Here is a 162331-nt window from a genome sequence, read left to right as displayed (position 1 = left end):
ACCGGTAACGGTACCGGCTAGCAGCACCGTCAGCACGATGCCCAACCCGAGATAGTGCCCGCGGCGGCGGCCGACCAGTCCAGCTTCGGTGACCAGCTTCTTGACGTGGAAGAAGCTCTTGGGATCTCCCGGCTTGACCGTTGGCCCTTGGGGATGGAGTGTTGCAGTGCTGCTCAAGAAAATATCCTTGGGTACTAGGCGTCGACTTCGCAGTCGAAAGAACTGAAAAACTCGGCTCCCATAGTGCCAATCCTACGTTGGATAGCTGTGAACTTGCCAGTGCAATAAGTGCCCAAGTGAGGCCCTAGAAATGGGCCGTTAGTTGACCCTGTGCAACTTCCCATCGGGCATCCAGTCGCACATTCTCCAGCAACCGGCGATCATGGGTGACCAGCAGCAGTGCTCCGGTGTAAGCTTCCAGGGCTTCCTCGAGCTGTTCAATGGCCGGTACGTCCAGGTGGTTGGTCGGCTCATCGAGCACCAGCAGGTTCACCCCGCGGGCCTGGAGCAGCGCCATGGATGCGCGGGTTCGCTCGCCGGGGGAGAGCGAATCCACCAGGGCCGAGGACTGGTCGGCCTTCAAGCCGAACTTGGCAAGCAGGGTGCGCACCTCCGCGGCGGAGTACTCGGGCACTTCCAGTTCGAAGGCTTCGCCCAATGGCAGGTCGCCGGGCAGCTGGGTGCGCGCCTGGTCGATTTCTCCGATATTCACCGAACTGCCCAGGGATGCCGAGCCGCTGTGCGGGGCCAGCTTGCCCAGCAGCAGGTTCAGCAAGGTCGACTTGCCTGCTCCGTTCGGGCCGGTGATGCCAATCCGGTCCCCGGCGTTGACCTGCACCGAAACTGGCCCGAAAGCGTAGTTCCCGTGGGATACCGAGGCCTCGTTGAGCGTGCACATCACCGAGGACCCGCGCTCAGCCGCGGCGATGGAGAACTGCAGGACCCATTCCTTGCGCGGTTCGGCCACTTCGTCGAGCCGGGCGATGCGCGATTCCATCTGGCGCACCTTGGCGGCCTGCTTTTCCGAGGACTCGGAGTTGGCCCGGCGGCGGATCTTGTCGTTGTCCGGCGCCTTGCGCATGGCGTTGCGCACGCCTTGCGAGGACCATTCGCGCTGGGTGCGGGCGCGGGAGACCAGATCGGCTTTCTGGTTCTCGAACTGCTCGTAGGCCTCACGGGCATGGGTGCGGTTGATGGCCCGTTCGGCAAGGTACGAGTCGTAGCCGCCTTCATAGGTGGCTACCTGGTTCTGGGCCAGGTCCAATTCGATGATGCCGGTGGTGCAGCGGGAGAGGAACTCGCGGTCATGCGATACCAGGATCACCGGCGCGCGCAGGGAATTGATGAAATGCTCCAAATGCTCCAGGCCCTCGAGATCGAGATCATTGGTCGGTTCATCGAGCAGCACCGCATCGAAGCGGGAGAGCAGCAGGGCTGCTAGAGCCACGCGGGCTACCTGGCCGCCGGACAGGGCAGTCATCTCGGTTTCTACCGGGAGGGTGAAACCGAGCTTGGCCAGCACCTCGGGGATGCGGTCTTCCAGATCCATGGCGCCACAGGCCATCCAGTGGTCGAATGCAACGGTGTAGGCGTTATCCGCACCGGGCTTGCCGCTGCCAAGTTCTTCGGCGGTGGATTCCATGGCGGTGGTGGCCGCGGCGCAACCGGTGCGGCGGGCCAAATACGCGGTGATGGTTTCACCTGGAATGCGCTCGTGTTCCTGGGGCATCCAGCCGATGAACGCAGAATCCGGGGCAGTGCTCACCGTTCCGGCCTGCGGGGCCGCGGCCCCGGCAAGCAGCGAGAGCAGTGTGGACTTGCCAGCGCCGTTGGCACCCACTACGCCGTAGACATCACCGGGTGCGGCGGTGAAGTTCAGATTTGAGAAGAGGGTCCGGTGGGCGTGGCCGCCAGTCAGGTCCTTGGCCACGAGCGTTGCAGTCATGGCTCCAATTCTAGTTCCAGTCGGACGCGGAAAATTTCCGATGTGCCCTAGGCAATACCGGGCGAGAGCATTAGTCTATTAGCATGCATGCAGATAATAAGATTTATGCTCCGGATCCTTCCTCGGATTTCGTGGAGCTGGCCGCGGAAGTCTTCGGCTTGCTGTCCGATGCCACACGGATCCGGATTGTGCTGCATCTGCGCCGTGCCGGTGAGCTCTCGGTCAACGCGCTCGCAGAGCTGGTTGAGAAGAGCCCTTCGGGGGTATCCCAGCACCTGGCCCGTTTGCGCATGGCGCGCATGGTGACCACGCGCCAGGACGGAACCAAGGTCCTGTACAGCCTCACCGATGAGCACCCGGCGCGCCTGGTCAGCGAAGCGATCAAGCAGGCGGAGCATTCGGTATCCAACGGCCAGCTGCCGCTGCATCACGAAGCCCCGCAGGGCTAGCGGCAAAAGATACGGGAGTCGGCAAAGATGCTCGCAGTACTCAAGAACCAGGGGTACGCCAAGCTCTTCAGCGCCCAGATGATTGCGCTGCTGGGTACGGGCCTGCTCACCATAGCCCTGGGCCTGCTGGCTTTCGATATTGCCGGCAGCAACGCGGGACTAGTGCTTGGGCTGGCTTTGACTGTGAAGATGGTCGCCTATGTGGCCGTTGCTCCTGTGGCCAATGCCCTGGTTTCCCATATTCCGCGCAAACCCGTGCTCATCGGGTCCAACATCATTCGTGGACTAGTGGCGCTCTGCCTCCCATTCGCCAGCGAAGCGTGGCAGATCTATGTGCTGATTTTCGTACTGCAATCAGCATCGGCGACCTTCACCCCCGCGTTCCAAGCGGTCATTCCCTCGATCCTGCCCGATGAGCGGGATTACACCCGGGCCTTGTCGCTGTCGCGGCTGGCCTATGACATGGAGTCGTTGGCCAGCCCGATGCTGGCGGCCGCGCTGCTGACCGTCACCAGCTACCACAACCTCTTCGCCGGGACCGTGCTCGGCTTTGCCGCGTCTGCTCTGCTTGTTGCCGCGACGCGCTTCCCGGCGATCCCGCCGCCCCAGAAGTCGCTCTTCTTCCATCGCCTCACCGGGGGAACCCGGGCATTCTGGGCGGCACGGGAACTGCGCAGCCTGATGGCGCTGAATCTGGTGGTCGCCGCGATCTCCGCCATGGTCATCGTCAACACAGTGGTGCTGGTGAAGGGGGATCTGGGCCGTTCGCAGGTGGATGTGGCGCTGCTGCTCGGAGCATACGGTGCAGGTTCGATGGCGGTGGCACTGGGCATGCCGGGGTTGCTGGAGCGATTCGAAGACCGCAGCGTGATGCTCGCCGGCGCCGTGATGATGCCGCTGCTGCTGTTCGTCGGTGCCGCTGTGATCGGCTGGGGCGAGGGTTCTGGCCAATGGGCCGGGCTCCTTGGCCTGTGGCTGGCCCTGGGTGCGGCGACCGCAACTATCCTCACGCCCTCGTCGAGGCTGCTGCGCCGCAACAGCACCGAGCAAAACCGCCCCGGTGTTTTTGCCGCGCAATTTTCCTTGTCCCATGCATGCTTCTTGCTGACCTATCCGGTGGCCGGCGCCCTGGGCGCTTCGATCGGCCTGTGGGCTGCGGCTCTGGTCCTGGTCGGCATCGGAGTGGTCGGTACGGTGCTGGCATTTGCCTCGTGGCGCCCGGAAACGGTTTCGGCGCACCAGGGATGAGATCACCGGGGCAGCAGGACCGGCAGACGCAATTGGAGCCGGGAGCAGGGAATGACGCTGGATTCCTCCTTGCCGGCCCTTGCCCGTGCGGGGCTGGATGTGTTCGGTCGTGAAGCTGACCGGTGCCACCGGCTAACCCGGAACTTGGACGCAATGTCCCGGGCTGCGGTCCTGGGACCTCACCGCGCGGAGCGCAGCATTTCCAGGACCTGGTCCTGGCCCACCTGCCCGAAGTCCTCATAGAAGGCTCCGACGGCGGTGAAGTTATCCGGGGTGAGCAGTTGGCAGATGCCATTGACCCGGGGTGCCAATTCGGCAGCCGTTTCAGGCGAAGCCACCGGAACCGCCAGCCGGATGGAGGCAGGAGCCAACCCCTGGACTAGGTCCAGCGCGGCCTTCATCGTGGCGCCCGTGGCCATTCCGTCATCGCAAAGCAGCAGGTCGCGCCCGGCCACATCGGGGCAGTAGTCCTTGAAGGTGCCGGCCAGGGCCAGCAGGTCGGCGGCGGTGCCGCGTTCCAGGGATTCGAGTTCGTCCTTGCCGAAATACTGCAGCGCCCGGCGGTAGATCGCCTCGTTGATGTGGCGAGCGCTGCCAGTCCCGTACCGGGCAATGGCGCTGAACGCCAGTTCAGGATTGCTGGGCACCCCGAGCTTGCGCACCGCCACCGCGCCCAGGGTGGCCCCGAGGGCCTTGGCCACTTCATGGGCGATGGGCACTCCGCCGCGCAGCAAACCCAGCACGGTGTATTCGCCGGCGGGCAGCAGGGTGGACAGCTTCATGCCCAGCGCGGCGCCGGCATGGCTGCGGTTTTCGAACACTGTTCTTCTGCCTGTTGCCATAGTCCCAGTCTTGCCCAATGGCGCCCGATTGCAAGGGGGCTGCGGGAAATATCCAGCATTCCGAGTTCTGCGCGGTGATCAGGTGCCGCCACCGGATGCCGGCGAAGAAGTGCTGGCCGTGCGTGGCGGGGATCTTGGCAAGGAGCTATTTCCGGGCAGACCCGGGGTGACCCCAGGACTCGGTGCCTTGCTAGAGACCCAGGAGGGACCGGGTGCGCTGGTATTTCTCGGCCAGCCGTTGCCGGGTAGCCTGATCCAGCTGGATTGTGCGTTCCGGGTCGGTGTTATCGGCCAGGTCCGCTTCCTTGACCAGCAAGGCCAGCGCATTGCCGCGCACCCCGGCGCAATATTCTTCCAGGCTCTGCCCGGGCCGCTTGCTCAGCAGTTCCACCGCCACGATGACCGTGTCGGGAAGGCCAGCGGCACGCAGGTCCGCCGCGCTCACGTCGCAATCCTCGATCACATCATGCAACCAGGCGGCCGCGATGGCTTCTGGCGAACCGCCGAGGTCGCGCGCGTGCCCGGCCACTCGTGCCGGATGCCCGATATACGCGGCGCCGAGCTTGTCGACCTGTCCTTCGTGGGCGCCGGACGCGATGTCCTTGGCCGTATCGATCATCGATTTGCGCTCGCGCATAGTCCGCCTCGCTGGGTAGTTCCTGTCGAGTCCCACTCTACGCAGGGCGGCCGGCATTTGGGGAGGAAGCCTGATCCTTGAACTTCCTCGTGCCTGCAGGGTGCAGCCGGCCGGCCCGGCGAGACGGCAGTGGCGGTGGCAGGCATGCCAATGGCGGGTCCAGCAGCCGTTGCCGGACCGGCCCGGTGTCCCAGTGCGGAACTAGCTGGAGGCTCGTCCCAAGTTCTGGAACTTTTTCTGCCGGCGCTCCAACCGATCTGCTTCGGGAATGGCAAGGGCCAGGGAGATTTCCGCAGCAATAGCCGTTCCGAGTTCCTGGCAGAACTCGCGCGGCCGGGTGGCAGCGTCATCGAACTCGTCCACCACGTGGTCCACCAGGCCAAAGTCGCACAGCGAAGCAACGCCGATCTTCTGCTGGCGGGCCATATCCGGGGCATGGCTGGTACTGCGGTGCATGATGGCGCTGGCGCCCTCGGGCGGCAACGGCGAGAGCCAGGAATTGCGGGCTGCGATGGTCCGGTCCGCCGGCAGCAGCGCCAGTGCGGCGCCGCCGGTACCTTGGCCGAGGAGCACCGACACCGAGGGGGACCGCAAGCCGATCAATTCGCTGAGCGAACGGGCAATCTCTCCGGCCAACCCGCCTTCCTCTGCCTGCACCGAGAGCTCGGCGCCGGTGGTGTCGATGATGGTGACCAGCGGCAGGCCGAGTTCCTGGGCCAGTTGCATCCCGCGGCGGGCCTCGCGCAGCGAGGCGGGCCCGAGGCTGGCCGTGTCCGGGTGCCGCGGCCGCTGCTGGCCGAGCACCACGCAGCGCTGTCCTGCGAACCGCGCCAACGCCAGCATCAGCCCGGGGTCTTTCTCTCCCTGTCCGGTTCCGTTCAAGGGCAGCGCGTCGTCAGCTGAGGCCAGCAGCATCCGGGTGTCCGGTCGGCGCGGGTTCCGGCTGGCTTGCACAGAGCGCCAGGCGTCCTCGTCCGCACTGCACGAGATGCTGCCCACCGGTGCCGGGAAAGCGCCGGAATCTCGTACCGGCTGCAGGATCTGCAGTGCCCGGTCCACTAGCTGCGGAAGGTCCTGCGGCGGGACAACCGCGTCGATCAAGCCCTTGCGGAACAGGTTCTCCGAGACCTGGACGCCCTCCGGGAAGTCCTGTCCGTAGAGTGCCTGGTAGACCCGTGGACCCAGGAAACCCAGCAGCGCCCCTGGCTCGGCAACGGTGATGTGCCCCAAAGAGCCCCAGGAGGCCATGACACCGCCGGTGGTGGGATGGCGCAGGTAGACCAGATAGGGAAGTCCTGCCGCCTTGTGCCGGCGGACCGCATCGGTGATGGCGACCATCCCCAGGAAGGCCAAGGTGCCTTCCTGCATGCGGGTGCCCCCGGAAGCGGGCCCCGCCAGCAGCGGCAGTCCGGCCGCCGTTGCGCGCTCGATGGCCGCGACAATGCGCTTCACGGCAGCCTGCCCGATGGAACCGGCCAGGAAGTTGAATTCCGAGACGATCACCGCCACTTCGCGGCCCTGGATCAGCCCCTTGCCCGTGAGCACCGATTCATCGGTGCCGCTTTTTGCGCGGGCGGCATCGAGGTCGGCCGCATAGGATTCGCTGAGCTCGGGCTGCTGCGGCTGGCTGTCCCAGGACTCGAAGGAGTCTTCATCCAAGACGATGGACAGTAGCGCCGACGCGTCAATCCGTTGGGTTCTGGTGCTCATGACTGGTCTTCCTTCCTCTCTTCGAGCCAGCGGTCCACGTCCGCTGCATCTGCATTGAGCAGGGGCGGAGCGGTATGCGCCTTGCGGGTGGTCTCCTTGCTGGTGGCGGCATCGAAGAAGCGCAGGGGAGGGCCGGGCAGGCTGACCCTGCCCAGCACTTCGTGCTCCACCTCCACGATGAGCCCTTGGGAGTGGACCTGGTCCCAGTCATAGACCTCCTCGATGGAGCGCACCTTTCCCGCTGGAATGCCGGCTGCGTCAAGGGAGTTGAGCAGCTGCGCCGCATCGTATGCGCTAAAAGCCCGTTCGATCAGCTCATTGAGCGCCGCGCGGTTCTCCACACGCTGGGAGTTGCTGGCAAAGCGGGGATCCCCGGCGGGCAAGCCGAACCGGGAGGCGAAGGCCTGCCAGAGCTTTTCGCTGCCGATGCTGATCTGCACTTTCCCATCGGCACAGGAATACAGGCCGTAGGGTGCAATGGAGGGATGGTGGTTGCCGATGGCTTGGGGATTCTCCCCGGCCACGGTCTGCCGGGTGCCCTGGAAGGCATGGACCCCGATGATCGAGGCCAGCAGGGAGGTGCGGACCACTTGGCCGCGACCGGTCCTTTCGCGTTCCAGCAGCGCTGCCAGCGCCCCGTACGCTCCATACATCCCCGAGAGCAGATCCGCGATGGGCACCCCGACCTTCTGCGGATCCTCCGGGCCGGAGCCGGTGATGGACATCAGCCCGGCCTCGCCCTGCAGGATCTGGTCGTAGCCGCTGCGGTGGGATTCGGGGCCGTCGTGCCCGAAGCCGGTAATGGACAGGATCACCAGCCGCGGATTCAATTCATGGAGCACCTCGACGCTGAAGCCGAGCCGGTCCAGCACACCGGTGCGGAAGTTCTCCATGAGCACATCCGAGTTCCTGACCAGCTCGGCCAGCTTGGCTTGGTGCGCGGAATCCTTCAAATTCAGCGCAACAGACTGCTTATTGCGATTGCATGACAGGAAGTAGGTGGCCTGCCGGTTGTCTTCCGGCCCGACGAAGGGTGGGCCCCAGCCGCGGGTGTCGTCCCCGGTGCCCATCGCTTCGATCTTGATGACCTTGGCACCCAGGTCGCCCATCATCATTCCGGCATGCGGCCCGGCCAGTGCACGGGTCAGGTCAAGGACCACGTAGCCGCTCAGGGGGCCGGTGCCGGTGGCCAGGGTTTCTTCGGGTTGGACTGTAATCGAGCTCAAGAGATTCCTCCTAGGGATGTGAAGATTGGCCGGTTCCGCTGGTGCCTACAGCCAGCCGGGCAAGACCAGCAGCGCCCAGGCCAGAACGGGGCCGGCCAGGACGATGATGCCGCCGTAGCCCAGGACCTGCTTGTAGAAGCGGTCCTTGTCGGTGCCTTCCGGGGCGTTGGCAAGGACCAGGGCGCCGTTGGTGGAGAAGGGCGAGACATCCACGATGGTCGAGGCGATGGCCAGCGCGCAGATCAATCCGGTAGCGCTGATCGAGCCCGAGCCCAGGAACGGGATCGCCAGCGGGATGAGCGCGGCCAGGATGGCAGTGGATGATGCGAAAGCCGAGACAACGGCGCCGATGTAGCAGATGAGCAAGCCGGCAAGCAACGGTGCTCCCAGGGTCGCCACGGCGTTCGAAGCGTATTCGATGGTGCCGGCTTCCTCCAGGACTCCGACGAAAGTGAGCATGCCGCAGATGAGCAGGACGGTGGACCAGCTGATCTTGTTGACCGCCCCCTTCTGGGCAGCGGGGTTGACCAAGGCCAGGACGACCGCGATGGTGATCGAAACGAAGCCGACGTCTACCTTGAAGCCCAGGGCGATCACGGCCAAGGCGACCAGGCCGAGGATGGTCATTGCCTGGCCGAAGCGCTGGCCCGGGGCATGCGGCGCGGCGCCGTCGCCGGCAGGATCGCGGGGACCGTAGGTTCCCGAGCCGCTGCCCTTGAAATCGACATCGGCTGCCTGCGAGCCCACGGAGACCGACAGGCGGGCCTCGGCAACGCGTTCGGCGATGGCGCTGGCCCGCTGGCCTGCCAGTTTGCGCCCGCCCAGGACCAGGAACAGCACGATGGCGATCACCAGGTTGAAGGCGAAGCTGGTGAGGAACAGGGCGGTGGGGCTGAAGGCGAATCCGGCTTCCTGGACCAGCCCATTGACGATCACGCCGTAGACGGCGATCGGGGAGAAGCCGCCGGCTTGCGCGCCGTGCACGATCAGCATGCCCATCATGAGCGGGTTGATCTCGTATTTCTGCGCGAAGCGCAGGCCGATCGGGGCGATGATCGCCACCGCTGCCGGGCCCAGGGCGCCGATGGCGGTAATGGCTGCGGTGATGGCGAACATGACCCAGGGGATCAGCGAGATCCGGTTGTCGACAAGTTTCACCGCCCGGTCAACCAGGATGTCGATGGTGCCATTGTTCTGGGCTATGGCGAAGAGGTAGGTGACCCCGACCAGGGTCAAGAACAGTCCTCCGGGGAAGCTGGCGAGAATGTCCTTGGCATCCATGCCGAGGAATATCGTGCCGAGCAGGAAGGCTCCAACGAAGGCCAGGGCTCCCATGTTGATCGGGAACATCGTGGCAATTATGAACATCACCGCCAAGACGATGATGGAGACGAGTGCGACAGACATGGGTAATCCTTTTCGGGAGGCTTTGCACTGAATGGTTTTGCTGTGACGGGTGTCACTGGCTCACTGGCCTAGCCTCCTAGACTCTCGGTGTCTTGTCAAGGTAATTTTCGGTGTAAGTTTGAGGAAGAACACATTTTCAGGTGGGGAGTGGTTGTGGCTGAAGCCAAGAAGGCCAGGGCGTTCGCGAAGGTGCAGCGTCCTCGGCTCTATGAGCAGTTGATGCAGCAGATCCTGGCTTTCGTCGAAGCAGAGCAGTTGGGGCCCGGCGACCATCTGCCGGCCGAGCGCGAGCTGGCAGAACAGCTCGGCGTCTCGCGAGCGACCCTGGCCCAGGCCCTGGTGGCGCTGGAAGTACTCGGGGTCATCGACGTGCAGCATGGAACCGGCGCGGTGCTCGTGCACCGTCCGAGCGTCGCCACGGTGCTGCGCGAACTGCGCGAGCACAAGAACCGGTTGCCGGATATCGTCGAGGCGCGCAGTACCTTGGAGGTCAAGCTGGCCGCGCTGGCTGCCGCACGCCGCACCGAGGCGGACCTGCGCAAAATCGATCACGCGCTGGAGGTGATGGCCGCGGAAATTGGCGAGGGCGGCCGCGGCGAGCGCGGTGATGAGCTTTTCCACGAGGCAATCACCGCTGCAGCCAAATCAGCGGTTTTGCAAAAACTCATGACGTTTATCGCCGAGATGGTGCTCGAAACCCGCATCGAATCGTTGGGGCAGCCAGGACGCCCGGAGCGTTCGCTGGAGTCGCACCTGAAAATCGCCGATGCGATTCGCCGCGGCGATGCCACGGGTGCCGCCGCCGCGATGGGCGAGCATATAGAAATGGTCTCCGACGTGGCCCTGCTCAGGGACGGCAGGTAGCCGCAAAGCCGTTCAGCCAATTGCTGCCGGGCGAGGCTGGCCCTTTTCCGCCGGAGCCGTTTTCTTCAATGTCCGGGCGGCTCGAGGTGCTGCCGGCCGCTGGCTTTTGCTATTCTCCCGCGCGCAGTGCGCGGAAGGCCTCCGTGGCCGGAGGTTGGCCCGTTGCGGAAAGTTCACAGTTAGCAAAAGGCGATGGGCGGTGCGCGGGAAAAGCGAGGCCACTGCCGACTATGGACCATGCTGCCGGGCTCGGGGAAGCCGAGGCTGTTGATCTCGTCGCCGCATAAGGCCTTGAGCGCGCAGCGGGGAGCAGGCTGCGCTGGAATTCAACGGATCTTGGCACTCCAGTCCAGCCGCCAGTCCTGCCGCTACGCGATGCGTTACTTGCTGGTTTGCTTGTCCCGCCTCAGCGCCACCGCTCACTTCCGGCTGCAGCCCCCAGTTCTGCAACGAATAGCATTGAACACCTGTTCTCATCTTGTGACAGTAATGTGTGATTGACGATAGTGTGTGGCGCACGGTAATGTGAGCGGCATGGAAGAGTTCGACACCCAACTGCAAGAGCTGCGACGCGGCACCGTTGTGCTCGCTTGCCTGCAGCTGCTGCGCAGTGCAGGATACGGCTACAGCCTGCTGGAGCAGCTCGACGACCACGGTTTCTCCACCGATGCCAACACCTTGTATCCGCTGCTGCGGCGTCTGGAGAAGCAGGGTTACCTCACCAGCGAGTGGAACACCGAGGAGGCCAGGCCACGCAAGTTCTACCGAACCTCGCCTGACGGTATCCGTCTTGCCGACACGTTGACCACGGAATGGCGATCACTGGCAACGGCGATCGCCTCGCTCACCGAAGAGGAGCACTGACATGACTGCCACATTGACCGAACGCTACATCTCGGCCACGATCCGCAGCCTCGAGCCCGGCACGCGGAACGACATCCGCGCCGAGCTCGAAGCCTCCATTGCCGACGCCATCGAGGCGCGCGTAGCCCAAGGCGAAGCCGCGCAGGAGGCAGAACGCCGCGTCCTGGCCGAACTCGGCGACCCCGGCATCCTCGCCGCCGGCTACGCAGACCGGCCGCTGCACCTGATCGGGCCGAAGTACTACCTGGCTTGGTGGCGCCTGCTGAAACTGCTGCTGTGGATCGTGCCGCTCTGCGTGGCAGGGGCAATGGCGCTGGGTTTGCTGGTCTCTGGACAGGACGTGGGCGAAAGCATCGTCCAGTCGCTTTCCGTCGGGCTGCAGGTCATCGTGCACGTGGGCTTCTGGACCACGCTCGTGTTCGTCGTGCTCGAGCGCACTGGCGCGGACACTGGCGTGAAGTGGGATGTCGACCAGCTGCCGGAAATTCCCGAGGATGGCGCGGGCCGCAGCGAGTTGACCGCGTCACTGGTATTCCTGGGCATCGCCGCCGGCGCGGTGGTGTGGGACCTGGTCCGAGGATTCTTCCCCACAGGCGGTGAACCGATCCCGATCCTCAGCCCGGGGCTGTGGCCGTGGTGGATCGGCGTCCTGTTCGCACTGATCATCCTCGAGGCCGTCTTCGCCGTCGCGCTGTTCCGCCTGCGTCGTTGGACAACTGCCATGGCGGTGCTGAACACCGTGCTCGCCTTGGCCTTCGCGGCCTGGGCGCTGATCCTGCTGCTGCGCGGCGAGCTCGTCAACCCGGAGTTCCTCTCGTTCGTTGCGGTTGCCGGAGGCGACGGGTTCGCCGCCGGCAACGCGCAGGCCGCTGGCAATGGCGGCATCTTCCGCATTCTCGCCGTGCTGCTCGGGTGCGGAATCGCGGCCGGCATTGGCTGGGATATCGTTGACGGCTGGCGCAAGGCTGTGCGGGAACGGGGCACAGCCCGGGGGTGAACGCGCTGAATGGCAGGTGGGAGTCCGTGCCACCGTGTCCAGCGCTGAGCTGCCTGCCGGCAATGATACGAGCTCGCGGGTCACTGCCCCCGGCTTGTGTTCCGGCACGGAAGCCCCTCCATCAATTGGGCCGACAGTTGCTCGAAAGGCACCTAGGAAAGCACGTCATCACGATCAGGAAGAGCGCCGTCAACCACGACTGCTCCGAACGCTTCCGGCGCTCGCTCGGCTCCGCCTGCGCAAATACTCGCCGTTCGAATCCCGGGTGCACCCGACGAGCGAAGCCTCCGGCAATCAGCGATCCCTCGGAGGGGCCATCACGGTACATGCGACTGCCTCCGTGCCGCACCGCCACCCATTAGCTGAGGCCGCTGTTCGGCCAGTAGAATCCCATGCCGGCCCCTGCGGCGAGGCCGTCTTCTTCCCGGATCAGTATTCCTGCATCAGGGCCGTGATCTGCTGGATCAGCGCACTGACCAAGGCTGGTTGCCGGCGTCGCGGCATGGTGAGGATCTGTGCGCTGCGTTCGGCCAGAGCCGGATGGTCAATCGGGATGAACCTCAGCCCTTGGCTCAGCCCATCGCGACGAGCGAAGCGGCTGAGCAAGGTCACCCCCGCGCCGGAACGCGCAAACTCCATGGCCGGATTGATGTGATCGGTAGTTAGCGCGATCTTCGGCGTGAGTCCGGCCATGGAGGTGGCGATGTCAAAAAGCTCGCGCTGGGTGATGCCCTTGGCCGGCATGGACATCGGGTACTCGCAGAGCTCGGCCAGCGACAGCTGCGTCCGCTCAGCCAGGGGGTGGTCGGCGCAAACCACGGCATAAGCCGGAGCTGGGCAGGAATGCTCGACGGTTACATGGCGCTGCGGGCCCAGGGCAAAGATCGTCGCGAGATCCGCAGTGCCTTCGATAACCTGCCTGGTGGCCTCGGCCGAGGGCAAGACGCTCAGGTGAACCGTCACCTCGGGATGTTCCTTGCAGAACGCGGAGACGGCGCGAGGAGTCACCGAGGCAGCAAGTCCTTCCGAGCTGGCCACCTCGATGACTCGTGAAGCCCCCGAGGAGAGCTCGCTCAGATCCTGAGCCAGTTGCTCGCCTTCGGAGAGCATGCGGCGGGTATGGGCCAGCAGCAGCACCCCGGCATCGGTCAATTCCATGCCGCGGGCATGGCGGCGGAAAATTGCCGCGCCGACGTGGCGTTCGAGCTGGCTGATCTGCCGGCTGATCGCCGACGCGGAAACATGTTGCGATTCGGCGGCATCGGAAATAGATCCCGTGCTAGCCACCTCATGGAAGTAGCGCAGCGCCGTTGGCAATGTTTGCATTCTCTTGTTCCCGTTCGATCAGCATTTTGCATTGAACTCAAACCTGATGCACGAAACGGCACTGGTTCCCGTCGCGCCCATCTCCTAATGTGATCTACAGTACAACACGCGGAGCGGGGAGAAATCATGCCGAATAGAGAAGATTTGCTAGTAGCTGCGGACAAGTATGTCGACTCGGGGGAGCTGTTCGAGGACTTGTCCGAGCTGGTTGCCTGCCCGACGGTCAGCACCGACCCCAGCCAGAGGGTTGCAACGAACTCATATCTGGATAAGAACTTACGATCGAGGCTCGAAGGCATGGGCTTTACTGTGCGGCTTGATCTGGACTGGCGGGGATCGGGCAATTCTTTCCTGCGCGCGGTTCGCACAGAACATCGGGATTACACTACGGTGCTGTGCTACGGGCATGCCGATGTGGTTGACGGCCAAGCGGGGCAATGGGAGCAGGGGCGCGATCCTTTCGTGCTGGATGCCCAAGGCGAGCGCTGGTACGGACGCGGCGCGGCGGATAACAAGGGCCAGCACCTGGTGAACCTCAAGGCCTTCGAGATGCTGCTGGCCCAGCGCGGCGAATTGGGATTCAACGCGGTCTTCCTGTTCGAAGCCGGCGAGGAAATCGGGTCCCCGCAGCTGGATGAATACGCCGCGGCGCACCGCGAAGAACTCGCCGCAGATCTCTTCATCGCCTCGGACGGCCCCAGATTGTCAGCCCAGGAACCCACGATATTCCTTGGCGCACGGGGTGGGGCGACCTTCGAACTCAGCATTCCGCTGCGCGCGGGCGGCTATCATTCAGGGAATTGGGGCGGCCTGCTGCGCAACCCCGCAACCACGCTGGCTGGCGCGATCGGTGCACTGGTCGATGGGCATGGGCGTATCCAAGTACCAGGGCTGCTTCCCGACGAACTGCCCGACTCGGTGCGCCAAGCGCTCCAATCGGTGCAGGTGGGCGGAGGAGCGCAGGACCCGCAATTGGCCGACGGCTGGGGCGACACCAGGCTGAGCGCGGCAGAACGGCTCTACGCCTGGAACACCCTGGAGGTGATCGCCCTGCAATCGGCCGACGTCGCCCGGCCGGTCAATGCCATCCCGGGTGAGGCCCGGGCGGTCCTGCAACTGCGCTTCGTCGTTGGAACGGATCTGGCGGGGCTGGAAGCGGCGATCCGGCGGGCACTGGACGAGGCCGGCTACCCGATGGTGCAGCTGGCCATGGGACAGTGCTTCCCGGCCAGCAGGACCAACCCCGACAACCCTTGGGTGCGCTGGGCCAGCGAGTCCATCCAGCGGAGCACCGGCGTGCCCGCGGTGGTCTTGCCCAATATCGGCGGTTCGCTGCCCAATGCGGTCTTCGAATCGACGCTTGGCCTGCCGACCTTGTGGGTCCCGCATTCCTATCCGGGGTGCCAGCAGCACGGGCCCAACGAGCACGCCCTGGAGCCGGTGCTGCGCCAAGGACTGAAAATGATGTGCGGGCTCTTCCATGACCTGGCAACGAACACGACCTTGCCGCGCACGGTAGCGGCTAGCAGCGAGAAGATCTAGGACTCCAGCATGGAAAATCAGCAATTACCAGTTAAAGACCAGACAGCGCCGGCCCGACGCCAGTCCACCGCTCGCGGTATCGCCGCAGCCACCATTGGCAATGCGCTGGAGTGGTACGACATGGCCATCTATGCGCTGTTGGCAATCTATATCGGCCACAACTTCTTCCCCTCGGAAAATCCGGCAGTAGAGGTCATCCAGGCTTTTGCGGTCTTCGGTATCTCCTACCTGATCCGCCCTCTAGGTGGACTTGTACTCGGATCCTATGCGGACCGCAAGGGCTTGAAAAAGGGGTTGATCCTCACTATCAGGCTGATGGTAGTGGGTACGGCGATCATTGCACTGCTGCCGGGCTACGACACCATCGGCATCTTCGCTCCGCTGGGGCTCATCCTGGGGCGGCTCATCCAGGGCTTCTCCGCCGGTGGCGAGTTCGGTGCCGCCACCTCGTACCTCTTGGCGCAGGACAAGGGGCGCAAGGGATTCCTGGGCAGCTTCCAGTTCGCAAGCCAAGGCCTGGGCGCGATGATGGCTGCCATCACGGTGGTCGCTTTGACCAGTATCTTCACGACGGAGCAGATGAACGACTGGGCCTGGCGCATACCGTTCTTCATCGGTCTGCTGGTGGGCCCTGCCGGCTGGTGGATCCGTCGCCACGTCGATGAAGCGCCGCTGCCCGAAGCGGCCCCGGGGGATCGGCACAGCGCCAAGAACGCGGTGCATGCCCCGGTGCGCGAGCTGTTCCGCTCGAACAAGGCCTCGGTGTTCATCGCCGGCGGAGCGCTGGCTATTTCGACAGCGCTGAACTTCGTGCTGCAGTACATGCCGACTTTCGGCATCAGCCAATTGGGCATGAGCCCTACCGTTTCCTTTTCCTCGCTGATTATCTCCGGGGCGATCTTGACCTTCGCCACGCCAGTGGTGGGCCACCTTTCGGACCGCTTCGGACGATTGCGCATCATGATTCCCGCCGCCCTGGCGATCATGCTGCTCACCATCCCGCTGTTCCTCTGGTTGATTGCGGGCAAGACCTTCCTGGTCCTCGCGGTCGTAATGGTCATCCTGGGATTGCTCAAGGCTTTGTACTTCGGTGCGCTGCCGTCGGTGATGGCTGATGTCTTCAGCGATTCCTCGCGGGCCACGGGCCTGTCCTTCAGCTACAACACCTCTGTGGCGATTTTCGGCGGATTCACCCCGATGATTTGCGCCTTCCTGATCGAGGCCACTGGCCAGCCGATTGCCCCGGGCTACTACCTGGCGGTGCTGGCCATCGTGAGCATCGCGGCGCTGGGCTCCGCCTTCCGTTTCCGGGCGGTGCGCTGACCCCGCCACTGGTGAAGCAGCGCAGGAAGCACAAGGCCGGCAACCGCAGCGATTGCCGGCCTTTGCGCGCTCGCGACGATCACGAACGATCCGGCTCTCGGGGCACCGGTGCGGCGGATGGATCCTGATGGCGCGAAACCAGATCGGTGGCCAGCGCGCGAATCATGTCACGTGCCGCTGGGGGACCAGTTACGTGGATATGGTCGGCAAATTGGAGCAGTTGGCGCACGTCTTGGATTTGCCGGAACACGATAGTGATCGGGTACCACCCTCCTTCGGCTGCGTCCACGTCCCGGAGACGCTCGCCCAAGATTCGCCGGGCCAAATCCAGTCGAGTTGCACGCAGGCGGGCCGTGATCATCACGTCCCCGGGTGCCTCTGTGCGTTCCTTGAGCGAGAGCCACACCGTGCGCAGGGTGGCATCGACCTGCAAGTTTGCCGGCGCCTGCAGGATTTCGAATGAGTAGAGCCGCTCCAACGAGAACAGCCGCTGCTCACCTTGCTGTTCGGCGACGAGATACCAGCGACCGGACTTGGCCACGAGTCCATAGGGATCCACGAGCAGGAACGCTGGGTGCGCCTCGGTACTGCGCCGATACTTGATGCGCAGCTGGCGCCGAAGCCGCAACGCGGTTGCCAGATCCGCGATATCGACCAGCAGCCTCCGGCCCGACAGCCAGGCAGAACTATCCACCATGACAATATCGGCCAACGTAGCCCGGGGATGGGCCGCTGGAGCTGCGTCCTGCTTCAGCGCGACCTTGCGCGCCGCCGTAGCATGTGCGTCCCGCAAGCCCAGAAGTTCCAAATGCCGTTCATCGAGCCCCGCCACGGACAAGGCTTCCAGCTCCGGCGGCTCCAGATGGGCCAGATTCAATCGGGAGCCCGGCAGCAAGGCGATTCCTCCGTGGCGCCCGCGCTCGGCGTAGACAGGGACGCCAGCCATGGACAGCGCTTCGACATCGCGCAGGATGGTCCGTCGCGAGACCTCCAGCGTCTGGGACAGTTCCGAGGAGCTGATGCGCTGACGAGTCTGCAACAGCAAGAGCAGGTGCAACAGCCTGGAAGCTTTCATGACCTTCAAGTATCCCAGAAAAGAAGACATGTTCTGTCGTGATTTTCTGGTGGACTGCTAATGTCCACTAATTCATTGATCCCAGGAGTCCCCGATGCCCCGCCCGAACCTGTTCCTCGTTTATGTCAAAGATGCCCGGAAAGCTGCCGAATTCTATGGCGATTTGTTCGATATGGATCCCGTCTTCGTCTCGCCGCGCTATGTGGCATTCGCCCTCAGCGAGCAGGTGAGCTTCGCTGTGTGGTCCGGCAAGAATGAAGATGCGGTCCCGGAAACCCCGCGCACCAGCGAGGTGGGTTTGATGGTCCCCGGCTCCGGCGGTGACGTTGACGCAACTTGCCGCCAATGGTCCGCCAAGGGAGTGCGCATTGTGAAAGAACCTTACGACGAAGTCTTTGGCAGGACCTTTGTTGCCGCGGATCCAGATGGCAACCTGATCAGGGTCTCGCCGATGGACTAGGAATTAGCGCGGCCAGCAAAAGCAGAATCCCAGGGCATCGGCGAAAAAATTCGCTGATGCCCCGGGATTCTTGTGTTGCAGCTCAGGGAAGCTGCCAAGCTCTGGGTCTAGAAGAGCTTGCCTGGCTTAGAGCTGGTTGCCCAGCTTGAAGCCCTTGGAAGCCTGGCCATGGTACGAGCCGTCCTCGTCGCCATCACGGGTGAAGGAGAAGCCGTCGGCGCCAATGGTGACTTCCAGCTCGGAGTCATCGGTGCGCTCGATGACTTCCTGCACGTTGCCATCCAAATCCAGGACCTTGGAAGCTTCGGTGTACCACGATGGGACAACCGGGTTGCCCCACCAGTCGCGGCGCTGGTTGTCGTGCACGTTCCAGGTGATGGTCGGATTGTCCGGATCGCCGGTGTAGTAATCCTGGGTGTAGATCTCGATGCGGTGGTCATCTGGATCCAGGATGTACAGGTAGAACGCGTTGGAGACGCCGTGGCGGCCGGGGCCGCGCTCGATGCGGTCCGAGATGCGCAGTGCGCCCATCTTGTCGCAGATCTGGATGATGTTGTGCTTCTCGTGGGTGGAGAAGGCCACGTGGTGCAGGCGCGGGCCGTTGCCGCCGGTCAGTGCGGTGTCGTGCACGGTGCCCTTGCGGTGCATCCAGGCTGCGTAGGTGGTACCTTCATCATCCTGGATGTCCTCGGTGACGCGGAAGCCCAGGTCCTCGAGGTAGGCGCGGCCGCGTGGCACGTCCGGGGTGACCTGGTTGAAGTGGTCCAGGCGGACCAGTTCGCCAGCCGAATACAGGTCGTAGCGCATGTGCAGGCGCTCGACGTGTGTGGTCTCGAAGAAGAACTCGTACGGGAAGCCCAATGGATCCTCGACGCGCAGTGCATCGCCGATGCCCTTGACGAAGCCTTCCTTGCGGCGCTCGGTGCGGCAGCCCAGTTCCTTGTAGTAGGCCTCGGCCTTGTCGACCTCTTCGGCGCTGCGCACACGGAAAGCCATGGCCTTCAGTGCTGCCACCGGGCCCTTGGTCAGCACCAGGTTGTGGTGGATGAATTCCTCGAAGGAACGCAGGTAGATCTGGTTCTCGTCTTCGTAGGACACGTGCAGGCCCAGTACGTCCACGTAGAACTTGCGCGAGCGCTCCAGATCGGTGACGACCAGTTCAGCGTAGGCGCAGCGCAGGATATCCGGTGCTGGAACCGAAGGGGTTGGGATCGGGTTTGCGATCTCTTTGCTCATGATTTGCTCCTTTGCAAGCAAGAAAAACTAGGGGCGGGAAGCGCGTGCTTCCTAGACGCCGAACTTAGGGGAGTGCGCTTCGTTCAGGGTGATCTGGATGGACTGCTGGGTGGTGTAGAAGTCCACCGAGCGGTAGCCGCCTTCGCGGCCCAGCCCCGAAGCCTTCACGCCGCCGAATGGGGTGCGCAGGTCGCGGACGTTGTTGGAGTTCAGCCACACCATGCCCGAATCGATCTGGTGCGCGAAGTTGTGCGCGCGCTTCAGGTTGGAAGTCCACACGTAGGCTGCCAGGCCGTACTTGGTGTTGTTGGCCAGTTCCAGTGCTTCCTCGTCGGTGTCGAACGGGGTGATGGCAACAACCGGGCCGAAGATCTCGTCCTGGAAGATCTGCGCATCCGGGGCAACATCGGCGAAGACGGTCGGAGCAACGTAGTTGCCCTCTTCGAAGCCTTCGGCGCGGCCGCCGCCGGCCAGCAAGCGGCCTTCGGTCTTGCCGATCTCGATGTAGCCCATGACCTTCTCGAAGTGGTTAGGGTGCACCAGTGCACCGACTTCGGTCTTCGGGTCACTCGGCAGGCCAACGCGGATGTTCTTGGCGCGTTCTGCGAACTTGGCTACGAAATCATCGTAGATATCGCGCTGGACCAGCACGCGGGAACCGGCGGTGCAACGCTCGCCGTTCAGCGAGAACACGCCGAACACGGTGGCGTCCAGGGCCGCTTCCAGATCAGCGTCGGCGAAGACCACTGCAGGGGACTTGCCGCCGAGTTCCAGGGACAGGCCCTTGAAGAATGGCGCGGCCGCGGTGGAGATGGTGGCGCCGGTGGAGGAGTCGCCGGTGAAGGACACCAGCGGCACATCCGGGTGCTTGACCAGGTAGTCGCCGGCCACGCCGCCGGAACCGAAGATCAGGTTGAAGACGCCCTCTGGCAGGCCGGCTTCGCGGAAGATTTCTGGCCACAGGCCAGCGGAGAGCGGGGTGTAGCTGGCAGGCTTGAGGACCACCGAGTTGCCGGTGGCGATGGCCGGAGCCAGCTTCCAGGATTCCTGCATGAATGGAACGTTCCACGGGGTGATCAGCGCGGCGACGCCAATGGGCTTGCGGTTCACGTAGTTCATCTGGCGTCCTGGGACGCGGAAGGAGTTATCCACCTGCGCGACGATCAGGTCGGCGAAGAAGCGGAAGTTCTCCGCGGCGCGGCGGGCCTGGCCCTTGGCCTGGGTGATCGGCAGGCCGGAGTCGTAGGACTCGAGCAGCGAGAGCTCTTCGTCGCGGGATTCGACGATGTCAGCGATCTTGTGCAGCACGCGGGAACGCTCGCGTGGCAGCATCTTGGCCCAAGGGCCTTCCTTGAAGGCCTTGTTGGCGGCGGCAACTGCCAGGTTCACGTCTTCGGGCTGTGCCGAAGCCACGGTGGCGTAGTTGGTGTTGCTTACCGGTTCCTGCACGTCGAAGGTTGCTCCGCCGATGGAGTCAACGAATTCGCCGTTGATGTAGTGCTGCAGGTGGGTCGGAAGGTTTTCCGGTACGAAGTGCTTGCTCATGGCAGTTCCTTTCGTGCTGTTCCGGTGTTTTCACCGGATGGGTTGTGGCAAATCTATGAAAGTTCTCGGTGCTGCTGGCTAGATGGCGCTAGGTGCCATGCCGGCCGCTTTCAAATAGGCGTTGAGCGTATTCGAGCGGTGGTCCCGGCAGGCGGCTTCGATCTGCGCCGGGGTGGCATGGTTGCCGATCAGATCCAGCAGCGCCTCATGCTCCTGAACCGAGGCGCGAGCCCGGTTGGGAATGTGGGTGAAGCTGCTGGCCCGCATGGCCGCCAGCCGGCGCCATCCGCGCTGGACCAGGTCCAGGATGTGCGGATTGGGGCACTGGCCGTAGAGCAGCTGGTGGAATTCGGTATTCATCCGGGTGAAGGCCACCGGATCGAAATCCTCCAGGCACTGGCGCATGTTCTCGTTCAGCGCCCGTGCCTTGGCAAGCCAGGCGGCATCCATGGCATCGGCAGCCAGCGCGGTAGCGGCCGGCTCGATGACCATCAGGGTCTGCATGGTGTGCAGGTACAGGGTGGAATCCACGTGGGCCACCGTCGCCCCGACGTTGCGGGTGAAGTGCACCAGGCCCTCGGCCTCCAGCCGGCGGATCGCCTCGCGCACCGGAACCACGGAGCAGCCCAGCTCGTCGGCAATGGTGCCTAGCACCAGCCGGTAGCCGGGGGAGTATGCCCCGTTGACGATGCGCTCGGAAACCAGCTGGTAGGCGGCTTCGGACTTGGAGGCGGTCATTACAGCGACCATGAGTCCAGATCCGGGCTGCCTGCGTCCTTCCAGGCGTTGTACTTGCTCTTCCACGCATCATTCATCGGGAACAGGCCCTCGATGCCGTGGCCGCGCTGGACCATGGCGAAGATGAATTCGTCATTGGATTCGGTCACCGCGGCTTCAGCGGCCACCTCGGCCACCATTGCTGGCGGGATGACCACGATGCCATCGGAGTCGGCCACGATCACATCTCCTGGCTGCACCGATACGCCGCCGCAGGCCACGGTGATGTCCTTGTCCCAGGCCACGTGCTTGCGGCCGAGAACCGCCGGGTGGGCGCCGTTGTAGAAGACCGGGATTTCCAGGTTGGACACGGCATCCAGGTCCCGTACGCCGCCATCGGAGATGATGCCGGCAGCGCCGAGCTGCTGGGAGCGCAGGGCCAGGATGTCGCCCAGGGTGGCCGAGCCGGTCTCGCCGCGGGCTTCCATGACCAGGATCTCGCCGTCATTGAGCGAGTCGATGGACTGCTTCTGCATGTTGTAGCCGCCGCCGTGGGCCTTGAACAGGTCCTCGCGGTTGGGGATGTAGCGCAGGGTGCGGGCGGTGCCGATCACGCGCTGCATGCCCTTGGTGGCACCGGGGACTTCGATGTTCACGTTGTTCAGGCCGCGCTTGCGCAAGGTGGCGGACAAGGTGGCGGTAGCCACCGAAGCCAGCTGCTCACGGACCTTGTCGGTCAGCACGTCCTTGCCGGTGATGATCGGGGCCATGCCGGCGGTCTCGCGATCGCCGTAGGCATCTTCCTTGTCCTTGTCGGTGACCTTTGGCTGGTTGCCGAAAGCGGCGAAGGCCGCGGTGCCCTCGACGGCGGTGGTCTCCAGCTTGCCGGTCGTGGCGCCGGAGACCAGGTCGGTGACCTCGACTTCGACAACGTCGCCGGGGAAGAAGACGGTGGAGCCGGCCGGGGTGCCGGTGAGGATCATGTCACCTGGCTGCAGGGTCATCTGCTGGGACAGGTCGGCGATGATGGTTGCGAAGGAGAAGAGCAGCTCGGAGGTGTCGGCGTCCTGGGCGAGCTTGCCGTTGACCCAGGTCTGCACGCGCAGCTTGGCAGGATCCAAGGTGGCAGCATCCAGGGCGTTGGGACCCACCGGGGTGTAGCCGTCGCCGGACTTGGAGCGGATGTTCGAGCCCTTGTCCGCGTACTTCATGTCGTGCACGCCGAGGTCGTTCGATGCGGTGACCTGCCCGACGTAGCCCCAGGCTTCGTCTACCGAGACGCGGCGAGCGGTCTTGCCGATGATCAGTGCGATCTCGCCCTCGAAGGCGAGCAGCTCGGTGCCAGCTGGGCGTTCCACGGTGGAACCGCTGGCGGCCAGCGAGCTGGTGGCCTTCATGAAGTAGCTGGGGAACTTCGGGGTGCGTCCGCGCTGCGCTGCACGCGAGGAGTAGCTAAGGTGTACGGCCAGGATCTTGCCTGCCTGCGCGAAGGTCTCTTCGGTTACTGGGACAATATTGCTCACCGTTGATCGGCCTGCTTTCATCGAACATCATCTCGTACATCAAATCGTATACGATCAGTGTGCGCCGAATCTCAAACGGTGTCAAGCGGGCTTTGGAAATCTTTGGAAATGATTACCGTGAAGGCTTGGGAATCCGCAAGATCACGCGGAATTCTCCGGGAGCGGGAATGTTTCGGAATACGCAATTACGGGGTGCCGGAGCGGATGTACTGCAGCACACAATCGATAGCTGGAATCCTGGTTAGCCAGTCGATCTGATGCCGGATTCCTTATGTGGCTGCCAGGGGCAAGAACGCTCGCGAACCGAAGCCGAGCTACGGCAGGCTCTTTTCGGCCGATCATGGAAATCGGCCAGTTCACTGAGGGTGAGGGCAGGTGGAGTTATGGATTGTTCACGAGAAATATTCCGTTGCTCCCTCCTGCATGCCGGGTAATTGTAGATAGCCTGTATTTATGGGGAGTGTATCTAATATCCGAAACTCGCTGAGATGAGAGTGCAAGGAAAAAGATGTCTTCAGGTCAAAACACAGGCGTGATTGATTCGACCCTGCCGTCGCACCCTACCGAGGTCCACGCAAATAGCTGGATGTGGGGATCCGTGGCGTTGGTCGCCAGAGTTCCGGCATCTTCGATCACGGAACCTGATGGAAACTTGTGGTGGGTTCCGTCGAATGCCGCGGATATCACGTGGAAGATGTTCTGCAAAGATCTGCAAAGCGAAACCTCTGAGTTTCTCCAAAACGACGCGGGAAATCTGCATAAAGCATCAAAAAGCTGGTTCGACAAGACTTCGGTCGGACCTCATTTCCTGGCCATGACTGCCGACGCGAAGCAAGCACTATCGGGTGCTCCCACGTTTGCATTCGAAAAGCAGCAGGAAATCAGCAAGCTCACGGGCGCAGGCATTCAGCTCGCTGGAATTTCACGTTCTCGTAGTGAGGCGGAAACAGGAGCCGGCAACGCTGAATACGTCGCCTTGCACCTGAAGCTTTCGAAAGAGGCATTGCAAACCCCCGGTTGGGTGACCTCTGCGCTGCACCGGCCGACTCGTGCTGGGCTACTGCCGGGCACAAACATCGATGGCAAGGACTTGCGAGCGGGTGTAAACAACGCCTTGCGTTCAGCAGGCTTGGCAGTAGAACTGAATAATGGCGGCGCTCTGCAATCAAAAGACAAGCAGGATCCATGGGGGAACATCTATACGATCTCCACTTTTATTCCGCAAGACAAGATTCCTCAGTGCCAAAAACACTGGCACGGACCGAGCGCGATGGACAACCCTGCAGTGCGCTGGGCGCATGCACTGAGCATTGCTCAAACCGCCACGCCTAAGCCAACTTTGAGCGACTGGTCCGACCTCGGAGTTAGTAAAGCCCAAGTCTCCCTTGGCCCGTCAATTGGTTGGTGCAGTGATCGGGGGATGGGGATTGTTGCCCAGTCCCGTCCGGATGGCGATCCTGAACACTGGATCGCAGAGACTGGGCATACGGTGGCCTTAGCGCATTCAGTCTTCGTCGATTTGGCGGTCTTGACGATGCAGCAAGATGAATTCTTGACCCAGCGCGCGGGACACCTGGCCAATCTAGCGGCAACCGGAAACCTTGAGGATTCCGCTGCTTCGCTTAAGCGATACAAGGACATTCAAAAAAGGTTTATCGAGTTCCACGGCAAGCGCTGGTTGCAGGAGATACCCGGACGTGAATCTGCAACTCGGGTGCTGCAAGCCATGCAGAACGTGCGCATGCTGGAAGAAAGAATCAAGCATTCACTGATCGAGCAGAAATCCATCATGGATTATCTGGAAGCCAACCAGCGCGCCGAAGAAGAGCAGGTGAATCGCGAACGAGCCGAACAACTGCGCGAAGAGGCGGTTAAGCGTGAGAAGTTCAGTCACCGAGTGAATATTTTTGCGTTTATATTCCTGCCGGCCACACTGATTTTCACCGTTACCGGAGGTCTGGGGATCCAGTTATCCACACTTTGGGGAACTATTTGGATCGGCATCGCTGCTGTCACTACTATCGGGCTGATTGCTTGGATGAAGACGGAGGGTAGAAAGAGGAAGAAGGATAGAAAACGCGCGTCCGGAGGCGCATCGCGCAGCGACGAATCCCTCCCTGCCGTGAACAAGGGATAAACAGATCAGCTCAACACAGTTCGCGGCCACTGAGCTGGAGAAGAACCTCTTGGTTTGCGACCTCGGCGACGGAGGCTTTCTCAACGGTCCTCGGCTACCGCAGTTAATCAGCCGACTCACCAGGGGTACGCAGAAGGCGCTGGAACGGAAGTCATGATTCCGTTCCAGCGCCTTAGCGGCATCTGCATATTAGACGCGAATAGCATCCACAATCTTGACTCGGGCTGCCACCAGCGCGGGAAGCACACCGGTCAGTGCGCCTACGGCGATGGAAACTCCCATGCCAAGTAGGGCCGCACCGATAGGGAATGCCGGCATTTGATCCAGCTCGGTAGCCATCACCATATTCAGCAGATTCTCGTTGGAGACCAAGGCAACGGAGATGAGCACGCCAATGCCACCTGCTACGGCCGTGGCCACGACGCTTTCCATCATCACCGAGAAGAATACGCGTCCGGTTGTTGCACCGAAGCTGCGTCGGATACCCACTTCGCGGATACGCTGCTTCATGGTCACCATGGCAACATTGAGCAGACTCAGGGAACCAAGCAGCAAGATGATGATTGCGATCCCGGCAACCACCATGGTCAACATCTTCAAGCTCTCATCAGCACCCCACATCAGATAATCTTCGCGGTGCGCATCAACAGTGAGACCAGGAAGTTCTGCCTGCATTTGCTGGCCGAAGTGCATGGCCAGCTCTTCGGATCCCTCGATGGGCACCCACAGCTTGTAGCTGACCTCATTGAGCGGAGCTTGCATGCCGAACCAGTGCTCATAGGTGGCCGGCAGCATCCACAGCTTGCCGCCCATGCCGTAGCTAGATGCTTTGGTGGTTCCGATGACCGTAACTGAGACGGTGTTCCCATTGCTCATCAAATCCACGGTTAAAGGCAGTCGCTGGCCTTCCAGTCCCAATTCTTTGATGAAGGTGTGGTCAACCACCGCCGCTGGGGCAAGATTCTGTGCATCTTCGGCTTCCAGCCAGCGGCCGTCAGTAACAACTAACCGGTGCATTGGAGCGTAGTCGGGATCAACCACCATGATCTCGGCATCAAGGCTCAGCCCTTGGGCTGAAGCTTTCTGGTCGTAGCTGCGTCCCATCATGGTGGTGTACTCGACCTTGAACCGGTCACTGGTCTTTTGAAAGGCCTCATCGATTTGGTCGTTGCCCGCAGGACCAGCATCCGAGTTCGGGTCGTAGGCGTAGACAACAATCATTGCTGGCCGACCCTCGCTTTCAAGGCTTTCGGTCATCATCTGACGCGCCATGCCAGCTCCGGCCAATGCCGTAGTCAACGAGGCCACCGCAATGGTGACACCAACCAAGGAGAGCAAGACGCGCAACTTGTGAATACGCAGTTCCTGCCATGCCTCCAGCAGCGCAGCAACAAAACCGGTTCCTAAGCGAGTTAAGGATTTCATCTTGCCGCCACCTCACTGAGCGGATGCAGCCGCCCGCCATCCAACTGCAGCTGTTCTCGGGCCAAGGCCGCAACATTGCTGTCGTGCGTGATGGTGATCAGGGCAGCGCCGGAATCAACCGTGGCGGAATCCAAGAGATCCATCACCGCACGTCCGGTAGTGACATCCAAGGCACCGGTGGGCTCATCGGCCAGTACGACTCGTGGCCGGCGGACCAGCGCGCGAGCGATGGCCACACGTTGCTGCTCACCACCGGAGAGGGTCTGGGGCATTGAATCCAAGCGTTTGCCCAGTCCCACGCGCTCCAAGGACTCGGTTGCTAGCTTGCGCCGATTCCAGAAGTCGCGTCCACCGGCGTACATCAGTGGAGCCATGACATTTTCCAGGGCAGTGCGTCCTGGCAGGAGGTTGAACTGCTGGAAAACGAAACCGAGGTCGCGCCCGCGTGCATGGGCCGCCTGTTTGGCGCTCAGCCGGGTCGCATCCTTGCCTCGCCACAGCAGGCTGCCGTTGGTGGGCCGATCAAGCAGGCCAAGGATATTCAGCAGCGTGGACTTGCCCGTACCCGAACGGCCGATAATGGCTATGTGATCGCCTTCGGACACCGTGAGATCAATCCCGTTGAGGATATGCAGCTCGCTGTCATCGGGCAGCAGGACGCTGCGCGTGACATTCTCGAGCTTCAGCAATGGCTCACCACTCATCTGAGTAGGACTCCATATCCATCATTTCTTCAGGTGCCGGGGTGGATCCTGGGACGAAGCGGAGAATTTCCGTCTCATCCTTCAGTCCTGAAATCACCTCGATGACCTTTCCGTCGGTCACGCCAAGCTCTACCTCGGTGCGGATTTCCTTGCCGTTTTCATCCAGCCGCCACACCGCACCCTGGCCAACCAGGCCGCGAACAGCCGATACCGGTACGGTCAATACGTCCTCGGCGGTGCCTGCATCAATTTCCATGTTCATGCTCAGGCCGTCGAAAACCACGATGTCTGCAGGTACGGCACAAGAAATCTCGCTGCCCGAAGAGCTCTCCGTGGATTCTCCGGATGCCATTGGATCCATCTGCGATTCCATGTCCTGGTCTGTGGAGCCGGCGCTGGTTTTCTTCGAAGCGCTGTCACCGACAGACAGGTCCTTGCAGGTGAATGGCTCCGGTCCGCCGTCAATGGTGATCGTTGCTTCGAGGCTTTCATCGAGCAACCGGTAGCGGTCCAGCGGATCGATCGAACCGGCGGCCAAGAATTCTTGGGGCTGGATCGCGCCGAGTCCTGTGCCCTTGGTGACGTCATCGCCAACCTCGATCTGGAAAGCGCCGACCTTGCCTGTGGCCGTTGCGTAGACGTCGTGGTACTTCACCACTGGCGCAGCTTCCTGCGGTTGCTGCTCGTCTTGTGAACCTTCACTATCCGAGTCGTTGGCCTCAACGCTCTCTGGCTGGGATTCGGCGCGGACCTGGAAGATTCGATCGCCGAGGGAGACATTGTCGCCTGGCTTGACGAAAGCCCAATTGACAACGCCGTCCACGGGCGCATTCAGCTCTTTCGATTCGGTGAGCTTAATGGTTCCGGGAATGGACAGCTTGTTCTCTACCGTGGCTTTCTCAGCAAAGATGGTCTCTGCCGGGATCTCTCCGGTGGGGAACAGGTCATCATCGGCGCTGGCAGTGCCGCCGGCAAACGCGAGTTTCACGAGGCTGACGGCGATCAAGGCGCCGATAACTAGCCATGCAGCGGGAAGGAATATGCGACGGAACGCGCGTCGTTGGCTCATAGGGTTGCTCTTTTCACCATTCAATGATTACCAAAGTGTTCAGCAACTACCAAGCTCAAACGGAGAAAACACGCAACCTTTATCAGATTGAGATTTATTTTTACTTTGCAGGTCAGACCGGGTACTCAAATTAGTAGTTGAAGGTCGTAGTGAATCTTCTCGACGTCCCGGGGTGAAGCGGGGCAGTCTCCGGGGCTCGATGCCGCGGAGCTCTTCGGTGGATGTGGAGCTCCCGAGGCGTAGTGCCATTGCTTCTGTACTGGCCCCAGGGTCGGCAGGATTGTTCCAGACCGGTTTCTGCCAAGCCTTTCGGGTGCCGCGGGCGAGCGGGGGTGCCAAAGCCGCTGTCGCAGAGCATCGACCTTCATTGCTGTCCGCTAGGGCCTGAATCGTGAATTTGGCAGGTGACAAGCACGTTTAATCCATGGGCAAAGAAGTGCACCGATTGCTTCATTTTCAGCCAAATTTATTTCCTTCCATTTGCTGGCACAAAGCCGAATGCCGGCGTAGGATGTCGGCATATCGTTGTCTTGAATTGGGGGATTTAAAGACGAATTGAAACACTCGCATTCATTTCGCATCTTTAGATGCATTGGGGAACTTATCCTGAGCAGTTGAGCCACATGGGGTGGCTGAATCATGGGCCAGGCTTTCATTATCTGAGGTCAAAGCCTTACTATAGCTCGCTCTTTTTCGGGTGGATCGCTCCTGCACGCCGCGCGATCCACTCAGGACATTCTTGTATGGGGGAGAAATGTCTAGGCATCAAAGGCGTGGCACTTTTGTGCCAAATTTGCGCCGTAAAACAGCTTTAAACAGATTATTAAAAGGATGCTTGGCGATAATTTCGTCGATTTCCTTGTGCTTTGTCATGACCATTCCGGGTATGGCAGTTGCTGCCGAAACTTCTGTTGGGGAAGAAGTCGAGGCCAAACAGCAGGGGACTGAACCGGAGAACTCTGAATCGGTCCTGGCCACCGGCTCGGCCGAGGAAACCAAGGCCGAAGCCGACGAATCGTCCACGGCTGACACGGGGGAAGAACAGCCAGCTGCTGAAGCAGTAGACAGCGCCAAGACCTCGGCGCCAGAGGAAGAAGCAGCGGCCGAACCCGAGTCCGCCCCTGCACCGGCACCGGCAACTCAGAAGCCAGAAAAGCCAAAAGCTGTGGAAACCACGCAGCCGGCACCCGAAGCGCAACCTGTGGAATCAGCTGCGCCCAAGACAGAGAAGAAGCCAGTGGACAAGGCTTCACCGGAACTTGCGCAGCCGAAGGCCGAAGTTTCGGAATCGGAAGATTCTACCGGGTCCTCGACAGCGGCCCGCGAGCCGATCACGGCCGCTGCCCTTGAGTCAGGTGCTCCGCGGATTTGCGAGTACAACGAAGGAGACGGCTCGGTCGACACCTTCATGCAGAAGTCCGATGAGATGCCCGCCTTCGCCAACGGCAATGTCCACGACGGGCTCTATGAGGGCGGTGTGGTTCACCAGCGCTTGCAAATGACATTGCCCGCAGGCGAAAACGAGCTGGTCATCAATTACCAGGTCAAGCAGGCCGGCAAATGGGCCTATGACTATTTGCTCAACGAGACAGTGGACGGCGCGAACATCACCGGCTGGACTGTCGATGAAGGCGCCGGGAACGACCGCGTCGACACCGTCTTCATCACATTGATGGTCGACGGAGAAGAAGGCGACGAGTCAAGCGTCACCCTCTACTTCGATGCGCATATCGCCTCGGAGCTGGATCACGGCCCGGGCACCGGTGCTTCCTCAATCAACGGTTCGCCGTACCACGTCCTGATCTCGTCGTTGAACTGCAAGTCCATTGGACAACGCGACAACCAGATCCAGGCCGGTGCGGTCCAAGCCGGTTCCGTAACCGTCATCAAGGACGCGGTTCCTGCCGACGGCACGGATTTCGACTTCACCCTCGCCGAGGACCGCTTCGGCGACTCGACATCATTCAACCTCGATGACAGTGCCGATTCCGATACCGGCGCGAGCTTGCCGCAGAGCGTCACCTACACCGTGGCGCCAGCTACGATCACCGTCACCGAAGAGGACTTGCCAGCTGGCTGGAATCTTTCCTCGATCGCCTGCACCGGCGCCGCCGCTATCCGCAGCGGTTCGGCCATCACTTTCAACCTGGGCGACAACGATGAAGTCACCTGTACCTTCACCAATACGAAGACCACCTACGACGAGCTCACGGTCCACAAGGATGTGCAGGCATCCTATGACCGCGACTACGACTGGGATCTGGACAAGTCGCTGGCCGAGGGCCAGCAAGCCACAGTGAAGGCCACGGCCACCGGAGTGGACGTCGACTACAACGTGGTCGCCACCGCCAGCGAGGCCCAGGACAGCAACTTCCAGCTCTCCGGCACCATTACCGTGGTGAACCCGAATGATACGGCGATGTCCGGGATTACGCTGGCCGACCAGCTTGATGGAGCCAATTGCGTCATCTCCGCTGGCGGTTCGCCGATCGCCAATCCGGTGACCATCCAGCCCGGCGAGAATTCCTTCACCTATGAATGCGACCTGCCCGAGGGAACCAGTGCCGCCAGCGCCGGCACCAACACGGTCAGTGCAACCTGGGACCCGGAGGCCTACTATGGCACCGATGGCCAAGCCAGCGCCTCGGCCGGCTACGATTTCGCGTCCGTCTCGCCAACGGTGACCGACGAGGAAGTCACCGTCACCGATAGTGAAATCGACCTTTCGGGCATTGCCGGCGGTAACACCGTTACAGCGGGGGAAAGCCCGAAGACCTTCGCGTACACCATCGAGTGGGACGGCGTGCTCGGAGAATGCACCGACTACCAGAACATCGCCAGCCTGACCGCAGACGACGGCGAAACGCTGACCGACAATGCCACCGTGGAAGTCTGCATCGGCCAGGACCTGGCTATCGAGAAACTGGTCGTGTCCAGTTTCAACCGCAGCTACGACTGGAGCATCGCCAAGGACGCAGTAGGCGAGCAGCCATTCACCGCGGATCCGGAAACCGGCGAATTCACCGCGCAATACTCCGTCACTGTCACTCCCGAAAGCTATTCGGACAGCGACTGGGCCATGAGCGGAACCATCACGGTATCCAACCCCAATGACTGGCAAGCCATTGACGTGACCGTCACCGACCAGGTCGATGTGGGCGGGGACGCAACCTGCCAGGTGGTCGGCATTGCCGGCGAACCGGACACGATGGACGCCGATCCGGTGGCACCGGGCTTCCAGGCAACACTGGATGCCTCCCAAACGCTGACCTTCAGCTACAGCTGCACCTTCGGATCGCAGCCGAACTACGAAGGCAGCAATACCGCTGAAGCCACCTGGTCAGCCAGCGACGCCTCCACCGCATCGGCCAGCGCCACCGAGGTGGTTCCGGTCAATGCGGGCGACTGGACGCAGACACCGCTCAATGACGCTGTGACCGTGACAGATCCGCTGCATGAATTCGATCCGGACTGGACCATCAATTACTCCGATGGACCGCAGACTCGGACCTATGAATACACCTGGACGGTGGAGGAAGCCGGCAAGTGCCAGAGCTTCATGAACACCGCCACGATCACCGGAAGCAACCAGCTGGTCAAGAGCGATGACGCGCAGGTCGAAGCGTGCCGCCAGGCAGGGCTGACCGTCACCAAGGACGTGACGGCCTCCTACGACCGCACCTACTTGTGGAGCATCGACAAGCAGCTGGCCGAGGGCCAGCGGCCAGATGCCGTCGTCGAAGAAGACGGAACCGCTACCGTTCACTACACGGTGCTGGTGGACAACACCGGCTACGAGGATTCCGGGCAGCAGCTTTCCGGATCCATTACCGTGGCCAATCCCAACGAATTCGAAGACCTCGAAGTGACGATCAGCGACGAGAATACCCTCTCGGCCGCCTGCACCATCATTGCCGAGGACACGAATCCGGGAATGGAAGGCATGCAGCAGGTGGTGCCGCGCAGCGGCTCGATCACCGTGGACTACAACTGCGATGCATCGGCCGTGGCGGAGGCCGACTACACCGGCCACACCAACACCGCGGTGGTCACCTGGGGTGATGGGCTGCAGGCTGAGAGCCAGCCGGTACCCATCGAATTCACCCTGGATGAGAGCACCGATGAATCAGTTGGCGTCTGGGATGACCAGGCTGATCCTTCCGGGGACCCGGTATTGCTGGGCACGGTCCACTACGCCGAAGCCCCGCAGAGCTTCAGCTACGAGATCACCTACGAAGTGCCGCGTGATGAATGCCTGGTCTTCACGAATACTGCGTGGGTGGATCTGGCCGGCGAGGACATCGAGGACTCGCAGGACGTGGGCATCTGCGACCAGAAGAATCTGGTTATCACCAAGGACGTGGACGCCAGCTACGCACGCGACTACGACTGGTCGCTTCACAAGCAGGTGGACCGCAGCGAATTCACGGTCGCCGGCAACGGCACGGTCACCGCGCACTACACGGTAGTGGCCACCGCCGGCGAAGCGCAGGACAGCGCGAAGCAGGTGTCCGGAACCATCACCATCAGCAACCCGAACACGCAAGTCGGGGACCTGGCGGCCACGGTCACCGATGTGCTCTCCATCCCGTCGGCCAGCTGCACCATCGAGGGCACCGATGCGGATGAAACCGCCGGCGGTTTCCAGCTCGTGCTCGGTGACGGGGAAAGCACCACTCTGGGCTACAACTGCCAGGTCCCGGCGGACACCGACATCACCGCCCAGTACACGAACACCGCAACCGTGGCCTGGGGCCAGGAACGCCAGGCTGAAACGGACGTCGATTTCGGGTTCGAGCAGGCCCTGCTGACCGACGGCGAAGTCGCCATCACCGATGACCAAACCGTTGAAGTCCAGGAAGTGGTGCTGGGCACCGCGATGGCCGGGGAATCGCCGAAGGCCTTCGAATACGACCTGGAACTGCAGGGCGTGGCCGGAACCTGCACCGAGTACACCAACACCGCGGTGCTCGATGAGGCCACCGGCGAGGGCGAGGAGAACACGGCTTCGGCCAGCACCACGGTGTGCGCCGGAGCAGATCTGGATATCGCCAAGAACGTCGTGACCTCCTTCGACCGCTCCTACCTGTGGTCGCTGGACAAGGAGCTGCTCTCCGGGCAACCGCTGGCAGCCAACCCGAGTACCGGCGAGGCCACGGCGAACTACCGGATCACCGTGACCCCCGAAGGCCACGAGGACGGCAATTGGGCGATGAGCGGAGAAATCACGCTGGCCAACCCGAACGACTGGCAGGACGCGCCGGTCACGGTGCAGGACTTCGCCGATGTCGGCGGGGACGTGGCCTGCACGATCACCGGGGTGCAGGGCGAAGCGGTGGCTGACATGTCCGCCGAGCAAGCCGGCTTCCAGACGGTGATCCCCGCAGGGGCCCAATGGGTGATGGCCTACTCGTGCACCTTCGAATCCCAGCCGGACTACGAAGGCAGCAACACCGCCACCGTGGACTGGGACGCCCAGGCGCTGAGCACGGCCAATAGCCAGGACTCGGACACCGTAGGGATCTCGGAGCAGGACTGGAACCAGACGCCGCTGAACGACACGGTGACCATCACGGACAGCGCTCATGAGTTCGATCCGGCGTGGACAGTGGATGTGGCCGATGGGCCGCAAAGCCGGGACTACTCGGTGACGTGGACCGTGGAGGAGGCAGGCACCTGCCAGGTATTCGAGAACGTCGCCACGCTCACCGGCGATGACGGATTCACCGCGACGGACAATGCGCTCGCCGAAGCCTGCCGCGAGGCGGCCTTGGAGATCAGCAAGACCGTCGAAGCCGAGTACGACCGCACCTACCAATGGCAGATCGAGAAGTCGCTGGCCGAAGGCCAGGACCAGCAGATCACCACCAACGGTGCGGCCAGCGAACCGGTGGACTACGTGATCAAGGTGGAGAACACCGGGTACGAGGATTCGGGATGGGTGCTGGAAGGCCAGATCACCATCACCAACCCGAACCAGTACACGGGCATTGACGCCACGATCCAGGACGTTGTCGATCTGGAATCGATCACCTGCACCGCTTCGGAATCGCTGGTGAGCATCCCGGCCAACGGGATGATCACCGTCGGCTACAGCTGCGATGTCTCGGCGGGAGTCGATGCCGGTTCCTACAGCGGCGGCACCAACACCGCCACGGTCAGTTGGGGCGATGACCGGGCATCGAGCACGCAGGTGCCCATCGAATTCGCCATTGATTCCCACATCGATCGGCAGGTCGAGATCTGGGATGACCAGTCGAATCCCCAGGAGCCGGTGCTGCTGCGCACCGTGGACATCGATGATTCGCCGGTGCTCATCGAGTACCAGCTGGAGCATGATGCTCCGGCCGGTGAATGCATGAGCTACACGAACACCGCCTGGGTCGATATCCAGGCAGGGGAGGATCCGAGGGATGAGGCGACCGTGCAGCTATGCGGCTTGCTCGATCTGATGATTGCCAAAGATGCCGAAGCCAGCTTCGATCGGACCTACCTGTGGGACCTGGAGAAGAAGGTTGACCGCACCGAAACCATCGTTGCCGAGGACGGCACCGCCGACTTCTCCTACACCGTGTCGGCCATCCCGGACGGAGCGGAGGATTCCGGCCATGAAGTGCACGGAATGATCGTGCTGGTGAATCCGAACCGCTTCGCAGCAGCCTCGACGGTAGCCACCATCACCGATGAGATCAGCATCGAAGGGGTCACGTGCACCATCGACGCCGAGGACGCCGATCCGCAAACCGGGGGCCTGCAAGTCGCGGTCCTGGTGGGCAGCGACGGAACCGGCGCCACGGTGCAGCTGCCTTACAGCTGCTCGGGCACCCCCGGCCAGCTGCACGGCAGCAACACGGTTACGGCAACCTGGGGCGAGGGTTCGGTGGCCACGTCAACCGCACCGGTGGACTACCTGCTGGATGCGGAAACCGATCAGCAGGTCACCGTCATCGATGACAAGACCAATCCCGAGTCGCCGGTAGTGCTGGGCGAAGCGATCTGGAATGCCGAAGGCACCCCGGTCGACTTCGACTACACCCTGCGCCACCAGGCCCAGGCCGGCACCTGCACCGAGTTCACCAACACCGCGGTGATCCAGCAGACCGGGGCCGAGGATTCGACCACCGTCACCCTCTGCGGACAGAAGGCCCTGGGCCTGCAGAAGACCGCGCAGGGACTGGTGGATCTGGATTACGAATGGGAGGTGGAGAAGCGGATCGACCAGAGCAAGCTCACCGCGAACGGGGATGGAACCTTCACCGCGCACTACTGGGTTCAGGCTCGCAACACCGCAGCCGTTGAGCAGAACTTGCGGCTGGCCGGTGAAGTGATGGTGCAGAACCCGAATGATTTCGGTTCCATCACCGCCACCTTGGAAGACCGGAGCGATACCGCTGGCACCAGCTGCCGGATCGATCTGGAGGATGCCGATGAAGCGGCCGCTGGATTGCAGGTCGTGCTCGATGCCGGGGAGAACTTGGGGGCCCGGTATGAATGCGACCTCGCTAGCTGGCTCACCACCGATGCCTTCGAAGGAGCAATCAATACGGTGATTGCCACCTTCGATGACCGCGAAGTGCGTGCCGAGGCACCGATCGGCTTCACGATCGATGCAGTCACGGACGAATCGGTGAGAGTCACCGACGACATGATGGATCCTGGCGCCGAACCGAAGGTGCTCGGAGAAGTCCACGTCCCGCAAGCTCCCATGCAGTTCGAATACGAACAGGTGCTGGAACCCGAAGCGGGAACCTGCACGGTATACACCAATACCGCGGCAGTGCATGAGAGTACCGACGGCAACGGCAAGGACGAATCCTCGGTGGACCTGCAACTGTGCATTGAGCAGGGCCTGATGATCGCCAAGAGCGCCGACGCCCAGTACGTCAGGGACTACGACTGGTCGGCCCGCAAGGAGGCGAAGGAAACGAAGTTCGAGGTTGACCCGGACGGGCAGGCCACGGCCAAGTACACGGTCCAGGCGATGCTGGAGGGCTACGAAGACCAGGACTTCACCGTCACCGGTGAGATCACCGTGGCCAATCCGAATGACTTCAAGGACACGCAAGTGCTCCTGGAAGACAAGCTATCCATCGCCGGGGCCAGCTGCTCCATCGAAGGATTGGCGGAGGGGAAGCTGGAGCTTGCGGCCGGGGAAACCCGCACCGTGAAGTACAGCTGCACCTTCGAAACACCTGTTGCCGAGGCCGACTACACCGGCCACGAGAACACGGTGAACGCCAGCTGGACCGACGTGGAAGGGACAACCCGCACGGTCAGTGCCAAGGCTCCGCTGGAATTCGAGGCGGCAACGGCCACCGATGAAATGGTGACGGTCTTCGATGACTACACCAATCCCGGCCAGCCGCGGGAACTGGGCACGGCCAAGGCCGAAGAGCAGAGCAAGAAGTTCACGTACGAACTGGTCTTGGACGGCGTAGCCGGCAAGTGCCAGACGATGACGAATACGGCCTCGATACCGGAGAAGTCCGGCGAGGATGGGAACAATTCGGATTCGGCGGACGTGGAAGTTTGCTCCGAGGCTCCGCAGGCAGCGCCACCGGCACCACCGGTTCCTCCGGCTCCGCCAGCGCCGCCAGCGCCGCCAGCGCCGGCAGCACCACCTGCCCCGCCAGCACCGCTTGCGGCAACCGGCCTTGACCAGGGCTCGTTGTGGCTGGCAGGGGCTGCAGGGATGGTGATTATCGCCGGAGCATTGATCCTGCTTCGGTACCGTCGCCGGAACCCATAGTCCGCGCGCCAGCTGGATGCCGGTCTTGCCTTTTGAGGCAGCGCCGGCATTCGGCATGCGGGGAACAATCCCTGCTGCTTCAGGGCTAGTGCCTTGGAAACAGAACAGGCCCGGTCCGCTTATTCGCATAAGAGGTCCGGGCCTGTTGCCGTGGTCAAGCCTTCTGGCTAGATTTGGGCCGCGCTTTGGGCTGCGGCTTCACGCTCATCGGCTTCGCGCATGGCCCGCTCTACGCGATCCACGTCGCGGACCGCACCCTTGTCAGCGGACAACGCCATGGCGGCGTAGGCCCGCAACGCAGGGGAGACCACGCGCTCGCGGCTCTTCGGGCGGTAGCCGGTGGTAGCGATCAAGCGCTCGCGGCGTTGTGCCAAGACCTCGTCAGAGACGTTCAGGGTCAGCTCGCGGGTCGGGATATCGATGGAGATGGTATCGCCATCTTCCACCAGGGCGATCATGCCACCGGAAGCGGCCTCGGGGGAGACGTGCCCGATGGACAGGCCCGAGGTGCCACCAGAGAAGCGGCCATCGGTGATCAGTGCGCAGGCCTTGCCCAGGCCGCGGCCCTTGAGGAACGAGGTGGGGTAGAGCATTTCCTGCATGCCCGGCCCGCCCTTGGGACCTTCGTAGCGGATGACCACTACGTCGCCTTCCTTCACCTGCTTGTTTAGGATCTTCTCGACGGCTTCATCCTGCGATTCGCAGACCACTGCCGGGCCGGAGAAGGTCCAGATCGAAGGGTCAACGCCAGCGGTCTTGACCACTGCACCGTCCACGGCGATATTGCCGCGCAGTACGGCCAGGCCGCCGTCCTTGGAGTAGGCATTCTCAACCGAGTGGATGCAGCCTTCTGCATCATCGGTGTCCAGCGCCGCCCACCGCTCGGACTGCGAGAAGGCGGTGGAGGAGCGCACGCCGCCCGGGGCCGCGTGCCACAGGTCGAAGGATTCCTCCTTGGCCTTGCCGCTGCGGATATCCCAGTCATCGAGCCATTCGCCCAGGGTTGCCGAGTGAACCGTGTGCACGGTTTCATCCAGCAGGCCGCCGCGGCGCAGCTCGCCGAGGATTGCGGGGATGCCACCGGCACGGTGGACATCTTCCATGTAGTAGATGGTGCCGTTGCCGGCAGCGTTGGGTGCAACCTTGGCCAGGCACGGGACACGGCGGGACACTTCATCGATCTCATCGAGGCCGAATTCCACGCCGGCCTCGCGGGCGGCGGCCAGCAGGTGCAAGATGGTGTTGGTGGAACCGCCCATGGCGATATCCAGTGCCATGGCGTTGCCGAAGGCCTTCTTGGTGGCGATGCTGCGTGGCAGGACCGTCTCGTCGTCTTCGCCGTAGTAGCGGTTGGCGATATCGACTACCAGCTTGCCGGCGTTTTCATACAGGTCCTTGCGGGCCGTGTGGGTAGCCAAGGTGGAGCCGTTGCCCGGCAGGGACAAGCCCATGGCCTCGGTCAGGCAGTTCATCGAGTTGGCGGTGAACATGCCCGAGCAGGAGCCGCAGGTCGGGCAGGCCGACTCTTCGATGCGCAGCAGGTCTGCATCCGATACGTTCTCGTTCACGGCCTCGGAGATGGCATCCACCAGGTCCAAGGTGCGCACGGTGCCATCTACCAGGGTGGCGCGGCCGGCTTCCATCGGACCACCAGAGACGAAGACCGTAGGGATGTTCAGGCGCAATGCGGCCATCAGCATGCCCGGGGTGATCTTGTCGCAGTTCGAGATGCAGATCAGCGCGTCGGCACAGTGGGCATTGACCATGTATTCCACGGAGTCGGCAATGAGGTCGCGCGATGGCAGCGAGTAGAGCATGCCTCCGTGGCCCATGGCGATGCCGTCGTCCACGGCAATGGTGTTGAATTCGCGGGGGATGCCACCGGCGGCAGTGATGGCGTCGGAGACAATGCGGCCTACCGGCTGCAGGTGGGTGTGCCCTGGAACGAATTCAGTGAAGCTGTTGGAGACAGCGATAATCGGCTTGCGCCCGAGGTCAGCGCCGTTCACGCCGGCTGCGCGGAACAGTGCGCGAGCGCCGGCCATATTGCGGCCATGGGTGACAGTGTGTGAACGAAGTGTGGTCATACCTAAAATCTCACCATATATTTGCCCTCAAACCCAGACGGTGACGATACTAGTAGTACTACTACCATGCAATGAGGTTTACCCCGTGACTCCAAGTCAAAGACGTCGCGAAGAACTCGCCGCGTTCCTCAAGGACCGCCGGGCCCGGGCTGACAGGGCTTCCCATGGATTGCCGGAGATCGGACGCAGCCGCGTGCGCGGCCTGCGCCGCGAAGAGGTCGCCACCTTGGCCGGCGTTTCCGTTACCTGGTACACCTGGCTTGAGCAGGCCCGCGACATCAATCCCTCGCGCCAGGTTCTGCAGTCCTTGGCACGGCTGTTCCGGCTCACCCCGGTGGAATCCTCGTACCTGTTTTCTCTGGCAGGGCACGGTGAGCTTGACCCGATTGGCACCGGCGGCATGACTCCAGCCCTGCAGCGTTTGCTCGATGCGTTGCAGTTCCCGGCCTTCCTGCTCTCCGCCGACTGGACCATCCTGGGCTGGAATGAGGCCTATGAACAGCTGTATCCGCGGGTGGCTTCATTGGACAGCGAAGATCGGAACCTGTTGTGGCTCGTATTCACCGATGCGCAATTGCGTGAGATGCTCCCGGATTGGGAAGTGCAAAGCCGCGGTTTCGTGGGAAGCTTCCGTGCCGAAACGCGTGGATGGCTCAGCCCGTCGGGGGAGAGCGGCATCGTTGCGCGGGTCTCGGCGGCCTCCCCGGAATTTGCCGCGATCTGGAATGAACGCGACGTTGCAGGTTTCCGCACCGGTGAACGGGTGTTCCGGCATCCTAAATTGGGGCTGACCTGCTACGAGCAGCACAACCTGACTCCTACCGAAGCCACGGACTTGACCTTGTTGATGTACACGCCGCTCTAGCACAGGTGTGCTCGCCGAAGTAGCGGCAGGGAATGGGAAGAGATTCGAGATCGCTAGGCCTGCACGCATCGAATCATTTAACCGATAAGGGCCACAGTGCTGATCGGAACGTGCAGCGAACAAGAGCACGTCCATGTTCGGTTCCAGTTCGGAAATGCAATAGTCGGCGCTGAGCTGGCTAAGGCTCGTCTGGAAACCCGGACGAGCCTTAGGGCGGATAGTTGTATGGGCTCAAGGCAGCGGAGGCCTGCATTAAAGGAGTGGCCGGAGCTAAAAGCTCACGAACTCAAGCGCTCTCTCTTTGAACTCGCGACTGGTTACAGCGTTGGCGTGATTGCGACCTGACAGCCACAGCACTTCATTGCGTGTTCCTGCGTCCTTCAGGAGGCGACGCAAATGCGGCATGGTGGTCGCGAGATCATCCTGGTCTCCGGCGACGAGCAAGGTTGGAACTGACGGCACCTTGGCTGCCGGATCGTAAGGCTCGGATTTGATTGCTTCTATGAGCTCAAAAAGCGCCGATAGATCATTGGACGGTTCAGCCTCGGCAATCCGCATGATGGCGGCGGTGTAGTCGTCATGGATCTTTTCGCCCGTCTCGACGTAGGCACGGGCCTGGCCCAATTCGAAGGCGGCCAGCGGATCACCGGCTCCTGGACCCCCGATGACCAGATGATTCACCAAATCCGGATTGAAAGCGGCGAACTCCCACGCCAGCCGGGAACCCAAAGAGTAGCCGATGACGTCTACGGGACCATCATCCAGATCCATCACGATGGCAGCCAGGGCCTGGCGAATCTGGCTTGGCGCCCAGCTGCCGTCATTGCGGCGAGGATCTTCTCCATGGCCGGGCAAATCAACCAGAAGGACATCGCGTCCTGCATCAGTGAAATATTTCAGCCAACGCGAGCGGTCCCAATTCAGTTCGCCGGATGAGGCGAAGCCGTGGATGAAAAGCACGGATGGGCTTTTCACCTCAGTGTTTGCGCGAACCACTCGAAGATTCAGATCCAATGTCATGCCATTGATCATAGGCCATTCACCCTCGGAATGTGATCTGGGCTAGCGCCTGAAGAGCGTTAATGTCAGAATGACTCTAACGAATCCGAATGTGCTGAAAACGAGGCAAATAAGAAATGTCATCCGTACCGGGTTGGGCGAACGTCGACGAACGCCGCAACCTCCCGCCCGCTCTAGCGGTTTCCACTGTGATCCTGGGAATCCGTGAAGGCAAGGATGGCGGACACGACAAACTCTGCTTGCCAGTGGTACGCCGCATTCGCCAACCCCACACCGGAATGTGGGCGCTGCCAGGCGGACCAGTTGATCCGCGCGAATCCCTCGGCCAAGCGGCCGGGCGCAACCTTGCCGAAACCACGGGCCTGCGCCCCACCTATCTGGAACAGCTCTACACCTTCGGCGATATCGACCGCTCGCCAACCCACCGCCTAGTCACCATCGCCTACTTTGCGCTGCTGAACGCAGATCAAGTGGGCGCCACCGTCCAAGACGACAACGTGGCCTGGTTCGATATCGATGATCCGCAGATTGCCCAGATGGCTTTCGACCACCGGAAGATCTTGGACTACGCCATGTGGAGGCTGCGCAACAAAACCGAATACGGGCAGATAGCCCATCGGCTGCTCGGCGAACGCTTTACTCTGGCGGCCCTGCGCGGAGTCTATGAAGCCATCCTCGGACGCCGTCTGGACCCTGCGAACTTCCGCCGAACGCTCAAGAGCACGGCATCCATTGAGGAGACCGACGAATACCTAGCTGGCGGACAGCACCGGCCACCACGGCTATACCGCTACGTAGGCCACGGACCGGACCCGTTGGAAGTCGACCCGCTGCACGACTAGCAAGCACCATCCATACTTTTCACCGTCATCCTGCAAGAAACGGACGAACCCATGAGCACCCAAATCACTGACAACGCCAACGCCTCGGTAGCCCAGAACATCGCTCGGCTCAATCTGCTGGCTCCGGCTTCCACCTGTTCCACCGACCTGGCCTCCAACCCGTGGGACACCCCCGCAGGCTACGGGCCAGGTGCCTCCCAAGCAGATTCGGTTCCAGCGGGTTACCCGGTGCAGGGTTCGATCCCGGAGGAATACCTGGAGGCCAGCGACGCTGAGCTTGATACCCGCATCTTGGCGGCCAAGGAAACCCTGGGGGACAGGGCAGTGATCCTCGGGCACTTCTACCAGCGCGATGAAGTCGTGAAGTACGCAGATTTCGTAGGTGACTCCTTCCAGCTGGCCAACGCCGCATTGACCCGCGACAAGGCCGAAGCCATCGTGTTCTGCGGGGTGCACTTCATGGCCGAAACGGCAGATATTCTCAGCCGTGAGGACCAGTCGGTGATCCTTCCGAATCTTGCTGCAGGCTGCTCCATGGCGGACATGGCAGACGGTCCGAGCGTGCAACAGTGCTGGGAAGAGCTCACAGCCCTGTATGCGGAGGAAGCCGATGACGGGCGGATGCCGGTCATTCCGGTGACTTACATGAACTGCTCTGCAGAGCTCAAGGCCTTTGTCGGGCGCAACGGAGGACTGGTCTGCACGTCCTCCAACGCTGCAACTGTTCTTCAGTGGGCTTTCGAGCGTGGACGCCGTGTCCTGTTCTTCCCGGACCAGCACCTTGGACGCAACACCGCTAAGGCGATGGGCATTTCCCTGGAACAGATGCCGATGTGGACCCCGCGCAAGGAATTAGGCGGGAACGAAGCCACCACCCTGCTCGATGCCAAGGTCATTTTGTGGCACGGCTTCTGCTCCGTGCACAAGCGCTTCAACCCCGCGCAGATCGCCAAGGCGCGTGAGGATTTCCCCGGCGTGCGCGTGATTGTGCATCCGGAATGCCCCATGGAAGTTGTGGACGCGGCAGATGAAGCAGGCTCTACCGACTACATCCAAAAGGCTATTGCCGCTGCTACCGAGCCAACTGCTTTTGCCATCGGCACCGAAATCAATATGGTCAACCGCTTGGCTGCCCAGTACCCGCAGCACAACATCTTCTGCCTGGACCCGGTGATCTGCCCGTGCTCCACGATGTACCGAATCCACCCGGGCTACCTTGCCTGGGTGCTCGAACAGCTGGTTGCCGGACGAGTGGTCAACCAGATTTCCGTGCCGAAGGAACAGCAGGGGGATGCAAAGATCGCCCTGGAGCGCATGCTAGCTGCCAAGCCATGAGCCAGAGGCAACTAGAACCGAAGAAGCTGGTGATCGTCGGCTCCGGTGTGGCCGGCCTGTGCGCTGCCTTGCAAGCTGTAGAGCTGGGTATCCAGCCGGTATTGCTGACCAAAGGCAAACTGGGGGACTCGAACTCCGAGCTCGCGCAGGGCGGGCTATCAGCTGTTACCGGAGCATCCATGGCCCACGGCGACTCCGTGTCCAAACACGTTGCCGATACGCTCAAAGCTGGCGCGGGCCACTGCGGCGTGGGACCGGCGGAACACCTGTGTACCTCAGGCGACGAGCTAGTGCAGGCTTTGGAATCCTATGCAGTGGTCTTTGACCGCGACGCAGACGGTTCCTACCAGCTTGGCCTTGAAGCCGCGCACAGCGCGCACCGGATTCTGCATATCAACGGGGATGCCACCGGCGCTTCACTGGTGCAAACCCTGGTTGGTGCCGTGCGCCAGCTGGAGACTGCCAAGAAACTCAGTATTATCGAGGATGCGCTTGCCACCGAACTGCAGCTGCAGGACGGAAAAGTCTCAGGGGTGCACTACTTGCGCCACGATGCACAGCAGCTGCTCTCGTCCAGCGCCGTGCTGCTGGCTACCGGCGGACTGGGCCAGTTGTACTCAGCGACCACCAATCCCCGAGGAGCAACCGCCGACGGCCTGGGACTGGCCGCCCGGGCCGGTGCCGTCATCGCGGATGGCGAATTCGTCCAGTTCCACCCGACACTGGTTGACCCGGCCCGATATCCCGAAGCCGGGATGGTTTCGGAAGCCGTCCGTGGCGAGGGCGCCATCCTGGTCAATGACGCGGGGCAGCGGTTCATGCCTGGAATTCACCCGGATGCTGAGCTGGCACCTCGTGATGTCGTGGCCCGAGGCATCCATGAGCAGATCCAAGCCGGGCACCAGGTGTACCTTGATGCGCGGGCCGTGGAAGAAACACGCGGCGCAGGATTCCTCGCTCGCCGTTTCCCGTCCATCACCGCCAAGCTCGCGAGTTGCACCGCGGGCGGCTCCGGCCTGGACATGGCTCATGACCTGATTCCGGTGGTAGCGGCCCAGCACTACTTCATGGGCGGGATCTACACCGACACGTCAGGACGAACCTCTGTCCCCGGTCTTTATGCGGCCGGCGAATGCGCCAACACGACAGTTCACGGCGCCAACCGACTAGCCAGCAATTCGTTGCTGGAGGCCATGGTTTTTGCGCGGAACGCGGTTGCCGCCATGGCCGGTGAAGCTTCCGACACCGGGTGCGATATCAGCAGGCTGGTGGTCCAGGAGATCAGCGCGCCAACTCCACAAGCACCCCTGGAGCTTGACCAGTTGCAAACGGCAGCCAGCAGCAAACTTGGTGTCTACCGTACCGGCGTGCAGCTCGAAGAAATGGTTCATCTGCTAGCGACGAGCGCGCCTGTAGCTGCCACGGCGCGCGAGCAATCGGAACTGCGCAACCTGTGGATCACCGCACGGATCATCGCCGCAGGTTCCACGGCACGCACCAAAAGCCTGGGTGCGCACCATCGCTTGGATTCAACCGAATTCACCAGCAGCCAGTCAGATGAGGGCGTGCGCTACGGCTGGACTCTGCACCCAAGCGAGCTGGATAATGAAAACCTTTTGAGCAAGGAATTGAACGCGTGAACACTTCGACCCATCCGGTACCCACCGCGGCCATGGACCGCATCATCGAGCTGGCGCTCGCCGAGGACAATCCGCGCGGCGACATCACCGCGCTGACCATCGTTCCCGAAGGTGCGACAGCGACTGCTGTGGTGCAGGCCCGCCAGCCAGGCGTACTCTCCGGAGGTGCGGTATTCACCCGGACAATGCAGCTAGTGGATCTGCAGCTGGAGGTGGAACAGCTGATTGCCGACGGAGACACGTTTGCCGCCGGTGGCAGCTTGCTCAAGGTCACCGGGCCGGCGGCGAGCTTGCTGACCGCTGAACGCGTGGGGCTCAATCTCCTGCAGCGCATGAGTGCCATCGCCACGGCGACCGCTGAGCTCGTCGGCCTGGTTGCGCATACCAAAGCCCGCATTGTCGATACCCGGAAAACTACGCCAGGCCTACGCGTCCTTGAACGCTACGCAGTGCGCTGCGGTGGAGGAGTCAACCACCGGGACAACCTGTCGGATGCTTTCATGGCCAAGGACAACCACCTGGCTTTGCTGGATAACGGGGAGCAGCTTACGGCGGCCCTGAAATCCGTACGTGCGCGGCTGGGGCACACGACATCGATGGAAGTTGAAGTGGATTCGATTGCGCAGATTCCAGCTGTGCTCGCCGCCGGCGTGGATATCATCATGCTGGATAACTTTGATCCGGCGGACATTCCCGCAGCCATTGAACTGATCAACGGGCAAGCGGTGGTCGAAGCCAGCGGAAATATCAACGCCGCAACAGTCGTGGCTGTCGCTGAAGCTGGTGTTGATGTCATTTCCTCGGGGGCCATCACGCATTCGGTGAAAGCGATTGACCTTGGACTGGATATGGTTATTGCATGATCTACATGGATGCCGCATCCACTGCGCCGCCTCGCCAAGACGTTCTCGACATGCTCAATCCGTTGCTGACCAAAGATTTTGGAAATCCGGCATCTTTGCATGAAGCAGGGCAGCAGGCCAAGCGGGCTAACGACTGGGCAAGAACCCAGGTGGCTAGCCAGCTGGGCGTGGCAGCTGAGGAAGTCTATTTCACTTCCGGCGGCACCGAGGGGGCCAATGCTGCCGTGATCGGGGCGGCTTTGGCCAACCCCCGCGGACGCGTGGTGGTCTCCAGTTCCATTGAGCATCCAGCGGTACTGGAAGCCTGCAAGTACCTTGTTGAATTCCACGGATTCGAACACCGCATCATCCCGGTATCGGCCACGGGGCTGGTCGATCTGGATGCGGCCGGCGATCTGATCGATGCAGCTGTTGCCGTGGTTTCGGTGATGGCAGTGAACAATGAAGTGGGCACCATTCAACCGGTTGTGCAGGTTGCCCAGCTGGCCCGCAACGCTGGGGCGATCATGCATACGGACGCCGTGCAGGCCGCCGGCTGGATCGATCTCAAGCCGTTGTGCGCCGCTGTGGACGCATTGAGCATTTCCGGGCACAAGCTCGGCAGCCTCAAGGGCAGCGGAGCACTGTACCTGTCCGCTAAGCATCGCTTTGTGCCGTTGCTGCACGGGGGCGGGCAGCAGGGCGGAATGCGTTCGGGAACCGAGAACCCGGCCGCTGCCGTCGGCATAGCTGTGGCATTGCAGGCAGCGACCGCACAGCGCGAAGCAGGACTGGGCGCAAGCTTTGGCCCGTACTTGGTTGAACGGATCCTCAAGGAGCTCAATGCCAAGCATCCGGGCAGCGTCCAGCTGACAGGTGATCGGGACCATCGCGTTGGAGGCATAGTCTCTTTCGTCTTCCCGAAGACCGCAGGCGAAACTGTGCTGATTGAATTGGCCCGCAGGGGAGTCCTATGCTCTTCAGGTTCTGCTTGCGCAGCAGGCTCGACCGATCCTTCGGCGGTACTAACTGCGATGGGCTATGAAGAAGAACTGGCTCATACTGCTGTCCGTCTTTCGTTCACGCGCACCGCAAAAGAAAATGAGATCAGCCAGGTGGCCTCGGCCGTAGTTTCCTGCGTCTCCGGGCTCTTGAAGTAGCCAATTCGATAATCTCTGCAGGCTCGATTAATTCTGCGAGCCGCAGCAAATATGCCGCGAGTACTCTTCGCATATGGTCGTGCACTAGTGCTTCGGGAACGGAATATTCCCCAAAAGCTGTGAAGGCAAGTTCCAACTAATGGGGAATATCCGAGTTCGCCTGATTAGCAGTCGTCTGTCTCCGGCTGATCGCCGGTGGTAGCTGCGGGTAGTGCCCGGTGGCGTTCGGCGCGCTTCAATCCTGCCATTCGTCCGCTAGCGGCACCGGCCAGTGAAGAGCCGAGATTCTTCGCTTTGGATACGCCAGCTGATGCCCCGGACAGGCTGCCTTTCACCAAGTTGCTATCGCGCACGGAACCCGCCACTTTTTGTGCCTTGCCGAGGGCGGACGCACCTGCTGAGGTCAGTGTCGTGGAAAGGCCGTGTTCAGCCTCGGCCGCGTCCAAATCATGCAGCGCAGCCAAGTACTCTGCCGCGTCAACCAGCGGTGGCGGGAGTTCGCGCAGATGCTGCTTGAGCCTACTGGACTGCACCTTGAGCGTGACAAAAGTCAGCCCACCGGAGACCACCCCGCCAACGACGGGAACAATCTTGCTGACACTCTTGGCGAAGCTTTGCTTGGTGACATTGACGCCAATCAACCTCAGCGTTTGTTTCATCGGACCGTACCATGCTGTTTTGGTTAGAGCCTGTTTCGCGAGATTCTTCTGGATAGCCGGTCCAGCTACCTGGGAAGCAAACCGGCCGACCGTGGTAGACGCACCGCTGACTCCCATCATCACGCCGAGGAAACCGGCGAGTTTTCCCAGTGTTTCATCGTCGATGTGTTCCACGTCGTCCAGGAAGGATTGCCAGCCGTAGGTGTAGGCGATCTTCTGCATGACCCTGAATGCATGGATGTAGAACTGGGTGATGTCCGCCGGGATCGTACCGAACATGAAAAGCCCGCCAGGCAATCCACTGGCAAATGACAAGGCAGTGGACTTGCGAGTTTCGAAATCAATGGAATTGGAAGCAATATCGTCAAGGATCTCTGGCCCGATCCCCGCTGCGGCTGGGTTGGTCGAGACTGCGCGTTCTATCTGCTCGCGGCTCAAGCCCCTCTTGTGGAGCTCTGCAGTGAGAAAGTGCTCGCGGTCGATTTTCACACCCCTGAGCCGGATAACTTTCTTGAGGAAAACGGTAGCGAATTGCTCGGCATCCAGATTTTGATCCTTGAGCATGCTGGCAAGGGTCTCGTCAGCTTCTGGACCAGACTGCGTAGCACTTGGATCAGCAATGCCTAGCTCGGCCTCCTGCTGGCTGGCAAGATCCGGCTTCTCATTCGTATTCTCCTGCAATCTGTTTCCCCCAAATGTATGTGCTGGAAACCAGCGGTGCGAAGTGTAGGCGAGTCGCTCACAGCTTATCCAATACGCGCCAGAAAGCAGGATCCTAGAGGAACCATGAAGCGGCGAAACCACCTGCGAATTAGTGATCAGTGAACCTGCCGTTGTTCGACACAACAGATGGAGGCCCGCACTTAGAAGTGTGGTTGCTGCACCGCAGCCCAAGAAAACGGTAAAAGAGAAATAGACGATTCATTCGAAAATGAATCGTCTATCTCTCAATCTGCGGATGCGCTGGTGTGGTCCAACCAGCTAGCGCAAGTACGTGCCGGAGACCCAGCCGTTCTTCCCGGCATACTTCACCGGGTACCAGCCGGACTTCTTCGAGCCGCGGATGGTCACCGTCTTTCCTTTGGGAATAGTGAGGATGACACGCTTGCCTGTTCCCGCGCCACTGCGCATGTTCAGGTTCGCGATGGTCTTCTTGGACGAGGACTTTGAGCTCTTGGGCTTGGTGGTCTTCGGTGCAGTCCCGGACGAGGAGAAATTGCTCAGGTAGGTGCCGGAGACCCAGCCATTCTTCCCTGCGTACTTCACCGGGTACCAGCCGGACTTCTTTGCGCCGCGAATGGCGACCTTCTTGCCATTCGGAATAGTCAGCACGACGCGATGGCTGGTGCCTGCCCCGGCACGCATATTCAAGTTCGCAGTGGTCTTGGCAGACTTGGCATTGCTGGTGCTCTTCTCAGGCGAGCTCTTCTTCGAATCCTTCTTCGGTGCTGCCGGCATCGAGTTGTTCTTCAGATACTTGCCCGATACCCAACCGGTTTTCGAGCTGTAGCGAACCTGGTACCAACCGGACTTCTTGGATCCGGTCAGTTGGACGCTCTTGCCTTTCGGGATGGTCAGCAATAGTCGGTTCCCGGCGCCTGCCCCGGTGCGCATATTCAGATTCGCGGTGGTCCGCGCTGTGCCCTTGGTCTGCTTGGGAGTGCTCTTGGCTTTCTTGCCTGAAACCCCATAGTAGGCTTCGAGGCTCTTGGCGCCAGAGTTCTTCACGCTCTTGGCCAAGGAGGTACCCAGGTAGCGGAAGTGCCACGGCTCGTAGGAGTAGCCCGTAACGGATTCCTGGCCCTTCTGGTAGCGCATGATGAAGCCGTACTTGTGTGCGTTCTTGCCGACCCACTTGCCCACGGGAGTGTTGGCGAAGCAGGCCTGCAAACCGCAAGCGCCGTTGGCATTTCCCACGTCAATGGCCAGGCCAGTTTGGTGCTCGCTGGTGCCCGGTACAGCGGAGATGCGTGAAGCGTAGCTCTTGCCATAGATGCGGGTGTAGTAGTTGAACAGCTCAGCCTGGCGGTTGTATGAACGATAACCGCTGACAGCCCGGATCTTGACACCGTCCTTCGCAGCTGCCTTGGCCATCTTGGTGTAGGCCTTGGCCGCCGAGGACTTCAGCCGGACGTTGGTGCCCTTGACCGCTACCGTCTTCGGTGCGTACTTAACGGGACTGAGCGGGTACTTCTTGTTGACGAAGACGTCATCCTTGCTCGGATTGCGCTGGATTTTCTTGGCGGCAATCTGCAGTCCGCTATTAACTGCCAGTGCCTGAGCCTGTACCGCTGAAGTTGCTGGGGCAGGGGCTGCGGCTAGTGCCGGGGTTGCCGGAAGCACTGTTGCAAGCAGTGCGGCCGACAGGACGGCAGCCATTGAAGTCTTGAACGCCCGAGGCAGTTTCATGGAACTCTCCGATAGAGGTGACAAGCGATGCGACCATCATTCCATCATCTATCCATGACTCGTTCAAGACGTTACTGCAAACGTTAGAGAAGGAATGGTCTCGTTGGGCCCATCTTTTGAATCAACTAGCGGGGCAATTCCGCCCTTGGCGCCAGGTGCCGGCAACCAGTGGCTGCTGGCGGTGCGGATATGGATAAACGGCCTCCCACTTGAGGCACCGCAAGTTTTCCCGGGGCCATGGCCGCAGGGTCTTCGCAACTGGGTTTTCCAGTCGGCCAGGCGTGCCGCAAGGAGCGCGGCCTGGGAAAATGCTCGCTGAACTTTGCTTGCAAGAAGTCGCAATCCTCACGCCAGCCGCCAGGAAAATGCCCCGTTCCTGGAGTCAAGTTGGTGGAAGAACACGAAGGGCCAATTTTTCTAGCTCGGCGAGATTTGGTAGGTTTGCGTGCATGCGTATCCGTCCAGAAGTCTTCGATGACCGAGCTGCGGTGTATGCAATAACCCATGCTGCGTTCTCCGGCATCGATCCGATGGTTGAGCCTGAGGAAGTCGGACTGCTGCAGCGTCTATTCGACTGCGACCAGTACGATAACCGTTTCTCAATCGTTGCCCTGGATGACACAACGGTCATTGGGCACGTCATCGCTACATGGGGAGAAGTGAACGGGGAACCCTTGCTGGGACTTGGCCCGCTAGCTGTCGCCCCGGAATACCAGCACCGAGGTGTCGGGTCGATCCTGATGCAAGAAATTCATGACAGGGCCGAGCAAGAAAGCATCAGCGGTATCGTTCTGCTGGGCGCCCCTGGCTACTACCGCCGCTTCGGCTACGAAGCGGCGCAAGGTCGCGGGATCCTGCCTACGCGCACCTCATGGGGCGAGCACTTCATGGTGCGGGTCTTCGACGATAACCGCCTGCCGCGCGGCAACTACCGCTATGCCAAGCCGTTTGGTGTCTAAACGCTAATTTTCGCTGGGAATTTTCCCATATCTATTGTCACTAGTGCTCTTCGGGCGTAAACCTGTCTTATGGAACCACATGAAGAGCTTCGCGAACTGTCCTTCACCGTGTCGGGAATCATTTCCAAATCGATCAGGCAAGTATACGAAGCTGTGGCTGATCCAGAACAGCTTTCCCATTACTTCACTACCGGCGGAGCATCCGGGCACATGGAAAACGGTGCCACCGTGACCTGGGACTTCCATGATTTCCCCGGCCCGTTCCCGGTCAAGATCGTGGAAGTGGAAGAGCCAAAGCGTATTGTCCTGCAATGGGGCGGCCAGCAATCCACTGCTGCCGATGGCATGAATACCGTGACGTTCGAATTCGCTTCACTGGAAGACAGCACCCGAACCAAGGTGACCATCAGCGAGGCCAGCTGGGTGGCGACCTCCGAAGGAGCCAAGGCTGCCTTTGGGAATTGCGAGGGCTGGACCGGGATGCTGGCCGCGATGAAGGCGTGGCTGGAATACGGGATCAACCTCCGCGAGGGGTTCTACAAATAGCCGGGATCGGCAGCTAGCGGCGGCGCTGGTAGTAGACGTGCGTGGCAAGCGTCGTTTCGCGCCGCGACACGCGGTCCATATGCGTTTCTATATCTTCAACGCTGATCGGTTCGCCATGCCCGAGGCGGATGGGCGCGATATGCAGCCGCAGCTCGTCAATGAGGCCGGCTCGCAAGAACTGCACAATGGTGTTTGCTCCACCGGCGATGGCCACTGGATTCTCTCCCGCCGCTTCCTGGGCTTCGGCGAGGGCTTCCTCGATCCCATCGGGGACGAATTGGAAGCTGGTCCCGCCCTCCAGGCAGAGCATCGGCTTCGGATGGTGGCTGAGCACGAAGACCGGGGCATGGTACGGAGGGGTCTCTCCCCACCACCCGATCCAGTCGGCGTCTTCCTCACCGGCTGGAGGGCCGAACATCTTGCTCCCCATGATGAAAGCCGAGGCTTCGGTAATAGCGGAAATTTCCGCCTGGTTCTCGTCGAGGCGCTCAAACTGCCAGCGGTGCAGGGCTTCGGCTCCCTCGCCCAGCGGATTATCCATGCTCTGATTGGGTCCAGCGCAGAATCCGTCCAGGGAGACGGTGACATCGCAAACTACCGAGCCCATGGCAAATGCCTCGATTCAACCTACATGCCGGCGGGAGAGTGGCTACTCCTACAATGAACCTGCCCGGAGGCAGAATCAAGCCCAGGTTCGGGACAATGCACCCAGACGCCTAGCTCTCCACGTCTTTTGGCGCACCGGCAACATTCCACAGCGACAAGTGGTATTTCCGGATCAGCGCTGCTTCCAGGAGCAGGGCCGCCTTGCGGTGGATGCAGGTGACCCACCGGCCTTCAAGATTCAAGCGGTCAATGGCCAGGCGTGCCACTTGCTGGATTGAGCGGGATTCACCGCGGTCCGCCTCGATTGCCAGGTCCCGCAGCCACTGGGGATCCGCTAGTCCTTCGTCAAAAGCGTACTTGCCCATGCCGGAGGTCGCGCCCTGGCCGCTGGAATAGATCTTCAGTCTTCCGCGAAGTCCCTTGCCGCTGCGTTCACCAGCCTGGCCCACGTAGATTGGCTCATGGTCCGAGGCGCCCGCGCGGCGGAACATGTAGACGCCCGGGGCCACTGGCGCCGAGTCGGCGGTGGCTTCAAAGGAGTCCCACGGCGACCAGTCCAGGGATTCAATGACCTGGTCGTCAATGGGCGTGAGGGAAATTTCCAGCCCCGGCGCGCCGGCGAACTGAAGTTGGGTCTGCAAAGCGGCGGAGACATGCCAGTTGCCACCTGGCTGAGGCGGCTTCTGGATGGCGCCCTTGGGACGATGCTGGCGCAGATAGCTGCGCAACTCCTTGGTTTCTACGCCAAGGGTGCTGGCAGCTTCTTCCAAGCTGAATAGCTTTTCGTCCTTCAAGAGTGTTCTGCCTTCTGTGCGCCGTGATTGAACAGTTGATGCTGAATCAATTTAATCCCATGGAATGCCCGGGAGCCCGGAAGGAGCTGCCTATGGCATGTCCTTCCGGGCTGGGGCAAAAGCTACTGCACCGCTTCACGCAGTTTGGTGCTCAAGCGTTCCAACTCATGGAATTCTTCTTCGGTCAGTGCGGTGCCCAGCAAATTGTGCAGATGCTTGACGTGCTCCCTTCCGATTTCCTGCTGGAGCTTGCGGCCTGCCTCGGTCAGCGAGAGCTGCATGGCACGGTGGTCATCCGGGTCGGCCTCGCGAACTACCAGCCCCTGGTCTTCCAATCGGGTGACCATGCGGCTGAGGCTGGGCTGCGAAATCAGCAACTGCTTGTTCAGGTCTACCATCCGGCTTTTGCCGCCGGGGCAGGTGCGCAAGTTGAACAGCACGTCGTACTCGCGCATGGACAGCTTGCCGAACTCCGGCATTGCGGTGATCTGGCGCATGACCGCCACCTGTGCCCGGAAAAGAGCCTCCCAGGCATCGGTGGCGACCTTCAATGAGGCTGCTGGATTACTGGTCCCGGTCACTTGCTACAGGCTCCTTGGTGTTTGCTTGCTCAGCTTCCAGTTTAGCGTCGCGAGCAGCAACCAATCCCGCATGGGTAGGAGCCGGGGTAAGGTCCTTCGGTGCCCGGGAATCCATTTCCTTGCGCAGTTCAGGCAGCACGTACTCGCCGAACAGGTCCAGCTGGTTCAGCACGGTCTTCAGCGGCAGGCCGGCATGGTCGATGAGGAACAGCTGTCGCTGGTAGCTGCCGAAGTACTCCTGGAAGGACAGCGTCTTCTCCAGCACCTGCTGCGGGGAGCCAACGGTCAGCGGGGTCTGGGAGGTGAAGTCTTCCAACGACGGGCCATGGCCGTAGACCGGGGCGTTATCGAAGTACGGGCGGAATTCCTTGACTGCCTGCTGGGAATCCTTGGCCATGTAGAACTGGCCGCCCAGGCCAACCACGGCCTGGTCGGCGCGTCCGTGCCCATAGTGCTCGTAGCGCTCGCGGTACAGGTTGATCAGCTGCTGGTAGTGCTCCTTTGGCCAGAAGATGTTGTTGGCGAAGAAGCCGTCACCGTAGTAGGCGGCGATTTCTGCTACCTGCGGGGTGCGGATTGATCCGTGCCAGACGAATGGTGCCACGTCATCGAGCGGGCGCGGGGTCGAGGTGAAGTTCTGCAGCGGGGTGCGGAACTTGCCTTCCCAGTTCACCACGTCCTCATCCCACAGGCGGCGCAGCAGGTGGTAGTTCTCCACGGTCAGGTTGACCGAGTCCTGCATGTTCTTGCCGAACCATGGGTAGACCGGCCCTGTGTTGCCGCGGCCCAGAACCAGGTCCACTCGGCCATCTGCCAGGTGCTGGAGCATGGCGAAGTCCTCGGCGATCTTCACCGGGTCATTGGTGGTGATCAGCGTGGTCGTGGTGGAAAGGATGATGCGCTCGGTCTGGGCGGCAATGTAGGCCAGTGTGGTGGTAGGGGAGGAGGAGAAGAACGGGCGGTTGTGGTGCTCGCCGATGGCATAGACGTCCATGCCGATTTCTTCGACCTTCTTGGCGATCGCCACCGATGCGTCGATGCGCTCTTTTTCGGTAGGGATGCGGCCGGTAGTCGGGTCGCGGGTGATGTCGCTGACTGAGAATACTCCGAATTGCATGTCCACTCCTGTTTTCCTGGTGCAAGCGTTATGTCCTGCCACCAATTTATATGCGTATGCATGTAATAACAAGTTGATGCGTCAAATATTCCCGGGCTCCTCGGAGATCTTTCTTCCTGGGGTGCACCGTCCGGCGGGTGCCCGTCACACTGCCGGCAACGTGCAATGAGTCAATGGGCAATGAGTCAACGAGTCAATGAGCAATGAGTCAACGGCGGGTGGGGATGAAACCTGCACCCCAGAACAAGTTGCCTTGCTCGTGGGCCGGTTCCAAAGAGGGCTGCCCTGGCACGCACCGGCAATTGCGCCTGTGCTTGCGCAACTGGCGCAAAGCCCGTCGCAGCTGGCGCGCAGTCAGCGCGGATCCGGTATCCGTACCGGACTGCTGCTCCTGGATGCGAGCGAACAGGATGGTGCATGGCGGAATCTGGGTTGCGGTCATGAGTTGGCCTTTCGTAGAAGTTCATACGACAGCCAACAGGCTCCAGCTAACTTGAGGTCAAGCGGCCGGACCTGAATAATTCCTCATATGACATCCTCCAGCCACTCCGCAGTTCCAACAAGGAAAAGCCAATTAGGCATCGGGGATCTCGCTCGGCGCGCGGGAGTATCAGTGGCGGCGATCAGGTACTACGAGTCGCGGAACCTGATTTTCTCCACGCGGACCAACGGGAACATGCGCGTGTTCCCCAAGCACACGTTGCGCAGGCTGGCGATTATCGCTGCTGGCCAGCGCGTGGGCCTGACCCTGGCTGAAATCGCCGGCACGTTGGGCGAGCTGCCCGAAGACCGGGCGCCGCGGCAGAGTGAATGGGAACAGCTCAGCACGCATTGGAAGCAGATCATCGATCGCCGCATGCTCCAGCTCGAATCGCTGCGGGATTCGCTGGATGGATGCATCGGCTGCGGATGCCTGTCGATCAAGAATTGCTCGCTGGTCAACCCCGGAGACGAGGCCGCCGCGGAAGGCGAAGGCTCTCGCTGGATCCGCAAACTCGATGCGAACTCCAGCCACGGGGTTACCGGCACCGTGGAGTGACGATTCCGCCCTGATAGGCGATCAGGGCGGCCTCCACGCGGTTGCGCGCACCGAGCTTGAGCAGGATCGCGGTCATATGCCCCTTGACTGTCGCCTCGGTGAGCACCAGCCGGGCGGCAATCTCCGCATTGGACAGGCTCTGGCCCACCAGCGCCAAGACCTCGCGTTCTCGCACGGTCAAGCCGTGGACCAGGGACCGGGCCCGGGCCTGCGCGGCGGTGTCGATCCCGCGCACCTTGTCGATCACCCTCCGGGCAATGCGCGGGGAGAGCGCCGCGGCGCCTTCGGCCACCGCATGGATGGCGCCGAGCAGTTCCTCGGGTCCCGAGCTCTTGAGCATGAATCCGCAGGCTCCGCCGGACATGGCCCGGTCGATGTATTCCTCCTCGCCGAAGGTGGTCAGGACCAGCACCTTGGTTTCCGGAACCTGGCCCAGGATTGCTTCCATGGCTCCCAGTCCGTCGAGCTGCGGCATGCGGATATCCATCAGGATCACCGAGGGGTCCAGGCGCGCGGCCAGTTCGATGGCGCGCACCCCGTTCTCCGCTTCCCCGGCAATGACGATGCCCGGGTCGCTGGACAGGATCGCGCGCAGCCCGGCGCGGATCAGCGCATCGTCATCCACCAGCAGGACGCTGACGGGGGTGTCCATGCTCATCTGCAGTTCCTTTGGCTAGCCGGCGGGGTAGAGGTGGTCGGTGGAAACCAGTACGTTTTCGGTGAAGCACAGGCGGAACATCTCGCTGCCCAGATCCAGCAGCCCGGTCCGGGCCGCATAGTAGCGGCACTGCGCATCCCCTGGCGGTGCCGGCTCGTCGATCACGGGCAGCGGCTCATCCAGGCCCGGGGCGTGGACCAGCGAAGCAACCTGCCGTGCGTCCATGCCCACCGAGAGCCTCTGGAAGTCCGAGGGGTGCAGGGCGGTGGCCTGGTAGGTGGCATGCTGCAACAGCAGCAGGGCCGCGGCAATCACCGTGACGGCGAGGGCCGGCATCAGCACCAGCATCGAGGTGCTCGCGCGCTTCACCGGCGGCTGCACCCCGGCAGGCGCCGGGTGCGGGGATGCCTGGGCAATGGAAGCGCGCAGTTCGAAACGCTCCTTGGTGCGGTGCAGCGCCAGCGAGCCTCCGGCAGCTTCGAGGGTGCCGCGCAGCGAAGCTATCCCGGTGGCCCCAACCCGGCTGGGAGGCAGGGGGCCATGCAGCGGATTGGAAATGCTCAGCACCGCCTGCTCCGAGCGCGTATCGAGATCGAGGTCCACCTCGGCGTGCGGCGCGTACTTCGCCGCATTGGTCAACGCCTCCTGGGCCACCTGGCGCAGCACCGCGGCCCACCGGATGGATCCGGGAGCCTGGGGCGAGGGGCCCTTCCGGGAGAAATTGATCGTCATGCCCTTGGCCCGGGCCTGTTCGACCAGCTGCTCCAGCGATGAACCTGCCGGGCCCAGCGGCGCTTGTTCGCCGTCCTCGTGCAGCACCCCGATGATCTGGTGCAGATGCTCAATGGACTCATCGGCCTGCTCGCGGATCCGCTTTGCCTGTTCGTAGGCCGGCGTGCCCTTTTCCAAGGACACCTGCAGCCCGCCGGTGGACAGCGCCAGCAGCGCCAGATCGTGGCCCAGCTGGTCATGCATGGCTTCGGCAATGCGCGCCCTTTCCCGCAGCTCGGCTTGCACCACCACATGCCGGCGCTCCTGGCTGCGGAACAGCACCGCATTGCGCCGCGCCCGGCCCGCCCACCAGGGCAGCAGTGCAAAGAGCACCAGGCCGGTAAGGATATTCAGTGCGAAGGCCAGCAGGCTCAGGTGCGAGGACCATGCCAGCGTCACCCCGGAGGCCAGCGTCCCTGCCCCGAGGGCCAGCAATCCATGGGCCAGCGCGGACACATGCCGTCCGGCCAGGTAGCTGCAGGCCGCGGCCAGGGGAGCGAGCACAACCCAGGCCCCGTTCGTGGAGATGGGAACCAGATAGGCGCACAGGGCCAGCAGCAGCAACAGGACCGGCTGCTTCCACGAGGTAGTCATGATCAACATGCTACGCAGAATCGGCGCAGCCAGACACCGACCAAGGTAGGGGTTCGGGGCCGCGCGTTGGCCGACTTCCAGCCGGTGCGCGGCAGCCCGGGCGAATCCTAGGGTTGAGCGCAGAACCAAAGGAGCACACCATGATCGCACTTGAAGCGCTGAGCAAGGACTTCGGCGCCACCCGCGCCGTCAATGCGCTGACCGCCACCATAGAACCCGGGCAGGTGACCGGATTCCTCGGACCCAACGGGGCCGGCAAATCGACCACCATGCGGATGATCCTCGGACTGGACGCGCCAAGCAGCGGGCGGGCACTGGTCAATTCGGTTCCCTACGCGCAGCTGCGCTACCCGCTGCAGGTTCTCGGAGCGCACATCTGCGGCACGGCGGGGCACCCGGGGCACACCCCGCGCACCTTCCTCGCATCCCTGGCGCAAAGCAACCGGATCCCGGCAACCCGGGTGGATGAGGCACTGGCCGACGTCGGGCTGCAGTCCGTGGGCACCCAGCGGATCGGCGGATTCTCGCTGGGCATGCGCCAGCGCCTGGGCATTGCCGCAGCGCTGCTGGGCGACCCCGAGATCCTGGTCCTGGACGAGCCGATGAACGGGCTGGATGCCGAAGGGATCGTCTGGATCAGGCAGCTGCTGCGCGCCCGGGCGGATCGCGGCGGGACCGTCTTCGTCTCCAGCCACCTGATGAGCGAGGTGCAGCAGGTCGCGGACCAGCTGATCCTGATCGGCCGTGGAGAGCTGATCGCCCAAGCCCCCACCAGGGAGCTGATCAGGCAATTCACCCAGCAGGTCATTACGGTGCGCTCGCCGGGCTCCTGCAGCGACCGGGCATCGAGCTGAATGCTGCCGAGGACCGGCTGGAGGTCATCGGCCTGCCGCTGGAAAATGTCGGTGCGCTGGCCTTCGCCCATGGCATCGAGCTGCATGAACTGAGCGTTGCCCACGGATCGCTGGAAAACGCCTACAACCAATTGACGCATGGCATGGTGGAGTACTCCGCCGAATCAGCTAGGGGAGCGGGAAGCAAATGAGCACGCTGCAGATCAAAGGGTCCGCATCCGGATACCTGGGCGCAGAGCTGCTGGCGGCGGCGCGCGCCGAGGCCGCTAAATTCTTCGGGCTGCGGTCGCTGCTCTGGCTTTATGCCTTGGGAATCACGCTGTCCATCGCCCTGGGGTGGCTGCTGGGTGCCAGTGCGAAAGCCAGCGGGGACAATGGCTTCGACACGGCGATGCCCGCCCCGCTGATGGTTTTCGCAACCCTGCAATTCGGCCAGCTGTTTTTCGCTGCCGCCGCGGCCCTGCACATCACCAGCGAGTACTCCAGCGGCACCATCACCACCTCCTTGCAAGCGGTACCGCGCCGCGGGCTGCTGCTGGCAGCGAAGTCGCTGCTGCTCTCCGGGCTCGGTTTCGCTGCCGGAGTGGCCATGATCGGCGTGGGCACCATTCCGGCAGCGCTCAGCGCGGGGCCGTACGGGGCATTCGCCGTCTCCGACCTGGTTTCGGCCTGCCTGGGCGCCGGAACCTACCTGGCGCTGCTGAGCTTGATGGTGCTCGGGCTCGGGCTGCTGTGCCGGAACTCGGCCGGGGCAATCGTCTCGGCGATCATGCTGGTGACCGGGCTGCCGCAGATCCTGCAGCTGATTCCCTTCTCATGGGTGCAGACGGTGGCCGACTACCTGCCCAGCAATGCGGCGACGTTCATGGCCACCGGCGCCACCGAACCCTACGGGCCGACGGTGGCGCTGCTGGTGCTGGCAGGCTGGGCCGTGGCCCTGCCCGGAGCCGGATATGTTTCGCTGAAGCGGCGCGACGCCTAGCCGCAGGCAGCGCACAGCGGGGTATCGGGCGTGATGCCCGATACCCCGCTGTGCGCACGTGGCTGGCGTTGCTAGGCCTTGGACCGAAGCTGGGCCCGGTCTCGCCATGCGGCGGTGCTCCACAGTGCAAGCGCTACCAGCGCTGGTTGGAAGAAGAGCCGGGCAAGCCGTTTCCCGTCGGTGTCCAGGCCGAACGCGTCGCGTCCCTCCTGCCACTGGGCGAGATTGCCGGGGAACACCGCCACGAAGAAGAGCGCGGCGATCCAGCCCACGGCGACCCGCTTCTTGAGCAGCGCCAGCAAGGAAAGTCCCAGGCCGATTTCGGCGACACCGGAAAGGATGACCGTCAGGTCCGGATCCAGCGGGACGAAGTCAGGGACCTGCGCGCGGAATTCCTCGCGGGCAAAGCTCAGGTGGCTGACCCCGGCGAAGACCAGGAATGCCCCGAGCGCAATCCTTGCGCCGTGCCGGGCGATTCCCAGGGGTTTCGCCGCGGGAGACCTAGTCATCGCTGACGCTGACCAGGACATCGATGTTGCCGCGGGTGGCATTGGAGTAGGGGCAGACCTGGTGGGCCGCGTCGGCCAGTTCCTGGGCCAGCGCGGGTTCCATGCCGGGAATGATGACTTCCAGCTCAACCGAGAGCTTGAACCCGTTCTCTCCCTCGCGGTTCAGGTGGACTCGGCCTCCGACGCTGGAGTCCTCGATCTTGACCTTGCGGCCACGCGCCACCATATTCAATGCCGAGTGGAAGCAGGCGGCGTAGCCAGCGGCGAACAGCTGTTCCGGGTTGGTGCCGGCTCCCGAGCCGCCCAGTTCTGCCGGGGAGGCCAGGGCCAGATCGAGCTTGCCGTCCGGGGTCTGGACGCGGCCTTCGCGGCCTTGGCCGGTGGACAGGGATTCAGCGGTGTACAGGGTTTCCATGAAACTGCCTTTCGATGAGGGTGAAATCTGGTAGCTATTTTCCGGAGGGTTGGTCCGGAGCGGGGATTTGCTGCATGGAGGCGGTGATGCGGTGCAGGGATGCCAGCAGCGCTTTGGCGCTTTCCATATCCGGCAACCCGGTGCCGCAGGCAATCTGCGCCGGGATATGCGCCAGTTCCTTGCGCAGGGCCACGCCAGCGGGGGTCAGGCTGACGTTGACGACGCGGCTGTCTTGGTCATCGCGCTGGCGTTCGATGAAGTCCTTTTGTTCCAGCCGGCGCAGCAGCGGGGACAGGGTCCCGGAGTCCAGCTGGAGCATCTCGCCGATTTCGCGCACTGGCTTATCGCCTTCGGACCACAGCGCAACGAGCACCAGGTACTGGGTGTAAGTCAGCTGCCAAGGGGCGAGCAGCTCGGTATATGCGCGGGTGGTGGCCCGGCTGGCCGAGTAGAGGGAGAAGCACACCATGTCGTCAACTATTGCCATGGAATAATGATTGCACGCAATTCAATTGTGCGCAACTTAAATATTTGGTGCTGCCAAACGTTGGAACGATTCTAGCCTTAGACTCGGTTCGCAGTAGTGGAGGCGATGCTAGGCAGTTTCTGGTGCAATCTGGATTGCCCCAATTCCGGTTGCGATTACTGAACTGCTGTGATGAAACACGTTTCGGCCAGTTGGGTGTCGCAATCAGGTAGGACCTGAATCTTGGGTATTTGGGCTTCGGCGTTATCGTATAGCTGGCGTTATTAATGCCTATTACGCTTGGATCCAACCGCTCTGTTTTCCATCGTCCCGGACGATTGGTTCGGTCGCAGATACGGTGGTCCGATTGTCGTCGAGTATCGATTAATTCCTTTTCAGGGGATGCGGTGCTGAACCAGTGGATAATTCCGACTACGATAACCTTCACCACTTCACGTACCAACAAGTCCGCTCGGGATTTCAGATTGATTCCGTTTTTATTTGGCCGAAATGTAGTGCTATGGACGGCGGAACACGTCAAATGAAAAAGCGGGAGTTTGTGAATTGGCGGGCGATACGCGTTGCCCCACATATACCGGTGGACGACTCTTTGCTTTCAGTTACTAGAGCTGCACTCATCAGCCGAATTTTTCGAGCGTTCCGCAATTGCTCGTCCATAAATCATTTCACTCGTGGAGGCATGAACTGTTCGAACAGGGATATGTTGCGCATGACTTCGGCGATTTATGCAAAGTTCGAGGTCCACGGAAACGACGCCGTTGGCCCTTAGTAAGCACCTTAGTTCTATGCTTAGACCTCACTCTTCGACATAGCGTCAGGGGCTGACTTAGGACTGAGGAAATATGAGCGACTGTACTGCCGAAAGTGCTCCCAGTGATTCTGAAACTATAGTCCAACCGAGAACGTGGATTTTAGTCTCGTAATTTCGGCTCCATTGAAAGGTCAAGAAGATAACGCCGACCAACACCGATCCTGCAATCAGTTGCGATGTGAGGTTTCCGAAAAATAGTGTGCAAAGCAAACAGATTCCAGCAATTAATACGAATCCGATGCTCCAGACAACGCGAATGAACTTAATTTTCTGGACTCTGGCTGATTCCTCGCCTTCGATTCTCTTGGACTGCTCCAATCTCAATTCTGCTTGCATCTGGCTGTTTTTACGTTCCAATTCCATTAAATCTTTCTGCGCTTTAAGTTCTGCATCCTTTGCCTTTGAAGCGTGAATATAGGCACTTGCTATCTGTTGCTCCTTGCGTGAGCGGTCGATGTTTGTCAAAGAATTTAGTCGGCGTGCCCGGGCCGCCATTACTTCTGAAGTCAACTGATGAGGGGAGGAATTCTCGGCGATCTTGTCAAGCATCTCAGGTAGCTCGTATAGCTTCTGAGCGTGGTAAACATCTAAATTTGATCCACCCTGTCCGGGGGACAATTGAGCCGCAAGTTGCATGGCGGAATCTTTGGGGAATCGAGCGGGAAGTTCCCAGATCGCCTCGTCTACGAATTGACCCGCTGCTAAACTCGCGAATTCGGAAAGCTCACCAGGTGCTGCACTTATCGAAAGCACAGTCGTCCATTGAGGCAGCGTCAACGTGATGGCTACACGATCCAGAGAAACTGCTGAGTATGCGTGATTCATTGCTCGGTCCGAGGTGATGATCCATGCACCCGGCCAGTTGGCTGATTTCTCTCGAGTCCTTCGTCGCCATGCCATTGTCATAGAATCCGCATCACGCGTTATGACTTTTACAGATCGTTTGCGAGTTGAATGCTGTAAGTGATTGTTGAGGGCTTTAAAACACGCATCGAACCGCGACTGAGAAATACTATTTCCATGCTCTCGAACATTCACGCCGAGACTATCGAGTCGTTGAGGGAGTCGGATGGCGGCTTCTAGGACCTGTTGAAGCTCAGTGTATGTACCATCTTGAAGCGCTGAAATAATTATCCCGTGGAACTGGTCATCAACGAGAGCCGCGTAGAAGTCAATCCGCGCATTTTTCTCGTGCGCTTCTCTATAAAGGCGCCGAAGATTGGGAATCTCGCGCTCGACCAGTTCAGTAAGTTCTTCAATCGAGTGCTGCGCCACTACAACATTCCAACCGTCTTGGACTGCGCGACGGATCGTTGCCTCGGCATCTCGTTGTTCTTGGGTGGAGCCTATTAGCGCGATCAATACTGGAGTGTCCAGAATAGCTCGTTGATTCTGCGGCTTACCTAGGCGTTGGGTAAGTTGATTTCCCGATTGACCAGCTAAATAAGTATGAAGTAAGACTCCGGTGGCGATATGTGTAACAAGTTCGCGTCCAAAAGCATCTAGTGGGTCTAAAGCGCTGGTCGCTAAGGACTGAAGGAACTCAGTAATGTTTTCATTCGGGCTGATCTTAGCAAGTGACTCTAATACAGAGGTTGGGTCTAGGGTGCCTGCATTAGTTCGGCCATCAATAAGTGACGTTACGGAACCAAGATGTTTTTGAAGCGACTCTTCGATTGCTGGAACTAGCGCGGAAACTAACGCGTCCAACCAAATTTGTGATTGTTGTGCATCTGGCTCGAATGCCAGACCGTCGCGTGAACGGATGCGAATTTCGGTCGTGGTACGCTCGCGAAGTTCTCGAACCCAAGCAGAATGTTGCTGTATATCTGTAAGTCCGGTGCCCGTTAGTTGCCAAGTCTCTGCATTTTCGTCTAAATAAACTAGACCCAAATCACGGCATACTTTCAGAGCTGAATCCAGCTGCTTGTACGAAGGTTTCGAATCCGGCCAGATTCTTTCGACTGCGTCACGAATTTCTTCTACAGACGCAGGACCCTGGACCAGAAACTGACAGGCAGCAGCTCCAAATAGATCCGCTTCTGTGGCAGATGATTTGTTCTTCAGTACATTCTGGATTGCACTTAGGAACTCATTTTTGTCTTCATACAATTCAGTTTGTTCCAACATTCCCCCAAGTTCTCGTTGAAACTACAAGCCTATATTGACTGAGCGACAGATACCTCATGGATCCGTCACGTCTCTTACTAAAAATGAGTTTTTAGGAGATAGTTTGCTCATTTTTGCGGGTCCTCCAATCCATGTTTTGTTTCTACGATTGAATCTTTGTATGTCAGAAGTCGCTAAGCTGGGAGCCATGAGCATCGGCAACTACCTGGCGAAGGCCGGAGGGCGCACCTGCCCCCGCCTGGCGATAGTCCGCTCGCTGCTGCTGATCAGCGCGGTGCTTTTCGGCTTGTTCTCGATGCATGTGATGCATCATGGAGCCTCGGCGCAATCCCCGGCCACGGCCACGGTCCCGGCCCCGGTCGCGCAGGCGCATCCGGCTCACACCCAGCCCGCGCACCATGCTCCGCCAGCCGATGCGGGCGGCGAGGAACAGGGCTGTACCGACTGCCCGATGGGCCATGAGATGGCCGCCGCCGGTTGCGTCTTGGCGCTGCTGGCCATGCTGCTGTTCCTGCGGCCGCCGCAGACCGTAGCCGTTCTCCGGACAGTGTTCCCGCGGACCCTGTGCGCAGCAGCGGATCTGCGGGGGATCGCGCCGGATAAACCTGATCTGGTTGCGTTGGGGATCTGCCGAACGTGAGAATTTGGCCGGTCGATGCACTGGCCTCCAGCTAGTTCCGGCGCCGCCGCAGGCGGGCGCCGCTCACGTTCCAGATCCACTAGGAGAATCACCATGAACAAGCAGACCCTCATTTCCAGCGCCCTCGTACTGGGTGCAACGCTCGCCCTCGCCGGATGCGCAGGGGAACCAGCAAGCACCGAGGCGCCCAGCGCCTCGGCCTCCGGTTCGCATTCCGGGCATTCCATGGACCAGTCCGCGTCGGCCAACGACGCCGATATGGCCTTCGCCGCGGGCATGAAGGTGCACCACGAACAGGCGATCGAGATGTCCCGCATCCTGCTGGGCAAATCCGGGATTCCCGCCGAGGTGGCATCCCTGGCCGAAAGGATCCAGGCTGCGCAAGCCCCGGAGATCGAACGCATGGACCGCTGGCTTTCCGAGTGGAATATGCCCGGCGGGATGGATCACGGGAGCATGGACCACGGCGACGGGATGGTCCCGGAGGAGGGCATCAAGGCGCTGGAAGACGCGACCGGCTCCGACGCTGCCCGGCTCTTTCTCGAGCAGATGATCATGCACCACGAAGGCGCCGTAGAGATGTCCAAGACCGAGATCAGCGAGGGAAGCTACCCGGCGGCCATCGACCTGGCCCAGCAGATCGTTGATTCCCAGACCAGGGAAATCACTGAGATGAAGCAGCTGCTTGAGACGCTGTAGCCCGGAATTGGAGACAGGAAGATTGGGAGTGGCCATGTCCGAGAAACTTTCCGGCGGCAAGAGCTACCGTGCCCGCATTGCGGCCAGGGGCGCCGGTTCGCTGCTCGCGCTGGCCGTGCTGGCCGGATGCAGCACCGCCGCGGCACCCGTCGCGCAGCCCGAGCCTACAGTAGTTGCAGCCGAGGACACCGGTCAGTTCCTCGCCGAACTGGGACTGGAAGGACTCGACGCCAAGGCGGCCATCGACCGGCTCGATCGCTTGCCGCAGGAGCAGCGGCCGGAGAACTTCACCGCCATGGTGCAGCCAACGCAGCTGGTGCTGGCCGATGCGTCGGGACGCACCGCGAACCTGCCGCTGCCGGAAGGCCAGTACTATCTTTCGGCCGCGCCCTATGTGGACCAGACGCACAGCTGCCATTTCCATAGCCTCACCACCTGCCTTGGGCAGCTGCAAGGCAGGCAGATGGAGGTCAAGGCCGTGAACGCCGAGACCGGCGAGGTGCTGGTGGACCAGGGCATGGAAACCTTCGACAACGGATTCATCGGCCTCTGGGTTCCGCGGGGAATCACGCTGGACCTTGAATTCACCTACCAGGGGAAGAGCGCCAAGACCACGGTGTCTACCGCCGGGCAGTCCAGCGCAACCTGCCTGACGGAGCTGCGGCTGGTCTAGGGCCAGCGGTCGCGGACAGCGCGCAAACGGACTCGGGCCTGCAACCACGAAGGTGGTTGCAGGCCCGAGTCATGGCGTCGCCAAAGCCTAGTCGTTGGGCTTTGGCGGTGCCTGCTTCATCAGCTCTTCGAAGGCCCGGCGTTCCTTGCGCGAGACCGGGATCTGGCCGGTCAACGGGTTGACGACCTGGCCAGCGGCTTCGGCAGGCGCGGGGGCAGCCGCAGTGCTCTTCCCGGCATCCGCGGTCCTCGGAGTTTCCCCGGCCGCGGCTTCTGGCGCAGCGCCCGGAACGATCTTGGCGCTGGCGCTGTCCATCGCCCGGGACAGGTCCTGGGCAGCGGTATGCTGCTGCGCCGAATGCTTGCGCGCGCCGCGGGCCTTGGCGTTCTTCTCCTTGCGGGACTCGACCAAGCGGTAGAGCACCGGCACCAGGATCAAGGTGAGCACGGTGGACGAGACCAGGCCGCCGATCACCACCACTGCCAGCGGCTGGGAGATGAATCCGGACTGGCCGGTCAGGCCCAGGCCCATCGGCACCAGCGCGAAGATGGTAGCCAGGGCGGTCATCAGGATCGGGCGCAGGCGCTGGCGGGCGCCGTGCATGATGGCATCCTCCAGGGACATGGCCGGACGCTCGGCGCTGTCCTGGCGGTACTGGTTGATCAAGTCGATCAGCACAATCGCGTTGGTCACCACGATGCCCACCAGCATCAGCATGCCGATCAGCGAAGGCAAGCCCAGCGGAATCCCCGAGATCAGCAGCAGGCCGATAGCGCCGGTCGCCGCGAAGGGAATCGAGACCAGCAGGATCAGCGGCTGGATCAGCGACTTGAAGGTGGCCACCATGATCACGTAGACAATCGCGATGGCCGCCAGCAGCGCCAGATACAGCTGGTTGAAGGACTCGGCCTGCTCGGTTGCCGCGCCGCCGATCTCCGCGGTGGCGCCCTCGGGCAGCTGCACCGAGTCCAGGCTCGCGGCGACGTCCTTGGACACCTCTCCGAGCATGTTCTCCACGGGAGCAAGGGTGACCGTAGCGATACGCTCGCCGTTGGAGGTGGTGACCTGCTGGACCACCTTGGCACGCTCAACGGTGGCCAGATCCTGCAGTTCCCTGATGCCGGCGGCGGTAGGGATCTGCAGCTCGCGCAGCTTCTCCAGGCTGTCCAGGTCCATCCCCTCGCCGATCTGCACCGTCATGTCGGTGTAGTCCAGGCGCAAGGTGCCTGCAGGAACAGGGGAAACCTGCGAAGCGACCATGCCAGCGAGCTGGGTCTCGGTCAATCCCGCCTCGGCAGCCTTCTGCGCATCGATATCGATGGACACCTGCTCGCGTTCGGCAGAGAGGTTATCGGAGATTTCGGTGACGTTCGCGGTACCTTCCAGTGCTTCGCGCATCGTGGAGGTCGCCTCGCGCAGGATCCCCTCGTCCGGGGCCTTGATCTCGATGGTGACATCGCTGGACATCATGGCCGAGGAGTTCGAGCCGAAGCTCAGGTCCAGGTCCTCGGCCAGGTCCAGGCCTTCCACCTGCTCGCGAACCGTGTTCGTCAGCGCTTCCTGGTCGGCATCGGCATTGGTGATCACGGTGAAGCTTGCGGTATCCGAGCCGGAGGAGAACATGGCTGCCATGCCGCTGGCGGTGCCCACGGTCAGCTGGACATCTTCGATTCCCTCGATATCAGCGAGCCCGGTCTCGATCTTTGCCGCTTGCTTTTCGGTGGTTTCCATGGAGGTGCCCGAAGGCATCTTGGCGGTGATGGAAATGGAGTTCTCGCCGGTGGAACCCAGCAGATTGGTGTTCAGCAGCGGGGTCATGGCCACGGTGCCGGCAAGGACCAGCACCGAGGCCAGCAAGGTGATGACCGGGTGCTTCTGGGTCCCCTCCAGCACCGGAATGTAGGCACGCTGCAACCACGACTTGTCTTCGGCCACATGCACGGTATGGGTTTCGCCGCTGCCCGGGCGGTGCGGCAGGAACCAGTACGCCAGTACCGGAACAATGGTCAGCGATACCAGCAGCGACGCCAGCAGTGCGATGGTCATGGTCAGCGCGAACGGGCTGAACAGTTCGCCGGCCATGCCGCCCACCAGGGCGATCGGCAAGAAGACCGCCACGGTGGTCAGGGTCGCCGCGGTAATGGCGCCGGCCACTTCCTTGACCGCCAGCAGGATCGACTGCGCCTTGGATTCGCCATGGGACAGGTGGCGCTTGATGTTCTCGATCACCACAATCGAGTCATCCACCACGCGGCCAATGGAAATGGTCAAGGCGCCCAAGGTGAGCATGTTCAGCGTGTATCCGAAGGCATTCATCCCGATGAAGGTGGCCATCAGGGACAGCGGAATGGAGATCGCGGTGACCAGGGTGGAGCGTACCGAGAACAGGAACACCAAGATGATGATCACCGCGAAGCCCAGGCCCAGGGCGCCTTCCAGTGCCAGATGCTTGATCGAGTCCTCGATGAAGGGCGCCTGGTCGAAGATCGTGGTCATGGTGGCCTTGTGGCCCAGCTCGGACTCCAGCTCGGCAAGCATTGCGGTGACCGCGTGCGAAATGGCTACCGTATCGCCATCGGGAGTCTTGGTGACCTGGATGGACAGGGTCTCCTCGCCGTTGGTGCGGGTAATGCTGGTGGCCTCATCGGCCTTGACCGAGACCTCGGCGACGTCCTTGAGCAGCACCGGACCGCCATCGGTGACCAGCGGAATCTCCTTGATGGCCTCCAAGCTGTCCGGGGTGGAGCCGGCAATGACCGGCAGTTCCAGGCCATCGACGTCCATGTTGCCGATGGGCATGGGGGAGCCGGCGTTCTCGATGCCGTCCTTCAGATCCGTGACGGCCAAGCCGGCATCGCGCATCTGGTCGTCTTTCGGGATCACCGCAATGTGCTGGGAGGCGCCACCGGAGACCGAGGCCTCCCGGACCCCCTCGATCTTCTGCAGCTTGGGAAGGGTCAGGCGCTCCACGTCGTCGTTGAGCGCTTCCAGCGACTGGTCCGAGGAGACGGCCAGGGCCAGGACCGGGAAGTCCGCGATGGAGCCGGCGAAGGCGGTAGGCTCGACATCCTCGGGAAGCTGGGCCTTGGAATTGGCAATGGCCCGTTCCACCTGGGTCCGGGCACGGTCCATGTCCGTGCCGTATTCGAAGGTCAGCGAGATGCGGGTGAAGCCGGTCTGCGAGGTAGCGGTGGAGGATTCCAGTCCCTCAACTGCCTGCAAAGCGGTTTCCAGCGGCTCGGCCACCTGCTCGTCGATCACCTCGGGGCTGGCGCCCATTTGGGTTGCCATGACCGAGATCTGGGGGAATTCCAGGGCGGGGATCAGCTCCTGCTTGAGCGATCCCATGGAAATCACGCCGAAGACGGCGGCGAAAACCGTGATGAGCGCAATGAGCGCCCGGTTTTTCAATGACAAGATGGCCAAGCGCTGCATGCGGGTGTGGTCCTAGCTGTGTCGCAGTGGGAAGGGCTGATCTCAACTTTAGTTGGTTGCCATTGCTCAACAGTCACCGGGAGATGTAAAGCACGCAAAATCATCCCAATGGATTACCCGAAGCTGCCTGGGGCAGGCCCGCCCGCACGTGCCAATGCTGCCGATGCCGCGGCGCGCGCAGTGGTGCTGGAGCGCCTGCCCGATTCTTAAGGGAAGGCGGCGGCTGGTGGCCGCATGGAATACTGGGGACATGAGTCTGCAGATGCCGATTGCGGTGCAAGCCACCGCACAGCAAGGGATCCGGCGGCTGATCAGGATCCGCTACCGCTATTTCAGCTATGCCCTGCGCTACGCCGACGGGCGGGAAGTCTCCGGCCTGGGCTGGGCCGAGGCCGATAAATTGCTGCAAGGGCACCGGTATCCCGCTGACGCCTCGTGCACGCGCCACGGCGCCGAACGCCATTGCCCCGACCTTGGCGCTGGTGCTTGGGTGGACTACCCCTACGGCGAGCCGCTGGACCGGCCATAGCCCGACCAGTGCCCGGATACGCGAGAACCGCCCACCAATGCTGGTGGGCGGTTCTCGTTGTGCTTGGTGCCTACAGTCCCAGGGACTTGTCGGTGGCTGCCTTGACCTCAGCGTAGAGTGCTGGGTTCTCGTTCAGCTTCTGGCCGTAGGAAGGAATCATGTCCTTGAGCTTCGACTCCCAGCCTGCGAACTGCTTGGGGAAGCAGCGCGACAGCAGCCCGACCATGATCGGGGTAGCGGTCGAAGCGCCTGGCGAAGCGCCGAGCAGGCCGGAGATCGAGCCGTCCGAGGAGGTGATGACCTCGGTGCCGAACTGCAGCACGCCGCCCTTTTTGGCATCCTTCTTGATGACCTGAACGCGCTGGCCAGCGGTGATCAGCTCCCACTTGGAACCATCTGCATCCGGGAAGTACTCGGCCAGCGCCTCGTCCTTCTTGGAGCGGGACTTGAGAACTTCCTTGATCAGGTAAGTGGTCAGATCCAGGTTGTCCTTGCCAACAGCCAGCATCGGGATGATGTTGTGCGGGCGCAGGGACAAGGGGAGATCCAGCTGGCCGGTGGACTTCAGGAAGTTCATCGAGAAGCCGGCGTAGGGGCCGAACATCAGCGAGCGCTTGCCGTCGACAAAGCGGGTATCCAGGTGCGGTACCGACATTGGAGGAGCGCCCACCGAAGCCTGGCCGTAGACCTTGGCGTGGTGCTGGTTGATGACGGTCTCATCGGTGCAGCGCAGGAACTGACCGGAGACCGGGAAGCCGCCGAAGCCCTTGATCTCGTCGATGCCAGCCTTCTGCAGCAGTGGCAGTGCGCCACCGCCGGCACCGACGAACACGAACTTGGCCTTGACGTTCTTGACTGCGCCCGAAGCGTTGTCCTTGACGCTCAATTCCCAGCCGGCACCCGAACGCTTGATGCCCTTGACCTTGTGGCCGTAGTTCACCGAGGCGCCAGCGGCGCCCAGCGAGTCGGTCAGGTCGCGGGTCAGGCGGCCGAAGTCGACATCGGTACCGGAGACAACGCGGGATGCGGCAACCTTCTGCGAGGCATCGCGGCCCTTGGCCACCAGCGGGGTCCACTGGTTGATGGTGTCCAGGTCGTTGGTGATTTCCAGTTCCTCGAACAACGCATTGGGCTTCAGTGCCTCGTAGCGGGTCTGCAGGTACTTGGAGTGGTCCTCGCCGATGACGAAGGACATATGCGGCAGGGCGCTGATGAAGCTGTTGTCGGCAACGCGGTTGTTCTCGACGGCCCACGAGTAGAACTGGCGGGAAACCTGGAACTGCTCGTTGATGCCAATGGCCTTGGCCGGATCGACCGATCCGTCAGCCTTGGCAGCGGTGTAGTTCAGTTCGCACAGTGCCGAGTGGCCGGTACCTGCGTTGTTCCAAGGGGAGGAGGATTCCTGCCCGGCCTTGTCCAGGTTCTCGAAAAGACCAATGGACCAGGTTGGTTCCATCTGGTTGATCATGGTGCCAAGGGTGGCACTCATGATGCCGGCACCGATTAGTACTACGTCAAAAGATTCGGTTGACGTTTCAGAAGGCACGAGGATCTCCATCGACAGTGATACTTTGCTCTCTCCCAGAGTAGACCTATATCCCCGGGGGTTAGAAATCGTTAACTGGGTTAACGGTCACTAACTTGAGATAGACGGCGAGTTTGCCATCTGCACATCCGCGTAGCACTCATTGAGCATCGGCGATGGCGGATAGAAGGTGACATTGCCGTTAAACGCCAGCGCAGAGATCGGAAAGACCAGTGGGAGCGCGGGCAGATCCGCGTTCAGGGTCTTGAGGATATCGGCATAGGCGGCGGTCCGTTCCTCTCCGGAAGGGATGGAACGGGCCAGCATGATCTGTGAGTCAAGTAACGTCGACGTGTATCCGAACTCATTCTCCTTGGCCGCCAAAATGCCGGAAAGGAAGTCGTCTGCCGAACGGTAGCCGCCGGAGAATCCCAGCAGGTGCAATCCCGCGAAGTCCTTGGACTGCACGGTCTGCACGTAGCCGTCGGTCCATGCAATCGGGCGCGGCTTGATGCGGATGCCCACTGCGGCGAGGTCCTCGGCGATCTGCGCGAACGTGCGTTCAGGCAGCGGCAGGTAGTTGCGCGAAACCTGCAGCGGGTAGGCGAACTCGATCTGTTCGCCCTTGTAGCCCAACTCGGCCAGCAAGGTCTTGGCCTTCGATGCATCGTGGTTCGGCGTATCTTCCGGTGCCGGAATGCTCAAGGCGGACGGCAAGAGGGTCGAAGCGTGCTTGGATCCTTGCAGGAACAGCTTCTCGGCCAGCGAGCTGCGGTTGACCGCGTGCGCAATGGCCATGCGGAATTCCGGCTTGGCCAGCCACTTATTGCGCTGGTTCATGCCGAGGTAGAGCACGGAGAAGGGATCGCGCTGGACAACCACCTTGGCATTGCGCACCAGGGTGCGCATGATGTCCACCGAGACCATGTCGAAGCCGTCGATTTCATCGGCCAGCAGCGCGCCTTCGCGGTTGTAGGGCGAAGGCACAGCAGAGATCAGCGCAACCTCGGGATGCGCGGTGTTATTGGATAGCCGCGGTTGATTCCAATAGTCCTTGAAGATCTCCAGGCGCACCACATTGTCCTCATGGGAAACGAAAGTGTATGGCCCGGTACCTACCGGGTGGGTGGAGAGCGACTCGGCCGGGTTCTGCCCAGGGCCGCCGGTCAACGCACTGGGCGCGGCAATGGCCATGCCCGGCAGGGTCAGCGCTTCGATCAGCCCTGGCAGCCGGCGGCGCAGGTTCAAGGCGACCAGGTACTTGCCGGTTGCCTTGACGGATTCGAAATAGCTGGCGGAACCGGCTGCGGACTTGCCTTCGAAGAGCTTGGTGTCGAATTTCTTGGTCAGCTCTTCAAGCTGCTTGGTGCGCAGCTGCTGGGTGGCCAGTTCCTCTTCGCTGGCGTCGGCAGCGCTCTTGAACTCTTCTTCGAGTTCCTTGGCAGTTGGAAGCTTGGGGATGTCGCTGTCGAAGTGGAAAACATTGGCAAAGCCCTGGCTGGATGAAGCGCGCAGCTGCGGGGACAAGTTTTCCCAGCGTTTGAAGTTGGCGACCACTGCTTCTGCGGTCAATTCGGTGCCGTCGTGGAAGAGCACGCCTTCGCGCAGGGTGAAGGTGTAGCGCAAGCCATCAGGGCTTTCGGTCCAGGATTCGGCCAGGCCGGCTACGGCGCCACCGGTATCGGGATCGATATCGACCAGCGTCTCGTACACCTGGCGGGTGATCCGGAAGGATTCGTTATCCGCCACGATGGCCGGATCCAGCTTGACCGGGGGAGCGGCTGCTGCCAGGCGCAGGGTCCGGGGAATGCGCGGTGCGCTGGCCGAGGCTGTGGGCGAAGCGGAGGCCGCGGGCCCTGGGTTTCCGGTGCAGGCGGTCAGTGCCAGTGCGGTAGTCGCCAATGTACCGGTCAGCAATGCGCGTCGTGATACGAGTTTCAATGGCAATTCGGGCACTGGGATGACTCATCTTCCTATGGCAGGCGGTACTGCTTCGCGCAGGGAACAAGCAAGTAAATGTGCGCAAAGGTATTTATCAAAGATAGCGCACCACGGCCACGGCTCCGGGAGCCAAAACTCCCGGAGCCGTCAACTGTCGCTAAATTGTTAGCTGCGGTGCACGAGGTTCTCGCCGTCGTTGCCCGCTGCCCAGGCCTGCACCTGCTTCTTGAGCAACTTCACCATGCGCGGGAAGAACGCCTTGGTGTTGCCGCCGTTGTGGGGAATGACCAAGGCATTAGGGTGCTGCCACAATGGGTGATCGGCCGGCAGGGGTTCTGGGTCGAATACATCCGATGCCATGTTCAAGCGGCCCGAAGCGACTTCTGCCACGATTGCGTCGGTATCCACCACCGGGCCGCGAGCGACGTTGACCACGGTTGCACCGTCAGGAAGCTTGGCCAGCAGATCAGCGTCGACCAGATGATGGGTGGAATCGTTGAGCGGCACGATCAGGATCAGCACTTCGATCTGCGCCGCGCGTGCTGCGAGATCAGAAGTTGCGAAGATTTCGCCATGCTCATCGGTGCGGGCCGTGGAGCCGAAGCGCAGGAGATTGACCTCGAAGGGCTCCAGGCGCTTGCGGATCTCTTCGCCGATGCCGCCCACGCCAACCAATGCCACCGTCCGATCAGCCAAGCCGGGCCACTGCTGGGGATTCCAGCGGCCTTGCTGCTGGTCTCGGACCGCGTGCGGGTAGCCGCGCAGGGATGCGATGGCCAGGCCGATGGCCATCTCGGCGGTAGCCGCCGCGTGGACGCCGGCCGCGGTATTGATATTTGCGCGATCGCCAATCAGGTCAACCATTCCGTCGAAGCCGGTGGTCTGGGTCTGGACGATCTTGACGTTCGGTGCCTTGCGGATGTTCTTCAGCGTCTGGGGATTCGACATATAGGGAAGGATGGCAATGTCGATTTCTTCCAGCGCAGTTCCGGGGGTGCTCTCCAGGTCCCAGAGCACAGCTTTGAGGTTTTCCGGGATCGGACCGACCGCATCAATCAGATCTTGTGTCGGGAATGAAATCGTTAGTTGGGTGCTCATGGAAACACTGTACAAACCCCATCCGCGCTTTGGTAGTAACCCCTAGTCATGTCCTGTAATGAAGGTCACCGCAGAATGCTGGCCCCCGAATTTGCGCTGAGGGAAATTGCTGGTAAAGTTTTATCTCGTTGCGAAAGCGCGAAGCCCGAAAAGCTTCTAGAACATCGCAGCGGGCGCCTCTAGCTCAATTGGCAGAGCAAATGACTCTTAATCATTAGGTTCCGGGTTCAAGTCCCGGGGGGCGCACGAACAATTTGTTCGGTTCACCAGACAACTTGTTTGCATAAATTAATACGCGCTTTTAGCTCAATTGGTAGAGCAAATGACTCTTAATCATTAGGTTCCGGGTTCGAGTCCCGGAGGGCGCACAAAACAAAGGTCAGGCTTCGGTCTGGCCTTTTTGTTTGTCCCGGTGGTTCTTCTTCAAGTTCAGGACGGCGCTCGGCGAGGACAAGGAGCCATGGTCTCCAGGCAACTACGGTGTTCGCATCCGAAGCTCGGGCGTTGATCGCACTCTTCAAGATATGAACGTCAAGTGAGTTCAGCACGTCGATAGCGTTCGAGCAGGCTCATCATGATCCCTCGCATGAACGCAGCCCCGATAGATGGCTTCGACTCATCAGCTGGCTCGATGATTGGCTTAACTTCGACCTCGATAGCCTCAGGGGTTACCGACTAGGGCGAGGGAATCCAGCGTAACCAGAGCTGTTACTGTCTTTTTGACCTAGTCCTGCGAGGTTTTTGCCGCCACGGTTTCGACCACCACATTGTTGTCGGTCTTCACGGTGACGTTTGTGAGTTCAGGGGATTCGTGGCCAACCGTGGTCAAGACCAGATTCGCATAGGCCTCCAGGTCTTCTGAAGACCAGCCATCCTGTACGGTAATCACAAGCTTGCCTTCGGATGGGGAGCTCCAGCGGATCGTGTCACCTTGCGCGCTACCAGGGAAAGCGTCGAAACTATGAGCACCATTTCCATTTAGGTACTGGGTTATTTTTTCATCTGCCCATTCCTGGCTGACTTCGCTCATCGTCTTTGGCGTACTTTGGGCGTTGGCTGTCGACCCTGGGGTAGGGCTCGGCGTGTTCTGCGCCTGAACAATAGGCGTTCCGGCATTTGCTTCAGCAGTAAGCTTCGCGTCGTTCTTCAGCAACCTGGGGCTAGTCGCTGAAACCACGAGTACGGCCACAAGTGCGACAAGTACAACTAGTACAGAAACGTTCCCGAGAATTCGTTTGGCCGAGCGCGACATGAGTCCTCCAAGTGATGGTTGATATGAGCCTAGCCTCAACTGACGGCTTTATGAACCTAGAAGCTTTCGCCGGCCATGATCACTAGGGCGGGCACTGTTGACAGTCTGCAATCGACTGCATGCTTCGCTGGTGTTTGCCCTTCGATGCCTAGATAGGTTGCCATGCCGTCGCGATAGTAAGTGGACAATCATTCCATTGCTTTCACCACCCGGATGGTGAAAGTCGAACCCATGCCAAGAGTGCCTGCATTTCAGTGCTCAACGACTACTGAAGAACAAGATGTTATGTGTGTTTTAGATTACTTTCAAGCCGGACAATTGGTGATATTATGGAGTTGACTTGGAATTTTATGTTCTGAGGTCGGGTACTGGCCGATTTTTGCTTTTGCATCATTTCTGCCTATGATTGTCTACGTCGCAAAGACGAGTTCTGAAAAAGAACTAGTCAGAGCGAGGAAGCGCTTTTAGCTCAATTGGTAGAGCAAATGACTCTTAATCATTAGGTTCCGGGTTCGAGTCCCGGAGGGCGCACAGTAGATCCGATCTGATTCGTCAGGTCGGATTTTTTGTATACCGCAAAGAAAAGAGGATCAGCTCATGAGTACTTCCGAAAAGACTAACCGTCTGTCCATCGGTGACCAGGCCCCTGATTTCACCTTGCAGGACGCTGCTGGCAAGTCTGTTGCCTTGGCTGATTACCGCGGCAAGAAGACCATCGTGTACTTCTACCCAGCCGCATCCACCCCGGGCTGCACGAAGCAGGCCTGCGATTTCCGCGATTCACTCGAATCTTTGCAGTCCCTGGGTTACGCAGTTCTGGGCATTTCCCCGGACAAGACCGCCAAGCTGGAAAAGTTTGTCGCCAAGGAAGAATTGAACTTCCCGCTGCTCTCCGACGAGGACCACGCGGTAGCTGAAGCCTACGGCGCCTGGGGAGAAAAGAAGAACTACGGCAAGGTCTACGAGGGCCTGATTCGCTCCACTATCGTGCTCGATGAAGAGGGCAAAATCGCGCTGGCGCAGTACAACGTTCGCGCCACCGGCCATGTGGCCAAGCTGCGTCGTGACTTGGGCATTGATCCCAAGTAGACCCCTCCTCTGGCTGATTTCATATCAGGCAGAACTTCCGCTACACTAAATGAGGTCGCCTTCGAGGAAACAGTGTTTCCGGTGTAGCGCTAGCGAGTATGGCGGAATTGGTAGACGCGCTGGATTTAGGTTCCAGTGTCTTCGGACGTGAGAGTTCAAGTCTCTCTACTCGCACCAACTGAACCCTGCGGTCTGATTCCATCGGCCGCAGGGTTTTTGCATGCATCCGCAGCGGTTGACCAAGCGTATGATCCAAATAAGGCAAGCGGCCGCGATCCGAGGAGGAGGGGCACCATGGCAGCCAAGGAACTGCCCACCATGTATGGGCTTTCTGAATCCGATCCTGGCCAGGACCTGATCAAGCGGGCAGGCATAGCCCCAGCCAATCTGGAGCAAATCGACCGCATCATGGCTGAAATGGGCCGGATGCGCCAAATCGAACGCCGCATCATGCGCAGCTCCCAGCAGTTCATGAAGCTGAACGAAACCGACATGCGGGCGATCCGCAAGATGATCTCCGCCAAGCATGCGGGCCAATCCGTCACCCCGGGTGCGCTGAGCCAGTATCTGGGAATTTCCAGCGCATCGGTCACCAAGATGATTGACCGCTTGGAAGCCCACGGCCATGTGCGGCGCACCAGACATCCAACCGACCGGCGTTCGCAATGCGTCGAGGTCACCGAAGAAACCCACCTGGCAGCACGCGAGCAAGTGGGTCGGCACCATGCCAAGAGATTCGAAGTGGCCAACGCGATGAGCCCTGAGGAGCGGGACGTAGTGATCCGGTTCCTTGCCGGGACCTCCGATGCCTTGGAAAGCAGCCTCGATTCAACCGCTGCCGGCGAAGCGGAGTAGTTCCGGGACGTACTGGATCCTCAGCCAGCCACCTAATTTTCCGCGGCGCGCACAATGTTCTTGATGGTGGCCGGGAAGATGGCCCCATGGAACGGGTATACCGCCCACCAGTAGCAGCGTCCGGCCAAGCCCCGCGGGAAGAACACAGCTCGCTGGATCAGTTCGCTTCGCCCGTCAGCTCGCTTTTCGATCCGGTAATCCAGCCATGCCTGGCCCGGGGCGCGCATCTCCGCGCGCAAGCGCAGCAAGCTGTTTTCCTCCAGGGCTTCCACGCGCCACCAATCCACCACATCTCCCAGTGCCAGCGTGCTGTGCGAGCGGCGTCCGCGCCGCGACCCCACGCCGCCTGCCAGCTTGTCCATCAAGCCGCGCAGCTTCCACAGGGCGGGGAAAGCGAAATATGGTGATTCCCCGCCGAGCCGATGCAGCACGCTGAAGAGCTGCGCCTCGGTTGCCGTGGTGCTGATGCGGCGGATGTCGGTATAGGCCTTGCGCCCGGACCACTGCGGATCAGAGGGCAGCGGTTCGGCGGGTGCCGAAATCGGCTGGGCGGTAGCCCAACTGGTTTGCACCGCGTCGGCATCCATTTTTTCCAGTGCCAGCTGCACCGCTCGCGGATAGTCGCACAAGCCCTGGGCAGGCGGAGAAATCAGCTTATCGATGTCCCGCGAGCCCATGACGCAATCATGCTGCAGCGACTGCACCAGCGCGGAAGCCAAGGTGCGCGGCAACGGCGTCACCAGATTCACCCAGTGCGAAGCCAGCCGCGGGGTCAGCAGCGGCAATGGCCAGACTTTCGGCTCGCGCAGGCCGGCCACCTGGGCATAGATCTTCATCAGCTGCGCGTAGCTGTAGGTGCCGGGGCCGCCGATGTCATAGGTTCCCTGCGCGGGCTGCGCCAGCTCGGCGCAAGCCGCAAGATAGTGCAAGGTGTCGCGGATGGCGATGGGCTGGACCTGGTTCAGCACCCAGCGTGGGGCCGGCATCACCGGGAGCACATCGCTCAGGTGCCTGACCATCTCGAAACTGGCCGAGCCGGAGCCGATCACCAGGCCCGCCTGGAGCACCAGGGTGCTGGCGGCCGCTGACAGGATCTGCCCCACGGCCACGCGCGAAGCCAGGTGCTCGCTGAGTTCGCCTGCCGGATGCAACCCGGAAAGGTAGACCAGCTGGCTGACGTCCTGTTCGCGTACGGCCTGCGCCATGACCTGCGCGCACGCTTTTTCCGGGGCCGCGAAATCCCGGGTCCCGGACATCGAATGCACCAGGTAGTAGAGCAGGTCCGCGTCCTTGCAGAGCTTGGCCACGGCGTGCTCATCTTGCAGGTCTCCCTCGATGATCTCGACTTGGCTGCGCCACGGGGTATCGCGCAGGCGCTGCGCATCACGGGTGAATACTCGGACCCGGTGCCCGTTGCGCAAGAGCAGAGGCACCAGCCGTCCGCCGATATATCCGGTCGCTCCGGTCACTGCTATCAAGCTCATGGCGTTCGAACACCGCGCTTGCGCCAGGCGATCACCATGGATCCGAGCAGGAGCAGCGCGGCGCAGCCCAGCGCGGCGTACCCGGCCAGTTCAGACTGATTGGTTCCGGACAGCCGGCTCACGCCGATCCAGCCCAGGCCCCAGGCGATGGCCAAGGCGGTGAAGATCCTGCCCGAGTAGGCGGTGGTGCCCAGCCCGATGACGGCTGCGACCACCAGCAGTGCCACTGCCGCTCCTGGTGCCCAGGAGGCGTCCTGGCCAAAGCCCAGGGAGAGCAGCCATGCGGAGGTGTTGGCGATGCTGGCTACGCAGACCCAGCCCAGGTAGATGCCGAAGGTCAGCCACATGATCCAGTATTCGGTGCGCGAGGCCGGGGTGCCTGCCACCATGATGGTCAACATCCAAGCCAAGCACGCGACGAGGATGAAGATCACTGCCACGCTGGCGCCCAGCCAGCCCAGCTGGACCACGGTAATCCATGCGGCGTTCAGCAATGCCGAAAGCAGCGCGGGAATCCGCAGCTTGGCGGCCCAGGCCGAGCGGCGTCCGGCCGGAGTGAGCTGGAAAATTCCGTAGACGGCCAGCCCGGCGTAGATCACGCTCCAGATGGAGAAGGCCGGACCCGCGGGGGCCAGCAGCGTCGAGTCAGCGCCCAGATAGCCGCCGGCTGCCTGCTGGACCGGAGTTCCGCCCAGGGCCCCGCTTCCGATAAATGAAACGGCAATGGCCAGGACCAGGGCAATCGCCGTGAACACCGGCAGTGCCCAGGATGTGGCCGACGCGGGGGCTCGATAGGGAAAATTCGGGGAATCCGTGGAACTGCTCATCGTGTGCTCCTGATGTCGGTTGAAAAATTTTCCCGCTTCGAGTCGACAAAACGAGATAGTTAAACCATGATGTATCTAGAAAAGCTAAATATCAACTAGGCGAGAGAAGTTATCATGGATTGTTCACGTCCGCTGATTGCCTCGGAAGTGTTCCGGTTGCTGCTCAAGCTCCAGCGGTCCTATGCACTGAGCGAAGCGCGCCTGCGCCACAGCCTTGACCTGAACGATACAGATTTGCGTGCGGTGAACCTGCTGCGTTCCATGCAAACGCCCAGCTCCGGGGAACTGGCCCGCGAACTGGGAGTGTCATCGGCAGGAATCACCTCGGTGCTGGACCGGCTCGAAGCCCGCGGGATGGTTGAAAGAAGGCACCATGCCGCGGATCGGCGGCGCACCCTGGTGGCCCCGGGGAGCAATTTCCCGGTATCCACCGGGCCAGGGCAGGTGCTGCTGCGCAAGCTGCACACGTTATACGCGCAGCTGGACGAGCCGTCGCGCAGGAATCTGGGCGTCCTGCTCGAAGATGCCCGGCGAGAGCTGGAGACGCGGGACACCGTGAGCAGCGAAGAGAACCAAGCAAACCCCACCACATCCTTTCAGTAGGGAACCATGAGAATGCACACCACCACACACCAGGCCCCGCCGGCCGCAGCGGCTGGCGCGCCAGCCTCAGGCGGGCTCATCGATGCACCCACCCGGCGCGCCATCAGCGATCGGCTGGAACTGCTGGCCACGCAGGCCCAGCGCCGCAGCGCCGCCTACTCCGCGCAGACCGCGCTGCTCTGGTCCCGGATCTCCGAACGGCTGGCTACCGGCAAGCTGATGCGCCCGGGGCTGGTAATGCTCGGCTACCGGGCCTTCGGCGGCCGCAATGAGGCCCGCGCCATAGACCTGGGCTGCGCCTTCGAGCTGCTGCACGCCGCCTTGCTGATCCACGACGACGTGGTGGACCGCGACTTCGTGCGCCGCGGGGAAAAGACCATCTCGGCGCTCTACCGCGACCACGCCATCGCCAGCGGCCGGAACCGGGCCGACGCCGAGCATGCGGGCAATTCCGTGGGCATCATCGCCGGGGACCTGCTGATCAGCGAAGCGATCAAGCTCGCAGCCAGGGCCGCGGCCGGAAGCGACAGCGAAGCCGGGGTCCAGCAGGCCTTCTTCCAAGCCATCGAGCAGGCAGGGGCCGGAGAGCTCGAGGACCTGCTCTACTCGCTGGGCCCGGCTCCAGCCACCACCAGCCAGGTGCTGCGCATGGAGCAGATGAAAACCGCGGCCTACTCCTTCCAGTTGCCGCTGCAGGCCGGAGCGCTGCTGGCCGGGGCGCACCCCGGCCAGGCCGAAGCCATCGGCGCGGTGGGCTGCCAGCTCGGGGTGGCCTACCAGATCATCGATGATGTGCTGGGCACCTTCGGGGATCCGGCACGCACCGGCAAGCCGGTGGAATCGGACTTGCGCGAATTCAAGAGCACCATCTTGCTGGCCCTGGCCAGCGAGCAACCCGAATTCGCCAAGCTGCTGGGCGGATTCCGCGAAGGAACAGTGGATGCCGGCCGGATCCGCCAGGAACTGGCCGCGCAGGGGGCCGAGCGCTTCGCCCGGCAGCTGGCTAAGCAACTCTGCTCGCGGGCCACCGGCTCCGCGGCCTTCCTGGACCTGCCCGAAGAAGCCCGGACGCTGCTGCGCGAATGCACCGGCCTGATCCTGGATCGAAGCAGCTGAACGCCATGAATCCTGACAATTCCCCAAACAGCACCGCAGGCACCGCCGCCTTGGAGCACTATTCGCGCACCGCCCAGCGCAGCGCCAGGGTGGTGCTGGGCGAATACTCCACCTCGTTCTCGCTGGCCTGCAGGCTGCTGGATGCCGCCAGCGCCCGGCACATCGCCAATATCTATGCGCTGGTGCGCCTGGCCGATGAAATCGTGGACGGGGTGGCCTGCCAGGCCGGCCTGGACAACCAGGCCATCGCCGCCTGCCTGGACGAGCTGGAAGCAGAAACCCTGCGCGCCATGGAACGCGGGTACAGCACCAACATGGTGGTCCACGCTTTCACCATTTCCGCCCGGGCCACCGGCATCCACGCCGAGCTCACCGCCCCGTTCTTCGCCTCAATGCGCGCGGACCTGGGCACCGGGCAGCATGATGAGCGCAGCTTGCAGGACTACATCTACGGCTCGGCCGAAGTCATCGGGCTGATGTGCCTGCAGGTCTTCCAGGCGATGCCCGCCGCGCCGGACTTGACGCCTGCCCAGGCGCAGCGCGCCAAGCACGCCGCCCGCAGCCTGGGCGCGGCCTTCCAGAAGGTCAACTTCCTGCGCGACCTGGCGGAAGACAGCGAAGATTTGGGACGCAGCTACTTTCCCGGCCTGGACCCGGCAGGATTCGATGAGCCAAGCAAGGCGAAGCTGGTTGCGCAGATCGAGCAGGACCTGGCCCAGGCCCGTGCCGGCCTGCCCTACCTGGCCCCGTCCGCTGCCCGGGCGGTGCGCCTGGCCCATGACCTGTTCCGCGAACTGAACTCCCAGCTGGATAAGGCCCCGGCCTCCCAGCTGCTGCGCACCCGCATCTCGGTCTCCGCCCCGCGCAAGGCGCTGATCGCCGCCCGCGTGCTGCTGGGCACCCGGGGCACCACCGGCCGCAAGCCAAGAATGGAAGTAGCAAGCAGATGAACCACGCACAAAGAGAAGTCGTAGTCATCGGGGGCGGATTCTCCGGCCTGGCCAGCGCCGGGTTGCTCGCCGCCCGGGGCTGCAAGGTCACCTTGATCGAGCAGCAGCCGCATCCAGGCGGTCGCTCCGGACGCCTGGAGCGCGACGGGTTCCGCTTCGACACCGGCCCCTCCTGGTACCTGATGCCCGAGGTCTTCGAGCACTGGTTCAAGCTCATGGGCACCAGCGCCAGCGAACAGCTGGAGTTGCGCGAACTGGCCACCGGCTACCGCACCTTCTTCCAGGACCGCGAAGAACCGGTGGATGTCGGAACCGGCGCTGCGACCAGCGGACTCTTCGAAGCCCTGGAACCGGGCAGCGGCCCAGCCTTGGAGCGGTACCTGCGCACAGCGAAGGAGGGGTATGAATTGGCCTTGGAGCATTTCCTCTATGACGATTTCAGTTCGCTCACCTCCCTGCTGCACCCAAGGATCCTGCGCCGGACCCCGCAACTGGCCCAGCTGCTGGCCTCCAGCCTGGAAAGCCATGTCGCCCGGCGCTTTTCGAGCAACGAGATCCGCCAGCTGCTCGGATACCCGGCGGTGTTCCTGGGCTCCAGCCCGAGCCGCACCCCTGCGCTCTACCAGCTGATGAGCCACCTGGACCTCACCGACGGGGTGAAATACCCGATGGGAGGCTTCGCTGCCGTTGCCGATGCCATGGCCGAACTGGCACGGAAACACGGCGCGGCCATCCATTTGGGCGCCACCGCAACGGCCATTGAAACCAGCGCAGGAAAAAATCCACGGGTCAGCGCGGTGCGCTGGATCGACGCGCACGGCAGGCAGCAGCGCACCCCGGCGACCCATGTGATCGCAGCCGCCGATGTGCGCCACCTGGAAGGCCATTTGCTGCCCGAGGAGCTGCAGACCCATACCGCCAAGAGCTTCCAGCGCAAAGACCCCGGCCCCAGCGCGGTGCTGCTCTGCCTGGGCATCAGCGGCAAGCTGCCGCAGCTGGAGCACCACAACTTGCTGTTCACCACCGATTGGAAAGAGAATTTCTCGCGGATTCGCCAAGGGCGGATGCTGGAGGCGGAAACCAGCATCTATGTCTGCAAGCCCAGTGCCACCGACCCCTCGGTGGCCCCGGAAGGCTGCGAGAACCTGTTCATCCTGGTTCCGGCTCCGGCCATGCCCGAATGGGGGATCGGCGCAGCCGATGGGGCAGGAGATGCCGCGGTGGAAGCGGTGGCCGACGCGGCCATCGACCAGCTGGCCGCATGGGCTGGCATCAAGGATCTTCGCGAGCGGATCGTAGTGCGCCAGAGCATCGGCCCGGGGGACTTCCTCCAGCAGTACGGCGCCTTCAAAGGCGGTGCGCTGGGCCTGGCCCATACCCTGGGGCAAAGCGCCATGCTGCGTCCGGGCAACCGCAGCGCCAAGGTGGGCGGGCTGCACTATGCCGGCAGCACCGTGCGCCCTGGAATCGGCGTGCCGATGTGCCTGATCAGCGGGGAACTGGCTGCCAAAGCGGTGCTCGGGATCAAGGCCGCGGGGCCCATGGACGAAAACTTCGCGGCCACGGTGCGGCAGGAGGCAGGAGCATGATCTACCTGGGCATCTTGCTGGCACTGCTGGCCTGCATGGGGCTGCTGGACGCGAAGGGAAAGCTCTTCATCTTCCGCCACCCGGTGCGCGGGATCCTGGCCCTGGGGCTGGGCACCGGATTCTTCGTGCTCTGGGATGTGCTGGCCATCAGGCAGGGCATCTTCCTGCACAAGGAATCAGAGCTCATGACCGGAATCATGGTGGGCGAGCAGTTCCCTGTGGAAGAAGTCTTCTTCCTGGTCTTCTTGTGCTATTGCGCCATGATTGCCTTCACCGGGCTGCCAGTGCTGGCCGGAATGCTGCGCAACCGGAACCAGAAAGCACCCAAGCGCACGTTAGGGGAGAACCATGTTCCTTGAATTGAGCTTCTGCTTCCTATTTGCGGCCATGGCCGTCTTTGCCGCCGGTCTGGCCGCCAGCAAGCAGCGCCTGCGCTCGGTCGCCAAGCCGCTGGGCGCTGCCATGGCCTTGATGCTCGTGCTCACCGCGATCTTCGACAACCTGATGATCTACGCCGGGCTGTTCGGCTACGGCAGCGGGACGCTGTCCGGGGTGCATCTGGGCCTGGCCCCGATTGAAGACTTCTTCTACGCCGCCTGCGCGGTCTTCCTGGTTCCCGGGCTGTGGTGGCTGCTCGGTGCCCGCAGCCACAGAAAGGACGCTTCATGATCCGCGGAATCGTATTGAGCTCACGCCCCATCTCCTGGGTGAATACCGCCTACCCGTTTGCCGCCGCCTATCTGCTGGCCGGCGGCGGGATCGATTGGCGTTTGGTCCTGGGCACGGTGTTCTTCCTCTTCCCCTACAACCTGCTGATGTACGGCGTGAACGATGTCTTCGACTACGAGTCGGACCTGCGCAATCCGCGCAAGGGAGGAATCGAGGGGGCGCTGCTGTCCAGGCAGAGCCATAAGGCGCTGCTCGTCGCCTGCGTCCTGTGCGCCGCGCCGTTCCTCGCGGTGCTCGTGGCGGCCGGGGATGGCGCAGCCAACCTCGTTCTGGCCGTGTCCATCCTTGCGGTGCTGGCCTACTCCGCACCGCGGCTGCGTTTCAAGGAAAGGCCCGGGCTGGACTCGCTGACCAGCGCGGTGCACTTCGTCTCTCCGGCGGTCTACGGGTGGGTGCTGGCTGGCGCCAGCGTGCAGGCCGAACAGTGGCTGGTCTTCGGCGCGTTCCTGCTCTGGGGGATGGCCAGCCATGCCCTGGGCGCAATCCAGGATATTGTTCCCGATCGCCAAGGCGGGCTCTCCTCGATCGCCACCGCCTTGTCGGCCCGCACGACCATCTACCTGGTCTTGGCCGCCTACCTGCTGGCCGGAGCGCTCGTGGCGGTGGGCCTGTCGGGCCTTGGCCGCTGGGCGGCGGTGCTGGCCCTGGCCTATGTGCTCAACGTCCTACCCCATCTTGGAATCAGCGATGCAAGCTCGGGTACGGTTAATCGAGGATGGAAGAGATTCTTGTGGATCAACTACCTGTGCGGTTTCCTGCTGACCATGCTCCTGATCTTTTCGGCACTTTTCACCTACTAGACCCGGATGGGGATTCAAGGATTTCAATGGACGTCATTTTGCTTTCGGATCAAGGCCAGCCTATTGGCACGCACCCGAAAGAATTGGTTCACACCACGGATACCGTGCTGCACCAGGCATTCTCCTGCCATGTGCAGAATCAAGCTGGCCAGGTGCTGGTGACGCGTCGTGCCCTGTCCAAGGTGACCTGGCCAGGGGTCTGGACGAACTCCTTCTGCGGGCATCCCCAGCCCGGCGAGAGCTTCGAAGAAGCCATTACGCGCCACGCGGCCCATGAGCTCGGCTTCAAGGTCAGCCGCATCGAATCGGCGCTGCCGGACTTCCGCTATCGCGCCGTGGATGCCTCGGGCATTGTGGAAAACGAAATCTGCCCGGTCTTCACCGCGATAATCGGCAGCGAGATCTCCGCTAACCCGGACGAAGTCATGGACTACTGCTGGGTGGATCCGGCACAACTCGGTGAAGCCCTGCGCGCCACCCCCTGGGCCTTCAGCCCGTGGCTGGTGATGCAGGCTGCAGGGATGTCCCTGTACCAGGTCGAGCAAGGCTGATTCCGGGCCCGCCGCCGGCGTGGAATCCGTGCAGGGTGATTCCTGTGGAATTGTCCGGGTCATTGGCTATGCTCGATTGCATGGTGCTTCAAGTAATTTCTGCCGGTATCCAGCGGCACGGCGCGGCCATCCATGCGTTACGCAGGGCCAGTGTGGTCGCCGGTGGCCTGGTGCTGGCTTCGTCCCTGGCCAGCTGTGCCCCGCTCCAGTTCGAAGCATCCGCGCAAACTCCTAGCGTGAGCCAGCAGATCGCGGCCTTGCCGAAGTATGCCGACAACCTCCAGGAAGTCGAAGGGCGCCAGGAATGGGCGGATCAGAAGATCTTCCAGTACCTCAATGGCCAGGGCGCCGCAGGCTTCCATTCATTCGCCCAGGATTCCATCCAGTACGCCACCGTGGGGTGGCTCTCTCCGGTCCAGGGCGTGCTCGCCATTGTGGTGGAGGGCAGTGATTGGATCGCGGAGGGCAGTGCTGCCGGCTATGCCGAGCGGGTCATGACCTCCGTCGGCTACGAATCAATCGAGTTGGACCGGGTTGAGATCCTCACCGTCGAAGGGCAGCTGCTCGCCTCCGACTACCGCGGGAATCATCCCGGGGCTTTGTAAGCGAAAAGGCCATCTCGCCGCGTAGCTCGTAATGGAGCTAGCTGGCGGGATGGCCTTTGCTATGGCGAATTCTCTTGCTGGTTATACGAAGTTCTCGGTGCCTTCGATGGTGTTCATGAAGTGGTCCATGAAATCAGCGAAGTCCTCTGCATCTGATTTCTGGTCAATGGTGGCACCAATGCTGATGGCATCATCGACATGCAAGTCGATGCTCGGCGCTTCGGGAATGCTGAAGCGGAACACCCGGCCCGAAGAGATCGCGATTTCGTAGCCGCCATCGCTGAGCTCGGCGAGCTGGTTCACATTCGTATTGTTGATGTTGATCGCATCCTCGGATGCTTCCAAGCTGCTGGCATTCACTGGCGCAATAATCAGTTCCGCTGGTTGGCGCCGATATCCAATGACCTTGAGCCCTCCGGAGCCGGCGATGCCGGTGCCCGCCACGAGATTGTAGCTGGCGAAGTTGGGGATCTGCGAGTCGAAGGCCTCATGGAGGCGGGCCTTTACCTGCTGGGTTGGATTTTCGTCTGGGCGCTTGTCCATAACCAATACTCTACCGATAACTTTGGACAATTTGACCAGTCGCAACATTTATCGAAATGTGTCATCGGCACGTCATGGGTTATCTGATTGGTCATATTGACTTCTAGAATGGGATTAATGAGCCAGGATGCTAATTGAGTCGTCAAGCCATGCGCCCGTGTGGCCATCGACGGAACTCATGCCTTTCCCGGCTCAACGCTGCAAGCGAAACCAACTGCCTGGCAGGTGGCTTCCTTGGAGCAAGGGGTGCGCAGCGCGAGCGATGCGCGTCCAAGGCAGCTGGTGCTTGTCTCCAGCTAATCCCGTTTCGACAGGCGCTGTTGGTGCCTGGGAAGCGAAATAACCAAGTCTTGTTCGCGGTGTCGCGTCCAAGGTTTGGACATCCGTCTCATATAATGAGATAAACAGGGTGTCTAGTTGCTCTTTGCCGTGAGGTGGAGAAAACTAGAGGCATGCAAACAAACACCGATGTACTACTAGTTATCAGGCGCGGAGCCTGAGACACTGTCCAACACCACGGACAGTACGTCGGTAACGCGCAAGCCCCCTTTCGTCAGTAGTGACGGCCGCGGGGCGTTTTTTATGCGCAAACGAAGAGATAGATATGGAAAGGATCCCGATGAGCAACTCAACACCCGCCAATCCGGCGTCGGTTGCGAAGTCAATCAATCGAACCAAGGATGCCGCCGCCGCTGTCTCTTCCGTCGTGGAGGCTTCGAACCCGGTACAGGGTCCGAATAATATCGTTGCTCCCACACAGATGACGGGCTCACAAGCCATCGTCCGCTCGCTGGAAGAACTGGGCGTCAAAGACGTCTTCGGATTACCAGGTGGGGCCATCCTTCCCACCTATGATCCACTGATGGATTCGACCAAGATTAACCACATCTTGGTCCGCCACGAACAGGGTGCCGGCCATGCCGCACAGGGTTACGCCATGGTGAGCGGGGAAGTGGGCGTATGCATCGCTACTTCCGGACCAGGCGCAACCAACCTCGTCACCGCACTGGCCGATGCCAATATGGACTCGGTACCAATGGTGGCAATCACCGGTCAGGTCAATAGCGCTTTCATTGGCTCTGACGCATTCCAGGAAGCAGACATTGTCGGCATCACGATGCCGATTACCAAGCACGCTTTCCTGGTCACCAACGCGGAAGACATTCCGCGCACGCTGGCCAGCGCGTTCTACCTGGCGCAGACCGGCCGTCCCGGTCCGGTGCTGGTGGATATCACCAAGGATGCCCAGCAGAGCGACATGACCTTCTCATGGCCGCCAAAGGTCGACCTGCCGGGCTACCGCGTGGTCACCCGCGGACACAACAAGCAGCTGCGCGAAGCCGCCAAGCTCATCGCTTCGGCAACCCGCCCGGTGCTGTATGTTGGCGGTGGCGTGATCAAGGCCAACGCCCATGAGCAGCTGAAGGAATTCGCGGAATTCATCAACGCTCCGGTGGTCACTACGCTGACCGCACGCGGTGCCTTCCCGGACTCGCATGAACAGCACGTGGGCATGCCAGGCATGCACGGTGCCGTCTCGGCGGTCACGGCACTGCAGCAGTCGGATTTGCTCATTACCCTCGGCGCCCGCTTCGATGACCGCGTCACCGGCGTGCTCTCCACCTTCGCGCCGAACGCGAAGGTGATCCACGCCGATATCGATCCTGCGGAAATCTCCAAGAACCGCGTGGCCGATGTGCCGATCGTCGGCTCGCTGGATGAAATCATCCCGCAGCTGCACGAGGCCTGCGCCTCGCGCTTCGAGAACGAAGCCCAGCAGGACCTGGCCGGCTGGTGGGGACTGCTCAACCGCCTGCGCGAAACCTACCCGATCGGCTACACCGAAACCCACGACGGCCTCTCTGCTCCGCAGAATGTTATCGGGCGCATCGGCGAGCTGACCGGTCCGGAAGGCGTCTACGTGGCAGGCGTGGGCCAGCACCAGATGTGGGCAGCGCAGTTCGTCAAGTACGAGCGCCCGCGCTCGTGGCTGAACTCCGCCGGCCTGGGCACCATGGGCTACTCGGTGCCTGCCGCCATGGGCGCCAAGGTGGCGCAGCCGGACCGCGTGGTCTGGGCCATTGACGGAGATGGCTGCTTCCAGATGACCAACCAGGAACTGGCTACCTGCGTGATCAACCGGATCCCCATCAAGGTTGCCATCATCAACAACTCGTCGCTGGGCATGGTCCGCCAGTGGCAGACCCTGTTCTACGATGGCCGCTACTCCAACACCGATTTGAACACCGGCCACGGAACCGCCCGGATTCCGGACTTCGTGAAGCTGGCCGACGCCTACGGCTGCGTGGGCCTGCGCTGCGAACGCGACGAGGATATCGATGCGACCATCCAGAAGGCATTGGAAATCAATGACCGTCCGGTAGTCATCGACTTCGTGGTCTCGGCCGACTCCATGGTGTGGCCAATGGTCCCATCGGGAGTCAGCAACGACCAGATCCAGATTGCCCGCGGCATGACCCCTGAATGGGAAGAGGAGGACTAGGACATGGCAAAGCATACGCTTTCGGTACTGGTTGAAGACGTTCCCGGCGTGCTCACCCGCGTCGCCAGCCTCTTCGCCCGCCGTGCCTTCAACATTCACTCGCTGGCCGTAGGCCCCACGGAAATTGCCGGCATCAGCCGCATGACCGTGGTGGTGGACGCCGAAGGGGATTCCCTGGAGCAGGTCACCAAGCAGCTGAACAAGCTGGTCAACGTCATCAAGATCGTGGAACTGCTGCCGGAAACCTCGGTGCAGCGCGACCACATCATGATCAAGGTGCGCGCCGATGCGGCGACGCGACTGCAGGTCACACAGGCCGCGGAGCTGTTCCGCGCATCGGTGATCGACGTATCCACGGACTCGCTGGTCGTTGAGGCCACCGGCAATGCGGCGAAGATCGAAGCACTGCTGGCAGTACTTGAGCCATTCGGCATCCGCGAGATCGTCCAGGCCGGAACGCTGGCCGTGGGACGCGGAACAAAGTCGATGAGCGACCGTGCCCTGAAGACGCTATCCGCCTAAGCGCACAACGACTTCAAGAGACACGAACTACAAATTTAGGTATTTGGCACCTAGCTTAGAAGAAAGCAACAGTGCCTAAGCACAAGACTTCTTTACCAGAAGCACAAATAAGGAGAATTACAGTGGCTGATCTGTACTACGAAGACGACGCAGACCTCTCGATCATCCAGGGCAAGAAGGTAGCTGTCATTGGCTACGGCTCCCAGGGCCACGCCCACGCATTGAGCCTGCGCGACTCGGGCGTCGAGGTTATCGTCGGCCTGGCTGAGGGCTCCAAGTCCCGTGCCAAGGCCGAGGCCGAAGGCCTGAAGGTAGCTACGGTTGCCGAAGCAGCGGCTTGGGCAGATGTCATCATGATCCTGACCCCGGACCAGGTCCAGGCCCAGGTCTACACCGAGTCGATCGCCGAGCACCTCGAAGAGGGCAACGCGCTGTTCTTCGGCCACGGCTTCAACATCCGCTTCGGCTTCATCCAGCCACCAGCCAACGTCGACGTTGCACTGGTTGCTCCCAAGGCACCAGGGCACACCGTGCGCCGCGAATTCGAAGCCGGCCGTGGCATCCCTGACCTGATCGCCGTGGAGCAGAACTTCACCGGCGGCGCCAAGGAACTGGCACTGTCCTACGCTGCAGGCATCGGCGGCACCCGTGCCGGCGTTATCGAGACCACCTTCACCGAAGAGACCGAAACCGACCTGTTCGGCGAGCAGGCTGTGCTGTGCGGTGGCACCTCCCAGCTGGTCCAGTACGGCTTCGAGGTCCTGACCGAAGCTGGCTACAAGCCGGAAATCGCCTACTTCGAGGTGCTGCACGAGCTGAAGCTGATCGTCGACCTGATGTGGGAAGGCGGCATCGCCAAGCAGCGCTGGTCGATCTCCGACACCGCTGAGTACGGCGACTACGTCTCCGGCCCACGCGTGATCACCCCAGAGGTGAAGGAAAACATGAAGGCTGTGCTGGCTGATATCCAGTCCGGTGCTTTCGCCAACCGCTTCATGGAAGACCAGAAGGCTGGCGCTCCGGAGTTCAAGGAACTGCGTGCCAAGGGCGAAGCGCACCCAATCGAGACCACCGGTCGCGAACTGCGCTCGCTGTTCTCCTGGATCTCGGATGCATCCTCGGATGACTACGTAGATGGTTCGGTAGCCCGCTAATTGCGAGGTGACAACTAGCTTCATAAGCTGAAAACCGCTGGCTCTGAACGATAGGAATATCGTTTAGAGCCAGCGGTTTTCGTTTAAATGCATGTTGCGTCTATTCTGCGATGAGCGCATCGAAAAGGGAGCTGCACTCCTGCTGTGTGCTGAAGTGCCGCGGCCTGAAGGAACTTTAGTATTCAATCTTTTAGTGTAAGAATTGTTCCGGGCGAGAGCAGAACGAACAATGCCGCCGCCGCTGTTCAATAGCTGATAGTTCAAGGAGCAAAAGTGGCTAGCGAAGATATTGAGATCGTTTCTGATGGAAATGGCGTGGCAGTCCTTGGCGAACGCAGCGCCGTTGACAAATTCGTGGAATCCGTCGGCTTGATTTCCAAGGAACTGCCCTTGGAACGCGTAAGCAAAGCAGCTGGCCTCAGTGCAACCGCGATGCAAGCCGGTAGCGGGATTGCGCAGACGTCCGGACGCTGGATCAAGCTCTCGGAAGACTCAGCACGGATCTTCAATGCCAAGAACCTGATGGCTGGATCGGAGAACGGCCTGGCGCGTGCAGTCGTCATGAAAGATGGCAAGATCAGCAATTTGCTTGAAATCGTCACCAGCCCAACGGCGATGCTTTCAAACCCGGCTGTTCTGGCAGGCGTGGGTGGGATTATAGCCCAATACGCGATGCAGCAGAGCATGGATGAGATCACCGATTACTTGAAGGTGATCGACGAGAAAATTGACGATATCCTCCGTGCGCAGAATGACGCGGTCCTAGCGGATCTTGATGGTGTTGGAATGCTCATCGATGATGCCATGGTCGTGCGCGACCAAGTGGGGCATATCGGCGAGACGACATGGTCAAAGGTTAATTCGAATGCCAAGACCATCGCAACGACCCAGTCCTATGCGCTGCGGGCCTTGGCAGGATTAGCTGAAAAGCTGGAAGACAAAACGAAGATGGGTGAACTGGCCAAGATCACCCGCGAGATCGAATCAAAGGCCACCCAGTGGTTGGCAGTACTGGCACGTTGCTTCCAACTCGAAGACGGCATGTCTGTTCTGGAACTGGACCGTGTGCTCAACGGGTCTCCTGACGAACTGGAGAATCATCGAATCGCGCTGCAGATCGCGCGCGAACGCAGAATCGCACACATTACGAAGGTGACCGAGCAGCTTCTTGAGCGAATCGCTGTCGTCGCCGGACTGGCGAATTCAAAGGTGCTGCTGCATCCGAAGTCATCGAGCGAAGTCGTGAAGGCGACGAATGCCGTCTCGAATGATCTAGTGGAATTCCAAAGCCGATTGGGAATCGAGAGCGCCTACGGGGCACTGGAGTCAAAGAAGTGGCTCAAGGCTGTCTCCGAGGTTCGGGACAAGGTGACTGATGCAGGCGCTGATGGCTTGAGCGCAATCAAGCAGTTTGGGGACGAGACGAAGAACCGTGCCTTGGACAAAGCCGAGGACGTAGCAACTTCATTTGCCGAGAATATCAAGAAAAGCCGCAGTGGGGAGTCCGCGAAGGATTCTCCAGAAGCCATTGAGAAGTAGGAGCTGGCGGAACTAGATTCTTCCCTCGCACTTGGCTCCATTGCATTTCAAATAAATCGACCTCGGTTGCTTCCCATATGGGAAGCAACCGAGGTCGATTTTTTAGTTTGCTGGGTCGGATACCAGCCAGGCAGGTTTAGAGCTTCGAAGCCCGGTAGCCGGCCTTGCGCGCATCAGCTGCAGTCTTGAAGCATTCTTCTGGCTTCGTGATGTTGTAGAAGCGCTGTCCCTTGACATGGTACTTCCACTCCTTCTGGCTGCCGGTGCGGTTGCCCTTCACCGGGTAGCCTGCAGGGCAGTTCTTCGCCTTCCCGCTCATCTTCACGGAACGCTTGGCGGCCGCCTTCTTCACCAGCAAGGTCTGCGTCTTCTGAATGGTCGAGGTCTTGCCCTTGAGCTGGTACTTGACCGTGGTGGTGACCTTGTAGGTGCCCGCTGCGAGCTTGACGGACTTCTTCTTGCTGGCGACGGTCTTCTTGCCCTTGACCACCTTCAGCAACGCCGACTTGATCTTCACGTTCTTTGCCTTGGAATAGCTAGGCTTGATGGTTGCCTTGGCTGAACCCTTGACAGTCTTCGTGCCAATTTTCTTGATCGTTACCGCAGGAGCCTTTTTCTTCGCAGCAACGATGCTGGCAGATGAAATGCTGGTGGGCAACGGAGCGGCCGAGGCCGCGGAGACACCGGAGAATGCAAGTGCTCCCGAAGCGATGACAGCGAGTGAACGCTGAACTAATTTATTCAATTTCTCCCCATGGAAAGTCGAACGAGCATGGGCACTGATCGGTCCCATGTGCTGATTCTAATCTGGACTGGGAATAGAAACTATGGCTGGACGCGATTGTGATCGATTGCGGCTATTGCAGTCAAAGCGTTACTCGATCAGTCGAGTGTTTTCCCAATGATTAGTTGAAGCCTTTGCTAGGCTCGGGCAAAACCATGCAAAGGAGCGCGCCCGTGCCACAGGAAAGCAACTACGACGATTTCGCCCAGGACTACGCTGACGAGAACGAATTCAGCATGCTGAACGCCTACTATGAGCGGCCGGCCACCTTGGAACTGGCAGGAGACGTTGCCGGCCGGAACATCCTGGATATCGGCTGCGGCGCCGGCCCGCTGTCGGAACAGCTCATGAGCCGTGGAGCGAGCGTCTCGGGCTTCGACACCAGCCGGGCCATGGTGGACCTGGCACGCCAGCGGCTGGGCGAAGATGCCGACCTGAAAGTGGCGACATTGGGGGAGAAGCTCCCGTATGCCGACAACAGTTTTGACGATGCCATTGCTTCCTTGGTGTTCCACTATTTGCCGGACTGGGACTACGCACTGGAGGAAGTCCGCCGGGTCCTCAAGCCCGGCGGCCGGCTCATCATGTCGGTGAACCATCCGATTCTCTACCCGTTCAACCACCGAGGCAAGGACTACTTCCAGCTCACCCAGTACACCGACGAAGTGACTTTCAAGGGGAAGCCTGCCGAACTGACCTATTGGCATCGGCCTTTGCATGAAACTATGAAGGCACTGATCTCCGCAGGGTTCGCGGTGGAGCGTGTTTGGGAGCCGCCGTATGCCAAGGATGCGCCCGAAGGCGTGATTCCAGAAGCCTTGCGTGAACGCGACGCGTTCTTGAGCTTCCTGTTCTTCTCGCTGCGCTCGACGCGCTAGCCAGCGCACTGCTTCCGGGTGCCAACGGCGTCCGGAAGCCGCGAAGCCCTCGAATATCAGCTGATAGCCGGCATAGCGGCAGGACGCGTTGAATGATGGGGATCGACGAAACTGTTTTCTGCCAGCTGAAGCAAGTAATCGCCATACCCGCTCTTGCCCAGCTCCCGGCCCAAAGTGCGCAACTGGTCATCGCAGATGAACCCCTGGCGCCATGCAACTTCCTCGGGAGAACCGATCTTCAAACCCTGCCGCGCTTCGACAGTGCGCACGAAGTTGGAGGCGTCGTTGAGCGAATCGAAGGTTCCGGTATCAAGCCACGCAGTTCCGCGGGCCAGCACCGTGACGTTGAGGTTGCCCTCTTCGAGGTACAAGCGGTTGATGTCGGTGATCTCAAGCTCTCCACGGGCCGAAGGCTGCAATGTCCGGGCTTTGCCAACCACGGAATTGTCGTAGAAGTACAATCCCGGAACAGCGTAGTGGCTTTTCGGGTCCAGCGGCTTCTCTTCCAGCGATACGGCCCTTCCGGAGCTATCGAACTCGACGACGCCGTAGGACCTGGGATCCTTGACCCAGTAGCCGAAGATCGTCGCGCCGGTCTGGTCGGCGTAGCTTCCCAACTGGGTGCCGAAGCCCGGTCCATGGAAGATGTTGTCACCCAGCACCAGCGCCACGGATTCCCCTCCGATGTGCTCGGCGCCAAGTATGAACGCTTGGGCCAGGCCTTCAGGCCGGGCTTGCACGGCATAGGACAGATTGATGCCGAACTGCGAGCCATCGCCGAGCAAGGACTTGAACTGCCCCTCATCCTGCGGCGTCGTGATGACCAGGATGTCCCTGATTCCAGCGAGCATCAGGGTGGTCAGCGGATAGTAGATCATCGGCTTGTCGAAGACAGGCACCAATTGCTTTGAGATGCCTCGCGTGATCGGGTGCAAACGAGACCCGGTTCCCCCAGCTAGAATTATTCCCCTCATGGCTATCGAGCCTAATGAAGCGGGCAGCGATCTTGTCAGAGTAGTCATACTCGAGAATTGCTAGGAAGCTGCTTGGCCGCGGTGCCCACTGGCTACATTGGTGAGATGAAAAGAATCCTTGTAACTGGGGGAGCAGGATTCATTGGGGCAAATTTCGTGCACCATATGATTGCGCATTCCGACAGTGAAATCACCGTATTGGATAAGATGACCTACGCCGCCAACCGGCAGTCGCTGGAAGGCTTGGACAGCAAACGCGTCAACCTTGTTGTTGGCGACATCTGCGACTACGTGTTGGTCAACGAACTGGTGCCGCAGCATGATGCTGTGGTCCACTTCGCGGCAGAGACGCACAACGATAATTCCTTGCATGACCCGCGCAGCTTCGTGAATTCCAATGTCTTGGGAACTTTCGAACTCCTGGAAGCCGTGCGTAACCACGGTGTGCGCCTGCACCATATTTCCACCGACGAGGTCTATGGGGACCTGGAACTCGATGATCCGCAGCGCTTCACCGAAACTACGCCCTACAAGCCATCCAGCCCTTATTCGGCTACCAAAGCCTCCAGCGACCTTCTGGTCAAGGCCTGGGTCCGTTCCTTCGGGATCGAGGCGACGCTGTCCAACTGCTCGAACAACTACGGTCCGTACCAGCATGTGGAGAAGTTCATCCCGCGGCAGATCACCAACGTCCTGGGGGGATTGCGGCCCAAGCTCTACGGCAATGGGGCAAATGTGCGCGACTGGATCCACGCCAGCGACCACTCCTCGGCGGTGCAGCTCATCCTGGAAGCGGGCCAGACCGGGCGGACCTATTTGATTGGTGCGGACGGGGAGAAAAGCAACCGCGAAGTGCTCGCACTGATTCTGGAGCTGATGGGCAGGAAAGCCGATGACTTCGATGCGGTGGCCGACCGGGCCGGCCATGACCTGCGCTATGCCATCGATTCCACGGTGCTGCGCACCGAGCTTGGCTGGCAGCCGCGGTACACCGACCTGGTGCAGGGCCTGGAGCAGGCCATTGGCTGGTACCGTCAGCACCGCTCCTGGTGGGAGCCGGCCAAGGCACAGACCGAGCAGCGCTATGCGCAGCAGGCCGATGCGTTCAAGGTTGCCAGCTGATGGGCGGCGCGGCACAGCTACGGGTAGAGGACAGCCCGATTCAGGGACTCAAAGTGGTCAGCCTGCCGGTGCACCGCGATGAGCGCGGCTGGTTCAAGGAGAACTGGCAGCGGGAGAAAATGGTGGCTGCGGGTTTGCCGGACTTCCGTCCGGTGCAGAACAATGTCTCCTTCAATGGCCAGCGCGGGACCACTCGCGGATTGCACGCCGAGCCATGGGACAAATACATTTCGATGCTGTCTGGGGAGATCTTCGGCGCCTGGGTGGACCTGCGTCCCGGGCACGGTTTCGGCAGGCTGTTCACCGCTCAGGTGGGCGAAGGCCAAGCGGTCTTCGTGCCCCGCGGGGTGGCCAACGCCTTCCAGACCTTGGCCTCGAATACCGTGTACTCCTACCTGGTCACCGAGCACTGGACCGAGCCAGCCCGGTTGGAATACAGCTACGTCAATCTGGCCGACCCGGATTTGGACATCCCCTGGCCCATCAGCTTGGATGAGGCCATAGTTTCACAGGCGGACAAGGAGCACCCACCGCTGGCGCAGGCGAAACCAGTGCAGCCCAAGAAAATTGCGGTGCTCGGCGGGAACGGTCAGCTCGGACGTGCCTTCGCCCAGCTGGCGAAGTCAGATGAACGGATCGCTTTGTATACCCGCGCCCAGACCGACTTGCAGTCCCCGGGCTTCGCGGCATCGCTGGACCTTGCAAATTGCAGCCACGTGGTCAACGCGGCGGCGATGACCTCAGTGGACCGGGCGCAAACCCCTGCGGGCAGTGCCGAAGCGTGGCAGGTCAATGCCGTGGCCGTGCGCCAGCTGGCGTCACGATGCGCCGAGCGGGGGGTGCCGCTGGTGCATGTGTCCACCGACTATGTGTTCGATGGCGCGCAACGCGAGGTTGATGAGTTGCATCCGATCGCGCCGCTCGGAGTCTACGGCCAAAGCAAGGCCGCCGGCGAGCAGGCCGTGCTGGCCCACACCAGAAACTATGTGGTGCGCACCAGCTGGGTTATCGGGCAGGGCAACAATTTCGTGTCCACCATGCGCCGGCTCGCCGAGCAGGGAATCGCGCCCAGGGTGGTCGATGACCAAATTGGCCGGTTGACCTTCGCCAGCGAGCTGGCCCGCGGCATCATGCATTTGATTGATGCCGGCAGCGCCCCGGGGACCTATCACCTGCAGGGTGGCGGCGAACCCGCCAGCTGGTACCAGGTTGCCCGCGAGGTCTTCGCCTTGTGCGGCCATGACCCGGATTCCGTGCAGCCGGTTTCCACCCGGGAGTATGCCTTGGGCCGGCCGCAGTTGGCACCCCGGCCGGCGAACAGCACGCTGGACACCGCAAAATTGCAAGCGACCGGCTTCGCGCCGAAGCCGTTAACCGACTTGCTGGATCAGTTCCTTGGCCAGAATCGCGTAACGCCATAAAAACCGGGTAGGTAAAAATCGGGTGTGGTCCCAGTGAATGGCAGGTGAACGGCCAGAACCCCTCATCCAGGCTCGGCAATCCTTCCCAAGGTGCGAGTTATTCCAAGTCAACTAGAAAAGTCATGGGCACTAACTCGTTGTTCCCGAGTGAAGGCGAAGTGCTGTGCAATCACTGGGAAAAGAAGAAAAAGTGACTGAGCTTCATTTATCCTGCCGAACCCAGTGTTCTCGCTGCCTTTAAGTCCTAGGATGGGGAAACACGAGGAAGAGTCCTGACAGATTCTTTCACGGTTAATTTGGGGGAACGAACCGATTGGGGCGGTTTGAATAATGGAATATTCACGAATTCTCTCGCTGGCGGGCACTCGCAATGCTCGATCGCAGCGGGGAGATAGCAAGACAACTTCGAAACTTTCGCGGATTTCGCAAGGCATTTTGGGCAGGGTCCTGAACGACCCGCATTGCGCCGGAGCTGTGGTCTCCGGACCACCGGGCAGCGGTCGAAGGGCGCAGCTGGAAACCGACTTGGGCCAGATGGCCGAGCCGCCGAAGCTGATCCGGCTGAACGGAAGCAACTTCGGCACGAAAGTGCCTTTCGGTGTGCTTTCATTCCTGCTTGCCCAAGTCGACGTGGCCGGAGCTTCGAGCCGTCATGAGCTGATCCACCAGCTGGGCCGGGTGCTGTGCACCGACCAGCGCCCGTCAATGGTGGTGCTCGGGCGGCCTGAATTGATCGACGAGCAATCCAGCTCCTTGCTCGCCCAGCTGGCCACGATGGGCAAGATCAAGCTTTTCGTGATCTGCGAACACGTGCAGGATCTTCCTGGGGACCTGTTCGCCTTGTACCGTTCGGGCCGGCTGGCGCACCAGCGCGTCGAGCGCATGGGCAGCATGGAAACGCACGCTTTCGTCCAGCAGGAATTGGAAGGGCGGGTCTCCGCCTACGCCTCGGCAACCCTGTGCTACTTGGCCGGGGGCAACCGCTCGCTGATGCTCAAGCTGATGCACAGCTGGCGCGAAGACGGCCAGCTGCTGCAGCGCAACGGTACCTGGGCCTTGCGGATGAACGCGCTCGATTCCGGGCCAGCGATGCAGGCCCTGCACGCTTCGCTGGTCCATGGGCTCGATGACGGTGAACGCGAACTGCTCGGGGCCCTGGCACTGGGCGGGCCGGTGGAACTCAACCGCATCCGGCGTTCGGGCCTGACCTGCGAGCTTGACGGCTTGCTGAACCGTGGCCAGGCCAAGTACCTGCCCGGCGCCGCCTACAAGGTAGGCATATCCAATCCGCTGCTGTCCCTGCTCGTGCGCGCCGAATCCAGCAACCAGGCCCACCCTCACGGTGTGGAACTGCTGGCCAAGCTGCACAAGGACCCATTGGCTGCCCGGATCCTTGCGCAACTGAAATCCCTGAACGACCTTGGCGACTACGAATCGCAGCTCAGGGTGGCAGAAGACTTCCAGCAGCAGGGCTATCACGCCGAATGCTGGCCAACTGACCCGCGCACCCGGGTGGCCATCGTGGAGATGCACGTGCGCGCGCAGGCCATGCTCGGCCAGCTGTCCAACGGACTCGAAGCAATCGACCTGGCCAGGGCGGGACTGGCCCAGGCCGCCAGGGAGTCCGGTCCGCGCGAATCCCTGGATACCGCATTCCAGGAACTGGAACTGCTCAGCACGTTCGCGACCTTATTCAGCACCGAGATGACCAAAGAAACGAGCATCGCCGGCAGCAGCGAGTCACTGCTGTCTTCGTCAGGCTGGATGAGCGAGTCATTGCACCTGCGGTCCCTGTCGTTGCAAGCTGCCAGCTGGGCGGCGCAGTCGCGACAGGCCGATGCCATGAAGCTGGTCAGTTACGTGGACGGGGAACTGCGCAATATCCGCTTCAACGGCCCGACGGTCTCGAATTTCCATTCCGAGGACGCAGCAGATATAGAGTTCCAGCTGCTCCAGGCCGAATTGCTCTCCGGAGTCTGGAACGCGGCATCAGCCCGCGCCCAGCGCCTGGCCGAAGGGCAGTACATCAGTCCCTTGCTCATTTCCTACGGGGACATCATGCGGGGGATCCTGCTGGGACTGGGCAATGACTACGACGCTGCCTTGCGCCTGCTGGAACCGAACCTGCACCAGATGCAAGTGGCCGGAGACCGGGGAACCGAAGCGCTGATTGGGTCGGTCATTGCCTATGCGCTGGCTTGCTCCGGGAGGCGGGTGGAGGCATCCGCACTGGTATGCCCTGAATACGGGACCCCCGGAGCGATGCAGATGCCGCTGAGCTTCTACTCCTGGGCGGCAGAAGTCTTCTCCTGCCTTGCGTTGGCCGAACTCGGCTCGCCGCAGGCTGCAAGGCTGCGGCTGGCAACCTTCGCCCAGCGTGCCCGCGGCGGCCAGCACACCCTGCTCGAAGCGCTGACCTTGGGGTTCGCCGCGCGGCTGGGAGACCAGCTGGTGCTGCCGCAGCTGCGCAGCGCCGCCAGACGCTGCGAGGGCCTTGTCGGACAGAATCTGGAGGCGCTCGCAGACGCGGCGGCGGCCAAGGACTCGCCGCGCTTGGCAGCGGCTCTGGACAGCATGGTCGAGGCCGGGCACTTGCTCATGTCCGTGCCATCGAACAACGAGTTCGTCACATCAATGGAAGCCAGGGATCAGCGCAAGCTTGCCCGGGCAGTCAACGGCCGCAAGCGGGACTCGGCTCCGCAGATCCAGCAGCACGACGAGCTGCAGTTTGAAGCCATCGAACAGCAGCCGGGCTGGATGCGCGAGTTGACCAAGCGTGAGGCCCAGATCGCCAAGATGGCCATAACTGGCAAAACGAATTCGGAAATTGCAAAATTCAATGGCGTCTCGATTCGCACCGTGGAGGGGCATCTGTACCAGGTATATTCCAAGCTCCAGGTCCGAAATCGCCAGGAGCTCACTGCGCTTGACCGCACCAGCCGCCGTACCGCAGGGCTGCGATGAAACAGCATCAACTGATTACCAAGACCAGGCCAACTGAATACAACCGGCTGCTGCAGATCCTGCAAAGGCCAGGTCCCGCCGGCGTCTTGCTGCTGGGCGAGCAGGGCGTGGGCAAGACAAGCCTCGTGGAGGCAGTGCTTGCCTCCTCGGGCGCGGGCGAGCCGGTCATGACGCTGTATGGCACGCCGTCCTTGAGCACTGTTGCCCATGGTGCCTTGTCGCCATATCTTGGGGCCCTGGAGAGCATCGACGAGCCGGTGAGCGTGCTGCGCGAACTGAATCGGAGCCTGCTTTCCAGCCGCGGGCAGCTTGAACCGCATATCGTTGTCGTCGAAGATGCGCAGTTCCTGGACCCGCAGTCCTGCTTTATCCTCTCTCTGCTGGTGGAAAACGCCGAGGTGAAGGTGCTGGCCCTGGGCAGCGGGTCGTTGGAAGCGGATAGCCCGCTGGGCGCGCTGGCCGAGCTGGGATCCTTCACCACCATGGCCCTGCAGCGCCTGGACCGCAAAGGAGTGCGCGCGGTGGCCGAAGGCGTGATCGGACGCAAGCTCGCCGAGGGCACGGTGAGCCTGATCGACGTGGTCACCGGCGGTAACCCCAGCTTCGTTGAAGCCTATGCTGCATCCTGCCTGGAACAAGGCACGCTTTTCCACGATGACAGGTTGCTGCAGAGCCACGGGCTCCACGAGCCGGTATGGATCGTGGCCCGCGCACTTCCGGAAATCGATACGCCGATGTTGACGCTGGGCCGGGAAATCACCCGGACCCTGTCCGTTCAGGAGCAGCAGTCGCTGTTGCTGTTGGCTTTGGCTGGCCCGCAGCCCCCAGAAGTGCTGGAGCAGTGCGGATTGCCTTACCAACGGCTGCTGAAAATCGGTGAGCTGATGCAGCAAGGCCCGGCAATGGTCTTGAAATCCAAGCTGATGCAGCGGATCGTCCGCGCCTTGGCCACCGAACATGACATCGCACAGCTGCATGACCTGTGGGTTACCGCGGCGGTCTCGCTGGGAAAAGAGCCAAACGCCCGCGAGGTGCTGTGGTCCTTGGAAACCGGTAAGCAGGTGCCCATGAAGTTGGTCCTGGATCTGGCCGAGCAGGCCGCTCGGGAACTGAATTTCGGGTTGGCCCTGCGCCTATGCGTCCTGGGTAAGCTCGCCCGGCATCATGGGCAAGGAGCGCTGCTCGAAGCGCGGATGCTGCTGAGCATGGGGCGGCACCATGCCGCGCGCGCGCTGTTGCTGCGCCTGATCGATCAGCTGACCGATCTGGCGCTGCTGGGGCAGGCCTACGCCTACCTGCTGGAGGTCACCACGAATATCGGAACCGATGGCGTCGAATTGGGGCGGATCCTGGACGATTGGAAGCATCGGGCCCTGGGGCACGCGGACGCAGAAGAGGTAGCCAGCTTCTTGGCCCTGCATAGCGCAGGGGCCAGGGTCCTGGATTTCTGGCTCAGGGTCAATACCGCCCGCGGTCCACTGCCGAGCGTTTCCGAGCTGCAAGAATTCCTGGAGGACCGGCTGCTGCCCGCGCAGGTGCGCTTCATCGGCATGATGGTGCTCAGCGACCTGCACACGTCCGCCGGCCGGTGCCAGCAGGCCTTGGATCTGATGGAACCGGCTTTGCAAGACCTCAAGGAGAACCCGGCCCCGCAGGCCATGTACGAGGTCCGGGTGTTCTTCCGCATTGGCTGGAACCTGCTGTTCTTGGGACAATACGAGCGCGCCGCGGCATTCATCGACTCCTACCGCCATGCCCGGCTCCGTTCCATCCAGTACTACCAGGGGGCAATCTCGCTGCTCGACGGCGTCAGCCACCTGCTGCAAGGCAGAGTACAGCTCGCCATGGCCAAAATGGCCGAGGCCGTGACGGAACTGCAGATTGCGGACACCACTCAACTGCTGGCCTTGGCCAGTAATCTGTACCGGCTGCTGCTGGCCCGGTTGGGCTTTCCGGTGCCTGAAGCCCTGGTCACCGGGCCCGAGTCCTTCAGTTCCAGCGGTACGATTTCGCTGAACGGACAACTGGGCGAGGAGTCGTCGAAGCAGCGCATCTTCGCACGGGCCTTCGCAGCGGGACTGGGCCATCCGTATCCGGGTGAGTCGCTGGAGTGCTTCCCGCTGGTGGAACGCGAATTCCTTTTCAGCATGACCCGGCAGCTGGGGGACCAGGAGCTGGCCGAATCCCAGATGGGTGAAAGACTGCGTGCCTTGGCTGCGGGGCAGCAGGGATCGCGAGCGGCGTTTTTGGCGCGCCTGATGGACTTGCGAGGCTCAGAGCTTGGCGAGCCGCTGGAGCAGCTGGCCCAGGACGCCCTGGCCAAGAAAGAATACCTGGTGGTGATCGAGGCCTGGGCCCGGGCGGCCGAACGCTACGCCCAGTCCGGGGACCAGCGGCGCTGCGGCGCCTTGCTGCGCCGGGCCGCCCAACTGATCGACCAACAGGGGATGGACCCGGGAAAGTACATCGCCCGTGTCCTGGCGCTGACCGAATTGACCGCCCGGGAAGCGGAAATCGTCGGTTTGGCCCGGCAGGGATTGAATAACGCGCAGATTGCCCGGACCTTGACGGTCTCGCAGCGCACGGTGGAGGGGCATCTCTACCGGGTATTTTCGAAGTTGGGGATTACCGAGCGCGCGGAATTGGATCACGCAGGGCTTGAAGCGGGTACAACCGGCAGGTAGCACGTGCCGGTTTGCGCAAACTTGGAGTAGGTACCACCCGTGCCCGGCCCAGCACAGGTGGGTAATGTGATTTGCGGGAGCTGGAGACTTACGCAGGCGTTCTTTTGCGAACGAGTGCCTATCCGTAGGGTGCGCGGTCGGTGCCGTGGCGGCGAAGCTCTTCCCTGAAACGGGGCCGGCGGCCAGCGAATCCGCGAGGATTACCCCCAGCGCGACCGCCGGTCCCTTCCCGAAAAGGCCCTGTATCGGCAACCCCTCTGCGCCGGTGCAGGGTTTTTCCATGCCCGGAAACTTCCTTCCAAGTAGCGAGCGAGTATGAACCAAGTGCCGTGTGAGTATTTGAAGGATATGCAGGCCATCTTTTGAGTGTTCTTCCACTCGTGCATCGGATGCATTCGCATCATAGGCTCAAGGTCGAGAACGGCAGCCGGGCTGGTGGGACAGCGCGATTGCCATGTGTATTGGGGAACTCGCTTATTTCTTGGGGGAATACAGATGATTGACGTTGTGTTGCCGGTCTGCGACCACCCTTGCTGCGTCGAATCGCTAGCCAGGGTGGGAACAAGACATGTCGCAAATTAGCAGCAGGCTGCGCGAAGATCGCGTATCTTCTCTCGGCACCTGGACGTTCGCACCTCCAAGGACAAATCAGGAAACCGGTACCGCCAGTGCCCGGGGCCGCGCTTATCTGCGTCGGCTTTACGGCACTGATCTGCTGGTCATTTCCTTGGTGAGCTCCTTGCCGGCAATCACGCAATTCCAGAGCTCGCAGATGCCGCAGTTCATTGCGGGTAGCACGCATTACTACGTGCTGGCCGGGTTGCTGCTCACCTTCGCCTGGATGGCCAGCTTGCTATCCTTCAAGGCCCACCGGCTGGGAAGTGTTGCCGTGGGGATGCAGGAATACAAGATCATGGTCTATTCGGGGCTGGCACTGTCGGGCTTCATGGGGGTACTTATCGTGCTCACCGGCCAGGACAGCCTGAAAATTTTCCTGGTCCTCTCTTTGCCGCTGGGACTGCCCGCACTGCTGCTGAGCAGGTGGACCTGTCGCCAGTGGCTGAGCTGGCGCAGCCGAAGCGGCTACGCCTTGAGCAATGTGCTGATCTACGGCCAGCCCACCGACGTCCCGTACGCCGTCCGCCAGATTTCCAAGAAATCCGGGCCCGCCTACCGGGTTGTTGGCGCGCTGATGGACGGCGCGGCGGATCCGGAAGCCGAACGCGATATCCGCAAAACCGATCCGACCCTTCCTCTGGCCTACGACACCGGCGCCATCGAGCAGGAAATCCAGCGGTTGCATGCTGATTCGGTGATCGTGGCCGGACCATTACCCGGTGGCAATGAAGCCTTGCAGCAACTGGGCTGGCGGCTTGAGGGCACCGGGACCAGGCTCATCGTGGCCTCCTCGATCATCGGGGTTGCCAGCCGCCGCGTGCGGACCAGCCCCGTGGATGGGATGCCGCTGCTGCATGTGGAACTGGCAAAGTTCACCGGAGCGCGATACCTCTGCAAGCGCGGCTTCGACATCGTCTTCTCGCTGCTCGCCTTGCTGGCCTTGTCACCGGTTTTCCTGGTGATCGCCTTGCTGATCCGGCGCGAGGGCCCGGGGAAGATCTTCTTCCTCCAAGAACGGGCCGGACAGGACGGCCGCCCCTTCAAGATGATCAAATTCCGCACCATGGTCCACGATGCCGAAGCGCAATTGGCCGCCCTGCAAAAGCTGAATGAAGGGGCAGGGCCGCTGTTCAAATTGAAAGACGACCCGAGGGTCACCCGGTGCGGCAACTGGCTGCGCAAGCATTCATTGGATGAGCTGCCGCAGTTCCTCAACGTCCTGCGCGGGGACATGTCGGTGGTCGGACCCCGTCCGGCGCTGTTCGCCGAAGTGGAAACCTATGAGGGCCAGGCCCGCCGCAGGTTGCTGCTGAAGCCGGGGGTGACCGGACTTTGGCAGGTCTCCGGACGGTCAAACCTGGAGTGGAAGGAAAGCGTGCGGCTGGATCTGTACTACGCAGAGAACTGGACCGTGCTCAGCGATTTGCGGTTGATCTGGCGTACCTTCCAGGTCATGGTCAAGCCCGACGGTGCCTATTAGGAGCCAGGATGAGAACTTGCAGCTTGCCCGCGGGCACGCCGTGGCAGGGCCACTGGGACAAGCAGATATCGGGCCGGATCAATTTGCAGCCAGGATCCGCAAGCATGCGCTACCTCTCATCGGGTGCCAAGCGCAACCAATGTTCGAAAACAAAGCAGTACGGATTCTGTGGGGGATCAGAAAATGCGTTCGTTGCGAGCACATGAGCCTGGAAGCACTCGGGCTATCAACAAGAATTGCTCTGGCGGGACACCGCCGGATGCGCATCAACCAGTCCATCCGATTTCCTGCGCGGGAGAATTCCCGCTTGCGAGTTCCGGGTGGGCTCATGAGGCGGAGTCGGCGGCATGTCAGTCGCGCGAAAACACGACTTGCCCCCCAGCTGCCGCCGACTCCTTTGCCACGAAACCCGCCGGACGGATAAGAATTCTGTCAACGCTGGCGATGCTCTGCTCGTCGATCTTCTTGCTTGCAGCGTGCACTTCAGCTGCGCCCCAGGCGAGCGAGCTGGACAATGCGGCGCCGCAAGAACAAGCACCATCACCGTACGCACCGCCAACTGGGAAGCCCCAGGCCAATCCGACGAAGGCACCGGAAGACAGTGCGCCGCAGCTGGAAGCTACCAAAGTGCCCAGCGACGAGCCAACACCCGAAGTAGAGAAGCCAGCGGACTACAGCGGGATAGCCTTCGAAGCCGGCGATGGAAAGCTGCCGGTGGTGAAGCGCTCCGGTGAAGCAGTCAGGGCCGCAGACCGCATGCCGGCGAATACGAAGGATGCGACACAAGCCAGCTATCGGGACGGCGTCAACGTCACGGTTGCCGCGATCGGCAATGGCATCGTGAAAAGCGAGGGACCAGGCTATTTCACCGGAGCGAAATACCGGGTGTACGAGGTCCGGATTAGCAATGGATCCGGTGAGGAACTGGACATCTCCAGTGTGATCATTAACCTCGTGCCGGGCAAGGGCCAGCAGGCAGCACTGCCGCTATACGGCGAGGTCGAGGCCTATGACTTCTCTGGCACGATCGAGGCAGGAAAGCAGGCCAGCGCCCACTACGCCTTCATCGTCCAAGATGCCGGCGCCGTGGCAAAGGTGCAGGTGGATCTGGACAACCAGCACGCTCCAGGGTTGTTCACGTTGAAGGCAGAGAAGAAATGACTCTAGCCAGAACCCTGCTGAACAAGGTTGCCGGTGTAGCTTCATCTTCCACGGCACAGGCTATCCAGTCCCTGACGAGCCTGATTGTGCTGATGCTGGCCGCCAAGCTTCTCGGGCTGGAGGCGCTGGGCCTCATTTCGACGCTTTACGGAGCGCTGATCCTTGCAGCCGCCATCATCTCCGGCTTTGTCGGCGACTCGCTGACGGTACTGGACCGGCATGATCCGCATGTGCGGGCCGGACTGCGCTTCTGGCTCTCGTTGCTGGCCCTGTCCCTGGGGGCCATCGGAGCGTTGCTTTGCTGGGCGGGTACCGATCTGGGCTTGCTCGGAGCTGTGCTCTACGGCCTGGCAGTGGTTGCCTACGTCGCTGAAGAGCTGGTTCGGCGCAGTTACATGGTGATCCTCAGCTTCGGAAAGCTGATCGTGGTAGACCTGGTGGTATTGGGAACCACCAGCATGGTGCTGCTGGGATTCGGCGTCTTCTCCACCTTGACGCTGGAAGCGTTCTTCTTGGCGGTCCTGGCCGGGCAATGCGCCGGAACCGCCTTCGGTTGGCTGCGCCTGCCAAACAGCGAAAAAACGCCGGCCCACCGTCCGGCGCAAATCCGGGCTGTGGCCAGATTCGGAATCTGGCGCTCTGCCCTGCAAGGACTGCGCCCGACCCAGCTGACTGTGATGCGCGTGCTCGTCACCGCCTTGATCGGCCTGGCCGCAGCCGGCGCGCTGGAGGCGGCTAGGCTTTATGCTGCTCCTGCGATGCTGCTGGTCACCGGCACCTGTGCCTACCTGTTTGCGTCACTGGCCCGCGACCGAGATGCCGGTCCTTGGCGCCAGCTGAAGAACACTGATTCGGTGGTGCTCAAGCTTTTGCTGGCCACCGCAGGCTGCGCGGCCATTGGGCTGGTGCTGCTGCCTTGGGGCGGACCTCTGCTGACGGGCATCCGCCCGTCAGGTCTTGCTGTTACCGGGTGGCTGGCGTATGCCAGCGCGGTGGCGGCATCCACGCCGTATGGCCTGCTGGCTGCGGTACACGAGAATGCACGGCCGGTATTTGCTATCAGGTTCATGGACAGCATCCTGTCCGTGGTGCTGATTGCCTCGGTCCTGGTATTCACTTCGGACTACCGGCTGGTTCCGTGGGCCGCCGCCGCTGGTGCCTTGGCCGGCGGCTTGGCCATGCGGCGGTGGCTGCAGAAATCGGTTGCCGTGCACTTGCCCCGGCAGGGGCAACCAGCGGGCCGATTCGCCCAGCAGCGCTGACTTGGCAAAGCCCCGGTATCAACAATGAACGGAATGGACATGGAAGAGCAGCAGATAACGGCAGGCCGGCGCACACCCGTGCGGCGATTCACACGGGTGCTGGCTTCGGTCGCCGCGGCTGTGCTGGTCATTGCCGGCCTGAGCGCAATTCCGGCGACAGCCGCTGGCGAAGAGGAAATCGAGCTGCCCGAGACGGTCAGCGCAAATCATCTTCCTACCCCGCAGCTGAACGGGGTGGCTTGGGACCTGCGTGTGCGCGGGAATGTGGCTTATGTGGTCGGTTCGTTCACCCGGGTACGGCCAAGCGGTGCGAATCCTGGCGGCGCCGGGGAAGTGGTTCGCAATAACGCCATGGCCTTCAACATCACCAACGGGCAGATCCTGCCCTGGAACCCGAACTTCAACGCTCCAGTCATGGATATCGAGTTCTCTCCGGATGGAAGCCGTTTCTACGCAGGTGGACAGTTCACCGCCGTCAGCGGCCAAGCCCGCAGCAAGATCGCTGAATTCACCACTTCCAACGGGGCGCTGACTTCCTTCTCCGCCAGCGTGGGCGGGTCCGTGGAAACCCTTGCAGTGACCAGCGACGCTGTCTACCTGGGCGGCTCCTTCAACTCCGTGGCCAACCAGACCCGGCGCAATGTCGCCAAGCTGAACCGCGCCAACGCGGAACTTCAGGCGTGGGCACCGGCCACCGATGATATCGTCCACGGCATCATCGCCACCGACCAGAGCGACCGCGTGGTCATTGGCGGACGCTTCCAGACGATCAACAACGAGCCCAAGGTCGGCATCGGCGCCGTGAATGAGACCACCGGCCAGCAGGCGGCATGGAGCTCCACTCCGGTCCCGGCGCGGATCGATGACAATGCCCGTGCATGGGTCGCGGACCTGAAACTGGAAAACGGCGTCATCTACGCGGCGAACAACGGCATGGGCTGGCACTGGTTCGACGGCCGATTTGCCGCCGATTACGCCACCGGAGACCTGATCTGGCTCGATAATTGCTATGGATCGACCTCATCGATCAGCATCATGGGCGACGTGGTCTACTCGACCCCGCACGCCCACGACTGCTCGTCGGTCAACGGGTTCCCCGAGGAGAATCCGATGATCTGGAAGCGCGCGCTGGCGGAGACTGCCTTCGCCACCGGTACGGATGCCACTGCGCCGTCGAATAATTCGCTGGTGCGCAACCAGCCAATCCCGACCTTGCTGCACTGGTATCCCTCGATCAATACCGGTACCTACACCGGGCAGTACCAAGGTGGCTGGGCCATGGATAATAACGGGGACTACCTGGTTCTCGGCGGCGAGTTCACCAGGTTGAACAACACCAACCAGCAGGGCTTGGCTGTCTTCCCCAAGCGGTCGCTGTCGTCGAATTCGATACGGCCCGAGTACACCGCGGAGCTGAAGCCGTCGGCGATTTCCCAACGCAGCGGTTCCGTGCGCGTGGCCTGGCCGACTACCTGGGATATCGATGACGAAACGCTCACCTACGAGCTGCTGCGCGATAATTCGCTCACCGCCATCGACAGCCAGGACGTGTCCTCCATCTGGTGGAAAAAGCAGTCGCTGGGCTTCCGCGATGACAGCGTGGCTCCGGGCAGCACCCACACCTACCGGGTACGCGTCTCGGACCCGTGGGGCAATAACTACATCGGTCCGCGCTCGGATCCGGTGACCGTCAGCAACAGCGCCGAGAGTCCGTATACGCAGGTCCTGCGAGAGACCGGCGCGGATATCTACTATCCACTGAACGAATCCGATGGCAGCGTAGCCTTTGACAACATCGGCTTCGTCGATGCCGACGCCAGCGCGGCCCTGCAGCGCGGCCTGCCCGGTGCGATCAGCGACGATGATGCCAGCGGATTCAGCGGGCAGTCGCTGGCGAGCCGAAATGCCGCGACCGCGCCGGACACCTTCACCACCCAGCTGTGGTTCAAGACCGAGAGCGACCAGGGCGGCAAGCTGATCGGCTATGGCAGCTCGGCCACCGGCGACTCCGGTAGCTACGACCGCCATGCCTGGATGGACAATTCCGGACGCTTGCACTTTGGCACATGGCTGGGGTGGGCGGCAACGGTCAGTTCCTCGGCGAGCTACAACGACGGGCAGTGGCACCAGCTCACCGCAACACTGGGCCAAGCCGGAATGCACCTGTACGTTGACGGGCTGAAGGTCGCCGAACGCACCGATGCCAGCAGCGGCCAGGCCTACTCCGGCATGTGGCGCATCGGCGGGGACAACCTCAACGGCTGGCCGAACCAGCCGTCGAGCAAGGCCTTCAACGGCGAGCTGGACGAGGTGGCGATCTTCAACGAGCAGATTGACGCAGCCACCGTGCTGCAGCTCTTCCAATCCACCGGGCGCACTGCGGACATTCCCGAGCCTCCAGCCGATGCCTACGGCATCGCGGTCTACGCCGATGAACCGCAGATGTACTGGCGCCTGGATGAAACCGGGGGCAACGTGGCCACGGACAGCACCATCGCCCGCAACGACGGAACCATCAACGGCCCGGTCCGCTACGCAGAAGATTCCGCCATCGGCCACGGCACATCGCTGGGCTTCGGGGAGTCCGATGCCGCGGTGGTCTCGAACCGGGCGGTGCAGAACCCGACAGTGTTCTCCACCGAGGCCTGGTTCCGGACAACCACGGGCAATGGAGGCAAGATCATCGGTTTCGGCAATGCGGCCAGCGGCCTGTCCTCCAGCTACGACCGGCATGTCTACATGCGCAATGACGGCACCTTGGTCTTCGGCGTCTACACCGGAGCTGAAAATCTGGTCACCACCGGCCGGGCCTACAACGACGGGGACTGGCATCATCTGGTTGCCACGTTGTCCGGCGAGGGCATGAAGCTGTACGTAGATGGCGCCCTCACCGGCACCAACCCGCAAACCGCGGCCGAGCCGTTCAACGGCTACTGGCGCATTGGCGGCGACCGGGTATGGTCCGGAGCCAGCTCCGCATGGTTCGATGGCGAAATCGATGAGGCCGCCGTCTACGCCAGGGCACTGAGCCAAGCCGAGGTCAATGAGCACTACGGGATTGCCGGCGAGCCGAACCAGGATCCGCTGGCCGACTTCACCAGCACCAGCCAAGGTCTGGCGGTGGCCTTCGACGCCAGCGGATCAACCGATGCCGACGGCACCATCGCCAGCTACGCCTGGGACTTCGGCGACGGGCAAAGCACCACCGTGCAGACCGAAGGAGTGCTTCATGAATACGCCCAGGCCGGCACCTACACGGTGGTGCTGACCATTACCGATGACCGCGGTGGCACTGCCACGAAGACGCAGCAGGTCGAGGCCAAGGCGGTCAACCAGCCGCCGGTGGCCGCGATAGCCAGCGAACAGACCGGTTTGAAGGTAAGCCTGAGCGGTTCCGGATCCGAGGATCCGGAACAAGGAGAGCTGTCCTACGAATGGGACTTCGGCGATGGCAGCCAGAAGGCCTCCGGCCAGGACGTGGAGCATGCCTATGGCGCAGGCGGAGAGTACACGGTGACCCTGACGGTGACAGACAACGCTGGGGCCACCGCCCAGGCGCAGAGCATCCTGACGGTGGAAAACTCCGCTCCGCTCGCGGCCATGGAAGTGGTTGTTGACGGCCTGGGCATCCAAGTCAACGGATCTGGCTCCGCAGACCCCGAGGGCGGGGAACTGGACTATGCCTGGGACTTCGGCGACGGGACCGAGGCCACCGGGGCCGAAGCCGCCCACGAATACGCGGAACCGGGAACCTACGAGGTCACCCTCGTGGTGGCCGATGAGCACGGGGCCACCGGCACAGTGGCGAATTCGGTGCAAGTGAAGGTGCCGAACACGGCACCGGACGCTGCCTTCGAATCCACCGTCGACGGACTGGCCGCCGTCTTCACCGCTGCACCATCGCAGGATGCCGATGGGCAGATCGTGTCCTGGGAATGGGACTTCGGCGACGGGACCACCGGAACCGGGGCCGAAGCCATGCACCAGTACTCGAGCAGCGGCACCAAGACCGTGACCCTGACCGTCACCGACAACGAGGGCGCCACCGGCACCGCTTCCAGCGAAGTCACCGTGCGGGACCCGGCCGAACTGGATCCGACCGCGGCCTTCACCTGGGAAGCCGATGAGCTCGCGATCACCGTGGACGCCTCCGATTCGCTGCCTCCGGCAGCCGGCGGGGAGATCACCGGGTACCTGTGGGAGTTCGGCGATGGAACCCAGGCCAGCGGAGTGGCGGCCAGCCACAGCTACGAGTCGGCCGGCACCTACTCGGTGACGCTGACCGTCCAGGCAGGGGAGCGGGAAAGCACCATCAGCCAGGTGGCCACGGTTGCCGCCGCCCAAGGTCCGCAGGCGCAGTTCAGCACCTCGGTCCGCGGACTCGCACTGGGCGTCGATGCCTCGGGCAGCACGGCCGGGGATACGCCGATTACCGGATACCAGTGGGACTTCGGCGATGGGCAGAACGCTCTGGGAGAAACTGCGCAGCATCGCTACGCCGAGGACGGCCGGTACACGGTCACCCTGACGGTCAGCGATGGGAACGGGCTGGAATCACGCACTGAAACCGAAGTGGATGTCCAGAATTCGGCACCGGTGGCGGCCTTCGCCCTGGAAGCGAACGGACTTGAAGTCCAGGTCGATGGCGCCGCCTCCAGCGATGCTGATGGCCAGATTGCCACTTACGCATGGGATTTCGGAGACGGGAACACCGCCAGCGGCCAGAATGCCTCCCATGAGTACGCCGAGCCAGGCGGCTATCCGATCAAGCTGGTGGTCACCGACGAGGACGGCGCACGTGCCGAGCTGGTCCAGCAAGTGCAGGTCGCGGCCGTCGCCGAACCGGCCCTGCTGGTCTCAGATGCATTTGGACGCACCGTTTCCGATGGCTGGGGTGACGCCGATACCGGGGGAACCTGGACGCGGCAAGGCTCATCGTCCAACTTCAGCGTGGCTGGAGGCACCGGAACGATCCGCATGTCCTCCGCCGGCAGTGGACCGCTGTCGTGGCTGCCAGCCACGGTACGGGAAGGCGACATGCGCATCAAGCTCAGCCGCGACAAGGCTGCCACCGGCGGGGGCATCTACCAGACGGTGACCATCCGGGATATTCCTGGCGTCGGGGCGTACCGCGCCAAGGTCAGGTTCCTGTCCAACGGCTCGGTGGCGGTGACCCTGGAGAAGGTTGTCTCCGGCAGCGTCAGTGCGTTGAGCGCCGAGACCGTCATCGGCCAGGTAGACGGTTCGCCGGGCAAGGCCGTGTGGCTGCGTTTGCAGGCTCAGGGCAGCAGCTCCACCAGCTTGCGGGCCAAGGCCTACAACCAAGGCCAGGATGAGCCGGTGAACTGGCAGCTCAACGTCACCGACTCCACCGCCGCACTGCAGGCCGAAGGCCGTTTGGGGTTGTCGGTCTACCTCTCCGGCTCGGCGGGTAACGCGCCGGTCAACGGCGGGTTCGATGATCTGGAGGTGCGGGAAATCGCCGAATGAGCCCGGCCGTTCGCGGTTCGTTGCGCCAATGCGGTGCGAATCGCGAGCGCTGGCTCAGCGGCTTCGCCTAGGAATAGGAATTCGATGGATAGAACACGGGAAATGAACTAGATTGTTTTCAGCTTGGGTTGTCCCCTGGGGATGCGCTGCACAAATGCGGTGCTTGGGGACAGGGCTGAATATCGGGGGCGCTTGCGGCCGATCGCGGCCGCAAGCACATAAGAGTTCACTGGGGAGGACTCACATGCTGCAAGAACAACAAGGATACCGTTGGGCAGTCGCAGAACTGCGCCAGCGGCAGAAAACCAATAAGGGAGCGCCAGCCTACTCGCGCTTCGTCAACAGGCCACTGGGCCGCCGGCTGGCGGCACTGGCCTATCTGCTTCGGCTAACGCCCAACGGCGTCACCGGCATCAGCGCTCTATGCACGGCTGGCGGACTGGCGGTGATCGCGCTGCTGGAACCGTCCTTCGGCTCTTCGCTGCTGATCACAGCTTTGCTGGTGCTCGGCTACGCGCTGGATTCTGCTGATGGGCAGCTGGCCCGTCTCCAAGGCTCCGGATCCGCTGCCGGCGAATGGCTGGACCATATTGTCGACGCGATCAAGACCGCCGCCCTGCACGCGATGGTGCTGATCTCGTGGTACCGGTTCTACCCGGTAGAAGGCGCCTGGTACCTGGTGCCCATTGCCTACCAGGTCGTGGCCTGCAGCCTGTTCTTCTCCATGATCCTTACCGATCAGCTGCGCCGGCTGAACTCCGGGAGAACGGGGCACTACCTGCAGGGCCAGGGCAAGAGCTCGGCCCTGTATTCATTGGCCGTCGTGCCTACCGACTTCGGCCTGATCTGCCTGGCCTTCCTGACGCTGTGGCTGCCATCGGTGTTCATTCCGGTGTATGTCCTGCTGCTGCTGGCCAACGCAGGCTTCCTGGCGCTGGCCCTGGGCAAGTGGTACCGGGAGGTGAAGGGCCTTGGCCAAAGCGCTTGATTACCAAGAACATCGCACCTGGCCAGCTGCACCGGAATTGGGCTGGGGACAGCATGCGCATCGGGAGGCGGCAGGCATGGATCTGAGTGATTTCCTCTTCGTGCTGCGAACCCGCATGTGGTGGATCGCGGCCAGCACCCTTGCCGGGATACTCGCCTCCATCGCCATCACCCTGGGGATGACCCCGGTCTACACCGCGAAGTCGACCTTGTTCGTCAGCGTCAATTCCAGCCAGGACACGGCCTATGCCCGTGGCCAGTTCGCGCTGCAGCGAGTGGGGTCCTACCCGCAGCTGGTCAATGATCCGCAGCTGATCAACCAGGTGATCCGCGAGCTCGATCTGGATCGCAGTTTCCAGGACGTCAAATCCAATGTGAACGCCACCAATCCGGTCGATACCGTGCTGCTGGCCGTGACGGCGAAGGCCCCGGAGGCCCAGCAGGCCGCGGACATCGCCAATACGGCTGCCGGGTTGCTGGCGGAGTCCATCCAGAAGCTGGAGAACACCGACCCCAAGAAGCTCGAAGTCAAAGCGGAGCTGTCCGTGCCGGCCGCGGCACCGCAGTACGCCACCGCGCCTCGCAAATCCGTGAATCTGGCCCTGGGCCTGGTTTCGGGAGCCAGCTTGGGATTGCTGCTGGCCCTGGCGCTGCACAAGTTGGATCCGAGGATCCTGCGCGGCCGCGACGCCGAACGGCAATTGCGCATGCGCGTGCTGGGCACCGTGGCGGCCCGGTCCAAGGACGGAGCCCGTGCCAACCCGACCGGCATCCAGGTCGGTTACCGCCAGCTGGTATCGAACCTGCTGATGGCCAATGACGGGCGCCTGCCGCAACGCATCCTGGTGCTCAGTACCCGTGCCGATGCGGTTCTCGATGGGCAGCAGCTCGCCCAGACCCTGGCGGCCATGGGCAAGCGCTCGGTGATCGTGCAGGCCGACCGTCAACTGGAGCCGCTGCGCCGCGACGAGGCAAGTGGAACGGGCCTGGCCCAAGTGCTCGCTGGCACCAGCGAGCTGCATGATGCACTCACTCATATCGAATCGGTGCCGATGGGCTACCTCCCTGCCGGACCGCAACCTGAAACGCTGCGCCGTTTCGATGTGTTCGCCGGATTGGACAGCTTGATCGCTTCCCTTGAAGAGGATTTCGATGTAGTGATCTTCGTAGCCAGCATGGAGGGCCAGCCGGTGGACGCCACCGCAGTGGCCCTGCACAGCGATTGCGTGATCCTCACCGGTCGTGAACGGCGAACCACCTACCGACAGGTTGCCGATGCCCTGCAGGAGCTGAACGCTGTGCGAGTCGGAGCGACCGGGCTGGTGCTGGTGCGCAAGCCTTCGCGCTTCCGGCACCGGCGGGGTACCTGATCATGCCTCCGGCCGTCAGCGCGTCCTGGACGCCGGCGGAGCAGATTCCGGTGCCACGGCGCTACCGGGTTCCGCGTCTGTGGCAGTTGAACCTGCTGTGGATCCTGATGGTCTTCAGCGTGGTTGCTTGGCGCCAGGGAACGCTGTTCACCGGCGGATTGGACCTCGTGGTCGTGCTCAAGGCGCTGTTGCAAGGCGCCGTGCTGTGCTGGGCGATCCTGCTGTGGATGTGGAGTGGGGCCAGCCAGCCGGTAGGCGTGCGCAGTATCGCGCTGCTCGCTCCGGTTCTGGCCCTGAGCGTGATCGGGGCGATGGCAGAAGGCAATGTCATGGCCTCGGCCATCATCGCGATCCGCGTGGCGATGCTGGCAGCGACAGTGCTGTTCATCATGCGGGTTTTCCCGGCCCACCAGGTGCTGCTGGCCATGTGCGTCGGTTTGGCCGCGGTGGGCATCATCAGCGCGGGGACCGGGCTGGCGCTGGGCGGAGGCGGGCGCTTGACAGGCGGCATCCCTCCGCTGAGCCCCAATGAGATTGCCTTGCTTTCCGGTATCCCGGCACTGGTTCTTTTCCACCAATCGCTGCGCGCGCATGTGCGGTGGTGGCACGTGGGGATGCTGGTGTTGCTCAGCGCCATCCTTCTGCTCTCCGAGTCGCGCACCGCTCTCATCGCGGCTGCTTGCACGGCAGCTGGCATGCTGCTGATGCTCCGCCGAATCCCGTTGCAGACCATCGTGGCGGCGCTGGCGGCCCTTCCGCTGGTGTTCTACCTTGCGTTCCTGACTCCGGTTTTGCAGAATCTGATGGCTCGCGAGGACAGTGCCTCGGTGATGACGTTGAACTCCCGGACTATCAGCTGGTCGGTCGTGCTGAACCTGCCCAATGATTCATGGCAGAGATGGATCGGTGCGGGATTGAGCCAGAAGACCATTGCTGTCGAAGGGCAGTACTGGGACGAGCAGGTCTTCGATTCTTCGTGGATTTCCTTGCTGGCGCAAACTGGAATCATCGGAACGCTGCTTGTGGCTTTCTGGGTTCTGCTGACGGTTTTCGCCGCATTGCGTTCAAGCAGGCTGCGCAGCTTGCTGTTCCCGCTGCTGGCATTCGTGATCATCCGCAGCGTGATGGAAAACGGGCTGGTAGATGCCGGTGCGCTATTCCTGATTTTCCTGGTGTTCGCCCTGATGCTGGAACCGGCCAGCAGCCGAGCGGCCTTGGACTGGGAACACGCTGCACCCCTGCAGCGCAAGCAGCCATCGAATCCGCCGGTGGCGATGGGCAGCTGAACCCGAATGCACCGGATCCCGGCTGGGCACAATGCCGAGCCGGGATCCGTTGCTTGTACTGACGGGGTGGCCCGGAGCCTAGCGCGGGTAGCTGCCGATGCGCTTGGAAGCGGGGGCCTGTCCTATCAGGGAGGCAATATCGCTAGGCAATGCGGTAGCCTGGCTGTTCTTGCCCGTAACGCTGGTAGTCGGATTATTGGTACTGCTCAGCACCGTGCTGGAGGTGAGTTCAAAGGAATTCAGCTCTTGTCCGGTGGACTTGGCGAAAGCCGGCAAGGTGGTGAACACCGCGGGGTTTCCAGCGCCTTTGGACCAGACGGAGGACCACTTCGGATTCGTGGAGTTGACGCGGTGATAGGCATTGGACGCCAGGGAGATCTTCATCTGTTCTGCCGTGTAGCTGCCCGAGTAATCCTCGACGGCAAGAATTGCGTTGCCACCGCCGGTATTGGAGAACACGTTGTTCTTCGCGACAATGTTCTTATTGATCCAGGTCATGGTGGTGTCAGGGAATGGCTGGCGCGGATCGTGCCCGGGGTCGGACTTGTTCGCTGCGCGGCGCGCATCCTGCACGATGTTCAGCACCCGGTTCTTGCCGCTGATGGTGTTGTTCCAGATCTTCACATCGCTGGTGTTGTTCAGTTTGAAGGCGAATCCGGAATTCTTGGTGATGCGGTTGTTGGCCACCACTGCTTTTGCGGAGATCTCCAGCGACAGTCCGTGCCCGGTATTGGAGATCAGGTCATTATTCAGGATCTTGGAATCGTAGACGGATTCATCCAGCCATAGTCCCGGACCGTAGTTGCTGTTGAGCTTGGAATCCTTCACCGTCACGCCCCGGGTGCGTCCGATCTTCAGCCCGCCGGAGACAGGCGAAGTGTTGAACCGCTCGTGGTTATTGCCTGTGGAGGCCAGTTTGTTGACGACCAGTCCGTCAGCGTACACGGCGTTCATGCCCAGCATGCCGCTGCGCTGGATTTTCACGTTGCTCACGGTGTTCTTCACAGCGCTGACGTTCAAACCCGTGGTTGCCGTATCCTCGATGGTCAGGTTCTGCACAGTGATGCCCGGCTTCTCCGCGGTGACCGCACCCATGTCGGGCACCGAAGGAGCGAACTTGCGCACATTGATACCTGAAACACTGGAATTGCCGCTGCGGATGCTCAGGGCCTTGACCAGCGTAGAAGCGCGCACGGACTTTCCGGTTGGGTCGGTGCCGAGGTGCAGCTTGTTGTTGGCGCGGTCCACATGGAAGGCACCCGGTTTGAGCTTGGCAACCGAGGATACCTGGATCTGCTTGGTCCCGTTGATCCATACCTGGTCGGGGTGGGCTGCCATGGGATAGCTGGAATTGATGAAGCCCCATGCTTCAGCCGTATTGTCTGTGGCTCCCCGGGTGTAGGTCGGGCTAGTATCGAAATCGTAGTCCCAGCCGGATTTCACCCATCCATTGCTCGCGGCGGAGAAGCCCGTGATTGCCTTGGAACCATCGAGCCAGACGGTCTCTCCCGGGTATTCGCGCAGCTTGAGGCTCTTGCCTGCGGGGATCACTACCGACTCATGGTAGCTGCCACCACGCACCACGATGGTCTGTCCGCTGGAGGCTTTGGAAATGGCCTTGGACAGGGTGCGCAGTGGCGCTGAGGCGGTACCGCCGGAGGCATCATTTCCGGATGACGAAACATAAAGTGCTGTTGAAGGGATGGCGCCCAGGGTTCCCGCCTGCGGTGCCTGCTCGCCACCGCTGACCTCTTCGGAGTGGGGAACGGTTCCTTCGGCATCAGGTGCAGGTTCGGGAGTTGGGGAAGGCGATGGGGCAGGTGCCGGTTCCGGGGCCTGCATCGCCGGTTCGGTAGCTGAACGCGCTACCAGATTGTCAACGTGCAGACCGGAGTTGCCGGTGGCGCTGGCCGAAAGGTAACCGCCTATGCGCAAGCTGCCTTTGGCCGAGGCCAGCGCTGTGGATGCATCTTCCGATTCCAGTTGCCATTCGGGGGTTCCGCTGCCAGCTGCGAAGGCTCGGGCCTTGAGCGACGCGGTGCCGCTTCCGGTGACGGCGAAGTCAACATGGTACGCAGTCCCCGGGCGAGCCGCTGCGCTGATCTGCCGAGAATCGAGCACGATCTTTTTACCGCTGACGGTCCGTGAAATTTCCAGGGACAGATTGCCAGTGCTTTGCAGCCGAAGCGAAGCAGTGTATTGGCCATCTGCGGTACTTCGGGCACCTAGGTGCGCATAGGACGAACCCGTGCTGGGCAGCGAGTCGAAGGAAATATCGACGCCGGCCTGCATGTCGGCAGCGTTGATGGCGGCGGTGGCATGGCTGAGCTTGCCGGGGACCAAGGTAATTTCACCCTGGGAACCATCTACGGCGAAACGGCTTGGACTGTTGGCTAGGTAGGGGATTCCACTTGAAGCAGAGCCCCAGCCGGAGCCAACTGTGCGGTTCATGGCATCGGCGACCAATGTGGTCGAAGCGGCCACGGGCACCGGGTTCAAGGAGGTGGCGACGATGCCGCACGCGGCGGCTAAGGCCAATGCCGCGATCAGGCGCGGCCGCTGGGAAGATTGGCCAGATGTATCCGGACCTAGGGACAAGAGGTTCTTGGGGGAAAGGTTCTGCAAAGGATCCTCGGAGCTTAACCCGTGCTCCCCAGCAAAACAGGCCCTGCTCATTCAATATAGACGATGGTTTAAGGGTCACGCGGGCCCTGCTGTAAATGGTGGCATGGAATGAACCGTTATTCAATCGTGATGTTTCTCTCTCGATCCCTGGACTTCGAGGTTGACGAGGAAACTTCCCCAGTGGCCAGTGAGTATTCCAAGTACCCCCGAGCAAGTAATTCGCGGGTAACGCAAGTGCGGGTGCACTCGTGTGCCGCAACGGCACGACACATATGCTCGGTAGATGAGAAACGCATGCTTGCGGCATGTTCCGGAACTCGCCGTTGATTTTGGGGATCGACGCTGGTGCGGCAAGCAAGCGAACGTTGATTCTGCTGTTTAAATTTGGGGGAACAGAATGCAACGCACCGAGCACCATGACTCGCGCGCCAAGCTGCGCATCGCCTTGATCGGCACCAGGGGAGTACCTGCACGCTATGGCGGTTTCGAGACCGCTATTGAAGAGGTAGGGCGCCGCCTGGCCGATCAAGGGCACGAGGTGACCGTATATTGCCGTGGCACTGCCAAAGACGAGCGCATGAGCGAATACCAGGGCATGAAGCTGGTGCATTTGCCTGCCATGAGGCGAAGGAGCCTCGAGACGCTGAGCCATACTGCACTGTCGGTGATCCATGCCCTCTTCAACCGGCCCGATGCGGCGATTGTCTTCAACGCGGCCAATGCCCCGCTGCTCCCGCTGCTGCGTTTGGGAAGGATTCCCGTCGCCACGCACGTGGATGGGCTGGAATGGAAACGGGCCAAGTGGGGACCTATTGGCCAGAAGTACTACCGGCTATGCGAGCGCCTCTGCGTCTGGTGGAGCAGGGAATTGATTGCCGATGCCCTGGGTATCGCCAACTACTACGCGGCGAAATTCTCGCGGGCAACGAGGCTCATCACCTATGGGGCACCGCAAATTCCCGAGGCTGCTGCAGTGAAATTGGCTGAGCTCGGCTTGGAATCCGGAAAGTTCCATCTGGTAGTGGCCCGCTTCGAGCCGGAGAACCACGTGGAGATGATTGTCCGTGGCTACAGCCAGTCGCAGGCCAGGCTCCCGCTGGTGGTCGTCGGTTCGGCGCCCTATGCCGAGCAATACACTCAGCAGGTTCATGCCGCGGCCACGGAACAAGTCCGCTTCCTAGGCGGGGTATGGGACCAGCAGCTGCTAGATGAGCTCTATGCCCATGCACTTGCCTATTGGCATGGCCATTCGGTCGGCGGTACCAACCCATCATTGCTCAGGGCGTTGGGTGCCGGTACGGCGATCAACGCCTATGACGTGAACTTCAACCGCGAAGTGGCCCAGGCAGCCGGCGAATACTTCAATGACCCGCAATCCGCGTCCAGGCTCTTCGACCGCACCGAATCAAAGGACGATGCCGTTCGCCAACGCGCCCAGCTCGCACGAAAGCGCGCTAGCGACTATGACTGGGACGATGTTGCCCGGGCCTACGAAAAGCTGTGCTTGGATTTGGCCGGTGCCGGAGAGCCTTCGGTGGAATTTGACGCAGAACCGTCTGCGGAAATTGGCCGCCGCCGCGCCTGAGGCTGGCACGAGAATTCTGGGAAACAGTAAAGCGTCCAGGCCATGGGGATGGCCCGGATGCTATGGGGAATCGAATCAGCAACTGGTTCATGAGAAATTGGGGAAAATAATGATCACTGGGTACGCCGCAGGTGCTTTCGACCTGTTCCACGTCGGGCACCTGAATATTCTCAGGCAAGCCAAGTCCAGATGCGACTATCTGATTGCCGGTGTGGTCAGTGATGAAAGGCTGCTCCAAACCAAGGGGAAACGGCCGGTGATACCGGAAAGCGAACGACTGGATATCGTCTCCTCGATAGGCTTCGTGGATGAGGCGGTTCTCGATTTTCATCCGAACCGATTACTGACGTGGGAGGATGTCAGATTCGATGTGTTCTTCAAGGGAGATGACTGGAAGGGAACCCGCGAAGGAAAAGGACTAGAAGAGCTCTTTGCAACCGTCGGGGTGAGAGTCGAGTACTTCCCCTACACCGTGCATACTTCCAGCACCAAGCTCAGAGTGGCCTTAGGGCAACTAAGCTCGCCATCTATCCAGGTCCAGCGGGCCTGAGCGCAGAACCAGACAGATCATGCAACGCGCACAAGCAGCAGAACCTCCGGCCTGCGGCCATGTCCCAGCCAAGATGCGCATCGTTCCGATGCTGCTCTTGCTGGGAATCGCCCTGGTTTCCTGCACGGTAGAACCCCAGGCTTCGCCGCAAGCGGCCATGCCTGGGGAACCAGCCGAAACTACATTGGCGACTATCGATCAGCAGCTGCACGAATCAGCCCTGGCGGCGCCCTCCACCAAGGCGGGCAAGGCCGCTGAAAAATCCGAGGATTCAGCTTCTCCTGCCGAGAAAGCAGAGAAGTCCACATGGAAAAAGGACAAGGATGCGCAGAAAGTGGCGCCGGATGCCCAAGCGGCTGGCAAGCCGCCTGCCACAGCCAAGGCAGTGGACCTTGCTGAAGAAGTCCAGGCGGGCCCGCATGCGCAGATGCGGATCAAGCGCATCGAGCAAACCCAGTCCGAAGCAGAAGGCATCGGGCAAATCGCCGGGGCCGCGACACTGGTTGAAATCGAGTTATCCAACGACGGAGTCACCGCGCTGGACTTGGGCGAGGCCCAAGTGCGCTTGTTCTACGGGGACGGCAGGGAACCGGCGGCCGTGCTCACCGACACACGCAGCACCGTACTTCCTCCACAACTGGCGGCAGGCAAGCAGGCTACTGCCACCTATCTATTCAGCGCCCAAACGGAATTAGCGTCTGACGTGACCCTTGAATTCGAAACTGGCGCAACCAAGAAAATCCAACAGCTCGCAGGTGAGGTATCGCCATGATCCGCAGATCCGCCCCGGCCATCGCCCGATGGGCCATGACCATGATTGCTGCAACCGCGCTGATCGCGGCCGCCGCATTAGCCACGCCGCCGCAGGCACTTGCAGATAGTGTGCCCGCGGATCCGTCAGACCCGCTCACCCCTGCGACCGTCACCGCCGATGCCCTCCCGACCGTCCAGATCGATGGCGTGGTCTGGAGCCAAGTGGTCATTGGCAACACGGTATATGCGGGAGGAAGCTTCGCTACCGCACGTCCTGCAGGTGCGGCGGCCGGGACGCAAACCGCAACACGCAAGAACATCCTCGCCTACGACATTCGAACCGGAGAACTGCTCAACAGCTTCACTCCGGAATTCAATGCCCAGATACTCACTCTTGCTGCCTCGCCGGACGGCAGCCGGCTCTACGCTGGCGGCGACTTCACCACCTTGGACGGGCAAAGCGCCTCGCGCATTGCGGCACTGGACCCGGTAAACGGAGAACGCATCGAGGAATTCGACCCGCAGCCTTCCAATTCCGTGCGCAGCATTGTCGCCACGAACACCACGGTGTACCTGGGCGGTTCGTTCTTCCGCATTGGCGAAGCCTGGCGCGAGCAAGCGGCTGCGTTGCGTGCCAGCGACGCGGCCCTCCTGTCGTTCAGGCCCGTGGTCGCAGGAGGGCACGTCGAGTCCATGTCGCTGTCGCCCGATGGGACAAAGCTGGCCTTGGGCGGCAAATTCACGCAGGTGAACTCGACCAGCGACTTTGCCAACGGACTGGCCGTCGTGAGCACCGAGACCAGCGGGAAGTACCCATATCCGGCAGCCTTGCATGTCCGCAATGGCGGGGAGACTGGTTCTATCACTTCCATTGCCACAGATCAGGACACTTTCTACGCCAGCGGCTACACGTTCGGTCGAGCGACCACCCTGGAAGGCGTGGTGGCCATCAAATGGGCAGACCTCGAAACACGCTGGGTAGAGGACTGCCACGGGGATACCTACTCCGTGCACGCCACCGGAGACCTGCTCTACCTTGCCGGGCATCCGCACTATTGCGGAAACATCGGCGGATTCGCTCAGGAACCCAACTGGCAGTACAACCGCGCCATGGCCTTCAGCAAGGAAACAGCGGGGACAATTGACCGTGAAATCCACGGATATACCAACTTCGAAGGACTGCCGCATCCGCGGCTGCAGACCTGGTTCCCGGCGTTGAGCACCGGCACCTATACCGGGCAGAGCCAAGGCCCATGGAGTGTCACAGGCAATGACGAATACATTGTCTATGGTGGGGAATTCCAGCGGGTGAACTACAAGAACCAGCAGGGGCTAGTCCGCTTCGCCATCCGCAGCCTGGCGCCCAATGACAGGGGCCCGCTGCCAAGCGGCGAGGACTTCGTTCCGACCCTGAGCTCCACCACTGCAGGCGAAGTGCGCATCCGCTGGCAGGCAGCCTCGGACATGGACAACGGGACCCTGGCCTACAAGGTGATCCGGGACGGAGCGAATAACGCGCCCATCCACACGGTCCAAGCCGACTCGACCTTCTGGATGCGCCAAGGCATGTCCTTCGTGGACAAAGACGTGGAGCCGGGAAGCACGCACAGCTACCGGATCTTCGCCGTGGACCCGACGGGGAAGGAGGCACGCAGCACCACCGAAAGCATCACGGTGGCGCAGGACACCGTTGCCTCCACCGCATACGAAAAGGTCATCAAAGCTGACAAGCCCAAGGCCTACTGGCCATTCGGAGCAGCTGACAACTCCACTGCCCTTGACGCCTCCGGAAGCGAAGACCTGCAGCTCGCAGGAAATGCAGGAGTCGATTCCTCATCAGCTATTGCCGGGGGAAATGGCCGCAGCCTGTCCCTGGGCGGCAGCGGGGCGCAGGACATGGTTCGGTGGCAGCGTCCGCAGGAGTTCACGACCGAACTGTGGTTCAAGGCCTCGCCCCTGCAGCGTGGCCGGCTCATCGGCTATGGCAATGGACAGAATGCGGACTCGACCGACCATGACCGGTTGACCTATGTGAATTCCCTGGGACGGTTGTCCTTCGGCGTGACCGAACGCGGCGCTCGCCGGGTGATCACCTCGTCCGGGATCTACAACGACAACAGGTGGCATCATGTGGTCTCAAGCCTGGGAGAAGATGGCATGCGCCTGTACGTGGACGGGCAGCAAGTAGCCTCGCGTGCAAGCACCAAATCCGCATTGGAACTCGACGGCTTCTGGCGAGTGGGCAATGACCGTGTCAGCGGATGGAGCTCGGTGCCAACTGGCGGTTTCGCCGGACGGGTCGACGAAGTCGCGGTCTACGGCAAGCAGCTGAGCCCGGCCGCGGTGGAGAACCATTACCAGGCTGGAATCGGACGACCTGCCAATGCCAGTCCGACGGCTGAATTCACCCATGAGATCCAGGGCCAGCAGCTCACCGTGGATGCATCGGAGTCCACGGATCCCGACGGCACCATCGCCAGCTATGGATGGGATTTCGGAGATGGAAACAGCGCCGAAGGCATCACCGCCGGGCATAGCTACGCAGAACCCGGGACCTATCAGGTGAAGCTGACGGTCACCGATGATGCCAACGGGACGGATACGGCCACGAAGCAGGTCACCATCCTGCCGCCGCCCGAACCCAACCAGCCTCCGGAAGCGGCCTTCGAAATTACTGAAGTGGACGGGCTGAAGGTTACCGTTGATGCCTCGCAGAGTTCTGATCCCGATAATGATGAGCTCAGCTACCGCTGGTCCTTCGGCAACGGCAGCGACTGGGTGGAGGGCGCAGCCATTGAATCGTTCAGCTACAGCGAACCAGATGAGTACACGATAACCCTGGAAGCCAGTGATCCGGACGGCTTGGTGGATAGCCACACCGAAACGGTGAAGGTCTCGCTACCGCCAAGGCCGGTGGCAGTTGACGCCTTTAGCCGCAATGTCACCGGCAATTGGGGCGCTGCCGATACCGGTGGCACGTGGACGCGGACCGGATCCGCGGCGACCGCCAACGTCGCTGGGGGAGTCGGCCAGCTTCTGGGCCTGAATCCCGGTTCAGGGCCGGCAATCTACCTGCCGGTGGTCGACAGCACCACCACGGAAGCCGCTGTCCAGGTGCAGCTGGATAAGCAGCCGACCGGCAATGGAACCTATGTGTCCTTCTCGTCGAGGTATCTGGGCAATGCGAACCAGTACTACCTCAAGAGCCAGTTCACTTCCTCAGGCGGCATCCAGATCCAGCTGATTCGTGCCGTGGGCGGTGCGGAGAGTGTTCTGGCCACGCAGTACCAGTCCTCCTTCGGCTACCAGGCTGGCCAGACGGTCCACTTGAAGCTGTCGGTGACAGGAACCAACCCGACGCAGCTGGCGGCAAAGATCTGGGCTGCCGCAGACAGCGAGCCAGCCGACTGGCAGCTCAACGCCAGCGACTCGACCAGTGCGCTGCAAGTTCCAGGAGGCATAGGCCTGCGCCTGTACCTCTCCGGCTCGACATCCAATGCACCGGTGACCGCGTCCTTCGACAACCTGTCCGTGATCGGTTAGCTAGGATCCGCACAATGCCAGACCCGCCAGAGCCCAGGCTTTGGCGGGCCTGGGCTGCCGAGGGGGCATCATGGAAACCGGAACTGCAGGGCCGCTCGCGGTCAGCCGCCGCACGTTCCTGGGCTTGGCTGCCGGCGCATTGCTGCTGGCCGGGTGCTCAGGGGAATTGGTGGCAAAGCGCGCCTCGCCCAAGGCAGTCAGCGCGGCAGACCTGCTCGGGCAAGATCTCTTCTACATTGCCCATCGCGGGTCGGGGGATAACTGGACCGAGCATACGCTGCATGCCTACCGGCAAGCCCTGGCCCATGGCGCCCAAGCCATCGAGATCTCGGTGCACCGGAGCAAGGACGGCCATTTCGTTTGCCACCATGACGCCAGCCTGGAGCGCCTGTGCGGAGTCCCGCGGCTGATCAGCGAAACCGCGTGGGACGAGCTCCAAGCACTGCGCAACAATGCTCGCCAATGGCTTGGACCGAATGCTGCGTTGGAGCCCTTGGCACGCCTGGAAACCGTTCTGGAAGCACTGGCGGACCAGGCGGTCCTCTTTATCGAGGACAAGAGCGGACAGCACGCCGCCGAGCTGATCGAGATGATTGCTGCTTCCCCGGTTCCTATCGAATCGACGGTGTGGAAGCAGCCGGCAACCGGCACCGGAGCCGAATTGGCATCGGCCGCCGGGATGAAGACCTGGGGCTACTTCGCCCCGGAGAATTTTGGCGGCATTGAACACATTGCTGGTGGTTTCGATGCACTAGGCATCCACGATTCGGCTGATCCGGGCACCATTGAACGAGCAGTGGCCACGGGGCTTCCTGTGATCTGCTGGGAAGTGCACCGCAGAAGCCAGAGGGACTGGCTGGCGCGGCAGGGCGTGCGGGGGATGATGTGCTCGAACTTGCCCTACGTAACTTCTTCACCGCAAGCCGTGCCGACGGTTGCAGACGGCTTTACCAGCGGCCTGCGGGCCGCGGGTGATCTGCCCGATGCGATCACCTGGAAAGCGCAGCCGCAGATCTTGGCCGCAGAAGGCATTCTCACGCTTGGCGACTCCCGCAAGGCATCCTATGCCCTGGGATCAATGGCCTTGGCTGGGGCCGGGAGTTGGCGTTTGAAGGCCCAGATCCGCTGGCCGCAGCGGGGAAGCGGGAACCAGATTGCCGGACTGGCCTTCGGATTGCCAACGGATGAGCCCTACCGGGCATTCGAGGAATCGCAGGCAGACGGATTCCACCTACAGCTCGAAAGCCACGGCGAAGTATCGCTCTGGCGAGCAGGCGGGAAAACTCCGCACAAGCTGGGAAGGGCAATGTGGAATACGCCTTCTGGAGGTGAATGGGTGCAGATCGAGCTGGTGATGGCGGATGGGCGGATCCTGGCCGAATGCGGTGGCGAGGCATTGGCCGCGGAACTGGGCGAATCTGTTGCACCTGGCTACCTGAACCTGATGAACCTGATTCCGGCCGGGCATGGGGTGGACTTCCGAAAGGTGTCGCTGGAGCTGGAAGCATCGGCGTAACCGGGGCAGAGCATGGAGCTGAAGATTATCCGGAGGCAAGAAGCGATTTCAAGGCAGAATCCATGCGCTGTCCGAAGAGCTCGGGGTCGTGGAATTCTCGCGCCTTCAGCGCCGACTGCTTCGCCGAAACTCTGAACTGCTCCCACCCGCTGCGAATCGTCTCGATGGCCGCCGCCAGCTGTTGGGGATTTCCTGGTTCAACGAGTACCGCGCTGGAATACGGTTCCACGGCTTCCTGCAAGCCGCCGATGCGCGAGGCAATGACCGGACGTTCGGCGAGTATGGCTTCCACCGCGGTGTTCCCGAAGGATTCTTCGAGCTGCGCGGGGACCACGGCGATGTCCGCGGATTCATAATGGGGCCAAACATCGGATTGGAATCCCAGGAACTCCACAAATTCGGGTCGCGGCAGAGCCTTGACGCGATCTTTGAGCGCCTGCTCGAAGGCTTCGTAGCCTTCGAATACGGCCCCGACCAGGCTCAACGACACGTCCACGCCTTGCTGTTGCAGTATCGTGACGGCATCGAGCAGCACCAGCAACCCTTTTCGCTCAGAGAGCCGTCCGACGTAGAGCAATCGCAAGGGGCCGTTAAGTTTCTGCCGGGCCGGCGCTGGATGCGGGGGTCCTGCGATGCCGTTGTAGATGACTTGGCTGTTCTTCTGCGCCCAAGGCACGTGCTGGAGGTACGCGGCATTGGTGAAGCGGCTGTTGGCGATGATCCTGTGAGCGAAGGTCCCGGGCAGGGACAAGCCCAAGCGCATCGGTTTGGGGGAATGAGATTCGGACTCGTGCACGTGCAGGGCAACCTTGTGCCCCGACAGGCGGGCATAGGCGACCCATAAGGGGATGATGGTGGTGTTCACCAGGACAGCGGATGGCTTGGTGCTCTTGAGCAATGCATGCATTTGGCGCACGCCTTGGAAAGTGTCTTTGGCAAACCCCACGGCCCCGCGCGGGGTGAAGATTGACTTGCGCAGCACCGGCGTATTGCAGACCACTACCTTGGCGCCCTGCTCACGCAAGGCCGACGCCAGCAGACCCTCGGCAGGAAGTCCGACGGTGACCCTCCAACTTCCCCGCAACAAGCCTTTGACGTCCTCCAGCAGCATTCTGTCGGATCCATACATTTCGGAACCTGGATGCGCTACCACGATCGTTCGGTTCGATGCCTTTGCCCCCATGAAATGATCTTCCCATTCGAAACTGATATCCGATAGGAGCAGTCAGTCTCAGATCTTGTATCCAAGTAAAAGTAGGGGGACCGCAAAAAATCCGCCAGCAATGCGGCGAAGTTGGTGTGGATCCGGAAACACAGGGATGAGAGATGGCATCCTGAGCGGAAACGTAATGTTTCGCACCGGCATTCGATACATCCTATCCAATAAGTGAAAGTTTTCACAAAGTCGGTTTTTCCCTGCGTAACATGCATGAATTCGAGGGAAAACGGGGGATGCATAGCGCTACTCTGGAAATGTAGGCAGTGGAAAACAGCTGCCTCCATGCAAGCATCAGCCCAAGAAATCGCAAAGGTGCCACACCCGTGTCTGACAACAAGCCAATCGTACTTCTGGCCGAACAACTCTCCCCAGCAACCGTTGCTGCTCTCGGCCCCGACTTTGAAATTCGTCAGACCGACGGAGCTGACCGCTCCCAGCTGCTCGAAGCCATTGCCGAGGTAGATGCAATCCTCGTTCGCTCCGCAACCCAGGTGGATGCCGAAGCTATCGCCGCAGCAAAGAACTTGAAGGTTATCGCCCGTGCCGGCGTGGGCCTGGATAACGTAGACATCAAGGCAGCCACCCAGGCTGGCGTCATGGTGGTCAACGCTCCAACCTCCAACATCATCTCCGCGGCTGAATTGACCGTGGGCCACATCGTGTCCCTGGCACGCCGCATTCCTGCTGCCAACGCATCGCTGAAGAACGGCGAATGGAAGCGCAGCGCCTACACCGGCGTTGAACTCTTCGAGAAGAAGGCCGGCATTATCGGACTGGGCCGCATCGGTGCACTGGTTGCTGCCCGACTGCAGGGCTTCGGCATGGAGATCGTTGCCTACGACCCATACGTCACTCCTGCCCGTGCAGCACAGCTGGGTGTCACCTTGCTGACCTTGGACGAGCTGCTGGCTGAGGCCGACTTCATCACCATCCATATGCCAAAGACACCGGAAACCCTGGGCATGCTGGGCAAGGATGCCTTCACCAAGATGAAGAAGTCCGCATACGTGGTCAACGTGGCCCGTGGCGGTCTGGTGGATCAGGATGCGCTTTACGAAGCATTGAAGAATGAAGAGATCGCAGGCGCCGGCATTGACGTGTTCGTCAAGGAGCCAAGCACCGATCTTCCATTCTTCGAATTCGAGAACGTCACCGTCACCCCGCACCTTGGCGCTTCAACAGATGAAGCACAGGAAAAGGCCGGTGTCTCGGTTGCCAAGTCGGTTCGCCTGGCACTGGCCGGCGAATTGGTCCCGGATGCTGTGAACGTTGCCGGCGGCGTCATCGATGAGAACGTGCGCCCTGGCATCCCGCTGATTGAGAAGCTGGGCCGTATCTTCAACGCCTTGACTTCCGGCTCGCTGACCAGCATTGACGTTGAAGTTGCCGGCGAGATCGCTTCACTGGATGTCAAGGCACTGGAGCTCTCGGCACTCAAGGGCGTCTTCATGGACGTTGTTTCGGATCAGGTCTCCTACGTGAATGCCCCGGTCTTGGCTGAGCAGCGCGGTGTTGCTACCCGTCTGATCACCACCCCTGATTCGCCTGAATACCGCAACCAGCTGACCATCAAGGGGTCCACCAACGAGGGCACCCAGCTTGCTGTAGCGGGCACCTTGACCGGTCCTAAGCAGATCGAGAAGCTCGTAGGCATCAACGGCCACGAAATCGAAATCCCTATTTCGGATCACATGATCGTGGTCCGCTACGCGGATCGTCCAGGCGTCGTTGGGTCGCTGGGCAACGTGCTGGGGGAGCAGGGCGTCAACATTGCCGGTATGCAGGTATCGCGCGATGAAAAGAAGGCGGAGGCCTTGGCTGTCATCAACATTGATTCCGCACTGCCGCAGGGCGTTCTGGACGTCGTTGGTGCGGCGATTGGTGCGAGTGTTGCGCGAGAAGTCAACCTATCCGAATAATTCAATAAGAATTCATCTGCGACAAAGACCGAGCTGTGGAGCAACTGGACAGCTCGGTCTTTGCCATTTCGTACGAAAAATTCACCTTGTCATGACTCAAGGATTTTGGCCGATAGCGCGCTTTTAATTCCGCTTGGGACCTTCTACTAGTACGAAGCATTGAATCGAAGTAGATTCAGCAGCAATCATTGTTTGAAGCCTTGGGGCGATAACCAGATATACGGTTCCTATTTAGCAATGTCATTTCAACATTGGTTGATCTTCTAGTTGTACTGTGGGGTTGAGTGTTTTATTTCTTAGAGTGGAGGCCATCACGGTGCCAAGAGCGTTTATTTATGGAAGTTGCGTCGGAGGCGACACAGCAAATGTATTTCCTTCCGAGTGGGATCGTCCAACCTACGTTGCCCGTCAATCGATCATCAGTGCTGCATTTGGTCCAACAGAGGTTGTAGGAGATATTGAACTGACTTCAGCCTTCCAACGAAGCATGCTTGAAGGCGATATTGAGGCGACCGCGTTCCCTCGACTACGGCAAGAGCTTCCTATGCACGATGCCCTTATTCTCGACATTGTAGACGAACGATTGGGTGTTTATGAGTTGGCACCTGGTGAATACCTTACGCGCAGCATGGAACTGATTTCGAGCAAGCTCATCGGTAAACAGCCCGTAATGCCGAGACTCATCGATTTTGGCAGTGATGAGCACTGGGGTCTTTGGTCACGTTCTGTCGACAGCCTTGTGGATGTAGTGAAGGATAGCGGAATCCCAGTTTTTGCTGTTTTGCCACCGTGGTCTAAGAAGAGCATTCAGGGTGCCGATCTCGCCTGGCATTCAGTTTCCGTTGAATCAATGAACAACAAGTACGCTCGCTATAATGAGTACTTAGTGCAATGTGATTTCACCATAGTTACTGTTCCAGACGATGAAGCTCTCGGAGACGCCGAGCATAAGTGGGGCCTAGCTCCTTTTCACTACACGGACTCAGTCTATGAAAGTCTCAGAGACCAGATACTTGCGGGAGTTTCCTCGTAGTACAGAGATTATTAGTTGGTCGACCAAACTCAGCTAATTCCAAAGCTGCAATTAGCAATAGCAACGAGTTCGTACTTACTAATGTGAGTTTTCGCTTCGCTCTTGAATTCGAAATTCAAATACCAAGAAACGGATAATAGTTTTTCGAACAGACTACACTCACATTTGTGTCTGACAAGCAGAACCTCGATCGGATTGATTTCTGGGAATGATGACTGAGCGTATACCCGTGCCGAAAACTGGTAGTGACTGATGCTAAACGTACTTAGGATAAATTCGCATGTGGTGCGACTGAAAAATATGAGAAATACTGCATATTGAGGGTACTCATTTTTGCGTCTGAGAAAGGGGGAAGCGCCCCGAGTTCGGCCGTAACTAGGCAAGTAGATCCGACATGGTAACCTAAGCGTCGTAGAGGAACTCGCGCTAGATCACACCTAAATAGGCGCCTATAATCTGTTATAAGTACTTGGTTTCACCTTTGCCAACGAGGAACCGAGAATCAATATATTGATAGTTGCGTTACAACGGTAGCTGCGTTTTGACGCATATAACGGCCTTAATCCAGATAGACTCTCCAAGGTAAGTTCTAACTATTTCGGGCGGATGCATCCGCCGATCAAAAAGATTCGAAATCACATATATCGTAGGGATGATTTTTTGGGCACCGGAAAAGAATTGCTGAACTATCAGTCAACTCTAAACGACATTCACGATGAATTCAGCAGAGCTCAGCAGAGTGATGCCGGACTATCTCATCTATCAGTTGCGAAAATGATAGACAAGTTGTCCTATCTAAAGGCAACTGCGCTTCAAATGGACGACTTGTTTTCGGTTCTAAGGAGGCAGGGAGTTTCTCTTAGAGCTACAGGCTTGGCCGACTGGGCGTCAGCTCATACGAATCAAGAAGAGAATGAAGCTTGCAAGCCTGAACCAAGCGTCGCTAAGAAAGGCATGTCTAGTAGCAAGGCTAGCAGGCCCAACAAGATAGATTTTCCAAAATTTGAGTATCCGAACTACGATCAGCCAACAAACAAAATACGTGTCGGCACAATTCTTGATACATTTTCAGAATCTGCATTCTCATATGAATGGATCAATGTTCCACTAAGCAAAGAAACTTGGAAATCGCAGCTTGACACATGTGAGCTCCTCTTCGTTGAATCTGCATGGGCTGGAAATAGCAATGAATGGCGTTACTGTCTGACTGGAGCGTCGGCTCCAAGGCCTGAGGTAATTGAATTAGTTGAGTATGCTAAGAGTCAGGGCCTTCCAACGGTTTTCTGGAACAAGGAAGATCCACCACACTTCGCTGATTTTATCCGGACGGCAGCGCTCTTTGACGTAGTATTGACGACCGATGAGTCGTGTGTGACGAATTATAAGAAGCAATTAGGACACGATAATGTCGGTGTGTTGCCTTTCGCAGCGCAACCGAAAATTCACAATCCAATCCGTCCTGGGAAAGTTTTCCGCAACAAACAGGTTGCATTCGGTGGAATGTACTTCGCGCACAAATATCCTGAACGTCGCGAACAAATGGAATACTTGCTTCCTGCAGCAGCAAAGTTCGATTTCGATATTTTCTCTCGACAATTGGGAGGAGACGATAAGTACCAGTTCCCGGAGCCGTTTGACAGAAACGTTGTCGGTTCACTGCCGTACGATTCTATGCTTACCGCGTACCACGCGTACAGCGTATTTTTGAATGTAAACTCAGTTACAACGTCATCCACCATGTGTGCGCGACGAATCTTCGAGATCATTGCCTCGGGGGGCTCTGTTGTTTCAGCTCCGTCGCCAGCGATTGAATCATTTTTCCCGGATGGACTCGTACCTATGCCGACCAACGAAGCGGAGGCATACTCGGAAATCCGAGCGCTTCTTCAGCCAGGCGGATACCGTGACAAGCTCGTGCACAAGGGACAGCGAATCATATGGAATGAGCATACATTTGCACACCGAGTACACGAGATTCTGAAATGGTCTGGCATGAAAACGCAGCCTACGCGGAAGACAGTTTCCGTCATCGCACCGACTATTAGGCCAAATTACGTAGAACACGTTTTAGATTCCGTTGCTCGTCAGGAAAACGTAGATCTGGAACTCAATCTTCTGTTGCATGGATTCGAACTGGATATCGCGGAGCTAAAAGCCAAAGCCAGGGACAGAGGAATTCAGAATATTAATATACTTCTTGCTCCAAAGGAATCTACTTTGGGAAGCAACCTTAACCGACTAGTAGCTGCATCGAGTGGTGACATCGTCTCAAAAATGGATGACGATGATTTCTACGGCGCACATTATCTGGAAGACTTGGTCAATGCCAAGATGTATAGCGGTGCTGACATCGTAGGAAAGGCTAGTTCGTACATTCATTTTGAATCAAAGAATGCGACGATTCTGAGCTACGCGGCCAGCGAAAATCGTTTCACCAACTTTGTACGAGGTGCCACATTGACGGCAGATAGAGACTTGTTCTTAGCAGTTCCATTCCAAGACTTGCATCGATCCGAGGACAGCACCTTTATCCGGGAAGTAGCAGCAACTGGAGGATCCGTGTATGCAGCGGATAGATTTAATTTTTGGGTTCGGCGAAGCGCCAATAAGGCCCATCACACTTGGACAGTGGAGGACCGTGAGCTTTTCGCCTCGGGACCAGTTGTTAGTTATGGCGATCCGAGCGAGTTCGTAGGAGCATAAATTGACTAAGTTGAAAAAGCATTTTTCTGTCGGATTGGTCTTGCTCGGAACAACTTTAGTGTTCCTGTCCCTTCCTCTGGAGCGTTCCGTTCTAAGCGCACTCATCGCTGGTTTTGGTTTATTCATCGCAGTTTCCGGCGTGGTGAGAATATTGCAGAGCATTATACGAATCCTAAATCGTATCCATACCTCACGAAAACGTGAATCTGATCAAATTACCAGCATCGGAAACTCGCTCACTTCGATCCACGAAAAACTCGATAAGGCCAGTGAAAAGCTGGACCAAGTGAGTTTAATTACGAATCGTACTGGTGCGATTACGACTAGAATTTCTAAGATTGGTGAGGAGTCAAAAAGTATTTCTAACCAAATTTCGACCATTGACTATCGCACCCGGAGAATTTATGAGCAGACAACCACATTAGACGCAGGGATTCAAAAAGCGGCAACCAATGATCAAATCAGTGCGCTATCAAATAGAATTGTTGATCAATTCGACCGCGGCCATGAGCTCCAGGCTGCGTTCGTACATCAAAGCGGAAATGGATTTTTCAGCCTAGCCAATGAAATCCAAATTTTAAGGGAGAATCTCCAAGCTCTCAAGGTTGACTCCCGAAGAATATCGGCAGGCCAGTGGCAAGTCGCCCACCGTTCCCTCCTGATTGGTCTCGACTCTTTCCGCCCAACTGTCGGATATGGACGTTATCTTCAAACGGAATCCGAACTTATTGAATCAGCTGAATTCATAGAGAACGCAGCCGCGTCATTCTATTTTTCGGGGAAATTGTCCGAATCTGTGTTTTTTGCAACTGATGCTAATAGAGCAAGAATTAAGAATATATGGGTCATGTGTGATTCGGTCGAAGAGCAGGAATTTGCCCTTGCTGTGTCGTCATTGTTGAAACTTGACCAGGTTCTGGTTCCTCTTAACTCTCGGGAGTTTGGCGCGTTGTGCGACACGGACGACAAAGGGTCGTCGTTCCGTACGCTTGCAGCTGATTCGGCAGAAAGTATGTTGGCAGTGCCGGATTCGCTAGCTCGAAAGTGGTTATCGACCAATGTCTGAGATAGTTGTTCGCATACAAGATCTTCGTTACGTGGAAGACTGTGCATATGTAGGCTACGAAACGAGCAGCGTAGAGGGCCAACAAGTTTGGGAAACCTCCTTCCCAACAGTCGGGCAAAGAATCCATCACGAGTTCATATTTCTAGTTTTCATCTTTGACAATCTGAGCCGTTGGCTTCGCGACGATTCTAGATCTATCAGGCTTGAAGCATCGCTACCTTTTTCTATTACATTCAAACGTCTTATCGAGTTTCTGCTGGCGACTGAACCTACCATTGCAAAGCGCGTGGATGTTTTATCCAGTAATACAACATTTGTGTATCCACTTTTACCTATAAAGGAATATAAACTGGACCCTAGGGAATCGTCTCCTAATGATGATTCTCAGTTACGAGGTTCAACTAATATTCGCTTGATTCAGAGGCTTTTGAGATCGCTATGTGCATCTATCGGGAGCTCCCAGCCGACAGGAGTGCTCAACTACCCGGTGTCGCAAATCTGGACCGTTCAAAACTCTAAAGGAACGGTAGTTAATGGCTTGCCGGCAACGGAAAGCTTTTTAGACTCATTTGAACGCTCGCTCTTAAGTATGTGTAATATGAGAGTTAGATTTCGTAATGGATTGGCTGGCTCGATGAATCCGGCGACCTTGCCCTTGGTCCCTGATGAAGTATTTGCTGAGGTTGCTTCGTACTCGGATGACCCAGCTGGTTATTCGATGTTCTGGGAAAAATGCTTCAACGGTCCATCAGGAACTGCATCAGTTCGGGAGAAAGCTCTCCATTTTATTGAGGAATACACCGGACTGGCCTGCGATCTTGCGCAAGAAAGCAACAATATTTGGCGGTCAATTGTGTCGACCCTCCCGAGCGGTTTGGAATTCATTATTGATGTCCTGAGCCGCGATCTCCGTGGCACTTCGAGTACCACCATTGAGAACTCTTCTGAGATAGTTCCATTTTGGACCAAGAGGGGCATGGCAGTTCTTGGGGCACACGAATCCTCAAATATCGTGTGGGGCCGGCTGTTAGATGACTGCTAGAAGTATTTTGGTCACGGTGTTCGCCAAGGCGGCATGGGGTGGCCTTCACGAGAATGTTCTTGATGAGTCGATTTCCCTGCTGCGCGCCGGGTTTCGGGTGACCGTCGCCTGTTCTGAATCACGCCTTGCGAAGCGTTTGCGTTTGATTGGTTGTCGTGTAGTAGGAATTGATTGGGATTATCCTGAAGAATCTTTTGTCAGAGTTATGAATTCAGGTCCCTACTCAATAGTTCACGCGCACCCGTTTCTTAGCCGTGAACTTGGAATAAGAGTTGCTAAAGCTAGCGAAATCCCGATTTTTGTGACGATGCATGGGAATTATTTGGATTATGCAAATTCCTGGGGGGACCAAGTTGATCACATCGTTTGCGTGTCGGAGGCACACAGGGATCAATTGCTGTCCAAAGTGCCGGGATTGCCGCCGTGGAATGTTTCCGTGATCAGTAACGGTATTTCAGACGATAAGTTTGATTCCAGACTAGTTCCACTTCAAGAAAAACTACAGGCTGGAGAAGTAGAGATAGTAGTCGCCTCACGGTTAGATGGGGATAAAGGCCCCATCATTGAGACAGTTTTAGACGTTGTTAACGAAGTAGGCGTTAACATGCCTGCCCTTCAAACGAAAGTCACAGTCGTCGGCGAAGGTGCTGCCAGCGCAAAATTCCGGGATCAATTCGCATCTTCAGGGGTTGACGTCGATTTTCTTGGCTGGAGAGTAAGCGAGCGTATTGGTCCGTTGCTTCGTCAGGCGGCACTGTCGATTGCACCAGGAAGGGCAGCTGCGCAAAGTTTAGCTGTTGGAACCCCAACCGTCGCAGTCGGGAGTCAAGGACTGGCAGGGCTGCAGACGGGGGTGAACCTTCAGAAGGGTTGGTGGTCGAATTTTGGAGGGTACCCCGTCTCCGCAAAACTAATCGGGAACGAAGTCACTAGAATTTTGACTGATCCAGATCGGTATGCAAGGACGCAAGTGGAGGGTCGGGAATTTATGCGATCAAGGGCGCGGCAAAGCCTAGTTGACAGTAAATTCCTGTCAACGGTTTCGGCTATTCTAAAGTAGATTCCCAACTCTACGGCAATGGCGATAGCAATCCATTATTGCTATCACCATTGCCTAGTTGCGAAGTTAATTATTCTTCTTAGGCAGATATTAACTAGGAAGCCCATTGCTCGCTATTTCACGAGCCTTTATGATGCCAACTTTCTGGAACCCCTGCGCAGCAACACTGCCGACGTCGTTGGACTTGTCAGCCAGTTGCGCGAGTACTGCGCTCATGACTTCCTTCGGAGGGGGAGTGTGACCCTCTCCCCACTTTTCAGCCAATAGGAATAGTTCATTTCTCGGATGGATTGCGCCGAAAAAGGGCTGCAAATGGCGCGTGATATGCGTTCTATCGTTAAGATTCTGAATGTACAATACTGGGTTTTGGACTTCGGCTCTGTAGAGCTCACACAAATCAGTTACTACATTACTGGGGAGCAACGCGAGTGGATTGTATTCCGTGTTGGGAATTCCGTATGCGTAATGGGTGAAATCATGAATTGCACGAGAATTGTATTTTGCAATATTCGTTTGAGGGTTGAAGCATACGGCAATGCCATTTTCGAACTGACTTGCGTAGTACAGTGACGCGAACCCGCCTCCAGAGCCACCGAAGAAAATAATTCGGTCGGCCCCGTTTGTGACCGCAAGCTTCTTTATTATGGCGGTAAGGTCGTTCTGCAGTTTTGGAGTATACGAACTACCAGCGTACCAAGACAGAAACAGGTTCTCAGAAATATAGAGCGCGGGATCGGAGATGAAGACACGGCTTGCGTTGATTGTCGACGAAATGCCTTGGCCTGACAGCACAGGCAGTTGATATTTATTGTCAATCGCTCCATGGAAGAAAACAATCATTGACTTGGAATCTTTGGGGCTGTTAAGGACATCTAGAGGCTTGCCGCCAGCCTCAATGCTTAGAATTCCTGCCGGTACATCTTCTGATTCCAGGAATTGAGAAATGCTTCCATACCTGGTCAGGCTGTGAATCTTTTGGTCTATAGTTTGTTGTCGCACGTCCACGAGTCTATCCGTATTGGTTCCGTTCTTGAAACGGTTCTTGTGTTCACCTCTGCATGTTGGACGGGGCGTCACTTCTGCCAACCGATTCTTAGATTATGAATGCTGAATGCTGAGTGGCCTAAGCGGGTCAAGTTTTTGAGACGCAATCTATGACTATCTCTCACTAAACTCATGCCGCAAGAGCCAAAGAATTCTTCGCCGCATACGCATTCAACATCACCTGAGGACTGAGCCCCCATTGCTCGCGTGCGGAAGCTTCCGAGCGCACCAATCCTTGATGACCTACTCCATCGCCGCGGTCCCAGCCATCATACGGGTAGTGAATGCCCTGTGATGGATCATCTGATTCTTAATGGTTGAAAAGGTCGACTCGGCCACGGCAGTATCCCAGCACGCACCGGTGCGGCCCATGGACTGCCGCACTTCGTCACCAGCGCACCACCTTGGAATGCGTCCGGCGTGTACTGCGTACCTTGGTATGAGTGGAACACGCTGCCAGGACGGATGAAGCCCCACGATACAGCCATTTCCATCGCTTCAATCACAAACTGAATATTGAACTCTTTAGAGCCACCAATAGTGCGGTTCAGAGCCACCCCCGCGAAACAGCGTTATTCTCCGTCAGAGCCATCCGATATTCTGTCCGCGCGCCGGTGGTTGCGTCTTGATGCTGGATGACTGCTTTTGGATCCAACGGCCGGCGGGTTCCTGAGATTTACCTTCGAGCACATGGGACAGCGGTATGACGTTGCATTCACCATTTTATGTACGCAGTACAAGCAATCGGATTGATATGCTCGGCTGGAGGCTGGTGCGTTGGCCGACGGGATCATGGATCGTATCGTGCACAATACGATTTGGGTTGAGTCCGGAGCGTTCCACATGTGTGAGGTGTACTCCCGGTCGGAGAATTAACCCCGGGGCGTTGAATCGATGAAATCCTCGTTCAGGGCTGCCTGCGGACTGATGATCTGGCAGGTGGCTCGGACGAGATTATTGTGTGGCTCTGAACCGCAATAACGACTGGCTCTGAATCACGATATTGGGCTGCTCTCAAACCACCGAATATTCATCTACCTGGGAAGCGCGGACCCTAGGTGACTAAGCTTCCTTCGTTGATGCCCAGGGATGCTGCGACGTCGACGAGGCTCTTCTGTGATGGGATCACTCGTTCGACTGCTTCTGCACGGAATTCTGGGGCGAATCTCTGACGTTTGGTCATGCACTCACACTCCTACGAACGCGCGTCATGCAACATCGTGACAGGTCATTGAGATTGTGGGACAGTAAGACCGTACCTTTTCTCAGGACTTTCTGGTTGGGTCCCTTTGAGCAGACCAGCAACTAGGCGATAGCTAACTGATTCTCTCTAACCCATTCATCCTAAAACCGGGACGGCGTCAACCCATCCAAAGACCTAGCGCCAACCCCACGTTGGACATTCAGACGCAACAGCCCGCAGATCTGATCGAAGCTGCGCTTCGTCAAAGCTCGTCGGTGATTTCTTCTTGCGCAATGCAGAGCGGTTCTGGCCTAAGACTTGGCATGCTAAGCGTTCGGACGCCGGCGAATTTATCCATTGCCATCCGTACAGCACGGCGACGTGGTTCAGGGCTTAGAATTTTCCCCTAGCTACCTCGGTGAGGATGTCGTTGGCGAGCATCTGATCAGCGAGCAGCTTCTTCAAGCGCGCGTTTTCCTTCTCCAGCTCTTTGGTGCGTTTGCTGGCTTCAGCGTTTTTCTCTGATCCGTATTGGCTGATCCAGCGGTACCAAGTAGCCTCGGTGATTTTGAAGTTCCTTGATGACCTCGATCATCGCGTGGCCTTCGTTGAGCATCTTTTGTCCTTGCCGGACTTTAGCGATGATCTGATCTGGTGTGTCGACGTGCCATTTTCCGTGGATCCCCTGTGTTCATAGTCGGACACGAGTACTCGCATAGTCACTGGACTACTTTCCAGGGCCCCACCCAAATCCTTATAATCAAGTAGTGGCAATCAATGGGGTAGCCACTCATCACGTCTAAGGACATCTCATGGGGATACTCTCCCGCACAAAATATACCGGCGCCCTCATAGCCGTCGCTTTAGCCGGCAGTCTGCTCCTCGCCGGCGCTCCGGCCCAGGCCGCTAAGAAACCGATTGACATCACCGGTTTCACCGCCTCGGATCAAGTAATCTCCAACAGCAACTGCCGCCGAGTGAAAATCTCCGCCAAGCTGAAAAAGAACTACACCGGCATCACGAATGTCGGATATTGGTTGACTTCGTCAGTAAGCAGGAATGGCGGAGAGGTCGATTCTGCATGGTTCGCGGATACCACCGTCGACTATGTACAGATATGTCCATCATTTGAGGGTCTGGGTGCTTACAAAATCGGGCCAACCGATATTTCTGTGGACTACGAATATGTAGATCGGGATGGCTACCAGTCCTACGGTTTCAGTAACTACTGGGATACGACGGGTAAGACCATTTACCTGCGCGGCAAGACTAAAAGCACTCTTACAGCCAAACGGGCCGGTAAGAATGTCACGCTAACCACTACGGCTAGCGTCTACTCGCCAGAAAAGTACCGCTATGCACAGTACAATCCCACAGCCAAACTTCAAGTCAAGTCCGGCAAGAAATGGAAGACTGTCAAGACAACGAAGTTGAAGAGCGGTAAAGCGACCTTCAAGCTGAAGGAATCCAAGAGAAAGACTTATCGCGTGGCGATCCCCAAAGCTAGCTGGGCCACTGAGGTAACTAGTAAATCAGTGTCGAAGTAAAATCCAATCGAACCGGAATGCCAGGATTTCCTGCACAAGAAACTGAACAAAAGTTTGCCAGCCACTGGGCTGGCAAACTTTTTCTGAGATCTGCTCTTTAGATACCTGTTGTTTTAGCACTGCCTCACAACGAACAGTGTTACCGGGTTTCTCTGACAACAATTGCAACACATAGTTGCGAGAATCTTGAACCGTTGAGTTTTCGCGGATTTTCACCGGGGGAGTGACATGCGGTAAGACGTCTTTTATCCCTTGAGTTACAAGATATCAGCGTGTTGGCTGGCCGGTAGTGGGGCGAATATTTGGTTGCCTAAGCCGGTGACCAGTTTCCAGGCCAGCGACCACACCTGGTACCGCCAGCGCTTCAAATCCCACCACCCGGCAACACGCTCTGCTGGCTGGCCAGTGGCGTCACGGGCACTTGGCGGCCTGAACCACTGGTTCCTGGTCCTCGATTAATTCAACAGCAATGCATTTTCGATGGGTGGTGGCCGACACCTGCGTCAGTGGGTGGCGTTCTTCGTGGTGCCCTGGAGTGAGGAAACCCACCCACGCTTAGCTTAGGCCGTGCGTTGGTGAGTTTCAGAACGTTCATAAAGGCGCTGGGCTAGGAGGATATTGCAGTCGGAGTGTCAACGAAACTTTCAGCTGACCCTCCGTGGAATCGTAATGCTGAGTCGGACTAAACATTAGGAATGAAAGGCCGAGATTTACCAGACAGAGTACGAGCTGAGAGAAGGGCGGATGTCTGAGGCGTGTACGTAAGCCTGAGACTGGCTGCCCTCATCCAGCAACTCAGGCCGGATGAGGATGGTACTTGTGCATAAAGCCATGAGTTCGTTTGTCCAGCAAGTGATGAGATTACACGTCCAACTGGAAGGTCAGAAGTACCTTCGAAGTCTACTTTGCACAAATTATGTAGCCCAGGACTCTAATACGTATCGAAGTTCCCAATAAGACTCGGTGCAAAACCGATCGAACGTCGATTCTTCGACAACGTGTTGAGTTGAGCGGATATTCGCGGAAACATCCTTCCTTGGTGATGTCAAAATTCAGCTCTTCCAATCGAACCGCTAGAATTACTTGCGGATAAGAATACAAAGTTGAGGGAGTTTCCTCGTTGAAACGATCGAATCGCAAGACCGCTCAAGCAATGAGTTCGCGTGCCGAACTTTTTAGCATTAGACAGGAATATCTGAATCTTGAAGGTGACTTTGAGACCAGGGTACTGGATGATTTGGCTAAGTACCGTGCGCAATCATCGAAATTATCGCGGGAGAACGAGTCTCTGCGATCGCGCAAGGTGAAGTCAGATGGTCTAATCGCAAGGCTCGAACGAGAACTTGCTGCCGCTAAGGACGCACGACAGAAATTCAGCCGTGAGGCATCGATTCTCAAGACGCAACTCGCGAATGAGCATGACCGGGCCGAGAAATTCAAAACGGCGTATGAGAATCTAAAGAACCATCCGGTCGTTAGAGCCGCACGCGGTTTGAAGAGCCCCTTTGCGCGTAAGCCCGTTGCTCCTCGCCAGGTTCAAAAGAATGTTCCAGTCCTGGCGGCATCACCAAGCATTTCCAACTTCGACAATGTAAGTCGGCCAGGCAGTCCTGCCGGAACCGGCATCGAAGAAAGCTTCATCGATGCTATTAAGCGTGAAGCGGATGCATATATAGCCCGTTACCGCGACCAGGGCGAGATTGTTGAACCTTCGCAAGGGTTAGTTGCTCTTGCTGCGAAGGAGGAATCGCCTTCAAGGTTCGGAGCCTTGCACGATCAGATTCTGGGACAAGCCCGACTATTCGATTCCTTGCCGGTAGTTCCGCCGAAGACCTCTACGCCTGCTTATATGCCGCAGCCGGATAAAGTGATGTATTGCGCGCACAGCACTGGCGAATACAACAGCAACGGTTATTCGACGCGTACGACTGGTCTCACCACTGCCGTCACCGAAGCCGGCATGGATCTCTTCATTGCGGCGCGACCTGGCTACCCTTGGGACTCCAAAGTCAACAAGAAGATGCCGAAAGAAAAGCGCCTGATTCGCGATTACCAGGGCGTCGATACGTACTTTAACCCAGGTGTGTCACTACGTAGCGATCCACTGGATAAGTTTGTGCAGATCGCGGCGGATATCTATGTTCGCGAAGCGATGATGAATCGACCTTCAGTAATCGTTTCTGCGTCCAATCACATTACGGCGTTGCCAGCATTGATCGCAGCTCGTCGTCTTGGAATCCCGTTCATCTACGAAGTACGTGGGCTTTGGGAAATTACCGCAGCCGCTGGTAACGAAACCTGGCATAAATCGGAACGATTCGAACTAGCACGCCGCATTGAGACTCTGGTGGCGAACGAAGCGGATCGCGCTTTCGCAATCACGGAGGAAGTCCGTGAGGAACTGGTGAAGCGCGGCGCGGAAAGGGACAAGATTGAAATCTTGCCGAATGCTGCGAACATTTTCCAGTACGTCCCTCTCCCAGCTGAGCGATCGAAGGTCGTTGACAAGAAAAAGAAGGGCGAGTTCCTTCTTGGATATGCTGGCAGCCTTGTGGACTACGAGGGGCTGGATCTACTAATCAACGCGGTAGCCGAGCTACCAGAATCTCTGTCGCACGTTGGCGCACTAATCGTTGGCGACGGCTTGGTCTTACCCGCGCTCAAGCGGCAAGTGACCGAATTGGGCTTGGAAGAGCGAATTCGTTTCACCGGGCGCGTACCGAATGAACAAATCAACGATTACCTGGCAATTTTTGACGCCGTGGTCTGCCCGCGAAAATCGAATATTGTTACAGAACTAGTTTCACCATTGAAGCCTATTGAAGCAATGGCTGCAGGCCGTCCGGTGATCGGTTCCAACGTTTCGCCAATTGCTACGTTGCTTGGTACCGATAGTGCTCGAGGCTTGCTCTTCGAAGCGGATCATGTGCAGTCCTTGGCTGAATCGATCGCCCTCCTGGCTAATGATCCGAGGACCGCGCAGGATATGGGGCGTCGTGCCCGTAAGTGGACGGTAGAGAACCGTACATGGCCAATTGTGGCAAAAACTTTCGTTGCCCAAGCTGCCAGTGTCCAGAGCCGTAGGCCAACGGGCAAGAAGCTTAATGAGATTCGTATGGCTCTTATCGCTGACGAATTTACGACCTCAACCATCAGCCGCGAAGTTAATGTCGTGTCGCCAACTCCTGAGAACTGGCGAGAAGCCTTGACATCGAATCCGGTCGATGTGCTCTTCGTAGAATCGGCGTGGGCAGGCAATGATGGAACTTGGACCCGCAAGGTCGGTTACTACGATGATGAGCAATGTGCGGATCTAGTAGCGCTAATTGGCTACTGCCGCAGCAAGAACATCCCAACAATCTTCTGGAACAAGGAAGACCCGGTTCACTTCAATCGATTCCGCCGTACCGCAAAGTACTTCGACGTTGTTTTGACTACTGACGCCAACTGCTTGCGGGACTACTGGGATCACCGTGGTGGAAATCTCAAGGCGTTGGGCAGCCTTTCCTTCTGGGCGCAAGCGGAAATCCACAATCCAATGGGATCTTCCCGCACCTACTCGCATACTGTGGCGTACGGTGGCTCCTATTATGGTGATCGTTATGCGGAGCGTTCGAAGGAACTGCGCGCAATCCTCGAGGGAGCACGTCCCCAGGGGCTGACCATCTATGATCGCCAAGCCGATAATCCTGAATCGCCATACAAGTTCCCACCAGCATTGCAGGACTATGTCCAGGGTGGTCTGACTTACGAAGAAATGGTAGAGGCTTACAAGTCTCATCCGGTGCACGTGAACGTTAACTCGGTGAATGCCTCGCCAACTATGTTCTCCCGTCGAGTTTTCGAGCTTGCGGCATGTGGTACTCCGGTAATTAGCGGCAAGAGCTTCGGCGTTACTTGGATGTTTGATGGGTCGGTTCCTGTGGTCGGTTCGCGCCGGGAATCGGAACTGATTTCAACACTGTGGATGAACTCCGAAGCTGATCGCGTGGCCGATGCTTGGGAGCCATTGCGTGTGACCTTCCGCAAACATCTGGCGCACCATCGTTTGGCCATGGCGCTTCGCATGGCTGGTCTCGCAGTTGATATCCCGACTTTGCCATCACTTGGCATTGAACTGAAGACGTTAACCGAAGAAATTGCTTGGGATCTTGTAGCAGCTAGCGTGCGACCTATGCAGGTATACGTTGCCGGGTTCAACGACGATGATACTGCAGTAAACATTCTGCGAACTGCAGGAATTGCAGTAATGAGCAATGACGCAGTTCGTGAAGCAGAGGTGATTGCCTCCAACGCTGAAGAAATTCTCCAAGATCATCAGGTTCTTGAAGACATGCTAACTGCCATGTTCTATGGCCAAGCTGCAACGGTACAGGTCTCTGACAAGTACGTGGGTACGCAGGGCCTGCCGCTCTGGATGCGCGAGCACGTGGATGCGCAGCTGCCCACCTTGACGCGCAGTAGCAACATCGCAGATTCTGCCGTAGAGACCATATGCCTTCGACGCCCACTTGACGTCGAAGAAGCGGACGGCACGCTCATTGACAATCCTGCGTCCAAGGACTCGCAGAACATCCTAGTCGCGGGACATGACCTGAAGTTTGCCGGGTCAATCATGGCCGGGATATCCGAACACGGGCACAACCTGAAGATCGATAAGTGGGACGGCCACGCTCAGCACAATGTTGAAGAGAGCCAGGATCTTCTAGAAGATGCTGACACGGTGTTCTGCGAATGGTCACTTGGCAATTTGGCGTGGTATTCAACGCATTTGAAGCCCGGGCAGAAACTGGTTACCAGATTCCACTCGCAGGAACTATTCACGGATTACCCTCGATCGGTGAACTTCAAGAAGGTTGACAAGGTGATCTTTGTCAGCGAGTTGATCCGAGGAATGGCGATTCAAAAGTTCGGAATTCCTGAGGAAAAAACGATGGTCATTCCTAACTCTGTGGATACCAGGAAGCTGGATCTTCCCAAGTCCGATGATTCTCAATTTGTATTGGGCTTCGTCGGCATGGTTCCGCAGATGAAGCGATTCGACCTCGTGCTTGATCTACTGGAAAAGTTGCGTGCAATCGATAGCCGCTTTACGTTGCGCGTCAAGGGCAAACGACCAGAAGATTACCCCTGGATGGCTGCACGCGAGGAAGAAATGGCCTTCTACGAGGCGCAGTATGCTCGTATTGAAGAATCTGATCTACTCCGCGGTGCTGTGGTCTTCGATCCTCAAGGCGATAATATGGCCCAGTGGTACCAGGAGATCGGTGTTGCCGTATCCACCAGTGATTTCGAGTCCTTCCACTTCACTCTTGCAGATGGAGCGGCATCTCGTGCGTTGCCGGTAGGCCTGGCCTGGCCGGGAGCGGAATGGCTGTACCCGAATGAGTGGTTGCATGCAGACACTGCGTCAGCAGCTCAATACGTGATCAGTCAGGTACAGGATCAAGCGAAACTGGCAGAGCAGGTTGAATCTGCACGCGAGTTCACTGTGAAGAACTACGATTCCAACGATGTGCTTGCTCGAATCATGAATGAAATTGAAGCTAACTAGCGCTCTTTAGTGCTTTTCTCTAGTGAGGTGCGTTCAGTGGCAATCGCCACCGAATGCACCTCACTGTATTATTGATCTAGTCTGCATTGAAGATAAAGTGAGTTGAGAAGTGAAAATTGCATTAGGGGACTTCCGAAAAGCACTTTGGCATCTTCGCCAGGGTGGTCCACAGCAATTGCAGGAGTGGTACCAGCGCCGCAACTATGATTTGCGCATCGGGGGACAGCAGCGCTACTTGCGAACAGATGTTGAGAAATTGCTTGGACTGCAATTCCCACCGGTAGAATTTGAACCTTCAGAGGACCACGATGGAAAGTTAAACGTTGCCGTCATTCTTGATGATTTCAGCGCGAAAGCTTGGGCGCCTGAATGGAACTGCACCTTTATCACCCCCAGCTCATGGCAGGATGAACTTGAAACACGAGAATTTGATCTTCTCTTCGTGGAGTCGGCCTGGGCTGGAAACAACAAGTCTTGGCAGTACCACCTAACCGGTCCGTCGGCACCTCGACCAGCGTTTGTCGAGATGGTGGAAGCGTTTAAAGAACGATCTGTTCCAGCAGTTTTCTGGAATAAAGAAGACCCACCGCACTTCGCCGACTTCCTCGATTCTGCAAGGCTGTTCGATGTCGTTTTCACATCAGATTCCCGCAAAATTCCGGAATACCATGAAGCACTGGGCCATGAACGTGTCGCAGCGTTGAGCTTTGCAGCTCAGCCGAAGTTCCATAATCCGGTACGGACACTGAGCCAAGAACGCCGAGATGTAGCTTTCGCCGGAATGTATTTTGCGGACAAGTACCCCGAACGACAAGAACAGATGGAGATCGTGCTTGGCGGAGCCATGGATATCTCGCCAAAGCTCACTAGCGGGCTAGACATTTTCTCCCGGCAGCACGGCGGAGACGCGAAGTACCAGTTCCCGGCACCGTATGACCAGAATGTTGTCGGCTCGCTCGACTATGACAAGATGCTTTCTGCGTACAAGAACTACAACGTTTTTCTGAACGTCAACTCCGTGGTCGATTCGCCAAGCATGTGTGCCCGTCGAATATTCGAGATCACCGCCGCTGGCACTCCTGTGGTTTCGGCTCCAAGCGCAGCGATAGAGAATTTCTTCACGCCTTCAGAGGTACTTCAGGTATCCACCAGGGAACAAGCATCTAACTCGATTCGCAGCTTGGTTCGGAGCCCAGAACTTCGCCAGCGAATGGTCCATATGGGTCAGCGCAGGATCTGGAAGAACCATACTTATGCGCATCGTGCTCAACAGGTTGAACAATTCGTTGGGATCCGTTCTGCTCACGGTCAGCCAATGTCCATGTCCTGTACTCCAAAGGTAAGTGCGATTGTTTCGACCATAAGGCCTCACCAGCTTCAGCATATATTCGAGACTGTAGGGAAACAGAAGGATGTTGAAGTTGAGCTCGTCCTCGTGGCTCATAAGTTCTCGGCCGCCACTGGACAACTGGCCGATATGGCATCAGCAGCTGGAGTAGCGAACTACCAACTGCTTGAGATGGGTGAAGAAAATACTTTGGGTGACTGCCTGAACGCCGCGGTGGCCATGGCCAACGGCGACTTCATCACCAAAATGGATGATGACGACCTATACGGGGAGTACTATCTCTTCGATCAAGTTTCAGCGCTTCGATACAGTGGCGCCTCGATAGTAGGCAAGCAGGCGCATTACATGTACCTCGCGGATTCAGATGCTACTTTGCTGAGATTTGCCGAACGTGAGCACCGCTTTACAAACCTCGTGATGGGTCCGACGATGCTTGGCCGCGCGCACGTTTTCCGCGAGACACCCTTTGATACACGTAACCGTGGCGAAGATACAAGATTCCTAAAAGACGTCATTGAACGTGGAGGAACCATTTATTCGAGTGACCGTTTCAACTTTACCCAGATGCGCGGGAATGATGGGCTAGCGCATACCTGGGATCTGAGTGATGCGGAGTTGACTGCAACTGGTAGTATTCAGTGGTTTGGACGCAATGATAAACATGTCTTTTTCTAGGAAAGTCTTATTGTGCAAATAGTACGAGGTAAATCAGGGGAGTGAAGAAGATGAAAGTTATGCTTCTGACTCACTCGTTCACGCCTGAGATCTCGCCACCTCAGCGACGCTGGTCAATTATTGCCGACGAACTGGGGCAATTGGGGCACGAAGTTACTGTAGTGACCCCGAAATCAAATCGGATTGCAACTAAACGGCAAAGTCGTCTTCTTGATAATCATTATTTGAAGCTGCAGCACTATCCATCAATGCGTCGTTCCAAAACGATGCTCGGAAAAGTATTGAAGCATGGCGTTGATGCAGTTCTGAGCGTCCCTGCTGCATTCCGAGGGCAAAAGCCTGACGTTATTATCGCAACTGTCCCAGCAATTCCAACGCTAATTGTTGGCTTCGTGGCCAGCCGTTTACGGGGTGTACCCTTAGTTGTCGACCTCCGGGATGCTTGGCCAGATTTGCTCAGTGAATCACAAGTTATCAAGTTCCGCTGGGTCGAGCCAGCTATTTCGAAGATCATCAGTTTCGTTGTGAATAAAAGCGATATGCTCGTCACGGTGACGTACGGCCTGGCGGGGAAGATGAAGCGAAATGGCGTGAAGAACGTCGCCACAATCACCAACGGCGTTGAAACCGAACGCGAAGATCTTACAGTTTCTCAACGCGAGATCGATGGCGAATTCCATATTCTCTATCTAGGGAACATTGGTCGGAGCCAGGGTCTGGAGACCGTTATCCGAGCGATGGAGTACGTACCAGAATTTGTACGTCTGCGCATTGTTGGCCAGGGTACTGAAAAGAGTAAATTAATGAGCCTAGCGATGGATCTTGGGCTTGATATTGACTTCCAAGACCCTGTCTACGGCCAGGAGGTACTGGAAAATTACTCGTGGGCGGATACATGCCTAGTTTCTCTGCGTCCTGACTGGCCGAGCTTTAATCACACAGTGCCTTCGAAACTGTATGAACTTCTTTACTTGAATCAGCACGTCAGCGGTTTGGTCAGAGGAGAAGCAGCGGAAATTATTCGTGATTCCGAGGCTGGGACTGTGATTGAACAAGATGTACCTTCCCTGGCCGCTTACATTAACAACTTGGTTGCGAACCCTGGAATTTTGCGGACCGATCGTCGCGGGACCGACTGGGTCAGGAAACATGGATCGCTACGTCAAGCCGGGCGGGAATATGCCGAACTACTAGCCACAGTCGTCGATGCGTACTCCAAGAGATAGAGCAGAACTTTTGAATCTAAAAGTCATTCCGAATGCAATCAACACCGGTAATTTGGTACTTTCCAACATTGCTGATGATCCTACTTATTTTGCGCTCCAAGTTGCTCGCCGCTTCAAGTCCAAGCCGGTTCTACGCTCGTTGATTATTACTCTTGGGAGTGATAAATCCAGCATTCGGCTACGCGCGCTCTCGGCCATGCTGAAGGATGACACTAGTGCCCTGCTCTCTGCCTGCAGAGAATGGTTAAGCTCCGACAGCAACCCAAGGCAGTCACTATTCCTGGCTAACCTTTGCATTGCTTCCAATGAGTGGGAACTTGCAGAAGAATTACTCAATAGGGGCAAACCTTCCATCGCCCACGTACGTGCCAAGGCCCGTCTATTGTGGTCATTGGGCTGGATGACAGATGCCATTGAGCTGTTGCAGCAGAATCGCAGTGGCCGTCAACTTCGTCACTATGAATCAGAATTGGCATCCTTCAAGGGGGCAGAGCCCTGTCTTTCTCCGCTCCGTACCGCCGGTATATCGACTAGCGCGACTCGTTCTGTTCTTTACGTTGCTACCAATTCGTTGCCACACACTGGTAGCGGTTACGCACAACGAACTCATTCAATTCTCGCGTCATTAAGGGATGCAGGATGGGGAGTCAAAGGACTTACCCGTGTGAATTATCCCTTGAATATCGGCAAACTATCCGTCTCAGAAGCTGACGTGGTTTCTGGTATCGAATACCAGCGCTGCCTGCCTTTTCCAGCGAAGCATGACTTCACCGGAAGAATCCAGCAACAAGCTGAAGACCTACTGAGCAGAGTCCTTCAAGAGGCCCCTTCTGTACTTCACACGACGACAGATTTTTCTAACGCTCTAGCGGTTAAGTCCGTTGCAGAAGCGACCGGTATACCGTGGGTTTATGAAGTTCGCGGACAGCTGGCAGACACGTGGCTTTCTACGCGTCCCGAGCGCTCGAAAGATTCAGAACGATACCGACTATTCGTGGAACGCGAAGCGTTTGTAGCTCGGCATGCCGATCATGTCTTCACCTTGGGCGATGCCATGAAACGCAACCTGATTGACGCAGGCGTTGATGAATCAAAGATTTCAATATTACCGAACGGGATAGGGGAAAAGTTCCTAGAGGAACCCGTGCCCAGGGTCCAAGCTCGTGCGCAGCTGGACCTCGATTCTGAAGCATTTTATGTGGGGACGGTTAGCAGCTTGGTCCCTTATGAGGGGCTTTCGACAGTTGTCCGTGCTGTTGCTGAACTTGCGAAGCAGCACAAGGAGTTACGTTTGTTGATCGTTGGCGATGGTACGGATCGCGAGAATCTGATCAGTCTTGCCAAAAGTCTAGGCATCGCCGCGCGTTGTGTTTTTCCTGGTCGCATTCCGCGGGAACAGTCGCATGTCTATCATGCTGCGTTGAACGCTTTCGTCGTGCCACGAATTGACTCTGCTGTCACTCGCTCGGTAACTCCGCTCAAACCAGTTGAAGCAATGGCATCGAACGTACCTGTCTTGGCATCCGATCTTCCTGCCCTGCAGGAGCTGATCACTGACGGTGAGAACGGTCACTTGATACCTGCGGGGGATGTGGCTGAGTGGGCCGAAAATATCGAAAAGTTGATTTTAAACCAAGGGGCAGCTGAACGCATGGGCAAGTCAGGGCGGGAATTCGTGCTTGCCAATAGAACTTGGGAGCAAAACGCGCTTAGCGTTGTCCAAGTTTACGAGCAAGTAATAAGTAAAGCTCCGTGACAATGAGGCTGTCGCTGAACTCAGTGATGGGATATGGTTTATAGGGCTAATCTTGCACTTCTTGTGCTTCAAGATCAGCTTGCAGGCCCTTTCGTAGGGAACATCGCTCGTACCAGAAGGAAAGTCACTTTAGTGAACAACATTAAAGAAGTCGCCGTAATCGGTTTGGGTTACATCGGATTGCCAACTGCTGCAATTCTTGCCTCGAAGGGCATCACCGTAAAAGGCGTCGATGTAACTCCTCGAACTGTAGAGGCAGTCAACAAGGGCGAGGTGCCGTTCGTAGAGCCGGCGTTGGGCGAATTCGTTTCCGCCGCGGTGACTGCAGGTACCTTGTCTGCAAGCTTCGATACTCCAGAAGCTGAAGCGTACATTGTTGCTGTGCCAACGCCGTTCAACGATGACTACACCGCTGACCTTTCATACATTGAGGCTGCAGCAGAGGGCATCGCTCCAAAGCTGAAGGGCGGCGAACTGGTTATCCTCGAGTCGACCTCGCCTCCAGGTGCAACCCAGCACCTCTTCGACTACCTGCTGAAGAAGCGTCCCGACCTGAACAAGGACAGCCTGCTTGTAGCACACTGCCCAGAGCGCGTACTTCCTGGCTACGTCATGGAAGAATTGGTCACCAATGACCGTATTGTCGGCGGTATCACCCCAGAAGCTGCAGAGAAGGCCAAGGCTCTTTACGAGACCTTCTGCCAGGCAGCTATCCTCACCACCGATGCTAAGACTGCTGAAATGGCAAAGCTGGTCGAGAATTCGTACCGCGACGTGAACATCGCCTTTGCTAACGAATTGTCGGTCATCTCCGACAAGCTGGGCATTGACGTTTGGGAACTGATCTCCCTGGCCAACCGCCACCCACGCGTAAACATTCTTCAGCCCGGTCCAGGTGTTGGCGGTCACTGCATCGCAGTTGATCCATGGTTCATTGTCTCGGCTGCTCCTGAAGAATCAAAGCTGATCCGCATGGCTCGTAACACCAACGATGCAAAGCCGAACTGGGTTATCGACAAGGTTGTAGAAGCTACCAAACTCCCATCCTTCAACGGCAAGGTAGCGGTCATGGGTTTGGCTTTCAAAGCGAACATTGACGACATGCGTGAATCGCCATCGATTGCGATCGCTCGCAAGTTGGCTGAAGCCAACCCAACCGTCGAGTTCCTTGCAGTGGAGCCACATGTAGAAGAATTGCCTAAGAATCTTGCGGGCATCGCCAACCTGAAGCTGGTTGCAACCGATGAAGCCCTAGAATCGGCAAGTGTAATTACTTTGCTGGTCGACCACGACCAGTTCAAGTCCGTACCAGCAACCGCGCTGGCCGGCAAGGAAGTTATCGACACTCGCGGTCTCTGGCGCTAGTTCTCCAAGCTGACAAGGTATATATCTATGAAGAAGATCATGCCGATCTATGGCACTCGTCCTGAGGCCATCAAGGTTGCGCCGATCGTCAAGGCTTTGAAAGAAGCTGACGAGTTTGAATGCGTTGTTGTCGTAACTGGACAGCACCGGGAAATGCTGGATCAGGTCAACGAGCTCTTTGGCATCACGCCGGACTATGACTTGGACGTCATTCAGCCGCGCCAGACCCTGAATGGTCTGCTTACTAAGACCATTGCTGGTCTTGACGAGATTTTCGAAAAGGAAAAGCCTGACGCTGTAGTGGTCCAGGGCGACACCACCACTTCGACGGCTGGCGCAATCGCTGCTTTCTACCGTGGTATCCCAGTGGTTCACGCTGAGGCTGGACTTCGGAGCTATGACATCTTCTCTCCATTCCCGGAGGAAGCTAACCGCAAGCTGACCAGCCAGATCGCCAGCCTGCATTTGGCTCCAACGTCGTTGAGCAAGCGTAACCTTGAGCGTGAAACGTTCAAGGGAAGTGACATCGTTATCACCGGTAACTCTGTCATTGACGCACTGCTGACTGTTGTCGAAAAGAAGGTTCCTTTCTCGGATCCCAAGTTGGAAGAATTGGTTTCTTCTGACAAGCGCATTGTTCTGGTGACGACGCACCGTCGTGAGAACCAAGGCGAACCAATGCGCGGCATCGGCCGTGCATTGGCAAAGCTCTCCAAGGCGGAACCAGACGTTGAATTCATCTTGCCGTTGCATCGCAACCCTGCGGTTCGCGAAGCGTTGCTTCCGGAAATCGATGGACTGCCTAACGTGACTTTGACCGAGCCGCTGGCTTACGGCGAATTCACTCGCATCATTGATGCTTCGACCGTCGTCTTGACCGATTCCGGTGGCGTCCAGGAAGAAGCTCCAAGCCTCGGCAAGCCTGTTCTGGTCATGCGCCTGAACACCGAGCGGCCTGAAGCTGTTACCGCGGGTACCGTACGCCTGATCGGCACCGATGAAAACCGCATCTTCGAATCGGTCACTGAGCTGTTGCATGATGAAGCGGCTTACAACGAAATGGCTAACGCTGTAAACCCTTACGGTGATGGCAGGGCTTCCGTACGTACCGTCGCTGCAATTGCAGAATTGCTTGGCGTAGGTTCGCGTATCGAGGAATTCGATTCCAGTCTGTCAGATCCAGAAGACATGATGCGGGCAACCAGCATCTAGTTCCGTTCAAAAGACCAGTTCAACACCAGTTGAACTGGTCTTTTCTGGTTTACACCGGAAAGAGTCATGCGATGCAGGCCCTTTCAATATGGTTTGCCTAGTTTTATCAGTACGATCGAATCATGATGAATCAAACTGCAATATTTATTGATGCCGGATTTCTGCTCTCACTAGGCGGTCATCGTGCCGCCGGAACGACCTTAAGATCAGCCTTTACAACCCATTACGAGGCGCTGGTACGCGGGATCGTGCAAACCGTAAAGAAGAATACGGGTCTTAATAACCTCCGCGTGTATTGGTATGACGCCTCGAAAGACGGGCTATTTACTGAGCAGCATAAGCGGATTGGCTTGATACCCGGCGTTAAAGTGCGCTTAGGTCGTATCTCTTATAACGGCGAGCAAAAAGGTGTGGACCTGAGACTGGCGCTGGACCTTGTAGGGGTTGCCCGTAATGGCTCGGCATCAATTGCTTACTTGGTCTCCGGCGATGACGACCTCGCCGAGGCCGTCGAAGAAGCGCAAGACTTGGGCATGAAAGTAGTGTTACTAGGCGTAGCGAAATCCGATAGCCGTCTTGGAGTAGCCTCGGTGGCTGAACACCTGGCTTTGACCGCTGACTACATTGAAATCGTTCCGAATCAACTATTGGATAGCGCATTCACCAAGGTTCTTGAATGGGACAAGAATCATTCTGAAAAGACGTCTCTAATTGCTAGTGCGTCTTTGGAGACAGAAGCAAAGCCAGCAGCGAAGCCATCGGTTCCTACTCCTGCCGTCATGGCTCAGAAGCCAGTTATCAGGCCAGCCGTTGAACCGGAAGCCGAACCTGTGGTGATCTACTCCAGTGGTGGTGAAGCTTCTGGCTATCAGGGTTCCGCGGCTTATGAGCAACAAGAGTTGAAGGTTGCAGAAGAGATCGGCGCAAAGGTTGCTGAATCCTGGCTTGCCTTCACGACACAGTCTGACGTAGTAGAACTCATTGCTGACAAGCCGCAGCTGCCACCCGAAATTGACAGGACTTTGCTCAAGGATTGCGCTCAAGTGCTTGGGGAATGGAAAACTGATCAGCAGATCATCCGCCGCACACTTCGTGGCGCCTTCTGGGAGTATTTGGGCAAGATCATGTGACGAGTCAGTACAATCTGGAAATCCGCTTTCCGACGCTAGCTAAGGTAAATTTATATCGTGACTTCTCAGCAGAAACCTTTTTACATCACCACGGCTATTTCTTACCCGAACGGTACCCCGCACATTGGGCATGCCTACGAGGTAGTGGCTACCGACGTTATGGCTCGATTCAAGCGCCTGGATGGTTTTGACGTCTTCTTCCTGACCGGCACCGACGAGCACGGCCAGAAGATGATGCAGACCGCAGAGAATCTTGGGGTCACGCCGGCTCAGCTGGCCCAGCGTAACTCGGATGCATTCCAGGCCATGAATGATGAGCTGGGTACAAGCTACGACCGCTTCATCCGTACCACTGATGCAGACCATCATGCGGCTGCGCAGGAACTCTGGCGCCGCATGGAAGCCAATGATGACATTTACTTGGATAAGTACGCAGGATGGTACTCGGTACGCGATGAGGCCTTCTACACCGAAGACCAGACGGAAGTGCGCGAGGACGGTATTCGTTATGCCGTTGAAACCGACACTGAAGTTACTTGGACTGAAGAAGAGTCCTACTTCTTCCGCTTATCCAAGTACCAGGACAAGTTGCTGGAGTACTACCAGAACAACCCTGAATTCGGCGCGCCACGTTCCCGCTTCAATGAAGTAGTACGGTTTGTCGAAGGCGGTCTGATGGACCTTTCGATCTCTCGAACGACCTTTGATTGGGGCATCCCGGTACCGGGCAACGAGAAGCATGTAATGTACGTCTGGGTAGACGCCCTGACCAATTACCTGACGGGCGTTGGATTCCCGGACGTTGAGTCTGCTTCTTTCCAGAAGTACTGGCCGGCAGATGTCCACGTGATCGGCAAAGACATCTCGCGATTCCACGCGATCTACTGGCCAGCATTCTTGATGTCTGCAAAACTGCCATTGCCTAAGCGCGTCATGATCCATGGATTCCTGCATAATAACGGTGTGAAGATGTCCAAATCCCTGGGCAACACTGTTTCCCCAGATGATTTTGTGAACCGTTATGGCTTGGACCAGGTACGCTACTTCTTCTTGCGTGAAGTTCCGTTCGGTGCCGACGGCAGCTACAACCACGAGACCATCGTTGCCCGTATTAACGGTGACCTGGCCAATAACTTCGGCAACCTTGCACAGCGTTCACTTTCGATGGTCGCAAAGAACTGTGGGGGAGTAGTCCCGACCCCGGGCGAATTGCTGGAAGCTGATCAGCAGATTCTGGAAGCAGCCGGCAAGCTGCTGGAGATCAACCGAGATGCTTTCTCGCGTCAGGAATTCAGCAAGGCACTTGAATCCGTTTGGCACGTTCTGGGCGATACCAATGCCTACTTCGCTGAGCAGGAGCCATGGAAGCTGAAGAAGACCGATCCTGAGCGTATGGCTACTGTCTTGTACGTGACCATTGAGATTGTCCGCAAGGTGGCGTTGCTGCTTCAGCCAGTATTGCCGCAGGCCATGACTTCTATGCTCAATGCGTTGGCAGTTGGCGAAGGTTCGGCGCGAACCTTCGAGTCCTTTGATAGCGCTTTGGTCCCAGGCACTGAGCTCCCAGCTCCTTCTCCTGTGTTCCCACGTTACGAGGAAGAGAAGTAAGAATTTTCCTGAGAGGAAATTGAGGAGTTCTGCTTGATTCTGAATCCGAGCAGAACACCTCAATTTTTTTCATTCAGTCAGGGTGTGACGACTCCGGTCTGGTAGGCGATGACTACAGCCTGGACCCGGTCACGAGCTTCCAGTTTGGCCAGAATATGACCCACATGGGTTTTGACTGTAGCTTCTGACAGGAATAGTTTTTCTGCGATTTCCGGGTTGGAAAAACCTTCTGCAATCAGGCCAAACACTTCCCGCTCGCGAGGCGTCAGCGATTCAACCGCGGCAATCAGGTGATCCTTGTGCTGTGACGAGCTCTTCTTGAGCATTGGCGCCATGTGGTCCAGCAACCGTCGAGTGGTCGATGGCGCTATGACGGCATCTCCTCGATTGACGGTGCGTACTGACTCCAAGAGTTCTTCTGGGGGCGCATCCTTCAAAAGAAAGCCGCTGGCGCCGGCTTGAATGGCGCTTAGCGCATATTCGTCCATGTCGAAAGTCGTCAGCACGATGATCTTGGGACCATCAGCGGCCTTCTTATCTGGATCCAATAGGCGTTCGGTAGCTTCGATGCCGTCCATTTCCGGCATTCGCACGTCCATCAAGATGACATCCGCCTGAGCCATCAGTGGTGCAGCTAGTGCTTCACGGCCATTGCCAGCTTCAACAATGACTTCCATATCCTCTTGGGAATTAATGAGCATTCTGAAGCCACTGCGAACCAAGAGCTGATCATCGACCAAGCCGACCTTGATGGCATCTGTATTAGGCATTTGAATATTAGTCCTCGGTGTAAGGGATGAAAACATTAACGGCGAAACCGCCCCCGGTCCGGGGGAGTGCAGTGCAGGTACCTTCATATAAGGCTACGCGTTCTTTCATTCCCTGCAGACCTTGTCCTACGCCTTCCAGGACGATGGAACCGGCACCTCGCCCATCGTCGCTGACGCTCAAATTCAGGCCCCGGGAAGTCCACTCAATATGGACTTGGGTCTGTGTATCAGGACCAGCGTGCTTAATGACATTCGTGAGCGATTCTTGAACGCATCGATAGATTGTGAGCTCCGCGCCTGCCGGTAGTTCTTTCCGCGAGGTTCCAGAAGTTTCGAGATGGACATTCAGTCCGGACACGGCAACGCTTTCTACGAGTTCAGGTACGTTTGCCAATGACGGAAGAGGGCGATTCTCCAATTCCTCATCTTTGCGTAGAACTCCCAGAAGCCTGCGCATTTCTTTCAGTGAAGCGCGGCCAGTATCTGAAACTGTCTTCAGGGTCTCGATGGCAATCTCCGGGTCTTTCGCCGCCGCATATCGTGCCCCGTTAGCCTGGGTGATGATGACAGAGAGCGAATGGGCCACGATGTCATGCATCTCGCGGGCGATGTGGTTTCTCTCGTCGGAAGCTGCCAGGGCGCGCTCGGTGAGGCGTTCTTTCTCGAGGCGTTCGGCGTGATCCCTCAGGGACTTCATGGCCAGACGCCTCGTTCGCGCTAAGTCACCGAAGGTCCAAGAAAGGGTGACAACCAATGCAAGACCCACGAAAGAAATCATCATGTCGAAGGTGAAGACGGGGGATGGATCAGGCGAGTACCTTGAGGCGCCGAACATGCTGAACGTCGCCAACAACGCGCCAATCAGACCCAGCCCCAGCGTGCTGAATGACTGCCAGCGTTTCCCGTAGACAGCCATGGTATAAACCATGATTGGAACGGATACTTGCGAGAACATCATTAGCCCGTCAAAGCCCAGTTGCAATACATGCCCGGTGGCGACAACGAGGGTCGCTGCCCATGGGCAGCGACGCCGCACCATCAGCGGAGCTGACTGGAGAAGAGAAAGGCTCAGCACGGCGAGAACGGCGGCAACTGACATCGAAGAAGCGAGGCTGAGGGCGGCCGGTATGCAGAACAGCGTGTACAGCAGGCCGGTGATGAAATCTACTCGTCCGGGATTCTCGCGGATCCAACCGTCAATGCGACGGTGGGGATTGGCAAAGATCAAGAGTTCCTGCAATTCGACGTGTTAGTAGCTGTTGATCCTTATAGCGAAGCAAAGGATCTGTTTATCCAAGGTTATCGGCAATGAAGACGGCGATGCCTCATGCCCAGGGAGGAAATATGTCGACGAAAACTCATCAGATCTCATTATTTGAGATGAACTCTCAAATGGCGGACGCTAGTCGATAGAATCTGTGCCATGGGAAATGTAATTGATATTGCGGTCATTCCGGGTGACGGTATTGGCCCAGAAGTTGTTGCCGAAGCGGTTAAGGTTCTGAAGTTCGTCACTAACGGTGGCAAGAACGAGTTCAAGCTGACCGACTACAAGCTTGGTGCGGAACATTGGCTGGCGACTGGCGAAACACTTCCGGAAGCTACGCTGGAAGCTCTCAAGAAGCACGATGCAATTCTCTTCGGCGCTGTTGGCGCTGCCCCTGGAGATACGCGCATTCCGTCCGGAATTATCGAGCGCGAAATGCTTCTGAAGCTCCGCTTCTCGCTGGATCATTTCGTGAATCTGCGTCCGGCTAAGCTCTATCCTGGAATTGAGAGCCCCCTGGCTAACCCCGGTGAAATTGACTTCGTGGTGGTTCGCGAAGGTACCGAAGGCCCGTATGTAGGCAACGGCGGTTCGGTGCGCACGGGCACCGCGCATGAAATCGCTACCGAAGTATCGGTAAATACCGCCTACGGTGTGGAACGTGTTGTCCGCGACGCATTCCGCCGTGCATCAGAGCGTGAACGCAAGCGTGTCACCCTGGTGCACAAGCACAACGTGCTGGTGCACGCGGGGCATTTGTGGAAGCGCACTGTCGAAATGGTGGCGCAGGAATTCCCAGAGGTTACCCACGATTACCTGCACGTGGATGCGGCTACCATCTTCCTGACCACGGATCCATCGCGTTTCGATGTGATTGTCACTGACAACCTCTTTGGCGACATCCTCACCGACCAGGCCGGCGCCATTACCGGTGGTATTGGCTTGGCCGCCAGTGGCAACATCAATATGGACCGTACCTACCCATCGATGTTTGAGCCGGTTCATGGTTCCGCTCCGGATATTGCCGGCCAGCAGAAGGCAGACCCAACCGCGGCGATTCTGTCCGTGGCACTGATGCTTGATCACCTCGGGTTGTCTGAAGAAGCTCGCACAGTTGAGCAAGCTGTTGAAAAAGAGATCACTTCACGTCAAGAATTGACCGATAATCGCACCACAAGTGAAATTGGCGATGCAATTGTGGCGTTACTGGCATAAGCTGAAAGTGACGTTTCTGGTTAGCTGATAACCAGTAGCAAATTCCACGAACGGATGTTCCGCTGAGGCGTGGAGCATCCGTTCTTTGTTTATTGAACTAGGAAGTCCAGGGTAGATGGAATTCACCGAAAATCTCTCAACGAATCGCAAGAGCGAACAGGACCGAGCCGGCGTCTTGGCTAATCCTGGGTTCGGAGACTTCTTCACTGACCACACCGCAGTCATAGACTGGTCAGCAGACGATAGCGGCCGTAACGGTGAATGGCATGATGCTCGAATTGAGCCATACGGCCCTATCGCCATGGACCCGGCCGCTTCAGTCCTGCATTATGGCCAGGAAATCTTCGAAGGCCTGAAGGCCTACCGCCATGCCGATGGTTCAGTATGGACTTTCCGCCCGCAGGCCAACGCTGCCCGCATGAACAAGTCGGCTCAGCGCCTAGCACTCCCGCAGCTGGATGAAGACGTTTTCGTCGACTCGCTGCGCAAGCTGGTAGCAACGGATATCGGTTGGGTTCCTACCGGTGACGGTGAAGCCCTGTACCTGCGTCCATTCATGATTGCTACCGAAGCATTCCTGGGTGTGCGTGCAGCGCGTGAGGTTTCCTACCGCGTCATCGCATCTCCAGCAGGCAATTACTTCGGTGGCGAACTCAAGCCAGTGGCCATTTGGGTATCGAAGAACTACGCACGAGCAGGCCGAGGCGGTACAGGTTCGGCTAAGTGCGGTGGCAACTACGCGGCCTCGCTCGTCGCCCAGTTGGAAGCTGAAGAAAACGGCTGCAAGCAGGTTCTGTTCCTTGACTCATTCAATGACAATGCCGTTGAAGAGCTCGGGGGCATGAATGTCTTCTTCGTAACAAAGGACAACAAGCTGGTGACCCCGGCATTGACCGGAACCATCCTTGAAGGCGTGACCCGTTCGTCGGTCATCCAGCTCGCGAAGGATCGCGGCATGGAGGTCGAAGAACGCAAGATCACCCTGGATGAGTGGCGTGAAGGCATCGCCTCCGGCGACATTGCCGAGGTCTTTGCTTGCGGTACAGCAGCGGTGATCACCCCAATCGGCCTGCTGAAGAACGGCGAAGAGCTCATTGGTGATGAGAGTGCTGCAGCCGGCGAAGTGACCATGTCCATTCGCGAAGAACTGCTGGGCATCCAGCGGGGTACCGTGGAAGACCGTCACGGTTGGCTGGAGCGTTTGGCGTAAAGCTAGCTCAAAGTCGCTGGTCTCGAGACTTGAAGTCTCGGGACCAGTGACTCTTCTATGTCTGTCAAGCCGCAACCGGAACCTCTTCAATCATTTTTGAAGCACTGAAGATTCTGAAGATCCGACGGGCGAGATAGCGTTTG

The 162331-nt window shown here is 59.6% G+C and carries 121 protein-coding genes, 4 tRNA genes and 4 pseudogenes; 81 read left to right on the top strand and 48 right to left on the bottom strand.

Translation table 11 applies throughout. From position 1 onward, the window contains the following. Positions 1 to 304: 304 nt before the first annotated feature. A complete protein-coding gene (locus tag EDF61_RS15865) occupies positions 305 to 1945 on the bottom strand; it encodes an ABC-F family ATP-binding cassette domain-containing protein (protein ID WP_133834737.1) in 1641 nt (546 codons plus the stop codon). An 83-nt stretch (positions 1946 to 2028) separates the two neighbouring features. On the opposite strand from EDF61_RS15865, the gene EDF61_RS15860 reads away from it, so the two are divergent. Together EDF61_RS15860 and EDF61_RS15855 are read left to right on the top strand one after the other, a co-directional pair. Continuing rightward, the gene (locus EDF61_RS15860) at positions 2029 to 2394 is read left to right on the top strand and encodes an ArsR/SmtB family transcription factor (protein WP_105658020.1); all 366 of its coding nucleotides are present in this window, start codon (positions 2029 to 2031) and stop codon (positions 2392 to 2394) included. A gap of 27 nt (positions 2395 to 2421) precedes the next feature. Beyond that, positions 2422 to 3642: an MFS transporter gene (locus EDF61_RS15855; RefSeq protein ID WP_133834736.1), complete on the top strand. Its 1221-nt coding sequence runs from the start codon at positions 2422 to 2424 to the stop codon at positions 3640 to 3642. Positions 3643 to 3821: 179 nt separating this feature from the next. Here EDF61_RS15855 and EDF61_RS15850 read toward each other — a convergent pair whose 3' ends face one another. From EDF61_RS15850 to EDF61_RS15830, 5 genes are all read right to left on the bottom strand, one after another. After that, the gene (locus tag EDF61_RS15850) at positions 3822 to 4484 is read right to left on the bottom strand and encodes a phosphoribosyltransferase (RefSeq protein WP_133834735.1); all 663 of its coding nucleotides are present in this window, start codon (positions 4482 to 4484) and stop codon (positions 3822 to 3824) included. 190 nt (positions 4485 to 4674) lie between these two features. After that, positions 4675 to 5121 carry an HD domain-containing protein gene (locus EDF61_RS15845; protein WP_208294288.1) on the bottom strand — a complete coding sequence of 149 codons (447 nt, stop codon included), beginning with the start codon at positions 5119 to 5121 and terminating at the stop codon, positions 4675 to 4677. Positions 5122 to 5322: 201 nt separating this feature from the next. Continuing rightward, complete coding sequence (locus EDF61_RS15840) at positions 5323 to 6831, bottom strand: carboxyl transferase domain-containing protein (protein WP_133834734.1); 1509 nt, start codon at positions 6829 to 6831, stop codon at positions 5323 to 5325. Then, complete coding sequence (locus EDF61_RS15835; RefSeq protein WP_286172293.1) at positions 6828 to 8057, bottom strand: CaiB/BaiF CoA transferase family protein; 1230 nt, start codon at positions 8055 to 8057, stop codon at positions 6828 to 6830. The genes EDF61_RS15840 and EDF61_RS15835 overlap by 4 nt, the downstream gene beginning before the upstream one ends. Before the next feature lie 45 nt (positions 8058 to 8102). Further along, on the bottom strand, positions 8103 to 9464 hold the full coding sequence (locus tag EDF61_RS15830) for an SLC13 family permease (RefSeq protein WP_133834733.1): 1362 nt from the start codon (positions 9462 to 9464) through the stop codon (positions 8103 to 8105). A 153-nt stretch (positions 9465 to 9617) separates the two neighbouring features. Between EDF61_RS15830 and EDF61_RS15825 the strand changes: the two genes are divergently transcribed. From EDF61_RS15825 to EDF61_RS15815, 3 genes are all read left to right on the top strand, one after another. Continuing rightward, complete coding sequence (locus EDF61_RS15825; protein ID WP_286172292.1) at positions 9618 to 10328, top strand: FadR/GntR family transcriptional regulator; 711 nt, start codon at positions 9618 to 9620, stop codon at positions 10326 to 10328. A 534-nt stretch (positions 10329 to 10862) separates the two neighbouring features. Beyond that, positions 10863 to 11192, top strand: a complete 330-nt coding sequence (locus EDF61_RS15820; protein ID WP_105658025.1) for a PadR family transcriptional regulator — start codon at positions 10863 to 10865, stop codon at positions 11190 to 11192. A gap of 1 nt (position 11193) precedes the next feature. Then, positions 11194 to 12189 (top strand): permease prefix domain 1-containing protein, encoded by a 996-nt coding sequence (locus EDF61_RS15815; RefSeq protein ID WP_133834732.1) that lies wholly within the window; start codon positions 11194 to 11196, stop codon positions 12187 to 12189. 429 nt (positions 12190 to 12618) lie between these two features. Here EDF61_RS15815 and EDF61_RS15810 read toward each other — a convergent pair whose 3' ends face one another. Further along, entirely contained in the window at positions 12619 to 13515 is an 897-nt protein-coding gene (locus tag EDF61_RS15810; RefSeq protein ID WP_105658027.1) for a LysR family transcriptional regulator, read from the bottom strand. Between the two features lie 126 nt (positions 13516 to 13641). Here EDF61_RS15810 and EDF61_RS15805 point away from each other — a divergent pair, with 126 nt between their 5' ends. Then, a complete protein-coding gene (locus EDF61_RS15805) occupies positions 13642 to 15057 on the top strand; it encodes a M20 family metallopeptidase (RefSeq protein ID WP_105658028.1) in 1416 nt (471 codons plus the stop codon). A gap of 9 nt (positions 15058 to 15066) precedes the next feature. Beyond that, a complete protein-coding gene (locus tag EDF61_RS15800; RefSeq protein ID WP_105658029.1) occupies positions 15067 to 16380 on the top strand; it encodes an MFS transporter in 1314 nt (437 codons plus the stop codon). A gap of 79 nt (positions 16381 to 16459) precedes the next feature. Here the strand turns inward: EDF61_RS15800 and EDF61_RS15795 are convergent, their stop codons facing one another. Beyond that, positions 16460 to 17455, bottom strand: coding sequence for a helix-turn-helix transcriptional regulator (locus tag EDF61_RS15795; RefSeq protein ID WP_133834731.1), 996 nt, complete (start codon positions 17453 to 17455; stop codon positions 16460 to 16462). 94 nt (positions 17456 to 17549) lie between these two features. Between EDF61_RS15795 and EDF61_RS15790 the strand changes: the two genes are divergently transcribed. Next, positions 17550 to 17915, top strand: a complete 366-nt coding sequence (locus EDF61_RS15790) for a VOC family protein (RefSeq protein ID WP_133834730.1) — start codon at positions 17550 to 17552, stop codon at positions 17913 to 17915. A 126-nt stretch (positions 17916 to 18041) separates the two neighbouring features. Here EDF61_RS15790 and hpaD read toward each other — a convergent pair whose 3' ends face one another. The 4 genes from hpaD to EDF61_RS15770 form a co-directional block, all read right to left on the bottom strand. Continuing rightward, positions 18042 to 19139 carry a 3,4-dihydroxyphenylacetate 2,3-dioxygenase gene (gene hpaD / locus EDF61_RS15785; protein WP_133834742.1) on the bottom strand — a complete coding sequence of 366 codons (1098 nt, stop codon included), beginning with the start codon at positions 19137 to 19139 and terminating at the stop codon, positions 18042 to 18044. Between the two features lie 63 nt (positions 19140 to 19202). Then, complete coding sequence (gene hpaE / locus EDF61_RS15780) at positions 19203 to 20696, bottom strand: 5-carboxymethyl-2-hydroxymuconate semialdehyde dehydrogenase (RefSeq protein WP_105661074.1); 1494 nt, start codon at positions 20694 to 20696, stop codon at positions 19203 to 19205. A gap of 78 nt (positions 20697 to 20774) precedes the next feature. Then, positions 20775 to 21434 (bottom strand): GntR family transcriptional regulator, encoded by a 660-nt coding sequence (locus EDF61_RS15775; protein WP_105658033.1) that lies wholly within the window; start codon positions 21432 to 21434, stop codon positions 20775 to 20777. Beyond that, positions 21434 to 22957 (bottom strand): fumarylacetoacetate hydrolase family protein, encoded by a 1524-nt coding sequence (locus EDF61_RS15770; RefSeq protein ID WP_166650849.1) that lies wholly within the window; start codon positions 22955 to 22957, stop codon positions 21434 to 21436. The genes EDF61_RS15775 and EDF61_RS15770 overlap by 1 nt, the downstream gene beginning before the upstream one ends. A 487-nt stretch (positions 22958 to 23444) precedes the next feature. Between EDF61_RS15770 and EDF61_RS15765 the strand changes: the two genes are divergently transcribed. Further along, positions 23445 to 25073 carry a magnesium transporter CorA family protein gene (locus EDF61_RS15765; RefSeq protein ID WP_133834728.1) on the top strand — a complete coding sequence of 543 codons (1629 nt, stop codon included), beginning with the start codon at positions 23445 to 23447 and terminating at the stop codon, positions 25071 to 25073. Between the two features lie 189 nt (positions 25074 to 25262). On the opposite strand, the gene EDF61_RS15760 is transcribed toward EDF61_RS15765, so the two are convergent. From EDF61_RS15760 to EDF61_RS15750, 3 genes are read right to left on the bottom strand one after another with little or no spacing between them, the layout of a single operon-like run. Next, positions 25263 to 26498 (bottom strand): ABC transporter permease, encoded by a 1236-nt coding sequence (locus tag EDF61_RS15760; RefSeq protein WP_133834727.1) that lies wholly within the window; start codon positions 26496 to 26498, stop codon positions 25263 to 25265. After that, positions 26495 to 27202 (bottom strand): ABC transporter ATP-binding protein, encoded by a 708-nt coding sequence (locus EDF61_RS15755; RefSeq protein WP_133834726.1) that lies wholly within the window; start codon positions 27200 to 27202, stop codon positions 26495 to 26497. Before EDF61_RS15755 ends, EDF61_RS15760 begins: the two co-directional genes overlap by 4 nt. Continuing rightward, on the bottom strand, positions 27192 to 28271 hold the full coding sequence (locus tag EDF61_RS15750; RefSeq protein ID WP_133834725.1) for an efflux RND transporter periplasmic adaptor subunit: 1080 nt from the start codon (positions 28269 to 28271) through the stop codon (positions 27192 to 27194). The genes EDF61_RS15755 and EDF61_RS15750 overlap by 11 nt, the downstream gene beginning before the upstream one ends. A gap of 886 nt (positions 28272 to 29157) precedes the next feature. Here EDF61_RS15750 and EDF61_RS15745 point away from each other — a divergent pair. Continuing rightward, positions 29158 to 37020: a prealbumin-like fold domain-containing protein gene (locus tag EDF61_RS15745; protein WP_133834724.1), complete on the top strand. Its 7863-nt coding sequence runs from the start codon at positions 29158 to 29160 to the stop codon at positions 37018 to 37020. Positions 37021 to 37187: 167 nt separating this feature from the next. Here the strand turns inward: EDF61_RS15745 and ilvD are convergent, their stop codons facing one another. Next, complete coding sequence (gene ilvD / locus EDF61_RS15740; protein ID WP_105661080.1) at positions 37188 to 39107, bottom strand: dihydroxy-acid dehydratase; 1920 nt, start codon at positions 39105 to 39107, stop codon at positions 37188 to 37190. Positions 39108 to 39192: 85 nt separating this feature from the next. Here ilvD and EDF61_RS15735 point away from each other — a divergent pair, with 85 nt between their 5' ends. Beyond that, positions 39193 to 39972: a helix-turn-helix transcriptional regulator gene (locus tag EDF61_RS15735; protein WP_133834723.1), complete on the top strand. Its 780-nt coding sequence runs from the start codon at positions 39193 to 39195 to the stop codon at positions 39970 to 39972. Between the two features lie 270 nt (positions 39973 to 40242). Here EDF61_RS15735 and EDF61_RS15730 read toward each other — a convergent pair whose 3' ends face one another. Beyond that, positions 40243 to 40992, bottom strand: a complete 750-nt coding sequence (locus tag EDF61_RS15730) for an alpha/beta fold hydrolase (protein WP_166650848.1) — start codon at positions 40990 to 40992, stop codon at positions 40243 to 40245. Between the two features lie 116 nt (positions 40993 to 41108). On the opposite strand from EDF61_RS15730, the gene EDF61_RS15725 reads away from it, so the two are divergent. From EDF61_RS15725 to EDF61_RS15705, 5 genes are read left to right on the top strand one after another with little or no spacing between them, the layout of a single operon-like run. Beyond that, entirely contained in the window at positions 41109 to 41834 is a 726-nt protein-coding gene (locus EDF61_RS15725) for an NUDIX hydrolase (RefSeq protein ID WP_133834721.1), read from the top strand. Positions 41835 to 41885: 51 nt separating this feature from the next. Further along, positions 41886 to 43169 (top strand): quinolinate synthase NadA, encoded by a 1284-nt coding sequence (nadA, locus tag EDF61_RS15720; RefSeq protein ID WP_133834720.1) that lies wholly within the window; start codon positions 41886 to 41888, stop codon positions 43167 to 43169. Beyond that, positions 43166 to 44809 (top strand): L-aspartate oxidase, encoded by a 1644-nt coding sequence (locus EDF61_RS15715; protein WP_133834719.1) that lies wholly within the window; start codon positions 43166 to 43168, stop codon positions 44807 to 44809. Before nadA ends, EDF61_RS15715 begins: the two co-directional genes overlap by 4 nt. Beyond that, positions 44806 to 45672 carry a carboxylating nicotinate-nucleotide diphosphorylase gene (gene nadC, locus EDF61_RS15710; RefSeq protein ID WP_208294287.1) on the top strand — a complete coding sequence of 289 codons (867 nt, stop codon included), beginning with the start codon at positions 44806 to 44808 and terminating at the stop codon, positions 45670 to 45672. The genes EDF61_RS15715 and nadC overlap by 4 nt, the downstream gene beginning before the upstream one ends. Further along, a complete protein-coding gene (locus tag EDF61_RS15705; protein ID WP_133834718.1) occupies positions 45669 to 46811 on the top strand; it encodes a cysteine desulfurase family protein in 1143 nt (380 codons plus the stop codon). Before nadC ends, EDF61_RS15705 begins: the two co-directional genes overlap by 4 nt. 164 nt (positions 46812 to 46975) lie before the next feature. On the opposite strand, the gene EDF61_RS15700 is transcribed toward EDF61_RS15705, so the two are convergent. Then, positions 46976 to 48151, bottom strand: coding sequence for a hypothetical protein (locus tag EDF61_RS15700; protein WP_133834717.1), 1176 nt, complete (start codon positions 48149 to 48151; stop codon positions 46976 to 46978). 300 nt (positions 48152 to 48451) lie between these two features. Beyond that, on the bottom strand, positions 48452 to 49879 hold the full coding sequence (locus EDF61_RS15695; protein WP_133834716.1) for a D-alanyl-D-alanine carboxypeptidase family protein: 1428 nt from the start codon (positions 49877 to 49879) through the stop codon (positions 48452 to 48454). A 449-nt stretch (positions 49880 to 50328) separates the two neighbouring features. Between EDF61_RS15695 and EDF61_RS15690 the strand changes: the two genes are divergently transcribed. Then, positions 50329 to 50838: a GNAT family N-acetyltransferase gene (locus tag EDF61_RS15690; protein ID WP_166650847.1), complete on the top strand. Its 510-nt coding sequence runs from the start codon at positions 50329 to 50331 to the stop codon at positions 50836 to 50838. A gap of 69 nt (positions 50839 to 50907) precedes the next feature. Continuing rightward, complete coding sequence (locus tag EDF61_RS15685; protein WP_105658050.1) at positions 50908 to 51384, top strand: SRPBCC domain-containing protein; 477 nt, start codon at positions 50908 to 50910, stop codon at positions 51382 to 51384. A gap of 13 nt (positions 51385 to 51397) precedes the next feature. On the opposite strand, the gene EDF61_RS15680 is transcribed toward EDF61_RS15685, so the two are convergent. The 5 genes from EDF61_RS15680 to EDF61_RS15660 all read right to left on the bottom strand — a co-directional run bounded on the left by EDF61_RS15680 (position 51398) and on the right by EDF61_RS15660 (position 54924). Further along, positions 51398 to 51991 (bottom strand): dihydrofolate reductase family protein, encoded by a 594-nt coding sequence (locus EDF61_RS15680; protein WP_133834714.1) that lies wholly within the window; start codon positions 51989 to 51991, stop codon positions 51398 to 51400. A 109-nt stretch (positions 51992 to 52100) separates the two neighbouring features. Next, a complete protein-coding gene (locus EDF61_RS15675) occupies positions 52101 to 52784 on the bottom strand; it encodes a GIY-YIG nuclease family protein (protein ID WP_105661090.1) in 684 nt (227 codons plus the stop codon). A gap of 122 nt (positions 52785 to 52906) precedes the next feature. Continuing rightward, positions 52907 to 53365, bottom strand: coding sequence for a MarR family winged helix-turn-helix transcriptional regulator (locus EDF61_RS15670; protein ID WP_105658053.1), 459 nt, complete (start codon positions 53363 to 53365; stop codon positions 52907 to 52909). Next, a complete protein-coding gene (locus tag EDF61_RS15665) occupies positions 53349 to 54482 on the bottom strand; it encodes an LLM class flavin-dependent oxidoreductase (protein ID WP_105661548.1) in 1134 nt (377 codons plus the stop codon). Before EDF61_RS15665 ends, EDF61_RS15670 begins: the two co-directional genes overlap by 17 nt. Before the next feature lie 208 nt (positions 54483 to 54690). Beyond that, a complete protein-coding gene (locus tag EDF61_RS15660) occupies positions 54691 to 54924 on the bottom strand; it encodes a hypothetical protein (RefSeq protein ID WP_133834713.1) in 234 nt (77 codons plus the stop codon). A gap of 87 nt (positions 54925 to 55011) precedes the next feature. On the opposite strand from EDF61_RS15660, the gene soxR reads away from it, so the two are divergent. Continuing rightward, positions 55012 to 55521 carry a redox-sensitive transcriptional activator SoxR gene (gene soxR / locus EDF61_RS15655; protein ID WP_133834712.1) on the top strand — a complete coding sequence of 170 codons (510 nt, stop codon included), beginning with the start codon at positions 55012 to 55014 and terminating at the stop codon, positions 55519 to 55521. On the opposite strand, the gene EDF61_RS15650 is transcribed toward soxR, so the two are convergent. Continuing rightward, the gene (locus tag EDF61_RS15650; protein WP_133834711.1) at positions 55502 to 56179 is read right to left on the bottom strand and encodes a response regulator; all 678 of its coding nucleotides are present in this window, start codon (positions 56177 to 56179) and stop codon (positions 55502 to 55504) included. The genes soxR and EDF61_RS15650 overlap by 20 nt on opposite strands. 15 nt (positions 56180 to 56194) lie before the next feature. Continuing rightward, positions 56195 to 57544, bottom strand: coding sequence for a sensor histidine kinase (locus EDF61_RS15645; RefSeq protein ID WP_166650846.1), 1350 nt, complete (start codon positions 57542 to 57544; stop codon positions 56195 to 56197). Between the two features lie 140 nt (positions 57545 to 57684). On the opposite strand from EDF61_RS15645, the gene EDF61_RS15640 reads away from it, so the two are divergent. Genes EDF61_RS15640 through EDF61_RS15635 form a run of 3 tightly spaced genes read left to right on the top strand, consistent with a single transcriptional unit; the run spans position 57685 to position 59380 of the window. Then, positions 57685 to 58398 carry an ATP-binding cassette domain-containing protein gene (locus tag EDF61_RS15640; protein WP_353653993.1) on the top strand — a complete coding sequence of 238 codons (714 nt, stop codon included), beginning with the start codon at positions 57685 to 57687 and terminating at the stop codon, positions 58396 to 58398. Continuing rightward, a complete protein-coding gene (locus EDF61_RS19290) occupies positions 58335 to 58589 on the top strand; it encodes a DUF8746 domain-containing protein (RefSeq protein WP_502699079.1) in 255 nt (84 codons plus the stop codon). Before EDF61_RS15640 ends, EDF61_RS19290 begins: the two co-directional genes overlap by 64 nt. Then, positions 58586 to 59380, top strand: a complete 795-nt coding sequence (locus EDF61_RS15635) for an ABC transporter (RefSeq protein ID WP_133834709.1) — start codon at positions 58586 to 58588, stop codon at positions 59378 to 59380. Before EDF61_RS19290 ends, EDF61_RS15635 begins: the two co-directional genes overlap by 4 nt. Before the next feature lie 71 nt (positions 59381 to 59451). Here the strand turns inward: EDF61_RS15635 and EDF61_RS15630 are convergent, their stop codons facing one another. The 4 genes from EDF61_RS15630 to EDF61_RS15615 all read right to left on the bottom strand — a co-directional run bounded on the left by EDF61_RS15630 (position 59452) and on the right by EDF61_RS15615 (position 63732). After that, on the bottom strand, positions 59452 to 59889 hold the full coding sequence (locus EDF61_RS15630; protein WP_286172290.1) for a DoxX family protein: 438 nt from the start codon (positions 59887 to 59889) through the stop codon (positions 59452 to 59454). Then, complete coding sequence (locus tag EDF61_RS15625; protein ID WP_105661097.1) at positions 59882 to 60304, bottom strand: organic hydroperoxide resistance protein; 423 nt, start codon at positions 60302 to 60304, stop codon at positions 59882 to 59884. The genes EDF61_RS15630 and EDF61_RS15625 overlap by 8 nt, the downstream gene beginning before the upstream one ends. Before the next feature lie 34 nt (positions 60305 to 60338). Then, the gene (locus EDF61_RS15620) at positions 60339 to 60791 is read right to left on the bottom strand and encodes a MarR family winged helix-turn-helix transcriptional regulator (RefSeq protein WP_286172289.1); all 453 of its coding nucleotides are present in this window, start codon (positions 60789 to 60791) and stop codon (positions 60339 to 60341) included. Positions 60792 to 61617: 826 nt separating this feature from the next. Beyond that, positions 61618 to 63732 (bottom strand): PIN domain-containing protein, encoded by a 2115-nt coding sequence (locus tag EDF61_RS15615; RefSeq protein ID WP_133834707.1) that lies wholly within the window; start codon positions 63730 to 63732, stop codon positions 61618 to 61620. 160 nt (positions 63733 to 63892) lie between these two features. Here EDF61_RS15615 and EDF61_RS15610 point away from each other — a divergent pair, with 160 nt between their 5' ends. The 3 genes from EDF61_RS15610 (at position 63893) to EDF61_RS15600 (ending at position 65744) form a co-directional block, all read left to right on the top strand. Further along, the gene (locus tag EDF61_RS15610) at positions 63893 to 64372 is read left to right on the top strand and encodes a DUF6153 family protein (RefSeq protein ID WP_133834706.1); all 480 of its coding nucleotides are present in this window, start codon (positions 63893 to 63895) and stop codon (positions 64370 to 64372) included. 93 nt (positions 64373 to 64465) lie between these two features. Then, on the top strand, positions 64466 to 65071 hold the full coding sequence (locus tag EDF61_RS15605) for a DUF305 domain-containing protein (protein ID WP_133834705.1): 606 nt from the start codon (positions 64466 to 64468) through the stop codon (positions 65069 to 65071). A gap of 34 nt (positions 65072 to 65105) precedes the next feature. Then, complete coding sequence (locus EDF61_RS15600; RefSeq protein WP_133834704.1) at positions 65106 to 65744, top strand: CueP family metal-binding protein; 639 nt, start codon at positions 65106 to 65108, stop codon at positions 65742 to 65744. An 87-nt stretch (positions 65745 to 65831) separates the two neighbouring features. Here the strand turns inward: EDF61_RS15600 and EDF61_RS15595 are convergent, their stop codons facing one another. After that, complete coding sequence (locus EDF61_RS15595) at positions 65832 to 69179, bottom strand: efflux RND transporter permease subunit (RefSeq protein WP_133834703.1); 3348 nt, start codon at positions 69177 to 69179, stop codon at positions 65832 to 65834. Positions 69180 to 69429: 250 nt separating this feature from the next. Between EDF61_RS15595 and EDF61_RS15590 the strand changes: the two genes are divergently transcribed. Beyond that, on the top strand, positions 69430 to 69708 hold the full coding sequence (locus EDF61_RS15590) for a hypothetical protein (protein ID WP_105661102.1): 279 nt from the start codon (positions 69430 to 69432) through the stop codon (positions 69706 to 69708). Positions 69709 to 69778: 70 nt separating this feature from the next. On the opposite strand, the gene EDF61_RS15585 is transcribed toward EDF61_RS15590, so the two are convergent. From EDF61_RS15585 to EDF61_RS15575, 3 genes are all read right to left on the bottom strand, one after another. Beyond that, positions 69779 to 71272, bottom strand: coding sequence for a malate:quinone oxidoreductase (locus EDF61_RS15585; protein WP_286172295.1), 1494 nt, complete (start codon positions 71270 to 71272; stop codon positions 69779 to 69781). Positions 71273 to 71344: 72 nt separating this feature from the next. Continuing rightward, positions 71345 to 73189 (bottom strand): ABC transporter substrate-binding protein, encoded by a 1845-nt coding sequence (locus EDF61_RS15580; protein ID WP_166650845.1) that lies wholly within the window; start codon positions 73187 to 73189, stop codon positions 71345 to 71347. Between the two features lie 150 nt (positions 73190 to 73339). Continuing rightward, positions 73340 to 74272 (bottom strand): 2-hydroxyacid dehydrogenase, encoded by a 933-nt coding sequence (locus tag EDF61_RS15575; RefSeq protein WP_133834700.1) that lies wholly within the window; start codon positions 74270 to 74272, stop codon positions 73340 to 73342. Positions 74273 to 74445: 173 nt separating this feature from the next. Here EDF61_RS15575 and EDF61_RS15570 point away from each other — a divergent pair. Beyond that, positions 74446 to 74518 (top strand) — tRNA-Lys (locus EDF61_RS15570). 49 nt (positions 74519 to 74567) lie between these two features. Further along, positions 74568 to 74640, top strand: a tRNA-Lys gene (locus EDF61_RS15565). A gap of 356 nt (positions 74641 to 74996) precedes the next feature. Here EDF61_RS15565 and EDF61_RS15560 read toward each other — a convergent pair. Then, complete coding sequence (locus EDF61_RS15560) at positions 74997 to 75524, bottom strand: hypothetical protein (RefSeq protein ID WP_133834699.1); 528 nt, start codon at positions 75522 to 75524, stop codon at positions 74997 to 74999. Between the two features lie 458 nt (positions 75525 to 75982). Here EDF61_RS15560 and EDF61_RS15555 point away from each other — a divergent pair. From EDF61_RS15555 to EDF61_RS15540, 4 genes are all read left to right on the top strand, one after another. Continuing rightward, a tRNA-Lys gene (locus EDF61_RS15555) sits at positions 75983 to 76055 on the top strand. 66 nt (positions 76056 to 76121) lie between these two features. Continuing rightward, positions 76122 to 76613, top strand: coding sequence for a thioredoxin-dependent thiol peroxidase (gene bcp, locus EDF61_RS15550; RefSeq protein ID WP_133834698.1), 492 nt, complete (start codon positions 76122 to 76124; stop codon positions 76611 to 76613). A gap of 92 nt (positions 76614 to 76705) precedes the next feature. Further along, positions 76706 to 76790 (top strand) — tRNA-Leu (locus EDF61_RS15545). 117 nt (positions 76791 to 76907) lie between these two features. Further along, positions 76908 to 77468 (top strand): MarR family winged helix-turn-helix transcriptional regulator, encoded by a 561-nt coding sequence (locus EDF61_RS15540; protein WP_133834697.1) that lies wholly within the window; start codon positions 76908 to 76910, stop codon positions 77466 to 77468. A 32-nt stretch (positions 77469 to 77500) separates the two neighbouring features. Here the strand turns inward: EDF61_RS15540 and EDF61_RS15535 are convergent, their stop codons facing one another. Next, positions 77501 to 78952, bottom strand: coding sequence for an SDR family oxidoreductase (locus EDF61_RS15535; protein WP_133834696.1), 1452 nt, complete (start codon positions 78950 to 78952; stop codon positions 77501 to 77503). Then, on the bottom strand, positions 78949 to 79779 hold the full coding sequence (locus EDF61_RS15530; protein ID WP_133834695.1) for a TspO-related membrane protein: 831 nt from the start codon (positions 79777 to 79779) through the stop codon (positions 78949 to 78951). Before EDF61_RS15530 ends, EDF61_RS15535 begins: the two co-directional genes overlap by 4 nt. 114 nt (positions 79780 to 79893) lie before the next feature. On the opposite strand from EDF61_RS15530, the gene EDF61_RS15525 reads away from it, so the two are divergent. The 10 genes and pseudogenes from EDF61_RS15525 (at position 79894) to EDF61_RS15485 (ending at position 86722) form a co-directional block, all read left to right on the top strand. Next, complete coding sequence (locus EDF61_RS15525) at positions 79894 to 80382, top strand: MarR family winged helix-turn-helix transcriptional regulator (protein WP_133834694.1); 489 nt, start codon at positions 79894 to 79896, stop codon at positions 80380 to 80382. A 12-nt stretch (positions 80383 to 80394) separates the two neighbouring features. Then, a complete protein-coding gene (locus tag EDF61_RS15520; protein WP_286172288.1) occupies positions 80395 to 81498 on the top strand; it encodes a polyprenyl synthetase family protein in 1104 nt (367 codons plus the stop codon). A 5-nt stretch (positions 81499 to 81503) separates the two neighbouring features. Beyond that, positions 81504 to 82448 (top strand): phytoene/squalene synthase family protein, encoded by a 945-nt coding sequence (locus tag EDF61_RS15515; protein WP_105661109.1) that lies wholly within the window; start codon positions 81504 to 81506, stop codon positions 82446 to 82448. Then, a pseudogene (locus EDF61_RS19230) lies at positions 82439 to 82507 on the top strand (hypothetical protein); the annotation flags it as partial. The gene EDF61_RS15515 and the pseudogene EDF61_RS19230, both read left to right, overlap by 10 nt. A 3-nt stretch (positions 82508 to 82510) precedes the next feature. Then, on the top strand, positions 82511 to 84037 hold the full coding sequence (gene crtI / locus EDF61_RS15510; RefSeq protein WP_353653994.1) for a phytoene desaturase family protein: 1527 nt from the start codon (positions 82511 to 82513) through the stop codon (positions 84035 to 84037). Further along, on the top strand, positions 84034 to 84396 hold the full coding sequence (locus EDF61_RS15505) for a lycopene cyclase domain-containing protein (protein ID WP_105661111.1): 363 nt from the start codon (positions 84034 to 84036) through the stop codon (positions 84394 to 84396). Before crtI ends, EDF61_RS15505 begins: the two co-directional genes overlap by 4 nt. Beyond that, complete coding sequence (locus EDF61_RS15500) at positions 84386 to 84706, top strand: lycopene cyclase domain-containing protein (protein ID WP_105658079.1); 321 nt, start codon at positions 84386 to 84388, stop codon at positions 84704 to 84706. The genes EDF61_RS15505 and EDF61_RS15500 overlap by 11 nt, the downstream gene beginning before the upstream one ends. Continuing rightward, positions 84703 to 85566 carry a prenyltransferase gene (locus EDF61_RS15495; protein WP_105661112.1) on the top strand — a complete coding sequence of 288 codons (864 nt, stop codon included), beginning with the start codon at positions 84703 to 84705 and terminating at the stop codon, positions 85564 to 85566. Before EDF61_RS15500 ends, EDF61_RS15495 begins: the two co-directional genes overlap by 4 nt. A gap of 26 nt (positions 85567 to 85592) precedes the next feature. Next, entirely contained in the window at positions 85593 to 86117 is a 525-nt protein-coding gene (idi, locus tag EDF61_RS15490) for an isopentenyl-diphosphate Delta-isomerase (protein WP_105661113.1), read from the top strand. Positions 86118 to 86197: 80 nt separating this feature from the next. Next, on the top strand, positions 86198 to 86722 hold the full coding sequence (locus EDF61_RS15485; RefSeq protein ID WP_133834691.1) for a hypothetical protein: 525 nt from the start codon (positions 86198 to 86200) through the stop codon (positions 86720 to 86722). 81 nt (positions 86723 to 86803) lie between these two features. Here the strand turns inward: EDF61_RS15485 and EDF61_RS15480 are convergent, their stop codons facing one another. Next, positions 86804 to 87265 (bottom strand): hypothetical protein, encoded by a 462-nt coding sequence (locus EDF61_RS15480; protein ID WP_105658083.1) that lies wholly within the window; start codon positions 87263 to 87265, stop codon positions 86804 to 86806. 619 nt (positions 87266 to 87884) lie between these two features. Here EDF61_RS15480 and EDF61_RS15475 point away from each other — a divergent pair. The 4 genes from EDF61_RS15475 (at position 87885) to EDF61_RS15460 (ending at position 92983) form a co-directional block, all read left to right on the top strand. Further along, on the top strand, positions 87885 to 89768 hold the full coding sequence (locus tag EDF61_RS15475; protein ID WP_105658084.1) for an acetolactate synthase large subunit: 1884 nt from the start codon (positions 87885 to 87887) through the stop codon (positions 89766 to 89768). Positions 89769 to 89771: 3 nt separating this feature from the next. Continuing rightward, on the top strand, positions 89772 to 90290 hold the full coding sequence (gene ilvN / locus EDF61_RS15470; RefSeq protein ID WP_105658085.1) for an acetolactate synthase small subunit: 519 nt from the start codon (positions 89772 to 89774) through the stop codon (positions 90288 to 90290). 122 nt (positions 90291 to 90412) lie between these two features. Further along, entirely contained in the window at positions 90413 to 91444 is a 1032-nt protein-coding gene (gene ilvC / locus EDF61_RS15465) for a ketol-acid reductoisomerase (RefSeq protein WP_013348730.1), read from the top strand. 273 nt (positions 91445 to 91717) lie between these two features. After that, a complete protein-coding gene (locus tag EDF61_RS15460; protein ID WP_133834690.1) occupies positions 91718 to 92983 on the top strand; it encodes a hypothetical protein in 1266 nt (421 codons plus the stop codon). A 136-nt stretch (positions 92984 to 93119) separates the two neighbouring features. On the opposite strand, the gene EDF61_RS15455 is transcribed toward EDF61_RS15460, so the two are convergent. After that, the gene (locus tag EDF61_RS15455) at positions 93120 to 93776 is read right to left on the bottom strand and encodes a sunset domain-containing protein (protein WP_133834689.1); all 657 of its coding nucleotides are present in this window, start codon (positions 93774 to 93776) and stop codon (positions 93120 to 93122) included. A 164-nt stretch (positions 93777 to 93940) separates the two neighbouring features. On the opposite strand from EDF61_RS15455, the gene EDF61_RS15450 reads away from it, so the two are divergent. Further along, positions 93941 to 94645, top strand: a complete 705-nt coding sequence (locus EDF61_RS15450; RefSeq protein WP_208294286.1) for a class I SAM-dependent methyltransferase — start codon at positions 93941 to 93943, stop codon at positions 94643 to 94645. A 56-nt stretch (positions 94646 to 94701) separates the two neighbouring features. Here EDF61_RS15450 and rfbA read toward each other — a convergent pair whose 3' ends face one another. Continuing rightward, a complete protein-coding gene (gene rfbA, locus EDF61_RS15445; protein ID WP_105658087.1) occupies positions 94702 to 95619 on the bottom strand; it encodes a glucose-1-phosphate thymidylyltransferase RfbA in 918 nt (305 codons plus the stop codon). Between the two features lie 105 nt (positions 95620 to 95724). On the opposite strand from rfbA, the gene rfbB reads away from it, so the two are divergent. The 11 genes from rfbB to EDF61_RS15390 all read left to right on the top strand — a co-directional run bounded on the left by rfbB (position 95725) and on the right by EDF61_RS15390 (position 117464). Continuing rightward, positions 95725 to 96741, top strand: a complete 1017-nt coding sequence (gene rfbB / locus EDF61_RS15440; protein ID WP_105658120.1) for a dTDP-glucose 4,6-dehydratase — start codon at positions 95725 to 95727, stop codon at positions 96739 to 96741. Next, a complete protein-coding gene (gene rfbD / locus EDF61_RS15435; RefSeq protein ID WP_133834687.1) occupies positions 96741 to 98162 on the top strand; it encodes a dTDP-4-dehydrorhamnose reductase in 1422 nt (473 codons plus the stop codon). Before rfbB ends, rfbD begins: the two co-directional genes overlap by 1 nt. A 330-nt stretch (positions 98163 to 98492) precedes the next feature. After that, entirely contained in the window at positions 98493 to 101126 is a 2634-nt protein-coding gene (locus tag EDF61_RS15430) for a helix-turn-helix transcriptional regulator (protein WP_105658089.1), read from the top strand. Further along, the gene (locus EDF61_RS15425; protein ID WP_133834686.1) at positions 101123 to 103810 is read left to right on the top strand and encodes a helix-turn-helix transcriptional regulator; all 2688 of its coding nucleotides are present in this window, start codon (positions 101123 to 101125) and stop codon (positions 103808 to 103810) included. The genes EDF61_RS15430 and EDF61_RS15425 overlap by 4 nt, the downstream gene beginning before the upstream one ends. Before the next feature lie 568 nt (positions 103811 to 104378). Then, entirely contained in the window at positions 104379 to 105908 is a 1530-nt protein-coding gene (locus EDF61_RS15420; protein ID WP_133834685.1) for a sugar transferase, read from the top strand. Between the two features lie 627 nt (positions 105909 to 106535). Next, on the top strand, positions 106536 to 107069 hold the full coding sequence (locus EDF61_RS15415; protein WP_133834684.1) for a hypothetical protein: 534 nt from the start codon (positions 106536 to 106538) through the stop codon (positions 107067 to 107069). After that, a complete protein-coding gene (locus EDF61_RS15410) occupies positions 107066 to 108331 on the top strand; it encodes a hypothetical protein (RefSeq protein WP_133834683.1) in 1266 nt (421 codons plus the stop codon). Before EDF61_RS15415 ends, EDF61_RS15410 begins: the two co-directional genes overlap by 4 nt. Positions 108332 to 108370: 39 nt before the next feature. Beyond that, positions 108371 to 113821 carry a PKD domain-containing protein gene (locus tag EDF61_RS15405; protein ID WP_166650844.1) on the top strand — a complete coding sequence of 1817 codons (5451 nt, stop codon included), beginning with the start codon at positions 108371 to 108373 and terminating at the stop codon, positions 113819 to 113821. Positions 113822 to 114065: 244 nt separating this feature from the next. Continuing rightward, positions 114066 to 114809, top strand: coding sequence for a CDP-alcohol phosphatidyltransferase family protein (locus EDF61_RS15400; protein WP_105658095.1), 744 nt, complete (start codon positions 114066 to 114068; stop codon positions 114807 to 114809). Continuing rightward, the gene (locus EDF61_RS15395; protein WP_133834681.1) at positions 114793 to 116178 is read left to right on the top strand and encodes a Wzz/FepE/Etk N-terminal domain-containing protein; all 1386 of its coding nucleotides are present in this window, start codon (positions 114793 to 114795) and stop codon (positions 116176 to 116178) included. The genes EDF61_RS15400 and EDF61_RS15395 overlap by 17 nt, the downstream gene beginning before the upstream one ends. A 2-nt stretch (positions 116179 to 116180) precedes the next feature. Further along, complete coding sequence (locus EDF61_RS15390) at positions 116181 to 117464, top strand: O-antigen ligase family protein (protein ID WP_133834680.1); 1284 nt, start codon at positions 116181 to 116183, stop codon at positions 117462 to 117464. 78 nt (positions 117465 to 117542) lie between these two features. On the opposite strand, the gene EDF61_RS15385 is transcribed toward EDF61_RS15390, so the two are convergent. Then, complete coding sequence (locus EDF61_RS15385) at positions 117543 to 120089, bottom strand: right-handed parallel beta-helix repeat-containing protein (protein ID WP_166650843.1); 2547 nt, start codon at positions 120087 to 120089, stop codon at positions 117543 to 117545. A gap of 397 nt (positions 120090 to 120486) precedes the next feature. Between EDF61_RS15385 and EDF61_RS15380 the strand changes: the two genes are divergently transcribed. The 5 genes from EDF61_RS15380 (at position 120487) to EDF61_RS15360 (ending at position 128036) form a co-directional block, all read left to right on the top strand. Continuing rightward, positions 120487 to 121674, top strand: coding sequence for a DUF1972 domain-containing protein (locus EDF61_RS15380; RefSeq protein WP_105658099.1), 1188 nt, complete (start codon positions 120487 to 120489; stop codon positions 121672 to 121674). 109 nt (positions 121675 to 121783) lie between these two features. Next, entirely contained in the window at positions 121784 to 122224 is a 441-nt protein-coding gene (locus EDF61_RS15375) for an FAD synthase family protein (RefSeq protein ID WP_105658121.1), read from the top strand. 19 nt (positions 122225 to 122243) lie between these two features. Then, positions 122244 to 122996 carry a hypothetical protein gene (locus tag EDF61_RS15370; RefSeq protein ID WP_133834678.1) on the top strand — a complete coding sequence of 251 codons (753 nt, stop codon included), beginning with the start codon at positions 122244 to 122246 and terminating at the stop codon, positions 122994 to 122996. Beyond that, positions 122993 to 126520 carry a PKD domain-containing protein gene (locus EDF61_RS15365; RefSeq protein WP_133834677.1) on the top strand — a complete coding sequence of 1176 codons (3528 nt, stop codon included), beginning with the start codon at positions 122993 to 122995 and terminating at the stop codon, positions 126518 to 126520. The genes EDF61_RS15370 and EDF61_RS15365 overlap by 4 nt, the downstream gene beginning before the upstream one ends. Before the next feature lie 70 nt (positions 126521 to 126590). After that, the gene (locus EDF61_RS15360) at positions 126591 to 128036 is read left to right on the top strand and encodes a glycerophosphodiester phosphodiesterase (RefSeq protein WP_133834676.1); all 1446 of its coding nucleotides are present in this window, start codon (positions 126591 to 126593) and stop codon (positions 128034 to 128036) included. A gap of 25 nt (positions 128037 to 128061) precedes the next feature. Here the strand turns inward: EDF61_RS15360 and EDF61_RS15355 are convergent, their stop codons facing one another. Continuing rightward, complete coding sequence (locus EDF61_RS15355) at positions 128062 to 129147, bottom strand: glycosyltransferase (protein WP_166650842.1); 1086 nt, start codon at positions 129145 to 129147, stop codon at positions 128062 to 128064. A gap of 431 nt (positions 129148 to 129578) precedes the next feature. Here EDF61_RS15355 and serA point away from each other — a divergent pair, with 431 nt between their 5' ends. From serA to EDF61_RS15325, 6 genes are all read left to right on the top strand, one after another. After that, the gene (gene serA, locus EDF61_RS15350) at positions 129579 to 131174 is read left to right on the top strand and encodes a phosphoglycerate dehydrogenase (RefSeq protein WP_133834674.1); all 1596 of its coding nucleotides are present in this window, start codon (positions 129579 to 129581) and stop codon (positions 131172 to 131174) included. A gap of 274 nt (positions 131175 to 131448) precedes the next feature. After that, the gene (locus EDF61_RS15345; protein ID WP_133834673.1) at positions 131449 to 132207 is read left to right on the top strand and encodes a DUF6270 domain-containing protein; all 759 of its coding nucleotides are present in this window, start codon (positions 131449 to 131451) and stop codon (positions 132205 to 132207) included. 660 nt (positions 132208 to 132867) lie between these two features. Beyond that, positions 132868 to 134910, top strand: a complete 2043-nt coding sequence (locus EDF61_RS15340) for a glycosyltransferase family protein (protein ID WP_286172286.1) — start codon at positions 132868 to 132870, stop codon at positions 134908 to 134910. 1 nt (position 134911) lies between these two features. Next, the gene (locus tag EDF61_RS15335) at positions 134912 to 135976 is read left to right on the top strand and encodes a hypothetical protein (RefSeq protein WP_133834672.1); all 1065 of its coding nucleotides are present in this window, start codon (positions 134912 to 134914) and stop codon (positions 135974 to 135976) included. After that, positions 135969 to 137018, top strand: coding sequence for a hypothetical protein (locus EDF61_RS15330; RefSeq protein WP_133834671.1), 1050 nt, complete (start codon positions 135969 to 135971; stop codon positions 137016 to 137018). The genes EDF61_RS15335 and EDF61_RS15330 overlap by 8 nt, the downstream gene beginning before the upstream one ends. Further along, complete coding sequence (locus tag EDF61_RS15325; RefSeq protein WP_133834670.1) at positions 137008 to 138078, top strand: glycosyltransferase family 4 protein; 1071 nt, start codon at positions 137008 to 137010, stop codon at positions 138076 to 138078. Before EDF61_RS15330 ends, EDF61_RS15325 begins: the two co-directional genes overlap by 11 nt. Positions 138079 to 138168: 90 nt before the next feature. On the opposite strand, the gene EDF61_RS15320 is transcribed toward EDF61_RS15325, so the two are convergent. The 4 genes and pseudogenes from EDF61_RS15320 to EDF61_RS15310 all read right to left on the bottom strand — a co-directional run. Next, positions 138169 to 139077: a hypothetical protein gene (locus EDF61_RS15320; protein ID WP_133834669.1), complete on the bottom strand. Its 909-nt coding sequence runs from the start codon at positions 139075 to 139077 to the stop codon at positions 138169 to 138171. 175 nt (positions 139078 to 139252) lie between these two features. Further along, positions 139253 to 139634: pseudogene (locus EDF61_RS19130) on the bottom strand (IS3 family transposase); the annotation flags it as partial. Positions 139635 to 140185: 551 nt separating this feature from the next. Next, a pseudogene (locus EDF61_RS15315) lies at positions 140186 to 140305 on the bottom strand (transposase); the annotation flags it as partial. Between the two features lie 198 nt (positions 140306 to 140503). Continuing rightward, a pseudogene (locus EDF61_RS15310) lies at positions 140504 to 140976 on the bottom strand (transposase); the annotation flags it as partial. A gap of 141 nt (positions 140977 to 141117) precedes the next feature. On the opposite strand from EDF61_RS15310, the gene EDF61_RS15305 reads away from it, so the two are divergent. The 10 genes from EDF61_RS15305 (at position 141118) to metG (ending at position 157726) form a co-directional block, all read left to right on the top strand. Further along, on the top strand, positions 141118 to 141852 hold the full coding sequence (locus EDF61_RS15305; protein ID WP_133834668.1) for a hypothetical protein: 735 nt from the start codon (positions 141118 to 141120) through the stop codon (positions 141850 to 141852). A 318-nt stretch (positions 141853 to 142170) separates the two neighbouring features. After that, positions 142171 to 142311 carry a hypothetical protein gene (locus tag EDF61_RS18845; protein ID WP_166650840.1) on the top strand — a complete coding sequence of 47 codons (141 nt, stop codon included), beginning with the start codon at positions 142171 to 142173 and terminating at the stop codon, positions 142309 to 142311. 661 nt (positions 142312 to 142972) lie between these two features. After that, a complete protein-coding gene (locus EDF61_RS15300; protein WP_133834667.1) occupies positions 142973 to 147406 on the top strand; it encodes a glycosyltransferase in 4434 nt (1477 codons plus the stop codon). Positions 147407 to 147515: 109 nt separating this feature from the next. Next, positions 147516 to 149429, top strand: coding sequence for a glycosyltransferase (locus EDF61_RS15295; RefSeq protein ID WP_286172285.1), 1914 nt, complete (start codon positions 147516 to 147518; stop codon positions 149427 to 149429). Positions 149430 to 149479: 50 nt separating this feature from the next. Then, the gene (locus EDF61_RS15290) at positions 149480 to 150655 is read left to right on the top strand and encodes a glycosyltransferase family 4 protein (protein ID WP_286172294.1); all 1176 of its coding nucleotides are present in this window, start codon (positions 149480 to 149482) and stop codon (positions 150653 to 150655) included. Beyond that, the gene (locus tag EDF61_RS15285) at positions 150636 to 152411 is read left to right on the top strand and encodes a glycosyltransferase family 4 protein (RefSeq protein WP_133834665.1); all 1776 of its coding nucleotides are present in this window, start codon (positions 150636 to 150638) and stop codon (positions 152409 to 152411) included. Before EDF61_RS15290 ends, EDF61_RS15285 begins: the two co-directional genes overlap by 20 nt. A gap of 132 nt (positions 152412 to 152543) precedes the next feature. Further along, positions 152544 to 153776, top strand: a complete 1233-nt coding sequence (gene wecC / locus EDF61_RS15280; RefSeq protein ID WP_133834664.1) for a UDP-N-acetyl-D-mannosamine dehydrogenase — start codon at positions 152544 to 152546, stop codon at positions 153774 to 153776. 27 nt (positions 153777 to 153803) lie between these two features. Then, a complete protein-coding gene (gene wecB / locus EDF61_RS15275; RefSeq protein ID WP_133834663.1) occupies positions 153804 to 154988 on the top strand; it encodes a non-hydrolyzing UDP-N-acetylglucosamine 2-epimerase in 1185 nt (394 codons plus the stop codon). A 122-nt stretch (positions 154989 to 155110) separates the two neighbouring features. Continuing rightward, positions 155111 to 156118, top strand: coding sequence for an NYN domain-containing protein (locus tag EDF61_RS15270; RefSeq protein WP_105659140.1), 1008 nt, complete (start codon positions 155111 to 155113; stop codon positions 156116 to 156118). A gap of 57 nt (positions 156119 to 156175) precedes the next feature. After that, the gene (gene metG, locus EDF61_RS15265; protein WP_208294285.1) at positions 156176 to 157726 is read left to right on the top strand and encodes a methionine--tRNA ligase; all 1551 of its coding nucleotides are present in this window, start codon (positions 156176 to 156178) and stop codon (positions 157724 to 157726) included. Between the two features lie 77 nt (positions 157727 to 157803). Here the strand turns inward: metG and EDF61_RS15260 are convergent, their stop codons facing one another. Together EDF61_RS15260 and EDF61_RS15255 are read right to left on the bottom strand one after the other, a co-directional pair. Beyond that, complete coding sequence (locus EDF61_RS15260; protein WP_105659141.1) at positions 157804 to 158496, bottom strand: response regulator; 693 nt, start codon at positions 158494 to 158496, stop codon at positions 157804 to 157806. A 7-nt stretch (positions 158497 to 158503) separates the two neighbouring features. Next, positions 158504 to 159736, bottom strand: a complete 1233-nt coding sequence (locus EDF61_RS15255) for a sensor histidine kinase (RefSeq protein WP_133834661.1) — start codon at positions 159734 to 159736, stop codon at positions 158504 to 158506. A 183-nt stretch (positions 159737 to 159919) separates the two neighbouring features. Here EDF61_RS15255 and EDF61_RS15250 point away from each other — a divergent pair, with 183 nt between their 5' ends. Both EDF61_RS15250 and EDF61_RS15245 read left to right on the top strand, forming a co-directional pair. Beyond that, the gene (locus EDF61_RS15250; protein WP_133834660.1) at positions 159920 to 160978 is read left to right on the top strand and encodes a 3-isopropylmalate dehydrogenase; all 1059 of its coding nucleotides are present in this window, start codon (positions 159920 to 159922) and stop codon (positions 160976 to 160978) included. 115 nt (positions 160979 to 161093) lie between these two features. Further along, the gene (locus tag EDF61_RS15245; RefSeq protein ID WP_133834659.1) at positions 161094 to 162188 is read left to right on the top strand and encodes a branched-chain amino acid aminotransferase; all 1095 of its coding nucleotides are present in this window, start codon (positions 161094 to 161096) and stop codon (positions 162186 to 162188) included. Positions 162189 to 162331 lie beyond the last annotated feature (143 nt).

Source organism: Arthrobacter sp. JUb115, from assembly GCF_004365035.1.
Lineage (GTDB): Bacteria > Actinomycetota > Actinomycetes > Actinomycetales > Micrococcaceae > Glutamicibacter.
This window is presented reverse-complemented; position numbering and strand designations above follow the sequence as displayed.

What these genes read in the sequence shown, in the direction of transcription:
- EDF61_RS15865 (WP_133834737.1), bottom strand. Translation starts at nt 1,945, where the DNA reads ATGACTGCAACGCTCGTGGCCAAGGACCTGACTGGCGGCCACGCCCAC.
- EDF61_RS15860 (WP_105658020.1), top strand. Translation starts at nt 2,029, where the DNA reads ATGCATGCAGATAATAAGATTTATGCTCCGGATCCTTCCTCGGATTTC.
- EDF61_RS15855 (WP_133834736.1), top strand. Translation starts at nt 2,422, where the DNA reads ATGCTCGCAGTACTCAAGAACCAGGGGTACGCCAAGCTCTTCAGCGCC.
- EDF61_RS15850 (WP_133834735.1), bottom strand. Translation starts at nt 4,484, where the DNA reads ATGGCAACAGGCAGAAGAACAGTGTTCGAAAACCGCAGCCATGCCGGC.
- EDF61_RS15845 (WP_208294288.1), bottom strand. Translation starts at nt 5,121, where the DNA reads ATGCGCGAGCGCAAATCGATGATCGATACGGCCAAGGACATCGCGTCC.
- EDF61_RS15840 (WP_133834734.1), bottom strand. Translation starts at nt 6,831, where the DNA reads ATGAGCACCAGAACCCAACGGATTGACGCGTCGGCGCTACTGTCCATC.
- EDF61_RS15830 (WP_133834733.1), bottom strand. Translation starts at nt 9,464, where the DNA reads ATGTCTGTCGCACTCGTCTCCATCATCGTCTTGGCGGTGATGTTCATA.
- EDF61_RS15820 (WP_105658025.1), top strand. Translation starts at nt 10,863, where the DNA reads ATGGAAGAGTTCGACACCCAACTGCAAGAGCTGCGACGCGGCACCGTT.
- EDF61_RS15815 (WP_133834732.1), top strand. Translation starts at nt 11,194, where the DNA reads ATGACTGCCACATTGACCGAACGCTACATCTCGGCCACGATCCGCAGC.
- EDF61_RS15810 (WP_105658027.1), bottom strand. Translation starts at nt 13,515, where the DNA reads ATGCAAACATTGCCAACGGCGCTGCGCTACTTCCATGAGGTGGCTAGC.
- EDF61_RS15805 (WP_105658028.1), top strand. Translation starts at nt 13,642, where the DNA reads ATGCCGAATAGAGAAGATTTGCTAGTAGCTGCGGACAAGTATGTCGAC.
- EDF61_RS15800 (WP_105658029.1), top strand. Translation starts at nt 15,067, where the DNA reads ATGGAAAATCAGCAATTACCAGTTAAAGACCAGACAGCGCCGGCCCGA.
- EDF61_RS15795 (WP_133834731.1), bottom strand. Translation starts at nt 17,455, where the DNA reads ATGAAAGCTTCCAGGCTGTTGCACCTGCTCTTGCTGTTGCAGACTCGT.
- EDF61_RS15790 (WP_133834730.1), top strand. Translation starts at nt 17,550, where the DNA reads ATGCCCCGCCCGAACCTGTTCCTCGTTTATGTCAAAGATGCCCGGAAA.
- hpaE (WP_105661074.1), bottom strand. Translation starts at nt 20,696, where the DNA reads ATGAGCAAGCACTTCGTACCGGAAAACCTTCCGACCCACCTGCAGCAC.
- EDF61_RS15775 (WP_105658033.1), bottom strand. Translation starts at nt 21,434, where the DNA reads ATGACCGCCTCCAAGTCCGAAGCCGCCTACCAGCTGGTTTCCGAGCGC.
- EDF61_RS15770 (WP_166650849.1), bottom strand. Translation starts at nt 22,957, where the DNA reads ATGAAAGCAGGCCGATCAACGGTGAGCAATATTGTCCCAGTAACCGAA.
- EDF61_RS15765 (WP_133834728.1), top strand. Translation starts at nt 23,445, where the DNA reads ATGTCTTCAGGTCAAAACACAGGCGTGATTGATTCGACCCTGCCGTCG.
- EDF61_RS15760 (WP_133834727.1), bottom strand. Translation starts at nt 26,498, where the DNA reads ATGAAATCCTTAACTCGCTTAGGAACCGGTTTTGTTGCTGCGCTGCTG.
- EDF61_RS15755 (WP_133834726.1), bottom strand. Translation starts at nt 27,202, where the DNA reads ATGAGTGGTGAGCCATTGCTGAAGCTCGAGAATGTCACGCGCAGCGTC.
- EDF61_RS15750 (WP_133834725.1), bottom strand. Translation starts at nt 28,271, where the DNA reads ATGAGCCAACGACGCGCGTTCCGTCGCATATTCCTTCCCGCTGCATGG.
- EDF61_RS15745 (WP_133834724.1), top strand. Translation starts at nt 29,158, where the DNA reads ATGGCAGTTGCTGCCGAAACTTCTGTTGGGGAAGAAGTCGAGGCCAAA.
- ilvD (WP_105661080.1), bottom strand. Translation starts at nt 39,107, where the DNA reads ATGACCACACTTCGTTCACACACTGTCACCCATGGCCGCAATATGGCC.
- EDF61_RS15730 (WP_166650848.1), bottom strand. Translation starts at nt 40,992, where the DNA reads ATGACATTGGATCTGAATCTTCGAGTGGTTCGCGCAAACACTGAGGTG.
- EDF61_RS15725 (WP_133834721.1), top strand. Translation starts at nt 41,109, where the DNA reads ATGTCATCCGTACCGGGTTGGGCGAACGTCGACGAACGCCGCAACCTC.
- nadA (WP_133834720.1), top strand. Translation starts at nt 41,886, where the DNA reads ATGAGCACCCAAATCACTGACAACGCCAACGCCTCGGTAGCCCAGAAC.
- EDF61_RS15715 (WP_133834719.1), top strand. Translation starts at nt 43,166, where the DNA reads ATGAGCCAGAGGCAACTAGAACCGAAGAAGCTGGTGATCGTCGGCTCC.
- EDF61_RS15705 (WP_133834718.1), top strand. Translation starts at nt 45,669, where the DNA reads ATGATCTACATGGATGCCGCATCCACTGCGCCGCCTCGCCAAGACGTT.
- EDF61_RS15695 (WP_133834716.1), bottom strand. Translation starts at nt 49,879, where the DNA reads ATGAAACTGCCTCGGGCGTTCAAGACTTCAATGGCTGCCGTCCTGTCG.
- EDF61_RS15690 (WP_166650847.1), top strand. Translation starts at nt 50,329, where the DNA reads ATGCGTATCCGTCCAGAAGTCTTCGATGACCGAGCTGCGGTGTATGCA.
- EDF61_RS15685 (WP_105658050.1), top strand. Translation starts at nt 50,908, where the DNA reads ATGGAACCACATGAAGAGCTTCGCGAACTGTCCTTCACCGTGTCGGGA.
- EDF61_RS15680 (WP_133834714.1), bottom strand. Translation starts at nt 51,991, where the DNA reads ATGGGCTCGGTAGTTTGCGATGTCACCGTCTCCCTGGACGGATTCTGC.
- EDF61_RS15665 (WP_105661548.1), bottom strand. Translation starts at nt 54,482, where the DNA reads ATGCAATTCGGAGTATTCTCAGTCAGCGACATCACCCGCGACCCGACT.
- EDF61_RS15660 (WP_133834713.1), bottom strand. Translation starts at nt 54,924, where the DNA reads ATGACCGCAACCCAGATTCCGCCATGCACCATCCTGTTCGCTCGCATC.
- soxR (WP_133834712.1), top strand. Translation starts at nt 55,012, where the DNA reads ATGACATCCTCCAGCCACTCCGCAGTTCCAACAAGGAAAAGCCAATTA.
- EDF61_RS15650 (WP_133834711.1), bottom strand. Translation starts at nt 56,179, where the DNA reads ATGAGCATGGACACCCCCGTCAGCGTCCTGCTGGTGGATGACGATGCG.
- EDF61_RS15645 (WP_166650846.1), bottom strand. Translation starts at nt 57,544, where the DNA reads ATGACTACCTCGTGGAAGCAGCCGGTCCTGTTGCTGCTGCTGGCCCTG.
- EDF61_RS15640 (WP_353653993.1), top strand. Translation starts at nt 57,685, where the DNA reads ATGATCGCACTTGAAGCGCTGAGCAAGGACTTCGGCGCCACCCGCGCC.
- EDF61_RS15635 (WP_133834709.1), top strand. Translation starts at nt 58,586, where the DNA reads ATGAGCACGCTGCAGATCAAAGGGTCCGCATCCGGATACCTGGGCGCA.
- EDF61_RS15630 (WP_286172290.1), bottom strand. Translation starts at nt 59,889, where the DNA reads ATGACTAGGTCTCCCGCGGCGAAACCCCTGGGAATCGCCCGGCACGGC.
- EDF61_RS15625 (WP_105661097.1), bottom strand. Translation starts at nt 60,304, where the DNA reads ATGGAAACCCTGTACACCGCTGAATCCCTGTCCACCGGCCAAGGCCGC.
- EDF61_RS15620 (WP_286172289.1), bottom strand. Translation starts at nt 60,791, where the DNA reads ATGGCAATAGTTGACGACATGGTGTGCTTCTCCCTCTACTCGGCCAGC.
- EDF61_RS15615 (WP_133834707.1), bottom strand. Translation starts at nt 63,732, where the DNA reads ATGTTGGAACAAACTGAATTGTATGAAGACAAAAATGAGTTCCTAAGT.
- EDF61_RS15610 (WP_133834706.1), top strand. Translation starts at nt 63,893, where the DNA reads ATGTCAGAAGTCGCTAAGCTGGGAGCCATGAGCATCGGCAACTACCTG.
- EDF61_RS15605 (WP_133834705.1), top strand. Translation starts at nt 64,466, where the DNA reads ATGAACAAGCAGACCCTCATTTCCAGCGCCCTCGTACTGGGTGCAACG.
- EDF61_RS15600 (WP_133834704.1), top strand. Translation starts at nt 65,106, where the DNA reads ATGTCCGAGAAACTTTCCGGCGGCAAGAGCTACCGTGCCCGCATTGCG.
- EDF61_RS15595 (WP_133834703.1), bottom strand. Translation starts at nt 69,179, where the DNA reads ATGCAGCGCTTGGCCATCTTGTCATTGAAAAACCGGGCGCTCATTGCG.
- EDF61_RS15590 (WP_105661102.1), top strand. Translation starts at nt 69,430, where the DNA reads ATGAGTCTGCAGATGCCGATTGCGGTGCAAGCCACCGCACAGCAAGGG.
- EDF61_RS15575 (WP_133834700.1), bottom strand. Translation starts at nt 74,272, where the DNA reads ATGAGCACCCAACTAACGATTTCATTCCCGACACAAGATCTGATTGAT.
- EDF61_RS15560 (WP_133834699.1), bottom strand. Translation starts at nt 75,524, where the DNA reads ATGTCGCGCTCGGCCAAACGAATTCTCGGGAACGTTTCTGTACTAGTT.
- bcp (WP_133834698.1), top strand. Translation starts at nt 76,122, where the DNA reads ATGAGTACTTCCGAAAAGACTAACCGTCTGTCCATCGGTGACCAGGCC.
- EDF61_RS15540 (WP_133834697.1), top strand. Translation starts at nt 76,908, where the DNA reads ATGGCAGCCAAGGAACTGCCCACCATGTATGGGCTTTCTGAATCCGAT.
- EDF61_RS15535 (WP_133834696.1), bottom strand. Translation starts at nt 78,952, where the DNA reads ATGAGCTTGATAGCAGTGACCGGAGCGACCGGATATATCGGCGGACGG.
- EDF61_RS15530 (WP_133834695.1), bottom strand. Translation starts at nt 79,779, where the DNA reads ATGAGCAGTTCCACGGATTCCCCGAATTTTCCCTATCGAGCCCCCGCG.
- EDF61_RS15525 (WP_133834694.1), top strand. Translation starts at nt 79,894, where the DNA reads ATGGATTGTTCACGTCCGCTGATTGCCTCGGAAGTGTTCCGGTTGCTG.
- EDF61_RS15520 (WP_286172288.1), top strand. Translation starts at nt 80,395, where the DNA reads ATGCACACCACCACACACCAGGCCCCGCCGGCCGCAGCGGCTGGCGCG.
- EDF61_RS15515 (WP_105661109.1), top strand. Translation starts at nt 81,504, where the DNA reads ATGAATCCTGACAATTCCCCAAACAGCACCGCAGGCACCGCCGCCTTG.
- EDF61_RS15505 (WP_105661111.1), top strand. Translation starts at nt 84,034, where the DNA reads ATGATCTACCTGGGCATCTTGCTGGCACTGCTGGCCTGCATGGGGCTG.
- EDF61_RS15500 (WP_105658079.1), top strand. Translation starts at nt 84,386, where the DNA reads ATGTTCCTTGAATTGAGCTTCTGCTTCCTATTTGCGGCCATGGCCGTC.
- EDF61_RS15495 (WP_105661112.1), top strand. Translation starts at nt 84,703, where the DNA reads ATGATCCGCGGAATCGTATTGAGCTCACGCCCCATCTCCTGGGTGAAT.
- idi (WP_105661113.1), top strand. Translation starts at nt 85,593, where the DNA reads ATGGACGTCATTTTGCTTTCGGATCAAGGCCAGCCTATTGGCACGCAC.
- EDF61_RS15485 (WP_133834691.1), top strand. Translation starts at nt 86,198, where the DNA reads ATGGTGCTTCAAGTAATTTCTGCCGGTATCCAGCGGCACGGCGCGGCC.
- EDF61_RS15480 (WP_105658083.1), bottom strand. Translation starts at nt 87,265, where the DNA reads ATGGACAAGCGCCCAGACGAAAATCCAACCCAGCAGGTAAAGGCCCGC.
- EDF61_RS15475 (WP_105658084.1), top strand. Translation starts at nt 87,885, where the DNA reads ATGAGCAACTCAACACCCGCCAATCCGGCGTCGGTTGCGAAGTCAATC.
- ilvN (WP_105658085.1), top strand. Translation starts at nt 89,772, where the DNA reads ATGGCAAAGCATACGCTTTCGGTACTGGTTGAAGACGTTCCCGGCGTG.
- EDF61_RS15455 (WP_133834689.1), bottom strand. Translation starts at nt 93,776, where the DNA reads ATGGGACCGATCAGTGCCCATGCTCGTTCGACTTTCCATGGGGAGAAA.
- rfbA (WP_105658087.1), bottom strand. Translation starts at nt 95,619, where the DNA reads ATGAGGGGAATAATTCTAGCTGGGGGAACCGGGTCTCGTTTGCACCCG.
- rfbB (WP_105658120.1), top strand. Translation starts at nt 95,725, where the DNA reads ATGAAAAGAATCCTTGTAACTGGGGGAGCAGGATTCATTGGGGCAAAT.
- rfbD (WP_133834687.1), top strand. Translation starts at nt 96,741, where the DNA reads ATGGGCGGCGCGGCACAGCTACGGGTAGAGGACAGCCCGATTCAGGGA.
- EDF61_RS15430 (WP_105658089.1), top strand. Translation starts at nt 98,493, where the DNA reads ATGGAATATTCACGAATTCTCTCGCTGGCGGGCACTCGCAATGCTCGA.
- EDF61_RS15425 (WP_133834686.1), top strand. Translation starts at nt 101,123, where the DNA reads ATGAAACAGCATCAACTGATTACCAAGACCAGGCCAACTGAATACAAC.
- EDF61_RS15420 (WP_133834685.1), top strand. Translation starts at nt 104,379, where the DNA reads ATGTCGCAAATTAGCAGCAGGCTGCGCGAAGATCGCGTATCTTCTCTC.
- EDF61_RS15410 (WP_133834683.1), top strand. Translation starts at nt 107,066, where the DNA reads ATGACTCTAGCCAGAACCCTGCTGAACAAGGTTGCCGGTGTAGCTTCA.
- EDF61_RS15405 (WP_166650844.1), top strand. Translation starts at nt 108,371, where the DNA reads ATGGAAGAGCAGCAGATAACGGCAGGCCGGCGCACACCCGTGCGGCGA.
- EDF61_RS15400 (WP_105658095.1), top strand. Translation starts at nt 114,066, where the DNA reads ATGCTGCAAGAACAACAAGGATACCGTTGGGCAGTCGCAGAACTGCGC.
- EDF61_RS15390 (WP_133834680.1), top strand. Translation starts at nt 116,181, where the DNA reads ATGCCTCCGGCCGTCAGCGCGTCCTGGACGCCGGCGGAGCAGATTCCG.
- EDF61_RS15380 (WP_105658099.1), top strand. Translation starts at nt 120,487, where the DNA reads ATGCAACGCACCGAGCACCATGACTCGCGCGCCAAGCTGCGCATCGCC.
- EDF61_RS15375 (WP_105658121.1), top strand. Translation starts at nt 121,784, where the DNA reads ATGATCACTGGGTACGCCGCAGGTGCTTTCGACCTGTTCCACGTCGGG.
- EDF61_RS15370 (WP_133834678.1), top strand. Translation starts at nt 122,244, where the DNA reads ATGCAACGCGCACAAGCAGCAGAACCTCCGGCCTGCGGCCATGTCCCA.
- EDF61_RS15365 (WP_133834677.1), top strand. Translation starts at nt 122,993, where the DNA reads ATGATCCGCAGATCCGCCCCGGCCATCGCCCGATGGGCCATGACCATG.
- EDF61_RS15360 (WP_133834676.1), top strand. Translation starts at nt 126,591, where the DNA reads ATGGAAACCGGAACTGCAGGGCCGCTCGCGGTCAGCCGCCGCACGTTC.
- EDF61_RS15355 (WP_166650842.1), bottom strand. Translation starts at nt 129,147, where the DNA reads ATGCTGCTGGAGGACGTCAAAGGCTTGTTGCGGGGAAGTTGGAGGGTC.
- EDF61_RS15330 (WP_133834671.1), top strand. Translation starts at nt 135,969, where the DNA reads ATGTCTGAGATAGTTGTTCGCATACAAGATCTTCGTTACGTGGAAGAC.
- EDF61_RS15325 (WP_133834670.1), top strand. Translation starts at nt 137,008, where the DNA reads ATGACTGCTAGAAGTATTTTGGTCACGGTGTTCGCCAAGGCGGCATGG.
- EDF61_RS15305 (WP_133834668.1), top strand. Translation starts at nt 141,118, where the DNA reads ATGGGGATACTCTCCCGCACAAAATATACCGGCGCCCTCATAGCCGTC.
- EDF61_RS15290 (WP_286172294.1), top strand. Translation starts at nt 149,480, where the DNA reads ATGAAAGTTATGCTTCTGACTCACTCGTTCACGCCTGAGATCTCGCCA.
- EDF61_RS15285 (WP_133834665.1), top strand. Translation starts at nt 150,636, where the DNA reads ATGCGTACTCCAAGAGATAGAGCAGAACTTTTGAATCTAAAAGTCATT.
- wecB (WP_133834663.1), top strand. Translation starts at nt 153,804, where the DNA reads ATGAAGAAGATCATGCCGATCTATGGCACTCGTCCTGAGGCCATCAAG.
- EDF61_RS15270 (WP_105659140.1), top strand. Translation starts at nt 155,111, where the DNA reads ATGATGAATCAAACTGCAATATTTATTGATGCCGGATTTCTGCTCTCA.
- EDF61_RS15260 (WP_105659141.1), bottom strand. Translation starts at nt 158,496, where the DNA reads ATGCCTAATACAGATGCCATCAAGGTCGGCTTGGTCGATGATCAGCTC.
- EDF61_RS15250 (WP_133834660.1), top strand. Translation starts at nt 159,920, where the DNA reads ATGGGAAATGTAATTGATATTGCGGTCATTCCGGGTGACGGTATTGGC.
- EDF61_RS15245 (WP_133834659.1), top strand. Translation starts at nt 161,094, where the DNA reads ATGGAATTCACCGAAAATCTCTCAACGAATCGCAAGAGCGAACAGGAC.